This is a genomic window from Lentibacter algarum, assembly GCF_018860975.1.
GTDB lineage: Bacteria > Pseudomonadota > Alphaproteobacteria > Rhodobacterales > Rhodobacteraceae > Lentibacter > Lentibacter algarum_A.
Genome location: NZ_JAHKQI010000005.1, coordinates 279,753 through 510,438, shown reverse-complemented (window position 1 = coordinate 510,438; position 230,686 = coordinate 279,753). Strand labels below are relative to the sequence as shown.

The 230,686-nt window shown below is 56.6% G+C and carries 195 protein-coding genes, 1 tRNA gene and 1 pseudogene (2 of these 197 only partly in view); 88 read left to right on the top strand and 109 right to left on the bottom strand.

Features of this window, described 5'->3' with window-relative positions:
* Window positions 1-4,207, bottom strand: partial view of a Hint domain-containing protein gene (locus KO498_RS06710; protein WP_215959101.1) — the 5' portion only. 2,252 nt of this gene lie to the left of the window's left edge; the window shows 4,207 of its 6,459 coding nt (coding positions 1-4,207); the start codon lies at window positions 4,205-4,207; the stop codon falls past the left edge of the window.
* Between the two features lie 543 nt (window positions 4,208-4,750).
* Window positions 4,751-5,494, bottom strand: a complete 744-nt coding sequence (locus KO498_RS06705; protein ID WP_252731305.1) for a DUF1013 domain-containing protein — start codon at window positions 5,492-5,494, stop codon at window positions 4,751-4,753.
* A gap of 142 nt (window positions 5,495-5,636) precedes the next feature.
* Between KO498_RS06705 and KO498_RS06700 the strand changes: the two genes are divergently transcribed.
* On the top strand, window positions 5,637-6,266 hold the full coding sequence (locus tag KO498_RS06700) for a ribonuclease T2 family protein (RefSeq protein ID WP_215959100.1): 630 nt from the start codon (window positions 5,637-5,639) through the stop codon (window positions 6,264-6,266).
* On the opposite strand, the gene KO498_RS06695 is transcribed toward KO498_RS06700, so the two are convergent.
* Complete coding sequence (locus KO498_RS06695) at window positions 6,263-7,234, bottom strand: NAD(P)H-quinone oxidoreductase (RefSeq protein WP_215959099.1); 972 nt, start codon at window positions 7,232-7,234, stop codon at window positions 6,263-6,265. The genes KO498_RS06700 and KO498_RS06695 overlap by 4 nt on opposite strands.
* Before the next feature lie 12 nt (window positions 7,235-7,246).
* The gene (locus tag KO498_RS06690; protein ID WP_215959098.1) at window positions 7,247-7,909 is read right to left on the bottom strand and encodes a COQ9 family protein; all 663 of its coding nucleotides are present in this window, start codon (window positions 7,907-7,909) and stop codon (window positions 7,247-7,249) included.
* Between the two features lie 105 nt (window positions 7,910-8,014).
* Here KO498_RS06690 and rpsU point away from each other — a divergent pair, with 105 nt between their 5' ends.
* Entirely contained in the window at window positions 8,015-8,221 is a 207-nt protein-coding gene (gene rpsU / locus KO498_RS06685) for a 30S ribosomal protein S21 (protein ID WP_215959097.1), read from the top strand.
* A gap of 110 nt (window positions 8,222-8,331) precedes the next feature.
* On the opposite strand, the gene KO498_RS06680 is transcribed toward rpsU, so the two are convergent.
* Complete coding sequence (locus KO498_RS06680) at window positions 8,332-9,234, bottom strand: LysR family transcriptional regulator (protein ID WP_215959096.1); 903 nt, start codon at window positions 9,232-9,234, stop codon at window positions 8,332-8,334.
* 130 nt (window positions 9,235-9,364) lie between these two features.
* Here KO498_RS06680 and KO498_RS06675 point away from each other — a divergent pair, with 130 nt between their 5' ends.
* The 3 genes from KO498_RS06675 (at window position 9,365) to KO498_RS06665 (ending at window position 10,548) form a co-directional block, all read left to right on the top strand.
* On the top strand, window positions 9,365-9,589 hold the full coding sequence (locus KO498_RS06675; protein WP_215959095.1) for a DUF1127 domain-containing protein: 225 nt from the start codon (window positions 9,365-9,367) through the stop codon (window positions 9,587-9,589).
* Entirely contained in the window at window positions 9,579-9,842 is a 264-nt protein-coding gene (locus KO498_RS18175; RefSeq protein WP_252731304.1) for a DUF1127 domain-containing protein, read from the top strand. The genes KO498_RS06675 and KO498_RS18175 overlap by 11 nt, the downstream gene beginning before the upstream one ends.
* Window positions 9,843-9,990: 148 nt before the next feature.
* Window positions 9,991-10,548, top strand: coding sequence for a GNAT family N-acetyltransferase (locus KO498_RS06665; protein ID WP_215959094.1), 558 nt, complete (start codon window positions 9,991-9,993; stop codon window positions 10,546-10,548).
* Between the two features lie 57 nt (window positions 10,549-10,605).
* Here the strand turns inward: KO498_RS06665 and KO498_RS06660 are convergent, their stop codons facing one another.
* The gene (locus KO498_RS06660) at window positions 10,606-12,999 is read right to left on the bottom strand and encodes a GcvT family protein (RefSeq protein ID WP_215959428.1); all 2,394 of its coding nucleotides are present in this window, start codon (window positions 12,997-12,999) and stop codon (window positions 10,606-10,608) included.
* A gap of 211 nt (window positions 13,000-13,210) precedes the next feature.
* On the opposite strand from KO498_RS06660, the gene yghU reads away from it, so the two are divergent.
* On the top strand, window positions 13,211-14,074 hold the full coding sequence (yghU, locus tag KO498_RS06655) for a glutathione-dependent disulfide-bond oxidoreductase (protein WP_215959093.1): 864 nt from the start codon (window positions 13,211-13,213) through the stop codon (window positions 14,072-14,074).
* Between the two features lie 9 nt (window positions 14,075-14,083).
* Here yghU and KO498_RS06650 read toward each other — a convergent pair whose 3' ends face one another.
* The 4 genes from KO498_RS06650 to KO498_RS06635 all read right to left on the bottom strand — a co-directional run bounded on the left by KO498_RS06650 (window position 14,084) and on the right by KO498_RS06635 (window position 17,551).
* Window positions 14,084-14,650 carry a flavodoxin family protein gene (locus KO498_RS06650; RefSeq protein WP_215959092.1) on the bottom strand — a complete coding sequence of 189 codons (567 nt, stop codon included), beginning with the start codon at window positions 14,648-14,650 and terminating at the stop codon, window positions 14,084-14,086.
* 93 nt (window positions 14,651-14,743) lie between these two features.
* Window positions 14,744-16,324, bottom strand: coding sequence for a GMC family oxidoreductase (locus tag KO498_RS06645; RefSeq protein ID WP_215959091.1), 1,581 nt, complete (start codon window positions 16,322-16,324; stop codon window positions 14,744-14,746).
* A gap of 75 nt (window positions 16,325-16,399) precedes the next feature.
* Window positions 16,400-17,002, bottom strand: coding sequence for a Hint domain-containing protein (locus tag KO498_RS06640; protein ID WP_215959090.1), 603 nt, complete (start codon window positions 17,000-17,002; stop codon window positions 16,400-16,402).
* Window positions 17,003-17,092: 90 nt separating this feature from the next.
* A complete protein-coding gene (locus tag KO498_RS06635; RefSeq protein ID WP_215959089.1) occupies window positions 17,093-17,551 on the bottom strand; it encodes an Lrp/AsnC family transcriptional regulator in 459 nt (152 codons plus the stop codon).
* A 143-nt stretch (window positions 17,552-17,694) separates the two neighbouring features.
* Between KO498_RS06635 and ald the strand changes: the two genes are divergently transcribed.
* On the top strand, window positions 17,695-18,810 hold the full coding sequence (ald, locus tag KO498_RS06630) for an alanine dehydrogenase (protein WP_215959088.1): 1,116 nt from the start codon (window positions 17,695-17,697) through the stop codon (window positions 18,808-18,810).
* Between the two features lie 63 nt (window positions 18,811-18,873).
* Here ald and KO498_RS06625 read toward each other — a convergent pair.
* The 6 genes from KO498_RS06625 to KO498_RS06600 form a co-directional block, all read right to left on the bottom strand.
* A tRNA-Met gene (locus tag KO498_RS06625) sits at window positions 18,874-18,950 on the bottom strand.
* 82 nt (window positions 18,951-19,032) lie between these two features.
* Window positions 19,033-19,491, bottom strand: coding sequence for an SH3 domain-containing protein (locus tag KO498_RS06620; protein ID WP_215959087.1), 459 nt, complete (start codon window positions 19,489-19,491; stop codon window positions 19,033-19,035).
* A 107-nt stretch (window positions 19,492-19,598) separates the two neighbouring features.
* Complete coding sequence (gene mscL / locus KO498_RS06615; RefSeq protein WP_215959086.1) at window positions 19,599-20,030, bottom strand: large conductance mechanosensitive channel protein MscL; 432 nt, start codon at window positions 20,028-20,030, stop codon at window positions 19,599-19,601.
* Between the two features lie 129 nt (window positions 20,031-20,159).
* Complete coding sequence (locus tag KO498_RS06610) at window positions 20,160-21,161, bottom strand: SDR family NAD(P)-dependent oxidoreductase (protein WP_215959085.1); 1,002 nt, start codon at window positions 21,159-21,161, stop codon at window positions 20,160-20,162.
* A 10-nt stretch (window positions 21,162-21,171) separates the two neighbouring features.
* Complete coding sequence (locus KO498_RS06605; protein WP_215959084.1) at window positions 21,172-21,618, bottom strand: YtoQ family protein; 447 nt, start codon at window positions 21,616-21,618, stop codon at window positions 21,172-21,174.
* 51 nt (window positions 21,619-21,669) lie between these two features.
* Window positions 21,670-22,299, bottom strand: coding sequence for a class I SAM-dependent methyltransferase (locus tag KO498_RS06600; protein WP_215959083.1), 630 nt, complete (start codon window positions 22,297-22,299; stop codon window positions 21,670-21,672).
* A gap of 84 nt (window positions 22,300-22,383) precedes the next feature.
* Between KO498_RS06600 and KO498_RS06595 the strand changes: the two genes are divergently transcribed.
* A complete protein-coding gene (locus KO498_RS06595; RefSeq protein ID WP_252731303.1) occupies window positions 22,384-23,280 on the top strand; it encodes a LysR family transcriptional regulator in 897 nt (298 codons plus the stop codon).
* Window position 23,281: 1 nt separating this feature from the next.
* Here the strand turns inward: KO498_RS06595 and pheT are convergent, their stop codons facing one another.
* The 3 genes from pheT to pheS are packed head-to-tail and all read right to left on the bottom strand — an operon-like array spanning window position 23,282 to window position 27,098.
* On the bottom strand, window positions 23,282-25,681 hold the full coding sequence (gene pheT, locus KO498_RS06590; protein ID WP_215959081.1) for a phenylalanine--tRNA ligase subunit beta: 2,400 nt from the start codon (window positions 25,679-25,681) through the stop codon (window positions 23,282-23,284).
* Window positions 25,678-26,028, bottom strand: coding sequence for a hypothetical protein (locus KO498_RS06585; protein ID WP_215959080.1), 351 nt, complete (start codon window positions 26,026-26,028; stop codon window positions 25,678-25,680). The genes pheT and KO498_RS06585 overlap by 4 nt, the downstream gene beginning before the upstream one ends.
* Window positions 26,025-27,098, bottom strand: coding sequence for a phenylalanine--tRNA ligase subunit alpha (pheS, locus tag KO498_RS06580; protein WP_215959079.1), 1,074 nt, complete (start codon window positions 27,096-27,098; stop codon window positions 26,025-26,027). Before pheS ends, KO498_RS06585 begins: the two co-directional genes overlap by 4 nt.
* Window positions 27,099-27,314: 216 nt before the next feature.
* Between pheS and KO498_RS06575 the strand changes: the two genes are divergently transcribed.
* Complete coding sequence (locus KO498_RS06575; protein ID WP_215959078.1) at window positions 27,315-27,536, top strand: hypothetical protein; 222 nt, start codon at window positions 27,315-27,317, stop codon at window positions 27,534-27,536.
* A 287-nt stretch (window positions 27,537-27,823) separates the two neighbouring features.
* Here KO498_RS06575 and rplT read toward each other — a convergent pair whose 3' ends face one another.
* The 4 genes from rplT to pyk all read right to left on the bottom strand — a co-directional run bounded on the left by rplT (window position 27,824) and on the right by pyk (window position 30,228).
* On the bottom strand, window positions 27,824-28,189 hold the full coding sequence (gene rplT / locus KO498_RS06570; RefSeq protein ID WP_215959077.1) for a 50S ribosomal protein L20: 366 nt from the start codon (window positions 28,187-28,189) through the stop codon (window positions 27,824-27,826).
* Between the two features lie 12 nt (window positions 28,190-28,201).
* On the bottom strand, window positions 28,202-28,402 hold the full coding sequence (gene rpmI, locus KO498_RS06565) for a 50S ribosomal protein L35 (protein WP_215959076.1): 201 nt from the start codon (window positions 28,400-28,402) through the stop codon (window positions 28,202-28,204).
* A 120-nt stretch (window positions 28,403-28,522) separates the two neighbouring features.
* A complete protein-coding gene (locus KO498_RS06560; protein WP_215959075.1) occupies window positions 28,523-28,747 on the bottom strand; it encodes a hypothetical protein in 225 nt (74 codons plus the stop codon).
* 35 nt (window positions 28,748-28,782) lie between these two features.
* Window positions 28,783-30,228, bottom strand: a complete 1,446-nt coding sequence (gene pyk / locus KO498_RS06555) for a pyruvate kinase (protein WP_215959074.1) — start codon at window positions 30,226-30,228, stop codon at window positions 28,783-28,785.
* A gap of 112 nt (window positions 30,229-30,340) precedes the next feature.
* Between pyk and KO498_RS06550 the strand changes: the two genes are divergently transcribed.
* Both KO498_RS06550 and KO498_RS06545 read left to right on the top strand, forming a co-directional pair.
* Window positions 30,341-31,081, top strand: a complete 741-nt coding sequence (locus tag KO498_RS06550; protein WP_215959073.1) for an N-formylglutamate amidohydrolase — start codon at window positions 30,341-30,343, stop codon at window positions 31,079-31,081.
* Between the two features lie 22 nt (window positions 31,082-31,103).
* Entirely contained in the window at window positions 31,104-31,418 is a 315-nt protein-coding gene (locus KO498_RS06545) for a DUF1244 domain-containing protein (protein ID WP_215959072.1), read from the top strand.
* A gap of 13 nt (window positions 31,419-31,431) precedes the next feature.
* Here the strand turns inward: KO498_RS06545 and KO498_RS06540 are convergent, their stop codons facing one another.
* The 4 genes from KO498_RS06540 to dgcN all read right to left on the bottom strand — a co-directional run bounded on the left by KO498_RS06540 (window position 31,432) and on the right by dgcN (window position 34,956).
* A complete protein-coding gene (locus KO498_RS06540) occupies window positions 31,432-32,295 on the bottom strand; it encodes a D-amino-acid transaminase (protein WP_215959071.1) in 864 nt (287 codons plus the stop codon).
* Window positions 32,296-32,365: 70 nt separating this feature from the next.
* Window positions 32,366-32,986 (bottom strand): exonuclease, encoded by a 621-nt coding sequence (locus KO498_RS06535; protein ID WP_215959070.1) that lies wholly within the window; start codon window positions 32,984-32,986, stop codon window positions 32,366-32,368.
* A gap of 3 nt (window positions 32,987-32,989) precedes the next feature.
* A complete protein-coding gene (gene dgcA / locus KO498_RS06530; protein ID WP_215959069.1) occupies window positions 32,990-33,955 on the bottom strand; it encodes an N-acetyl-D-Glu racemase DgcA in 966 nt (321 codons plus the stop codon).
* Window positions 33,952-34,956, bottom strand: coding sequence for an N-acetyltransferase DgcN (dgcN, locus tag KO498_RS06525; protein WP_215959068.1), 1,005 nt, complete (start codon window positions 34,954-34,956; stop codon window positions 33,952-33,954). Before dgcN ends, dgcA begins: the two co-directional genes overlap by 4 nt.
* A gap of 252 nt (window positions 34,957-35,208) precedes the next feature.
* On the opposite strand from dgcN, the gene KO498_RS06520 reads away from it, so the two are divergent.
* Window positions 35,209-36,168, top strand: a complete 960-nt coding sequence (locus KO498_RS06520; RefSeq protein ID WP_215959067.1) for an L-malyl-CoA/beta-methylmalyl-CoA lyase — start codon at window positions 35,209-35,211, stop codon at window positions 36,166-36,168.
* A 244-nt stretch (window positions 36,169-36,412) separates the two neighbouring features.
* Here KO498_RS06520 and KO498_RS06515 read toward each other — a convergent pair whose 3' ends face one another.
* The 9 genes from KO498_RS06515 to KO498_RS06475 form a co-directional block, all read right to left on the bottom strand.
* A complete protein-coding gene (locus KO498_RS06515; RefSeq protein ID WP_215959066.1) occupies window positions 36,413-37,894 on the bottom strand; it encodes an amidohydrolase family protein in 1,482 nt (493 codons plus the stop codon).
* Window positions 37,891-39,084, bottom strand: a complete 1,194-nt coding sequence (locus KO498_RS06510) for an amidohydrolase family protein (protein ID WP_215959065.1) — start codon at window positions 39,082-39,084, stop codon at window positions 37,891-37,893. Before KO498_RS06510 ends, KO498_RS06515 begins: the two co-directional genes overlap by 4 nt.
* Window positions 39,081-39,809, bottom strand: a complete 729-nt coding sequence (locus KO498_RS06505; RefSeq protein ID WP_252731302.1) for an aspartate/glutamate racemase family protein — start codon at window positions 39,807-39,809, stop codon at window positions 39,081-39,083. Before KO498_RS06505 ends, KO498_RS06510 begins: the two co-directional genes overlap by 4 nt.
* On the bottom strand, window positions 39,806-40,459 hold the full coding sequence (locus KO498_RS06500) for a flavin reductase family protein (protein WP_215959064.1): 654 nt from the start codon (window positions 40,457-40,459) through the stop codon (window positions 39,806-39,808). The genes KO498_RS06505 and KO498_RS06500 overlap by 4 nt, the downstream gene beginning before the upstream one ends.
* Window positions 40,459-41,478: an ABC transporter ATP-binding protein gene (locus KO498_RS06495; protein WP_215959063.1), complete on the bottom strand. Its 1,020-nt coding sequence runs from the start codon at window positions 41,476-41,478 to the stop codon at window positions 40,459-40,461. Before KO498_RS06495 ends, KO498_RS06500 begins: the two co-directional genes overlap by 1 nt.
* On the bottom strand, window positions 41,475-42,443 hold the full coding sequence (locus KO498_RS06490; protein ID WP_215959062.1) for an ABC transporter ATP-binding protein: 969 nt from the start codon (window positions 42,441-42,443) through the stop codon (window positions 41,475-41,477). Before KO498_RS06490 ends, KO498_RS06495 begins: the two co-directional genes overlap by 4 nt.
* A gap of 6 nt (window positions 42,444-42,449) precedes the next feature.
* Window positions 42,450-43,367, bottom strand: coding sequence for an ABC transporter permease (locus KO498_RS06485; RefSeq protein ID WP_215959061.1), 918 nt, complete (start codon window positions 43,365-43,367; stop codon window positions 42,450-42,452).
* A gap of 14 nt (window positions 43,368-43,381) precedes the next feature.
* Window positions 43,382-44,365 carry an ABC transporter permease gene (locus KO498_RS06480; RefSeq protein ID WP_215959060.1) on the bottom strand — a complete coding sequence of 328 codons (984 nt, stop codon included), beginning with the start codon at window positions 44,363-44,365 and terminating at the stop codon, window positions 43,382-43,384.
* 72 nt (window positions 44,366-44,437) lie between these two features.
* On the bottom strand, window positions 44,438-46,003 hold the full coding sequence (locus KO498_RS06475; RefSeq protein WP_215959059.1) for an ABC transporter substrate-binding protein: 1,566 nt from the start codon (window positions 46,001-46,003) through the stop codon (window positions 44,438-44,440).
* Between the two features lie 177 nt (window positions 46,004-46,180).
* Here KO498_RS06475 and KO498_RS06470 point away from each other — a divergent pair, with 177 nt between their 5' ends.
* The 4 genes from KO498_RS06470 to KO498_RS06455 all read left to right on the top strand — a co-directional run bounded on the left by KO498_RS06470 (window position 46,181) and on the right by KO498_RS06455 (window position 50,072).
* The gene (locus tag KO498_RS06470; protein ID WP_215959058.1) at window positions 46,181-46,867 is read left to right on the top strand and encodes a GntR family transcriptional regulator; all 687 of its coding nucleotides are present in this window, start codon (window positions 46,181-46,183) and stop codon (window positions 46,865-46,867) included.
* On the top strand, window positions 46,864-48,303 hold the full coding sequence (locus tag KO498_RS06465; RefSeq protein WP_215959057.1) for an amidohydrolase family protein: 1,440 nt from the start codon (window positions 46,864-46,866) through the stop codon (window positions 48,301-48,303). The genes KO498_RS06470 and KO498_RS06465 overlap by 4 nt, the downstream gene beginning before the upstream one ends.
* A 444-nt stretch (window positions 48,304-48,747) precedes the next feature.
* Window positions 48,748-49,737: a response regulator gene (locus KO498_RS06460; RefSeq protein ID WP_215959056.1), complete on the top strand. Its 990-nt coding sequence runs from the start codon at window positions 48,748-48,750 to the stop codon at window positions 49,735-49,737.
* Window positions 49,734-50,072, top strand: coding sequence for an Hpt domain-containing protein (locus KO498_RS06455; RefSeq protein WP_215959055.1), 339 nt, complete (start codon window positions 49,734-49,736; stop codon window positions 50,070-50,072). The genes KO498_RS06460 and KO498_RS06455 overlap by 4 nt, the downstream gene beginning before the upstream one ends.
* Before the next feature lie 31 nt (window positions 50,073-50,103).
* Here KO498_RS06455 and KO498_RS06450 read toward each other — a convergent pair whose 3' ends face one another.
* From KO498_RS06450 to KO498_RS06430, 5 genes are all read right to left on the bottom strand, one after another.
* Window positions 50,104-50,469 (bottom strand): response regulator, encoded by a 366-nt coding sequence (locus KO498_RS06450; protein WP_215959054.1) that lies wholly within the window; start codon window positions 50,467-50,469, stop codon window positions 50,104-50,106.
* Window positions 50,466-51,539, bottom strand: a complete 1,074-nt coding sequence (locus KO498_RS06445; protein ID WP_215959053.1) for a sensor histidine kinase — start codon at window positions 51,537-51,539, stop codon at window positions 50,466-50,468. Before KO498_RS06445 ends, KO498_RS06450 begins: the two co-directional genes overlap by 4 nt.
* A gap of 97 nt (window positions 51,540-51,636) precedes the next feature.
* Complete coding sequence (locus KO498_RS06440; RefSeq protein ID WP_215959052.1) at window positions 51,637-54,777, bottom strand: CHASE domain-containing protein; 3,141 nt, start codon at window positions 54,775-54,777, stop codon at window positions 51,637-51,639.
* 782 nt (window positions 54,778-55,559) lie between these two features.
* A complete protein-coding gene (locus KO498_RS06435; RefSeq protein WP_215959426.1) occupies window positions 55,560-56,684 on the bottom strand; it encodes an aminodeoxychorismate synthase component I in 1,125 nt (374 codons plus the stop codon).
* A 5-nt stretch (window positions 56,685-56,689) separates the two neighbouring features.
* Window positions 56,690-56,983 carry a Dabb family protein gene (locus KO498_RS06430; protein ID WP_215959425.1) on the bottom strand — a complete coding sequence of 98 codons (294 nt, stop codon included), beginning with the start codon at window positions 56,981-56,983 and terminating at the stop codon, window positions 56,690-56,692.
* Window positions 56,984-57,237: 254 nt separating this feature from the next.
* On the opposite strand from KO498_RS06430, the gene nadA reads away from it, so the two are divergent.
* The 3 genes from nadA to nadC are packed head-to-tail and all read left to right on the top strand — an operon-like array spanning window position 57,238 to window position 60,703.
* Entirely contained in the window at window positions 57,238-58,287 is a 1,050-nt protein-coding gene (gene nadA / locus KO498_RS06425; protein ID WP_215959051.1) for a quinolinate synthase NadA, read from the top strand.
* Between the two features lie 5 nt (window positions 58,288-58,292).
* Window positions 58,293-59,858, top strand: a complete 1,566-nt coding sequence (locus tag KO498_RS06420; protein WP_215959050.1) for an L-aspartate oxidase — start codon at window positions 58,293-58,295, stop codon at window positions 59,856-59,858.
* The gene (gene nadC, locus KO498_RS06415; protein WP_215959049.1) at window positions 59,855-60,703 is read left to right on the top strand and encodes a carboxylating nicotinate-nucleotide diphosphorylase; all 849 of its coding nucleotides are present in this window, start codon (window positions 59,855-59,857) and stop codon (window positions 60,701-60,703) included. Before KO498_RS06420 ends, nadC begins: the two co-directional genes overlap by 4 nt.
* Window positions 60,704-61,240: 537 nt before the next feature.
* Here the strand turns inward: nadC and KO498_RS06410 are convergent.
* Window positions 61,241-63,841, bottom strand: coding sequence for a hypothetical protein (locus tag KO498_RS06410; protein WP_252731300.1), 2,601 nt, complete (start codon window positions 63,839-63,841; stop codon window positions 61,241-61,243).
* Between the two features lie 165 nt (window positions 63,842-64,006).
* Window positions 64,007-64,336: pseudogene (locus KO498_RS18395) on the bottom strand (toll/interleukin-1 receptor domain-containing protein); the annotation flags it as partial.
* 197 nt (window positions 64,337-64,533) lie between these two features.
* Here KO498_RS18395 and KO498_RS06405 point away from each other — a divergent pair.
* Window positions 64,534-66,354: a RyR domain-containing protein gene (locus KO498_RS06405; RefSeq protein WP_215959047.1), complete on the top strand. Its 1,821-nt coding sequence runs from the start codon at window positions 64,534-64,536 to the stop codon at window positions 66,352-66,354.
* 23 nt (window positions 66,355-66,377) lie between these two features.
* Here the strand turns inward: KO498_RS06405 and KO498_RS06400 are convergent, their stop codons facing one another.
* Window positions 66,378-72,698: a WD40 repeat domain-containing protein gene (locus KO498_RS06400; RefSeq protein ID WP_215959046.1), complete on the bottom strand. Its 6,321-nt coding sequence runs from the start codon at window positions 72,696-72,698 to the stop codon at window positions 66,378-66,380.
* A gap of 12 nt (window positions 72,699-72,710) precedes the next feature.
* Complete coding sequence (locus KO498_RS06395) at window positions 72,711-74,423, bottom strand: DUF6531 domain-containing protein (RefSeq protein ID WP_215959045.1); 1,713 nt, start codon at window positions 74,421-74,423, stop codon at window positions 72,711-72,713.
* A 173-nt stretch (window positions 74,424-74,596) separates the two neighbouring features.
* Between KO498_RS06395 and KO498_RS06390 the strand changes: the two genes are divergently transcribed.
* Window positions 74,597-75,700, top strand: coding sequence for a patatin-like phospholipase family protein (locus KO498_RS06390; protein ID WP_215959044.1), 1,104 nt, complete (start codon window positions 74,597-74,599; stop codon window positions 75,698-75,700).
* Window positions 75,701-75,761: 61 nt separating this feature from the next.
* Complete coding sequence (gene xylB, locus KO498_RS06385; RefSeq protein WP_252731298.1) at window positions 75,762-77,243, top strand: xylulokinase; 1,482 nt, start codon at window positions 75,762-75,764, stop codon at window positions 77,241-77,243.
* Here xylB and KO498_RS06380 read toward each other — a convergent pair.
* From KO498_RS06380 to KO498_RS06365, 4 genes are read right to left on the bottom strand one after another with little or no spacing between them, the layout of a single operon-like run.
* On the bottom strand, window positions 77,236-78,399 hold the full coding sequence (locus tag KO498_RS06380; protein WP_252731297.1) for a Gfo/Idh/MocA family protein: 1,164 nt from the start codon (window positions 78,397-78,399) through the stop codon (window positions 77,236-77,238). The genes xylB and KO498_RS06380 overlap by 8 nt on opposite strands.
* Window positions 78,399-79,454 (bottom strand): sugar phosphate isomerase/epimerase family protein, encoded by a 1,056-nt coding sequence (locus KO498_RS06375; protein ID WP_215959043.1) that lies wholly within the window; start codon window positions 79,452-79,454, stop codon window positions 78,399-78,401. The genes KO498_RS06380 and KO498_RS06375 overlap by 1 nt, the downstream gene beginning before the upstream one ends.
* Window positions 79,455-79,466: 12 nt before the next feature.
* The gene (gene xylA, locus KO498_RS06370) at window positions 79,467-80,765 is read right to left on the bottom strand and encodes a xylose isomerase (protein ID WP_215959042.1); all 1,299 of its coding nucleotides are present in this window, start codon (window positions 80,763-80,765) and stop codon (window positions 79,467-79,469) included.
* 9 nt (window positions 80,766-80,774) lie between these two features.
* Window positions 80,775-81,629 (bottom strand): sugar phosphate isomerase/epimerase family protein, encoded by an 855-nt coding sequence (locus KO498_RS06365; protein ID WP_215959041.1) that lies wholly within the window; start codon window positions 81,627-81,629, stop codon window positions 80,775-80,777.
* Between the two features lie 291 nt (window positions 81,630-81,920).
* Here KO498_RS06365 and KO498_RS06360 point away from each other — a divergent pair, with 291 nt between their 5' ends.
* The 4 genes from KO498_RS06360 to KO498_RS06345 all read left to right on the top strand — a co-directional run bounded on the left by KO498_RS06360 (window position 81,921) and on the right by KO498_RS06345 (window position 85,729).
* Window positions 81,921-82,808, top strand: coding sequence for a sugar phosphate isomerase/epimerase family protein (locus KO498_RS06360; protein ID WP_215959040.1), 888 nt, complete (start codon window positions 81,921-81,923; stop codon window positions 82,806-82,808).
* A gap of 61 nt (window positions 82,809-82,869) precedes the next feature.
* Window positions 82,870-84,039, top strand: coding sequence for a mandelate racemase/muconate lactonizing enzyme family protein (locus KO498_RS06355; protein WP_215959039.1), 1,170 nt, complete (start codon window positions 82,870-82,872; stop codon window positions 84,037-84,039).
* Window positions 84,040-84,064: 25 nt separating this feature from the next.
* Window positions 84,065-84,739 carry a FadR/GntR family transcriptional regulator gene (locus tag KO498_RS06350; RefSeq protein WP_215959038.1) on the top strand — a complete coding sequence of 225 codons (675 nt, stop codon included), beginning with the start codon at window positions 84,065-84,067 and terminating at the stop codon, window positions 84,737-84,739.
* A gap of 9 nt (window positions 84,740-84,748) precedes the next feature.
* The gene (locus tag KO498_RS06345) at window positions 84,749-85,729 is read left to right on the top strand and encodes an NAD(P)-dependent oxidoreductase (RefSeq protein WP_215959037.1); all 981 of its coding nucleotides are present in this window, start codon (window positions 84,749-84,751) and stop codon (window positions 85,727-85,729) included.
* Here the strand turns inward: KO498_RS06345 and KO498_RS06340 are convergent.
* From KO498_RS06340 to KO498_RS06315, 6 genes are all read right to left on the bottom strand, one after another.
* Window positions 85,722-86,792: an ABC transporter ATP-binding protein gene (locus KO498_RS06340; protein WP_215959036.1), complete on the bottom strand. Its 1,071-nt coding sequence runs from the start codon at window positions 86,790-86,792 to the stop codon at window positions 85,722-85,724. The two genes, KO498_RS06345 and KO498_RS06340, sit on opposite strands and share 8 nt — an antisense overlap.
* Window positions 86,792-87,880 carry an ABC transporter ATP-binding protein gene (locus KO498_RS06335; protein ID WP_215959035.1) on the bottom strand — a complete coding sequence of 363 codons (1,089 nt, stop codon included), beginning with the start codon at window positions 87,878-87,880 and terminating at the stop codon, window positions 86,792-86,794. Before KO498_RS06335 ends, KO498_RS06340 begins: the two co-directional genes overlap by 1 nt.
* On the bottom strand, window positions 87,880-88,128 hold the full coding sequence (locus KO498_RS06330) for a hypothetical protein (RefSeq protein ID WP_215959034.1): 249 nt from the start codon (window positions 88,126-88,128) through the stop codon (window positions 87,880-87,882). Before KO498_RS06330 ends, KO498_RS06335 begins: the two co-directional genes overlap by 1 nt.
* Window positions 88,125-89,087 (bottom strand): carbohydrate ABC transporter permease, encoded by a 963-nt coding sequence (locus tag KO498_RS06325; protein ID WP_252731296.1) that lies wholly within the window; start codon window positions 89,085-89,087, stop codon window positions 88,125-88,127. Before KO498_RS06325 ends, KO498_RS06330 begins: the two co-directional genes overlap by 4 nt.
* Window position 89,088: 1 nt before the next feature.
* Window positions 89,089-89,994, bottom strand: coding sequence for a carbohydrate ABC transporter permease (locus KO498_RS18165; protein ID WP_215959033.1), 906 nt, complete (start codon window positions 89,992-89,994; stop codon window positions 89,089-89,091).
* Window positions 89,995-90,076: 82 nt separating this feature from the next.
* On the bottom strand, window positions 90,077-91,387 hold the full coding sequence (locus KO498_RS06315; RefSeq protein WP_215959032.1) for an ABC transporter substrate-binding protein: 1,311 nt from the start codon (window positions 91,385-91,387) through the stop codon (window positions 90,077-90,079).
* Between the two features lie 320 nt (window positions 91,388-91,707).
* Here KO498_RS06315 and KO498_RS06310 point away from each other — a divergent pair, with 320 nt between their 5' ends.
* The 4 genes from KO498_RS06310 to KO498_RS06295 are packed head-to-tail and all read left to right on the top strand — an operon-like array spanning window position 91,708 to window position 95,351.
* The gene (locus tag KO498_RS06310) at window positions 91,708-92,898 is read left to right on the top strand and encodes a Tm-1-like ATP-binding domain-containing protein (protein ID WP_354667630.1); all 1,191 of its coding nucleotides are present in this window, start codon (window positions 91,708-91,710) and stop codon (window positions 92,896-92,898) included.
* 8 nt (window positions 92,899-92,906) lie between these two features.
* Window positions 92,907-93,764, top strand: a complete 858-nt coding sequence (locus tag KO498_RS06305; protein WP_215959030.1) for a phosphoenolpyruvate hydrolase family protein — start codon at window positions 92,907-92,909, stop codon at window positions 93,762-93,764.
* On the top strand, window positions 93,761-94,192 hold the full coding sequence (locus KO498_RS06300; RefSeq protein WP_215959029.1) for a cupin domain-containing protein: 432 nt from the start codon (window positions 93,761-93,763) through the stop codon (window positions 94,190-94,192). The genes KO498_RS06305 and KO498_RS06300 overlap by 4 nt, the downstream gene beginning before the upstream one ends.
* Before the next feature lies 1 nt (window position 94,193).
* Window positions 94,194-95,351 carry a M24 family metallopeptidase gene (locus tag KO498_RS06295; RefSeq protein ID WP_215959028.1) on the top strand — a complete coding sequence of 386 codons (1,158 nt, stop codon included), beginning with the start codon at window positions 94,194-94,196 and terminating at the stop codon, window positions 95,349-95,351.
* A gap of 37 nt (window positions 95,352-95,388) precedes the next feature.
* Here the strand turns inward: KO498_RS06295 and KO498_RS06290 are convergent, their stop codons facing one another.
* Genes KO498_RS06290 through KO498_RS06270 form a run of 5 tightly spaced genes read right to left on the bottom strand, consistent with a single transcriptional unit; the run spans window position 95,389 to window position 100,937 of the window.
* Window positions 95,389-97,035 carry an amidohydrolase gene (locus KO498_RS06290; RefSeq protein WP_215959027.1) on the bottom strand — a complete coding sequence of 549 codons (1,647 nt, stop codon included), beginning with the start codon at window positions 97,033-97,035 and terminating at the stop codon, window positions 95,389-95,391.
* Window positions 97,036-97,095: 60 nt separating this feature from the next.
* Window positions 97,096-98,133, bottom strand: coding sequence for an ABC transporter substrate-binding protein (locus tag KO498_RS06285; RefSeq protein ID WP_215959026.1), 1,038 nt, complete (start codon window positions 98,131-98,133; stop codon window positions 97,096-97,098).
* A gap of 18 nt (window positions 98,134-98,151) precedes the next feature.
* Window positions 98,152-98,973 (bottom strand): ABC transporter permease, encoded by an 822-nt coding sequence (locus KO498_RS06280; RefSeq protein ID WP_215959025.1) that lies wholly within the window; start codon window positions 98,971-98,973, stop codon window positions 98,152-98,154.
* Window positions 98,966-99,862, bottom strand: coding sequence for an ABC transporter permease (locus KO498_RS06275; protein WP_215959024.1), 897 nt, complete (start codon window positions 99,860-99,862; stop codon window positions 98,966-98,968). The genes KO498_RS06280 and KO498_RS06275 overlap by 8 nt, the downstream gene beginning before the upstream one ends.
* A gap of 4 nt (window positions 99,863-99,866) precedes the next feature.
* Entirely contained in the window at window positions 99,867-100,937 is a 1,071-nt protein-coding gene (locus KO498_RS06270) for an ABC transporter ATP-binding protein (RefSeq protein ID WP_215959023.1), read from the bottom strand.
* Between the two features lie 141 nt (window positions 100,938-101,078).
* Between KO498_RS06270 and KO498_RS06265 the strand changes: the two genes are divergently transcribed.
* From KO498_RS06265 to KO498_RS06250, 4 genes are all read left to right on the top strand, one after another.
* Window positions 101,079-101,699, top strand: a complete 621-nt coding sequence (locus KO498_RS06265; RefSeq protein WP_215959022.1) for a TetR/AcrR family transcriptional regulator — start codon at window positions 101,079-101,081, stop codon at window positions 101,697-101,699.
* Between the two features lie 57 nt (window positions 101,700-101,756).
* Window positions 101,757-103,121 carry a flavin-containing monooxygenase gene (locus KO498_RS06260; protein WP_215959021.1) on the top strand — a complete coding sequence of 455 codons (1,365 nt, stop codon included), beginning with the start codon at window positions 101,757-101,759 and terminating at the stop codon, window positions 103,119-103,121.
* The gene (locus KO498_RS06255; RefSeq protein WP_215959020.1) at window positions 103,118-103,951 is read left to right on the top strand and encodes an SDR family NAD(P)-dependent oxidoreductase; all 834 of its coding nucleotides are present in this window, start codon (window positions 103,118-103,120) and stop codon (window positions 103,949-103,951) included. Before KO498_RS06260 ends, KO498_RS06255 begins: the two co-directional genes overlap by 4 nt.
* Window positions 103,952-104,305: 354 nt before the next feature.
* A complete protein-coding gene (locus KO498_RS06250; RefSeq protein ID WP_215959019.1) occupies window positions 104,306-104,506 on the top strand; it encodes a hypothetical protein in 201 nt (66 codons plus the stop codon).
* Between the two features lie 3 nt (window positions 104,507-104,509).
* Here the strand turns inward: KO498_RS06250 and KO498_RS06245 are convergent, their stop codons facing one another.
* Window positions 104,510-105,454, bottom strand: coding sequence for a heparin lyase I family protein (locus tag KO498_RS06245; RefSeq protein ID WP_215959018.1), 945 nt, complete (start codon window positions 105,452-105,454; stop codon window positions 104,510-104,512).
* Window positions 105,455-105,757: 303 nt separating this feature from the next.
* Here KO498_RS06245 and KO498_RS06240 point away from each other — a divergent pair, with 303 nt between their 5' ends.
* From KO498_RS06240 to KO498_RS06200, 9 genes are read left to right on the top strand one after another with little or no spacing between them, the layout of a single operon-like run.
* A complete protein-coding gene (locus KO498_RS06240) occupies window positions 105,758-107,077 on the top strand; it encodes a nucleotide sugar dehydrogenase (protein ID WP_215959017.1) in 1,320 nt (439 codons plus the stop codon).
* Between the two features lie 28 nt (window positions 107,078-107,105).
* Window positions 107,106-108,590: a glycosyltransferase gene (locus KO498_RS06235; RefSeq protein WP_215959016.1), complete on the top strand. Its 1,485-nt coding sequence runs from the start codon at window positions 107,106-107,108 to the stop codon at window positions 108,588-108,590.
* Window positions 108,591-108,599: 9 nt separating this feature from the next.
* A complete protein-coding gene (locus tag KO498_RS06230; protein WP_215959015.1) occupies window positions 108,600-109,661 on the top strand; it encodes a hypothetical protein in 1,062 nt (353 codons plus the stop codon).
* A gap of 6 nt (window positions 109,662-109,667) precedes the next feature.
* The gene (locus KO498_RS06225) at window positions 109,668-111,086 is read left to right on the top strand and encodes a mannose-1-phosphate guanylyltransferase (RefSeq protein ID WP_215959014.1); all 1,419 of its coding nucleotides are present in this window, start codon (window positions 109,668-109,670) and stop codon (window positions 111,084-111,086) included.
* Entirely contained in the window at window positions 111,079-112,785 is a 1,707-nt protein-coding gene (locus KO498_RS06220; RefSeq protein ID WP_215959013.1) for a right-handed parallel beta-helix repeat-containing protein, read from the top strand. Before KO498_RS06225 ends, KO498_RS06220 begins: the two co-directional genes overlap by 8 nt.
* Window positions 112,782-113,585 (top strand): hypothetical protein, encoded by an 804-nt coding sequence (locus KO498_RS06215; RefSeq protein WP_215959012.1) that lies wholly within the window; start codon window positions 112,782-112,784, stop codon window positions 113,583-113,585. The genes KO498_RS06220 and KO498_RS06215 overlap by 4 nt, the downstream gene beginning before the upstream one ends.
* A 50-nt stretch (window positions 113,586-113,635) precedes the next feature.
* The gene (locus KO498_RS06210; RefSeq protein ID WP_215959011.1) at window positions 113,636-114,952 is read left to right on the top strand and encodes an alginate O-acetyltransferase AlgX-related protein; all 1,317 of its coding nucleotides are present in this window, start codon (window positions 113,636-113,638) and stop codon (window positions 114,950-114,952) included.
* 13 nt (window positions 114,953-114,965) lie between these two features.
* A complete protein-coding gene (locus KO498_RS06205; RefSeq protein WP_215959010.1) occupies window positions 114,966-117,728 on the top strand; it encodes a tetratricopeptide repeat protein in 2,763 nt (920 codons plus the stop codon).
* A 2-nt stretch (window positions 117,729-117,730) separates the two neighbouring features.
* Window positions 117,731-118,747, top strand: coding sequence for an alginate lyase family protein (locus tag KO498_RS06200; protein ID WP_215959009.1), 1,017 nt, complete (start codon window positions 117,731-117,733; stop codon window positions 118,745-118,747).
* Between the two features lie 119 nt (window positions 118,748-118,866).
* Here KO498_RS06200 and KO498_RS06195 read toward each other — a convergent pair whose 3' ends face one another.
* Both KO498_RS06195 and KO498_RS06190 read right to left on the bottom strand, forming a co-directional pair.
* Entirely contained in the window at window positions 118,867-120,093 is a 1,227-nt protein-coding gene (locus tag KO498_RS06195) for a Tm-1-like ATP-binding domain-containing protein (protein WP_215959008.1), read from the bottom strand.
* A gap of 94 nt (window positions 120,094-120,187) precedes the next feature.
* The gene (locus KO498_RS06190) at window positions 120,188-121,075 is read right to left on the bottom strand and encodes a hydrogen peroxide-inducible genes activator (protein WP_215959007.1); all 888 of its coding nucleotides are present in this window, start codon (window positions 121,073-121,075) and stop codon (window positions 120,188-120,190) included.
* Window positions 121,076-121,181: 106 nt separating this feature from the next.
* On the opposite strand from KO498_RS06190, the gene katG reads away from it, so the two are divergent.
* On the top strand, window positions 121,182-123,335 hold the full coding sequence (gene katG, locus KO498_RS06185; RefSeq protein WP_215959006.1) for a catalase/peroxidase HPI: 2,154 nt from the start codon (window positions 121,182-121,184) through the stop codon (window positions 123,333-123,335).
* A gap of 57 nt (window positions 123,336-123,392) precedes the next feature.
* On the opposite strand, the gene KO498_RS06180 is transcribed toward katG, so the two are convergent.
* Entirely contained in the window at window positions 123,393-124,091 is a 699-nt protein-coding gene (locus KO498_RS06180) for a fumarylacetoacetate hydrolase family protein (protein WP_215959005.1), read from the bottom strand.
* Between the two features lie 25 nt (window positions 124,092-124,116).
* Window positions 124,117-124,626, bottom strand: a complete 510-nt coding sequence (locus KO498_RS06175) for a PhnA domain-containing protein (RefSeq protein ID WP_215959004.1) — start codon at window positions 124,624-124,626, stop codon at window positions 124,117-124,119.
* Between the two features lie 176 nt (window positions 124,627-124,802).
* Here KO498_RS06175 and KO498_RS06170 point away from each other — a divergent pair, with 176 nt between their 5' ends.
* Window positions 124,803-127,280 (top strand): mechanosensitive ion channel family protein, encoded by a 2,478-nt coding sequence (locus KO498_RS06170; RefSeq protein ID WP_252731295.1) that lies wholly within the window; start codon window positions 124,803-124,805, stop codon window positions 127,278-127,280.
* Here KO498_RS06170 and KO498_RS06165 read toward each other — a convergent pair whose 3' ends face one another.
* The 4 genes from KO498_RS06165 to KO498_RS06150 are packed head-to-tail and all read right to left on the bottom strand — an operon-like array spanning window position 127,281 to window position 133,144.
* Window positions 127,281-128,423: an ABC transporter permease gene (locus KO498_RS06165; protein WP_215959003.1), complete on the bottom strand. Its 1,143-nt coding sequence runs from the start codon at window positions 128,421-128,423 to the stop codon at window positions 127,281-127,283.
* A complete protein-coding gene (locus KO498_RS06160) occupies window positions 128,420-129,448 on the bottom strand; it encodes an ABC transporter permease (RefSeq protein WP_215959002.1) in 1,029 nt (342 codons plus the stop codon). The genes KO498_RS06165 and KO498_RS06160 overlap by 4 nt, the downstream gene beginning before the upstream one ends.
* Window positions 129,445-131,355 carry an ABC transporter substrate-binding protein gene (locus KO498_RS06155; protein WP_252731294.1) on the bottom strand — a complete coding sequence of 637 codons (1,911 nt, stop codon included), beginning with the start codon at window positions 131,353-131,355 and terminating at the stop codon, window positions 129,445-129,447. Before KO498_RS06155 ends, KO498_RS06160 begins: the two co-directional genes overlap by 4 nt.
* Entirely contained in the window at window positions 131,348-133,144 is a 1,797-nt protein-coding gene (locus KO498_RS06150) for an ABC transporter ATP-binding protein (protein ID WP_215959001.1), read from the bottom strand. Before KO498_RS06150 ends, KO498_RS06155 begins: the two co-directional genes overlap by 8 nt.
* Before the next feature lie 120 nt (window positions 133,145-133,264).
* Between KO498_RS06150 and KO498_RS06145 the strand changes: the two genes are divergently transcribed.
* From KO498_RS06145 to KO498_RS06110, 8 genes are read left to right on the top strand one after another with little or no spacing between them, the layout of a single operon-like run.
* Entirely contained in the window at window positions 133,265-133,756 is a 492-nt protein-coding gene (locus KO498_RS06145) for a class I SAM-dependent methyltransferase (protein WP_215959000.1), read from the top strand.
* 25 nt (window positions 133,757-133,781) lie between these two features.
* Window positions 133,782-135,056, top strand: coding sequence for a nucleotide sugar dehydrogenase (locus KO498_RS06140; protein ID WP_215958999.1), 1,275 nt, complete (start codon window positions 133,782-133,784; stop codon window positions 135,054-135,056).
* A 17-nt stretch (window positions 135,057-135,073) separates the two neighbouring features.
* Window positions 135,074-136,297 (top strand): glycosyltransferase family protein, encoded by a 1,224-nt coding sequence (locus KO498_RS06135; protein WP_252731293.1) that lies wholly within the window; start codon window positions 135,074-135,076, stop codon window positions 136,295-136,297.
* A complete protein-coding gene (locus KO498_RS06130; RefSeq protein ID WP_215958998.1) occupies window positions 136,297-137,541 on the top strand; it encodes a glycosyltransferase family 4 protein in 1,245 nt (414 codons plus the stop codon). Before KO498_RS06135 ends, KO498_RS06130 begins: the two co-directional genes overlap by 1 nt.
* Window positions 137,541-138,632, top strand: a complete 1,092-nt coding sequence (locus KO498_RS06125) for a glycosyltransferase family 4 protein (protein WP_215958997.1) — start codon at window positions 137,541-137,543, stop codon at window positions 138,630-138,632. The genes KO498_RS06130 and KO498_RS06125 overlap by 1 nt, the downstream gene beginning before the upstream one ends.
* Window positions 138,629-139,210, top strand: a complete 582-nt coding sequence (locus tag KO498_RS06120; protein ID WP_215958996.1) for a histidine phosphatase family protein — start codon at window positions 138,629-138,631, stop codon at window positions 139,208-139,210. The genes KO498_RS06125 and KO498_RS06120 overlap by 4 nt, the downstream gene beginning before the upstream one ends.
* On the top strand, window positions 139,207-140,334 hold the full coding sequence (locus KO498_RS06115; protein ID WP_215958995.1) for a glycosyltransferase family protein: 1,128 nt from the start codon (window positions 139,207-139,209) through the stop codon (window positions 140,332-140,334). Before KO498_RS06120 ends, KO498_RS06115 begins: the two co-directional genes overlap by 4 nt.
* Window positions 140,327-141,070, top strand: a complete 744-nt coding sequence (locus KO498_RS06110; protein WP_215958994.1) for a polysaccharide deacetylase family protein — start codon at window positions 140,327-140,329, stop codon at window positions 141,068-141,070. The genes KO498_RS06115 and KO498_RS06110 overlap by 8 nt, the downstream gene beginning before the upstream one ends.
* On the opposite strand, the gene KO498_RS06105 is transcribed toward KO498_RS06110, so the two are convergent.
* The 3 genes from KO498_RS06105 to lepA all read right to left on the bottom strand — a co-directional run bounded on the left by KO498_RS06105 (window position 141,055) and on the right by lepA (window position 144,296).
* Window positions 141,055-141,240: a CTP synthetase gene (locus tag KO498_RS06105; RefSeq protein ID WP_215958993.1), complete on the bottom strand. Its 186-nt coding sequence runs from the start codon at window positions 141,238-141,240 to the stop codon at window positions 141,055-141,057. The two genes, KO498_RS06110 and KO498_RS06105, sit on opposite strands and share 16 nt — an antisense overlap.
* A gap of 212 nt (window positions 141,241-141,452) precedes the next feature.
* On the bottom strand, window positions 141,453-142,496 hold the full coding sequence (locus KO498_RS06100; protein ID WP_215958992.1) for a S1 family peptidase: 1,044 nt from the start codon (window positions 142,494-142,496) through the stop codon (window positions 141,453-141,455).
* Entirely contained in the window at window positions 142,497-144,296 is a 1,800-nt protein-coding gene (gene lepA, locus KO498_RS06095; protein ID WP_215958991.1) for a translation elongation factor 4, read from the bottom strand.
* A gap of 226 nt (window positions 144,297-144,522) precedes the next feature.
* Between lepA and KO498_RS06090 the strand changes: the two genes are divergently transcribed.
* Window positions 144,523-145,821, top strand: a complete 1,299-nt coding sequence (locus KO498_RS06090; protein ID WP_215958990.1) for a hypothetical protein — start codon at window positions 144,523-144,525, stop codon at window positions 145,819-145,821.
* A gap of 449 nt (window positions 145,822-146,270) precedes the next feature.
* Window positions 146,271-146,621 carry a hypothetical protein gene (locus tag KO498_RS06085; protein WP_215958989.1) on the top strand — a complete coding sequence of 117 codons (351 nt, stop codon included), beginning with the start codon at window positions 146,271-146,273 and terminating at the stop codon, window positions 146,619-146,621.
* Here the strand turns inward: KO498_RS06085 and hisD are convergent.
* Complete coding sequence (gene hisD, locus KO498_RS06080) at window positions 146,618-147,910, bottom strand: histidinol dehydrogenase (protein WP_215958988.1); 1,293 nt, start codon at window positions 147,908-147,910, stop codon at window positions 146,618-146,620. The genes KO498_RS06085 and hisD overlap by 4 nt on opposite strands.
* 129 nt (window positions 147,911-148,039) lie before the next feature.
* Window positions 148,040-149,014, bottom strand: a complete 975-nt coding sequence (meaB, locus tag KO498_RS06075) for a methylmalonyl Co-A mutase-associated GTPase MeaB (RefSeq protein ID WP_215958987.1) — start codon at window positions 149,012-149,014, stop codon at window positions 148,040-148,042.
* A gap of 62 nt (window positions 149,015-149,076) precedes the next feature.
* On the opposite strand from meaB, the gene hrpB reads away from it, so the two are divergent.
* From hrpB to KO498_RS06060, 3 genes are all read left to right on the top strand, one after another.
* Entirely contained in the window at window positions 149,077-151,494 is a 2,418-nt protein-coding gene (hrpB, locus tag KO498_RS06070; protein WP_215958986.1) for an ATP-dependent helicase HrpB, read from the top strand.
* A gap of 88 nt (window positions 151,495-151,582) precedes the next feature.
* A complete protein-coding gene (locus KO498_RS06065) occupies window positions 151,583-152,041 on the top strand; it encodes an NUDIX hydrolase (protein WP_215958985.1) in 459 nt (152 codons plus the stop codon).
* A 70-nt stretch (window positions 152,042-152,111) separates the two neighbouring features.
* Window positions 152,112-153,596, top strand: coding sequence for an inorganic phosphate transporter (locus KO498_RS06060; protein ID WP_215958984.1), 1,485 nt, complete (start codon window positions 152,112-152,114; stop codon window positions 153,594-153,596).
* Here the strand turns inward: KO498_RS06060 and KO498_RS06055 are convergent.
* From KO498_RS06055 to KO498_RS06040, 4 genes are all read right to left on the bottom strand, one after another.
* On the bottom strand, window positions 153,593-154,915 hold the full coding sequence (locus tag KO498_RS06055; protein WP_215958983.1) for a sulfatase-like hydrolase/transferase: 1,323 nt from the start codon (window positions 154,913-154,915) through the stop codon (window positions 153,593-153,595). The two genes, KO498_RS06060 and KO498_RS06055, sit on opposite strands and share 4 nt — an antisense overlap.
* A gap of 77 nt (window positions 154,916-154,992) precedes the next feature.
* On the bottom strand, window positions 154,993-155,973 hold the full coding sequence (locus KO498_RS06050; protein ID WP_215958982.1) for a 2-dehydropantoate 2-reductase: 981 nt from the start codon (window positions 155,971-155,973) through the stop codon (window positions 154,993-154,995).
* A complete protein-coding gene (gene argF, locus KO498_RS06045) occupies window positions 155,966-156,892 on the bottom strand; it encodes an ornithine carbamoyltransferase (RefSeq protein ID WP_215958981.1) in 927 nt (308 codons plus the stop codon). The genes KO498_RS06050 and argF overlap by 8 nt, the downstream gene beginning before the upstream one ends.
* Window positions 156,893-156,896: 4 nt before the next feature.
* Complete coding sequence (locus tag KO498_RS06040; RefSeq protein ID WP_215958980.1) at window positions 156,897-158,078, bottom strand: aspartate aminotransferase family protein; 1,182 nt, start codon at window positions 158,076-158,078, stop codon at window positions 156,897-156,899.
* 256 nt (window positions 158,079-158,334) lie between these two features.
* Here KO498_RS06040 and KO498_RS18160 point away from each other — a divergent pair, with 256 nt between their 5' ends.
* From KO498_RS18160 to KO498_RS06020, 5 genes are all read left to right on the top strand, one after another.
* On the top strand, window positions 158,335-158,616 hold the full coding sequence (locus tag KO498_RS18160; protein WP_252731292.1) for a hypothetical protein: 282 nt from the start codon (window positions 158,335-158,337) through the stop codon (window positions 158,614-158,616).
* Window positions 158,616-158,981, top strand: coding sequence for a DMT family transporter (locus KO498_RS18155; protein WP_252731291.1), 366 nt, complete (start codon window positions 158,616-158,618; stop codon window positions 158,979-158,981). The genes KO498_RS18160 and KO498_RS18155 overlap by 1 nt, the downstream gene beginning before the upstream one ends.
* A 105-nt stretch (window positions 158,982-159,086) precedes the next feature.
* Window positions 159,087-159,671: a GcrA family cell cycle regulator gene (locus KO498_RS06030; protein WP_215958979.1), complete on the top strand. Its 585-nt coding sequence runs from the start codon at window positions 159,087-159,089 to the stop codon at window positions 159,669-159,671.
* 100 nt (window positions 159,672-159,771) lie between these two features.
* On the top strand, window positions 159,772-161,805 hold the full coding sequence (locus tag KO498_RS06025) for an FAD-dependent oxidoreductase (protein ID WP_215958978.1): 2,034 nt from the start codon (window positions 159,772-159,774) through the stop codon (window positions 161,803-161,805).
* A complete protein-coding gene (locus KO498_RS06020) occupies window positions 161,805-162,521 on the top strand; it encodes an NAD(P)-binding domain-containing protein (RefSeq protein WP_215958977.1) in 717 nt (238 codons plus the stop codon). Before KO498_RS06025 ends, KO498_RS06020 begins: the two co-directional genes overlap by 1 nt.
* 46 nt (window positions 162,522-162,567) lie before the next feature.
* Here the strand turns inward: KO498_RS06020 and KO498_RS06015 are convergent, their stop codons facing one another.
* Both KO498_RS06015 and KO498_RS06010 read right to left on the bottom strand, forming a co-directional pair.
* Window positions 162,568-163,185 carry a sugar transferase gene (locus KO498_RS06015; RefSeq protein ID WP_215958976.1) on the bottom strand — a complete coding sequence of 206 codons (618 nt, stop codon included), beginning with the start codon at window positions 163,183-163,185 and terminating at the stop codon, window positions 162,568-162,570.
* Window positions 163,182-163,979: an NAD-dependent epimerase/dehydratase family protein gene (locus KO498_RS06010; RefSeq protein ID WP_215958975.1), complete on the bottom strand. Its 798-nt coding sequence runs from the start codon at window positions 163,977-163,979 to the stop codon at window positions 163,182-163,184. Before KO498_RS06010 ends, KO498_RS06015 begins: the two co-directional genes overlap by 4 nt.
* Before the next feature lie 96 nt (window positions 163,980-164,075).
* Between KO498_RS06010 and KO498_RS06005 the strand changes: the two genes are divergently transcribed.
* On the top strand, window positions 164,076-165,182 hold the full coding sequence (locus KO498_RS06005; RefSeq protein ID WP_354667629.1) for a polysaccharide biosynthesis/export family protein: 1,107 nt from the start codon (window positions 164,076-164,078) through the stop codon (window positions 165,180-165,182).
* On the opposite strand, the gene trhO is transcribed toward KO498_RS06005, so the two are convergent.
* Complete coding sequence (trhO, locus tag KO498_RS06000; protein WP_215958973.1) at window positions 165,179-166,105, bottom strand: oxygen-dependent tRNA uridine(34) hydroxylase TrhO; 927 nt, start codon at window positions 166,103-166,105, stop codon at window positions 165,179-165,181. The genes KO498_RS06005 and trhO overlap by 4 nt on opposite strands.
* A gap of 83 nt (window positions 166,106-166,188) precedes the next feature.
* Here trhO and pncA point away from each other — a divergent pair, with 83 nt between their 5' ends.
* The 3 genes from pncA to pncB all read left to right on the top strand — a co-directional run bounded on the left by pncA (window position 166,189) and on the right by pncB (window position 170,486).
* Window positions 166,189-166,794, top strand: coding sequence for a bifunctional nicotinamidase/pyrazinamidase (pncA, locus tag KO498_RS05995; protein ID WP_215958972.1), 606 nt, complete (start codon window positions 166,189-166,191; stop codon window positions 166,792-166,794).
* Window positions 166,795-166,902: 108 nt separating this feature from the next.
* Complete coding sequence (locus KO498_RS05990) at window positions 166,903-169,128, top strand: hybrid sensor histidine kinase/response regulator (protein WP_215958971.1); 2,226 nt, start codon at window positions 166,903-166,905, stop codon at window positions 169,126-169,128.
* Between the two features lie 65 nt (window positions 169,129-169,193).
* Complete coding sequence (pncB, locus tag KO498_RS05985; RefSeq protein WP_215958970.1) at window positions 169,194-170,486, top strand: nicotinate phosphoribosyltransferase; 1,293 nt, start codon at window positions 169,194-169,196, stop codon at window positions 170,484-170,486.
* Between the two features lie 607 nt (window positions 170,487-171,093).
* Here pncB and KO498_RS05980 read toward each other — a convergent pair.
* The 6 genes from KO498_RS05980 to KO498_RS05955 all read right to left on the bottom strand — a co-directional run bounded on the left by KO498_RS05980 (window position 171,094) and on the right by KO498_RS05955 (window position 176,753).
* Window positions 171,094-172,086, bottom strand: coding sequence for a DUF262 domain-containing protein (locus KO498_RS05980; protein ID WP_215958969.1), 993 nt, complete (start codon window positions 172,084-172,086; stop codon window positions 171,094-171,096).
* 88 nt (window positions 172,087-172,174) lie between these two features.
* A complete protein-coding gene (gene arfB, locus KO498_RS05975) occupies window positions 172,175-172,600 on the bottom strand; it encodes an alternative ribosome rescue aminoacyl-tRNA hydrolase ArfB (RefSeq protein WP_215958968.1) in 426 nt (141 codons plus the stop codon).
* 321 nt (window positions 172,601-172,921) lie between these two features.
* Window positions 172,922-173,545: a queuosine precursor transporter gene (locus KO498_RS05970; protein ID WP_215958967.1), complete on the bottom strand. Its 624-nt coding sequence runs from the start codon at window positions 173,543-173,545 to the stop codon at window positions 172,922-172,924.
* Between the two features lie 85 nt (window positions 173,546-173,630).
* Window positions 173,631-174,395, bottom strand: a complete 765-nt coding sequence (locus KO498_RS05965) for an esterase-like activity of phytase family protein (protein ID WP_215958966.1) — start codon at window positions 174,393-174,395, stop codon at window positions 173,631-173,633.
* A gap of 65 nt (window positions 174,396-174,460) precedes the next feature.
* The gene (gene mepA, locus KO498_RS05960; protein ID WP_215959418.1) at window positions 174,461-175,363 is read right to left on the bottom strand and encodes a penicillin-insensitive murein endopeptidase; all 903 of its coding nucleotides are present in this window, start codon (window positions 175,361-175,363) and stop codon (window positions 174,461-174,463) included.
* 13 nt (window positions 175,364-175,376) lie between these two features.
* Complete coding sequence (locus tag KO498_RS05955) at window positions 175,377-176,753, bottom strand: MFS transporter (protein ID WP_215958965.1); 1,377 nt, start codon at window positions 176,751-176,753, stop codon at window positions 175,377-175,379.
* A 159-nt stretch (window positions 176,754-176,912) separates the two neighbouring features.
* Here KO498_RS05955 and KO498_RS05950 point away from each other — a divergent pair, with 159 nt between their 5' ends.
* The 3 genes from KO498_RS05950 (at window position 176,913) to yaaA (ending at window position 180,064) form a co-directional block, all read left to right on the top strand.
* Window positions 176,913-177,191 carry a YggT family protein gene (locus tag KO498_RS05950; RefSeq protein ID WP_215958964.1) on the top strand — a complete coding sequence of 93 codons (279 nt, stop codon included), beginning with the start codon at window positions 176,913-176,915 and terminating at the stop codon, window positions 177,189-177,191.
* Window positions 177,192-177,265: 74 nt separating this feature from the next.
* A complete protein-coding gene (gene recQ / locus KO498_RS05945) occupies window positions 177,266-179,305 on the top strand; it encodes a DNA helicase RecQ (RefSeq protein WP_215958963.1) in 2,040 nt (679 codons plus the stop codon).
* A gap of 3 nt (window positions 179,306-179,308) precedes the next feature.
* Window positions 179,309-180,064, top strand: coding sequence for a peroxide stress protein YaaA (gene yaaA / locus KO498_RS05940; RefSeq protein ID WP_215958962.1), 756 nt, complete (start codon window positions 179,309-179,311; stop codon window positions 180,062-180,064).
* Here the strand turns inward: yaaA and KO498_RS05935 are convergent.
* Window positions 180,061-182,262, bottom strand: coding sequence for an ATP-binding protein (locus KO498_RS05935; RefSeq protein ID WP_215958961.1), 2,202 nt, complete (start codon window positions 182,260-182,262; stop codon window positions 180,061-180,063). The genes yaaA and KO498_RS05935 overlap by 4 nt on opposite strands.
* A 156-nt stretch (window positions 182,263-182,418) precedes the next feature.
* Between KO498_RS05935 and KO498_RS05930 the strand changes: the two genes are divergently transcribed.
* Both KO498_RS05930 and pbpC read left to right on the top strand, forming a co-directional pair.
* Window positions 182,419-187,845 (top strand): alpha-2-macroglobulin family protein, encoded by a 5,427-nt coding sequence (locus tag KO498_RS05930; protein WP_215958960.1) that lies wholly within the window; start codon window positions 182,419-182,421, stop codon window positions 187,843-187,845.
* Window positions 187,846-187,940: 95 nt separating this feature from the next.
* Entirely contained in the window at window positions 187,941-189,896 is a 1,956-nt protein-coding gene (gene pbpC, locus KO498_RS05925) for a penicillin-binding protein 1C (RefSeq protein ID WP_215958959.1), read from the top strand.
* A gap of 28 nt (window positions 189,897-189,924) precedes the next feature.
* Here pbpC and KO498_RS05920 read toward each other — a convergent pair whose 3' ends face one another.
* Entirely contained in the window at window positions 189,925-191,100 is a 1,176-nt protein-coding gene (locus KO498_RS05920) for an acetyl-CoA C-acyltransferase family protein (RefSeq protein ID WP_215958958.1), read from the bottom strand.
* 298 nt (window positions 191,101-191,398) lie between these two features.
* Between KO498_RS05920 and KO498_RS05915 the strand changes: the two genes are divergently transcribed.
* Window positions 191,399-192,835, top strand: coding sequence for a hypothetical protein (locus KO498_RS05915; RefSeq protein ID WP_215958957.1), 1,437 nt, complete (start codon window positions 191,399-191,401; stop codon window positions 192,833-192,835).
* A gap of 11 nt (window positions 192,836-192,846) precedes the next feature.
* Here the strand turns inward: KO498_RS05915 and KO498_RS05910 are convergent, their stop codons facing one another.
* From KO498_RS05910 to KO498_RS05895, 4 genes are all read right to left on the bottom strand, one after another.
* Entirely contained in the window at window positions 192,847-193,581 is a 735-nt protein-coding gene (locus KO498_RS05910) for a metallophosphoesterase family protein (RefSeq protein WP_215958956.1), read from the bottom strand.
* 16 nt (window positions 193,582-193,597) lie between these two features.
* A complete protein-coding gene (locus KO498_RS05905) occupies window positions 193,598-193,864 on the bottom strand; it encodes a hypothetical protein (RefSeq protein ID WP_215958955.1) in 267 nt (88 codons plus the stop codon).
* Between the two features lie 134 nt (window positions 193,865-193,998).
* The gene (gene serA, locus KO498_RS05900; protein WP_215958954.1) at window positions 193,999-195,594 is read right to left on the bottom strand and encodes a phosphoglycerate dehydrogenase; all 1,596 of its coding nucleotides are present in this window, start codon (window positions 195,592-195,594) and stop codon (window positions 193,999-194,001) included.
* A 41-nt stretch (window positions 195,595-195,635) separates the two neighbouring features.
* Window positions 195,636-196,775, bottom strand: coding sequence for a phosphoserine transaminase (locus tag KO498_RS05895; protein ID WP_215958953.1), 1,140 nt, complete (start codon window positions 196,773-196,775; stop codon window positions 195,636-195,638).
* Between the two features lie 158 nt (window positions 196,776-196,933).
* Here KO498_RS05895 and serB point away from each other — a divergent pair, with 158 nt between their 5' ends.
* A complete protein-coding gene (gene serB, locus KO498_RS05890; protein ID WP_215958952.1) occupies window positions 196,934-197,809 on the top strand; it encodes a phosphoserine phosphatase SerB in 876 nt (291 codons plus the stop codon).
* Between the two features lie 127 nt (window positions 197,810-197,936).
* On the opposite strand, the gene KO498_RS05885 is transcribed toward serB, so the two are convergent.
* Window positions 197,937-199,601 (bottom strand): ABC transporter substrate-binding protein, encoded by a 1,665-nt coding sequence (locus KO498_RS05885; RefSeq protein WP_215958951.1) that lies wholly within the window; start codon window positions 199,599-199,601, stop codon window positions 197,937-197,939.
* 510 nt (window positions 199,602-200,111) lie between these two features.
* On the opposite strand from KO498_RS05885, the gene KO498_RS05880 reads away from it, so the two are divergent.
* On the top strand, window positions 200,112-200,684 hold the full coding sequence (locus KO498_RS05880; protein WP_215958950.1) for a nitroreductase family protein: 573 nt from the start codon (window positions 200,112-200,114) through the stop codon (window positions 200,682-200,684).
* A complete protein-coding gene (locus KO498_RS05875; RefSeq protein WP_215959417.1) occupies window positions 200,681-201,382 on the top strand; it encodes an EI24 domain-containing protein in 702 nt (233 codons plus the stop codon). The genes KO498_RS05880 and KO498_RS05875 overlap by 4 nt, the downstream gene beginning before the upstream one ends.
* Here KO498_RS05875 and KO498_RS05870 read toward each other — a convergent pair.
* Window positions 201,336-201,632 carry a DUF1467 family protein gene (locus KO498_RS05870; RefSeq protein ID WP_215958949.1) on the bottom strand — a complete coding sequence of 99 codons (297 nt, stop codon included), beginning with the start codon at window positions 201,630-201,632 and terminating at the stop codon, window positions 201,336-201,338. The genes KO498_RS05875 and KO498_RS05870 overlap by 47 nt on opposite strands.
* Window positions 201,633-201,635: 3 nt before the next feature.
* Window positions 201,636-202,040, bottom strand: coding sequence for a methylmalonyl-CoA epimerase (gene mce / locus KO498_RS05865; RefSeq protein ID WP_215958948.1), 405 nt, complete (start codon window positions 202,038-202,040; stop codon window positions 201,636-201,638).
* 152 nt (window positions 202,041-202,192) lie between these two features.
* Between mce and KO498_RS05860 the strand changes: the two genes are divergently transcribed.
* Together KO498_RS05860 and KO498_RS05855 are read left to right on the top strand one after the other, a co-directional pair.
* Window positions 202,193-202,909 (top strand): response regulator, encoded by a 717-nt coding sequence (locus tag KO498_RS05860; protein WP_215958947.1) that lies wholly within the window; start codon window positions 202,193-202,195, stop codon window positions 202,907-202,909.
* A gap of 109 nt (window positions 202,910-203,018) precedes the next feature.
* Entirely contained in the window at window positions 203,019-203,204 is a 186-nt protein-coding gene (locus tag KO498_RS05855) for a Flp family type IVb pilin (protein ID WP_215958946.1), read from the top strand.
* Between the two features lie 6 nt (window positions 203,205-203,210).
* On the opposite strand, the gene KO498_RS05850 is transcribed toward KO498_RS05855, so the two are convergent.
* The 3 genes from KO498_RS05850 to aspS form a co-directional block, all read right to left on the bottom strand.
* Complete coding sequence (locus KO498_RS05850) at window positions 203,211-204,458, bottom strand: DUF1501 domain-containing protein (RefSeq protein WP_215958945.1); 1,248 nt, start codon at window positions 204,456-204,458, stop codon at window positions 203,211-203,213.
* A 2-nt stretch (window positions 204,459-204,460) separates the two neighbouring features.
* On the bottom strand, window positions 204,461-205,855 hold the full coding sequence (locus KO498_RS05845) for a DUF1800 domain-containing protein (protein WP_215958944.1): 1,395 nt from the start codon (window positions 205,853-205,855) through the stop codon (window positions 204,461-204,463).
* A 94-nt stretch (window positions 205,856-205,949) separates the two neighbouring features.
* Window positions 205,950-207,800 (bottom strand): aspartate--tRNA ligase, encoded by a 1,851-nt coding sequence (gene aspS, locus KO498_RS05840; RefSeq protein WP_215958943.1) that lies wholly within the window; start codon window positions 207,798-207,800, stop codon window positions 205,950-205,952.
* A 199-nt stretch (window positions 207,801-207,999) separates the two neighbouring features.
* On the opposite strand from aspS, the gene KO498_RS05835 reads away from it, so the two are divergent.
* Window positions 208,000-209,292 carry a glycosyltransferase family 87 protein gene (locus KO498_RS05835; protein ID WP_215958942.1) on the top strand — a complete coding sequence of 431 codons (1,293 nt, stop codon included), beginning with the start codon at window positions 208,000-208,002 and terminating at the stop codon, window positions 209,290-209,292.
* On the opposite strand, the gene KO498_RS05830 is transcribed toward KO498_RS05835, so the two are convergent.
* Window positions 209,275-210,360 carry a phosphatase PAP2 family protein gene (locus KO498_RS05830; protein ID WP_215958941.1) on the bottom strand — a complete coding sequence of 362 codons (1,086 nt, stop codon included), beginning with the start codon at window positions 210,358-210,360 and terminating at the stop codon, window positions 209,275-209,277. The two genes, KO498_RS05835 and KO498_RS05830, sit on opposite strands and share 18 nt — an antisense overlap.
* A gap of 209 nt (window positions 210,361-210,569) precedes the next feature.
* On the opposite strand from KO498_RS05830, the gene carB reads away from it, so the two are divergent.
* Both carB and KO498_RS05820 read left to right on the top strand, forming a co-directional pair.
* On the top strand, window positions 210,570-213,884 hold the full coding sequence (gene carB / locus KO498_RS05825; protein WP_215958940.1) for a carbamoyl-phosphate synthase large subunit: 3,315 nt from the start codon (window positions 210,570-210,572) through the stop codon (window positions 213,882-213,884).
* A gap of 5 nt (window positions 213,885-213,889) precedes the next feature.
* A complete protein-coding gene (locus tag KO498_RS05820) occupies window positions 213,890-214,537 on the top strand; it encodes an RluA family pseudouridine synthase (protein WP_215958939.1) in 648 nt (215 codons plus the stop codon).
* Between the two features lie 22 nt (window positions 214,538-214,559).
* Here the strand turns inward: KO498_RS05820 and KO498_RS05815 are convergent, their stop codons facing one another.
* Entirely contained in the window at window positions 214,560-216,005 is a 1,446-nt protein-coding gene (locus KO498_RS05815; protein ID WP_215958938.1) for an aldehyde dehydrogenase family protein, read from the bottom strand.
* A 142-nt stretch (window positions 216,006-216,147) separates the two neighbouring features.
* Between KO498_RS05815 and KO498_RS05810 the strand changes: the two genes are divergently transcribed.
* Window positions 216,148-216,798, top strand: a complete 651-nt coding sequence (locus KO498_RS05810; protein ID WP_215958937.1) for a peroxiredoxin — start codon at window positions 216,148-216,150, stop codon at window positions 216,796-216,798.
* Window positions 216,799-216,855: 57 nt separating this feature from the next.
* On the opposite strand, the gene aqpZ is transcribed toward KO498_RS05810, so the two are convergent.
* The 5 genes from aqpZ to paaZ form a co-directional block, all read right to left on the bottom strand.
* Window positions 216,856-217,539, bottom strand: coding sequence for an aquaporin Z (aqpZ, locus tag KO498_RS05805; protein WP_215958936.1), 684 nt, complete (start codon window positions 217,537-217,539; stop codon window positions 216,856-216,858).
* A 93-nt stretch (window positions 217,540-217,632) separates the two neighbouring features.
* Window positions 217,633-219,129, bottom strand: coding sequence for a TRAP transporter large permease (locus KO498_RS05800; protein ID WP_215958935.1), 1,497 nt, complete (start codon window positions 219,127-219,129; stop codon window positions 217,633-217,635).
* A complete protein-coding gene (locus KO498_RS05795; RefSeq protein WP_215958934.1) occupies window positions 219,126-219,710 on the bottom strand; it encodes a TRAP transporter small permease in 585 nt (194 codons plus the stop codon). Before KO498_RS05795 ends, KO498_RS05800 begins: the two co-directional genes overlap by 4 nt.
* A 68-nt stretch (window positions 219,711-219,778) precedes the next feature.
* On the bottom strand, window positions 219,779-220,828 hold the full coding sequence (locus tag KO498_RS05790; RefSeq protein WP_215958933.1) for a TRAP transporter substrate-binding protein: 1,050 nt from the start codon (window positions 220,826-220,828) through the stop codon (window positions 219,779-219,781).
* Between the two features lie 120 nt (window positions 220,829-220,948).
* Window positions 220,949-222,991: a phenylacetic acid degradation bifunctional protein PaaZ gene (gene paaZ / locus KO498_RS05785; RefSeq protein ID WP_215958932.1), complete on the bottom strand. Its 2,043-nt coding sequence runs from the start codon at window positions 222,989-222,991 to the stop codon at window positions 220,949-220,951.
* A gap of 96 nt (window positions 222,992-223,087) precedes the next feature.
* On the opposite strand from paaZ, the gene paaG reads away from it, so the two are divergent.
* From paaG to KO498_RS05765, 4 genes are read left to right on the top strand one after another with little or no spacing between them, the layout of a single operon-like run.
* Window positions 223,088-223,861 carry a 2-(1,2-epoxy-1,2-dihydrophenyl)acetyl-CoA isomerase PaaG gene (gene paaG, locus KO498_RS05780; RefSeq protein ID WP_215958931.1) on the top strand — a complete coding sequence of 258 codons (774 nt, stop codon included), beginning with the start codon at window positions 223,088-223,090 and terminating at the stop codon, window positions 223,859-223,861.
* The gene (gene paaI / locus KO498_RS05775; protein WP_215958930.1) at window positions 223,858-224,283 is read left to right on the top strand and encodes a hydroxyphenylacetyl-CoA thioesterase PaaI; all 426 of its coding nucleotides are present in this window, start codon (window positions 223,858-223,860) and stop codon (window positions 224,281-224,283) included. The genes paaG and paaI overlap by 4 nt, the downstream gene beginning before the upstream one ends.
* Window positions 224,280-225,587 carry a phenylacetate--CoA ligase PaaK gene (gene paaK / locus KO498_RS05770; protein ID WP_215958929.1) on the top strand — a complete coding sequence of 436 codons (1,308 nt, stop codon included), beginning with the start codon at window positions 224,280-224,282 and terminating at the stop codon, window positions 225,585-225,587. The genes paaI and paaK overlap by 4 nt, the downstream gene beginning before the upstream one ends.
* A 3-nt stretch (window positions 225,588-225,590) precedes the next feature.
* Entirely contained in the window at window positions 225,591-226,187 is a 597-nt protein-coding gene (locus KO498_RS05765) for a TetR/AcrR family transcriptional regulator (protein ID WP_215958928.1), read from the top strand.
* Between the two features lie 68 nt (window positions 226,188-226,255).
* Here the strand turns inward: KO498_RS05765 and pnp are convergent, their stop codons facing one another.
* A complete protein-coding gene (gene pnp / locus KO498_RS05760; RefSeq protein ID WP_215958927.1) occupies window positions 226,256-228,397 on the bottom strand; it encodes a polyribonucleotide nucleotidyltransferase in 2,142 nt (713 codons plus the stop codon).
* Window positions 228,398-228,678: 281 nt separating this feature from the next.
* Between pnp and KO498_RS05755 the strand changes: the two genes are divergently transcribed.
* Both KO498_RS05755 and KO498_RS05750 read left to right on the top strand, forming a co-directional pair.
* Window positions 228,679-229,371 (top strand): SGNH/GDSL hydrolase family protein, encoded by a 693-nt coding sequence (locus KO498_RS05755; RefSeq protein ID WP_215958926.1) that lies wholly within the window; start codon window positions 228,679-228,681, stop codon window positions 229,369-229,371.
* A 75-nt stretch (window positions 229,372-229,446) separates the two neighbouring features.
* Window positions 229,447-229,917, top strand: coding sequence for a DsrE family protein (locus KO498_RS05750; RefSeq protein ID WP_215958925.1), 471 nt, complete (start codon window positions 229,447-229,449; stop codon window positions 229,915-229,917).
* Between the two features lie 176 nt (window positions 229,918-230,093).
* Here the strand turns inward: KO498_RS05750 and rpsO are convergent, their stop codons facing one another.
* Both rpsO and KO498_RS18330 read right to left on the bottom strand, forming a co-directional pair.
* Complete coding sequence (gene rpsO, locus KO498_RS05745) at window positions 230,094-230,363, bottom strand: 30S ribosomal protein S15 (RefSeq protein WP_215958924.1); 270 nt, start codon at window positions 230,361-230,363, stop codon at window positions 230,094-230,096.
* A gap of 156 nt (window positions 230,364-230,519) precedes the next feature.
* Window positions 230,520-230,686 carry the 3' end of a calcium-binding protein gene (locus tag KO498_RS18330; protein ID WP_289847823.1) on the bottom strand. Its footprint extends 784 nt past the window's final position, so only the last 167 of its 951 coding nucleotides appear in the window; the start codon falls outside the window, past its right edge; it ends in the stop codon at window positions 230,520-230,522.

The following is a 230,686-nucleotide window of genomic DNA, read 5'->3' as shown; positions in this document are numbered from 1 at the left end:
TCGGCGCTTCAAAGCCGTCAACCGTATCGCTGCCAGAGCCGTCGGCCAGAACAACCGTGTCAGTGCCAGCACCCAGAACGATGTTCTCGATGTCGGCAAATGTAGCTGTGTCAGCGCCGGAGGTAACGCTGCCGCTCTCGGGGTTTGCGCTGGTCAGATCAACCGTGGTGTCAGTTGTGACTGCGCTCATGTCGAGCGTGTCATAATCAGTCGTGCCGCCGTCACCGCCGTCGATGGTGTCATCGCCAAAGCCGTTTTCGAGCAGGATCACATCTTGGTCGTCGCCGCCTTCGATGCTGTCGTCACCTTCGCCGCCGGAAAGCGTGTCATCGCCGGTCCAGCCCATGAGGCTATCGTCGCCCGCTCCGCCATCAAGGCTGTCATCGCCGAACCAGCCTTGCAGCGTGTCGTTGCCTGCGCCGCCGGAAACAACATCATCTGCATCGCCCGCATCAACGCTGTCGTTGCCGGCGCCTGCATCGATCGTGTCGTTGCCTGCGTAGCTGAACACAGTGTCGTCGCCCGCACCCGCCTCAACGCTGTCTTCATTGCCTGCTGTCTGGTTGTCGTTGCCGTCGATCACATCGCCTTCAGGGTCGGTGATGTATGTGCCGTCGATCAAATCGCCGCCAGCGGTTCCGTCAACAACGTAGTTTGGCATCGGAATGCCCATCGCTTCGAGCACTTCGGGGTCAGTGATACTGGCCTCGGTTACGCCGACAAGCGTGAGGCTCTCGCCGCTTGGGAAGGTCAGAACCGCATCGCCGTTGCCGTCGGTGCTCAGCGTCACATCATCGGTGTTAACAGGCGCGCCATTGGTGTCGACCAATGTGCTCACGTCAAGAACATCGTGGCCCGTGTAAGCACCAGCCGAACCTGTCGGAATGCTGAAGCCTTGTACCGTGTCAGCGCCGCTGCCCGTGCCCAGCACCAGAGTGTCATCACCGCCGCCGAGAATGATGTTCTCGATTTCAACAAAGCTCACTGTGTCAGTGCCGTCGGTAAAACTGCCCGTTTCGGGGTTGGCCGAGGTCAGATCAACTGTCAGGTCAGACGTTACGCCGCTCAGATCAAGGGTGTCACCGTCGGTTTCCTGGGCTTCTTCGCCTTCGATCGTGTCGTTACCAAAGCCGTCAGTATAGGTGAACGTATCATCGCCATAGCCACCCCAAAGGAAGTCATCGCCTGCGTCCGACGTAATACTGTCTTCGCCATAGCTGCCGCGGATCCAGTCGTCACCTGCGCCGCCCGAGAGCGTGTCGTTGCCTTCGTTGCCTTCAAGGTGGTCATCGCCGTCGCCGCCGGAAACAATGTCGTTGCCTTCTTCGCCATAGAGGCTGTCATTGCCTAGGCCGCCAGTGATACTGTCATCATCTTCGTTGCCGTAGATGCTGTCGTCGCCAGCGCCGCCATCGATGGTGTCATTGCCCATGCCTCCGCGCACGGTGTCGTCACCCGCATCGCTGTCAATGCTGTCGTTGCCCGTGTCACCGAGAACACTGTCATTGCCCGCGCCGCCGGAGAGCGCATCATCACCGATACCGCCGTCCAGAACATCGTCACCGGCTTCGCCAAAAATCGTGTCGTCTCCCGCGCCACCGTTGATGGTGTCGTCGCCGACAACGCCTTCGTAAAGGTAGATGTTGTCTATGGTGAGAACTGCAAAATTGCCGTTGAAATCGCTGTCTTGTAGCGAAAGCGAGATCGTCTCTATGTCGGTGGTCGGTGTGAAGGTGACAAACACCTGCCCCATCGTTCCGGTCGTGTAATCAACCGTCACATCTGTTGCACCAAGCAACGTCGCACCTGCTGGCCCGCCAGAGGCATTGCCTAAAGTCTGGCCCGCAGTTTCGTTTCCGTAAACCAGCAACTGAAGGTTATCGCCCGTAGGTGAGGAGTTGTTATACCCCCCCGAAGCGGCGTCCAGAACGATCGTGTAGGTGTTCCCGGCAATGAGCGGACTCGCAAGATCTTGTGAAATGCCCTCTTGGAAAGTCCCGTTACCGTTGTTGACCATGGAAACGTAATTGGTGCCATCGGTCGGGGCTGCGGCGGTTGAATACGATGCTTCGTAACCACCTTGCTCCGACAAATCAGGAGACGCCGTGTTCCAGTTATACCAATCTGAAAGGTTGTCTGCTTGGCCAAAGCTCGTCGGACTAATGCCTTCAAACGAACCTTGGGAAATATAATTCGAGTCGGAACTGGCATCTCCGTTGTCGCCGTGCAGCACATCATTGCCTGCGCCACCGTCGATGCTGTCATCACCTTCCATGCCGCTGACAATGTCGTTTCCGTCGTCTGCCGAAACCGTATCATCTCCCAAGCCGGCAATAATCGTGTCTTCGCCCGCGCCTGCTTCAATACTGTCATCATTTGAGCCGTCCGAATGATCGCTGTTGTCGATCATGTCCCCGTCAGGGTCAGTCGTATAGCTGGCGTCAATCAAGTCGCCCGCGGCTGTGCCTTCAACGATGTAATCAAGTCCGGGCGCTGGCAGGTTGAGGTTTTCGATCTCGCTAAAATTCACCGTGACGGTGTTGCCAGATGCATCCAGCAAGTCCACAGAACCCGACGTGCTGTCACTGTCCGGATCAACTGACTGCACCAGATTCGAGTAGCTTACCCAACTTGTCAGCGTGAGCGTGTCACTGTCTACGCCGCCCGTTCCGCCAGTCAGGGTAACGACCTCGCCATCAGCGTAAGCACCCGCAATGACGTGAATATTATCTTGGTCATCGCCCGCGTCGACAGTGTCTGCGCCGCTGGTCATCGAGATATAGTCATTCCCGGCACCAGCATCGATGCTATCGTCACCAGTGCCGCCGTAAAGGGCGTCGTTGCCGCTTCCGGCGTCTATCGTATCGTCGCCAGCAGCACCCCAGATGCTGTCATTGCCATCCGCACCGATGATGCTGTCGTCACCGTCGCCAGCGTTGATGTTGTCGCCATCAGCACCGCCATCAAGCGTGTCGTTGCCTGCGCCACCCTGAAGGTTGTCAGAGCCCGCACCGCCCAAGACGCTGTCGTGGCCCGCGCCCGCACTAACGTAATCGTCACCGTCGCCGCCTTCTACCGTGTCGTTGCCATTGCCAGCATAGATCTGGTCGTTGTCATCGCCACCATAGAGTCTGTCGTCGCCGTCATTGCCATAGATCGTGTCTTCACCAGCCTCGCCATAGAGCACGTCGTTGCCAGTGCCACCGCTGACACTGTCGTCGTCATCACCTGCAAAGATAGTATCGCGGCCAGAGCCGCCATCAAGCGTGTCATTACCATAGTCGCCGATGATCTGGTCGTTGCCTGCGCCGCCATCAATGCTGTCAGCCGCGCCGCCCGCGAGGCCGTCGTCGCCGTCAAGCGTGTCGTCGCCCGCGCCGCCCAGAAGCGTATCTGCCCCGTCAGAGCCGAAGACAGTATCGTTGCCCGTGCCGCCGAGCACTTCGTCGTCGCCAGAGCCCGCAAAAACGGAGTCATTGCCCGCGCCAGCGTCAACAGAGTCCGTGCCAGTTCCCGCTTCAACCGTGTCATCACCCAGACCAGAAATGATCGTGTCATTGCCCGCTCCGGCGTGCACGCTGTCATCGTTCGAAAAGTCTGTGTGGTCGCCGCCGTCGATAACATCGCCTTCGGAGTCGCCCGCATAACTTGCGTCAATGAGCTCCCCAGCTGACGTTCCCTCAACGACATAGTCGCTCAGGTTAAGCTCATAGCGGGTTGCGCTCATACCGTAAGTATCTGTCCCACCTGAAGGCGCCGCTGTTCCGAGTGTAACAGATTCGATCGGCCTTGCTTCGAGCGCATTAGAATAGGCGTTTGGCCCGGAGGTTGGCGGCAACAGGTAGAGGTTGCCTGCGGTGTCTTGCATTACAATCGCGTTCACAGTGGCCGTTGAACCATCTGTGTAGGTGATCAGCGTGTTGTTATAGAGCATCGTGGCGTCATGCGTTTGCACAGGGCCGCCGTCTATTGAAAATGTCTCGTTTGCTGTCGAGTTGTTGGAATCATAGGCTGTCGTCGACGTGCCGCCGTTCCAGTTATTTGACGGATTGTCAGACAACTCTTGCAGGTTGAAGGCTATCTCATCTCCCGGGCCACCGAAGGTAAGTGTCTCAAGCGCAGCGTGGTTCTCAGAGGTCAGGTTGCCTTCTGTGGTGTCGATCTCAGGCGCAGTGCCGAGGTAAAATAGGCTGAATGTTGTAGGCATCTGTTAACCCTCACTCTTTGACATTTGCATTGAGATAGGGCGCACGCCGCCAAACGCGCTCTGCAAAACAGAACCGTTGCGACATTGTACCGCGATGCGTGGCGTCCCAACAGGACGCGGGCAGGACTCATAAGCAAGCTGCATTGCTATCACCTCAAATTTTGACGCACTTCTAGCGTATTCAAATGAGGTTATGCGCGGTGAACGCGTCATCGGTTTGAGCAAATCGGGGCATCAATATGGTAAGTTGCAACGGAGTAAGCGCTTTGCGTTAAGCACGGGTTTGGTTTCGCAACTCTTGCAAAACTGGCTTCTATTAGGGCCAATTCGCGCACCACTCGCCTTTAGCGAGTTAAAATCAGGCGCGTGTTCGCTCTCCGGCTCCGCGCAATCGTGGCCAAAGCTGGGCCTGCTAAACTAGTCATGGGGAAAGTTGGGGGCGCATCTGCCGAAGTAGGGCAGATGCGCGAAAGTCTTACTTGTCGTCTTCGTCGTCAGGCAGATTGAAGAAGCTGTCAGCATCACGGCTATCGTCGTGTGTGACTATTTCTTTTCGTCTTCGTCGTCGTCTGGCAAGTTAAAGAAGCTGTCGGCATCGCCAAGTGGCTCTTCTTTCTCGTCGGCATCCGAACCGCCAAGCGAGAAAGTCTCAAGGCCTTCAATCGCTGTCGGGATCTTCGGCTCGGCATCCATGCCAAGGCTCTGTTCGATGCCAACCAGCTTGCGCCGCTCGTCGTCAGACATAACCTCACCGCTAGCCGCTTTCTTGGCGGCGGCTTTTTGCACCGCGGCGTCAAGCTCGCTTTGCTTACACAGTCCAAGCGCAACAGGGTCGATCGGGTCGATATTGGAAATATTCCAATGCGTGCGCTCGCGGATCGCCTGAATGGTCGGCTTGGTTGTGCCGACAAGCTTTGACACCTGCGCGTCGGTCAGCTCGGGGTGAAACTTCACCAGCCAAAGAATAGAAGCCGGACGGTCTTGTCGTTTTGACAGCGGCGTATAGCGCGGCCCGCGACGTTTTTCTTCACCAACAGCCGAGGCGTAAAACTTCAGCTTAAGTTTGTGCATCGGGTTGTCTTGCGCAGCATTGATCTCTTCCTGCGTCAACTGGTTGTTGGCGATCGGGTCAAAGCCCTTCACACCGGTCGCCACATCACCGTCAGCGATGCCTTGCACTTCAAGCTCGTGCATGCCGACAAAGTCAGCGATTTGCTTGAAGTTGATCGTTGTGTTGTCGACCAGCCAGACGGCTGTGGCTTTGGCCATAATCGGTTTGTCAGACATGATATCCTCCATCAAAAAACATTGGCCCGCATACAACTGTCCTGCGCTCTTGAATTGAGCGAGCCTTTTGAGGGGCTCAGGTTACCGTTGTAGGGGAACTTGCCTGCTATATAATGCGCGATGATTGATAAGGAAAGAGTGAATGCGCATCGTTTTAGCAGGGGTTTTGGCGGTTTTGGCAGGGTTTGCCCTCGCCAAGGGCGAAAAATCGGGCCAGTTTGACTATTACGTCATGGCGCTGTCGTGGTCACCAAACTGGTGCGCTTTGGAAGGGGAAGCCAAAGGCTCGCCGCAATGCGACGAAGAACACGGCTGGGTGCTGCATGGACTCTGGCCGCAGTTTCACCGCGGCTGGCCGTCGTTTTGCGCAACCTCCGAGGCGCAACCCTCCCGCAGCATGACCCGTGATATGGCCGACATTATGGGCACATCAGGGCTGGCTTGGTATCAGTGGAAAAAGCACGGCGTCTGCTCGGGGCTTTCCGTTGCCGACTACTATGCGCTGTCGCGTGAAGCTTACAGAAAAGTCGTCCGCCCTCCAGTGTTTCGCAAACTCTCGAAAGCGATCACCCTGCCCGCGTCTGTCGTCGAAGAGGCGTTCCTAAAGGCCAACCCACAGTTCGAGGCCGATATGGTCACAGTGACCTGCAAGGCCGGCCACATTCAGGAGGTACGCGTGTGCCTGTCAAAAAACCTCTCACCCGTGCCCTGCGGCCGCGATGTGGTGCGCGACTGCACACTCAACAATGCGCGGTTTGAGCCGATCGACTAGGCAACCTTGAGGACAATCTTGCCGATATGCGTGCTGCCTTCCATGCGTGTATGCGCAGCAGCCGCGTCAGCGAGGGGGAATTCCTGATCCATCACAGGAGCCACAGTGCCGACAGCAAGCAGCGGCCAGACCTTTGCGCGCAACTCGTCGGCGATGCGGGCTTTGGCGAGGTCAGATTGCGGGCGCAGGGTACTGCCTGTCACAGTTAGGCGGCGCGCCATGATCTGGGCGAAGTTAAGTTCGGCTTTCGGGCCCGTGAGAAAAGCAATGTGAACCATCCGGCCATCGTCGGCCAAGGCGCGGATGTTGCGCGGGATGTAGTCACCGCCGACCATGTCGAGGATCAGGTTCGCACCGCCTTCGCTCTTCAGCACTTCAACGAAGTCTTCTTCGCGGTAGTTCATTACCCTGTCTGCACCAAGAGCGGTGCAAGCCGCGGCCTTCTCTGCGTTGCCAACGGTGGTAAACACCCGCGCGCCAAAGGCTTTGGCAAGCTGGATCGCCGTTGTGCCAATGCCCGATGAACCGCCATGCACCAAAAAGCGCTCACCCGCTTGCAAGCCGCCGCGCATGAACACGTTTGTCCAAACGGTGAAAAATGTCTCGGGCAGGCAGGCAGCCTGTTTGAGGCTCAGCCCCTCAGGCACGGGCAGCGCATGTGCGGCAGGCGTTGTAACGTATTCGGCATAGCCACCACCCGGCAGCAGGGCGCAGACTTGGTCGCCGACTTTCCACTGTGTGACACCCGCGCCGAGGGCTGCGACTTCTCCGCTGGCTTCCAACCCCGGCAAGTCGCTCGCGCCTTTGGGCGGGGCATATGCGCCTGCACGCTGCAAGGCATCTGGGCGGTTCACACCAGCATAGGCAACCTTGATCAGGATCTCGCCATGCGCGGGTTTTGGCACCTCGCGTTCGGCCAGTTGCAACACATCGGGCGCACCCGCTTTGGTGATTTCGATAACTCGCATGTCTTTGCTTTCTTATTTGTTCATATGACCGGGCATGTCAGCACGGCTTTGAGGCGCGCGCACTGCCTCTGTGAATTTGTCGAGCAACCCACCGAGCAGCTTGCTTTTGCGAATGCCCGCCTTGGCTTGTTCAATCTGCATGACGTTCTCGATCCGGCGATCAAGAAATGCCCACGTGGCCTCATGGCCTTCACTGGTGTCACCGAGCCAGAACAACAGCGTCGATGAGTAAACCCCCGAAAGCGTCGCGCGTTTTGTATACCAGTTGAGGTCTTGCGAGGTGTCGTCCAGCGCTTCCCAGATCATCCCGCAGGTGTTCCAGACAAGCCGCGCACCGTCAGGCGCATAGTGAGGCAGCGCAAACAGCGTCATACCACGGCGGACGAGCTCCTTGTCTTCAACCGCCTCTAGCCGGTAGCGCACTGCCAAAGCCACGCGCTCGCGAAACTTGAGCTCGCTCAAATCAGCCTGCGAAAGTCGCTCGAGCATACGTGCATCGCCGCGCTCGTGATAGGCCACCGCCAAGTCAGCCGCGCCACGCGGACACAACCCACGGGCCAAGGCAGGCTCAACCCCAGAATCAGCCAAAGCCGCGTCAAAACTCGCCTCGCTCCAGCCGTCAAAGGGCACATGCAGCAAGGCCGCATCAAGAAGTTTGTCTTTTATATCAGCCATCAGAGCCTCCATTGCGCTCATACTAGACAAAACCGCAGGGGTTTGCTATACGCCAGCTTCCTGCAAATCCTTGCAACTTCAAACTAGAAAGGTGGTGAAAACCACATGCAGGTTAGTGTTCGTGAAAACAACGTAGATCAGGCGCTTCGTGCCCTGAAGAAAAAGCTACAGCGTGAAGGTGTTTTTCGTGAGATGAAACTTCGTCAAGCATTCGAAAAGCCCTCAGAGAAAAAAGCACGCGAGAAAGCTGAAGCTATCCGCCGTCAGCGCAAGCTGGCACGCAAAAAAGCCCAGCGCGAAGGTATGATGTAAGTCATCCCCTCAACTCAGAGCTTCTCTGACACACACAAAGAATAGGCCCCCGGAGTGCAAACTTCGGGGGTTTTTTCGTGAGCAGAACCGCGCAAATGAACTGGCGCTTGCTAGTGTGTAACCGCAGCTTCGCGGAACTCTTTCACCAGAAAATCAATGAACGCGCGCGTTTTCGGGGCCAGATTGCGCTTGTCAGCAAACATGACAGCAATGTCCGTGCTTGGCGGGGCATATTCCGGCAGAACCGGAACCAGCTCTCCTGTTCGAAACTTCTGATCAGCCATATATCGCGGCAACCGCGCGATGCCTATGCCCGCAAGCGCGGCGCGGTAGATCACATCAGTGCTGTTGCCCTCAAAGTTTCCCTGCACATCAAAGGCCTTGCGCACGTCGCCTTCAGTAAAGCTCCAGGAGTTCCGCGTTCCGTTACCTGCAATTCGCAGGCAGTTGTGCTGCGCGAGCTCGGCAAAACTGGCAGGGCTGCCGTGTTTCTCAAGATAGCTCGGTGACGCACATAAAACACGGCCACTTCTCATAATACGGCGGATAACGATGTCAGGGCTCTTGTGCTGCTCGGCAAAGCAGATGACGGCATCAAACCCTTCACTTTGCAAATCGACAGTCCTGTCTGTCAGGTCTAACGACACCTGAACTTCGGGGTAGGCCTCCAAAAACTTGGGGATGGCCGGAACCAACTGTGATTTCCCGAAAGCAACACTCGAAGCGACTCGCAGCTTGCCGCGAGGAACCCCGTCAAAGTTTGCAATCAAGGCTTCAGCTTCTTTGAACTTCTCGGCCATCTCCTTGCATTTCTCATAGAACTCCTGGCCTTCTCCGGTCGGAGATACGCCGGTTCTGGTTCGGTTTAGCAGTCGGTAATGCACCTGATCCTCCAGCAAACCGATCTGCTTGCTCACCGCAGAAGGTGTCTGCCCCATTGAGCGCGCCGCCGCCGAAAAGCTCCCCTGCTCGACAACTGTCGCAAAGATCAACATCTGGGCCGATATATCCACCTTAACCACCTACCTGTTCCAAATCGGAACGGCTCCTGTTCCAAATTGCTAAATTGTGAGCGCTATCGAATTCTTCTATTTCTGCATTGCAGCACAAATGTTGCATCGCAGCAATAGACAGGAGGCCATCATGGCGACGACACAGGTAAATGGCAGGCTAGAGCACAGAATAGATGCCGGACGCTCACTTTTTAGCCATATACAGGGCCAACTACGCAAGGCACTGGCAAGGCGCAAATCCTATGTCAGCACTTGCAACGGGCTCGGAGCACTGTCTGATCGCAGTCTGAAAGACCTCGGCATTCCGCGTTGCAGCATTAAAAACTTAGCCAAGGAGGCAGCAGATGACTCTTAGTTCACAGGTTAGCGCCCCACACCGCCGAATCCATGAGGATTCTCCCTTTCAGAGCGCACTTCGTCACTTTTCCTTCCTTTCAAGGTTCGGGCGCGCCACGAAAGCCAAACTCCACACCGGGTTCATGGTTTTTCAAACCGCCCGAATGATGTCGGTACTTTCGAGCATGAGCGACTATCAACTCAAGCAGATCGGCATTTCCCGCTCCGACATCCCGAACTACGCAGAAGTTCTGGTCGCAGGCGAACAGTAACAAACGAAAAGTGCTGTCCCTCGCTCCTCCCAGAGTAAGGCAGCACGAGCAGCGGCGAAAATTCAACAAGGAACGCCAATGCATAGGGCCAGCATCTTCACCTCCTCCCGAAGATGCTGGCCTCGGTTTTCAGCCAAACAGGTGCTGTATGACGAACCACAAGAGACGCGCGACAGATCTCACAATTCGCCGGCTTCACGCCAATGATAAATCCATCATTTGCGATCACCTGCAAAGGCTCGACGCCCCGTCGCGCAGAGCACGGTTCTGCGGAGCGATCAGCGATGGCGGGGTCTCCAGATACGTTCAAAGCATCAACTGTAGCGACAGCATCGTTTGCGGCGCCTTCGTCAACGGGGAGTTGCGCGGTATTGCCGAGCTTCACGAAACCTCCCCAAACTGCGCGACAAAAACCGAAGCGGCCTTTTCGGTTGAGGCCGACTGGCAAAACATCGGAATAGGAGACGCCCTGTTCGAGCGTGTGGTTGCAATGGCGCGGAACAGAAGCGTCCGCACGATCCAGATCGTATGCCTTAAAGAAAACCTGCGCATGAAACACCTCGCCGCAAAACGCGAGGCCCGCTTCCTTCGCAATCATGAAGTGGTCGAAGCCACGCTTCACCCACGGCGGCCAACGCCAATGTCATTGGCCCAAGAAATTATCAGAGAAATGTCGGGCGTCCTCCACCGCATGCACGCGCAGTAGTGCCTTGGAGCACATACCGCTGAAGCCAAGCATCAGTTCAGGTGCCCCCGCGCGCCCCTAACGGCTGCCCTCATACACCCGCGGGTTGATCACACTTGCCTTCACAGCCGCACCGAGAACCTCAACAAAAAGCTCTTGCCCTTCACTTTCCAATCCAAGCTCGACAAACGCCATGGCGATGTTCTTGCCCGTTCGATGCCCCCAGTCGCCCGACGACACCGTGCCGACAACGCGGCCTTCGTGCAAAACAGACGCGCCGCCATGCGCAGGAGCATGATCGCAATCAACCTCCAAAGTCACCAGTTTCACTTTCGGCTCATGCTTGGCCAAGGCCTCTTTGCCGGTAAAGTCTTTCTCCATCTTCACGAATGGCGCGAGCGCTGTCTCATAGGGGCTAAACTCGGTAAGCAACTCGGCCTTCCAATGCATAAAGCCCATCTCAAGGCGCATGCTTTCAACAGCGCGCGAACCAAACAACCGCAGGCCATGGGCCTCGCCCGCTTCACGAAGTGCTTTATAGGCGGCGTGCAAGCCAGAGTTCGGCACATGAATCTCATAGGCAAGCTCGCCCGAGAAGCTCACCCGCATAACAACTACAGGCACATGCCCAACATGCGCCTCGCGCAGCGCCAGCCATTTGAACGCCTCGTTGCTCCAGTCGCCCCGCGCAGCGCCTGACAGCACATCCCGCGAGTTTGGCCCCGCGATAACCAGGATGGTCATGTCGTTGGTCAGTGACCTAATCTGCACATCTTCATCGGCCTCGATATGCTGCGTCAGCCAGTCCATATCGTGAAACTCACTCGCCGCCGCCGAGCCATACCAGATGCGCCCTCCGCTCAGGTTCGCAACCGTCGCCTCGGCCTTGATCATGCCCTGATGGTTGAGTAAATAGCTCAGCCCGACACGCCCCTCATTGCGCTGCAAGCGGCCGCAAGTCATGCGATCAAGGAAGTCGTGCGCCCCCGATCCGGTGATCTCGAACCGGTTAAAGCCGCTCACTTCGGTGATGCCGGCACCGCTCTGCACGGCGCGCACCTCGTCGCCGATGGTGTCAAACGCGTTGGTAAAGCGAAAGCTGTGATCTTCCTCAAAGTCAGGCGCCGGCTTGACATACTCCAAACGCTCCCAGCCGTTGACCGTGCCAAAATGCCCGCCCTCGGCTTCCAGAACTGCCGTCAAAGGCGTGGTCTTCATCGGCCGACCGGCAGGCCTGTGTTCATGGGGGAAGTGAAAGCGGAACTCGTTTTGGTAATCCTCAATCGCCTTCAGCGCCGTCAGCTCAACACTCGCGTGCCCCGTAAAGCGCCGCGGATCAATGCACCAGGTGTCATATACTGCCTCGCCATGCGCGATCATCTGCGCCAGCAGCCAGCCATGCCCGCCGCCTTCCCCAAGCCCGGCCCGCAGGCCCGTAATGCAAAACGCATTGCGCTTGCCCGGGATCGGCCCAACCAGCGGCGCGCCGTCAATCGTGTATGTAATCGGCCCGTTCACAATCGTATGAATCCCAACTTCCCCAATCGCCGGCATCCTTGCCATCGCGCCTTCAAAGGTCTCGATAACGCGCTCCGGGTCATCAGGGCTGAGAGAATTGCTGAAGTTCGGATCAATCCCGTCCATGCCCCATGTTTTGCAGCCCTGCTCATAGAACCCGATCAGCAAACCGTTCTTTTCCTGCCGCGAGTAATAGTCAGAAATCGGGCAGCGAATAAGCGGCATGCGGTGCCCCGCATCCTCGATCGCCTTGATAGGCTCGGTCAGAAAATACTGATGCTCCATGCTGGCAACAGGCAGGCTCACGCCCATCATCGCGCCGATCTCGTTGCAACGGTAGCCGCCCGCATTGACCACGATCTCGGCATCAATGTCGCCCTGCTCGGTGTGCACAATCCAACTGTGGTCTGGCCGCTGCGTCAGCCCCGTCACCGGCCTGTGGCGCAGCACTTTTGCCCCCGCCTTTCGCGCCCTCCGCGCCAAAGCTTGGCAAAGCTGCGCCGGGTCAATATCACCATCAAGCGGATCCCACAAACCGCCAAGCAGCCCGTCCGTCACCAAAAGCGGATGCCGTCGCGCGCATTCTTCAGCATCAATCACCTCAAACTCGACACCCATGCCCTTGGCCATCGAAGCAAAATGCCGGTAGCCCTCCATCTGCTCTTGAGTGTTGGCAAGGCGAATGCCCCCATCAGCATGGTGGTAGTTGATCGGATAATCCGCGTCCTCCGACAGCTCCTTATAGAGCGCAATCGAATGCGACTTGAGGCCAACCATCGTCTGGTTCATGCCAAAGTTCGTCACCTGCGCCGCCGAGTGCCACGTCGTGCCGCTGGTCAGCTCGTCGCGTTCGATCAGAACCGCATCAGTGATGCCTTCCTGCGTGAGGTGATACAGCGTCGAACACCCCGCAATCCCACCGCCAATAACCACAACTTTCGCACTGCTCACCATGTTGCTCTCCATTTTTGTTCTCATGATGAAGTCGCAGAATTGCGAGGCTGACAAGCCGCCTTTTTGCGTTTTTTCACTCTCGAATTCGAGTTTCAGGTTTCCCGAAAACCGCAGCCCCGCGCCAGCGCACATCACGTTTGCGTTTTTGCCCCTGTCATTCGCCGTGGTTTTCATTACCTTCACCAATGAAACACCAAACAGGACAGTTAACATGAGCGATACATACACCCCCCCCAAAGTCTGGACATGGGATCAAGAAAGCGGCGGCCGCTTTGCCTCGATCAACCGCCCCATCGCAGGCGCCATCAGCGACAAAGAGCTGCCGGTCGGCAAGCACCCGCTGCAACTCTACTCGCTGGCAACGCCCAATGGCGTCAAAGTCACCGTTCTCTTGGAAGAGCTGCTCGCCGCTGGCCACACTGGTGCAGAATATGACGCATGGCTGATCAACATCGGCGATGGCGACCAGTTCGGCTCGGGCTTCGTTGAGATCAACCCAAACTCCAAAATTCCGGCGCTGATGGATCACTCCGAAACGCCGCCACGCCGGATGTTTGAAAGCGGCAGCATCCTGTTGCAACTGGCCGAAAAGTTCGGCGCCTTCATCCCGACAGACGCGGCCGCGCGCGGCGAATGCCTCAACTGGTTGTTCTGGCAAATGGGCTCAGCGCCCTACCTCGGCGGCGGCTTCGGGCACTTCTACGCCTATGCGCCTGAAAAATACGAATACCCGATCAATCGCTTCGCCATGGAAGTCAAACGCCAGCTCGACGTGCTCGACCGCCGCCTTGCCAACAACACCTACCTCTCGGGCGAAGACTACACCATCGCCGACATGGCCAACTGGGCGTGGTATGGTCAGCTGGTGCTTGGACGCCTCTATGAGGCCGCCGAGTTCCTTGACGTCGCCAGCTACAAAAACGTCACCCGCTGGGCCGAAGCAATAGACGCGCGCCCTGCCGTCAGCCGTGGCCGCATGGTCAACCGCGCCTTTGGCGAGCTTTCCAGCCAACTACGCGAGCGCCACGACGCTTCTGATTTCGAGACGAAAACCCAAGATAAACTGGAAAGCTAAACTGGAAAGCTAAACTGCGCCGCGCTTCCAACGCGCGGTTGCCTCATAGATACGTCCAGCAAAGCGGCGAGCGGTGATCACATCGCTCGCCCTTATCATTTGCGCCTTATCGTGCACCGATGTCGCGCCCATCCCAAGGCAAAACCCGTCCTCATTGATGCCAACCTTCTCAGGCTCAACAGGCGCACCAATGTCATCAAGCCCAACCCAGATCATCCCGTGTTGCGCCGCAAACACCGCCATCTGCATCAGCGAGTTAAGCTTGTCGCCGCTCGGATACGTGGCAACAGTCATCCCTGCCGCGATTTTGCCTTGCCAGCCGTCGGCACTGCCCCAAATATCACTGCTCGCATCCATGAACGCCTTATAAGGCGCCGAGACACTGCCCATATAGGTCGGCGCGGCGAACACATGTGCATCCGCGCCCCGCATAGCATCCCAGTCAGCCTCCTTGAAATTTTCGACATTGGCGACATGCACCACAGCACCCAGCTCAACCAGCGCTTCGGAGAACACCTCAACCAAACGCCGCGTGTGGCCGCTTCCGCTATGATAGCTCACGACGATCTCGACCATAGGCACTCCCTTACTCTTTTTCTTGGTTAAAACATCCCGGGGGTCTGGGGGCAGCGCCCCCAGCCGGTCGCCTGCACAAGCAGGCGAAACACCTCATCCACGCACCATCATATCGGCAATTTTCTCAGCGATCATGATCGTCGGTGAGTTGGTGTTGCCGCTGATAATCTTCGGCATAACGCTGGCATCCACAACCCTTAGGTTGCCAACTGCCTTCATCCGGCACGCCCCGTCCAGCGGCGCGTCCGGCTCTTGCCCCATCCGCACCGTGCACGTCGGGTGAAAGATCGTCGTGCCGATATCCCCTGCCGCCTGAACAAGCTCGCCGTCGCTGTCCACCCCCGCGCCGGGCAACATCTCTTCCGGCTGATACTTCGTCATCGCGTCCGCCGCCATCAACTCGCGCACCTGCCGGATCGCCGCAACTGCAACCGCGCGGTCGCCCTCGGTGCTCAGGTAGTTCGGCGCAATTTTCGGCGCATCCTTCGGGTCAGCGCTGGCAATGTGCACCGTTCCAACGCTCTCGGGCCGCAAGTTGCACACGCTGGTCGTCATCGCATCAAACGGGTGCAAATCCTCGCCAAACGCACCAAGCGACAAGGGCTGCACATGATACTCCAGATCAGGGGTCTCAAGGTCAGGCCGGCTCTTGGTAAACGCACCAAGCTGGCTCGGTGCCATGCTCATCGGCCCGCTGCGTTTCAGCAGATACTCCAGCCCGATCTTGGCCTTGCCCCACATCGACCCGGCCAATGTATTCAGCGTCGTCGCATTCTTGAGCTTGAAGATCGTCCTGAGTTGCAGATGGTCTTGAAGGTTCGCGCCGACACCTTGCAGGTCTTGCTGCACCTCAACGCCATGCTCTGCCAAAAGCCCCGCCGGCCCAAGGCCGGAAAGCTGTAATATCTGCGGGCTGCCAACTGCCCCCGCACTGAGCACCACTTCACCGCCACAGCGCGCGGTCGTCACGTCATTTCCGTGTTCGTATTCGACACCAACCGCGCGCCCGCCTTCCAGCACCAACCGCCGCACATGCGCGCCTGTGACTGTCTCTATCATGCCCTTGGGTGCACCGCGCAAGAACGCTTTGGCCGTGTTGATCCGCCAGCCGCCGCGCTGGTTGACCTTAAAGTAGCCGACACCTTCGTTGGTGCCGCGGTTAAAATCATCAACCTCCGGCAAGCCCCAAGCAACAGCCCCATCACGCCAGTCATCCAGCAAGTCCCAATGCAGCCGCTGCTCTTCTACCCGCCAAGGCCCGCCTTCGCCGTGCAACTCATCCGCGCCGTCATGGTAATCTTCCGATTTCTTGAAGTAAGGCAGCACATCGTCCCAGCCCCAGCCAGTGAGGCCCATCTGCCGCCAGCCGTCATAGTCCGCCGCCTGCCCGCGAAGATAAAGCATGCCGTTGATCGAGGAACACCCGCCGAGCACCTTACCGCGCGGATACAAAAGCGAACGCCCGTTCAGCCCCGCCTCCTGCTCGGTGCGAAAGCACCAATCTGTGCGCGGGTTTCCGATGCAATAGAGATAGCCCATCGGGATATGCACCCAGTGGTAATTGTCACGCCCGCCTGCCTCAAGCAACAACACTTTGCGCCCCGCATCCGCCAGCCTGCGCGCCATAACACAGCCTGCACTGCCCGCGCCAATAACGATGTGATCAAATGCCATTGGGTTACTCCTTTAGAAAGGCAACGTAACCTCCCGTACAGGTGGAGCAAGCCTAAAGCGTTTGCGCTGCGATCTCTAACAGCAGCCCAGCGTCAGCGCCTCGGTGTAACTGAGCACTGGCCGCACCGCGCGGTAATCCGGCAACGAGGTCTGCAAGCGCGGCTCGACAATGTCGAACATGCCTTCTGAAGGAAGCAAGCTTTCACAACTCGCGCCCTCAGCAAACACCAGCGTGTGTTGCCTTAGCAAAATGTGCACGTAACTTACCCGCTCGCAGGGCGCGAAGCATACCCCCCGCCCATCGACCAGCGCTTTTGCAGGCACCAACACCTCGCTATGGCCAAACAACAGCTCGGCCTGTGGCGAGACCACAAGCACCCTATGCTGCGGTGCGAGCCTGAGCGGCGCAAAATTTCCGATGGTTCCGGGGGTAAACAACACCGGCGCATCGCTTCCCTTGCCGCAAACCTCTCGTTGCCCTGCCCAAAGCACAGGTTCTGCACCGCCGTCATATGTCAGAACATTGTCGCCCCGCCAAAGCTCGCAAACCGGCACCTCGCCCATCGCAGTCGCTATCCTTGTGCTCGCCTCAAAACTCAAACACAGAGTCTGCCCCACTACAGCATTGCCGCTTACTGGCAAAAACTCTGATGTCTCGCGAATGAAAGGTTGCGTCATTGGGCTGCTCCAAACTCGATCAGAGCTTAACCCCACGGCAATAACAAAGCTGAACCCCCCGCCCGCCTTCTTCCGACAACTTAGCTAAAATCAGACAGGCAGTGCCGTTGTCTTGAAGACCGTGCGCAATGCAAAGCTTGATTGCATCTGTAGCACCCCAGGCAAACGCGCTAGATACTGTCGGTGAATACGGGCAAAATCTTCGGTGTTCTCGGCAACCACTTTCAGCAAATAGTCCGCCGTGCCAGCCATCAAATGACACTCCAGAACATCAGGTATCCGCGAGACAGCTTTCTCGAAAGCATCCAATACCTCATCGGCTTGCCCCGAAAGCGTGATCTCGACGAAGACTGTGCTCGGCACGCTCATCTTACGGGCATCCAGCAGCGCCACATAGTCACGAATGTAGCCGTCTTTCTCCAGCCGCTGCACCCGCCTGTGGCACGCACTCGGGCTCAGGTTAACGGCCTCGCTCAACTCCGCATTTGACATCCGGCCTTTTCGTTGAAGGGCGCGTAAAATTCTTCGATCTATCTCATCCAATGACATTTGCGCACATCTCTCCCGCAATTGATCTTTATGTTAGAAGATTCTTCGATAAAGTCCATTCTTCACGCCAAAGATTCACACACCTTTGCGTTGATGTTAGGACATCCTACACCGATCATATCAAGGCTAAGGGAGAGAAAGCCATGAAGATCGGATGCCCGACAGAGATTAAGCCACAAGAGTATCGAGTGGGTGTAACGCCGAACGCCGCAGGCGAAGCCGTCGCCCGCGGCCATAGTGTTATCATCCAGAAAGGCGCAGGCCTTGGTGCTGGTTTCACTGACGAAGACTATACCGCAGCAGGCGCGACGATCATCGACACCGCAGAAGAGATTTTTGCGACTGCCGACATGATCGTGAAGGTCAAAGAGCCGCAGGCCGTCGAGCGCAAAATGCTGCGCGAGGGTCAGCTCTTGTTCACCTACCTGCACCTCGCCCCCGACCCCGCCCAAACGCAAGACCTGCTCGCATCTGGCTGCACCGCCATCGCCTACGAAACCGTCACCGACAGCCGCGGCGGCTTGCCGTTGCTCGCGCCAATGTCGGAAGTTGCTGGTCGCCTCGCGCCACAATCCGGCGCATGGGCCTTGCAGAAAGCCAACGGCGGCAGCGGTGTTCTCATGGGCGGCGTTCCCGGAGTGCGCCCTGCGAACGTTGCAATCATCGGCGGTGGTGTCGTTGGCACAGCCGCTGCGCGCGTTGCCGTGGGCATGGGCGCCAACGTCACGGTGCTTGACCGCTCGGTGCCGCGTTTGAGCTACCTTGATGACGTCTTTATGGGCCGTCTCACCACGCAGTACTCCGACAAGGGCGCCGTGCAGGAGCTGCTTTCGACAACGGACATGGTGATCGGCGCAGTTCTCGTCCCCGGAGCCGCAGCACCACAACTCGTCACCCGCGAGCAACTCGGCTCGATGAAGCCCGGCTCGGTGCTTGTCGATGTCGCAATCGACCAAGGCGGCTGCTTTGAAACCTCAAAGGCCACCACCCACCAAGACCCGATCTATGATGTCGATGGCATCATCCATTACTGCGTGGCCAACATGCCCGGAGCCGTGGCGCGCACCTCGACGATCGCCCTCGGCAACGCGACGATGCCATTCATGCTGGCCCTCGCCGACAAGGGCTGGAAGCAAGCCTGCGCCGACGATCCACACTTGCTCAACGGTCTCAACGTCCACGCTGGCAAGCTGACATACTACGCCGTCGGCGAAGCACTCGGCCTTGACGTGCTGTCACCGCAGCTGGCGATCAAGTAATCGCAAACCCCCGAAACACAAAAAAGCCCTGAGCAAACCTCAGGGCTTTTTTAATAGTGCTTGTGGTAGCGTGAGGTGGACTTGAACCACCGACCCCAGCATTATGAGTGCTGTGCTCTAACCAGCTGAGCTATCACGCCATTCACAACCAGTGAGGGCGAATTATCTGCGTGGCGCGGCGGAGTCAAATACAAAACTCACCGTGTCGCAAGCAAATCCCGTTTATTGCAAATATTTCGCCGATGCCCAGCCTGTCGCTCCGCTTTGGTGGCGCACACGCGCCCAGCTTCCCTTGCGCTCAAGGATGCGCACGGTCTGGCCGTTATACATCTCGCGGACAATCGCAAAGCTGGTGCCCGGCCCTGTGCGCAGGTTCAGATACCCGTCACCGGGCGAGCTGACTGTGCGTTTGTTTGTAGAGGCAACAACCTTACGAAAATGTTTAATGTAGGCCCAGCCATCTGCCCCGCTCTGGTGGCGCACGCGCAGCCAGTTTCCCGAGCGCTCAAGGGTATCAACCGTCGTGCCGTGTCCCATCCGCCTAACGATAGAAAACTCGCTGCCCGGCCCTGTGCGCAGGTTCAAGAAACCGTCACCGGGCGAATAAACTCGCAGTTTTTCAGCCTGCGCAACTGCGGCAAGCCCGACGAACATAAGTGCAGTGAAGAATGATCTGAACATAAATACCTCTTTGGCGTGTTTGATAATGCTCCAAACCCTAGCCCCAGAAACCAAAAAGGCCCACCCCGTAGGGCAGGCCTTTCTTTTTGTTCAAGCAAGCGTGCTTGTTACTTCTTGGCAAGCGCGTCGCGGATCTCGGCGAGAAGGTCGAGCTCGGTTGGGCCCGCTGGCGCTTCTTCGGCTGCTTCTTCTTCCTTGGCGGCTGCGTCTTTGGCTTTGTTCACGTAGCGAACCAGCATGAACACCACAAAGGCGATGATCAGGAAGTTGATGATTGCCATGATGAAGCTACCGTAAGCAAACACGGCTGCGCCGCCTTCACGAGCGGCTTCAAGCGTTGCACCTTCAGCAACTGTGCCTGACAGCACGGCGTACATATTGGTAAAGTCAACGCCACCCATCGCAAGGCCGATGATCGGGTTGATCAAATCAGCAACCAGCGATCCTACAATCGCAGTAAACGCCGCGCCGATAATGATACCAACGGCCATGTCCATGACATTGCCCTTGGCGATGAAGTCTTTGAATTCGTTAAGCATGTTGTTGTCCCTCGTTATGTAACTGCTGCTTTTTTGTAGGTGCTTTATACATCAAGCCCCTAATATGCTAACAGATAAACAACATTTAGCACAAACCTTTAACGGGAATTTTGGCGCTGCATTCCCCCGCTATACGCCGTAATATCCGCGATACCAGTCAACGAATGCCTGCACGCCCTTCTCAAGGCTGGTTTGGTGCTCTTGCGGGCCTAGCAAGGCATCAACCAATGTTGTGTCGGCCCATGTCGCAGGCACATCACCAGCTTGCATAGGGAGCAGGTTCTGCTTGGCTTTGCGCCCTGCCGCGGTTTCGATCGCAGCAATAAAATCGGCCAGTTCAACAGGCTTACCACGGCCGATGTTCACAACCCGCCAAGGCGCAACCGGCGACAGGCTGTCATGCTCTGCAGGCTTGCCTGTTTCAGGCTGATGCGCCGCCAAAGCAACCAACCGGTCAACCAGGTCCTCAACATACGTAAAGTCGCGCTTCATGTTGCCGTGGTTGTAAACGTCGATCGGCGTGCCTTCCAAAATCGCTTTGGTGAACTTGTAGGGCGCCATATCAGGCCGCCCCCACGGGCCATAAACGGTGAAAAACCGAAAGCACGTGGTCGGGATGTTATAGAGATGCGCATAAGAATGCGACATCGCTTCACAGGCCTTCTTTGTCGCCGCATAGAACGACATCTGGTGGTCAGTGCGCATGGCTTCAACATAAGGGTAGACATCATTCGCCCCGTAAGCTGACGAGGTTGATGCAATCATCAAGTGCTTCACAGGGTGCGCCCGTGCGGCCTCCAACAGCTCAAAAGTGCCGCGAATGTTGCTGTCCAGGTAAGCCCGCGGTTGCTCTATCGAGAAGCGCACACCGGCCTGCGCCGCGAGGTGAACAACCAGATCGACGCCGCGCGACAGGATGTTGGCCAAAACGCCCTCATCCTCAACCCGCGCCTGCACAAACTCGAAGCGCTCGTCTGCCGCCAACAACTTGAGCCGCGCCTGCTTGAGTGCCACATCATAATAGTCGCTCATCGCGTCAAGCCCGACAACGTCGTAGCCCTCAGCCAGCAAACGCTTGCTTGTGAAGTAGCCGATAAACCCAGCGGCTCCGGTGACTAAGGCTGTTGGCATGTTGGCTCCATTAGCTCGGCAACTCACCCTGCAAAACATAACGCAAAACCTGCGCTACTTGTGCAGGTTCTCGCGCCACGGCAAGCGCCGCTGCGTCAACTTCTTTCAAAGCGTGGTCGTGCTCGGCCTGCTGCAAAATGATCAAGCTCTTGCCAAGCGCGCTCGCATACCCCGCGTCAAATGCCGCGTTCCACTGCTTGTATTTCTCGCCAAACCGAACCACCACAACGTCAGCTGCGGCAATCGCCCGACGTGTGCGAATGGCGTTCACTTTCGCACCCTTGTTGTCGTGCCAGAACTTGTCAGCCTCCGCTCCCAAGATCGCAACACCGCAGTCGTCAGAAGCAGCGTGGTCTGTCACCGGCGCTGAAAACTCGACATCGAGCCCCTCACAAGCCGCGACAATCTGCTCGCGCCAGTCCGTGTGTATTTCACCCGAAAGATAAACCTTCAGCATCGTGCCCTCCTCTATGCGTCGCACGTTACCTACCACAGTCATCCCGCGCGTCTAGCTTCGCCGCGCAACGATATAGCGAGAGATCGACGGGAAACTGCCTGATTCCACAATCTCGAAACCGGCCTCCAGAATCATCCGGTCAATATCGGCGATCTTGAACATCGACACGGGCCTAGGGGCTTTGCCCAAAAGTTGCATCACAGGCAGTGCCGCCATTATGGGAAAGCGCTTCCAGCCAAAGGCCTTGTCGGCCAAACACGGCGTTTTACTGACAAACAACCCGCCCTCCGGCAGCATTTCGTAAATGTCAGCAAACAAAGCTTGCGGGTTTGGCACGAGGTGAAACAAGTTGAAGCCCGCGACAACATCAAACGGCTCTCGCAGCGCCACAGCGTCTTCGATTCCAAGCACCCTGAAGTCTGCATTGCTTTTCTCTTGCGGCTTACTCCGCGCAATCTCGATCATCCCCTGAGCGATGTCAGTGCCAACAACCTGCTTCACGCCCGGTGCGAGCAAGAGCGCAGTCGAGCCCGTGCCGCAGCCAAGCTCCAGCACCCGATCTGTAGGCTTTAAGTAACTTCGCGTGCGCTCCAACGTATACTCATACGCCTCCATATCGCTGATTTTGCTTTGCGCGTATTTCGGCGCGACTTTATCCCAGAATGTTGCTGCATCGACCATGATCAATCTCCTTTGCGTGCACCCTATTTGTGTATGGCAAAAAGTGGAATTGACGAAATTCGTTGCTTGCTTATACAAATATGCATGAAAAACCCACCAAACTCACCTGATTGGGGCTTGCTCCACGCTTTTCTAGCGACAGCCGAAACAGGCTCTTTCTCTGCGGCTGCGCGCCGGCTTGGTCTTACGCAACCAACGCTCAGCCGCCAAGTCGCCGCACTTGAAGAGCAGCTCGGCTTGCTTCTGTTTGAGCGCCACGGCAAACGCCTCTCGATAACAGAAGCTGGTGAGGAACTTTGCGCGCATACCCGCGTTATGGGCGAGGCTGCCGAGCGTGTCGCGCTGACTGCCAGCGGCCAACGCTCTGACCTATCAGGTCATATCCGCATCACCGCGAGCGATATCGTCTCAGCGCATCTCATGCCCTCGGTCATCGCAACAGTTCGCAAGGTCGCCCCCCTGATCAGCGTTGAGATCATTGCCTCAAACGACATCTCCAATCTGATGACACGAGAGGCCGATATCGCCGTGCGCCATGTGCGCCCCGAGCAGCCCGAACTTGTCGCAAGACTGATCTGTGAGGCAAAGGGCTACTTCTACGCCTCCACAGAAATGCTTGATCGTACCGGCAGGCCGCAATCCGTCAATGACCTCACCAAGCTCGACTGGCTCGCGCTCGGCAACATCGATCAGATGGTTGACTACATGGCTGGCATGGGTGTGCCGCTCAGCCCCGAGCATTTTCGTGCTTCATCAGAAAACGGGACGGTCACCTGGGAGATGACCAAAGCTGGCCTCGGTGTCAGCCCGATGGATGCCAGCGTCGCGAAAACAACGCCGCAAGTCGAAGCGCTCCTCCCGTCAGTCCTTGAAGTGACCTTCCCCTACTGGCTGGTTAGTCACCGCGAGATACACACCAGCCCGAGGATCAGGCTGGTGTATGATATTCTGGCCGAGGCAATCTCAGCTGATCAAGCCTGACTTAGCTGCGTAGCTCGCCGCCGGTGGCCTTGCTCACCTTCTCGACAATCTTGGCTGAAACCGCCTCGATGTCTTCGTCCTTGAGCGTCGCGCCGACGGGTTGCAAACGCACCGTGATCGCGAGTGACTTCTTGCCCTCACCAAGCGAGCCGCCGATGAATTCGTCAAACACCCGCACATCGTCGATCAGCGCCTTGTCAGCTCCCGCCGCGGCGTTCACCAGCGTCAGCGCTTCTACATCTGTGCCAACAACAAAGGCAAAGTCGCGCTCGACAGCTTGCAAATCACTCGCTTTAAGCGCTGGCTGCGTGGTGTTCTTTTTGCGCGCTGCTGGCACTTCTTCTGGCCAGATCGTAAAGGCAACAGCCGGCCCCTTCACGCCCATCTCCTTGAGCACTTTCGGGTGTAACTCGCCAAAGATGCCAAGCACCTTCTTCGGCCCAAGGCAAATGCGCCCGTGCCGACCAGGGTGAAACCAAACCGGCCCGTCGCGCAGCACTTGCACACGTGTCGGCGCGCCGATGGCAGCCAGCACAGCCTCGGCATCAGCCTTGGCGTCAAACAGGTCAACGTTGCGGCTCTCGCCCAGCACATCTTTCGGGCCGGTCTTGCCAACCAACAAACCACTGACTTGCAACGCCTGCTCACCCGGCTCACCGCCGCTGAAAACTGGCCCAACCTCAAACAATGCGAGGTCAGCAAAGCCACGCGCTTGGTTGCGCGCCGCTGCCTGTAGCAAGCCAACCAGCAAGTCAGGCCGCATATGGCTCATTTCCGAGCTAATAGGGTTTGCCAGCATCGTCGCGTCATTTCCGCCGCCAAACAGCGCCGCGCTCTTTTGGTCAACGAACGAGTAAGTCACGCATTCGTTGTAGCCCAAGCTCGCCGCCATGCGCCGCGCCGCTTGCTCGCGCTTTTGTAGCGGCAGCAAAATCGCCTTCGGCACACCGTCTTGAACACGCTTCAGCGGTTTGCCAACCAGCTTGGTCAACGAGGCAATCCGCGCCACTTCCTCAACCAAGTCGGCCTCGCCCTGCACGTCAGGCCGCCAGCTCGGAACCTGCGCCATATTGCCCTCAAGCACAAAGCCCAGCGCCGTAAGCGTGCGCCGTTGCTCGGCTTCAGGAATGTCCATGCCAACAAGGCTCTGCACCCGCGCCGCATCAAGCTTATAAGCGCGGCTCACGTCCGGAACTTCCCCCGCGACAACCACTTCAGAGGCCTCGCCCCCGCACAGCTCCAAAATCATCGCAGTCGCATCTTCCATCGCCTGCATGTTGTAAGCAGGGTCAATCCCGCGCTCGTTGCGGTAGCGTGCATCCGAGTTGATCTTGAGCGCACGCCCCGTCATCGCGATCTGGATATGATCCCAGTAAGCCGCCTCAAGGAACACATCAGTCGTGGCCTCGGTGCAGCCTGTCTCCAGCCCGCCCATGATACCGGCAATGCTCTCGACACCCTTGTCATCCGAGATCACAACTTGCCCGTCAGAGAGGGTGTATTCCTTCTCATCCAAGCCCACGATCTTGTCGCCAGCTTTCGCGCGGTGCACCCGCAAATCGCCCTGCACCTTACCCGCGTCAAACACGTGCAGCGGGCGGTTTCTGTCGTAGGTGAAGAAGTTCGTCACATCGACCAACTTCGAGATCGGGCGCAAGCCAATCGCCTTCAAGCGCTGCTGGAGCCACTCGGGGCTCGGCCCGTTGCTCACCCCTTTGATCAACCGCCCAGCGAAAACAAAACACCCGTCCTCGCGTGTGTCTTCGTCAATCGTCACTTTGATCGGCGAGGCAAAGCTGCCCTCAATCGTCGGCGTTTCAACAGGCTTGAGCGTGCCCAAACCACGCGCCGCCAAGTCAAGCGCAATGCCGCGAATGCCCAGCGCATCAGGGCGGTTCGGGGTAATCGCGATCTCGATCACCGGATCAACCTTCTCAGGTGCGTTCACCGCCAGCCAGTCAACAAACTTGTCACCGATCTCACCACTGGGCAGCTCGATAATCCCGTCATGCTCGTCCGACAACTCAAGCTCGCGCTCAGACGCCATCATCCCGTGGCTCTCAACACCGCGGATTTTGCCAACGCTCAAAGTCGTATCAATCCCCGGCACATAGTCGCCCGGTTTGCACAGCACAATGGTGATCCCCGTGCGCGCATTCGGCGCCCCACAAACGATCTGCTTGCTGCCTTCATCGGTCTGCACAGTGCAAACGCGCAAACGGTCAGCATCAGGGTGCTGCTCGGCGTGGGTGACTTTGCCAAGGGTAAAGCTCTTAAGACGGTCGGCGGGGTTAACCACCTCCTCAACCTCAAGCCCAAGGTCAGTGAGCGTCTCGCAAATCTCGTCAACGCTGGCTTGCGTATCGAGATGGGTTTTCAGCCAAGAGAGTGTGAATTTCATTTGGCGTTTCTCCAAAAATAGATGCGCTCAATAGCCCAATCGAAAGCAGCAACAACTCGCTTCCAAAACAGCGCGCCAAGTCCAACAACGATAAGCAAAGGCCAGATGAGCCAGACAAGCGTCCCCGCAATGAAGGTTCCTGAAATGTAACCAGCGGAGCCAGTCAAAATCATAGCACCTGAACTGTGAGCGACTGCCGATATCCCGAAAACTTGTCCCAGAATTGTCATAGCACCTGCGGAACCTAGGCTTACGCCCGCTACTTTTTCTCTAGACCAAAGCTTCTCTTGCGGCTTCCATTTGAAGCCTGCTTTCTTAGCCAAGAAATTAAACAAAGCCGTTTTCACCGCGACAACCCCCCATGCAACGTCGGCACATCAAGGCTTGCAAACCCGTAATGGCGCAGCCAGCGCAGGTCTGAGTCAAAGAAGGCGCGCAGGTCGGGGATGCCGTATTTCAACATAGCAATCCGGTCGATGCCCATGCCGAAGGCGAAGCCTTGCCACTGGTCAGGGTCGATCCCGCCAGCTTGCAGCACCTTAGGGTGCACCATGCCCGAGCCAAGAACTTCCATCCAGCCGTCGCCCTCGCCGATGCGCAGCTGCCCGTCGACCCACGAGCACTGGATATCAACTTCAGCGCCCGGTTCGGTGAACGGGAAGTGCGACGAGCGGAACCGCGTCTTGATGCCTTCAACTTCAAAGAAGGCCGAGAAGAACTCTTCCAGCACCCACTTGAGGTTGGCCATCGAGATGTCTTTATCAATCGCCAGCCCCTCGACTTGGTGGAACATCGGCGTGTGCGTCTGGTCATAGTCAGCACGGTAAACACCACCGGGGCAGATGATGCGCAGCGGCGCGCCTTCGGCTTCCATCGTGCGGATCTGCACGGGGCTGGTGTGTGTGCGCAGCACATGCGGCGGGCGGTTGTCGCCCTCGTCGCGGTGCATGTAAAATGTGTCCATCTCGGCGCGCGCAGGGTGATGTGACGGAATGTTCAAAGCGTCGAAATTATACCAGTCAGTATCAATCCGCGGCCCTTCAGCCACGCCAAAGCCCATGTCGGCAAAGATCGCCGTGACTTCCTCTGTCACCTGCGAAATCGGATGCACAGTGCCCTGCCCGCGCAAACGGCTTGGCAAGGTCACATCAAGCCACTCTCCGCGCAGACGCTCATCAAGCGCCGCATCTTCGAGGCCGGCTTTCTTGGCGCCTAGGGCCGAGTTGATCTCGTCTTTGAGCGCATTCAGCTTTGGCCCGGCAACCTGCCGCTCTTCCGGTGTCATCTTGCCAAGCTCGCGCATCTGCAAGCTGACTTCACCCTTTTTGCCGACAGCCTGCACGCGCAAGTCTTCCAGCGTGGCTTCGTCCGTCGCAGCCGCGATCGCAGCGATATATTTGTCTCTCAGATCGTCCATGTCATTCACCCATTTGGCGTTCCAAATCGGGTTACCCTGCTGGCAGTGTTTTCGCAAGCCACGCGAGGCGCTCGCGTCAGTTATCCAAGCGAATTTGCTGCAAATCGAAGTGAAACGACGCTCTTTGGCCGCAATCGGGCCAAGCGCTTGCCGCGCGGCTTGCTGATGTTGAATGCAGAACGACCAGCAAACCAACTTAGCAAAAGGATCAACACCATGAACACGCTTCTAAAGATTGTCCCCGCAGCGGCCCTTGCTCTGTCACTGACAGCACCTGCCGCCAACGCCCAAAGCCGCGATCAATGGATGACAACCGCCGATGGTTGCACCTACTCGCGCGTGCATGCGCCGGGCTACGCGCCTTCGTGGGTTCTGGTCGGCAATCCGACACACCTCAAGCGCCCCTATGGCGGCACGCGCTGCAAAAATATGCTCTGAAGCGTCGAACACCGCGCGCTGCGTTAAGTTAATTTGCCTTAACGCAGCGCGCAAAACTGTCAGCACGCATTATGCACTGTCGTATGCACTGCGGTATGCACGCAAGTCACATGCAAGTGGCTCGCAGCTTGCCGTGTTAACCTACCTGAACGCAGCGGTAAGGCCTTGTTAGGCTTTGGCCGCAAAAATCATGTTTGCGCCATATAGATAAGAGCGAAACATGAGCTACAAAAGCAAAACGCCGCCGGATCTCTCCAGCGGCGCTTCAAAACTATCAGAAGTTCGGCTTAAGCAGCCAAAGCATTCTGTGCTTGTGCAACAATCGCACCAAACGCTTCCGGCTCGTGAACGGCCAGATCAGCGAGAACTTTGCGGTCAACTTCGATACCAGCGAGGTTCAAGCCATTGATAAAGCGTGAGTATGTCAGCGCTTCGTCATGTGAGCGCACAGCCGCGTTGATCCGTTGGATCCAAAGCGCGCGGAAATTGCGCTTGCGATTTTTGCGGTCACGGGTTGCGTATTGGTTGGCTTTATCAACTGCCTGACGCGCGACCTTGAAGGTATTCTTGCGACGGCCATAATAGCCTTTTGCGGCCTTGATGACCTTCTTGTGACGTGCGTGCGTCGTGGTTCCGCCTTTGGTTCTTGGCATATCAGTCTCTCCTTAGCGCGCGTATGGCATCATGCTCTTGATGATCTTTTCATCAGGAGCGCTGAGCGTGGTTGTGCCGCGTGCATTGCGGAGGAATTTGTTTGAACGTTTGATCATGCCGTGCTGCTTGCCAGCTTGGGCTGATTTAACGCGGCCCGAGGCCGTCACTTTGAACCGCTTTTTGCAGCTCGATTTGGTCTTCATCTTGGGCATTTCCGTCTCCTTGGTTTGGGTCGGTCTATGCACGACTCGGCATGCCACTGTCGGCCGGTCGCGCTCTGAGAAGGGGCTTTTAGGCCGCATCTCCCAATTTGGCAAGGCAAATAAGGGGTATTAGTTGATATATTTTGCGATCACATCGACCACCACATTGGGGATCTTGTCGATCGAATATCCGCTCGGGTTTTGGCTAACGGCATAAGCCATCATCGCGCCACCTGCGATAAGCGCAATCGCCGCCACCCGCGGTGTGCGGTTGTCAGAAACAGCAGAGACGACCGCAGGCACCGAGAACACGGCAATGATCAAACCGATCACGAGGAAAAGATCATAATCCATATGCTGCTCCAAAGCTCGCTAACTTTTTTGGCATGTTACTCCGGATCGGCGGCAAAAATCAAACGTTCATCACAAGGCGCAACCCTAAGGATGTTGGTGGAACCCGGCACATTGAAGGGCACACCCGCCACCACAACGATCTGGTCATCAGGCCCTGCATGTCCGGCTTCGCGTGCCGCACGGGCCGCGTTGACAACCGCTTGCTTAAAGCGCGAGAGCTCGCCTGTCATAATGCAATGCGTGCCCCAACTGAGCGCCAGCCTACGCGCTGTCCCCCGCAGGCTTGTCAGCGCAATGATAGGCACACGCGGGCGCTCACGGGCTGTCAAAAGCGCAGTTGTGCCGGACTGAGTGAAGCAACAAATCGCTTTAATATCAGTGGTTTCTGCAATTTCTCGCGCGGCGGAAACGATCCCGTCAGCAACACTTTCGCGCTTGGCGACACGCGATGCCTCGATGATCTCTCTGTAGGTCGGGTCATCCTCAACCTCAATCGCGACATTGTTCATAGTTTGCACCGCCTCGACAGGGTAATCACCTGCCGCAGACTCCGCCGAAAGCATGATCGCATCGGCACCTTCATAGATCGCTGTGGCCACATCGGAGACTTCAGCCCGCGTTGGCATCGGGCTTTCGACCATGCTTTCAAGCATCTGCGTCGCGACGATCACTGGCTTGGCGGCAGCTCGGCACCGGCGCACAAGGCGCTTCTGGATGGGCGGCACGTTCTGCACCGGTAGCTCAACCCCAAGGTCGCCACGCGCTACCATAATGCCGTCAGACACTGCCAGGATCTCCTCAAATGACGTCACAGCCGAGGGCTTTTCGATCTTGGAAAGCACTGCTGCACGCCCCTTCACCAGCGCCCGCGCCTCCTCAACGTCGGCAGCCCGCTGCACAAACGACAGCGCCAGCCAGTCAACGCCAAGCCCGCAAACGAACTCCAAATCAGCCCGGTCTTTGTCAGACAAAGCTGCCAAGGGCAGCACCACGTCAGGCACGTTCACACCCTTGCGGTTGGAAATAGCCCCACCCGCAACAACCACACAATCCGCAAAGTCGGCTCCGTGTTTGGTCACCCGCAGCCTGATCTTGCCGTCGTTGACCAAAAGCGTGGTATTGTCTTCCAGCGCTTTAAAAATCTCGGGGTGCGGCAGGCAAACGCGGGTGTTGTCACCTTTGGTTTCATCGAGGTCAAAACGGAACGCCTGCCCCTCAACGAGCTCTTCTTCCGGCTTGGCAAAGGTGCCGACACGCAGCTTCGGCCCCTGCAAATCCGCCAGAATTCCGATAGGGCTATCAAGCTCGCGCTCGATCTCACGAATGATCCTGTGACGCTCTCTGATCTCGTCATGCCCGCCATGGCTCATGTTCAGACGAAAGACATCTGCCCCCGCTTCATGCAGCGCTTTTATCATCGCGTAATCATCCGAGGCAGGGCCAAGCGTCGCGACGATCTTTACATTCCTGAGACGTCTCATATTGTCTGCCTTTCCAAAGCGGTATTTCAGCGTTGCGCTTTTATCGCTTGAATATGACACCAATACAACAGCTTGCCGCATTCCGGCGACGGACAATCAGGACGCAACAGCAATGAGCCACACCGCATTCGAGATAATCGGCGCCGAACGTCACTCTCGCTGGCTGATCACCTCTGACCACGCAACCAACGCTGTTCCCGAGGCCGTCAACGGCGGCTCACTTGAACTGCCCGAGGCCGACATGCAACGCCACATCGCTTTTGATATCGGCGCCAAGGGCCTTTCCGAACAGCTTGGTGAGGTGATGAACGCACCGGTGATCACCAGCAATTTCTCGCGTTTGGTGATTGATCCGAACCGCGGCTTGGAAGACCCTACGCTGATCATGAAGCTTTATGACGGCACGATCATTCCGGCCAATCATCCGATGAGTGCCGAAGAGCGGCAGCACCGTATCGACGCCTATTGGCAACCTTATCATGATGCCTATGAAGGCCTCGCCGCGCGCCGTGAAGACACTGTTGTTGCGGCTATACACTCCTTCTCGCCGCAGCTTAACGGCCGCCCGCCTAGGCCTTGGCACATAGGCGTCTTGCATGCGGGCGACTGCTTGCTGGGGCCCGCCCTGGTGAAGCGGTTGCAGCGGGAAGATGGCCTCTGCGTTGGCGACAACCAGCCCTATGCCGGCCACCTTCCCGGCGATGCGGTTGACCAGCACGCTCTTAAAAAGCATCGTGCCAATGTGCTGATCGAGCTGCGCAGTGACTTGATCGAAACCCATGCCGAACAAGCTGCTTGGGCAAAACGCCTTGGGCCGATCCTCGAAGACGTGCTTGCCGAAACCGGCCTTTAACAACACCTGTCAGGAGCTGACGATGGACGATCAAACCCGCTTGGAACTCGAAGCCGCCGCCTTTCGCCGGTTGCAAAAACACCTGATGGAAGATCGTATTGATGTGCAAAACATCGACATGATGAACCTCGCCGGATTTTGCCGTAACTGCCTGTCACGTTGGTATCAGGAGGCCGCAAACGAACGCGGCATCGAGATGTCAAAAGACGAGGCGCGAGAGGGTTTCTACGGCATGAGCATGGACGAGTGGAAAGCCAACCATCAAACAGATGCGACCGACGCCAAACAAGCCGAGTTTGAAACCGCGTTCAAAGAAAACGTAACAGACAAAAGCTGATTTTCAGGCAAGTCTAAATGGCCGTTTTAAGGCTTTCCTCAAGGTAGATCTCTCGCAAACGTTTGGCGACAGGGCCGGGCGTTCCATCGCCAAGCGAAGCACCGTCGATCTCGACAACCGGCATCACAAATGCACTGGCCGAAGTTGTGAAAGCTTCGTCAGCACCCTGTGCTTCACTGATGCTAAAACTGCGCTCTTCAACTTGCATCTGCGCCTCTTTGGCGTAACGCAAAACCGCAGCGCGGGTGATGCCGTGCAGGATGTCATTTGACAGTGCCCTTGTGATGATCGTGTTGCCTTTAACGATATAGGCGTTGTTTGAAGTACCCTCGGTAACCATACCATCTTCGACCAACCAAGCATCATCACAGCCGGCTTTTTTGGCCATCATCTTGCCCATCGACGGATAGAGAAGCTGCACGGTCTTAATGTCGCGGCGGCCCCAGCGAATGTCTTCAATCGAGATGATCTTGGCGCCTTTCTTGGCGGCCGGATTGTCGGCAAGGCCGGGCTTGTTTTGGGTGAACATAACCAGCGTTGGTCTGGTTGTTTCGGGATCGGGGAAAGCAAAGTCGCGGTCACCATCAGAACCGCGGGTGATCTGCATGTAGATCAACCCCTCGTCAATCTCGTTGAGTTTCACCAACTCGCGGTGAATATCCAAGAGCTCGTCCATATCGCAAGGCGCTTGCATATCAAGCTCTTTCAGCGAGCGCTCAAGTCGCACCGCGTGGCCTTCAAATGCGATCAGTTTGCCGCCGAGAACCGATGTCACCTCATAGACCCCATCGGCCATCAGAAACCCGCGATCAAAGATCGAGACTGTGGCTTCTTCTTCGGGCATATAGCTGCCGTTTACGTAGACTGTGCGGGACATGTGAGGCTCCATTGGTGTTCGTTCAAAAGTTCGTTTTATTCATCAAGACCGTAAGCGCAACGTCAAGCTATCATGTGCGGTCTTGGGCAAAATCGTCGGCTTTCAAGCGCCCGTTGCGCAAGAAATGTTGCAAGACATAAGCAACTGATTGGGCGTCGCCCAGAGCGTCATGCGCCTGTGCGCCTGCATCATCAACACCAAAGTGCGCAGCAAGCGTGTTTGAGCGCAGGGTGACCACTTCCGCGGTAGGCACACCGCCCTTAACCAGCAAGCGCGTGGCATTGCCAAACTGTGTCGCGGGTATTGGCGCTTCTATTCCGGCAAGGTAGCAGGATATCCCCAGTGCGAAAATCTCGTCGTTTCCCCAAGCCCAGATCATGTCATCAGCGGCAAAAGCCTTAAGCGCTTGGAGTGCGACGCCCAGCTCTTCTCCTTCAATATTGACGCGTGCATCGCTGATCTTGGTCAGCTTGGTAAACAGTGGCGAAAGCGGCCAGATATTGCCGGCTCTGTCACGCGGGATCACCACACGTTCGAAGGTTTCGACAATAGGAAACGCACCCTCGAGGCCAAGCCGCACAGCGCCTATTTGTACAAGCACCGGATCAGGATCATCAGGCCCGCACCAAAAGCGCTGCGGTGCGCCTGCGTCGGTCAGAAACTCGACATCCCAGATGATCGCGGTTTGCATGGTCTACCCCCAGAGACTAGCGAGAGGCGGATGAACACCCGCTGCATCGAAGTCAAGCGGTGTGTCCCGATCCTCGGCAAGCAACAATGGCCCGTCAAGGTCTGTGACCATAGCGCCCTGCGCGATAAGCGTTGCTGGGGCCATCGCCAGCGAGGTGCCGACCATGCAGCCGACCATGACTTTATAGCCCTCGGCAAGGGCGGCTTCACGCAGTTTGATCGCCTCAGTGAGGCCACCGGTTTTGTCGAGCTTGATGTTGACCACATCATACTTGCCCTTCAGTTTTGGCAGGCTGGCGCAGTCATGCGCGCTCTCGTCAGCGCAGACAGGCACGCGGCGTTCGATGCCGATTAGGCCTTCGTCATCAGCAGCAGGCAAAGGCTGCTCAACCAGCGCCACACCAAGACGTTGTAGATGCGGCACCAGCTCAAGATAGACCTCACGCGACCAACCCTCATTGGCGTCGATAATAATCGTCGACTTAGGCGCTCCGGCACGCACGGCCTCTAGGCGGGGCATGTCATCGGGCGTGCCGAGTTTGATCTTGAGCAGCGGGCGAAAAGCGTGCTCGGCAGCTTGCGCTTGCATCTTCTCAGGCGTGTCGAGCGACAGGGTGTAGGCGGTCACTTCCGGCTTGGGTGCTGGCAGGCCTGCGAGCTCCCAAACGCGCTTGCCGGTTTGCTTTGCCTGCAAATCCCATAAGGCGCAATCAACAGCGTTGCGCGCCGCGCCTGCGGGCAAAAGGCCAGCCAGTGTGTCGCGGTCAAACTGCTCGGGAAGACCCATGATTTCGTCAGTTACGCTTTCGAGCGTTTCGCCGTAGCGGGCGTATGGAACGCACTCGCCCCAGCCCTGATGCGCGCCGTCTTGAACGCGCACTGTCAGCACTTTGGCCTCGGTGCGTGACCCGCGCGAGATGGTAAACACCTGCGCGAGTTTGAAGCTCTCGGGGGTGACAGTCAGCTTCATGTCATGTCCGCAAGGGCATCAACCAACGCATCAGAACCAAAGCGGTACGGGTCTGTCGCGGGCTTGCCATGCTTGGCTTCGACTTCGGCTAGGTATGCCTTGGCGTCGGCTTCCGGCATGTGCTGTGTGTTGATCGCGTAGCCGATAACTTTGCAGTTAGGGTTCGCAACCTGCGCTAGCGTCAAAGCCATGTCTTCGACCTGCTTGATGCTTGGCAAGCTATAACCCGGAAGGCCGCGCATGTGATCGCGTGTTGGCTCGTGGCAGACGACCAAAGCATCAGGTTGACCACCGTGGATCAGCGCCATTGTCACGCCGGAATAGGACACGTGAAAAAGGCTACCTTGGCCTTCGATGATGTCCCAGTGATCATCATCATTGTCAGGCGTGAGCCACTCAACCGATCCTGCCATAAAGTCGGCGATCACTGCGTCAAGCGGCACGCCGCCGCCAGTGATCAGGATGCCGGTTTGACCGGTGGCACGGAAAGTCGCTTTCAAGCCGCGCTCCTGCATGGCCTTATCCAGACAGAGCGCCGCATACATTTTGCCAACCGAGCAGTCAGTGCCGACGGCCAGCACGCGTTTGCCTTTGCGTTTGATACCGTTGGCGATCGGGTAATCGACATCAGGAATTCGCACGTCGTGGAGCTGTTGGCCTGTGGCCTCTGCAACTGCGACCAGATCGGCTTCTTCGCGCAGGAGGTTGTGCAGGCCGGAGGCGAGGTCAAAGCCCTCTTCCAGAGCCATCACCAGAACCTTTTTCCACTCCTGGCTGATGATGCCACCGCGGTTTGCGACGCCGATAACCAGCGTCTTGGCGCCAGCGGCTTTGGCTTCTTTCAGCGACATATCTGCAAGGCCCATGTCGGCTTTGCAGCCCTCCATGCGGAACTGGCCAACTGCGTTTTCGGGGCGCCAGTCTTTGATGCCTTGAGCGACCTTCGCTGCGAGCTGATCAGGGGCGTCGCCGAGGAATAATAGGTAGGGTGTCTGGATCATCTGGGCAGCCTTAAAGTTGAGTTTCAGAGAGTGTTGCGCGAGTCTTCACCTATCGGGAGAGCGATTTGCTTGTGATATCAGCGGTATCGGAGAAAAATACGGGATGATCTTGCTAACTTTCCACCAATGTTCGAAGAATCTTGCGTGAAAGTCAAATGCTGCATGTGCAAAATAAACTTGCAGCCCAGTGCGTAATTTAATATCGCTTCCAGCAAGATATGCGTAATTTCCTTACCCTGAAAGGTGTGAAAAATGAGTTTTCGACTTCAACCAACTGCTCCTGCGCGTCCGAATCGTTGCCAGCTCTTTGGGCCGGGCTCAAATACCAAGCTGTTTGCGAAGATGGCAGCCTCTGCTGCTGACGTTATCAACCTTGATCTTGAAGATTCCGTTGCACCTACGGACAAGGACATTGCCCGCGCCAATGTGATCGAGGCGATCAACACGATTGACTGGAACAACAAGCTTTTGTCAGTGCGCATCAACAGCCTCGACACGCCGTATTGGTATCGGGATGTTGTCGATCTGCTTGAGCAAGCAGGAGATCGCCTTGACCAGATCATGATCCCCAAGGTTGGATGTGCCGAAGATGTCTATGCAGTTGACGCTCTGGTCACCGCAATCGAGCGCGCCAAGGGCCGCAGCAAGCCTATCGGCCTTGAGGTGATCATCGAGAGCGCGGCGGGTATTGCGCATGTTGAAGCCATCGCCGCCTCAAGCCCGCGCTTGCAGGCGATGAGCCTTGGCGCAGCTGATTTTGCGGCCTCAATGGGCATGCAAACAACGGGAATCGGCGGCACGCAAGAAAACTACTACATGCAGCATGAAGGCCAAAAACACTGGTCTGATCCGTGGCATTGGGCGCAGGCGGCTATCGTTGCGGCGTGCCGCACCCATGGTGTTCTGCCGGTAGACGGGCCGTTCGGCGACTTCTCTGATGACGAAGGATTTATCGCTCAGGCCAAACGCTCGGCAACGCTGGGGATGGTCGGCAAATGGGCTATTCACCCCAAGCAGATCGCCCTTGCCAACGAGGTTTTCACGCCGTCAGAAGAAGCCGTCGCCGAGGCGCGCGAAATCTTGACTGCGATGGAAACAGCCAAGGCGAACGGCGAAGGCGCGACTGTCTACAAGGGCCGTTTGGTCGACATCGCGTCGATCAAACAAGCCGAGGTTATCGTCGCCCAAGCCGAGCTTATCGCTGCAAGCTAAATCGGCCCGTTAACAAAGCGAGTCACAGCCAAAAGCCCTGTGACTCGCGTGCATACCGCAGTGCATACGCCAGTACATAATGCGTGCTGACAGTTCTCGAAGGCGACACAGACCCCGTTTCACTAACAAAGCGCGCGTTGTGCAGGTGCAGCAAGAGCAAGCGGACACGACAGACCACGTGATCCAAAGCAGCTGTTCGTCGTAGGTGCCGCGAACGGCAGGTTTGGAGAGTTGCTTGCCGGGCTTATTCTTCATTGAGAAATGGATAGGTTGGCGGAAATATCTCTTCGACCTTCGGGTGCCCCCAAGTGCGTTCCGGATATTTGCTCACCAGCCCATCAAATTGCCTTTGAGCGCGAATACGGGCTTCGGCCATTTCCATTCCCGAGACTTGACCGTCCAGCATCGAAAGTCGCCCGTCCACAAACACCGCTTTTGTCACCCTACCCGACGCACCGAGGATCAACGTGCGGATTGGGTCAACCTGCGGTGCCATAAGCGCGTCAGACATATCAAACACGGCGACATCTGCCTTGGCTCCTGCTTCGAGCCGCCCCAAATCGGGCCTGTTTAGGGCCGCCGCTCCACCAAGGGTGGCTGCATCAAACAAATGCTCGGGCGCCGTTTCTGTCTGACTGTCTCCGGCCATCCGCGCCATCATCACGCCAATCGCCATATTCAGAACCATGTCAGGGGGCGCAGTATCCGTGCCCATGCCGATGTTGATCCCCAGTCTCAGCAGCTTGCCGAACGAAGTTAACATCGCGCCGGAACGGGCAAAAACCAGCGGGCAATGTGCAACAGACACACCATGTTCCGCATAAAGTTTCAGGTCGTCATCAGTCGCGAGCGTTGCATGCGGTGCGATGAGGCGTTCGTTAAGTGCACCAAAGCCAGCAAGCCATTGAGGCGCTGATGTGCCATGCAGGGCCTGCACTGTGTCGTATTCCATTTGTCCCTGCGCCATGTGCAACCGCACCGGGATATCCAGATCATGCGCCGCCGCCATCGTCCGGGTCAGCAACGCTTCTGTGCAGGTTTCCACCCGATCAGGAGCCAACATTCCCTGAACCAACCCGTCAAAGCGCCCAGCTTGCGAATTGACAAAGCCGATGGCCGTATCCAGCCCTGCCAGTCCGCGCGCCTCATCAAAGCGCGCCTCCAGCACGCCTGGTGCTGTGCAGACCATGCCACCGGCGCGATACGCGGGGCCAAGCCAGACCCGCAAGCCCAGATCACCTGCCGCCTGCGCGGCGGCTTCAAACTCGGCCACTGTCTCGCCCCATTCGCGATAGAACAGCGAAGCGATAGGAAGCGCAGAGGTTATTCCATTACATAAAAGCTGGGCAAAGCTGAATTTCTTTTGAAAGGCCAGCTCATCCTGAGAATACATCTCATAGGGGCCACGCTCGACGTAGCTTTGGGGCCAGACGCGCCCTTTGGCCCATGCGGGCCCGCAATCGACGCCCAAAGTCGTGGTATCGAGGTCTGACAAAGCATCCAGATCGATCAATCCGGGTGAAATCAGGACATTGCCTAGATCGATCCGCCGTGCAACGTCTCCGTCAAACCTTGAGCCAACATAAAGGATGCGATCCCGCTCAATCACCACTTCGCCGTTTTCCAACAGTCGGTGGCCACCATCGCGATGCGCAACCACCCAGCGTGCATTCAATGCGGTGCGCCCCTCAGGACGCGCCCCAAGTTTCAGCTTGTTCAGCGTCATGGGGCCTCCATCAACGGTTGCCCGGCACGGCCCGTAATGCGGCCTGCCTTTACGGTCAGTGCGACAGGGCCACCGACAGCTACGGCCTCGGCAAGTGTTTCGCCATTTACGAATGCGAGATCAGCGTTGCTGCCAAGCGCAACCCCGTGGCCCGTCACCCCCATCACTGCGGCACCGCCAGTTGAACAAACCTCCAATGCCAGTGCCAGATCGACATCCGACCGCATGTTGTTCTTTTGCGCCACGATGCGGACACGGTCCAACATATCGGGGCGGTTCCAGGGGTTCCATGTATCCAATACGCCGTCACATCCGGCTCCCATACGGATACCGGCACCCAGCACTCTTTTCACGGCAGGCACCTCAATGGACGGGGCGCCGGTGGTCAGGATGGCAACGTCCTGATCGGCCAGTGCCTCCAGCAAGGCCTGCGTCCGGTTCCAATCCTCCATTCCCAGACAAAAGGCGTGACTGATCGCCACTTTGCCTTTCATGCCCAACGCACGGGTTCGCTCGAGGATCAATTCCATGGAAAATGCACCAAGCTGGCGGGCTTCATGCAGATGGATATCAATCCCCTTGCCGTGTTTTTCGGCCAAGCCGAATATCGTATCCAGATGGCCCTTGGGGTCGTGGTCGATCCCGCAAGGATCCAGGCCACCAACCAGATCAGCCCCCATCGCCAAGGCCTCATCCAACAGTTCTGCCGTGCCCGGGCGGATCATCAATCCGGATTGCGGAAAGGCAACAATTTCAATCTCGACAACGTCGCGCAAGGCATCGCGGGTTTTTAAGACACCTTTCATGGCAGCAAGGCCGTTATCGGTGTCTACATCCACATGGCTCCGGATATGGGTAACACCGTTACCTGCAAGCGCCAGCGCGTGGCGCATCGATTGACGGTGAGGGTCATGATTCAGGCGGCGACGCTCGGCCCGTTCATTGTCAATCATGCCACGAAGATCAGCGCCGATAGCATTTTCATACCACCCCATGCCCATCAGTGTTTTGTCCAGATGGGTATGCGCCTCGACCAAAGCCGGAATGGCGATGGCACCCTTTGCGTCTTCGATGGCCGCATCCGGGGCATCAATGCCCGGCATCATCTTCACAATGCGCCCCTCTCGGATGAGCATATCGGTTGTCGCGGCTCCCATAGGGCGCAGGTTACGAATAAGTAGATCTGTCATGCTGCCTCCGGGGCAAAGCCCCCTGATTTTGGACGGGGCCATGCGTAGCCGCCCAGTTTTGATGTTCTATATCCCATGCCAATCAGCGCCTCGGCCTGACGGACTGCGGCTGTGACGCCGTCGATAACCGGCACACCGGTTTCGCGGGTTAGCTGCTCACACATTTCGGCCATTCCGGCACAGCCAAGCACCACGGCTTCGGCGCCGTCCTGATCGCGCGCGGCACGTACCGCCGCAGCAATCAGCTCGTAGGCGCATTCGGGGTCTTCTTCCAAGGCCAACACCGGCAGATCGACGGCCCGCACCCGCCGGCAACGACGCCCCCCGCCATAACTTTCCACCAAATCCTCGATGATCGGTACAGACCGCGACAATGTGGTGACAACTGAGAACCTGGATGCAAGCGTTACCGCGACCTGAACAGCGGCCTGGCAAATGCCGACCACCGGCGCACCGGCGACTTCGCGTGCAGCGGACAGTCCGGGGTCATCGAAACACGCAATGACATGGGCCTCAGCCCCCCGCCTTTCCGCATCGCGGATCGCGGCTAACATCGCAGGCACGGCCAGCGCCTCATCCGTGTACCCTTCGACCGAGACCGGCGCCCCCTCGCCGTTAGACAGATCAATCTCGGTTTCCTGGCTTGCCGCGCGACGCGATGCCCTTCCGATCTGATCGGTCATCGAAAGCGTAGAGTTGGGGTTAATCACATGAATCCGCATCATTTAGCCTTCGCTGACATCGGGGCCAGCTGTCCGGCTTCCCATGCCGCGGCCTCTTCCGGTTTGGTCAACTCGAACTGCTGGTCCGCAACGATATAATTGTCGGCATGCAGCCGCGCGATGGGCTGATAGACCTCAGGATTCACATAGCGACCCTGGGCATCGAGGCAGTCATCACGCACAGTCATTTCCACCACTTCGCCAAGCACGATAGCGCGATTTGGGAAGTCGATAATCCGCTCCACCCGACATTCCATCGCACAAGGAGTCCGGGTTAAATAGCTGGCCGCGATCTGGCGACAATCCGCAGTAGCAAGCCCTGCGAACTTCGGTTCATCAACATCACGAGAGAAATTGATGCCGCACAGGATCATTGCATCCGCAATCTCCATATCCACCATATTTACGCAAAATTCCTGCGTGCGGCGAATGTTCACCAGCGTATCCTTTTCATGTCCATCGCCGCGTGTCTGGATTCCCAGAATTACGATCGGTGGATCCTGTGAAAAAACGTTGAAAAAACTCATCGGAGCTGCGTTCGAATGACCCTCTTCGGAACGTGTGGTGACAAGAGCAATGGGGCGCGGCCCGACGAAGTTTGTTAACAAGCGGTAACGGTCTTGCGGCGGCAGTTGCGTGAAATCGTAGTCCATCAAAGGTCCTCTCTAAGAACCGCCTGATCGGCCCGTCCTTCTTGCACTGCGTGGCAGCGAACGCGCGACGATCCATAAGGCAGGAATTCAGGTTTTTCAGTGCGGCAACGGTCGGTCGCCAACGGGCAGCGCGGGTTAAAATGACAGCCCATCGGGGGCGTGATCGGGTTTGGCACCTCCCCTGCCGGGCGCTCCATATCCCGGTGCGCCATCGTGATGTCCGGCACGGTTTCCAGCAACAATCGCGTATAGGGATGCTGTGGGGCAGCAAAAATCTGCTCCGCAGGTGCAAGTTCTACCAAGCGGCCCAGATACATCACGCCAATGTAGTCGGAAATATAGTTCACCACGGCTAGATCATGCGTGATAAACAGATAGGTCAGCCCCAGTTCCCGCTGCAATTCTCTCATCAAGTTGAGGATCTGCGCCTGCACCGAAACATCAAGCGCCGACGTTGGCTCATCGCAAACAAGGAACTCTGGCTTGGTCGAGATCGCGCGCGCGATCGAGATACGCTGCCTCTGACCGCCAGAAAACTCGTGCGGGAATTTTTCGCCATCAGCGGCTGAAAGGCCCACGAACTCCAGTAGGCGATCAACCTCTTTGCGCCGTTCTGACGGATCGGGGTGAGTGCCAAAACTTTTCATCGGTTCCGCTATGATACGCGCCACCCTCCAGCGCGGGTTCAGACTGGCAAAGGGATCTTGAAAGATCATTTGCATGCGACGTCGCACATCCGGCGGATCCCCTGCGGACATGCCCGCAAGTTCATTTCCATCAAACCGCATGTTTCCATCAGACGGGTGCGTTAGACCCATCAGCAACTTTGCCACGGTGGACTTGCCACAACCGGATTCGCCGACAAGCGACAATGTTGTGCCGCGCTCAATGCTAAAATCGACACCATCGACCGCATGGACAAACTTGCGCTCGTCGCCCGAAAACAACCGGTTCAGGAACGGCTGCGATAGATCGAAAGACTTTTTCAAGCCCGTTACGTTCAAAAGCGGAGTGCTCATACCGAAACCTCTTCAATCAAATGGCAAGCTACGGATTTCTCTTCGCTACCCTCAAGTTTAGGACGTTGCTGCAAGCAGATGTCCATCTTGTGCGGGCAACGCGGCGCAAAGGCGCATCCTTCGGGGCGGGCGTTCGGGCGCGGCATCGCCCCCTCGATTTGCGCCAGAACATCAGGACGGGGGCCGATCCGCGGGATGGAGGCCATCAGACCAGAGGTGTAGGGATGTTTGGGTGCGGTCAGAACTTCGGCAACAGAGCCTACCTCTACAATGCGACCAGCATACATCACGGCCACACGATCAGCCGTTTCCGCGATCACGCCCATGTCATGGGTCACTAGAATGACCGCGACGCCGGTTTCACGCGCCAGCCTGCGCAACAGCGCTATAATCTGGGCCTGCACGCTGACATCAAGAGCCGTGGTCGGTTCATCCGCAATGACCAGACGGGGTTCGGCACAAAGCGCAAGTGCGATGACAACCCTTTGGCGCATCCCCCCCGAATACTGGTGCGGATAGGTATCTATGCGCGCCTCGGGAGCGGGGATACCTACCCGACGCAACCAATCAATGGCGCGCTCGCGGGCATCAGCTTTGGATAGTTTCAAATGGGTTTGAATGGTTTCAATCAGCTGTTCACCCACGGTCAGAACGGGGTTGAGGCTGGTCAGCGGATCCTGAAAGATCGCGCCGATCTTGCGCCCCCTGATACGCCGCATAGCCTCGGGCCGCAGGTTATCAATGCGATCGCCCTCCAGCCGGATCTCTCCTTGGGTGATTCCACCGGGCGGCTCTATCAGGCCGATGATGGCAGCACCGGTCATTGACTTGCCAGCACCACTTTCGCCGACCATCCCCAGGATTTCACCGGGAGAGACGGAAAGCGTTACATCTTCAATTGCGTTTACCGTGCCACGTCGACCGGGAAAGGCGACAGTCAGGTTCTCTACGGTCAATAGGGTCATGGTGTTTTACCTCAACTTAGGGTTCAGGGCGTCGCGCAACCAGTCGCCCAACAGGTTGACGGCAAGCACAAGGATCACCAGCACAACAGACGGGAAGATCACCACCCACCAGACACCGGAGAACAGGTATTCGTTCCCAATTCTTATCAAGGTTCCAAGGGAGGGCTGGGTTGCGGGCATACCGACCCCTAGGAAAGAAAGCGTAGCCTCTGTTAGCACCGCCATACCAAGGTTGATCGTGGCGATAACCAGAACCGGACCCAATACATTGGGCAAGATATGGTGCATCATGATCCCCATACCGGAGACCCCGTTAATGCGCGCAGCCTGAACGTATTCCTTTCGCCGCTCCACCATCGTGGAGCCGCGCACGGTGCGCGCATATTGCACCCAGTTGGTCAATCCAATGGCGAGGATCATCACCCAGATCGCCGCATCGGCATGCTGGTCAGGGGGGAGGATGCCGCGGGCAACACCGTTGACCAGCAATGCGACAAGAATTGCAGGAAAGCTCAGCAAAATATCTGCCACCCGCATAATCGCGCCGTCAACCATACCGCCCACAAATCCGCCAATCAGACCCAGTGAGATGCCCAGTCCGGCGGCCAGCACGACGCTGGCGAAGCCTACGATGAGAGAAAGGCGCAACCCATAAAGGATCGAGGAATACAGATCACGTGCCTGCTGGTCCGTGCCCAACAAGTAGCGCGGGTCTCCCCCTTCTACCCAGGAGGGGGGCAGCTCGCTATCCAGCAAAAAGAGCTGCGAAATGTCATACGGGTTCTGTGTTGCCAGAAGCGGAGCAAAGAGGGCTGCGGCAAAAAGCAAGAGTAGGGTCACAGTGGATATCCGCGCCATCCAAGAGTGGCGGAAATTCCATGCGATGTCGCTGTCATACAAGCGGGACAATGTCGAGGTTGTCATGGTTTCTCTCCGGATCAATGTGCAGATTTGGTGCCATCGACGCGCAGACGCGGATCAAGCACGGCGTAAAGCAGGTCGACGGTGGTGTTAATGATCACGAATATCAGGCTGACCAGAACCAGATATGCTGCCATCACCGGCACATCGCCAAAGCTGACGGCCTGAATGAACAGCGCGCCCATTCCCGGCCACTGGAAAACGGTTTCAGTCACAATGGCGAAGGCGATCAACCCACCGAGTTGAAGGCCAAAGATGGTGATGACCGGAATGAGCGTGTTCTTTAAGGCGTGACGGAAGTTGATAGACCGGTTGGTCAAGCCGCGTGCCTTGGCGAACTTGATATAGTCAGTGCGTAACACCTCCATCATCTCTGCACGCACTAAACGCATGATGAGTGTGAGCTGAAACAAGCACAGCATGAAGGAGGGCAGGATCAAAGCCTTGAGGCCCGAAACCGTCAGGAACCCGGTAGACCACCAGCCGATATCAATCACCGTGCCCCGCCCGAAGGACGGCAACCATCCCAGCCAGACCGAGAAGATCAAAATCAGCAGAATACCTGTCACAAATGTCGGGAGTGAAATCCCGATCAGCGATAGTAGTTGCAAACTTTGTGCGGAAAGGCTGCTTGGTCTTAAAGCTGTTAAGATCCCAAGTGGGATGCCAATCAACAGCGAGAGCCCTGCAGCGACCAGAACCAACTCTGCCGTGGCGGGGAAGCGTTCGGAGAGCAGCGTGGAAACGGGCCGTGCATTGCGCCATGAAAGCCCGAAATCTCCGGTCGACGCACGGGCCACAAAACGGCCGTATTGCACCCAGATCGGTTGATCCAGACCAAGGCGCTCACGCACGGCGTCACGTTCCTCGGTTGTGGCATTCTCGGCCACAAGTGAATTGACGGGATCGCCCATGAAGCGAAACATCATGAACGCAATCAGTGCGACGGTAAGCATCACGAAAATTGATTGGATGATGCGGCGGATCAGAAAGCCGAGCATGGTGAATACCTCTCTTGGGCGTTAGGGGCGTCAATTGGGGCCGGAAACACGGGGTTCCAGCCCCAATAAAGGTCAGTTGGTGACCGTGGCATACCAAAGACGTACCAGATCGTCCGGCGCTTGCGGGATTTCCACGGTGTCCCGTGCGGCCCAGGATAGCGGCTGTTGGTGAAGCGGTAGCCATGCAACATCTGCCTTGGCCAGCATCAGCGCCTCTTCCATCAACGCCAGACGCTTTTCCTCGTCAATTTCTACAGCCACGGCCCTGGTCAACTCATCAACCTTGGGGTTGGAGTAGCCATTTGGTGTGAAGGTGCCATACTCGCCGTCTTTTGTTGCCAGCATCGCCGAAAGAACGGAAAACCCGTCAAGCATCGGCAAAGTTGCCCATCCCAGCATGAAAACGTCAACTTCATGATTGTCGACTTTCTTGAAATGGATTTGGCGCGGTTCCGTCACCAGACGTGGTTCGAAGCCGGACTGTGCCAACATGGCGGCCATGGCCTGACAGATGTCCCCGTCGTTCACGTAACGATCATTTGGGCAGTTCAGGTTGAATGCAAATCCATCCGGGTAGCCAGCCTCGGCCAGCAGTGACTTCGCCATTTCCGGATCATAGGGCAGCCGTTCATCCATCTCTTCGCTGAAGCCTTTTACTGCAGGTGCGATCAATGAGCCTGTAACCCGAGATTTGCCGCGCATGATACGGTCGCGGATCAGGTCCATGTTAATGGCGTGATACATTGCCTGGCGCACCCGAACGTCTTTCAGCGGGTTGCCCTCGACATTGCCGTCAACCAAGCTCTCACCCATGTTGATGCCCATCATGATGCTACGCAAGCCGGGGTTTTGCAGCATATGCACCCCGTCGGTTCCCTCAATCCGGCCTGCATCCTGAAGCGGTGCGGGTTCGATCAAGTCGATCTCACCAGACAACAGGGCAGCAACGCGAGTGGCATCCGATCCGATAGGCGTATGCTCAATCCGGGTCAGGTTGTGCTGCGGAGTATCCCACCAGCCTTCATTGACAACCAATACGTTCAGCGCATCGGGGCGGCGGCTCTCCAATGCGAATGGTCCGGTGCCATTGGCGTTGTTGGTGGTATAGCCCTCTTCACCCTGGCTGGCGTCAATCGGGGCAACCGAGTTGTGTGCCTCCAGCCAGCCCTTGTCCATAATCTGAATATTCGTCAGATAATTATTCAGAAGGGGGGTCGCCCCATCAAGGATCAGGTCTACCGTCAGATCATCCACGATCTCGACTGCTGTGAGCCCCGGAAGGTTGCCACGCAGCGGCGATTTTGGATCGACGGCGCGCATCAGCGATACTTGAACGTCGTCTGCGCCAAAGGCCTCGCCGCCTTGGAAGGTCACGCCTTCGCGCAATTTAAAGCGAACGCGGGTCGGCTCAAGCACCTCCCAGCTCGTCGCCAAAGCGGGCTCGATCTTCATATCCGCATCGTAGCGAACCAGCGGCTCATAAATATGATGGGTGAAGATATTGGTGAAACTATCAGAGGATGCATGCGGATCTAGGCCGTAGACATCCCGTGAGGTTGCATAGCGCAAACTTTCAGCGCTCGCCGCGGTCGTCAGCATAGTCGCTGCGGTGGCTGTCATCATAAGGTAACGAAGCATTTGCAGTTCTTCCTTTCGTTTGAGCGGCCCCCCTTGCAAAGGGTGCATAGCCGCGATGCATATATTGCAAACATGTTTCCAATAAATTGTCTACAAAAACTTTACTTGCACATACAATCATGTCGACATAAATTGACGACAAGCTGAAATATTGTGCAATTTGAGGTGGTAAAAGGCATGTCCACGACAAGTACCAACACTGACACTCCCCAAATGGAGGTCTACAATCGCATCTGGTTGTCGATCGCAGAACGCAAGCTGAAGCCCGGCACCCGACTGAAAGAAGAGAAACTGGCTGAGATCTTTTCAGTGAGTCGCGCTCGCATCCGGCAGGCATTGGCTGCTTTGGAACATGACGGGCTGGTGACGTTGGTCCCGCATCGCGGCGCATTCGTTTCACAGCCTTCAACCGAGGAAGCGCGTGACGTCTTTTTTGCACGTCGCGCCATTGAAAAGAGCCTGATCATCCGCCTTTGCGAAACTGCTACGCCGGCAATCATTGCTCGCCTAAATGAACATGTAGAGAAAGAGCGCGCGGCAAGAGACGCAAACGACATCAAATCGAGCATCAGATTGTCGGGGGGCTTTCATCTTTTGATCGGTGAACTTGCCGGTTCGCCCTATCTTTGGGATGTATTGCGCGATCTGGTATCGCGGACCTCTCTCATCATGGCGATGTATCAGACCCGCAGTCACGCCGATTGCGGCCCGGACGAACACGCCGAAGTCGTCGCCGCCATTCAGACTGGCGATGCGAAGCACGCAGAGAGTTTGATGGATCACCATCTAGATCATCTCGAGGGCAAACTTGATCTTGAGGGCAGTGTTGAAGATACTGACGACCTGAGAGATTTGCTATCATGACACGGTCACATGACCTTCTCATTCACTGCGCAACCATCATCACTGTCGACACTGATCGACGGGTGATCGAAGGCGGGTGGATCGCTGTAGATGCTGACCGAATCGCAGCCATTGGCACTGGCGAACCGCCGGCTGCCGAGCGCGTAATCGACCGCCCCGGCCTTATTGCCCTGCCCGGCTTGATCGACGCGCATTCTCACTCCGGGCATGGCCTCGTGCGGGCCGCGGGTGATGGTGACGGCGATCTGTGGTTCAAGCTCTGCGAAGAGATTTATGCAGGGGTCGCCACGCCAGAATTTTGGCGCGCCGAGGCGCGATTGGCACAAATGGAACGTCTTATGGGGGGCGTGACCACTGCTGTTTCCCTTCTTGGGGGTGGTGCTGATGTAATGCGCACTGATACGCCAGAAGCGGGCGACGCGCATTGCGCTGCCACAGTGGAATCTGGGTTGCGGACTTTTATGGCCGTAGGCCCGGGAAGGTTGCCCTTTCCAAAGATGTTCGGGCCCAACCGCACCCCTGTGAGTTTCGATGAACAGATGGAGGTCTGCGCCGATCTCGTTGCGCGCCACGACGATGTTGTAAACCGCCGCACCGGAGTCGCGCTGATTTTGCCGGTCTATTCTTCCGCACATATGGAGGATCACGGCCCTGAGATCCGTCGGATGTCTACTGCGATGCGAGCGCTACAGGACCGCACCGGCACTATTTTCACCCAAGATGGACATCGCTCGGGAACCATAGCCGTTGCGCGTGATCTTGGCTTACTTTCGCCCCGCGCGGCTTTAAGCCACAGCGTGGATTTGACGCCTGAAGACTTTGAAGCGCTTCGCGAAACCGGGGCCACGATCATTCATAATCCTTCCGCTATCATGTCAATTATTGGCCGCTGCCCGGTGCCTGAGCTTTTGGAGGCAGGCGTAACTGTCAGCCTTGGTTCGGATGCGGGTGCGCCGGACCGTGGTTTTGACATGTTCCGTCATATGGCGCAGGCCATGCATTACCACCGCCGTCACTTCCGTGATCCCTCCGTTCTGCCTGATGCGAAAGCATTGGAACTTTGCACCATTGATGCGGCCCGTGCTTTGGGTGTCGCAGACCAGATTGGATCACTGGAAGTGGGAAAGAAGGCAGACATCATTTTCTTGAATGGCCGGCAGCCACATTTGTGGCCACCTGTTATGGCGCTGAACCGCATCACTCACTTTGCCAATGCAGCTGACGTAGATACGGTTCTCGTGGATGGCCAAGTATTGATGGAAGAGCGCGAAATTCATCACCTTGATCTAGACGGAATTCTAGGGGACGCCCAAACAGAGGCTGATCAGGCCTTTACAGCCTCGGGGCGTTTGGAAACTCGACATGAATCACAACAGTCCTGGGGGAAATCTCGACGGGAAAACGGGGCTTACCGTGTCGCGGGCTCAGACGTTTAGGGCCATTTTACAAAGTGGAGGAATTACCCCCCACCAATGTCCGTTTTAACGTTCCGCCCTGTCGCGCGATAAGGATTACGCCAAGGTCGAGCATACACCGGACAACCTCCGACTGATTGCGCATTGCGTCAATCTGATGAAAAGAGGCTGGGAGCGGCCATCTACCAGACTACGCAGGAACGGCTGAAATGGGCCGTGAGTGTTAATGCTTCGCTTGGGACAGAGTTGAGATGCTGCGAAGCGGAGGATGGCTCCTCTGAGCCCAAAGCCGTCATTGCCAAATCAAATCTCGCGGTCTGTTCGTTGTATTTTCTATAGACGCCACCTTTAAACCAGATCCGCGCCACATTCTCGCCAATCTTCACCCAGAGATTGTATTTAACCGCCCGAGCAACCCCTTAAAGGAGCGCGAAGAGGGTGAAGAGGAAAAATGGAGCAGACTAAATGCATATACTTGCTGTTGACGACGACCCGATCATTCTTGAGCTACTGGAACATTTCATTGGCTCTATGCCTGAACATGAGCTTACGACAGCGGAGTGTGTGACCGATGCCCTTGAGTTAATGGCCGACACGACTGCACGTTTCGATTGTTTTCTCCTCGACATTCAGATGCCAAGAACAGACGGCATCGAATTCACTCGAATTTTGCGGGATATCCCTTGGTATCGCAGCACCCCGATCTTGATGCTTACGGCGAAGTCGGACAAATCATACATCGATGATGCCTTTACAGCTGGTGCCACGGATTACATCACAAAGCCTTTTGAACTTAACGGTCTCAAAGCGCGAATTGGTCTCATGGCTCGTTTGACCGTAGATCAACGTAAAGAAACGAACGCATTCCATGCAGCATGTACTTTGCAAGATATCTCACCGGATGACATCGCTGATGACCTGACAATCGAGTTGCATCACCCGTTTCCAGTATTCGACGTCGAAGGCGTCATCGAAAATCACGCAATGGAAAACTATGTGACTCAATTGTCCCGTAAATCGCTATGCGGGTCTGTTGTCCTGGGCTTTACCATCCGACATATCGCGGACTTGCATGCGCGCCTGACCCCTTTCGATTTCAAGTGTGTCATTACGGATGTCAGCGAAGCAATTTCGGATTGCCTTCTGCCGACCCGCCGCCTTGTGTCCTACTCTGGTAACGGGACGTTTGTGTGCGTTGTAGAAGGTGCTGCGCACATAGATATTGAAAGGCTTGTAGACCATATCAATCTCTACATCCGTTCAATGGAGCTATCGACAAGTGACGGCACGGCTATCGACATCCGCATCTGTGCTGGACGCATCAACCGCCTCATCTGGCGAAAGGGTGATAGTGCAATTGATTCACTTCGGAACGCTCATATCAGTGCCGAAGAGGCTGCAGATCAGCTTGAGCGAAATTTTGGCAACATTTGGACCGTTGAGCAAATCGCATGAGCTCACTTGCCATCAAGGACGCGCTCCGGCCAATTCGCGAAAGATTTCATCAATCTCTGGAGGTTACTGCGCGAGACATTAGGAACGCGCTGGAACGCGCGCTTGAAACGCCGAGCAGTGAGCAAAGTGAATTTACCCTAATCGCAGAGAAAATACATAAGATCTCAGGGACCGCAGGCACGTTGGGCTATGCGGAGTTGGGTGAATGTGCTCACGATGCAGAAATTCAAATCAACGAGTTTCTAAAAACTGGGTCGGCGCCGCCAAAGGATGCTTACTTTCAGGTCCTCGATTTTTTGGAGCTTGGTCTGAGCACTAACGGCGAAGAAGATTAATTTCGCGTCCGTTCGCGAAACTCGTCGCGTCTCAGGTCGCCATCATATCCATGATCTGCTGTCCCAATGTGACAGGATCAAATGGTTTCTCGATTACGCCTAACGCTTCGGTCTTTTTGAAGGCCTCGATCTCGTCTGGCTGAACCCTTGCCGTCATGTAAATGGCCGGCACGTTCGCCAAATGATCAAACTCCCGCAATTTCAGGAGAGTTTCCGGACCGGTCATCCCTGGCATCATGACGTCTAGAAGAAACAAATCGGGCGTTGAATCGGATGCCGCTGCAAGTGCGGCGTCACCACAATCGTATTGTGAAACTTGAAACTCACCGGCCATCTCTAACGCCATCTTCGTAATCTCGCGAATGTCTCTATCGTCTTCGACGTGGAAAATATTCATGATGAGCAACTTCCGTTAACTTGCTTTGACAACTTCAACCCATCATAAATCGGAATGTCTACAAAGAAAGTTGTTCCGCCTCCCACTTCACTTTCGAAGCTGATCTTGCAGTCCTGTTTAGCAAGTATTTCCTGAACGATACTCAACCCTAGGCCTGTTCCGCCAGTCGCCGCTCTGTTCTTTGCGCCGATCTGGACAAAACGCTGGAACAGCAGATCCTGTTCATCTTTTGGAATGCCTTCACCCATATCCGCGACACTGATCCGATTAAAGCCGGCGTGTCGCGAAAGCGCTATTTTGACGTTGCCGCCAGCCGGCGAAAACTTGATCGCATTTGACAGAAGGTTCACCAATACTTGAACCATCCGATTGGGGTCGATCATTGATAAAGCATCGGGCGCATTGATCTCGGTCGTAACACTAACATCGAAGCGATCTCTAAATCCTGCGATCCCCTCGACAGCTGTTTCGATGACATCGGCCACCCTGACTTCGGAATTGTCGAAAGCCATGGTTCCGTCCGCGATCTTATCGAGATCGAGAATATCGTTAACAATCAATATTAGGCGGTCTGCGTTGCGTTGCGCGATCTGGATCATGTTACGGGCTCGTTCGGGCATCTCACCCGCAGACCCGGCCAGTAGCAGCCCCATAGCGCCTTTGATGGCTGTCATAGGGGAGCGCAGTTCATGGCTGACTGTCGACACCAGTTCCTGTTTTTTGCGTTCTACTTCGCGACGTCGAGTGATCTCATGGAAGAAAGCGAACATCTGATCCGAAGCGCCGCTGTCGGAAAGGGGCTGAATCTGAACGTCGAAGTATGCTGCACCATGGTTGACCTCGTGAAAGAAGCTGGGCCGTTGCGACGTCAAGCGCGCGCGGGCTTCTTCAGTGCTCACACCCATCCATGACGCGAGGTCAGTTAATTCGAAGCCACTGTCCTGAGAGGCCTGTTTAAGTGTCAACGCCGCCAGATTCATATGGCAGATCGCTAGACTCTTGGTGTCAATGACCAGAACCGGATTCTCGAATCTATCAAGCATCTGCGCTGCAGTTGTCGCGGGTATCATCTAATTTTCCCAGAGTTGTGACAAAAATGTCTAAGTTCTTACATTCTGCAGTCATGACCCTAAATTGTGTCATAATTCGGTAATTTTTAAATCTTTCTTAAGCCAAACGAGCATGTTTGACCATTTCGCGAACGATTTCGTTCAAGCTAAGTCTGGACTTCACGATGGCATGGTCCACCCGAATGTCACGCACACTCGTTTCGCTAGCGGACAATGAAATGACACGGGCGTCTTTCTGGAACTCTTGGAGGTCGTTCAATAACTCATGCCCGTTCCCGTCAGGCAGGTCCCAATCAACGACAATCAAATCGAAAACTTCTGATCTTATGGCGGCACGCGCTTGGGCAAGGGTTGGCACGGAACGCATCTTAGCCAGATTACCCAGACCTTTCCTGACAATCTCAGAGAAGTCGCTGTCGTCTTCCAAGTGAAGGACACTAAACTGATGTTGTGGCAATTCTAACGACTGATCCGAATCTGAGCTTACATTGTCCGACCTCGCCAGCGGGACGGTAAACCAAAATGCTGTCGGCTCTCCGAGATCACTTTTGAAACCGATTTGACCGTTCATACGCTCTACAAGCTGACGTGAAATATTTAAGCCCAATCCGGTGCCGCCCTTTGCACGGGTATCGGATGCATCAGCTTGTGAAAACGGTTGAAAAATCTTCGCCTTGAAATCGTCGCTGATGGCAGGGCCAGAATTGATGACACACACTATCGCTGACGTCCCTACCGCTTCAAGACGGATGTGAACGGTCGTGTTGTCGTCGGAATACTTGCAGGCGTTGGAGATCAAATTCGCAATGACTTGCTGGGTGCGTTGTGAATCGACGTAGCCCACAATCGGGCTCTCAGGTAAGTCCAAACTCATTTCGACCCCATGCTGAGCGGCAAACGGAAGCATTTGCTCAACTCCCGCCTCAAGGATTTCGTTCAGGTCCGTCGGCTCAAGTTGAAAGTCAATTTCGCCAGATCGAATTTTTTCCAAATCCAGAATGTCGTTCACAAGTGCGGAAACGCGTTCCGTATTGCCATACGCGATTTCCAGCAGCCTTTCGGCCCCGTCCGGCATCTTTGGCAGCATCGGCCCACGCATCAGCCCAAGCGCGCCCTTGATTGATGTCAACGGCGTGCGCAATTCATGGCTCACCGTCGCGACAAATTCAGCCTTCATCTTTTCGATATTCTTTTTCTCACTGATATCAATGATCTGGACGATGAACACATCGGCATTCTTGGTCGGATCAAATGTCCAGGCGACGCTCAACAACCCCCAGATCGCGGGCCCGTTCTTGGGAATTATTTTGTATTCCCCTTGGTGGGAAGATTGGCTTTGGGTGATTAAATCTTTGACCACCCGTTTCATCATTGCATGATCCTCGCGCGACAATAGATCATGGAACCGCAGCCCGTTTGCCATTTCGGTCTCTTCATATCCCGTCATACGACAAAGGGCTTCGTTCTTGCCCAAAAACCGACCGTCGCCGGAAAATAATGCCATACCAACTGGCGCTTGTTCCAACACCAATTCAAATCGCTCGCGGCTGGCTTTCAGGGCGTTTCTTGCTTCGTGAAGATCGGTCTCGTCGGTTTGGGCGCCGATCAGCCGCAACGCCTTCCCGTTTTTGTCGCGCTCAGTGACAACAGCGTCTGATTTCATCCAACGCACCGACCCGTCCTCAAATCGAATGCGATATTCTGCGGTAGACCGGTCGGTTAAGCCGTCGATGCAGGCTTTGTCCGCGGCCTGCAAGATTGGCAAATCTTCCGGGTGAATTCGAGATAGGAACAGTTTTTGCGTGTCGACGTCCGTTGCACTCAACGGAACCCGCATCAGCATACGCCAAGTGTCTGATACGATGGAGCGGTTAGTGACGAGATCAATATCAAAGACACCGATTTGCGCCCCTTTCATCGCCAAGTTCCACCGAGCCTCGTTTTCTTGCAGTCTTTGCGCATAGGCTGTGCTTTCGCTGACGTCCTGAATGAGCAGGGTTGAACGCGCGAATCCATTAGCCGAAGACCACTCGTTTTTCTGAACGTGCAGCCGCAAGGATGGCAAAGTCGGGCAACGCGCAGCGCGGTCCATCCCATCGGCATTGGCTCTGAACGAGATCAGCGATTGAATCCGCATTCCGAGTCTTACATCAACAGCGTTAAACAACTGCATTGCAGCGGGATTGGCCGACAGAATGCGCTCTTTCTCATCCAATACCAAGATAGCGATAACCGCATTTTCTATTACAGAGAGGGTCTCTTCGCTCTTCGCCCGCAACTCAACGGTCTTGCGTTCAACTTCGATCTCGATTTTACTTTCTCGACTCGATAGCACTCGGGAAATGTATCCGATCAGACTAAAAATCGTCAGCCCCAGAACCAGAACGATCCATTTCGCAAGCCCGCGGTTGGCTTTTTCGAACATCGGCGTACTGTGCCAGGTCAGTGACCAGTGGCGCCCAAAAAAATCCACCTCACGCGTAATAGTGAATCGGGCCTCATGTTCCGCGAAGCGATCGAGACTATTGAAGACAAGGACTTCCCTGCTGTCTGCGCCGGTGTCGCGAACGCTCAGCGAGGCAATCGGATCGTCACTGGATGTCAAAGTGGTAAAGAGCGCCTGGCCAACAAAAGGCATATACAGCCAACCCTCAAACGCGTCTTCCATGGCTTTGGGTGTCGAAATGTCCATTCTGGCCTTGTAATGGGGGCGCAAAAGAAGAAACCCAAGTTCACGGCCATCGTTCTGAACGAGTTCGATAGGCGGGGTAAGCTGGATGGTGTTCGTTTCACGGGCAATCTGCGCTGATCGCCGTCTTTCGGGTTCAAACCCCATATCAAGTGCAAGTGCTGCGCGATTTTGTTCCAATGGCTCGATAAACTGAACCACAAATCGTTCAGGCAAGCCGGTGTCCGGATGGACAGGGGGCAGCAAGACGCCCCTCTCTAACATCTGGCTAGAAATATCGACGCCTTCGACTTCCTTGACCAAGGTAATGTATCCGATACCCAGAGTGCCGGGCAGAGTCTCTTCTATGTTCAGGCTGTCGACATAATACTGCCAGTCAAGCGCGCTGACACCGCCATGGGTGGCAAATAACGCGGATGCACCGTCCAATGTACGGCTGTATCCATCGATGCGATTGATCAATACTTCAAAAGTTTCGTCCGCATGGCGTTCGAATGCGACAATCGTGCGATTTCGTTCAAGCCGGTCGACGAACACGGCCAGTGTCAACGAGAGCCAGACACCAGCAATGAGAACCAGCCCACGAAACCACCTTGAAGAGATCAACCTTCCTTGCCCCGTAGGCCAAGAACTGATTGCAACTGCAACTCGGTATCTGTTTTTGACAATCCATGCATGGCATCAAATTATAGGCATGCCAATCAATTTACAACCATAAGTTGATACAATGAATAGCTTAAAGGGTATGGGTTGCAGGACGAATAGAACCTTCGCGTCTGATTTGCATGTCCAATAATCCCAGCGCGTTAGCATACTCGAACGTCGGAAGTTTTGCTGATGGAAAGGCCCTAATTGCTTCATCCGCATTTGGACAGTGCAATGGGCGTTTTCGTTGGAGTATTTGCCCAAGAATTTCACCGCTCCGTCTAAGCAGTTTTGATACTTACTGCAGCTACCTCGGGTTGCGGCGTGCTCCTGCATACTTGAGAAATGAGACCTTAGCCGGTTAAGCTCGAAGATGACAGCCGAAGCAACTGAGCGAATGTCGATTATTTGCCGAAACCGGACTCAGTCAGAAGTTTCACAAACAGCAGAAATGTTCACAACTTGCGAAATCGACACCTGATCCTTGCTGCACTCTGCCCGTATGGTTGGTTTTCCCGCTGCATGGTAGCGCCGAATCTTACGCTGACGCAGTAGGAAAATTGGACTCACACAAAGGGCTTATTCCAGCCATTCGCTGTATCTTTCACAGATGGCCGTTTAGCGGACAAACCGTCATTTCACTGCAGCAGCACCGATGGCCGGTCTTCGTGCTCAGAACATTGTCGTCATTGGGTCAAGTCGGCAAAACGGGATTTCAATAGGGCCTCTTCGAATTCGCCCTCAGCAGTGCTATCGTAAACAACACCACCGCCAACATTCATCTGAACAGTTTTATCTTGGCGGCACTGCAAAGTACGGATGGCCACGTTGAATTCCATTGCGCCGTTAGGCGCAATCCAACCAATGGAGCCACAGTAGGCCTCACGCGGTTGTGTTTCGATCTCTCGAATGATCTGCATGGCCCGCAGCTTCGGCGCTCCGGTGATCGAACCGCAAGGAAACAACGCCTCAAACAGATCTTTGAAAGAGATGCCTTGGCACACCTGAGAAGTGATACAGGACGTCATCTGATGCAATGTTGCGAACCGTTCTACTGCAAATAACTCTGGAACCGCGACGCTGCCAATGTCCGATATACGGCTCATGTCGTTGCGCAACAGATCAACGATCATCAGGTTTTCGGCGCGGTTTTTCTCAGAGGCTTGCAACTCGTCTCGCAGAGCATCGTCAATAGCCACGGTTTTCCCGCGCGGGGCAGTGCCTTTCATCGGGCGAGTTGTCAGTGTGCCGCCTTCTGAAAGCGAAAAAAACAGTTCAGGAGACCGTGACAACAAGACAGTGCCACCCAAGTCAACCAATGCCCCATGAGCTACGGGTTGGCGGTCCTTCAGTTGAGCATATAGCTGCGCGACATCCCCGGTAAAGCGGGAAGCAAGAGGGAAGGTAAGGTTGGCCTGATAAATGTCGCCTGCTGCGATGTAATCGTGAACCGTCTGAAAAGCCTTTGCATAGCGCGCAGAATCCCAAAGTGGTTGCATCGGGGACAATGTGGCTTGCGTGTCATTTGGCACTGGCTGGGGAGATATCGGTGCGTCAAAGACGCCAAAATGGATCAGCGGCAGGTCTCGTACGGCAGGCAATAGGGGTGCCAACTTTGACGAAGTCAGATACCCAAATTCGTAAGAAATATACCCAGCTAGCCAATGACCATCGGAATGCGCTTGCTGCATGGCATCGAACGCACTCTCCGCCTCGGCTGGCGTATCTGCCCTAATCTGCGCAACTGGTGCGGAGAATTCCGTTCCGCCCGCGACCGGACCGCTGTCAAATATTACCTTGGCATTCGTCACTAACGTCAAAAGTCCGCAGCTATCCGCATTTCGCGCAGGGGTCGCACAATATCAATCGCCTGTTGGTAAATGGGATGCGCTTTATAGGCCTGCAATGCGGCATCATCGACGAACTCGGCATAGACGACCACATCCACTTCGCCTGAGAGTTCATCAACATGACTGTTTTGGACTACCTCAAACACTGAAGCATGTGGAATGTTTCCAAGCAAGGACAGGCCATCAACAATGCGCGCGACGTCATTTTCGTCTGCTGCACTGAAGAAGACCACATGCCGGATGAAAGCTCTGTCAGACAAGGCGAAACCTGCGTTCAATTTACGACCGAATTTTACAAATCGCTTGCCACAGTGAGGGACAAGTTGCAAGAGCGCCGGTTCTGACGCGATGGCGGTTCCGCTCAACGAGGTGTCGTCAATTGGCGCCGACGGCACTACCTAAATCATAAATGCAATATCTTAACCGGGCTACGCGAACACAAATCCTAATCGGAGATGTTGGCCTGCCGTTGTTTAGCATGTATTGATGCCAAAAAGAGTTGGAAATACGCTAAATGCTAAACTTGTCACATGTTCGCTCCGTGCTTTCGGATTGTTATGATCTGGCCCCGTCAACCGAAGTCGCAGAGGCGACGTCAGACATTTATGCCCGCATGGAACGCGTCGTGACACCGCCCGACTGGGCAATCTATGCGCCTTACGTCAAAGCTATCAACGCGCTGAAAAAAGAACGCAATGCAGTCATCTTAGGGCACAACTACATGACGCCCGAGATTTTTCATGGTGTGTCGGATTACGTTGGCGACAGTCTACAGATCGCGATGAAGGCACAAGAGGTCGACGCGGAGGTGATCGTTCAGGCCGGTGTACATTTCATGGCTGAGACGACGAAGATTCTGTGTCCGGAAAAGACTGTGTTGATGCCCGATATGGAAGCCGGCTGTTCGCTTGCTGAAAGCATCACTGCGGATGGTATCGACGAAATGCGTGCCAAATATCCGGGTGCGCCGGTCGTGACCTATGTGAATACAACAGCCGAGGTGAAAGCAGCGTCTGACATTTGTTGTACGTCCTCAAATGCCCTGCAAATCGTGAACGCGATGGAGAGCGACACGGTCATCATGACGCCGGATCAATTTCTGGCGCAGAACGTAGCCAACCAAAGCCACAAGAACGTGGTCTATTGGCCTGGCTCCTGCATCGTGCACGAACAATATACCGCAAAGGACCTGCAAGACTTTCGCGAATGGAATCCCGGTACGCGTCTGATCGCACACCCCGAATGCCCCCCAGACGTTGTGGCTGAGGCTGACTTTTCTGGCTCCACCAGTGGCATCATCAAATATGTCACGGATGAGAAGCCCCAAAAGGCGATGCTGATCACTGAATGTTCAATGGCATCCAATATTGCTGATGAACTGCCAGAGGTCGATTTCGTCGGCCCCTGCAACATGTGTCCTTACATGAAGAAAATTTCGCTCGAAAAGATCCTTTGGGTGCTTCACACGGGCGAAAACGAGGTTCTCGTCGACCCTGATGTGGGCACAAAAGCCCGCGCATCGGTGCAGGCGATGATTGATATGTCGCGCAAGCTGGGTCTTTGATTTAAATGAAAACCATTCAAACCGACCGGGTCGTCATTGTTGGCGCAGGCCTTGGGGGGCTTTATGCCGCGCTGCGACTTGCGCCGCGTCCGGTTGTGATGATCTCACCTGAAAGTCTGGGCGAGGGGGCCAGCTCTGCTTGGGCCCAAGGCGGGGTCGCGGCTGCGATGAGCAACGCAGATAGCGCACAAAGCCATGCCGCAGATACCGTCAATGCGGGTGACGGAACTGTTGATCGAGACGTTGCCACCCTTGTCACCCAAGAAGCCCGTTCTCACATCCTTCATCTGACTGCGCTTGGCACACCCTTTGATCGGACAGAGACCGGTGATTATGTCATGTCACGCGAGGCCGCCCACAGCTTTGCGCGGGTGGTGCGCGTCAAGGGTGACCAAGCGGGTGCTGAAATCATGGCCGCCCTGATCGAACGCGTTCGCGCGACGCCTTCCATTCAAGTGTTAGACGGCACAATGGCGCTTGAGCTTGAGGTTTCTGACGGACGCGTCACAGGTGTTGCGGTTCAATCGGCCGATGCCCTTTGCTCTGCACCTGTGATGCTGCGTGGCAGCGCTGTCCTGTTGGCAGGTGGCGGGTCTGGCGGGCTCTATGCGCTGACGACCAACCCACCGCGCATCCGTGGTCAGGTCATCGGATTGGCCGCGCGTGCGGGTGCTCTCATTGCGGATGCGGAATTCGTGCAGTTTCATCCGACGGCCATGGATGTCGGTGAGGACCCGGCACCACTGGCCACAGAAGCCCTGCGAGGCGAAGGCGCGATCCTGACAAACGACCGTGGCGAACGGTTCATGCAAGCTTTGCATCCTGATGCAGAACTTGCGCCACGTGACATCGTAGCCCGCGCGATTTTTGCGCAAACCCAAGCGGGGCGGCATCCGGTGCTTGATACGCGTGATGTGCTTGGGCAGGCGATCAAAACCCAATATCCAGCCGTGGCGGACGCCTGCGCCCGCAATGCAATCGACCCCGCGATCACCCCCATTCCTGTGGCTGCAGCCGCGCATTACCACATGGGCGGGATCGCAACCGACATTGATGGACGCGCGTCTTTGGGCCATCTTTGGGTTTGTGGCGAAGCATCATCGACCGGACTACATGGCGCCAATCGACTGGCGTCGAACGGGCTGCTCGAAGCGTTAGTTTACGCACGCATCTGTGCTGATGACATCGCAAAATGCATTCCTAAGACAAGCGCCTCAGCCATCGACATTTCATTCGACAGCGGTGGCACGCCGCCCGATCCAAATGCCGTGGCGGAGTTGCGTCAAACGATGACCGATCATGTTGGTGTTGTTCGCGACGCTAATGGCCTAACGTCTGCGCTGCGCAAGCTTGCAGCGCTCGAAGCCGCCCACAAATCCAGTGTTTCGTTCCTGAATATGACGGCGACGGCGACGTTGATCGCTGTATCTGCATTGAACCGCCAAGAAAGTCGCGGGGCGCATTCCCGTGCCGACTTCCCCGACACCTTTCCCGGTGCCGGCCGAAGGTCGCTGATCACGCTGAAAGAGGCCTTGGCGATACGGTCCAAAATTTGCGAGGAAGCATCATGATTTTTCCCAACGTTCCTGACTTGATCCTAGAGCCCATGATCCGCAATGCGCTGATGGAAGATTTGGGCACCTATGGCGATGCGACCACCCGTGCTGTGATCCCTATCAAAACGACATACACAGCGCACCTGAACGCCCGCGCCGATGCCGTCGTGTCGGGCATGCAAGTTGCGCGGATGGCATTTCATCTTGTTGATCCCACGCTCGACATCAAAACACGTGTTGCGGATGGACAACCTTGCAAGGCTGGTGAAACGCTCATGACGCTTGAAGGCAGTGCTGCCTCAATCTTGTCCGCGGAAAGGGTGGCACTGAATTTTGCGGGTCGTTTGACGGGCATCGCGACCAAGACCGCCTCATTCGTAGCTAAGACCTCGGGCACCAACGCCCGCGTGACCTGCACTCGTAAAACAACGCCCGGCTTGCGCCTGGTGGAAAAGTTAGCGGTTCTGCATGGCGGTGGATTTAATCACCGGTATTCGCTGTCCGACGCGATCTTGATCAAAGACAATCACATCGCAGCGGCCGGTGGTGTGCGACAAGTCCTGGAAGCCGCCATGGCGCATGCGAGCCACATGATGGTCGTCGAGATAGAGGTTGATCGGCTGGATCAATTGGCCGAAGTTTTGGAAGTTGGCGGGGCCTCAGTTGTTCTGTTGGACAACATGAGCAACGACATGCTGCGTGAGGCGGTCACGCTGGTGAATGGTCGAATGAAAACAGAAGCCAGCGGTAATGTGACCCTAGATCGCGTTGCGTCGATTGCCGCAACCGGCGTTGATTACATTTCGTCCGGTGGGTTGACGCATTCGGCGGCGACGGTCGATCTTGGTTTGGATTTTTGACGCCTTTTGCGAGGCTTTACGATTAATCGAAAGCCGCCATTGCGGCATGCCGCAGCATCAGTCGAAATGGGCTCTGAGCCGCCATTCGCTAAGAGTTGTGCGAAGGTCACTTGTTGAACTCACTTGCAAATAGTTTGGTCTGGACGCCACCGTAACGGCAAGCAATTTCGCAGCAACTTGAACAGCGCGACTTCTCAACAAAATTCGCCTTTGGAGCGCCGCCGCTTCCAAGTGATTTTGAGCTTTTCCAAAACAGCATATTGACCTAGGATCCTGGCCCTTTTCACGTGACCAATATCTTTCGGTGCAATCCTGTCCGGATTGACGACAATAGAAACCCGCCAAATCGCACAAGCTGAAGGATTTAGGCGCATGGAATTGCGCAGCGCATCAACACTTACAACCTAATATCAGGCACTTACCATAGGCCGCCACACTTTGAGGCCAGACTGGATAGCAGACAAACAACCCTCAGCAAACTCTCTTAGAGCATGACGCCAAGAAGCCTTAGAGAGGCATTTTTTGAGCGCACGGCGGTTACTGCAGAACCAATCCGAGCAAAGCTACGAGTTCTGACTTGCGCGGGGTCAGATGGCCTTTGCTTACGAATTCTTCCAAATCCAGCTCGATGATTTCCTTGCAGGAACGGTTTTGGGTTTGCAGGCCCTCGTTGATGCAAGCTTTGTAGAGTTCAACCGCTGCTTCAAATTTTCCCGAGTAAAGGAGCGCATGTCCGTAGTTGACATATGAAGCCACCCTTTTCTCAAGTTCAAACGCCTCTCGGGCATAGGGTTGAGCACGTTCAAATTGCCCGTCAAGTTCGAGGTTCCAAGCCGCATGTGTTACTGCGTCCAAGTGATAGACATGATAGACAGATGGTGCAAAATGCTGTGCTCCTGTGGATTGCATAAAGGCTATCAGATCGTCGATTTGCTCAACGCTTTCATCCAGCCTACCGGCTTTAGTTGAGTAAGTGGACGAGCGATACATCGCATAGAGATAGTTCGTGAACAGCCCCTCATTTGTCGGATCTGCCTGATACAGGCGCAACCTGAGCGCACCGGCGCTGTCTGCGTATTGTTTAGCGTCTTCATAGAGAGACAAGTCTGCGGCCAACCTCATCGCCTCGGTGTAGGCGTAGCCGAGGCTTACTTCACGACTTGTTTTGTCGCTCTCATCAGCTACCTCGACTGCGCGCTGGCGATAGGTGATCAGGTCTTTAGCATACTCACTGGCCCTATCAGATTTCTTGGCAGTGGCTTCGAGTTTTGCCATGGCACCTGCGGCACGGGCCACGTTGTCTAATGTAAAATACTCCTCGGGGAACTCCTTCACAGCCTTCACCGCGACATCATATGCCTGTTCCGAAAGTTGGCGTTCATCAGCATCAACTGAAGTCATTTGTGCTGCATGACTTGCGGCCAAGCGAAGTGCCTTACTGTGATAGAACATTGCAGAACGGCGAGTCTTGGGCGCATTTTCAGCCTTGGCTGACCACTCTGCTGCAAGCATCAGCATCTCGAATTTTTCTAGTGTCGATTTGCCGATGTCTTCAAGCTCGGCGTAGGCGATGAGTGCCTTGCCGTAATTGAGCGAAAAGTCCGGATTGTTACCCTGCGCGCGGTGTCGTGATATCTCGAGTAAGCGCTCATGGACGCGGGTTACTTCCTCGACTTTATGAGCCTGCATGTCGGAGCGCTGCATGGACGCCAGTTCTTGATAACAATACCAAAGCTCGGACAGTTGCTCGGGGAAGTTCCAGAACTTCTCGGAATACTCTTCCGCATCCTTGCATGCATCCGTAAACAGTTTCAGGCTGTCGGCACGTTGCCCGACCTTGCTTAGTGAATCGGCATAGAGAAGAGCCGTCATTGTTTTACGTTCAAAAAACGACCCATTGGTGGGGTTGTCTTTGGCAAGCTCGCTGAAAAGCTCGTTGGCGCGTTTGTAATTGTCTGCTCGCTCTTGAGCCGAAAGGGGGCCTTGAGCATAACTGACGGTCTGCGCCGCTAAATCAAACTTCCAATAAACATTCAAAGGGTCTAATTGGTGCAACTGCAAAGCAGCTTCCAGCATTTTCTCAAGATACTGACGTTGGGCTTTAGTATCGCCTTCGTGCTCTGAAATTTCAGCCAAGCCTTGAAAAATACTCGCCTTTCTTTCTAGAAAAAAGGTCGGGTTCGACGGGTCATTGAGATACTTCAAGCTAATTTCATGCGCTTTTTCACAACTGGCCTTTGCCTCTGCAAACCGATCAAAGTTCATTTGTACCGAACAGGCCTTCTCATAAACTTTGGAATAGTTGTTCGCCCACACCGGAGCGTCTCTATCATGCTCGAACAACCGCTTAAAAAGCGGTGCGGCAGCAAGAATGTCTTTGATCCCGGAAGGATCATCCTTGAGGTTTATCTTAAAAAGACCGTGTCTGTATCTGGCCTTCGCAAGAGGCTCCACAATCGCGATAATCGCCGGTTGCGTTTTGTATAGTTCTTCAAGCTCCGAAAGAACTTCAGCTGACAGCTCAAAGGCACGATCAACCTCTTGGGTTTCGCGGTAAAGATCGGAGATCTCTCCTTTGGTCTCCGCTTTTACCGAAGCGATATGAAACGCTTCCAGATTTTGAGGCAAATCCAGAACCTGCAACGTTTCTTCATATACCTTAATAGAGGCTTCGGTCTCACCGAAATCGGCCAGAATACGGCCATAGATCTTGAGAGAACCAGCCCGTGCAGAGTTGATCTTGGGGTTCTGATCACCAAATGACGTGATCAAACTGTCTTGAATTCGGAAGGCTTCATCCATCAATTCAACAGACTTATCAACGGGCAAGCCCCACTGCTTGAATTTCCCTCCCAAATCGAACACCAGCGTTTTCGAAGCTTCGATCGCCGTTTCCATCGCGGTGATGGCTTTCGCCTCGTTGCGAATGGCGTTGTTACGTTGAATGAATGCAAAAACTGAAAGCGCCAAAACCACTGTCAGAGAGGCCAAGCTGGTGAAAAGAAACCTACGCTGACGGCGCGTTTCGCTCTTCCTGCTCAACAGAATATACTCGCGGTGAATTGTCGTAGGGACGGGGCCGGCTTCCGGTTGCGAGATCAACCAACGCTCGGCATCTTCCAAATCTTTGCCGCGCAAAATGCTCGCGCCGAGCTTTTGTGACTTTTCCCATCGCAATGCCAACTCGCCAAGGCGGGTGTGCTCACGCACCCACGCGACGTCCATGCTCATCGCTGCATAAACTTGCTCAACACCAATCTGAAACTGGTCTCCACGATTGAGGAAGATGTAGTTGAGCACCGCCAAGCTGGGCGGAATATCCCCTTCGACATCTTCGATCACAACTGGAATGATCTTTTTGTTCAGCTTTTCAGCCAACGCCAGTTCCCAATGGCACTCCTTTGACGCCAGTGATGCAGGACTTATGCAAAACAAAAATACATCGCTGTTTGTCACCAGTGCTTCAAGCCGCGGCTTCCACTCCTCGCTTGGCAGTATATCAGCGGTGTCACGCAACACGTTCACGTCGTCATAGGCATTCAGAGCGTCTTGAACCCTGTCAACCTGCTCCCAATTCTTGCGGGAATAAGACACAAACACTTTTACTTCGGCGGTCACTTCAGGCGTCTTCATAGGGGGCTTCACTTGCTCGACTTGCTTTCGCAAACTTTAATGACATCACACGGAAACTGCTAGTAGTTACCATGATATGGATGAAGGGGAAGACAGCCAATAACTGCAATCCGAGCCATCTGTAAGCTTCACCTGATTTTGCGATTTCATATCTATTGGCTCTTGGCTAAACTTCGGCATGCGACGAGGGCCACAAAATGCTTAAGCTACTGAAAAAACGTTCAACACTAGGTCGATACGTGGTTTGGGCCGCTGTGATAGCCTTGGCGCTTAGTTTCGTCGGGAATTTGCAAAAAAACTTTTCTGCTGTCGCATCTGAGAAGCCCGGCGTCTCGCAAAGCGTCAAAATTGTGCTCGATACCATCCCGAGCGCTATTCGTGTTTTCCGCCCCAAACCGCGAAGCAGCCCCGGCACCGAGGGCTGGGTGCTGACGATTGCTGAAACGCTCGGAGCGCTCGTGACATTTGCAGCCATTCTTACGCTGTTGTGGGCAGCCCTGAAGGAACAGGCGGAAAAATTCAGAATATCCTTGTTGCGGCGCCATACCGTGCTGCTTGGCTTTGACAGTCGCGCGCGCATGTTTACGAAATCCAAGCAGCGCTTGCGAGATCGCGCAGTTGTCGTCGTCGATCCGACAGCCTCTGCCAAGATACAGGAGAAGGCTCATGCCGAGGGCTGTCTGCACTATGCAACTAGGGACGAGGTCGAACTGGCCAAACAACTGCAAGCCTGCCGCGCACCGAGGGCTGAACGGATCATTGTTTCGACAGGAACCGACACTGCAAACATGGAGCACATCAAAGAGATCGCAGACGCAGAAATACAGCTGCCCAAAGATGTAATATTGATTATCGACGATGTGAAACTGCACAACCAGCTAGAAGAGTCTGATACCTTCATGCAAAAGTTGGGGGACGGCACGCTCTTGCGGGTGATCAATCCGGCCAAGTCTGTTGCTGTTGATCTGAACTCACGCGTCAACTTCAATGCACTCGCAGTGTCACAAAATCAGGAGAACACCAACTTGGTAGTCTTTGGAGCAACCACAGTTGCTGCCGAGGTGATTATTCAGTTCCTACGCGTCTCACCGTCGACGCTCGCAAAGAAACCGCGCGTGTGTTGGATCGTCGAGGATAAAGCCGAGCTTCAACGGTTGTTGTCTTTGAATTACCCTCCACTCGCTGCGCTTTTGTTTGATCTGAAGCCTGACACCCCCTTGTCTTGGGCGGTGTCGATGCAGGTGTATGAAACAGGTGAAACGCGCGCATTGTATGACGAGACCAAGCTCGCTTCATTTGAAAAAACCTTGCAAGCACCCACAGCGATTATTGTTGCCGAAGACTCAAAACGCATCGGCAAGAGCAACATACAAATCGGCACCACACTGCGCCAACTCAGCCGTAGGCTGAAGAGCTTGGCGGTTCCGATTTATGTCCATTCCGAAAAAAAGAGTGCCGAAGACCAGTTTTTGATTTGCACTGATTACGCTGCAGACGAAATGCCGATCTCTCAGAAGAAACTCCCCAAAACCGACATCCTTTCTGAAGTGATTGAACCATTCGGGCGCTCGGACGAAACATACAACTGGGGGCAAGGAGAGAGTGCCCGTGAAGCATTGGCGCAACAACTTCACCTAGAGTATCTTAACGACCGCCTCGCTGATCCGGATCAGGAACAACACCGCGCAGCAACGATGGTTGCGTGGCATGCCTTGCCGGAAACATACAAAAACGCGAACCGCCGCGCCGCCGATCAGTTGCGAATGCTCGCGTTTTCGCAAAGCCAGTTGCTCAGCGAGGCACAGGTTGCGGAGGCGGCTGTTGTTGAACAACTGGCAGCCCTTGAGCATGATGCCTGGTGGATCGACCGCGAACTAGATGGTTGGCTCTACAACGAGACGCGTGACAATCTGCGCAAATTTCATCCGAACTTGCTGCCTTACGCAGATCTGAGCGATGAGATTCAGGAGTATGACCGTGCAAAAGTGCGCGGCATTCTCAACGCGTCGGCACGATAGCTGCGCGCCGCCCTAGAGTATAATCACGGCACGACGCGCCACCGATACGGCCCATCAGCGCCTTGCAGTTGCAACACCTTTCCATCCTCGGAAAAGCTCATCTGAGCAGACCGATCGCTGCCAGGCGGCAAAGCAAACTGTGTTATCAAGGCACGCCCGCTTGCTGTTTCAAACAGGCGCAACTCGCCATTCAAACAATAAACCCAAACAGCTTCAGCATCGTTGGTCGGGAGGATGGACAACACCGTTTCTTCACAAGCGCCAGAGATAGAATGCCGCAGAGATGCGCTGTCTTTATCCCAAAAAAGAAGCCGCCCGTCCTCGCCGCCCGTAACGAGTTGACTACCATCGCCTGTAAAACGCGCAGCGGTTATATCTCCTCGGTGGCCGTTCAACACCGAATACCCGTTTGCTCGGTTGGTAAGCACCACACGCCCATTTCGACGGACCACTTGTTCAGCATCAGAAAGTTGAGCCAGAACACCCGCCGGCAATGCTGCTAGGGGCTCGTTGGTATCACTCCTCGCACCTGCACGGATGCTGGTATCCCATATCCGAAGTTGCCCGTCGCCCGAGGTGGTAACTCGGGTCGTTCCGTCCGGCGATGACGCCAACTGCATCCAAGCTGTTGCATGCCCTGAATGCTCCGCCGTCAGATGACCTGATGCAGCGTCATAAATCTGGATGCTTTTACGCCCTCCATCTAGCGTCGAGAACAATTGCCCCTCTTGTAGGAAGCTCCTGTGAAAACCGAGTGAGCCATGCACGACCGCGAGTTGCTGCCCGCTTTCAACATCAATCAACGCGACCTGATCATCTGCAACATCTACCACGAGCTTCTGGCCGTCCGGAGAGAACTCTACCTTCGTCGCCCCTTCGGGCAGCGAGATAACGGATTCTCCATCTTTAGTTGAATACAATGCGCCAGTCTTATCCGACCACAAGACCGCGATCAGGCTATTGTCAGGTGAAAAGACTGCAGAGCTCACCTTAACGCCCGCCCCGTTACTTGAACGGGTGTCTGCACGCACATTCGCCACGACGCTACGAGACGCAGTATCGACCAGATCCAGCCCCTTCTCTGTTGGTGCGGCGAGACGCGCGAAATCAGAAGAGATCGCGAAGCCGTGCGTTCCTGTTTCGTATTTGGGAAAACGCATCACCTCGCGCCCTGTCATGGCGTCATAAATTATTGGCGCACCAATGCGCGGAAACGCTGCAATGCGCTTGGAATCCGGGGCCCAAAATCCGCGCTGACCTTGAGCAAGTTTCATCACCTCTTGCCCGGTTGTCAGATCAATGACGGCAAGCCCGCCTTGCCGCCTTTGTGTCGAGACAAACCCATTGTCAGGAGAAAATGCGATACCACTTGCGTATTCACCCTCCAAAACAAACCGTTCTGTCCAGTCGCTGCTGTTCCATATAACCAGCTTGAAAGCCCAATCGACCGAAGCGAAAACACTACCATCTTTGGAAAAGCCAATGTCCTCGACCCTTTCTTTATGAGTGCTCAGAACGCGGCTTATTCCGTTGAGAGAAACAGCGTTCGAAGCCTTGGCATGCTGATAAGCGCGAGGCAGGTCGGCAGGCGATTGCTCGGATTCCTGCGGTGATTTGTCAATTTGTTGCCAGCTACGCCCTGCGGCAAGAGCATCACCGCGCACCGCCGCAGCGCGGCCGGCCTCGAGGCGTTGCCGCGTTTCAAGCGAAACAGCCAAATCACCTTTATCAAGTTGCTCACCGAGCGCCTCTAACGCAAGAACTTGCCAGCGATCCTGAGGAAGTTCATCTCCGATGTTTAGCCCCCATGGCGTCACGGAACTTATTTCGGATACGATATCAGTCACAGCCACACTCAACCGCGGTAACCGCCACAGCCGTGTGTTTCCGCGCCCTGTCGCAACAGCAAACCATACGCCGTTCGGGCCGACAGCCAGTTGCGGCCTAGGCCCCGACGGGCCATCAAACCGCGCAACTTGCGACCCTGATTTCAAATCCCAAAGGATCACCGTTCCGTTGGTTGCCGCGGAAAGCACGTATGACGAATTCGGCACAAACTTCATCGAGCTGATCCGGCTTGAATGCCCGATCAACTCTGCGACAAGTGTGCCCGAGTCTGCATTCCATAGCGCAGCGGATCCGTCATTTGCACCGCTCGCCAACAGTGAGCCTTTCGCATCTAATGCCAAAGCACTCACCGGAGCGGCATGAGCCTCAAAATGAAACAATTCGCTGGTGGTATGACGGATCACATGCACCTGCCCTGCCGAGTTTCCGACGGCCAAGCGAGTCTTGTCTGGCCAGTAGGCAACCGCTCTGGTTTTCCGATCCGCGACGCGATGTCTTTGCAGGCCGGTGTCTTGCCACCACAGATACAACCCCGCAGATGAGCGGGTTAGAACGTAAGAATCTTCGTTCCATGGCTGCAGGCTGGAAACCGGCGTCTGGAATTCAGAACTTTCGTTCATTTTTGTGCCCGTCGCCTTGTTAAGCTCGACCCACCCTCCATCACTGCTGCCAAGTTCACGGCCGCTCGCTCCGACCAGTATCCCCGAGTTGTTATGGTTCCATGCAAGGCTCGTCGCAAACTGGCCATCTGGTAGGCGATACTGCCAAACAAGATCGCCGCTCGTCACCTCAGATAAAGAAACAAAGCTGCCTGAAGCGGTCACTACTTGCGCCCCGTCATCGCTGAAGACGATATCCTGCATCCATTCCCGATCGGGGTTTACTGAAAACACCCGAGCATTGGCGCAGTCTGCCAAATCGGCGAGCGTCATCCGACCGGTACTGTCTCCGGAAGCGACGTATTTGCCGCCAGGTGCAAACGTAACAACATGTCCGGCACCGCCGGGCAAAACACAGGGCCGTAACGTTGACAGGTTCCACGCGGTAACCGTGCCATCAACCGCAGCGGTCGCAAGCGTATTACCGTCTGGCAAGAACGTGATCGCGCTACCGCTGGCGGCGTGCCCCTTCAACTTGGCCACCACACCGCCTGCAGACGACGCGTCCGTAAGTGTCAAAGTGCCCGAATTGTCGATCGTCCCCATCATACCGCCGTCCGGCGAAAGGTTGGCAGCGATGATCTGGCTTTGACCAACGTCCACTACGCCGCTCTTGGTGTTGGTGACTGTTTCACCGGTTTGAGCATCCACAATCACGGCTTCAAGTTCGTTGCGAACCAGCAAATGCTTGCGGTCGTTGGCAACATCCAACCCCAACGCAACTGTCGGGTTCTGCCATACCGTTTCGCAGCTTTCGTCAATTGTGACAGCTAGCAATCCGGATTTGCCATGTGCCAGCACTGCATGGGTTTCACTCAACACAAGCCCGTCAAGCACAGGGAGCGTAGCTTGAGTTTTGCAGCGAAACATTTCCCGGCCCGTCGTGCTGTTCCACTTTGAAACATCACCTTCGCTGCTGAGCGTGACAATGTGCTCTCCATCTTCGGTAAAGCGTGCCGAAACCGGCTGACCGCCAAGTTCGGGAAGCGTGGTGATCAAATCGCCGCTGGTAACATTCCAAACCAGCGTCGTTTTGTCATGTGACAACGACGCAAGCCGCGTGCCATCTGCTGAAAAGTAAAGCTGACTTATGGCTTGAAAGTGCGCTTCAAGCCTTTGCTTGGTTTGTGCTTTGTAGTCCCACAGCAGCAGGTTACCGCCATCAGCCCCCAAAGCAACGAACTTGCCGTCCGGCGAAAAGGCTAACGCCTTGATTGCACTATCATCGCCTTGGTGGCGGGCAAGCCTTTCACCTGTCACAATATCTCTGATCACTACAGATCCGTCATCTGCCGCAATGGCCACGAGATTATCTACTCCGGTTGCCAGCTTAGTGATCTGGCCGGAACTTTCCAAAGTCGTTGCGCCCCTGATAGAGGCAAGATCATGGGCCGTTGAAAACAGCGCACCAACGTGATCGTCGTTTGCGCTGCCGTATGCGGCACCCAGCAACAAAGTGGCTTCCTCTGCACGGCCATCCAAAAGCGCTTGTCGACCCTGCTCAAAAAACAATTCGCCTAGCCGCGTTTGCGCCGTTTCTGCGTTGCTCTCGGCTTCTAACTGCGCCGCCTCGGACTCAACCCGTGCCGAAGCAGCTTCACGACGCTGGCCGTCGGCGTACCAAGCTGTTGCTGTCGCCCCGAATGTCAGCACTGCGAGCGTTGCTATTGCGGCCTGTTTCAAGCGCCGCGAACGTGTCGCGCGAGCCACTGACAACGCTATGAAACTCGTGACCGAAGGAGAAACATTTGCCGCGCTGTCCTCGGTTATCTGACGTGACTCATCCAACGCCGGACCGATCGGCAACAACAGTTGCGGCGCGCGGTCTGCTTCTTCCCAACGATCAGCTGCAAAGCTGACACGGGCACGGATGCGCAAGTATTCCTGATCATCTTCTAGCCATTGTTGCAGTCGTGGCCACGACCAAAGCAGAGCTTCATGTGTCAAGGTGACAACGGTCTTGCCGGCACTGTCACCACCAACGACAAACAACCGCGCATCGACAAAAGCATCAATCAACTGCCTGACAGGGGTTCCCGGCTGGAAGTCTTCCATGTTGGCCGCGCGTTTGGTTGCGGCTTGATCGCGGTCGAGACGAACATGCACAATTTGACGCATCGCTTGTGGAAGAGTTGCCTGTGCCGCGGCAGGCAGTTTGTTGAAGGCTTCCTCAGCTCGCCGCCCAAGCGCACCGGCCAAACCTCCCAGAGCCTCATAAGCCTCCCATGTCAAAACACCGGCAGGTGAACGCGCGCGATAAAGCTCCTCAAGCGTGAACTCCAATAGCGGCAGGCTGTCGGGTTCGGCGACCGCCGCATCGCGCAGATCATCGTCAAGTCGCGCGCCGGTTTCGGGGTGTTCTTCAAAAGTCAGACCCGCACGCAAAGCCGGCTGCCGAATAATCTGGCCGATTTCCGCAGGTGTCGGAGCGCTCAGATCATATTGTCCTTCGCTGCCTTTCAGCTGCGCAAACACCGGTTGCTCTATCGCCTGCTGGTAAAAGTCACTGCGCAAGGTCGCAACCACATATACCCGCCCCGACCCAGCAAGCGCAGTGAGCGCCTTCAAAAAGTCGTCACGTTCCGACTGTAGAATGTTCGGATCAGTTAGAAGCTCTTCAAGCTGGTCAACCAGCAAAACCAGTTTGGCTGTTGGCGGGTTCTCGGTTATCTCGCGGCGGTCAAGCGCGCGCTGTTCGGGCGTTAAATCGGGGTGCGCGGCGTCATGATCCTCGGCCGCCTTCATAGAAGCCTTTTGTGCCGCCTGCGACAGAGCGCCTTTCAAGAGCATATCTGCTCCCTTTGGCGTTGTGTCCAGCAACTGACCAAGCTCATCAACCGTCGTCCCGTCACTCAAGAGTTCGGGAAGAGCCAGCGGAGCCGACAGAGCAGCCGCGAAGGCCGCATTCAAACTGCCGTTTGCTTCGCTGGGACGGAAGACCGCGCGGCGCCAAAGGCCAACACCTTCAACCACACCCGGCTCAACAAGCAGCGGCAATACACCAGCGCGCACAAGGCTGGATTTACCACCTCCTGACCGCCCGAGAACCAGCACAAAAGCATTGCCTTGCGCTGCCTGTGCGCGCAGCGTTTTAAGAACCCCCGAGATCGCATGTGTGCGCCCGTAAAAGACCGGAGCATGCTCAAACTCAAAGGTTTCCAAGCCGCGAAACGGTGAACCTTCCCAGAGTGGCTGAGCCGTTACATCCCGCGTAGAGGCGGTGTGCAACCCTTCGATGCCTAGCTCCTCAAGGCGCCGCTGGATCAATTTGTCCAAATGGGTTTCGAACGCTTCTTCAAACTCGGCGGAGTTACCAAAACCGTGAAACGCTGCAAGCAGCGAACCATCCTGATCGTGGAACCACTTTTCAATGAAACCGTCCAACGCCCGCTTTTGGCGCAACCGCTCTTCCGCATCGGAATTGCTGGCAAGGCTGATAAACGGTTCAGCCATTTTGCGATACACCAACAAGTCGGGGCGTCCGGTACGCTGAATTGCATCCCAAGCATCTTCAAACTCGAACTCGGTGCCGCTGTCATAACGGCTCCCGTCGTCACGCACGATATGTGCGGGTAGCCGTGTCCCCAAACGCGACCACAAAATACAAATGACAATGTCGGTGGTCGACGGTTTTTCGATCTGGTCTTGAAAGGTTGCCGAAGCAACAAGCGGTTCGTGCTCCCATATGATCGGAACCAGCTTGACCACAGGCGCATAGCGCTCTGTCAAGCGTTGCAGCACCCGTCCGGCAAGCACCCGCTCTTCATTTACATCCCCGGGAGACGACAAAAATATCTTGATCTCCGGCAAGGCTTTCACCCCAGTCGACTTAGCCATCACAGACTCTCCCTAAAGGTTGAGGCTCACACCGGCCGGTTTGACCAACCTGAGCAGCCCCTGAAAAGCCTGCGTCACTTTCAAAGCCATCTCGTGCCCCTGCGCGCTCGCAACATTTTCGATCTCACCGTTTGCGTCATACTGAACATCGATCTGGCCGACACCTTCGATAGAGATTTGGATGGGCTTCCCGACAGGGCCATAAACAAAGGCCAGCACCTGCCCGTTCTGATCTCGCATCCGGCTGATTTGGTTTTGGTCATTATAGGTCAGATCGACACTCATGTCCTTGCTGTTCCAGGCCTTCACGAGATCTCCGCGTAAATTGTATTCAAACTCAGAGGTCATACGAGAGTTGTCAGACAGCTTGATCGTTTCGACAAACTCTATCTTCCTGTGCCGGCGATCATACCTGATACGCGTCTGTTCCCTATCAGTCTTCTTGAAGGTCAGGTAACACTTGTCGTCATAGTCAAACTCTGTCCGCCGGTTACCTCGTTCTATCAAAATCGGATTGCCGCAGGGATGGTAGTGCGTGTTGGTCGTGTTGCCGTTTTGAGTGTCTTTAACACTGACGGTATAGTTGTTTCCGAACTGGTCACGACCGATACGATAGGCAATTGTCCTATCCAAAAACGGGTTTGTGTCGCTCTCATTCTCGAATTTGCGCAACCGCGTAAAATAGTGCTCGACAATTTCCGGCTCGACAATGGGGTTGGTGCCGTATTCATACCGCGTTACCTGCCCATCTTGATCACGGTGAAAATTGGCAAGCAACGTGCTTTCTTGATACCTAACTTCAAGATAGGTCCCGTCTTCGTAGCGGATGAAACGCATGTTATGTTTTTCATCATATTCGTACAGATAAGTCGTGCCGACAGCGTTTGTCGCACTGATCAAATTATTTCGATCATCATACTCAAATGTCGCGTTGATTGTCCCTGCTTCTAGCCGAGTGATCTGACCATTGGCATTTGTCGAAACAGCAATGCGCTCGCCGTTAGAAGCAATGATTTCTCGCAAGTGGCCTTGTTCACTACGTCGTAATCTGTATCCGACTTTGTCTTGCGTCACCATTTCAACAAGCTGGCCTTGCTGATTGAAACGCTCGTATCCCTTCGAGCCGCGCCGGTAATACCCCCCTGGTTCTTTCTCAATGAATGCATTCAAGTCATTGGTTGAAACCAGCCTTTCGCCAACAGCGAGATCACGCTCCGGCATCATATCAATGGACACAAGCTTGCGGTGCAGAACTCGGCGTTCTTCAGCATCCTCGCGCAGTTTCACGCGTGTTTCATCGCGTTGCTTATCTGTTGTTATCCAACCGGCCGCTTCCATCGCCCCCAGCATCTCTTCAACAATAGCATCCCGTTTGGCTATGTCCGTCTGGGACGGGCGAAAAACCCTCCGCGCGCCCGAACCGTTCTCGTCCAGAATAACAGTTCCGTCTCCGACCACTGTCAGTGACGTGTCCAGATCGGTGCCCCAACCAAACCCGAAGGAAAGTGTCTTTCCCGCCTTCGAATTATAGGTTCTTACGATTGAGAACTCAGGATGGCCGATGATCATATCGGTGTAGGTGATGTAAAAGTTGCCGTTCTTTAGGTTAATACCCGCACGGGCGGATTCCGGCGCCGTTATCGAAAGCAACAGTACCGCCAGCAACGGGAACAGAAACTTGATGCAAAATCTCAGACGCGCATAGCCAAATGAATGTAAAATCAAAACATGCCTCCCCAAAAGCAGCTTTCGAAAAATTCCGGTCTATTAGCTGTCAGCTTAGCGCTTCAAAATGAGAGAAATCAAGGGTGTTGACCTGAACCAAAATTCAAGCAACCCTTTCTGCGTTTCCCTCTGAAAACACCTCAACGGGAACTCTTACGTTAAAGGAAGCTCCCATGACACCAAACGCAAATTTGCCTAAACGAAACATTCTGGCATTAGATGGCGGCGGTGTTCGGGGGATCATCACGTTGGCTTTCCTCGAGCACCTTCAGGAACAGTTGGAACAATCAGGCAAAGGTAGCATTCACCAGCACTTTGATCTGATCGGCGGCACCTCGACCGGATCAATTATCGCTGCGGGGTTAAGTCTTGGGCTTTCACCGAAAGATCTCACACGCTTTTACATGCGTCTCGGCCCTAAGGTGTTTCGCAAACCGCGGTTTCGTTTGCGTGGGCTCCAATCCGTGTTTGATGCGCGGATGCTCAAAGCGCAGCTGCAAGATATCATCGGCGACGCCAAGCTCGACAGTGATCGCATCCAAACCAACCTCGCGATTGTTGCCAAACGAATGGACACAGGCAGCCCATGGATCGTGCATAACAACCCGAAAGGCGCTTTCTGGCAGGATGCCCCAGACGGGAGTTTTATTGGCAACCGGAACTACAGCCTTGCCAAACTTGTGCGCGCGTCGACGGCGGCCCCATACTATTTTGCGCCCGAACTCCTTGAGATCGTCACTGGCGAAACCCCCGGGCTGTTTGTCGATGGCGGCGTGTCTCCACACAACATGCCAGGGCTGGCGTTACTGTTGTTGGTCACAGTGCCTGAATACGGCTACAGCTGGGACACCGGGCTCGACCGGCTCGACATTATTTCAATCGGAACCGGAACTTTCCGGCAGCGAACGAAGAAAAGCCGCTTTGGCAGAGCACCTGCAGCGAGTATGGCCATCAAGGCGGTTTCAAGCGTTATCGCTGATTGTGAGGCGCACAACCTGAGCATCATGCAATCACTCGGAGCGTGCAAACATGCTTGGCATCTGAATAGCGAGATTGGTGACTTGTCAGATTTCCAGCTAGGGCCGGCGCCGCTATTTGGCTTTTCACGCTATAATGTCGGTCTTGAACACCAGTGGTTGAAAGACGAACTGGACATCACGCTCACCGCAAAGGAACTGGCGCTGGTGCGTGATTTCACCGACCCGGCAGGTATGCAAATGGCGTTTGACATCGGCAAATTGAGCGCCGCAAAGCAAATGAGCACCATGAAGTTCTAACCGCTATTTAGTTGCACTTTATTGCGATTGGTTTTTGCACTGCCGCCCAAGCAAGGCTAATATGAAATTAGTAAAAACGGGGGGAACAGCAGTGTTTTTGGGATTGGATCTTGGCACATCTGGGCTACGGTCATTGCTTGTCGATGACACGGGGAAGACCATCGGTGCGGCAGAAGCACATTACGACGTTTCGCACCCGAAGGCGGGTTGGAGCGAGCAAGATCCGCAAAGCTGGATAAACGCTCTGCAAGCTACGCTGGCCGAACTGCGGGCAAACCACCCTAACGAAATGACGGCCTTGCGTGGGCTTGGCATTTCAGGGCACATGCATGGGGCTGTTCTGCTCGACAGCGAAGGCGCAGTTTTACGACCATGCATTCTTTGGAATGACACACGCAGCCACGCGCAGGCGGCAAAACTTGACGCGGCTGACAAGGTTCGGGCTTTATCAGGTAACATCGTGTTTCCCGGGTTTACTGCGCCCAAGCTGATGTGGGTTGCCGAGCATGAGCCGGAGATCTTTGACCGTGTTGCCACGGTGCTCTTGCCCAAGGACTATGTAAATTTCTGGCTTACGGGCCGGATGTGTTGTGATTTGTCTGATGCAGCTGGCACATCGTGGCTTGACGTTGGTGCACAGGACTGGTCGGAGGCATTGCTTCAAGCCTCAGGCATGCATCGCAGTCAGATGCCTGAACTAACGCAAGGCAGTGCCGCAATTGGCACAATCAGCGAGAAGCGAACTGCTGAACTCACCCTGCCCGAAGCAGTGCAAGTCGCCGGTGGTGCGGCCGACAATGCGGCGGCGGCTTGCGGTGTTGGTGCGCTGAGCGAAGGGCAAGGGTTTGTCTCTCTCGGCACGTCCGGTGTTCTGTTAGCGGCACGCGACAGCTTCGCGCCAATGCCGGCTTCAGCGGTGCACACCTTTTGCCATGCAGTGCCGGAAACATGGTATCAGATGGGAGTTATTCTAGCCGCGACCGACAGTTTGAATTGGCTGTCGCGCTTGCTTGAACAGGAGGCAGCCGAACTGGCGGCTTCGCTCGGCGACAGTATCAGCGCCCCCGGCGAGGTGCGGTTTTTGCCTTATCTTTCTGGTGAGCGCACACCGCACAATGATGCACAGGTGCGCGGTGCATTCCTCAATCTCGATATTGCAAGCGACCGCGTCGACATGACGCGCGCCGTCATCGAAGGGGTGAGCTTTGCTCTACGCGATTCACTGGAAGCATTGAAGTCGACTGGCGCAGATCTGTCGCGCATTATCGCCATTGGCGGCGGCGCACAGTCCGCTTACTGGGTTGAGCTGTTGGCAACGGTGCTGAACCTACCTGTTGATCTCCCCGACAAGGGCGAGTTCGGCGCGGCCTTGGGCGCGGCGCGGCTGGCTATTTCTGCTGTGACAGGGAAAGACCCGCGCGAGGTTATGACACCGCCAGCAATCAGAACCACGATCATGCCACGAACTGAGCTGGTTGCGGCCTATGGCGCGGCATGGGAGAAATACCGCGCCAGCTACCCGGCGCTGCGCTCACTTAAGTGAGCTTGACCCACGCCGCGTTGCGCTTTGACGAGCGGAGGCAAGCGTCAATAAACGTCACCCCGTCAAGCCCGTCGTAAACCGTTGGGAACACCACATCTGACGCGATCTCCCCGCCGCTTCGCTTGGCTTGAATAGCCTCGGCAGCTTCGGAGTAAACATTGGCAAACCCTTCAAGATACCCTTCCGGATGACCCGGCGGGATACGCGATACACGCCCCGCGGCCTCGCCCGAGCCGTTGCCGCCGCGGGTGATCAGGCGCTTGGGCTCGCCAAACGGCGTAAACCAAAGTTGGTTAGGGTTTTCTTGGGCAAACTCCAGCCCGCCTTTGGTGCCGTAGATCCGCACTTTGAGCGCGTTCTCGTTGCCCGGAGCAACCTGCGAAGACCAGAGCATGCCCTTGGCCCCGCCTTGCCAACGCAGCATCACGTGACAGTTGTCGTCAACACGGCGGCCATCAACAAACGAGTGCATATCGGCGCTGAGTTCTTCGAGCTTCTGCCCCGACATGAAACAGGCAAGGTTGTAGGCATGCACGCCAATGTCACCGATGCAGCCTGCCCCTGCTTGATCAGGATCTGTGCGCCATTGCGCTTGTTTGTTTTGCTCATCTTCGGTGAGCCAGTCCTGTGGATACTCGGCCTGCACCAAACGAATGTCACCCAAGAGACCACTGGCAACCATCTCGCGCGCCTGACGCGCCATCGGATAGCCAGTGTAGTTATGAGTCAGGATGAATAGCGCCTCAGAGGCCTCGACCGCTTTGACCAGCTTGCGCGCGTCGGGCAAAGTCGAGGTGAGCGGCTTGTCGCAAATAACGTGAATACCGCGTTTGAGAAACTCGCGTGCGATGGGGTAGTGCAGGTGGTTTGGCGTTACGATCGAGACTGCCTCAATGCCGTTCTTGAGCCGCGCTTCGCGTTTGGCCATCTCAACATAATCGCCATAGGCACGGTCTGCTGCGACACCTAAGTCAGCCGCGCTGGCTTGCGATTTTTCCGGTGTCGAACTGAACGCCCCTGCGACCAGCTCGAACCTGTCGTCGATACGGCTGGCAATGCGATGCACCCCGCCAATGAAAGCGTCGCGCCCGCCGCCGACCATGCCAAGGCGGATACGTCCGGCGTTATGACTGTCTGATTTCCCTTCGATTGCCATCAATCGAGCCCCAGCATTTTACGGTTGGCGCCCGCATCGGCTCCGTCAGTGGTGAAGTCATCAAAGGCGTGCTCTGTCACGCGGATCATGCTGTCTTTGACAAATTGCGCGCCTTCAATTGCGCCGTCTTCGGGGTGTTTGATAGCACATTCCCATTCAACCACGGCCCAACCGTCAAAGTTGTTTGTTGCCATTTTCGAGAAGATCGACGCGAAATCAACCTGCCCGTCGCCAAGTGAACGGAAGCGTCCGGCCCGGTTTTCCCATGACTGGAATCCGCCATAAACGCCCTTACGACCTGTTGGGTTAAACTCCGCATCTTTGACATGAAACATGCGGATGCGGTCTTTGTAGATATCGATGTGATCGAGGTAATCAAGGCACTGAAGCACGAAATGCGAAGGGTCGTAAAGCATGTTGCAGCGCGCGTGGTTGTCGACACGTTCAAGCAACATCTCGAAAGTGTCACCATCGTGCAGGTCTTCACCCGGGTGGATCTCGTAGCAGACATCGACGCCATGTTCTTCAGCGTGGTCAAAGATCGGACGCCAGCGGCGGGCGAGTTCGTCAAACGCTTCCTCAACCAGCCCAGCAGGGCGCTGCGGCCAGGGATAAAGGTAGGGCCAAGCCAGCGCGCCTGAGAAGGTCACTGTGCGGTCAATCCCGAGGTTGCGCGAGGCGGTGATCGATTTTTTCACCTGATCAACAGCCCACTCTTGGCGCGCTTTGGGGTTGCCGCGCACATGCTCGGCAGCAAAGTTGTCAAACGGAATGTCATAGGCGGGATGAACCGCGACGAGCTGCCCTTGAAGGTGCGTCGAAAGATCGGTGATCTCAATACCGTTCTCGCGGGCTTGCCCAACCAACTCATCACAATAGGCCTGGCTTGTTGCCGCCTTGTCCATGTCAAACAAGCGTGTGTCCCATGACGGAATTTCAACACCGGCATAGCCATAATCGGCAGCCTTCTTGGTGATGCCCTTCCAAGTATTGAACGGCGCTTCGTCACTTACGAATTGTGCCAGAAAGAGGCCCGGCCCTTTGATGGTTTGCATAATATGTCCTCCCTAGACGTATCTGTTAACGATGTTTTCAAGTATCTCCTGCCGCCCTGAAACAGGCTTAGGATCAAGGTTCTCGGCATTGTTTGCGATCTGCTCGAGGCTGAGCTTACCTGCCAGCATGTCGGACTGGCCTTGCCAGCCAGCATAACGTTCGGCGAGCGGCTTACTGAGGGCGCCATCTTCAAGCATCTTATGCGCCCCAATCAAACCACGGGCGCAAACATCCATAGCCCCAACGTGTGCGGCAAGCAGATCATCGGCATCAAGCGACTGGCGGCGCAGCTTGGCGTCAAAGTTTGTGCCACCCGTTTTGAAGCCACCGCCCTGCAAGATATGATAATAGGCCAGCGCCACTTCAGGCACATTGTTGGGGAACTGGTCAGTATCCCAACCTGACTGATAATCATTGCGGTTCATGTCGATCGAACCAAGGATGCCAAGTGCATTTGCTGTCGCGATTTCGTGCTCGAACGAATGGCCTGCAAGAATAGCATGGCCTTGCTCGATATTGACTTTCACCTCGCCTTCAAGCCCATGACGGCGCAGAAAGCCATAGACCGTTGCGACGTCGTAATCATACTGATGCTTGGTTGGCTCCTGCGGCTTTGGCTCGATCAGGATCGGGCCTTTGAAGCCGATCTTGTGTTTGTAATCGACCACTAGATTGAGGAAACGGCCCATCTGGGCATCTTCCTGCGCAATGTCAGTATTGAGCAGGGTTTCATAGCCCTCGCGCCCGCCCCACATCACGTAGTTTTCACCGCCCAAACGGTGCGTGACATCAAGACAGTCGCGCACAGTGCCCGCAGCATAGGCAAAAACATCCGGATCAGGGTTCGTCGCTGCGCCCGACATATAGCGGCGGTTGGAGAACAGGTTTGCCGTGCCCCAAAGAAGCTTGACGCCGGTGCGCTCCATATGCGCTTGCATGTAGTCAGCCATCTCGTTGAGACGGTCGCGGCTTTCCTTGAGGTTGGCCCCTTCGGGCCGCACATCATGATCATGAAAGCAAAAGTATGGCGCCCGCAAAAGGCTGAACATATCAAACGCCACATCGGCTTTGCGCTTGGCCAGAGCCATTGTGTCGGCAGGAAACCAGTCACGCTCGAACGTATCGCCGCCGAACGGGTCGGTGCCCGGCCAAACAAAACTGTGCCAATAGCAAACCGCAAATCGCAGATGCTCTTCAAGCCGTTTGCCGCCAAGCATCATCTCCGGGTCATAATGTCGAAAGGCCAGCTGATCTTTGCTATCTGGATCAAACGAAATCGGTTCGGAGCGGTTGAAAAAATCAGTTGTCATAGGGTGTCCTTATAGACCTGCGGTGTTCATAGATTTGCGGATGTGAGCATAACCTTCGCGATAAACCGCCTCGGGGGATTCAGAAAAATCGCGCCATACTTTGGTTGCTGCTGCGAGGTCGGGCAAGCCACGACCAAAGGCTTCGATTGTGAGCCAGCCGTCATAGCCCGTGTCTTTGATCGCCGCGTAGGTTTCAGCCCATGGAATATTCCCCCGTCCCGGCACACCACGATCATTTTCAGAAATGTGAATGTGGTGCACCACGTCTTTATTGCGGGCCAGCGCACCGATGGGGTCAGCCTCTTCGATGTTTGCGTGAAAGGTGTCATACATCGCGCGAATGTTGGGATGATCGACGGCTTTGATATGTTCAGCCAAGTCGTCCATCGTGTTGAGCAGATAGCATTCAAAGCGGTTCAGCGCTTCAAGGCAGACAGTAACACCCTGCTGCGCGGCGGTATCACCAATCAAGCGCTGACTCTCGACAGAACGCTCAAGTTCTGCCTGCGTCGGGCCACTTCCCGAGAAATGCCCAAGAGTCGAGTGAAGCGGGCCGCTGACACGATCAGCCCCAAGTGCCGCACAGCACTCCAAGGCGTGCTTCATGTAGTCAATCCCCGCCGCACGATGACTGGCCGTTTCCGAAATCAGGTTGAGCGCCGGATCGCCCATCGCAGTAACTGCTGTTCGTTCCAGACCGAGACCATCAAGCATCCGGCCAGTCGCGGCATATTCCGCAGCGCTGCCCTCAAACACCGGAACTTCAACCCCGTCAAAACCCGTCTTTTTGATGTCAGCCAATAGCGGCTCATGTTCGGGGCCAATTTTTGTGGTCCACAAAAACATGCACATGCCGATCTTCATCACGCGCCTCCCAACTTAGTGATAAACCTCTCATCTGGTCATACCAAAAATGACGATTTGGTCAATCCCGTTCTTTGGCTAAATCTTCTTTGATTTGTGTTTTTTCCCGAAATAGAAGGGATTGAATCACATTTTTCATCAAGAATTTTGAATACCGCCTCTTGACCACGTTTCGCTTGATGTGCAAACTGGTCTAACCAAATATCACACGTGGAGGGAGTTGGCCGCGTGTGATTCCGTGCTTTGTTTGCGCGGTTTGGATGAGATTTTTACGCTAAGGGAGAGAACCACATGCATCTTTCAACACATAACTGGATGCGCGCAGAGCCGCTCGAAACGACGCTGCGCCGGATCAAACAATACGGCTATGAGAGCATCGAGATTTCGGGTGAGCCGGATCAATACGACACCAAAGAAACGCGCAAGTTGCTCAAAGAGCATGACATTCGTTGCTGGGGTGCGGTGACACTGACGCTTGGCGACAGAAACCTCGCAGCCAAAGACCAAGGTCAGCGCGAACGCTCGGTTGATTACGTCAAAAGCGTGCTGACTATGGTGAGCGAGCTGGAAGGCGAAATCATCACACTGGTGCCTGCCACGGTTGGCAAGGTTGTGCCCGATGGCACCCCCGAGGAAGAGTGGAACTGGGTCGTTGATGCGACTCGCGAGTGCTTTACCCATGCTAAAAAAGTCGGCGTGAAGATTGCTGTTGAACCGCTGAACCGCTTTGAAACCTATCTTTTCAACCGCGGCGCTCAGGCCCTCGCACTTGCCGATGCCGTCAGCCCCGAAGTTGGCGTTTGCCTTGATGCCTTCCACCTCAATATTGAGGAAGAAGACATGTTCCAGACGATCCGCGATATCGGCCCTCGTTTGTTTGATTTCCATGTCGCAGACAACAACCGTTTTGCTGCCGGCCTCGGTCATATTGACTGGCCGCGCGTGATCAGCACACTCAAAGAGATCGGTTACGACGGCGCGGTAACAAACGAATTTGTTGCCCCTGTAGATCGCACACCAGCTGCGCCCTACCCCGATATGGTAGACACAAATCCGGTTGATATTTCACCCGAGCAGCTGAAGTTCATCCAGGACCACGGCTCGAGTGTTTTGACAGAAGAGTTCTATGCGCGTCAGATGGAGATCACGGCGGAAACCATTCTGCCACTGATCAAATAGAAAACAGCTTTCGACGGGGCGTAGGCGTATTGTCTGCGCCCCGATCGCATGGGGATTAGAAATGAAAATTGTATCGGCGCAAGCTTGGTGGGTTCAGATACCCATCGAAACAGACAAGCAACATGTCAGCGATTTCGGGCGCCTGCGCTCCTTTGATGCAGCGATCCTGCGCCTCGAAACCGACGATGGCCTTGTAGGCTGGGGTGAAGGCAAAAACGCTGCTGGATCGGCCGGTCAGTATGGCACTTTGGTGCATCTGCTTAACCACGAGTTCGGCCCCAAGATCATTGGCCGCGATCCCGCCGATGTTACCTATATCTGGGAAGATCTGTATAACGGCGTGCGTGCCGATAAGGCCCGCATGTCTGGCCACGCGATGCCAGAACTGGCGCGGCGCGGGCTGACAGTCGCGGCGATCAGCGCGATCGATATCGCCCTTTGGGATATCCTCGGTAAAGCCGACAGCAAACCTGTCTGGCAACTTCTGGGTGGCCGCAAGGCCGACCGACTGCGCGCTTATGCATCCGGTGGCTGGGCCGACAAAGACAACATCGGTGCTCAGCTGCAAAGCTATGTTGACCAAGGCGGGTTTGACGGCGTCAAAATGCGTGTTGGCGCTATGGACGGCACACCGCATCGCTCGGCCGAACGGGTAATTGCTGCGCGCAAGGCACTAGGCCCTGATATCGATATCATGGTTGATGCCCATGGGACATTCACCGTGGCAGACGCCAAACGTTTTGCCTACCTCGCGCGCGATTGCGACCTAGCATGGTTCGAAGAGCCTGTGATTGGCGACGACAAGCCTGGCATGGCCGAGGTGCGCGCCGCCAGCCACATCCCGATTTCCGCCGGAGAATCCGAAAGCACGCGGTTTGACTTCCGCGATCTGATCGTCGGGCGCTGCGTTGATATCCTGCAACCTGATCCCGCTTGTTGCGGTGGCATCACCGAGGCCATGCGCATCGGCACGCTCGCCTCTGCCTTCAACTTGCGCCTCGCGCCACATCTTTGGGCTGGCGCGCCGTGCTTCTTTGCCGGGCTGCACGTCTGCGCTGCTTCGCCCTCGAGCTCGACAGTCGAGTTCTCACTTGGGGCCAACCCAATGATCCATGACCTCTCCAAAACGCCTGTAAAGGCTGAGGATGGCAAGATTGCAATTCCCGATGCACATGGTATTGGGCTCGATATGAACGAGGCCGTGATCGAAAAATTCGCAATACAGGGATGATATGCAGGAAAAGGACTTCCTTCCAATGCTCGCGTCGCACCTGATAGCGGCTGCCGAAGCCAACGATGGTAAAGCGCCGTCTGAGCGAGAACTGGCAGAGCATTTCACTGTCAGCCGCGGGCAAGTCCGCGAATCTCTAGCGATTCTGGAAGCAATGCAAGTCATCGAGCGACGCGCCAAGTCCGGCATCTATATTCGCAAAGACCAGCGCGGCATCGAGCAGTTAGCTTTCTTTGCACGTGCAGGACTTCCGGTTGATCCTCGCCAGATCTACGAAGCCGTCGAAGTGCGCAAAATCCACGAGATCAAAGCCGCCGAAATGGCCGCCGAGCGCGCCACCGAAGAGAACTTTGCGACGCTAGAAAACATTCTGGTAGAGTCCCAGAAGCGCCTTGATGCCGGTGAGGCGCTGGCAAGCCTTGATCATGACTTTCACCTCGAAATCGTGCGTGCCACTCAAAACCAGGTGTTCTACAACCTCTGCACCACCTTCTACGTGCTGAGCGAAAAACGCCTGTCGATCTATTTTCGCGAGGGTGAGCGCAACCGCCAGTCGCATTTGGAACACCAGCAAATCTATGACGCATTGCGCCGCCGTGACGGAGCACTGTCGATGGCTTTAATGAACTCGCATCTGCGCGGCGCGATGAGCTACTGGTCTGAGCTGCTCGAAGACAAAGACCCAGATACCCTACAATAGGTGACGTCAATGTCCGACCGGAAGATCATCTTTTCTACCCACGTTTTGCACCCCGAAGTGTCGCAAGCGCTTGAAGCGCTCGGTGAGTATCGCGTGGCAAGCGCCCCGACACCTAGCGCCATTCTGGAACAGAGCGTCGGAGCCGAGATCATCGTCGTGCGGGCCAAAATCGCGCCGGAAATCATCACCCGTGAGACTGGTTTGATGGCCTGCGTGCGCCACGGTGCAGGGCTTGATATGATCCCTGTTGATGTGGCGAGCGAGGCAGGTGTGTTGGTTGCCAATGTTCCCGGTGCCAACGCTGTGACCGTGGCCGAGCATGTGCTCTGGTCTTCTCTGGCCTTGCTGCGAAACAATCCGATGGTAAACACCGATCTGCGGCTAAACGGCTGGGAAACTGGGCGCGCGCATTCAAATCAAGGGCGTGAACTCTCCGGTCGCACTGTTGGCCTTCTGGGGGCGGGCAATGTCGGCAAGCAAGTCGCCAACATGGCGCGGCACGGCTTTGGTTGTAAAGTGATCTCCCAGACACGTAGCCCCGCAAACCTGCCAGACGGTATTGAAGCGGTGTCACTGGACACGCTCTTGGCGCGGTCTGATGTGCTGGTGCTATGTTGTCCGCTGACTGACGAAACGCGCGGGATCATCGATGCCAACGCACTTGCCAAAATGAAGCAAGGGGCGGTGCTGATCAACGTCGCACGCGGCCCCGTGACTGATGAGGCCGCCTTGGCCGAGGCGCTCCTCGCAGGGCATCTTGGCGGCGCCGCAGTTGATGTGTTTGCCGAGCAACCTTTACCGCATGATCATCCGTTTTGGGGTGTGCCCAACATGATCCTAACGCCGCATATGGCGGGGATCACCGAGGAAAGCATGCTGCGGATGGGCCAAGGCGTTGTCCATGAAACTGCTCGCATCCTCAGCGGCGAGCAGCCGGACAACTTCTGCAATCCGGAGATTTGGGGCAAGTTCCTCGCGCGTTTCAGCTAAGCCCGAGATTCAACCCTGTCTGCGGATCAAAGAACAGCACCTTCTCGGGTTTCCACCCAAAGTTGACCGGATCATCAATGCCGATTTTCATCTGCGCTGAAACGGTCGCATGGATATGCTCACCACCCGCTTCAATGGTCAAAATCTTGATCACGCCATGGTTTTCAACGTCAAACACACGGCCCTTTGCCGGCGCGTCCGGCGCGATCACAACATCCTCCGGGCGGATACCGAAACACACCGCTTGCCCGTCTTTCGCCGTTGGCTCGTTTACAGGCAAACGATGCCCGCCTGCTTCAATCACAGCCACGTCTCCCTCTAGCTTGCCGTCAAGCAAGTTCATCGGCGGCGTGCCTACAGACCGTGCGACAAAAGTATTGAGCGGTTTGGAGTAGATTTCGTCAGGCGTGCCGACCTGCACCAGCTTACCTTTGTTCATCACACCGATCTTGTCACCCATCGACATGGCTTCGACCTGGTCATGCGTCACAAAAACAAAGGTCGCGCCCAAATCGTGATGCAGCTTCTTAAGCTCGACTCGCAACACATCACGCAGGTTGGCATCAAGTGCCGACAGGGGCTCGTCCATCAGGAACACACGCGGGTTTCGCACAATGGCGCGGCCGATTGACACGCGCTGCATTTCTCCGCCAGAAAGCCGCTCCACCTTACGATCAAGCAGGCGGGTTATTTGGAGCGTTTCCGCGGCACGCTCTACCCGCTCATTGATCTCTTCAGGCGTAAAGTTCTGGGTTTTGGACTTTAGCGGAAACTCAAGATTACCGCGCACAGTGAGCCGTGGATAAAGCGAATATTGCTGCAAAACCAGAGCCACATCGCGCTCGGCTGCGTTCCAGTTGGTGGCATCTTGACCTTCAATCATCACGCGGCCCGTGTCGGGCTTCTCTAGGCCCGCAATCACCCGCAAAGTCGTCGTTTTGCCTGCGCCCGTCTGACCGAGCAGAACAAAGAACTCACCATCTTTGATGTCAATGTCGACTCCGCGAAGCGCCGTGTTCGGGCCAAACTTTTTGGAAATGCCTTCAAGTGCGATATCTGCCATCAGGCGCCCCCCCGCAAGTTTAACTCGGTTTTGTTATCAAAGAAATGCGCTTGCGACGGGTCAAGATTTACCCAAACTTGGGCCCCCTCTCCGCGCACGAACCCGCTTTCGGTGCGAGCTCGCATAACAGTGTCGCCGAGGCGCACATCTACGATGTCATGGCTGCCAAGCGGCTCAATGTTGGTGGTCACAGCTTCAACATAACCCTTCGACTTTTTCTGGCTCAGAAGAACGGCCTCAGGACGGATGCCAAGCGTCACGCCGTCGCCGGTGTTCTGCAGCTTTGACAGCGTGGTTTCGTCAAACTGAAAGCCGGCGCCATCTCCAGGCAAAGCAACACGAGAGCCCTCTATGTGCACATCAGCGATGTTCATCACCGGTGAACCAACGAATTTGGCTACAAAGAGATTGGTTGGATGCAGGTAGACATCGTCGGGTGAGCCGACTTGCTGCAACACGCCATCATGCAGGATAACGATCCTGTCAGCGAGGCTCATAGCCTCAATCTGATCGTGCGTCACATAAACCGAAGTTGATCCCCGGGCGATGTGCAGGCGTTTTATCTCGGCGCGCATTTGTTCTCGCAACTCGGTGTCGAGCACTCCGAGTGGCTCGTCCATCAAAAGAGCCTGCGGGCGACGCACCAGAGCACGGCCAATGGCCACGCGCTGCATATCACCACCGGACAGAGCCGAGGGCTTGCGATCAAGGTGCTGCGCGATTTGCAGCGTCTCGGCAACTTCCTTGATGGCGCTATCTCGTTCGGCGGCATCCATACGCACTGCGCGTAATGGAAAGGCAATATTCTCACGCACCGTCATATGCGGGTAGAGCGAGAAGGACTGGAAGACAAAGGCGATGTCACGATCAGCAGCTTTCTTGTCCTGCACTTCTTTGCCGTTGATCAGGATCTTACCGTCAGTGATCGTTTCAAGTCCGGCAATGGCGCGCAGAGCCGTTGTTTTACCGCCGCCTGATTGCCCAAGCATAACAACAAACTCGCCGTCTTCGATCGTAAGGTGAAAGTCCTTTAGAACCTGATTGGCGCCAAAGAATTTCTGCACATTGCGCATTTCTATTTGTGCCATCAGAGGTTTCCTCCGTCTTTGTGCGAACTCTGCGCATCGCTAAACTCGTCATCGAACACTTCTTCCGGTGCAGGGTCTGGCGCGATTTTCGAGGTGATCATAAAGGCGATCAACCCGAACAGCGTTAGCGTGACACCATACTTGTGCAAGAATAGGCTCCAAGGCTGGCACAGGGAAACGATGCCAAAGATCATCACGCCTTGCGCCGCGGGGGCGAGGTACTTGTGGTTTATGCTACGAAAACTCATTTGCGGATCGCTCCGAAGGACATGCCGCGCAGCAAGTGATTGCGCAGAAGGAAGGTGAAGATCGCCACAGGGATCAGGAACAAGAGTGTGCCTGCTGCGATCACGGTCCAGTCGGGCAAGCCCGAGCCGACCTGTGAGGGGATGTAAGGCGGCGCAGTCTGCGCGTTGCGGTTGGTCATAATCAACGCAAAGGCATATTCATTCCACGCGGTGATGAAGCACAAAACCGCTGTTGCCGCCATGCCGGTTAGGGCCTCGGGCAACACCACCTTAAAGAAAGCCTGCATGCGCGTGTAACCATCAACCAGCGCGGCTTCCTCGTATTCTTTGGGGATCTCGTCGATAAACCCCTTCATGATCCAGACTGCAAAACTTAGGTTGAACGCGGTGTAGAGAATGATCAGCCCCATGTGCGTGTCGTTGAGGCCGACGACGCGATACATAAGAAACATCGGGATCGCGACGACAACGGGGGGCAACATGCGCGTGGACAGGATAAAGAACAGCCAGTCGTCCTCGCCCTTCACCTTAAATCGGCTAAACCCGTAGGCCGTCAGCGTGCCCATCGACACCGCGACCAGCGTCGAGATGATCGAAACAATCAGCGAGTTTTTGAAGCGGTCACCGTAGCCTGACGAGCGCACCTCGCCTGTCTTGCGGTTGCGCACAACCTTTTCACCACCGTCAAACACCATCTTCTCCCACCACGGGGCCGCATCATACTCTTCTTGCGTCGGCTGCTCGCGCAGTTGGCTGCGTTTGGTGAACAGTTTCACAAATGGTGAAACCTCGGGGGTGAAAGCAACAGTTGGCGGGATCGTCGTTGCCAGATTGCGTGGTTTAAAGGCCGTTGCTGCAATCCAGTAAATCGGCGTCAGCATGATAACAAGGGCGACGAACACTGCAAAAATTGCGGTACGGTTCGTCCATGTTTCGCGGGGGGTTCGGACACCAGCCATATCAGCGCGCCTTCACTTTGTTGAGGTATTTTACATAAATATTGGTGATCGCCACGACCATGATCAGCACGATATAGGCAAACGCCGACGACATGCCTGTCTGCCACTCCTGGAACGCCATTTTGTAGAGACGGATAGCGATCAGCTCGGTGGTCGGCTGCGACGAGAGAACATACGCGAGGTCAAACGTCTTGAACGCTTCCATCGTGCGGAAAATAATCGCAATCATCAGGATCGGCGCCACCATCGGCAGAGTGATCCGAAAGAAGGTATAGAGGCTTCCGGCACGATCAATCTCGGCGGCTTCATAGAGGTGCTTGGGCACCGCCGACAAACCAGCAAGCGATAGGAGCATCACGAAAGGTGCCCACATCCAGATATCGACAATCGCGATCGCCCAAAGGGCGACGTCAGGGTCGGCGAGCCACTCGAACTTACCAAGCCCGAGGAAGTAGTTGATGATACCAAAGTTCGGATCATACAGCAGCTTCCAGAACAGCCCTACAACCGCCATCGACAGCATCATCGGCAAGAGCAAAAGCGTAGTAATCAAACCTTTGAGGGGGAGAGTGCGGTTAAGCAACATCGCCAGGCCGAAGCCAACGACCACTTGTCCGGTCACCGAGATCAGAACGTATTTTGCGGTGATTGAAAAGTTCTTCCAGATGAACGGATCGCTCAGCAGATCACGGTAGTTCTGCAAGCCCACAAACTTCGCCGGATTGTTGGTAGATGCGCGAAAATCTGTAAAGGAGTATCCCAGCGAATAGAGCAGTGGGAAAATATTGAAAACGATGAGAAACACGATCGTCGGAATGATGAACAAGTTTCTGATGGTAAGATCACTAAAACCCTTAGCCGCAGCTTTTGATTTCGGATCCAGTTTGGTCATTACGTCGCTGGCCACTGGACTGCTTCCTTGCAACTTCGAATGTAGGGAAAGGGAGGGGCGCCGCAGCGCCCCTCATTTGGTTGGATTTGCGGTAAGGTTACTCGCCCCGACCATACTTCTTGAACGTCGCCGTCCAGTCAGCCGCAAGCGCATTCAGCGTTTCTTCTGCTGTGCCCTCATCACCAACAATGAATGGATACAGACGCTGGTTGGCTGATGTCAGAAGTTCAGCAAACTCAGGCACCGCCCAGAAGTCCTTAACCTTGAACATCGTCTGGTAGAACGCTTCGTTATAAGGCGTAGCTTTGCGGAACTCTTCTGATTCAAGAACCGCGGCGCTCGCTGTATAGCCACCAAGCTCGGCCCAGCGCTTCTGGGTTTCGTCCTTGATGAACCACTCAAGGAACTTCATCGATTCTTCCTGATTTTCAGAATACTTCACCACTGAAATACCCTGACCACCAAGAGCCGCGAACTGGTCGCCGCCCGGGCCTGCCGGGTTGGCAAAGAAGCCGGTATTCGCAGCATGCGGGTTTGTAGCCTCATTCAGCAGTGCCGGGAAGAATGCGAAGTAGTTCATCGACATGGCAACAAGGCCTTCGGTGATCGCTTGGTTGTTCTCCACAAAGAAAGTCTTGGCCCAACCCGGAGGTGTGTAACCGTAAAGCTTCTTGTAGTTCTCAAGAGCAGCAACCGCTTCTGGCGAGTTCACATAGCCCTCGACTTTGTATGTTTCAAAGTCACCAAGATCAGCACCATACGAGAAGAGTGCGTTCTCTACACCCATAACCATCGCATCATAGCTGTTGTCGGTATAGATCGCGATGCCGTAACGGTCCTCATCCGGACGGTGGAAGAACTCGGCAATGTCGGTCATTTGCGCCCATGTCGCGGGTGGCGCAAGGTCATAACCATACTTCTCTTTGAAGGCCGCCATCTCGGCAGGGTCTTCAAACCAGTCCTTGCGATAAGACCAGCCTACCGCGTCACCCTCAGCTGGAATCGCCCAATACTTGCCTGAATTGCCAGGATATTCAGCGTAATACTTCACGGTCGCCGGGGCCATCACTTCACCGAGGTTATGCTCTTTGAAGAAATCGGTCAGGTCAACATAGTGGCCGCCCTCAGACGCCGCGCCAAGCCACTGGCTATCGCCAATGATCATATCATAAGCGCTGCCGCGAGCGTTGAACTCGGTGAAAGCCTTTGTCTGGAAATCCGACCAAGGCGTTGTTTCCACGGTAACGGAAATGCCCGTCTCTTCTTCATACTCGTTCACGAGTTCCTGCATGTAGTTCGCCGGATCCCACTCCGCCCAGAAGATCACCAAATCTTCGGCTGAAGCTGCTGTTGCGGTAAGCGCGCCGAACGCGACCCCTGCCAGCATTCCTCCCAATTTCGTTGTCATATACCATTCCTCCCAGAATTGCTTTTTTGGCGGGGCGGCTATCAAAGTACTTACCAAAGTACAGTCGCTAACTGTGACAGCGCTCCGCTTCTCCCTTTTGGTAATACCAGATGCGCGAGGCTGTCAAGACTTTGTTCAAAGAGGTTTTCAACGATATTTGCGTGAAGATACGTGAAAAATTGACGTTTGAAGCAAAAAACTTCTTTAATACCGCACTATCTTGTATAGCATCGCTCCAAAGTTTCTTGCAGATCGTGAGCGCCAAAAGGTCGAATCTGGTTAGACCAGATATATGCAGGGCAGAGAAAGGAATTGATCGTGTGATACATCTCGTCGGGACATCGGATACCAAATCGGCCGAGATCACCTATCTGGCTGATTTGTTAAAGCAAGGTGGCGCAGACACGTGCATCATTGATGTCGGCACGCGAGCTGCAGGCTGCGCGGTTAACGTCTCTTCAAGCGAGATCGCAGCGCAGCATCCTGACGGTACTGAAGCAGTACTGGGCGGAGACGATCGCGGGCAAGCTGTGGCGGCTATGGCCGATTCTTTTGCCCGGTATTGCCATGCCAACCAGTCAAAAATCGGCGCGATCATCGGGCTTGGCGGCGGAGGCGGCACGTCGATCGTGACCGCTGGCATGCGCACCCTGCCGTACGGTGTGCCAAAATTGATGGTCTCGACATTGGCTTCAGGTGACGTTGCGCCATATGTCGGCACCAGCGACATCATCATGATGCCTTCGGTCACCGACATCGCCGGCCTCAACCGGATCAGCCGTCGGATTTTGCACAATGCTGCCCATGCTATTCTCGGCATGGCCGCCGCGCCATATACAGCTCCTGACGATACCCGCCCGAGTGTCGGGCTGAGCATGTTCGGTGTCACGACCCCTTCAGTGACCCAAATCAGTGAAGAGATCGCTGCGCGGCTTGACGGGGTAATCTTTCACGCCACAGGCACTGGCGGGCGGAGCATGGAAGAGCTTCTAGGCCAAGGCATGCTTGACGGGCTGATCGACATCACCACAACCGAAATTGCAGATGAAGTTGTCGGCGGCGTGCTCTCTGCCGGCCCCGCGCGGCTTGATGCTGTGATCGCCAGCGGCAAGCCCTATGTCGGCTCGGTCGGCGCGCTCGATATGGTCAATTTCTGGGCGCCTGACACGGTGCCCGAGCGCTTCAAGGACCGGCTGTTCTATCACCACAACAGTAACGTTACCTTGATGCGAACCACCGCCGCCGAGGCGGCCGAAATCGGCACTTGGATCGCGGGCAAGCTCAACAAATCCACAGGCCCCGTATGCTTGCTGCTGCCCGAAAAAGGCATCTCGGCGCTCGACATCGAAGGCGGCCCCTTCTGGGACGTAGCCGCAAACGATGCGCTCTTCACTGCCCTTGAACGCACACTCAACCAAACCGCCAGCCGCTCGATCAAGCGGCTCCCATGTCATATCAATGATCCCGCCTTCTCCGCAGCCGCGGCGCAGGCCTATTTCGACATCTCATAGGATAGCCAATGCCCTTTATTCCCCGCGCAACCATACTGAAAAAATTCGCCGCACTCGTTGAGCAAGGCCAGCCGATCATCGGAGGCGGTGCTGGCACCGGCCTCTCTGCCAAGTCCGAAGAGGCGGGCGGGATTGACCTGATCGTGATCTACAACTCAGGGCGCTACCGCATGGCGGGCCGTGGCTCATCGGCAGGTTTGCTGGCCTATGGTAACGCCAACGAGATCGTCAAAGAGATGGCGGTTGAAGTGTTACCAGTGGTCAACAACACACCAGTCCTTGCCGGTGTCAACGGCACAGACCCGTTCATCCTGATGCCACAGTTTCTGGCCGAGCTTAAGGCAATGGGCTTTTCTGGCGTGCAAAACTTCCCGACCATCGGCTTGTTTGACGGAGCCATGCGCCAGAGTTTTGAAGAGACAGGCATGGGCTACGGCTTAGAGGTCGACATGATCGCGCAGGCGCATGAGATCGGCCTGCTGACCACGCCCTATGTCTTCAACCCCGATGAGGCCACCGCCATGACCAAGGCAGGCGCAGACATCATCGTAGCACATATGGGCGTCACCACCGGCGGCAGCATCGGCGCGACATCGGCCAAGAGCCTCGATGACTGCGTGGCCGAGATTGACGCAATTTCTGCTGCCGCGCGCGCAGTGCGCGACGATGTGATCATCATCTGCCACGGCGGCCCGATAGCCATGCCCGATGATGCTGCTTACATCTTGCAACACTGCGATCGCTGCCACGGCTTTTATGGTGCCAGCAGCGCCGAGCGCCTACCAACCGAGATCGCCATCCGCGAGCAGATCGAGAAATTCAAATCAATGGATGTAAACACCAAACAGAAAGGCGACCCGTCATGAACACAGCTATGGATAAGTTCTTTGTTCACCCCGATGATGTGCAAAACTTCGGCTTTGACTGGGGCAAGCTCGCCCTCACCTGCGCACCCGAAGTGAACGATGCCAAGCAGTTCTCGGCTGGGGTTGTTTTCGTGCCACCAGGCCAAGGCCACACCCGCCACAACCACCCCGGCGCCGAAGAGATCATCTTTATCATCAAAGGCACGGGCGAGCAGATGATCGAGGACGAGAACGGCGTTGAAGAGACCCGCGAAGTCGGCCCGGGCACAACCGTCTTCATCCCCGAGAGCCGCTTTCATGCGACCAAAAATATCGGCAGCGACGCGATGGAAATCTTTGTGGTCTATTCACCAACAGGCCCCGAAAAGGCCCTACGCGAAGCGCCCGACTTCCACCTGCTCCCAGCCAAGAACAACAAAGGGGCCTGACATGACCGCACTGAACTATGACTTCGATCATCTTGACGCCTTGATGGATGAGGCGGGGCTTGATGTGCTCTTGGTTACGTCAAAGCACAACGCTCAGTATTTGATGGGCGGCTATCGCTTCATCTTCTTTGCGGCGATGGACGCGATCGGACACAGCCGCTATTTGCCCGTGTTCGCCTATGTGAAAGGCGACAAAAGCAAAACCGCCTATGTCGGCAATACGATGGAAAAAGGCGAACACGACAATGCGCCCTTCTGGGTGCCGCATTTCTACCCGATGTCATGGGGAAGCCTTGATGGCATGGGCACAGCAATCGAACATTTGAAGAAGATGGGCGTCACGACCGGCCGCATCGGCGTCGAGCACCCCTTTGTGCCCTCAGATACAATGGAGCTTCTACAATCCAGCCTGCCTGATTGCGAGTTCGCCAGTGCCACCACTGTTATGGAGAACCTGCGCGCGGTGAAGGCGCCCGCCGAGCTCGCGCAACTTCGTGCGGCGTCCGAGAAAATCACCGATAGCATGCAGTCCACATTTGCCGCGACGGGCGAAGGCGCGACGAAACATGAGATCATCGAACGCCTGCGCCTTGAAGAGACCAAACGCGGACTGACCTTTGACTATTGCCTCATCGCGATGGGCAGCAGCCACAATCGCGCAGGATCAGATCAAGCATGGCAACCGGGGGAAGTGCTCTCGCTTGATTCCGGCGGCAACATGAACGGCTACATCGGTGACATCTGCCGTATGGGCGTGTTGGGCGCGCCCGACAGCGAGCTGGTTGATCTGCTCGGTGAAATCGAAGAGATCCAGCAGGCGGCCTTCGCCGAAGTCAAAGCAGGCGCCTCCGGTGCAGAAGCGATTACCGCCGGTCAAGAGGCTCTCGCGCGGCAACCCAACAAAGACCACACCGATTTCTTCTGTCATGGTATGGGCCTCGTCAGTCATGAAGCGCCCTTCCTGCTCACCAACAAACCGGTTGCCTATGAAGGGCGTGATGCCGACAAGCCGCTTAAAACCGGCATGGTGTTGTCAATCGAGACCCACATACTTCACCCCAAGCGCGGGTATATCAAACTGGAAGATACGCTCGCAGTAACAGACACCGGCTATGAAATGTTTGGCACCAAGGGCCGCGGTTGGAACGCCGGAGCTTGATGCCAAGCAAGCGCTTCAAGCGTGACAAACCCTTGGCTTAAGCTTCAAAGGTGATGCGACCGCCGCAGATTGTTACGGCAGGCATTGCGCTGCCCAATTGGTCAATTGGCATGGCATCCAGATCAGCATCCATCACCACCACGTCGGCCATCATACCCACACGCAAACGGCCCTTGCGGTGTTCGTTGAACTCGACCCACGCGTTGTCACGCGTGTAAGCGGCAAGCACCTCGCGTAGCGGCAACCGCTGGTCAAGCCACACGGATGGCAGCTCCACGCCTGCAACCGCACCCTGGATGGTCGGCATCACATCAACGGGCACAACCGGCCAGTCTGTCGAGAAGATCAGCGCAGCCCCAGCATCGCGAAGGGTTTTCCATGCAAATGCGGTTTCGATCTGATGCGGGTGAATGATATCGCCGCTTTCATAGGCAGGAAAAAAACCGCCGCGCGGCGAATGCAGCGGCTGCATGGAAGCGACCACGCCAAGCGGCTTAAAGCGTGGAATATCACTCGGGTGGATCGTTTCAATATGCTCGATGCGGTGACGACTGTCGCGCACACCGTTGGCCTTTTGCGCAGCCTCGTAGCCGTCGAGCGTCTGGCGCACGGCAGCATCACCAATCGCATGCACCGCAATTTGCAGGCCCATCGCATCAGCGCGTATCGCCGCTTCGTTGAAGTGTTCCGCCGAGAACAGCGGCTCACTGCGGCTGTCAGTGTTCGGGTAATTCTCAAGCATATAAGCGGTTTTGCTGTCGATCACCCCGTCCATGAACATCTTCACACGGTTCGACCAAACCATGTCACCGCTATACTTGGCGCGCATCTCGGCGGCTTCATCGACACGCTCAACCGGGTCGGTGTGTTTGAGGTGCATGGGTATCTCGGTGCGGCACAAAAGTGTGCCCTCGGCTTCCATCTCGGCGAGCAGCTCAAGCTGATAGAAGTTGCCGTCCATGTTGTGCAGGCTGGTTATGCCATGCATAGCGCAATGCTTGTAGCCATTGGCAATAACACCTTTGTCGATAGCGCGGGTCTTGGCATCTGGTGCAGGGATCGGATCAGCACCTGTCGTCATCCCCAGCATCTCGCGACCGCCAAGATGGGTCATCTCCAGCACAGGCATAAACGCCGCCGCTTCCAGCAGCTCACCCGTGGCCAAACCGTCCTTGCCCATCACAACTTCCGAGCCGGTGCCGCAGTCAGCCCCATGCAGCAAACCCGCCAGCTCCAGCGCTTTGGTGTTGGCATAAACCGTGTGGTGATCCGCCGTAGACGCCGCAAATGGCCGGTCAGGGATCGCGGCATCCAGATCGTGCCGCGTGATCGAGCGATCCCCGATCAGAGCATAGTCAATCGAGCACGCGAACAGCAATTTGTCATCTGGCCGCGCGGCACTATAGGGCCTTGCAACCGCCGTAAGTGCCTCGACACCAATGACGCCTGTAAGGTTGAGAAAATCGAGTTCGGCGGCGCCGCCGAACAGGTGCACATGACTGTCGATAAATCCCGGCATCACCGTGCCACCCTGTGCATCAATCACCTGTGCACTCCCCGCCATTTCGCGGATTTCGGCAGTGCTGCCCACAGCGGTGACCTTACCATCTTTGATGGCAATAGCTTCAGCATCAGGCCCATCGAACGTAATGACCCGGCCATTAAGGATGACGATATCAGACATTTGTTTCTCCATATAAATGGGGAGCCCTAAGCAGAGCTCCCCGACTGCCATGTGGCTGAGTTACTTTTGCAGTTCAGTCCAGATTTTCGTGTAAATCTTCGTCACTTCCGGTGGGCATACCCGCGCAACATAGGCCGCGCCTTTGAGCTCGGCAGGGATGACGATCTCTGGTGCTGTCGACATATCTTCTGGCATGAAGGCTTCTGATCCTGCGATGCCGTTTGCATATCGTGCAAAGGCCGAGATCATCGCCGCATTTTCAGGATCCATGATGAAGTTCTGGAACAGTTTGGCATTTTCGGGGTTCTGAGCGTCAGCCAAAACCACGGCATTGTCCATCCAGACAGGGAAGCCCTCTTGCGGGTAACCAAACACGATGTCTGGGTTTTGCTCACGCGCACGATAAGACGCACCGTTCCAGTTTACACCAGCTGACAGATCGCCTTTGGCATATTTCTCAATCGCTCCATAGTCGATCGACAACCAGTCTTTCTTGGCCTCGACAAGCGTATCACGCACCTTTTTGAGCACTTCCTTGTCGCCAGTGCATTGCTCACCACCAACATATTTAATTGCCATGCCCATCACATCGTTCATCTCCGGCACGACGTTAACCTTGCCTTTGAGTTCCTCTGGCGTATCAAGAATGATCGCAGCCGTGTTGGGGTCGCCGCTGTAAACCGAGGTGTTGACGGTTACACCAACAGTGCCCCACTGCCACGGAACCGAATACTTGCGGCCCGGATCAAACGCCACATCAACCCACTGCGGATCCATGTGCTTGAAGTTCGCCATCTGGTTGGGGTTGGTTTCAAGCAGTAGGCCCTCGCCCACCCAGATCGGGATATAGGTGCCTGATGGCACAACGATATCAAACCCGTGACCACCAGCCTTGATTTTGGCAAGGGCTGTGTCGTTACTATCAAAGTCAGTGACCGTGACAGTGATACCCGTTTCCTTTTCAAACTTGGTGATCAACTCGGGGTTGGTATAGTTGCCCCAGTTGTAAATGTTCAACGTGCCTTCCGCCATTGCTGGCAGCGCCATTGTCGCAGTGAGTGCGGCCGTAAGGCCAACAGATGCAATAAGTGTTTTCATCTTCATTTTCCCTAGTTGTTATTTTTTTGTGCTCTGGTCAGTTCTTTGTGACAGTTTGTAAAACGCAATCACCAGAGCAACAGAGATCGCGAGCAGTATGGTTGAGATGGCGTTGACTTCGGGCGTTACGACTCGGCGTATCTGCCCCAGCATGTAGGTCGGCAACGTGTCCTGTCCGGCAGATTTGACGAACTCGGTTATCACCACATCATCCAGCGAAATAACGAAGGCCAGCATCGCACCGGCCAACACACCCGGCCAAAGCTGCGGCAATGTCACCTTGCGAAACACCCGCCAAGGCGTGCCGTAAAGATCAGCAGCAGCCTGCTCCAAGCTCAGATCCATCCCCTGAAGGCGGGCACGGATCGGCATATAGGCAAACGGAATGCAAAACGCCGAATGCGCAATGATCAGATACCACAGACCTGTGTAGCCGGTGTAGACTTTGATCATCGCAAAGAAGATCAGCAGCGCCACAGCGGTGACGATTTCGGGGATCATCAGCGGTTGGTTGATCATCGCAAAAACCAGCGCCGAGCCGCGAAACTTGTTGGTGCGGGTCGTGGCAAGTGCGGCCATCACAGCGGCACTGGTCGCCACAAACGACGCGCAACACGCGATGATAAGCGAGAGGATTGTCGCGTCTTGCACCTTGTCGTTTTGCCAGGCCAATGCATACCACTTAAGCGAAAACCCCTCCCAAATTGCGATGCTACTCCCCGAATTGAACGAATAGACTACCAGCAAGATGATCGGCAGATACAGCATCACAAAACAGCACAGCGCTACAAAGACGAAACCATTCTGTCGCCGAATGTCAAAACCGCGTGCCTTAGCCATGAGACGTCTCCTCGTCGCCAGCCGCGCGCACGTAAAAGATCAGCGCGACCATAACGATCGCCAGCAAAGTAATCGAAAGCGCCGCCCCCAGAGGCCAGTTACGCCCCTGCCCGTATTGCAGCTCGATCAGATTGCCGAGCATCAGCTGCTTGCCGCCGCCCAAAACCCGCGGTGTAACGTAAGCGCCCAGCGACGGGATAAACACGAGGATCGACCCAGCCACGACACCGGGTTTCACCAGCGGGAAGATAACCCGTTTGAGCACCCGCCAGCGCGAGGCGTAAAGGTCATAGGCCGCTTCAACCAGCGAAAAGTCCATCCGTTCCATGCTCGCATAGACCGGCAAAACCATCAGCGGCAGGAAGACATAGAACATCCCTAGCGTGACGGCGAACTCGGTGTATAGCATCTGGATCGGCTCGCTGATCAGGCCGATCTTAATCAGGACACTATTGATGACACCCTCATTGCGAATGATTTCCATCACCGCAAAAGTCCGGATCAACAGATTGGTCCAGAACGGCACCATGATCAGCAACATCCAGGCATTGCGTTGACTCTCGGGTCGGGTCGCAATGAAATATGCCGTTGGAAAGCCAACCAAGAGCGCCACAATCGTGGTCATCAGCGAGAGCTTGACCGAGCGCCAGAAGATCGACAAATGGGCATCTGAAAAGCCGATTGTATCGTCAAAGAAGTCTTTCTCGGCAAACACATTGAACCAGGCGTCTGTCGAGAAGTCCCAAACAACGCCGCCATAATCCCCTGCAGTCAAGAACGAGTAGACCAGAACGATCAGCAACGGCCCTGCCGCAGCAATACTCAGGATAAACAGCGCCGGAGAAAGTAAAAGCCAACGCGTTTTGGCGGATTGTGTCTCGTTTGACATGCTCTCAATCCCTCAAAATCTGGGCAACGCCCGCGTTGAAGGTCACTCCAACTTTTTCACCAACCTCATGCGCCTCGACGGCGTCAGGTTGGTTCTGTCGCCGGATAACAAAGGTTGAACCGTCGTCTGTTTGCACATGATAATGCGTATCGGTGCCAAAATAGATGATGTTCTTGAGCGTGCCGTCAATGAGCCCTCCTGGCGCTGATAAGTCTGCATGCTCGGGACGCACCGCAACCGTGACAGGCCCCGACGTCGCGCCGCCCGCGACATTGCGCGCTTTGATCACTTTGCCCGATTGCAACTGCACTTGCGCCGTCTCTCCGGCGACTTTCTTCACTTCGCCATCAACAAAGTTGGTATCGCCAATAAAGTCCGCAACAAAGCGTTCAGCCGGATGGTCGTAAATGTCCTTCGGCCCACCAATTTGCAAGATACGTCCCGCATTCATCACGGCGATCCTGTCTGACATGGTCAGCGCTTCTTCTTGGTCATGCGTAACGAAAACAAAGGTAATCCCCGTCTCTGCCTGCAACCGCTTAAGCTCGATCTGCATCTCTTTTCGCAGCTTGAAATCCAGCGCCGACAGTGGCTCGTCCAGCAGCAGCACTTCCGGCTTCGGGGCCAATGCCCGCGCCAGAGCAACCCGCTGTTGTTGGCCTCCGGAAATCTGACTGGTCATGCGGTCAGCCATTTGCGTCATCTGCACCAGTTCCAGCATATCGCCAACAACAGATTTAATTTCGGCTTTCGGCCGGTCTTGCATCTCCAGCCCGAACCCGATGTTCTCGGCCACGGTCATATGTGGAAACAGTGCATAGTTCTGAAACACCGTATTGACGGGCCGCGCAAACGGCGGCTTTGACAAGATGTCCTCGCCATTGATGGTCAGCGTTCCGGTGCTCGGATCAACGAACCCGGCTATCGAGCGCAGCAACGTGGTCTTTCCGCAGCCCGACGGGCCGAGCAAGGTAAAAAACTCGTTTTCCTGAATTGTCACATTGATGTCTTTAAGGGCCGTAAAGGCGCTCGCCCCCGAGCCAAAAGTCTTGGACAGTCCTGCAATTTCTATCATCTAGTAAACACCATCTGCGCTCTCCCCAAACCTTGGCAACCGTTGCGCCGTTGATCTATCTCCTGTCAATTCAACATTACTCTCTCAACTTGAGTCAACTTAATTATTGTAGTCAACTTCAATTTTCCTTAAAGTTGCCTGATGACTGGTTTGAGGCAAAAACAAAAAAGAGAACGTCGCGAAGCGATGCTCAACACAGCGATGTTGATGTTTCGGAATTATGGGTATGAAGCCGTTAAGCTTGAAGAAATTGCCCAAGAGGCCGGTGTTTCAGCAGGAACAATCTACGGGTATTTCAAAACCAAAAATGATCTGCTTCTGGCTGTTGTTGTCGACGACTTCGAGATAGGGCTTTCTTACGGCAACGAAGTTTTGGAAGCTCCAGTAAGAAATGCAAAAACTGCAATAAGTCAGCTAACCAAATGTCATTTTTCTTACCGCAACGACGGGCTCACCTCTGAAATGTGGCGATTCGCCGTCGCTGCCTTTCTCGCGTTTCCTGACTCCCCCTTCTCCAAAAAATATGAAGCCTGCCTGCTGAAGATCCGTCGGCAATATGTCCTTCTGGTTCAGAAATTAAAGAAGCACGGGCACCTGCCTGATACCCTCTGCGAAGAGCAAGCTGCGAAGGTGCTGGACAGCATAGCAACGATGGCATTTCTGGACTACATCCGCAAAAAACCTGACGCTACATTCGAAATTGGCCCCCAGCTAGAAGAGATGAACGCACGTCTCGTTGGCTGGATGCAAAACGGCGCTTAACGAAAATGAGCGCGGCCTGAACAGACAACCAGAGGCACCCGCTTTTCGAGAGGCCGCATGACATCCACCACATCAAACCGAGCCTGTATCATCGGCGCTGGCCCTGGCGGCCTCGCCCTCGCGCGTGCCTTCAAAAACCTCGGCATCGCCTTTGACGTTTTCGAGCGCCACAGCGAAGTCGGTGGAGTCTGGGACATCGAGAACCCCGGCACGCCAATGTATGCCTCGGCACATTTCATCTCCTCCAAGACCCTGTCGTATTTCTCGGATTTTCCGATGCCTGAAAGCTATCCTGACTACCCGTCAAACCGGGAGATCTTTGACTATATGAAAAGCTTTGCGGCAGAATATGGTCTCAAAGAACACATCACCTTCAACACCGAAGTCACGGCAGCCGAGTTTACCAATGACCAGTGGGCCATCACTCTCTCGAACGGCGAGGTGAAGCATTACCGCTGGATGGTCTGCGCGACAGGCACAACATGGCATCCCAAGATGCCCGCTTGGGCCACCGAAACCAGCACTTTCACTGGCGAAGTGCGCCACGCAAACACCTATCGCCACATGGACGAGTTTCGCGGCAAAACCGTGCTCGTTGTTGGCGCTGGCAACTCGGGTTGTGACATTGTCTGTGACGCGGCAACAGCTGGCGACGGCGCTTTCCTGAGCTTGCGCCGTGGCTATCACTTCATCCCTAAGCACATCATGGGCAAACCCGCCGATGTTTTCGGCGACGAGGGCCCGCACCTGCCGATGTGGCTGGCGCAGCGCGTCTTCGCCGGTCTGCTGCGGTTTATCAATGGCGACATTACCCGCTTCGGCCTACCCAAGCCAGACCACAAGCTTTTCGAAAGCCACCCGATCGTAAACTCGCAAGTGTTGCACTGCCTCGGCCATGGTGATCTGATCGCCAAGGGCGATGTCGAGCGGCTTGATGGTAAGGATGTTCTGTTCAAAGATGGCAGCCGCGAGCAAGTTGATCTGGTGCTCTGCGCAACAGGCTATGACTGGATCATCCCCTATGTCGACACGAACCAGTTTAGCTGGAAGAATGCGCGCCCCGACAACCACTTGCACATGTTCTCGCGCGCCAACCAACAGCTCTTTGCACTCGGCTTTACCGAGACAAACGGCGGCATCTACAAGTTGTTTGACGGCATGGCTGACATCATCGGTCGTGCAATACTCGCCCAGCGTGACGACGCCGCAGCTTGGAACAAGCTCAGCACCCGCATTCACGAACACACCCCGAACCTTTCCGGAGGTGTGAAGTATATTGAAAGCGAGCGCCACGCGACATACGCCAACGTTGACGCACTAAAGAGCGAGTTCAAAAAGCTGCGCAAGCACATGGGCTGGCAAGAGCTGCAAATGGGTTACTTTGACAGCGCAAAATCCAAGTGTGGGGCGGCCTCCGAATGACCTCCGCGCCAAAAACTGCGCTGATCACTGGCGCTGGCGGCGGCGTTGGCCTCGCTCTGGCCAAGGCGCTCGCTGCTGAAGGTTACAGCCTCATCCTCACCGACCGCGACGAAGCGCAGCTACAGGCAACCGCAACCGAAGTCGTTGGAAAGCCGGAGCTAATCACCGCTGACTTGCGTTCAGAGGTTGATCTTGCCGCCCTCAGCCAGCGTATCGAGAGCACTGAGCAACCGGTTGATCTTTTGGTTAACAACGCCGGAATCATCATGCCCGGCTCTGTTGGCAGCATCAGTGACGACCTCACTCGCGCCCATGTTGATATCAATATGACAGCCCCGATGATCCTCTGTGCTGCTGCCGCCCGCGCAATGAAACCCCGCGGCGCAGGCAACATCGTTTCAATTGTCTCGCTCGCCGCTATGGCTCCGATGAAAGACAGCGCTGCCTACGCCGCCTCAAAGTTCGGGCTGCGTGGCTTTATGTCGTCTCTGTCGCTAGAGATGCACCCATGTGGCGTCAAAGTCAGCGGTATCTACCCGAGCGCCATCGACACGCCGATGCTTGCCGCCGAGTTGGCAAATCCCGCCGGATCTCCGCTCAATTTTGTCGGTAACGCCACACCGATGAAACCCGAGCAAATAGCAGAGCATGTGGTCAAAGCGCTCGACAGCGGTAAACTCGAAACATGGTTGCCCAAGAGCGACGGCATTATGGCAGGCATTATGATGCTGCTTCCGGGCCTCATCGCCCCCGTCGCCGGCTGGTTTGAAAAGCAAGGCATCAAGAAAAAAGACGCCTATCTGAAATCGCTCGAAGGCGACGAAAACTGAAGCCGACAGGCTCAAATTTTACGCGAATCGACAGGCCTGAAGCCGCCCTGTAGCCGCCTCGTCGCCGCCGTAGAGTTCTGTTCAACGATAAGACATGCTGCTTCACATTATCTCTGGCGCCGCAACAATCTGCCAAACTTGGGCAAAAACCGTCCTAAAACCGCGCCAAATTCCGGCCTAACTGTGGCATTTTCTTGCATTTTCGCGTTCCAGCCGTTACAAATTCGTCTGGGGATAAGCCGTAAAAGAAGTTTCTGCTCAAGGCATACGCTGCTTAAGTCTAAGTTTCTTTCTCGCTGCTAAACGGGTTTTTGCGCCCGTCGCAGTATCGGCACTGCTTGAAGGAAACCGACCATGCGCCGCACTGAAAATGACCAAACGAAGACCTTTACTGTCGCCCGCGGCGCTGAAGTGACCGCCGAGTTGTCTTCAGCCAAAGTCCTGCGTTTCGAGCGTAAAACCGGTGCGATGACGGGCTCTGCCTTTATCACCGCCGAAGATGGCGCGCTGTCAGTGCACTACGCCGACGGCGCATCAGTTCACCTCACGGCTTAAGCTTCAGTCAACCGCCTCAACGCCTGCTTTCGACAGGAATTGTGGATCAACTTCCGCCTGTGAAGCGCCTGTGCGAAACTCATCATAGTATACAACAAGCGTCGGCCTCGGCTCGCCCTTCATAGTATCGCGCCAGCGCTTGTGCCACGATGAGAAAACGCCGCGACGGTGTTTGATTTCACCGTTTGCACTTAAAGCACTCACAACAGGGCCGCGATAGTTGCACACCAACCGCCGGTTCACCCAGACCCTCAGATAGCCGTCTGCCCCCGTCGAGAAGTTCGTGTTGACCGTCAAATCAACCCACTTGCCAGTCTGTGCCTGCATATCAAACAGGCGGCAAATGTAGCCGTTGTTTTGAGCTGCGTTCCAGCCTTGATAGCGCGCAACATCTTCAAGCTGCACCACTACATCGCCTTTTCCATAGCTTGGGCCGGCACAGCCCGTTGGCGGGCACTTGCTAAAATCTCCCTCGCCTTTGCCAAGCTGGATGAGCCGGAATATAGGCTTCTGCTTGCCGCCGAGCGTCCATTGTCCGAACACCAGTCGCAGCGAGTTCTGCTTTGTGAAAGATGGCACCGAGGCGTTGAAGAAACTCCAACCATACCAGACATCCTGCCCGACCTTGGCTTTGCTCAGCGTCTGGTCCATCTGGATTTCTGCCCGCGAGCGTGGTGCTCCACAGTCCGAGCCTCCGCAATCGCCATCACGCAACTCGAAGCGCTCCGAGCTCACCCCGCGCCGCACCGGATCTCCGACACTCACCAGCCCGCGCCGATACGCATGCGGCGCGTCGCTCAGAAATCGCGTGTAGCCTTTGGGAGCCGAGAAATCAGATTGACGAAGGCCTGAGCCTTCCCGATTTGGTTCCTCGATGGTGATCGAAACACATGCCGAAACAACCGCCAGAGCGGCCAAAACAAGGATCACACGTATAAATTGTATCACGCCGCTTTCTCCTCAACTGCTACTAGAGTTCGGGCTGTTAGCAGCCTTTCTGACAGACCAGCGCCCACAAAGTCAATTGTGTCGCTAAGGCGCGTCACTCTTGAATAATTCTTTTTGTTCAATTAGTTACCAGATTTTTACCTCAAAGTTGCGCTGCGCAAGTGTCCAAATTAACACATCATTAACCCTTTCAAGTATGCTTTCCCTCAGGTCGCTTGGTCGGATCGGCAATTTTCTGCATACTTAACAATAATCAATAAAGTCGCCGCCAAAAGGCGACACTCAATGAGGCAGAGCATACACATGGCAAAGATTAGCGTCTTTGGCATTGGCTACGTAGGTGTTGTATCCGCAGCGTGTCTGGCACGCGACGGGCATGATGTAATCGCAGTTGATGTCGACCCCGGAAAAATCAAAGCAATCAATTCAGGTCAAAGCCCGATTGTCGAAGAAGGTATCGACGAGCTGGTCGCAGAAGTGGTCAAAGCTGGCAAACTGACAGCAACTGACGACTTTCGCGCCGCCGTTCTGGCAACAGACGCTTCGTTCATCTGCGTTGGCACCCCCTCCGCACCCGACGGCTCGGTTGGTCTTAGTTACGTGACATCGGTTTGTGACAGCATCGGCGCCGCCTTGCGCGACAAGCCGACACATCACTCGGTTGTTGTGCGTTCAACTATCGTTCCCGGTTCTACTGTCGACTCTTGCATTCCTGCACTTGAAAAAGCCTCAGGCAAAGTCGCCGGTAAAGACTTCGGCGTTGGTTACTATCCAGAGTTTCTGCGCGAAAGCACCGCGATCGCCGACTATTACGACCCGGGACTGATTGTCTTTGGCTACCTCGATGAAGGCACCCGCGATATTTTGGAAGGTCTCAACAAAGACCTGCCCTGCGACATGCACCAAGTTGATATTCGCACCGCCGAGATGGTGAAATACACCTCGAACACATGGCGCGCGGTCAAAGTCACATTCGCCAACGAGATCGGCAATATCGCCAAGGCCAGCGGCATCGACGGGCAATCTGTCATGGAGATCCTCTGTTCCGACGACAAAATCGCCATGAGTTCTTACTTCATGCGCCCCGGCTTTGCTTTTGGTGGGTCTTGCCTGCCAAAAGACGTGCGTGCCCTGCGCTATCTTGCAAATAGCACCGATACACCGGCTCATATGCTCAATGCCGTGCTTGAGGCCAACGAGGCCCAAATCGCCAAGGCCGAGCAGATGGTTGTCGACAGCGGCTCGAAAAAAGTCGGTTTTGTCGGAATTTCCTTCAAGCCCGGAACCGACGACCTGCGAGAAAGCCCGCTGATCGCCCTTGCCGCACGCCTCATTGGCCGCGGCATTGACGTCAACATCTACGATCCCTTCGTGCAAGAGGCCTTTGACACCGAAACCCCCGGCGCAGGCCGTGGGAACGAGCATGTCCCTGACCTCGAGCAGCGCCTTCAGCCTGATCTTGATGCGCTTATTGAGGGCTCGGGAACCGTGCTTGTGGGCAACCTCTACAAAGATACCGTCGAGCGCCTGAAAGCCGCGTCAGAGCACCGCCAGATTGTTGATCTGACACGCCTGAACCGCGAGCAAACCTCAGGTGCCAACTACCAAGGTATCTGCTGGTAACAGCCTTTATAAGGAGAGAGCTCAGCTGATGCTGTTGGCTTTGCAACATATCGCCTATTTCGCGGCAGCCGTGCTGCTGATCTTTGCTGTCCCCCAAGATTTCTTGGGGAACATGCAGGGCGCGAAGGGCACTGTGCTGGCGATCGGCACGCTTGGAATATGGCGCTATAGCTGGGCTGTGCTCAACTTCACACGCGCGCTGATCTTCAAGCTGCGTGTTTATCCCCGCTGGCGCAAACAACGTGCCGCGCGTTTCGCCAAAAGCACCGCGCGCCACCACTGTTATTATATGGTCACCAGCTACATGGTTGACCAGGACGCGACACTGGCTGTCTACCGATCGATCTTCAAATCTGCGATGGCCGCGCGTGACGGTGCAACAATCGTGGCATCCGTGGTCGACGGCATGGACGAACGCCTCATCCGCTCGATCTTCACCGCCACAGGCACCGACCCGAACCACGTAAAGCTGATCATCGACCGCATCAAAGCCAACGGCAAACGCGATGCGATGTCACAAGCCCTGCGCATTTTGGCGAGCTTCTCACCCACCCGTCACGATGTGCTGGTGTTTGTCGACGGCGACACGCTCGTCCCCGAAGATATCTGGGCACGTTCTGCACCTGTGTTTACCGACTCCAACACAGGTGCTCTTACAACCCACGAAGCCGCGATCATTGAAGAGGAAGGCCTGTTCAAAGACTGGTTTCACCTGCGCTTCAACCAACGTCAGGTGATGATGTGCTCAATGGGCCTCTCAAACCGCGTTCTGACCCTGACAGGCCGCATGTCGGTGTTCCGCGCCGATCTCGCGACCGATCCGACATTCCTGCGCGCCGTTGGTCAGGACTTCCTTGATCACTGGCGTCTTGGCCGTGTCAACTTCCTCACCGGCGACGATAAATCAACATGGTTCTGGCTGCTCGAGCGCGGCTATCAGACTGCATATTTGCCTGATGTGCAAAGCCGCAGCTACGAAACCCAGCCCCGCCCCGGCTTCTATGACAGTGCCAAAACACTGATGGTCCGCTGGTTTGGCAACATGATGCGCACCAACGGTCGCGCCATCGCGATGGGCCCGCGCAAGATGGGCTTTTTCACATGGTGGTCGATCCTTGATCAACGTGTCAGCTGCTGGACAACAATGGTCGGCCCGATCTCGGTTCTGATCACCGCTGCGTTTTCGACGCTGCTGATCATCCCGCTTTACATCAGCTGGGTTATGCTCACGCGCTACATGTTCAGCGCCTATATCGCCGCTTTCAACCGCGAGTGGTTCGCGATCACACACCCGTTTATCCTCTATTTCGGTCAAATTTCCGGCGCGATCATCAAAACCTACGTGCTGTTCCGGCTTGATCGCCAAAAGTGGACCCGCCAAGGCTCAGGCAGTGCGAGCAGCCAAAAGCTGCCCCTGTTCGAACGCCTGAAAATGCACGAAAGCACAGCCCATCACGGGTTGGCGTTTGCCTGGCTCACGCTTGGCATCATGTTTATCAACACTCTGGAGTAGTTCATCCCAATGAGCGACAACGAGATCAAAAAGAACGTGCCGTCTACCGCAATTCCTGCGGGCTTCGGTTTTGAAAACGAGCATCCGGTTCTGAGCATGCCGTTCACTGTCAAGGTGGGCGATCAAAAGCTTGAGGGCAAACGCATTTCTATCGCCGAGATGGAAGTTGTTGCACCCAAAGACAAGATCGTAGCTGGCAGCAAGGACATCGCGACGCTGATATTCTCGTTCGGTGATTTCACAGTCAACCTGACCGCCGAAGTTATCGCAACCGATCGCGGCGGAGACGACACCTGTGTGTTGTTGTTCGCCGAACCTACAGGCCCTCACATGGGGCAACTTCGCTTTATTATAAACAGCTTCATCGCCGGAGACATTGTTACTCTGAAAGGCCTGATGAGCTATACCGGCCCAACACAGCCTAGCGCGCCAAAGGCCCGTGTCGAGCGCACATTGCGTGACAGGTTGCGCTCGATAGGTATGGCAGTTGCGTCGCTGATCATCGCTTTTGCCGCCGGCACTGTGGTGTTTTCGCGCTACACCTCAACCTACGAAATGCACCCTGTGTTCATCGACCGCGCAGGTCTTGCCATGCAAGCCACTGTCGCCGGACAAGTCACCTATGTTGACCCTGATGCCGCGGTGGGCGAAGTCGCTTACTCCATCGCCTCGACAACAGGTGATGTGCTCAGCTTCCAGATGCCACAAGAAGGCGAAGTCGCAATTGCCAGCAATATCTATGAAGGCTCAACTGTCCTTCCTTCAGACTTAATTCTGACAATTTTCAACGATAGCTCAGCATTAAGGTTACGAACTTTGATCAGCATTGAGGGGCTGACACGCACACTTACGGGTGACATCGCAGCTATCGAGATGGCTGATGGTCGCAAAATGGCCGTCGAAATCGTGGTTAACGATACCACCCGTGCAGCAGCCCTCCGAGGAGATATCTTCGTTCCAGTTGACCTGACAGTCACCGACTACGAGTTGGGGCCGTCTGAAGTAAACAAGTCGGCACGCCTTCGTTTGTCCAAGACATTGCGAGGCTTATTTGGCCTCGGGCAGGAGTAACGGACAATGAAGAAGATCACACCATTGATCATATGTGGCGGTAACGGAACACGGCTTTGGCCGCTGTCTCGCAAGCACAGCCCCAAGCAGTTCCAGCGCATCGGCGATGCCGACAGCCTGACTTTCTTCCAATCTGCAATCCAGCGTCACCGTGCGCCTGTGTTCGCCGAGCCTGTGGTTGTGACAGGCCGCATTCACGAAGGCACCGTGCGCAAACAGCTGCAAGAGCTGCAAGTCTCTGCGCGTATCATCTGCGAGCCGATGGGCCGCAACACCGGCCCCGCCGTTCTGGCCGCCGCCGAAGTGATGCTTGCCGAAGACCCCGACACTCTCTTTGTTGTTGTCCCCGCCGACCACGTTATCGAAGGTGATCTGACCCTCCCGTTCACGGCCTGCATCGACGCAGCCGTAGCTGGCCAAATCGTCACATTCGGTATCGAGCCGCGCTTCCCTGAGAGCGGCTTTGGCTACATCGTTGATGGTGGCGAAATGGAAGGTTTCGGCCCCGTTCGCCGTGTTGACCGCTTTGTTGAAAAGCCCCCCGTCGTTGAAGCCACAGCGCTTATCGAAGCTGGCGGCGCCTACTGGGCCTCGGGCATTTCTATGTTCTCCGCCGCAACAATCCACGACGAATACTTTAAGTTTGATCCAACAACTGCCGCACACGTTGCGCAGTCGGTGCAAGAAGCCAAACGGCAAGACGGCTCACTGCATCTCGCATCCGGCAGCTTTGGCCAGGCCGACGCCCAACCAACCGAAAGCGCTGTTTTCGAGCGCACAGATCGTATCGCCCTCGCCCCGCTTGATGTGGACTGGGACGATGTCGGCAGCTGGAAAGCCATGTATGGCATCTCCAAACCCGACGCCAACGGCAACGTGCTGCAAGGCGACGTAATCGCTCTCGGTGCGCAAAACACAATGGTTCGTGCTGACAGCCGCCTTGTCTCTGTGGTCGGTTTGTCTGACGTTATCGTCATCGACACACCCGACGCATTGTTGGTGGCCCGCATGGACCAAACACAAGACGTCAAGGCCATCGTGGACGAGCTCAAGAAGTCGCATCGCCGCGAAACCGAGCGCCATCAGGAAGCCAAAGTAGCGATGGTTCCGATGATCGACCAAGAGAAGGTTTCGGCCCTCGCTGAAAGTGACAACTATCAAGTCGGCGCCGCCGAAATCGCAGTTGGCCGCACCATGACGCTTGAAGCTGGCGATGCCCGTCAGGCCCTTATTGTGCGTGGACACGTTCACGCTCAAGGTCCGGCATGGCAGAAAACCAGCTCCGAGGGCGGGCGCGTCTACACAGACCCTGACGGGCCGATCACCATCACAAACCTGTCAGACGAACCAACAGAGCTGTTGTTTGTAACACTGGCTTCAGCTGATTTTCAGCCTAAATCCTTGAAAAGGGTCGCAAATGGCTAGAGCAAGCTGCCATAAACTCTGCGCCGTTTTGGGCGCGTTTGTGGGAATGCTCTTGCCGCACGCAGGCTTCGCTGACTTGAGTGCAACCAGTGTTTCTGATCTTCGGCGCGCGCTCGGCAGCTTGGAGACCGAACTGAAAGCAGGCGTGAACGCACCGCTAGATGTGGCTGCTCTGCGGGCGAAACTGCCTTTGCAAACTGTCCAGACCGAGGCAGCTGCAAACACCAGCTCACCGATAATGCCTGTGATACCGGCGCCCGAACCCCAGCAGAAAAAGCCGACAACCGAAAACAGCAATGGGCTGTTTTCACTGCAACTGTCCCAAACTGCCGCAAGGCCGGCACCACGCAGCGCTCCTGCCGCAGCGCCCGCGCCGTTGTTTGGCAAGCCCGTCGTATCTGGGCTCAAACCTGGCCTTAAACCTGGCCTCAAAACCGTGCCAAACACACCGCAAGACGTCGGCACAACCAACTTCCGCCTGATGCTAACGCCTCTTGTGCAAACCTACACAGGTGAAAACGCCCAAGCCGTGATCAACGCGCAAGGGCCACGCGGGCCTATTGCTGTTTCCGTGCGAGCAGGCTCCGTCTCTCTGGCTGATGTTCAGGCCTATTCGGCCGCCCTCGGCATGCCGCCGCTGCTTGACGGAACACTTACCGCGCCTGTCGTTGTCTGGCCCGGAGCGACCCTGCGCCTCAACCCCGGCGAGCGTATGGCATTGTCAACCGGGGGAGGCGCCTTCCTGCTGTCGATGGGCAGGCTAGAAATCAACGGTGCCACCATTGAAGCCGTTGGTGCCAAAAACACCCACACCCCGAGCTTCACACCCTTTGTGACTGTTGCTGGCGGTGGCGCACTGCAGATGCAAAACGCAACTCTACGCAACCTCGGTTTTGGCGACACCGCAAAGTTCAGCGGCCTGTCCGTCGCAGCCAACCTGCTCACGCAGTCCGAGAGCAAAGTCAGCATAAAAGACAGCCTGTTTCACGGGCTCAAAACTGTCTCGATCGCAGGCGTTTCAGGTGTCGAGATTTCGGGAAACACCTTTGTAAACGCCCGTAATAACACACTTAACTTGCTCAACGCTCCCGCCACACGCATCTCGGGAAACCTGTTCACAGGTGGCTCGCATACCAACGCGATCCGGATCGAGAAAGGCTCAAGCCGAACGGTTGTTGCCGACAATATCATGCTGCTCGGGCAGCGGGTTGCGGTCTTGGTTGACGGTGCTTCCGACAACGTCGCCCTGCGCGATAACATCATCTGGAAGCGCCAAGGTGCAGGCATCAAGTTCCTGCGAACACACTGTGGCGCAGCCAGCGGAAACATCATTCTCGACAATCGCCAAAAGGGTATCGAAGTGCGCAAAAGCGACGGGACAGTGCTGCAAGGCAACCTGATCGCAGGCAACAGTAGCTCTGGCATCTGGGTTTCGGCCCAGCAACCCGGCGCCCGCACCGCTCTGAAAAACAATCTACTGGTTGGCAACGGCTCAGGTTTGTCGGCTGCAACAGGCGCCGAAATCCTGCTGTCAGGCAACGACTTTAGCGGCCAACTGCCGCGCCTGCTCGACGGCGACATCGCCCGCCTGACCCATAACATCGTCAAAGACTTGCGCGGAGCAAAAGCGCTCGACTTCAAAAATGGCGGAGCAGAACTGGTCAGCAGTTCCGTAACGCTCTGTGGAGATGATCTGTGATACGCCGTTTCGCAACCGTTCTTGCTATAGGCTTTGTGGCAAGTCTCAGCGGCATCTTTGCATTGCCCGCCCTCGCCCAAGAGCCAACCGCTGCGATCATCCCGAACCTGATCGCACCAAACCACGACGGTGCGCAGATCTCGGTGACAGTGACCCGCGGGTTGACCAGCAACAAAAGCCTGCGCACTTCCGCCCTGCGCCGCGCCCGCGATGCCATGCACAAAGGCGAGCACGTCGCCGCCGACGATCTGCGCAGCCTTGCACAGGCTGGTGACGGCCTCGCCGCGCAACGTTACGTGCGGCTCCTTCTGGCACGCGACGAGGCCGCAAACCCGTCTGACATCGCTTACTTTTCAGCTGTCGCAGTCGGCACGGGCCGTGTCTGGACGCTCAGGAACATGGTCAAAGCCATGCACCAGCTTGACCCGAAAACAGAGCCAAAAGAACGCATTACCAAGTATATTCAGGTGCTCTACCCGCATGCGTGGGCTGGCAACACGCTTGCGCTTGAGGCCGTGACTGCCTTCAACGGCAACGGTCAACTCTTCGGGCCACTCTCCGAGAAAACCCGCCTGCGCATCCTTGAGCAATCCCGTAAAAACGGTGACGGGCGCATCGAGCTTGGCATGGCCATGAGCCTGCTGGAACGCAGCCGCGCCGCGAGCACACCTAATCCAGATGACCTCGCCCAAGCGCGAAGCCTGCTTGAGCAAGCATCCGCCTCGGGGCATCTCGCCGTGAGCACATCGGCCCAAAACCTGTTACGGCTGATAGACAAAGACAAGACAGACGACACCTAACAAAGACTTCGAGCAAGACAACAATAACCGGACAGCAGCGGGGGCTTGCAATGACACCGGATCAAAGAACCAAACAACCTGGCCTGCCGGCCTTTGCCCGAGCAGGCTTGCTGGCATTGCTGGCCCTTGGCAGTGCGAACACGGCACAAGCGCAGTCGGCCTACGGCTGTAGCGCGCTTGAGGCCCACACGTCTCTGCCCGCAGTCGAAGGCCGCGATGGTATGTTTTTCGCCATTCGCCCCGAGCTGCAAGCGCATCAAGCGATAAATGACGAAACCATCACGCTTCTGGCACAGCTCGGCACAAACCTCGCCAAGCGCGGCACTACGCTGGTTTTACTGCCCGTTCCGACACGCGCGCAGGTGTTTGACCGTGCACTCACAACCAAAGCCCGCGATGTCGGGTATGACGCCGCCGATGCAACAGCCGTGCATCTTGATATGCTCGTTCGCCTACGCGCCTCAGGCCTTACTGTTGCAGACGCGCGCCCCGCCTTGCGCAGCGCCGCAACCGCAGGCGAGCAGCCATATTTCCAGACCGACATGCGCCCCACACCCGTTGGCACGCGCATCCTTGCAGCCGCCGTCGGCAAAGCCCTTGCCAAACACCCGGGCCACACAAAACGCCCCACAGCCAACTTCATCTCGGCCGCCGGTGCCGTGGTGACACTTGACTCAAGCATGCGCGCACGTTTGCAAACCGCCTGCCAGTCCCAGCTCCCTGCCGTCACGGCACAAAGCTTCACCACAACCCGCAGCTCGGGTGTTGCAACCAACAACCCCGAGAACCGCCTTGTTGTGCTCGGAGCCGACACAACCCAAACAGAAGCACTTAACCTCAAGGGCTTCCTTGCCGAGGCAACCGGTTATGAAACTCTCGCTTACGGTGTCAAAGGCGGCGGTGCCTTTGCGGCGATGTCCTCATACCTAACGTCTGCCGATTTTCAGGCCAACGCCCCGCGTGTGCTGGTCTGGGAGTTCCCGGTCAGCGCGACCTTTGCTGCACAAGGCGATCAACCTCTCAAGGAACTGATCGCCGCAACGGGCAACAACTGCCAGAAAACCTTGCCTGTCACCGTCGGCCCGACGGGACAAAGCCTAAGCGCTGACCTGAGCCAAATGACCACGCGTGGTGATGTCACTCTGTCGGTCGAAACCGGTGGTGCAGCCCCCTCATACCTACGCTTTCACTTTACATCGCGTGACGGGCTGATCCGCACCCGCAGCATCTACCGTCACCCCGATCAGTTGCTGACAGGGCGCTTCTTTTTGCCCCTCTCAGGCCTCAATGCAACCGGCTTGCAAAGCGTCGAGATCGAAGCGCCAGCCGCCTTTGGCGCGCAGTCTCGTATTGCCGTTTGCTCATAGACAGGAGCGCATCATGTTTCGCTTAACGATCCTCTCTGCCGCCCTCGCCTTCGCCCCGCTGGGCGCGCTGGCGCAAACCACTCCCGCCGCTCCGGCCTCACAACCTTCCCTGCTGACGCTTGACTTTTTGCCGCCCGCCCTCGCTCCGCGCGACGTTTGCAATGCGCCGAGCAACGCTGCCATAACCGAAGATCTCGCAGATGATGGCGAGGGGCAAAAGCTCACCAACCTCGATCGCATCCGCTTTATCCGCCGCGACATCCGCAACCACACAGATGAAGACGCCGATGGGTTCTTTGACTTCATCAATGCGCTCATCACACGGCGTGCCAAACTTGACGAAACCTTCACCGACATCGACGCGATCTTTGCACGCATCAACCTTATGCTGCGGGCCGGTCGCACCAATCAACTGGTCAGCGACGGCCTCGTTGAAAGCCTGCGTGACCGCGTGAGCGATATGACCAACACCCAGCGCGTGCAGCTCGCCCGCTTTTACGCCGACGGCACGGGTGTCATCGCCGACACCGCTTTTGCCCAAGAGCTGATCCGTGAAGCTGCCTACGGAGGCAATGCAAATGCTCTCCTTGAGATCGTGCGCCTTGAGCAACAAGGAACACTGATCGACGGTTGGGATGCTCCGCTTGACCTGACCGTAACAATGGCCTTTGGCGGCATCCTCGGCCCGCTTGATCACGGCGTTTGTGGCCGTGCTGCGCGCATCGCACAGGAATACACCAAAGGTGACTTGGTCGCTGCAAACCCCGCGCTGGCGCTGGCATGGCACCGCTTTGCTGCCGATATGGGCGGCGCTGAGTCAGCTTGGCGTCTGGTCGAGTTTCACCTGAACGCCGACGCTGTCAACAAAGACAACATCGAGCTGCGTAAATACCTCAAACGCGCTGTGCAACTCGGCGTGACTGTTAACGCAGCCGACCGCACTGCGCTTACCTCGTCAGGCTCCGTGAGTGAGGCCGAGCTTGCCAACATCCTTGGATTTAATCACAGCCAAGACACCCGCCGCACTGCGCGGGGCATCGCTCCGCTGCTGCAACTGGTGGTCAATATCGACGGGCTGGAGGCTGACGAGGATAGTTTGTTTCTCGACTACCTGCGCGAAATCAGCGCAATGCCCGAAGCCCCGGGCCGCGTGTTCGACCGCCTCGCAGGCGAGGTTTTGGTGCGCAAAGGCCGCTGGGCCGGCGAGGCCGAGGCCTTGCAACTGCTTGAGCAAGCGGTCGTGCGTGGTGACGGCGCCGGACAACGCCGGCTGGCCAAAATGCTGATCCGCTACCGTGACGACCCTGCACAGGTTGCTCGCGCCGAAAGCCTGCTGATGGAAGTTGTCTCGCGTCACGGCATCCCCGAAGGCATGCGTGACCTCGACACGCTCTACCGCTGTCAGGCAAACGATGCCCCCCGCCTTCAGCAAGCCGAGCCATGGGCAAAAGCCTACCGCGCCACGGGCCACGCAACCTTGCCGATATCTGCCTCAGACTTGCTGGCACTCTCCCCCAACCGTTCACCCGAAGAAATCGCTCAAATTCAAAGTCAGGCGCTCGACGGTCGCCCGCAAATGCTCGCCGCTCAGGCGCAGCGTGTGCAAGCCGATCCTCTCGCTTCCGCCTCCAAACTGCGGTTCTGGGCCGAAGCGCTTAACCGCTCAGACAAGGCACTCGAAGAATTTGCCGAGTATGAGTTCGAACTGGCAACATCGCCCGCCGAACGCGACCTCGCGATCGAGTTCTTTCGCCGTGTTTACCTGAACAACGGTGTCACCACAGCGCTTGATCTGGCCATCGCTTTGACAGGTTATAACGCTCGCGACCCCGAGATCGCCAAGGAGATCGAGCACCTGCTGACAATGGCCGGAAACCGCGGCGAAGGCGGCGCGATCCGCCTGCTGTCGCGCCTGCAAGCAAACGAACGCCCTGAACTTGATGTCTTCAACCAGTTCGCCGACAAAATCGAAGAGCGCGGTGACTTTCTGGCACTTATGTTTGCGATGCCCCATATCGGGCCAGACAAGGTTGATGACTACATCGACCGCGCCGTGTCGTTGATGTCATGTGGCACCAAAGACGCCGACGAACTCGGCGATGCCCATGCCATCCGCGCCGATGCGGCTGGTAGTCACCACTGGCGGCTCGTCGGGCTGACGTTCGAAGGCGGTCATGTGCTTTCCAAGCTGCGCCTGACCAACCCGCAAGTTGACTGGTTCAAAGACGGTGCCGCGCCTGATCCTGTCGCCCGTGCTACCCGCGAACTCGCCGAGGGCGACACCGGCGCCCTCATGCGTCTTGTGCGCCTTACCGCAAACCCCGACTTGCCAAGCTATGACGCTGCTGAAGCTTCCAAGCACATGCTCGCCGTAGCAATGCATGGCAGCGATGACGATGTATCCGCTCTGCTCTCGGTCTACCGTGGTACGAGCAGCGAAGTGCGCCGACTGCTGGATCCGCAAATCGAGCTCAACGCCGTGTTGCAGCGTGTGGCACAAACCGGCAATGTGCTCGCCTCCTACGAGCTCGGCATGCGCTTGCGTGACGGCGCTTCCGGCCCTGCTGATTTGTCTCTCTCACTTGATTGGCTTGAGGCCGCGGCAAAACGTGGACACCGCGATGCAATGTATCAAACCGGTTTTGCGCTCGGCTTCGGCCTTGGTCGCATTGCCGATGTCGAAGCCGCGTTAGGCTGGCTTGATCAAGCGGCGGGCATGGGCCATCAGAACGCCGCGCAACTGGCCAAAACCCTGCGCGTTTCGGGAGGGCAGTAGCCATGCGCCGCAAGTCTCGCAATAGCCTTCTCGCCCTCTCTGTCTGCCTCCCCGGCGCGGCTCTGGCCGACTGCACCGCTGCCCCCGAACCTCTCGTAAGCCTCAGCTTCGAGAGCCGCTACGCCGACGACGACCCCTCGCGCAGCATCCTTGACGAAGACGCCGAGGAGGAAGCCAAAGAAGCCCTGAAAACACTCGACACCTTCATCAACGATCTCAGCACACGCACCGACGCGGCACTTGAATCAAACGATTCAGAGGCCGCCGTATGTGTCATGCAAGCCCTCGCAACATGGGCCGAGGCTGACGCGCTCTCAAACCTCAAAACCGAAACCGTGCAGCTCACAATCGCCTCGCGCATTGCCGCCCTTGCGTTGGTCGCCGCTCAAGTTTCGCCCTCCGCACAGCCCGCACACACAGCAACCGTAACAGCATGGCTCACCCGCCGCACCGAAGAACAAATGACGTTTTGGGAAACCGCCCCCGAAGGCGCTGCCTCCGGCAACTTGCGCGCATGGGCCGCCCTCGCCGTCGCTTCGACGGCACTGCTCAACAATGATCATGTCATGCGCGGTTGGGCGGCTTGGTCGCTTTCCTACGTTGCTTGCACCGCCAACGAAGACGGTTCCTTGCCGCAAGAAATGTCACGCAAACACCTTGCCCTGCACTATCAGCTTCATGCCGTCACTCCGCTCACCGTTACCGCCACCTTGCTAGAGCAACAAGGCGTCTCGGTGATGAACCGCTGCGAGCGCGCGCTTGACCGCATCGTCGCTTTCACCGTCCGCGACCTTACCGCAGGCGGAGCCGAGAGCGAAGCGATCACTGGCGAAGAACAGTCGCTCAACCAAGGCGCTGGCGATCTCAAAGACTTCCAACTCGCATGGGCCGAAAGCTGGCTCACCCTGCGCGCCAACCCCGAACTGGAAGCCATTGTGGCCCCTCGCCGCCCCCTGCGCTACTCAAAACTAGGTGGCGACCAAACCCGCCTCTGGCGCGGTGTTGTGACGGAAAAGTAGCAACACAGAACCCGCTCAGCCCGCAGCGAAGGGCGGGTTTGCAACCCCAGAATGGAAGTTATGATCTTTTTCTGCCTGCGGTTGCTGCGCATTGTTTTGGTTCGACTGGGTCAAATACGCTATAAAATTCCCTCAGCCATCCAGCGGTCAACAATCTTCAACGCGGTATCCGCAAAGGCCTGATCATTGATATGCGCGTCCAGCTCGTGCAGCTTCACATTGTTCGGCACATGCGCGCGCATCGCTGCGTTAAACGCCGCAAGCCCCTCGGCGTCGTGCAAATCCGCGCCCTCACGGTCCCACTCGTTGCAGCCATGAAGCGGCAGGATAACCTCGGTCGGCCCCACCGCCACGCGCAGCTTGTCGCAAATAACCTGCGCCAACTCACGCCGCTCGCCCGCATCCGTCATCGCCGAACTCAGCAGCCGGTTGTGCGCATGCAACGGCTTGCCCTTCAAACGCTCTGGGAGCGGCATCCAACCGACAAAATCAACCAGATCATAACACCCGGGCGCAATGATCTGCGGTATGCCACGCTTGCCCGCGTTGGTCATCCGGTCTGCCCCGGCGCTGATATTTGAACCGAGCATATGGTTGGTCACTTCCTGCGGTGCAAAATCAAGCACCGCCGCAAAAGCGCCCTCGGCAGCCAGCCCTTCAAAGGCCCGCCCGCCCATGCCTGTGGCGTGAAACACCGCAATCTCAAAGCCGCGTTCTTCCAGCGCGGGTTTGAGAGCAACCATATAGCGCAGCACGGTTTTTCCGAACGACGTCATCCCGATCAGCGGCTTTTCCCACTTGGGCGCTTCGACAGCTCGGGCCGCGCCCAAAACAGCGCCAGCAGCTTGGCTGAGCGAGGCTTTGCACACCGAGTTCAGCCCATACAAGCCGCCCGCCCAGAGGATCATTTGAATGTCAGGCGCTAGCCGCTCGGGGGGCAACATCGCCGAGAACGACACCGTCGAAACAACGTATTTCGGGACACCCAAAGGCAAAGCCAGACATAGGTCGAGTGCAAGGTCAGTGCCCATAGAGCCGCCCAAAACCACCACGCCGTCGAAGACGCCCTCTCGGTGTAGCCTCAGCGCCAAAGCACTCGCGCCCGCCGCCATAATCTGCATCGCCACGTTTTCATCGCCGCTGTCGATCGCAGCTTTGATGCTGCTCCCGCCCGCCTCGGCAACGTCATGTTTGGAATAATCCGTCGGTTGTTCAGGGTCGCCCAGCACACTTACATCCATGCTCACCGCCACCCCTCCCTGCGAGCGAATGCGCTCAGACATATACTCAAGCTCATCGTTTTTTGTGTCGTAAGTGCCAACGACCAAAATGCGTTTATCTGTCATAGCCTGCTCCCTGAAATGCGATTCCTCTGCGAGACTGACAGATAAAAGCAGCCTGAGCAATATTCCTAAACCATTGGATCAAATAGTAAACCGACTATCGGGCAGCCGCTTTGACAATTTCTGCGACCTCGCCAAACTGCTCGGCCAGCGGGCTGGTTTTACGCCAGATCATACCAATAGTGCGCTTGGGTTCCGCGTCCCGAAACCGCGCGACGCTCACATCAGCCGAGCGCGTTTCAACCGCAACAGCCATCTGCGGAATGAGCGTCACGCCCAGCCCCGAACCAACCATTTGCACCAGCGTCGACAGCGCGCTGGCATCTAGGCCCGCTTGTGGCCGCAACTGTGGCCCACCACAAAACGACAGCGCCTGATCGCGAAAACAATGCCCCTCTTCAAGCAGCAACAGCCGCATCTCACGCAGCCCTTCAGCGCTCGGAACAGGCTGGCCTTCCTGCGGCTTTGGACGCACCAGAACAAACGGCTCATCAAACAGCGCAACCTCAATAAACGCGGGTTCCGAGATCGGCAGCGCAACGATCGCTGCGTCAATCCTTCCAGCTTCAAGTTCGGTCAGCAGCTTTGATGTTTGGGTCTCGCGCACATGTACATCCAGCCCCGCGTAACGCTCCGACAAACCTTCAATAATCTTGGGCAAAAGGTAAGGCGCTATCGTCGGAATAACTCCCAGACGCAGCCGCCCGATCAGCCGCTCTTGCGCCATCCGCGCCATATCAGCCAACTCATCGGCCTGACGCAAAATGCCGCGCGCGTGCTCGCCAAACGTCTCGCCAAAACCCGTTAGTCGCACTTGCCGCGCCCTTCGCTCAAACAACGGCGTGCCAAGCTGCGCCTCAAGCTCTTTGATCTGCATCGACAACGCTGGCTGGCTGATATTACAAACCTCGGCCGCCAACCCGAAATGCCCCTGAGCGGCGAGCGCTTCAAAGTATCTTAGCTGCTTGAGAGTAAAGTTTACCATAAGCCCTGCTTATCTCAACAATCAGTAATTGCAACTTAAACCTATTACTCAACAATGCTAACCTCAACGTAAGAATCAGCACAAAAACCTCACAGGGAGAGACAAAATGGACGGAAACTCAGGCAAATGCCCCGTAATCCACGGCGCCGCCAGCATGAACACACGCTCAAACCGCGACTGGTGGCCAAACCAGCTCAACCTCGCCATCCTGCATCAACACGGCAACGCGTCTGATCCGATGAAAGGCGAGTTTGACTATGCCGAGGCGTTCAAAACCCTTGATCTCCCTGCCGTGAAGGCCGACCTGACAGCTCTGATGACCGACAGCCAAGACTGGTGGCCAGCCGACTATGGCCACTACGGCCCGTTGTTTATTCGCATGGCATGGCACTCCGCCGGCACCTATCGCACAGCCGATGGCCGCGGCGGCGCGAACACCGGCAACCAGCGTTTTGCCCCGCTCAACAGCTGGCCTGACAACGGCAACCTCGACAAAGCCCGCCGCCTCCTTTGGCCGATCAAACAGAAATACGGAAACGCCCTGAGCTGGGCCGATCTGTTCATCCTCGCCGGCAATGTGGCGATCGAAAGCATGGGCGGGCCGACCTTCGGTTTCGCCGGCGGGCGCCCCGACATCTGGGCACCGGAAGAAGACACCTACTGGGGCGCCGAGGCCGAGTGGCTGCAAGAATCCGGTGGAGAAAACAGCCGCTACTCGGGCGAGCGTGACCTCGAGAACCCCCTTGCAGCTGTGCAAATGGGCCTGATCTACGTCAACCCCGAAGGCCCAGACGGCAATCCTGATCCGGCCGCTTCCGGCTTTGATATCCGCGACACATTTGGCCGCATGGGCATGAACGACGAGGAAACCGTAGCGCTTGTCGCTGGCGGTCATACCTTCGGCAAAGCCCACGGCGCAGGTGATCCAAGCCTCGTTGAAGCTGACCCCGAAGGCGCGCCAACCGAGCAAATGGGTCTTGGCTGGAAGAACGGCTATAAATCCGGCAAAGGCATCGACACGACAACTTCCGGCGTCGAAGGCCCGTGGACAGCCAACCCTATCCAGTGGGATCACAACTATTTTGAACTCCTGTTCGACTATGAATGGGAACTCACAAAATCTCCGGCAGGCGCACATATCTGGCACCCTGTAGACCTGAAGGAAGAGCATTACGCCTTTGAAGTCGACGGATCAGACGCCAAAGTCACTCCGATGATGACAACCGCCGACATGGCTCTGCGCACAGACCCGATCCTCAAGGCAATCGCCCAGCGCTTCGCTGAAAACCCTGCCGAATTCGCCGATGCTTGGGCGCGCGCCTGGTTCAAACTCACACACCGCGACATGGGGCCAAAGGCCCGTTATCTCGGCTCCGAGGTTCCGAGCGAAGATCTCATCTGGCAAGACCCTCTGCCAGCCTCGACAAGCACGCTCTCTGACGCCGACATCAAGACGCTCAAAGCAGCCCTGCTCGACTGTGGTCTCACAACCTCCGAGTTGGTCAAAACAGCTTGGGCTTCAGCCAGCACCTTCCGCGGATCTGACTTCCGCGGCGGAGCAAATGGCGCGCGCATCCGCCTCGCGCCGCAAAACGGATGGGCAGCCAACGAGCCCGCTGAACTCGCCAAAGCACTCAAGGCTATCGAAGCCGTGCAAGCTGGCTTTGACGGCGAGGTTTCATTGGCCGATCTGATCGTGCTCGGCGGAAGCGCCGCGATCGAAGCCGCATCCGGCGCAGCGGTGCCTTTCACCCAAGGCCGCACTGATGCAACCGAGGCCCAAACCGACGCCGAGAGCTTTGATCCGCTCGAGCCTGAAGCAGACGGTTTCCGCAACTTCCTCAAGCGCGAATACACCGTGCCGGCGGAAGAAATGCTCATTGATCGCGCTCAGCTTCTAAAGCTCTCCGCGCCGGAAATGACAGCGCTCGTCGGCGGTTTGCGCACCCTCGGTGCAACCCACGGTGCATACGGCGTGTTTACAGCAAACCCCGGCAAGTTGAGCACTGACTTCTTCAGCACGATCACCGACATGGGCATCACTTGGTCGCCCCTTGATGATGGAACTTTTGAAGGCCGCGATACTGCTGGCAAAGTCAAATGGTCGGCAACGCGGGTTGACCTTGTGTTTGGTTCAAACTCGCAACTGCGCGCTCTGTCCGAGTTCTACGCACAGGCCGACAACGCCGAGCGCTTCACTGCCGACTTTATCGCCGCATGGGTCAAGGTGATGAACGCCGACCGTTTCGATCTGGCGTAAGCTTCAAGTTAGAAAATCAATCGGGCGCGCAGGGAAACCTCGCGCCCGTTTTGCGTTCTACTCCGCGTCAGTCAGCGTCAACTCGACAGGTGCAAGCCCGTCAATTTGCCCCGTGATAACGTCACCCGCTACAACAGGCCCAACGCCCGCTGGCGTGCCGGTCATGATCACGTCACCCGCGCGCAAATGGTAATATTGCGAGAGGTGCTGCACGATCTCGGCACAGCTCCAAACCATGTCATCAAGCGTCGCATCCTGTCGTGCTTCCCCGTTGACTTGCAGCGCAATCGCTTGCGGCCCAACTGCGCCAAAGTCTCCCGCCTTGGTGAGCGCAGAAAACACCGCAGCCCCCTCGACATCCTTACCAAGCGACCAAGGCCTGCGGTTGTCTTTGCCGTCTTGCTGGCGGTCGCGGCGCGTCATGTCGAGCGCGCAACCGTAAGCATAAACCGCGGCGGCAGCCTCGGCTTCACTGGCGCGAAACACCGGCGCACCAATAGCAAAAGCCAGCTCCATCTCGTGGTGGTAGTTTTGCGTGCCGGGCGGGTAAGGCAACGTGGCCCCCGAGTGCACAGCATGCGCCACCTGTTTGGTAAAATACCATGGCGCCTCGCGGTCAACTTCCCCGCCCATTTCCCTCGCATGGGCGACATAGTTTCGCCCGACACAAAAAATGCGAGCAACAGGATACTCCCCCGCCTCGGTAGCAACTTTCAGCGAAAAAACCTCCGAAGGCTCAAAGAGATAATCCGTCATCGTCTGCACTCCGTTTTTTCCAAAACTACTTTTTCTTCACATACTGCGTGAGAATGACAATCCGCTGGCCTTCAACACGTCCCTCAATGTGCTCGACATTGTCCTGCACGAGAGAAATGCCGCGCACAGCCGTGCCGCGCTTGGCGGTAAAGCCGCCGCCTTTTACGGGCAGGTCTTTGATCAACACAACCGTATCACCGCTGTTAAGGGTCACGCCGTTGCTGTCCTTATGGTCGCTCTCGGCGGCAACATTGTCAGCCCAAGCCTGTGTTTCTTCGTCAAGGTAGAGTTGCTCTAGCAAGTCCTGCGCCCAGCCCTCGGCCGACAACCGTTTGAGCATCCGCGCCGCGACCACTTGCACAGGCGCTTCCTCGCTCCACATTGCCGAGGCCAACCCGCGCCAGTGATTAGGCTGGGGTTCACCACTTATCTGCTCAAGACAGATTGCACAGATATCAACAGAAGCGCCCTGCGGCCCTCCTTCAACCAGGTAGGTGCTTAGAGGTGTTTCAGCAGAACAGAGTGGGCAAGTCATCGAGCTAATCCTTTGTTATCTCCCCTTGCTTTACACCCCTCGCAAACCAATGTCTCTAACCTGCGGTGTTGAAAGCCTTGCCCAAAGCACAAATATTTGTCTTTTGCATCTGCGCATTCCCATTTTGCGTCGTAACCGCTATTTGTGCAGATGATAATTGAGAGTATTGAGCGACTATGACTGTATTTCCGACGAAACGCCTAACCCTTCTCAAAGGGCTTCTGATAGCTGTAGCGCTCTGCTTTTTGTGGCTCCCCGCGCAGGCGCAGTCGTTGTTTTCGATAGGAGACTCAAGCCAGACAACCGAGAGCGCACCCGCCCTGACAGAAATGCTCGAGGCCGCGCGCGACGCCGGTATGCAGGTGATCATACTTGATCCCAACGGCAACACCACACCCGCAGAAAGCGATACTCCGGCAGCAGCAGAGGCCGCCACTGAGGACCGTAGCTCAGGATTGATGAAAATCCAGAAGCAAGGTCAGGCTCTAAGGGCCCTGTTGCGTGAGAAACTAAAGCAAATGCCCGCCGCTCTGAATGAGGTCGACTATATCCTCAAGGCCTCCGCACCAACGGGCTACATCTCTGATTTCGGCTTTGTGTTGCTTTGGACGCTCGTCCTGTTTGTGATCGGCTGGCTGTTTGAACGCTTCGTTTACGGACAGTATCTCGCCGGCCCGTACTTCATCCTGCCAATGGTGCGCCCGACACCGGAAGGCTATCTTGAAAAGCTACCTTTCCTGATCGCACGGTTTCTTGCCGGTGTCCTCGGCGTTCTTGTTAGTATGGGCGTGGCTTACCTGATCGGCGGCCTTGTCTTTGGGCCGACCAATGACAGCGCGATCGAGTTTACCATTACCGTGATCTTTGCGGCCTATTTCCTCAGCCGCATCGCCGCACTGCTCTGGCGAATGGTGCTCTCCCCGTTTCTGGGGCAATACCGCCTTTCGCGCTTTCCCGACAGGCAGGCAATGGTGCTATACCGCTGGATGTGGCGCATTGCTGTGCTTGATATCAGCGTTCAAATGTTCGCGCTCTGGCTCTATGAACTCGGCCTCAATCATGAAGTTTACGGGTTGTTTCTTTCGCTCGCGGGGCTGGCTGTCGCCCTGCTCAACATCGCGATGGTCTTGTTCAATCGCCGCGCCATCAGCAAAGCGCTTTGCAACGGAAAGCCGTTTGCTCAGGTGTCTTATGCAATGCGCTTTTTTGCTCGGGTCTGGGCGCCAGTCAGCATCGCTTACATTATCTTTGCATGGGGTCGCCTAACCTTTGATCTGCTGCGCGAATCTGAAACAAACATCCCTCTAATGGCCGGTGCTTACGCGGTGATCCTCAGCACCTTGGTTGTTTTTGCCTTCATCAACTTTCTTATCGAGTGGTTCTTTCAGCGCGGCCGTCGAATCCGCGCACTGAAAGAAGCCCATTACGCAGCCCAGCGCGCCGAGCGCGACGCCGCCGAAAGCGACGCCACAACCGCGGCCGACGCCGACACTCTCGCCGAAGCACGGATGAATGCTGCGCATTCGGGTGATGCCGACGAAGACGGTGACGAGGAAGGCGGAAGCGCACCCGGCCCCGCCACCGCAACCACATTGCCGCGCCTTCAGTATATCAACTCCTACGAAGACCTCGCCAAAAGGCTGGCAAGCATTCTTGCCCTCGTTGCCGGGGCATCGGTTGCCTTCAACATCTGGGGCTTCTCGCAAAACATGATGCGCCTGCCTCTGGTCGAGCGACTATATGACATCGGGACCATCCTGTTTTTAGGCTATCTCGCCTTTCACCTCTTTCGCATCTGGATCGACAAAAAAATCGAAGACGAAGCCCCGAGCGACGCCGAAGAAGTCGAGTTGGGTGACGAGGGCGGTGCAGGCAGCTCAAGCCGTCTTGGCACGCTGTTGCCCCTGTTTCGCGGGTTTATTCTGGCGATCATTGCAATGGCGATCGTCCTGATCACCCTGCTTGAACTGGGCATCAACGTCAGCCCTGTCTTTGCGGGTGCTGGTGTCGTCGGTCTTGCTATCGGCTTTGGGGCGCAAACCCTTGTCAGAGACATCTTCTCGGGCGCGTTCTTTTTGTTTGATGACGCCTTCCGCAAAGGCGAATATATTGACATCGGTTCTGTCAAAGGCACGGTCGAAAAGATCTCGGTGCGCTCGTTCCAACTGCGCCATCACCTCGGCGCCCTGCACACAATTCCCTTTGGTGAAATCCAGTTCCTCACCAACTTCTCACGCGACTGGGTGATTATGAAACTGCCGCTGCGCGTTACTTACGACACCGACGTCGAGCGCGTGCGCAAGCTGGTGAAAAACCTTGGCATAGAGCTCTTGGACGATCCGGAGATCGGCGATCAGTTCATCCAACCACTCAAGAGTCAGGGTGTCATCGAAATGCAAGATTCAGCGATGATCATTCGCGTCAAGTTCATGACCAAGCCCGGCGATCAATGGATCATCCGCAAGCGTGTCTACCAAGACATCCGCGAGCTTTTCGAGCGCGAAGGTATCAAGTTTGCGCATAAGGAAGTGACCGTGCGTCTGGCCGAGGGCAAGGTGAACAACCTAACCGAAGACGAGAAGAAAACGCTCGCCGCCGGAGCCATAGATCATGACGAAGGCGTCGTGCCAAAGCCACCAATGGATGACCGCTAGTCAGTGCTGGTAAGGGTCTAGCGCGTCGCGCAGCCCGTCGCCCATAAAGTTGAACGCGAGCACCACAAATATGATCGGCAACATCGGAATGGCCGTCCAGGGGTAAAGCTCGATCGACGACAGGTTCTGGGCGTCGTTAAGCATAATGCCCCAACTCACCGCCGGCGCTCGTAGGCCAAGCCCGAGAAACGACAGCGCAGTTTCGCCAAGGATCATCGCAGGTATAGACAGCGCCGCAGAAGCGATAAGATGCGAAGAGAAATTCGGCAGCAAATGTCGCCGGATCACCCGCGAACGCGTTGCGCCCATCATCTCGGCGGCGCGCACAAACTCTTCCTCACGCAGCGACAGAAACTTTGCCCGAACAGCCCTCGCAAGGCCGGGCCAGTCAAGCAAACCAAGGATAACCGATATGATAAAGAACACCGTCACCGGCCCCCAGTGTGACGGAACAGCCGCCGAAAGCGCAAGCCACAAAGGCAGCTCTGGTAGCGAGCGCAGTATTTCGATCAGCCGCTGAATGAGATAGTCAGGTGTGCCACCAAGGTATCCGGCGATCGAGCCAAAGAACAAGCCTAGCGTCATCGAGATCATAATCCCGATAATGCCGACCGTCAGCGACAGTTGCGCCCCGTAAAGAATGCGCGAGAACACATCCCGCCCGAGCCTGTCTGCCCCCCAAAGAAACACCGTTGTGCCTTCGGGTGCGCAAAACAGGTGTGTGCTTGTTTTGATCAGCCCTGCCAGCCGGTAGTCGCCCCCCTCACAAAACCACTCAAGTTTTTGGGGTGTGCTCTTGTCAGCCGTGTAAACCCATCGAAACGCCGTCAAGTCAGCCTCGCCCGTGGTCGCGTAGACATACGGCCCGACGAAGGCCCCCTCGTGAAACAAATTGATGCTCTGCGGCGCGGCGAACAAATAGTCCGAGTTGCGCTCATTGGGCGTGTAAGGCGCGATAAAGCCGACAAAGGGCAGCAGCACATAACTGATGATCAAAAAGATCGCCGAGATAAACGCCAGCCTATGCCTGCGAAAACGCCGGAAAAACAATCTGCGCGTCGAAAGATAGGCATCACGCCCAAGGCTTTGATCATTCTCCTCACTCGGGTGGTCAGTTTCGGGACGGGCAAAATGCTCACTCATTTGCGTGGCCCTCCGATGCGAATGCGCGGATCAAGCATAGCAAGCAGCATATCCGAAATCAGCGTGCCGATCAGGGTCAACAAAGCCACAAACATCAGGATGAACGCTGCCAGAAACTGGTCTTGCGTCTTAAGCGCCGTCAGCAAAGCTGGCCCGATGGTTTGCAAACCCAGCACAACAGACACCAGCACCGAGCCCGATATCATCGCAGGCAAGAGCGTGCCAATGTCAGCGATAAACGGGTTGAGCGACACCCGCAGCGGATACTTCATCAGCATCTTTCGCTCGCGCATACCCTTAGCCAGCGCGGTTTCAACGTAGGGTTTGCTCAACTCGTCAAGCATATTGGCCCTGAGCCGCTGCATCATCGAGGCAGCTCCGGCAGTGCCGACAACAAAGGTCGGAATGATCAGATGCAGCAAGATCGAGCGCAGCTTTTCAAAGCTCATTGCCTCGCCGACAAACTCGGGGGCCATCAGCCCGCCAATCGGCAAATCAAGGTATTTGTGCCCGTAGTAAAACAACACCAAAGCCAGCAGAAAGTTGGGCGTCGCCAGCCCGAGGTATCCGACAAGCGCAGTCGAGTAGTCAACCCAACTGCGCGCCCGCGCCGCCGCGAGAACTCCCAGCGGCAAAGCCACCACATAAACAAACAAGATCGCCGCAACATTGACCAAAACTGTCAGCCACAGCGTCTCTCCGACAATGTCAGCGACAGGTTGATCAAACTCGAACGACCAGCCGAAGTTGCCTTGCAACAACCCATAAAACCCGTTCGGGCCAGGGGCAAAGCCAACCCAGATAAGGTATTGCCTCCACAACGGTTGATCGAGCGAATACTCCGCCCGCAGAAACTCGGCTTTGGCGATCCCTGCTTGCTGGCCAGTGGCTTGCAACTCCATGATCTGGTTGCTCAAGTAGTCCCCCGGCGGCAGGTTGATGATGGTAAAAACCAACACCGAAACCACCAGCAAAGTGACCAGCATAGAGAGCAGCTTATAGGCCGCATATCCGAGCAACCTCATTCGCTTGTTCCTTCTTCAAAGAAGAACTCATCCATCCGTTGAACACCAAAATGCGCCCCCGGATCCCAAGCCCAGACAGCGCGCTCGGGAACATTGCGCAAGCGCTTGCTCACCACAACCGGTTGCGGCGCGCCGTTCAGCAGCCCGATAGCAAAAACCTGATCCGCATGGATGTCGATCATTTCCTGCCATATCCGGCTACGAAGCTGCGTGTCAGCCGTCTGCGCCCAGTCGTCCGCAAGCTCCATCAGGCGTATCGCGGCAGGCAAATCAGGCTTTTCTCCGAGCCGCCCACCTGACTGAAAATGCTGCCCCCACTTGGGCCATGACAAAAACTCCTGCTGGCGTGGAGCAACGTAATACGGCGGCGTGTCGGGTTGCGGCAACCCGTTGTCCCATCCATACCATGCCGCCGCCATAGCCTGCCCCGCATAAACCCGATTGCGCAAAATGTCGCGGTCAAGCCGGCGAATGACCAGCTCGACGCCGATGTCGTTCCAGGTATCCGAGATGATCTGCAAAGCATCCTCGACTTCGGGCCGTTCACCGGCCGTCTCAACGATCATCCGCAGCGGGCGCCCGTCATCCAAAAGCCTGACACCGTAAGAATTGCGCTCCAAAAGCCCCATGTCATCAAGCAACTTGTTGGCTTGATCAGGGTCATGGGTGGCCCAGTTTTTCAGGTTCTCTAGGCGGTAAAACGGGCTGTCCGGAAGCACCGTCATGCCGCCCTCTGCGGCAAGCCCGAAGTATAGCGCACGGTTTAGAATCCGCCGGTCAATCCCAAGAGACAACGCCCGCCGAAACCGCACATCGCGAAAAATACGACGATAGCTCTGATCAGCGTAATTCAGGTTCGGATAAATCGCGATCTGCGAGGCAACACCGCTCTCCCACAGATGGGTTTGATAGTCACCGCCGTCCGCCTCACCGAGCTTCAAAACCGACACATCCTTAAACGACAGCCCCCTGCCTTGTAGTTCGGTCTCGCCCGCATTTGCCTTGGTCGCCACAAGCCCGGGGCCGACAACATTCATCTCGATAATGTCTATGTATGGCAGTTGCCGCCCTTTGGTATCAACTCTGTGAAAATACGGATTGCGCACAAACAAAAACCGCGAGTTGCCATTCGTCGTCGCCAACATCCACGGCTGCAATGTCGGCAACTCGTGATTGTCGTTCTTATACATATTGTCATATTTGTTGTGCAGCGCCGCCCAACTCAACACCTTCTTACGTGCCATATGCTGCTGCATCGAGTTCGTATCAGAGTAGCGTTTATGAAACTGCTTGAGGTAATGCGCCGGTCGGTAAATGAACGGCGGGCGGGCCTTCGCCAGCGTGTGAAGAAAATCAAGGTTGGCTTCGGGCCACTCGAAAATCGCCGTCTGCGCATCGGGAAAGCTCGCCACAGGCAACGCACCGTTCACCCGCATAAAGTCCGGCGGGCCTGTCGGGTTCAGCTCTTCATTGTTGGCAATATCTTCCCACCAATAGCGCAGGTCTTCCGACGTGAACGCAGCACCATCCGACCAACGGTGCCCCGCTCGCAGACGCAACACAAAGCGCTTGTTGTCGCTGGTTTCAACTGCGCGCAAAATGTCGGGCTGCAACTGATACTGCGCATCATAACCCACCAACCGCGCATAGCCGTAAACCACCATAAGCCGGGTGTCTTTGCGACGGGTGATAAAGCTGTTCAGTGTCCCGCCATAAACACCCGCCACACGGCCTTTTGCCTCAAGATCAATGATGCTTGGTTCCCGCGGGAGCCTGTCAGCAAGAGCCGGCATATCCCCCTTCTCGACTTCTGCTTCCCAGAACGGAACAGGCACCAGTTCAAGCTTGTCAGCAAGCGCTGGCGCGGCCACCAATGCCGCGAGTAAAACTGCCAGCAACCTACCCAAAGCGACGCACCAAATGAGAGCCTTCAGCCGTCACCAATGGCGGCAACTTGCCCTCCGTGAGGCGGAACTCTTCCGGCCAGCCAGCGGCGCTACCTGCTCCCTTTGCAACAGCATTCAAATCCATCGGGCGGTGCACATCAGGCTCGGGGTGCGCAGCGATCAGCGCCTTGGTGTAAGGATGTAGCGGGTTGCGGAACAGCTGGTCTACCGGCCCCTGCTCGACAATCACACCGGCGCGCATCACCGCAACGCTATCGGCAATACTCGCCACAACCGCGAGGTCATGCGATATGAACAAATAGCTCAGCCCCAAACGCGCCTGCAAATCTCGCAACAGCGCAAGCACTTGTTCTTGCACAGAAACATCCAATGCCGAAGTTGGCTCATCGCAAACCAGAAACTCGGGTTTCATCATCAGTGCACGGGCAATCGACAACCGCTGCCGCTGCCCGCCCGAAAAGGCGTGCGGGTAACGATCTAGCATATCCGGCTTAAGCCCGACCCAACCCAGAATTTCGCAGGCCCGTGCCTCGCGTTCAGCCGGAGTGCCGATCTTGTGAATCTCCATCGGTTCGAACAAGGCCTCACGCACACGCATGCGCGGGTTGAGCGTCGAGTAAGGATCCTGAAACACCATCTGCGCTTTTTGCTGGAAGGCGCATCGCTGCCGCTTGTCGAGGTGCTGCAATTCCACCATCTCGCCGCTTCGGGGACAGTAGTGAACTTCACCGCCCTCATCCGGCTGCATCGCGCCCAGAGCAATGCGCCCGCACGTGGTTTTGCCAGAGCCACTTTCACCGACCACAGCCAGCGTCTTGCCACGCGTCACCGCGAGGTTGATCTCTTTCATCGCCGTGATCGTCGTCGCCTTCTGCCAGGGCTTGGAGGCCCGCAGCGAAAACGACTTGCAAACATTGCGCATGGTTAAAATATAGTCGGGCTCGGCAGCCTCGGGCTTACAGGCAACAGCCTCCGGAATGACCGGCGCTGCGGCGATCAGCTTTCTGGTGTAACTATGCTTTGGCGCGCTCAATACCGGCGCGATCGGCCCGGATTCAACAATCTGTCCGCTCTCCATCACCGCGATCTTGTCAGCCATGTTCGCAACCACACCCAGATCATGCGTAACCAGAACAATAGCCATGCCCGTTTCTTTTTGCAGGTCTTTGAGCAAACCCAGAACCGTCGCTTGCGTCGTCACGTCCAGCGCAGTGGTTGGTTCGTCGGCGATCAAGATTTCCGGCTCGGTTATGATCGCCATAGCGATCATCGCCCGCTGGCGCATTCCGCCCGACATCTCGAAAGGATAAGATTTGTAAGCCCGCTCGGCGTCAGACAAGCCAACCCGCGCCAGCGTTTCAAGAACTTTCTGGCGTCTGGCGGGTTTTGAAAGCTCCGAGTGCAACGCCAGCATCTCACCGACTTGGTTGCCGATAGTATGCAGCGGCGACAGGCTGCGCATCGGTTCCTGAAAGATCATCGAAACGCACCCGCCACGTAGCCTGCGCAGCGGCTTTCCCGCGAGCTTGAGCAAATCACATTCCGCGTCACCCCCACGGTAGATCACCTGCCCGCTCACAACTTCTGCCGCTTTCGGCAATAGCTGGATAATCGCGCGGCACGAAAGCGTCTTACCCGAACCGCTTTCCCCAACGAGAGCCAGTGTCTCGCCGTGGTGAATGTCAAAAAACACCTCTTGCAATACCGGCTTGCTCACCCCAAATCGGATCGAGAGATTTCGAACGCTCAGGACTGGCAGGTTCGGTTTTTCTGCGTGTGGCAATGTCATGCGTGAATGTGACTGCTTTTCGCGATCAACAACAAGTGAATTCTTCTTGCGCAGTCGCGTTTGAGGTTGTTTTCCCTCCGCCGTATAAGGCAGTAGACGCAAGACCCAAAGGATGAGCCCATGAGCAGACTTGATATTTTCATCAACCGTATGGTTTCCCAGCGCGCTTGCATTGACTTTGCACTCGCCGAAACCGCCCGCCTTTCCGGCCCTGTCTTTGAACTTGGCCTCGGCAATGGCCGCACCTATGATCACCTGCGTGAAAAAGCCGGCGCTGAAAACGTCTTTGTCTTCGAACGCGCGGTCGAATCAAACCCAGCCTCGACACCTGATCCAGAGATGGTCGTGCTTGGCGACGTGCGCGACACCTTGCCAAAGTCGCTAGAGCGCTTTGGCCCTACTGTGCGCTTTGCCCATGCCGACCTGGGCGGTCACAACCTTGAAAAGAACGACACTTTCGCGCGGCTTGTCTCGCCGCTGATCGAGCCGGTTCTTGCTGTCGGCGGTATTGTCGTTTCCAGCGACAAGATGTATTTTTCAGCCCTCAAAGAGCTGCCCCTTCCCGAAGGCGCAGTTGACGGTCGGTGCTTTATTTACCAGCGCGTAAGCTAAGCAGCGCGCATAAAGGAACGGCTGAATGACACTATCAAACGAAAGCATTGCCGTGCTCGGAATGGGCTATGTGGGCCTACCGCTTGCACTCGCAATTGCCGAAACAGGCCTGCCGGTCGTCGGTTATGACGTCAACGAAAAGCTGGTTGATGCCCTCAACGCCGGCACCGATCCCAACGGCGAAGTGCCAAGCGAGCGGCTTTCTGGCAACAACACGATCTTCTCCGCCGATCCTGCCGCAATCAGCAGCGCCACGATCTTTGTGATCGCCGTGCCAACCCCTGTCACCAAAGCCAAAAAACCTGACCTCGGCGCAGTGCTTTCGGCCTGTGCGGCGATCGGCCCCGCCCTCAAAAAGGGTGATCTCGTGGTGCTCGAGTCGACAGTCTACCCCGGTGTGACGGAAGAGGTGTGCGGCCCCGAGCTCGAGCGCCTGAGCGGGTTGAAAGCCGGCCCCGACTTTGCGCTTGGCTATTCGCCCGAGCGTATCAACCCCGGCGATGCCATGCACTCGCTTGCACAGGTGGTCAAAGTGATCGCCGCGCAAGACGCCGAAACCCTTGACCGCGTCGAAGCCCTCTATGCGCCGGTTGCAACAGGCGGCCTGCACCGCGCGTCTTCTATCAAAACAGCCGAAGCCGCAAAGATCATTGAAAACACCCAGCGTGACCTCAACATCGCTCTGGTTAACGAGTTCTCGCTGATATTTGAGCGCATGGGGCTCGACACACTAGAAGTGCTCGAAGCCGCTGGCACCAAATGGAATTTCCTGCCGTTCCGGCCCGGTCTCGTTGGCGGGCATTGCATCGGCGTTGATCCTTACTACCTCACCTACCGCGCGCAGCAACTGGGCTATCACCCCGAGGTCATTCTCGCCGGACGCCGCATCAACGACAAGATGGGCCAGCATATTGCCCGCACGCTTGTTAAAGAACTTGTCGGTCAGGGCCGCGACCTCAAAAACAGCAAAGTGCTGGTGCTTGGCTTTACCTTCAAGGAAGATTGCGCCGATATCCGCAACACCCGCGTCGCCGATATTGTCGACGAGCTCAACTCCTACTCGGTAAAAACCGACATCTACGACCCGCGCGCCAGTGCTGACGCCATTTTCGAGCACTACGGTTACGAGCCCCTGCCAGACCTGCCAAAAGGCGGATATGATGCCGTTATACTGGCCGTTGCGCATAAGCAGTTCGTCAAGCTGGGTGCTGATGCCGTGCGCGCGCTCACCGGCCCGAAGGGAATTGTGTATGACATCAAGGGAATCTTTGATAAGTCAAAAACTGACTTAAGACTTTGACAAACCGAGTGACTGCCTTGGAAGATACGACACATACACCACCTGTGACTTCCGAAGGCGAAAGCCCACCCAAAGTCCTGTTTTACAGCCACGACACCTTCGGGCTCGGACACTTGCGCCGGTCACGCGCGCTGGCCTCGGCGATCACCCAGTCTTACAGCTCGGTTTCCGCACTTATCCTCACCGGTTCTCCCGTCGCAGGGCGCTTTGCCTTTCCTGATCGGGTCGATCATATTCGCCTGCCCGGAGTCACCAAAAATGCCGAGGGGCATTATGTCTCGCAAGCCCTTGGCCTTGATATCGACGACACGACAGCCCTGCGCTCGGGCATCATCAAAGCCACGGTCGAGAATTTCGCCCCCGATCTGCTGATCGTTGACAAAGAGCCGACAGGCTTTCGAGGCGAGCTTCTGCCATCGCTCGACTGGCTCAAGGAGCACACCGACACAAAGCTCATCCTCGGGCTGCGCGATGTGCTCGACAGCCCCGATGTGCTCGCCGACGAGTGGGAGCGCAAAGGCGCACTCGACGCTGCCGAAAAATATTACGACGAGGTCTGGGTCTACGGCCTCAAAGAAATCTACGATCCCTGTGCAGGATTGGCCCTGTCAGATCGCCTGCGCGCGCGTATGCATTGGACGGGCTACATCCACCGCGAGATCGGCACCGTGACCGAACCTGAAGACGAGCCCTACATTCTCGTCACACCCGGAGGAGGCGGCGACGGTGCCTTCATGGTTGATCTGCTGCTCTCGGCCTATGAGCAAGATCCGGAGCTGTCACCGAAAGCCGTGTTGGTTTACGGGCCTTTCCTGTCCGGTCAAACCCGTGAAGACTTCGAGCAGCGCATCGAGCAGCTTAAAGGCCGTGTCCGTGCCGTCGGGTTCGAAAGCCAGATCGAAAACCTGTTTGCCGGAGCCGAGGGCGTCGTCTCGATGGGGGGTTACAACACCTTTTGCGAAATCTTGTCATTCAACAAACCCGCAATCATCGTGCCGCGGGTCTTTCCTCGCAAAGAGCAGTTCATCCGCGCCAGCCGCGCCGAGGAGCTGGGCCTCATCCGTATGCTCGACCCGACAGAAAACCAGCTAACCGTTGAAAACATGATCACCGCCATCCGCGCATTACCGGCTCAAAAGCCGCCATCCGAAGGGCAGCTTTCTGGCCTTCTCGGCGGGCTGGACACCGTGACAGAGCGGGTCAGCGTCCACATCCCCACCCTGCTTGAGCGTGCCGAATAATGCCCCCTAAAGGTGCCGCAAAAGTCGCAGTGGTGGTTAAAGGCTGGCCGCGCCTCTCCGAAACATTCATCGCCCAAGAGCTTGTCGCCCTACAGCGCGCCGGGCTTGACTTTGACATCTGGTCACTGCGTCACCCGACCGACACCAAAACCCACCCGCTACATGATCAGTTCACCGGCAAACTTGTGTATCTGCCTGAATATCTAAGCAAATCCCCCCTGCGCACGGCCCTTGGCGTGTTGCGTAACTTGGTGCGCCCGCGCTTTTACCGCGCTTTGGCAATCTGGCTGGGTGACTTGCGCCGCGACAAAACCCGCAACCGCATCCGTCGCTTCGGGCAGGCCTGCGTCATGGCCCGCGAGTTGCCCGCCGAAACCGAAGCGCTCTATGCGCACTTCCTGCACACACCCGCCTCTGTCACGCGCTATGCCGCTATCATGCGGGGCATTCCCTGGGCTGTTTCGGCGCACGCAAAAGATATCTGGACATCGCCCGAATGGGAGCTGCGCGAGAAGCTGCAAGCCAGCACCGAGGGCGCGGCGTTCCTGGCGACATGCACAGGCGTCGGTGCTGATCACCTGCGCGCGCTTGCCGACACGCCCGAGCGCGTAATGCTCATCTATCACGGCCTCGACATGGCGCGCTTTCCGCCGCCGCCCGAGCGCTCGGCCGGAACTGAAACATGCAACATTCTGTCTGTCGGGCGTCTGGTCGAGAAGAAGGGTTTCGACAACCTCATCGAGGCCCTCGCTCTGCTGCCCGAAAGCGTGCAGTGGCACTGGCATCACATCGGCGGCGGCACGCTGTCTGGCAAGCTGGAAGCGCAGGCCGAGGCCGCAGGCATTGCTGACAAAATCACATGGCATGGCGCGCAGGATCAGCCCTTTGTCATTGACGCCATGCGCAACGCCGACATCTTCGCTCTGCCCAGCCGCATCGCTGAAGACGGCGACCGCGACGGCCTGCCCAATGTGCTCATGGAAGCCGCCTCGCAAAAGCTCGCGATCCTCTCGACATCCGTCTCCGCGATCCCCGAGTTTATCGACACAGGCACCCACGGTATCCTCAGCTCCGACACGCCTGAAGCCTTGGCACAAGCGCTCAACACGCTGGCCAGCGACGGCGCTCTGCGAATGAAACTTGCGGACAACGCCTACCGGCGCTTGCTCGACGAATTTGCCATGCAACCGGGTATCGACACTCTCTACCAACGTTTGACGCAGTTGATAAACCGGAGGCCATAATGCGCCAGCTTCCGTTTTATGCGCCGCTCAAATCCCCGGATCACCCGACACCCTCTGGCGATAGGCAAATCGCACGCAGTTTGTTGACCATCCTCAGCGACAGCGATCGCGGGGTTCAAGCCACACTCGCCTCGTCTCTGCGCAGCTATGAAAAACACGGACAGGCCACAGCGCAGGCCAAGCTCCGCAAGCAAGCCGAGGCGGAAGTCGCGCGGCTCGTCCCTTTGGGCCGCGAAAACGGCTGGCCGCTTTGGGTGACCTATCACAACTACTACAAAGCACCCGACTTGATCGGCCCTGCCGTCAGCCGCGCACTTGGCATCCCCTATGTATTGATTGAAGCGTCACGCGCACCCAAACGCCTCGTGGGGCCTTGGGCCGCTTTCGAGCAAGCCGCACAAACCGCCAGCGACCATGCAGCGCTGCACTTCTACTTTACCGAGCACGACGCCGAGCAACTGCTGGCCGCCCGCACGCAAGGGCAACAACTGGTGCACCTGCGGCCCTTTCTTCCTCGGCAATCGCTCCCGCCTGCAAAGCCTGCCGCGCCTTCAAACAAGCTCGTGACTATGGCAATGATGCGCCCCGCAAACAAGCTCGCCTCCTACCTGCGTCTGTCTGAAACCCTGCCGCTGATCAAAGCGCCCGATTGGACACTCACCATCATCGGCACAGGCACCGAAGAGGCGGCCGTTAAACAAGCCTTCGCGCCCTTCGGCAGCAAGATCACCTACAAAAGCATGTTGCCACCCGACCAGATCGAGCATGAGCTCTCACGGCACGCGCTCTTCCTTTGGCCCGGCATCGATGAAGCCTTTGGCATGAGCTATATTGAGGCACAGGCGCAAGGGCTTGCCGTCGTCGCCGAACACCGCAGCGGCGTGCGCGAAGTGGTTGAACCTTCGGGCCTGACACCCCCCGACAGCCCTCAACTCTACGCCGACAAAATCACCGAGCTGATGCTCAATCCCGACAAACTGGTTGCCGCGCAGCAAGCCGCTCGTGATAAGGTTGTAGCACATCACCTTTTGCCCGCGGCCCGCCGCACGATCTGGGCCGCACTCGACACGCTACTGGACACGCAACCATGATCCGCATCGCTCTCATCCGCCACGGTCACACCCCGTGGAACCGCGCTGGTCAAATTCAGGGCCGCACCGATATCGCACTCGACCAGCAAGCCAAGGAAGACCTGTCCGGGTTTTCCCTACCCGCTGAATGGCACGCGGCGCAAATCGTCTCCAGCCCGCTCAAACGCGCCACCGAAACCGCAGGCATCCTTGCCGGTGAGCCGGTCACAATCCCCGCCCTCACCGAAATGAACTGGGGCGATTGGGAAGGCCTCAAAACCGCAGAGCTCGGCCGTGACCCGTCTTCAGGTTATCGCCACATTGAAGAGTGGGGCTGGGGCTTTCGCCCACCTCAAGGCGAGAGCCTCGCAGACGTACGCGCGCGCGTCATGCCTTGGGTGCTTGGCCTCACCACCGACACACTCGCTGTCTGCCATATCGGCATCATGCGGGTTGTCCTCGGGCAAGCCTTCGGCTGGAACTTTACCGGTGAGCCGCCCTTCACCGTCAAGCGAAACCGGCTGTTTGTGCTCGAACTTAACAAGGGCAGCTTGCAGCCCGCCGATCCACTCGTTGTTCGCCTGCCGAAGCGCTCATGAGAGTTCTCGTCGTCGTAACGCATCTTCTCGGAGCAGGGCACCTAACCCGTGCCGCTGTTCTGGCGCGTGGCTTCTCACAGGCTGGCCACGAGGTTCTGCTCATGTCAGGCGGCTTCCCCGCGCCGCATATCGACACCTCCGATCTCACCCTCGCCCAACTGCCCCCGGTGCGCTCTGACGGGCTTGACTTCAGCACCCTGCTCAATGACAGCCAACAGCCCATAACCGAGGCGTGGCGCACTGCGCGACAGCATGAAGCCGCCCGCCTCACGGGCACATTTCGCCCGGATGTGGTGATCACCGAGCTCTACCCCTTCGGCCGCCGGCAACTCGCGAGCGAGTTCAACGCGATCATCGACGCCGCCAAAAAAGCAAACCCCGAGGCGCGCATCGCCTGCTCGATACGCGACATCCTCGCGCCGCCTTCCTCTGCCAAAAAGGCACGCAAAACAACCGAGGCACTGGCCAAATATGACAGTGTCTTTGTCCACTCCGACGAGGCCGTCGTGCCGCTCGAGCTGAGCTGGCCGGTTGATCCGGCCTGGCAACATAAACTGCGATACACCGGGTTTATCGCACCCGCACCGCCCGTCAAAACAACCCCGACAAACGAAGTGCTTGTCAGCGCTGGCGGTGGCGCGGTCGGCCGTGAACTTTACAAAACCGCCGCCGCCGCTGCCCGTATCAGCCCGCTCACATGGCGGCTTCTGGTCGGCGGCAGTGACGCCGCCAGCTTCTGCGCTCACCTCATGCAAGACGCCCCCGACAACCTGATAGCCGAGCCGAACCGCGCCGACTTCCGAACCCTGCTGGCGAACGCCTCGGCTTCGGTCAGCATGTGTGGCTACAACACTTGCATGGACCTGCTTCAAACCGGCACACCCGCCGTCATTGTGCCTTTTGACGACGGCGGAGAAACCGAGCAAAGCCTGCGGGCACAGGGCCTCACAGCATTGGGCGGCTTCACGGTTTTGCCCTCGGCCCAGCTCGCAGCTGAAGCCCTTGTCGCGGCGCTGGACACTTCTCTCGCTGCCCCTCCGCGCGCCACTACCGGCATCAACTTCAGCGGCGTGTCCGAAGCCGTGCGCCTGCTAGGAACCCTGAAAGGACAGCACGATGTCTGACTGGCAAGACCTGAAAGCAGAGCTCAAGATCTGGCAAGCCGAAGGGTTGAGCCTGCCGTTCTGGTGGCGCGACGACGACGCAATCGCCGCAACGCCCGCCCTTGAGCGCCTCGGTGCATTGGCGCGCTCACACGCCATGCCCGTGCACATCGCCGTGATCCCCTCGCTGCTTGAAGAAAGCCTCGTGCAAGCCGTCAACACCAGCGACACCTTCAAAGTGCTCACCCACGGTTGGGCGCATAAAAATCACGCGCTTTCAGGCAAGAAATGTGAGTTCGGCGGCGACCGCCCGCTCGCTGTCCGCCAACAAGAAGCCCGCGATGGCCGCGACATATTGCAGGCCGGGTTCGGTGCCAATGCCTATGATGTTTTCGTGCCGCCATGGAACCGCATCGCAGATGACCTCACCGCTGAACTCCCCACGCTCGGCTATGAAGCGATCTCGACATTCACCCCGCGCAGCACGGCCACAACCCCTGAAGGCCTGCACATCGTCAACACGCATCTTGATCCGATCGACTGGCGCGGCACCCGCGACACCGTGCCCCCCGCACAGTTCGCACAGTCAGCCGCCGCCCTCCTGCAAGCCCGCCGCATGGGTAAAGATGACAGCACCGAGCCCCTCGGCCTGCTCACCCATCACCTCGTGCATACCGCTGATATCTGGCACACCGTCGAGGCGTTTCTTGACGTGCTCATGGCAGGCCCGGTTGAGGCCGTTCACCCGTTCTCGTAAACCGCCTTGGCCACAAGCCACGTCACCGGAAACGAAACAACAAACCCGATAAGCGCCGCAATCAAGATCGGCACGAGCGTGTCATACCCACTCACCAACGCCGCAATAACCCCGATGCCAGCCAAGGTGCTGCCGATGAACAAATGAAATATAAGCGCCATACGAAGCATGTGATTTCCTCTCGGTGTGTTGAGGGGCTTTTACCTTGGGATATCCAGCACAACTTTGATCTAGGTCAGAAGCCGCGCACCGCCAGACCGTGGGCAGGCGACCCAACTTAAGTGACCGCCACTTTATCTCGCAAACTCCGAAAACCCTATCGGCGTGGCACTGCCCTCACCCAATCGCCAGCCCAAGGGACGGTCTGGCGATGCGCGGCGGCCTACGGCCTTGATTCCGCGTTTGACGAACTTCGTCCGATATAGTCCTGTGTGTAGTTTTGTTTCTCAAATTCTGCGTAAATCTGTTCCATCGGAATTCCACACGAATAACTCGCCATTCCTTCCACACTAGAAGTCTCGACCTTTTCATGGATAATACCGATGACCGCACCATATTCATTTAACAATGGCCCACCGCTATTTCCTGGAGCGACCTCACAAGAAACCAGAATAATTCGGTCACCATCTTCCAAGGTTCCCATGAAGCCGTTGATTTCACCTCGATGGCAAAGCAACGGGCTCTTTTCTGTTAGTCGGACTCTTGGATAACCAGCTGAAACAACTTTTTCAAGAAGGTGAGCTTTGGTAGTAGGCAGAGCTTTTACACCAGAGTAATCGTCCAAAACAACGACACAGATGTCAACTCGATCCAAAACAAAAACATTAACCGCAGAGTAAACTTCCCCGGCAATTGTGATCGATTCAATATTGTGTCGTTCGCCCGACTGGGAATAGAGATTATGCTTACATGTGAAAAGGCGCGTTATGTTCAGAAAGCCTCCTCCTTGAACCGCAACACCCGATCCCGTGAATAAGTCGCCACTTCCATCTTTTATGCAAATTTCGGCGACACTAGCATCTAGTTTGTCTGTGAAGTAACGGTATCCAAAAGAGACAGCCGCTATTGTTCCTGCCTCTACTGTATTTTTAAGCAGTTGAGTATTTAGCTGAAATGCTACCTTTCCTTGGTGCAACACCCTTCGTAACCCCAACGTTTCTTCCAAGCGCCCAAATCCGAACTCGACAAGCAAAACGGGAGCAATCTTCTCTCCATGATGAGCTTCCAATACTGCACAAAACTGCGAGATCGTAATATATGTCGTGGTTACACCATCGGCCGGATGTATTATTTTACCTGTCAGGTGATCATTTGCATTTGGAACATACGAAACAAACTTCTCAGGCTCATGGTAAAAGAGTTCAATGGTTGCTGCAAAAGCATCAGCATGCTCTCTTATGACCTTACGAAGTACACCCTCAATCATTCACCCATCCATCTTCAACGCCGAGATAAACGCTTCCTGAGGGATATCCACTTTCCCGAACTGGCGCATTTTCTTCTTACCGGCTTTCTGCTTGTCCAGCAGTTTGCGCTTGCGTGAAGCATCCCCGCCGTAGCACTTCGCCGTCACGTCTTTGCGCATGGCGCTCAACGTCTCGCGGGCAATAACCTTGCCGCCAATAGCCGCCTGGATCGGGATCTTGAACATGTGCCGTGGGATCAGATCCTTGAGCTTCTCAACCATCGCACGGCCCCGCATATCGGCGCGGTCGCGGTGCACCATGGTGCTCAGGGCATCCACAGGTTCGTCGTTCACCAAAATCGACATCTTGACCAGCTGATCCTGTCGGTAGCCCATCATCTGATAGTCAAAGCTCGCATAGCCCTTGGTCACCGACTTGAGCCGATCATAGAAATCAAACACCACCTCATTGAGCGGCAAGTCATAGACAACCATCGCCCGCGTGCCCGCATACGTCAGCTCCATCTGGATACCGCGGCGGTCTTGGCAGAGCTTGAGAACATCACCCAAGTAATCGTCAGGCACCAAAATAGTCGCCTTGATGCGCGGCTCCTCCAAGTGGTCAACAAACGTCAGGTCAGGCATGTCGGCGGGGTTGTGCAGCTCCTGCATCTCGCCGTCTTTCATGTAAACATGGTAGATCACGCTCGGCGCCGTGGTGATCAGCTCAATGTCATACTCGCGTTCAATCCGGTCACGGATAACCTCGAGGTGCAACAGCCCAAGGAAGCCACAGCGAAAGCCAAAGCCCAGCGCGGCCGAGGTTTCCATCTCGGAGCTAAAGCTGGCGTCATTCAGCGAGAGCTTCTCAATCGCATCGCGCAGGTCTTCAAACTCGGCACTGTCAACGGGGAACAAGCCGCAGAACACCACAGGCACCGAGGGCTTAAAGCCCGGCAGCGGCACCTCACAGCCCTTCTTGTCATGGGTGATCGTATCGCCCACTTTCGTGTCGCGCACCTGCTTGATGCTCGCCGTCAAAAACCCGATCTCCCCAGGCCCAAGCTCTTCCACAACTTCCATCTCGGGCCGGAACACACCAATGCGATCAACGCTGTGCTTTGAGCCGGTCTGCATCATGGTGATCATATCACCCTTCTTGAGAACCCCGTCCATGATCCGCACAAGGACGATCACGCCGAGGTAAGCATCATACCAGCTATCAACCAGCATCGCTTTCAGCGGCGCATCGCGGTCACCCGTCGGCGCAGGCAGCTGCGTCACAATCGCCTCAAGCGTTTCGGTAATGCCCTCACCGGTTTTCGCGCTCACACGAATTGCCCCCGATGCATCAATCCCGATCACATCTTCGATCTGCTCTGCCACGCGGTCACAGTCGGTTGCGGGCAGGTCGATCTTGTTGAGCACAGGCACGATCTCGTGGTCAGCCTCAATCGCCTGATACACGTTCGCCAGCGTCTGCGCCTCAACACCTTGGGTGGAGTCAACAACAAGCAGCGAGCCCTCAACAGCGCGCATCGAGCGGGACACCTCATAAGCAAAGTCAACATGGCCGGGCGTGTCGATCAGGTTGAGAACATAGTCCTCACCGTTTTGCGCCGTATACTCAATGCGCACAGTGTTCGCCTTAATGGTAATCCCGCGCTCGCGCTCGATATCCATGCTGTCGAGCATCTGCTCTTTCATGTCGCGCGTGGCAACAGTGTTCGTCTCCTGAATGAGCCGATCAGCCAGCGTGGATTTCCCGTGGTCAATATGCGCCACGATCGAGAAATTGCGGATATGTGTAAGGTCTGTCATGTATGGGGATATGATTGGGAAATGGGGGTTGGTCAAGGTGGGATGCTTCTCCAGCAATACAAAGCCCGTCGCCTTAGCCTTGCACACACTTCAAAGCGCTTCTAACCTAACCTAATACGAGTGAGGCGAGCAGTTGACGGTTACCAATGAAGAAGAGTTTATAGCATGGCTAGAAACACAGCCTCAAGACGTCTGCGTTGTCATAGCGATGCGCGCAGCAGCACGCGTGCTTCCCGTAGTAACACATTCCAGAAAGAGCGTGCCCTCAGACAAGTTTAAAAAACTTGCATTCTTGAAAGCACGTGCAATCTTGGTTTCAGGGGTTGCTGGCAATGCGCCAACCCCTGAAACCGATTCAGCCGCCCGTTCCGCCGCCCTTTCCATCCGTTCCACCGCCGAATCCGCCCTTTCCGCCCTTTCCGCCGCCGATTTCGCCAATTCCGCCTTTTCCGCCGCCGATTTCGCCAATTCCGCCGCCCTTTCCGCCGCTTCCGCCGCCGATTTCGCCGCCGATTTCGCCGCCGATTTCGCCCTTTCCGCCCTTTCCGCCGCCGATTCCACCCTTTCCGCCGCCGCTTCCGCCCTTTCCGCCGCCGCTTCCGCCCGTTCCGCCGCCGCTTCCGCCCGTTCCGCCGCCGATTCCGCCGCCCGTTCCGCCGCTTACGCAGACACCGAACAGCCCCTCACAGAGCTGTTCATGCTCCCTATCTGGCCCGAACCAACTCTACCCGACTGGATGCAATCCGCACTTGAAGGCCAGCACAACATCTTCGCTGAGGCTCCAGAATACGCCTTCTGGCGCGAGTGGTATGACGGCCTCCTCACAGGCAACCCCCTCGACTGGGAACTCCAACGCCGCGTCGCCCTCATCCCCGATGAACACTGGGAGCAAGGCCCCGAGCATATCGCCAAAGAGATCAAGAAAATTCAAGATAAATTCGCCCGCGAGCAACAAGCCCAGCGCCCAGAATCGGTTCCTGAGTTAGAGAAAAAATCTCTCATCCAACACGTTCAAAAGCTGCTCCAATCGCCACAGAACACCGAGCTTACCGCAATTGGCACTGCCGAGGCAATCGAGCGGGTTATAAGCGAATACAAAACCAACGCTCCAGCCAATTGCTTACCCGATGAGCTTGAACATCTAGAAGCGCTGCCTGATCTTTTCAAAGCTATAGCCACGACCACTGCAAGCCAACTTGATCAGAGCGAGAAAGAAAAAGCACTCCTCGCTCAAATCGAAGCACTCAACGAGAAAGTTGCACAGCTGGAAGCGGCTTTGAAAACCGCCAAGGAGAAGACACTCAATGGCCGCTTCAAAGTCGCAGCTATCGAGTCCTTCGGGAAAACGATTGGCTCCGCTTGGTTCTTGGGCGCGCTAGGCTTGGGCACATGCCATTTCTTAGGTCTGCCACCGAGCGACATCACGCTTGAGAATTTGCGTGGCTATTTAGAAGGTATGCAAAACGCCGAGCCAGCGGTCGACGTCCAAACTACGCCAGCCTTACCAAGAACAACCGACACCTAACCCAGCGCGGAATCAAGGCCGCAGGCCGCCGCGTATCGCTGGGCCGCCCCACGGCACGGCGATTTGGCTCAGCTTGGTGCAACTCATAGAAGGCACACAGGCTTGGCCACAATAAACTGCCAGTCACGACCCTCTGATCGCCGCACCACGGCCCAACGATACGCGCCAGCACGCCCTACCGAACGCCCCATTAACTTAATTTGTGTTAACCTTTACCCCAAAAACCTGTGCATACTGGTATATGCACTGCGGTATGCATACAAAGCTGCACAGCTTAAACACGCCACTTTCCTTCGCGTCCAGCGGCGTTAACCACACAGTGCGCTGCGGTTAACAAAGCGTTAACCCGCCCATGTTTTGCCGCCAGCAAACCTCTCGCATTGAAAACCAGCGCGACTTCCGGCATATTCGCGCCAAAGGGCAGCAAGCCCCAAAACGAGAGCAGTATCATGAACAAGTTTTTCGCCCTTCTGGCCATATCAGCCCTCACCGCATGCGGCGGCAACGGCTACAAATCGGCCTCCAGCACGGCACGCAGCCCCGCAAAGAGCTTCGCCACTGGCCCGATCTCGAAAGCCTGCATGGCCTCCGACAGAAAGGCCCGCTCTCGCGAGCTCTGCGGCTGTGTTCAAGCAGTTGCCAACCTCAGCCTCTCAAGCCGTGACCAAGCCATCGCCGCGTCGTTCTACAAAGACCCGCAAAGATCGCAGGACATGCGCCAGTCTGACAACGCAAACCACGAGCGCTTCTGGTTGAAATACAAAGAATACGGCCAGACATCACAAGAGCTTTGCGGTTAAGCCAGCTTGAGTTTTGACTGCGGTTGCCTAAGCCGCAAATCCGCTGCGCGCGCATGGCCTTCCATGCCCTCGTGCCGTGAGATGTTCGCTGTAACGCGGGCAATATCGGGCAAAACTTCGCTCTCGGCGCGTTGATACGTCACCACTTTCAAAAACTTATGCACACTCAGCCCACCCGTATAGCGCGCCGCGCCGGACGTCGGCAAAGTGTGGTTTGGCCCCGCGGCTTTATCCCCGAAGCTAACCGTCGTATCTGCGCCCAGAAACAACGAGCCGTAACTTGTCAAAGCACCCTGCCACCAGTCCAGGTCAGCCGCTTGCACGTGCAGGTGCTCGGGGCCGTAGCGGTTGGCAACCTCGGCAACTTCTACGTGGTTGTCACAAACAATAACTTCGCCCAAGTCGCGCCAAGCCGCGGTGGCAGCCGCGCGGTTCAGCTCCGGTAACTCGGCAATGCAACCCGGCACCAGCGCCATTACATTGCGCGCCAAAGCCTCGTTGTCCGTCACCAACCACACCGGCGAGTTATGCCCGTGCTCCGCCTGAGACACCAAGTCCCACGCCACGGTCAGCGCATCGGCCGTGTTGTCAGCAACAACCATGCTGTCGGTTGGCCCCGCAAACATATCAATCCCGACAGGGCCGAACATCTGCCGCTTGGCCTCGGCAACATAGGCATTGCCCGGCCCGATGAGAATGTCGGCAGAGGGAGTTTCAAACAGGCCTTCAGCCATCGCCGCAATGCCTTGAACACCGCCAATGGCCAGTATCTTGTCGGCGCCCGCAAGTTGCATCGCAAACAAGATAGCGGGGTGAATACCCTGCCCGGCCTTGGGCGGCGAGCAGGCCGTTACATGCTGCACACCCGCAACCTTGGCCGTGGTGATCGTCATCAAAGCAGAGGCAATATGCGCATAGCGCCCACCCGGCACATAGGCCCCGACACTGCTCACAGGGATAAGCTTTTGCCCCGCAAACAACCCCGGGCGCAGCTCCACTTCCATCTCGCTCACAGTCGCAAGTTGTGCCTGAGCAAATCGCTTGATGTTCTCATACGCCCATCTGATATCATCCCTGAGCGCTTCCGGAACCTGACGCACAGCCTTGGCGATATCAGTCTCGCTGACTTCAACGGGCGCATCCCAGCCGTCAAGCTTGCTGGCATACTCAAGCGCCACGGCCTCACCACCTGACTTGATGCGCGCCAGCATAACCGCAACGGTGTCAGACACGTCTTGCTCGGCAAATTCAGCCGCCTCGCGCGCTTGTTTAAGATACCGGATCGCCATCGGACTCACTCCTGTCACAGAGTGACAGATGAGCGCTCACGTTGGTGTCAGATCAAGCGAAAATGTGGCAGCTGCCCCGCGTTTTTCTCTGCCCAAAAACCAGCCTTCAGCCTTTCCGAACGAAGGCCGCTATTCAGACAACTTCGCCAAAGCCTGCGCCGCGGCGGCCGAGGGGGTTATCTCCCCTGTAGCGACGGCCTCGCCGAGTCGGTTCATCAGCTCAGGGATCTCGCCAGTGTCCAGCTTGCCAAGCAGCCCCTGACGCACGTCCTGATCAAACCAGTAGCGTGCTTGCTGCGCCCGTGTTCCGGCAAAAAACCCGTTCGCGCGCCGCCAGTCAACCAGCTCCTGCATGGTTGCCCAAGCCTTGGAAAGCCCCTCTTCTTCAAGCGCCGATACCGTCATCGCCTTGGGGAAGGTTTCAGGGTCTTGCGGGCGCTTCCTCAGCAGCCGCAAAGCACCTGCATAGTCGGCACAGGTGCGCATCGCCGCTGACTTCAGATCACCGTCAGCTTTGTTCACAAAGATCAGATCGGCCATCTCCATGATGCCGCGCTTGACGCCTTGTAACTCGTCCCCGCCCGCAGGTGCAAGCAAGAGCACAAACAAGTCGGCCATCTCGGCCACCATTGTCTCTGACTGCCCAACGCCAACCGTCTCGATCAGCACAATGTCAAAGCCCGCCGCCTCGCAAAGCGCCACAGCCTCACGCGAGCGCCGCGCCACGCCGCCAAGCTGCGATTGGCTCGGTGAGGGCCGTATATACGCCAGCGGATCACGGCTCAGCCGCTCCATACGGGTCTTGTCGCCCAAGATCGAACCACCCGAGCGGTTTGAACTCGGATCAACCGCCAGCACAGCAACCCGCAAGCCAGCCGCCGTCAGCATACAGCCAAAGCTTTCGATGAAAGTTGACTTGCCAACTCCCGGCGTTCCCGACAGGCCGATGCGCACCGCCTGCCGCCCGGCCCCTTTAACAGCCTCAAGCAGTGCCTGTGCCTGCTCGCGGTGGTCGCTCCGCCCGCTTTCAACCAGCGTAATCGCCCGCGCCAAAGCCCGCCTGTCGCCTGCAATGATCTTGTCAGCTACCGTCTTAATATCCATGCAAAAGTAATGCCCTCTTTGCCGCTTGATTGTCCAGCCCGCGCCGTGCTCCAAAGGAGGCCATGTCGAACTTGCCGATCAATGATGCCCTGCCCGCGCTGGTTTCTGCTTTCAAAGCAGGCAGTCGCGCCGTGCTTGAAGCGCCTCCGGGGGCGGGCAAAACCACTGTCGTTCCGCTGGCTCTGCTAGAGGCAGGCTGCGCCACAGGGCGCATCCTGATGCTCGAGCCCCGCCGCCTCGCCGCACGCACCGCCGCCGAGCGCATGGCGGCAACCTTGGGTGAAGAAGTCGGCCAAACCGTCGGCTACCGCGTGCGTGGTGAAAGCCGAGTTGGCAAAAACACCCGCATCGAAGTGCTCACCGAAGGCATCCTGACGCGCATGTTGCAAGACGACCCCGAGCTTGCTGGTATCAGCATGGTGATCTTTGACGAGTTCCATGAACGCTCGCTCAACGCCGACCTCGGCCTCGCCCTCTGCTTGGAGGTCTCCGAGGCCCTGCGCGACGATCTCAAACTGCTCGTCATGTCCGCAACCCTCGACACCGCGCCTGTAGCGGCCCTCATGGGCAACGCGCCTATCATTCGCTCCGAGGGCCGCGCCTTCGACGTCACAACCAAATGGCTCGACAAGCCCCTGCCCAAAGGTGCGCGCATAGCGGAAGTCACCGCCGAGCATACACTTGCGGCCCTCAAGGAAACAGCAGGCGGCGTGCTTGTCTTCCTCCCTGGTGAGGGCGAAATCAGACGCGCCGAGACATGGCTTAAAACCCGCGTTCCTGAAGACACAACTGTGCATATGCTCTTCGGTGCTCTGCCGTTCAAAGACCAGCAATCCGCCATACGCCCGGCCAAACAGGGTCGCAAAATCGTCCTCGCGACGTCCATCGCCGAAACCTCCCTCACCATCGCTGACATCCGTGTTGTTGTTGACGCGGGCCTCGCCCGGCGCGCCCGTTACGATGCAGGCTCGGGCCTCTCGCGCCTTGTCACCGAAAAGGCCAGCCGCGCCGAAGCCACTCAGCGCCAAGGCCGCGCGGGGCGTGTCGCAGAGGGCACCTGCTATCGCCTCTGGACAAAGGGAGAGGAAGGCGCGCTGCCCGCTTTTGCCCCCGCCGAAATCGAAGTTGCCGACCTCGCCCCTTTCGCGCTTGAGCTGGCCCTCTGGGGCGAGGGTGCGCTCCCCCTACTGACACCTCCGCCCGAAGGCACCCTTGCCGAGGCGCGCGCGCTGCTCACGGCCCTTGGCGCATTGGAGCAAGGCCGCATCACGCCACATGGCCGCATCCTTGCCGCCTTGCCCGTGCACCCGCGCCTTGCGCATATGCTCACCGTGGCTGGCAAGCCCGCCGCAACTCTGGCCGCATTGCTGAGCGAGCGTGACATCCTCACCGGTGCGCCGAGCGATTTGAGCTTGCGCCTCAAAGCTGTTGAGAGCCCGCGATCTGTGCCGTTTCAACTGCACCAAGCCTCGCTGGCCCGAGTGCGCCAAGAGGCCAAACGCCTCACCGCTCGAGCCTCAACAGGCAAACAGCTCAGCGCCGCACAAATGGCCGCGCTTGCTTACCCAGACCGCATCGCCCTGCGCCGCGCTGGCGACGCCCCGCGCTATCTGCTCTCTGGTGGCAAAGGCGCGCTTTTGCCAGATAGTGACCCCCTCGCAGGCCAGCGATTGCTCGTGGTCACAAACACCGACGGCCACCCCCGCGAGGCCCGCATAAGGCAAGCGATTGCGTTTAGCGAAGCAGAACTGCGTGAGGTCTTTGCCGACGACATCAGCTGGCAAACCTCCTGCGTATGGTCACGCCGCGACCGCCGTGTTGTTGCCACCGAAGATGAGCGCTTTGGCCAGATCACCCTGCAAAGCCGGATGTGGAAAGACGCCCCGGACGAGGCTGTCGCAAGCGCTATGTGTGACGGCATCCTTGAGCTTGGCCTCAAACCCAGCCGCGCTGCCGCCCTTTTGCAAGCCCGGGTTGCGCTGGTGCGCGCAGCGGGGCATGAGGTTCCCGATATGTCGGATACCGCCCTGCTGGACAGCCTGCAAGATTGGCTCGCACCCTACCTTACCGGCATCAAAACCGCCGAACACTGGAAGGGTTTTGACATAAAACCAGCCCTCTTCGCGATGTTGGACTACCCGCAACAACAGCTTCTCGCCCGCGAAACACCCGCGCATTTCACCACGCCGCTTGGCCGCCAGATCGCGATAGACTATTCCGGCGAGCACCCCGAAATATCTCTGCGCATTCAAGAAATGTTCGGCCAACGCACGCACCCTAACGTCGCCGGCAAACCGCTGCTGGTAACGCTTCTATCTCCCGCCCAGCGCCCCGTGCAAACCACGATGGATATCCCCGGTTTTTGGGAGACATCCTATGCAGATGTGCGCAAAGACATGCGCGGCCGCTACCCCAAACACCCCTGGCCCGAAGACCCGCGTGAAGCCGACCCGACGCTGAGAGTAAAACGCCGCCAATAAGCGCATCTTTGCAATTTGTTCAGAGTGCTCCTATATGTAGAGAGAATAAAAACAATAATAACAAAATGCGGCAGAGTTAGTAGTATCTATGACAGGTGTTTTTCGAAAAGCATGGGCGGAGCTTGTCCAGCCGATATTGCAACGGCCTAAGCGCTTGCAAGTGGCGGCGCTATGCTACCGTCAAAAGGGCGCAGACAAGAAAGTTCTTTTGGTCACGTCCCGCGACAGCGGCCGCTGGATCATCCCCAAAGGCTGGCCCATGAACAACAAGAATGCCGGTGAAGCCGCTTTGCAAGAAGCTTGGGAAGAGGCCGGCGTGCGCAAAGGTGAAGTCACCGGAAAAGCGCTTGGTCACTACGACTACGACAAAGAGCTGAAATCAGGCCTGCCCGTAGCGGTGCAGACTCTCGTCTTCCCTGTAGAAGTCAGCGAAATGCGTGACGAGTTCCCCGAAAGCTCCGAGCGCACCCGCAAATGGGTCAGTCCGGAAGAGGCCGCAAACATGGTGCGCGAACCCCAATTGCAGGACATGTTGCGGGAATTGTAACAGTTTTATGACAAATTTGTTGTAAAGCACCCCTTGTTTCTCTAACCGAGCTTCAAACAGGGGGCCAGACATGACCAAACCGACCAACGACATCGACCACCTCGAAACGCTCGATCGTGACTTGCACCGCTTGTCACACCTTGAAAGCGCAACGCAATATGTCGCCCGTCCAATGGTCGGCCCGGGCATCGCTCTGGCATTTATCGTCTTGGCCGGGCTCGCCGCCTCGATCTTTCTTGGCAAAGAGCCGAGCAGCTATGTGGTCATCGTTGCCGCTGTGTTCGGGGCCTATATGGCGCTTAATATTGGCGCTAATGATGTTGCCAACAACATGGGCCCCGCCGTGGGCGCCAACGCCCTCACGCTAGGAGGCGCCATCGCCATTGCCGCGATCTTCGAAAGCGCGGGCGCTCTGCTCGCCGGGGGCGACGTTGTGTCGACAATCTCCAAAGGCATCATTGATCCTAGCGCCATGGACTCTACAAAAGTGTTCGTCTGGGCGATGATGGCGGCACTGCTGTCGGCGGCTCTCTGGGTGAACCTCGCGACATGGGTCGGTGCCCCTGTCTCTACAACCCACTCCGTCGTCGGCGGCGTTATGGGCGCAGGCATAGCTGCTGCAGGCTTTGCGGCAGTCAACTGGCCAACCATGAGCGCAATCGCTGCCAGCTGGGTGATCTCCCCGCTGCTTGGCGGCATAGTTGCTGCCGCCTTCCTCGCCCTGATCAAATCACGGGTCATCTATCAAGACGACAAAATCGAAGCCGCAAAAAAGTGGGTGCCAATTCTGGTCGGGATCATGGCCGGCGCCTTCGCAAGCTACCTCGCACTCAAAGGCCTCAAACGCGTCATCAAGATCGACATTCAGACGTCTTTGCTCATCGGCTTCGTGTTCGGCCTTGTTGCTTGGGTCATCACAATTCCGCTGATCCGCAAACAGGCCGAGGGGCTTGAAAACCGTAACCGTTCGCTCAAGGTTCTGTTCGGTATCCCGCTGGTCATTTCTGCGGCACTGCTCAGCTTTGCGCATGGCGCAAATGACGTCGCAAACGCTGTTGGCCCACTTGCCGCAATCGTTCACGCCGTCGAGTTCGGCAGCTTTGCCGCCAAAGTAGCGATCCCGATGTGGGTCATGGTCATCGGCGCGTTCGGCATCAGCTTCGGGCTGTTTCTGTTCGGCCCTAAGCTCATCCGCATGGTCGGCAGCCAGATCACCAAGCTTAACCCGATGCGCGCTTACTGCGTGTCACTTTCCGCCGCGATCACCGTGATCATCGCCAGTTGGCTTGGCCTGCCGGTGTCCTCTACGCATATCGCTGTAGGCGCGGTTTTCGGTGTCGGGTTCTTCCGTGAATGGGACGCCGCACGCCGTATGCGCGCCAATGCCGAAACCATGCCAAGCAAAAACCGAATTGCACCCGAGGAACGCCGCCGCCGCAAGCTTGTGCGCCGCTCGCACTTCATGACAGTCATCGCTGCATGGGTGATCACCGTGCCCGCCGCGGCCATCATGTCAGCGGTGATTTTCTACATTCTGAACGGTTTCGTCGCCTAAGCCGCGTCTTCAACCGTCAGGCCGTATTGCGCGCTCACACTGCGTAACGCTTGCATGACCATGGCAAAATCGCTGTGGGCCTCGCCGAGGTTGCGGGTTTGCCACGGGTCATTCTCAAGGTCAAAAAACTGCGTGCGCCCGTCGTCATATCGGATCAGCCTATACGCCCCTTTGCGAATACTGACATGCCCGTGGTGGAATGTCGGAATGGCGCGTTCGGGCACGCGCTCACCTTCAACATATGGCCGCAACGACTGCCCCACGCAGCCATCAAGCGGCGGCAAACCCGCATAGTCAAGCGCGGTCTGCCCGACATCCAGCATTGCCACCGGATCCTTCACAACCTGCCCTCCAACGCCCTGCGGCACATGAACAATCAGCGGCACATTGGCGATCTGCTCAAACAATGTCGTCTTGCCAAGGCGCTTTTTGTCACCAAGGTGAAACCCGTGATCCGAGACGATCATCACCACTGTATTGTCAGCATGTTTGGAAGCTTTGAGCGCATCCCAAACCCGCCCAAGTTGCTGGTCGGCGTGGCTTAGTGCCGCGAAATAGCTGCGCACGGTCTTGCGCCAGAAATCAAGGCTCTCTGCACTGTCGTCAAATATCTCTTTCTTCTTGTCGGGGTCAAACAAGCACCCTTCGCTGTCGTCAGCCCAGCTTTCGGGCTTGGTGAACTTCCTGAAGTCATAGGCCTTTTTGAACGATAGCGGCGTGATAAACGGCCCGTGAGGCCCATGAAATCCGACTTCGCGGTAAAACGGCTCCGGCTCGTCGTAGCCGTCAAGAAACGCGACCGCCGAACTGGCCGATTGCCGGTCATACAGTTGGTCAAAGTCTTTTTCATCGGTCAGCGCATAGCCTTTTCGCCAGCCGCCCGTGCGTATGTGTTTGAACTTGGGAGGCAGTTTTCCGATACCGCCAAACAGCTTCGGGCGGTCCGTATACAGCACCTCGGCAACCCCTTTCGGCAGCCCGCGCCCATGGTGAACCTTCCCCCCGGCCGAGCAAAAATAACCGGCTTTCTTTAGCTTTGCCGGCCACATCTCGCGCGGCTCGACGCTGTCATAAAACCGCGTGGCGTTTTCAAAGTTCAAAGTCTGATGCGGTGTCTTTCCCGACATGAAGCTTGTCCGCGACGGCCCGCAAATAGGCGACTGACAATAGGCCGAATGAAACGCTGTCGACTGCGCACAAATCCGGTCAAGGTTCGGCGTTTGCAACTCGATGCCAAACACATCGCGATACTTCCAAAAAGCTATCGCATCATCAAAGCTGATCAGAACAATGTTGGGGCGGTCAGTGGGGGCGGTCATATGGCTCGTCAACTCGATGTTCGGCTGGTTTCAGGGCAATGTCGCAGGCTTTCCAGCTGTTCGCAATCAAAGCTGTCCTAAAGCGCAATCTCACTGGCATTTCGCGGCAGCCTCCCGCCGGTTTCCGCCTCTTTCACAAACGCAGAAACTTGAGCGGCGACCGGTGTAGGCACGTTGTGCAGCGCTCCCAGCCGAATGATCTCGCCTTGCAACTGGTCAACCTCTGTCATTTTCCCTGCCGCCAAATCAGCAACCATCGATGTGCGCGCCTGAGCATCGACTGTGAGCATCTGTTTGGCCACACGCTCAAACAGAACGTCAGGCAAGCGCAGCACCCAAGGCACGAGCCAGGCCGGAACCGGCGCGGGCACATGCACAACCTGCTCGGCGGCTTTGAACACATCCAGAGCCTCGCGCATCTGCGACGCCATAACGCGCCGCCAACTGCGGGTCAGCAGCATCTCCCGAAGCGAAAGGCCCGACAACGCATTAAGCGCATTGGTGAGGTTCAAGATCAGCTTGCCGCGTTGCACGGCCTCAATGTCGGATACGGCTTTGACGGGCAGGCCAGCAACATCTAGCAGCGCGGCAATATCGCCAGTGCCGGCCTCAACAAACACCTCGCCACTCACCGAGCGGTGAAACCGCCCAGCCCCTAGAGCCACGACATTAAAGCCAACAACAGCCGCGCGCACGTCATGTCCTGACAGTTCGGCGCGCAGGGTCTCGGCGTTTTGAAGGCCGTTCTGCAAGCTCACAATCACTGTAGTTTTCGGCGCATGTTTCGCCAGCATCTGCCCTACCTCAGCCGTCGCGCCAGACTTCACACAAACAAGCACAACATCGGCGTTTGCAAGTGCCTCGGGGCTATTCATCACCTCCGGAGCGGCGCGCGCATCAAGCCCGTCAAACCCTGTCAGATGCAGATTACTTGAAGCAAGCTTGCGGCGCGCCAACAGATGCACATCGCGCCCCGCAACCGAGAGCAAGCCGCCAACAAAGCAGCCTATCGCTCCCGCACCGACAACCGCGATCACCGGGGTGTCAGGCTTAGACACCAAGGCACCAGCGCATCACAGCTTTTTGCGCGTGCAGACGGTTCTCGGCTTCATCAAAAATAACCGAGTGCGGCCCGTCCATCACGGCACTTGTCACTTCTTCCTCGCGGTGCGCAGGCAGGCAATGCATAAACAGCGCGTCCGGTTTTGCGGCTTTCATCAACGCTTCATTCACTTGATACGAGCGCAGCATATTGTGGCGCCGCTCTTTGGAGGACTGACTGTCATGCATGCTCACCCAAGTGTCGGCCACGATCAGATCAGCGCCTTCAACCGCCTTGAAAGCGTCACGCTCGATTGTCACAGTCGAGCCCGCCTTGCGCGCCAGCCCGATAAACTCGGCTTCAGGGTCAAGCTGCGCGGGGCCGGTAAACGTCAGGTCAAATCCAAACTGCCCCGCCGCGTGCAGCATCGAGGCACAGACATTGTTGCCGTCGCCCGCCCAAACAACCTTCTTGCCTGCAATCGGCCCACGGTGCTCCTCATAAGTCAGCACATCCGCCATGATCTGGCAGGGGTGCGTGCGGTCGGTCAGCCCGTTGATCACCGGAACATCGGCTGCCTCGGCCATCTCGTGCAGCACGCTTTCGTCAAACGTGCGGATCATGATCATATCAACATACCGGCTCAGAACACGCGCGGTGTCAGCAATCGTCTCGCCGTGACCAAGCTGCATGTCATTGCCTGAAAGCACCATCGACTGCCCGCCCATCTGCCGCACACCAACATCAAAACTAACGCGGGTTCGCGTCGAAGGCTTCTCGAAGATCAGCGCAACCATGCGCCCCGCAAGCGGTTGTTCGTCGTCAGCTTGCCCTTTAGAGCGGCCAGCCCGCGCGTCTTTCATACTGCGCGCGTGGTCAATCATCCCGCGCAACTCGTCAGCGTCCGTCGTGTGTATGTCCAGAAAATGCTTCATCGTTTTATCCTTTGCCCTCAACGTCAGTCGCCGCTTTATCAAGCCGCGCAATCGCTTCAGAAATCTCGTCTTCGGTAATGTTCAGAGGCGGCAACAGCCTGATAGCATTGTCCGCCGCAGGCACGGTGATCACCTCATGCGCATAGCCCGCATTCACCACATCAAGGTTCGCGGCTTTGCACCTGAGGCCCATCATCAGCCCCACACCGCGCACGCTTTCAAACACGTCAGGGTGCGCCGCCACGAGGCCTTCAAGCTTCTGGCGCATAAAGCCAGCGCGCTTGTTAACTTCAGCCAGAAACTCCGGCTCGGCGACGATATCAAGCACCTTGTTGCCAACAGCACACCCAAGCGGGTTGCCTCCGTATGTGCTGCCATGCGTGCCCGCGACCATACCGCTCGCGGCCTCATCTGTGGCCAGTAGCGCGCCCAGAGGAAAGCCCCCGCCAATGCCCTTGGCGACCATCATGATATCCGGCGTAATGCCCGCCCATTCATGCGCAAACAGCTTGCCCGTGCGGCCCACGCCACACTGCACTTCGTCGAGCACAAGCAGCGCACCAACACTGTCGCAAATCTCGCGGATGGCCTTCAAGTCGGCGTCAGGCAGCACATGTATGCCACCTTCGCCCTGTATCGGCTCCAGCATCACAGCCGCCGTGTTCTCGCTCACCGCTTCGCGTAGCGCAGCGATATCGCCCCACTCAAGGTGCGTGAAACCGCCTAGGACAGGCCCGAAACCTTTGGTCATCTTCTCGCTACCGGCCGCCGCCATAGCCGCCGAAGAGCGGCCGTGAAACGACCCCGTGAAGGTGATGATCTCGACGCGCTCGGGCTGGCCTTTTTCATACCAATACTTGCGTAGCATCTTCACCGCGAGCTCACAGGCTTCGGTGCCCGAGTTGGTAAAAAACACTTTGTCCGCAAATGTCGCGTCGGTGAGCTTGTCGGCCAAAGCCTCCTGCAACGGCATCTGGTAAAGGTTCGAGGTATGCCAAAGCTTGCCTGCCTGTTCCGTCAAAGCTTGCGTCAGCTCAGGGTTGGCATGGCCAAGCACATTCACGGCAATGCCTGCTCCAAGGTCTAAAAAGCGTCGCCCGTCTGCTTCCTCAAGCCAGACGCCTTCACCTTTGACAAAGCTCAAAGGGGCGCGGTTGTAGGTCGGCAAGACGGAAGAAGAAGTCATCAGGAGTGTCCTTTTAAAAGAAGCCCAAGTCGTGCCTTACGGCGCAGGGCTAGTCAACATTTTTGGAGTGTTTTGTGAGGATCGGCAGCGCATCAAAGCGCCGCGCACAGGTGCAAAGCGGCGAGGTTAGCCTCGTCGGCGTCGGGTTTCAGCGTATGAAAGCATATTGCACATACATAGCCCGTAACGCAGTCTATGCCGTTTGCAAAGCATAAATGCACTTGTCCGCCCCCATCAACAGGCCTAGCGCGGAGTTATGAACACACGCCATAATCCTCGCCTCGCCATTACATTCATGATCACCGCAACTGTGTTCATCGCCACATCAACGCTGATGGCCAAGCTCGCCTCCGATCCGCGCTTTGGCACGCCGCTCAACCCGCTTCAGATCTCGCATGGTCGGTTTACCTTTGCCTTCTGCTTGATCTCGGCAAGCTTTATCGCTCTGCGGGGCGCATCACACGGCCCAACCTCAAAATGCACGCCCTCTGCTCGGCCTTTGGCGCTGCGGTCTTTCTTGGGGCCGAAGTCAACGTAATGAAACGTTTGTCGGCGGGTGAAGGCCTTTTGCAAATCCTGCTGATAAACAACGCCATTGGCCTACTGCTTTCGTCGATAGCCGTCACCCTTGTATGGCAAACACCGACAACAGCCCAATGGCTCATTCTTGCTGGCGTAGGGTTTTCAATGGCCACAGCACAAACATTCTTCATAAACGCAGTCAAACGCGCCGACACCAGCTTCGTTGCGCCCTTCTCGTTTTTCACACTCGTTTTCGCCGCGGGATTTGATGCCGCCATCTATGCAAAATGGCCAGACGGCATCACCATTCTGGGTGCTGGCATCATCCTTGCGGGCGCAGGCATGCTCGCATGGCGACAGGGCCAAATAAAACAGGCCTAAGGCTGGCCCGCGCCCTTGTATCTGCGCGCGCAATGTTTAGTATAGGGAACTGACCCAATTTTGGCCGCGCCTCGCGCGCAGCCCCCGCAACGGCAAGGAAATCACATGGCTTGGACCGATGATCGCGTTGAAACGCTCAAGAAAATGTGGGGCGAAGGCCAATCCGCATCACAGATCGCCAAGGAGCTTGGCGGCGTCACACGCAATGCCGTGATCGGCAAAGTGCACCGTTTGGGCCTCTCAAATCGTGCCACGACAACCACAGCCAAGACCGAGAGCAAAGCAGCTGCCGCACCCAAGAAGCCGTCAAAGCCCAAGGCTGCGCCAAAGAAAGCACCTAAGCCCGACCTCAAAACCGAGGCCGCCGTGCCGCCGCAGACAAGCAAGCCGATCCCGATGTCCGCCGCCCGCCGTGCGATCATCCCGGCCGGTCAGCCGCTCCCGCCGCAGCCCTCAAACAACGAGATCAGCGCCGAAGCTCTGGCCAAGGTCAACGCTGTCGAGAAAAAAGCCAAGAAGCTCTCCCTTATGGAGCTCACCGAGCGCACCTGCAAATGGCCCGTAGGCGACCCCGCAACTGACGACTTCTGGTTCTGCGGCCTGACAACACAAGCCGGCAAACCCTACTGCGAAGCCCATGTCGGTGTTGCCTTTCAGCCGATGTCCTCGCGCCGCGACCGCAAGCGCTAAAACCTGACGCGCCGTGCATATGTGCGGCGCTCTTTGTTAACTCATTTGACAGAACCCGCCTGACGCTCCAACCATAGGCCAAATGCCTTGGAGCCTGCGTATGTCAAACGACCCCCTCTTACAGCCCTATCAGCTCAAGCACCTGACGCTGAAGAACCGCATCATGACGACAGCGCATGAGCCCGCCTACCCCGTCGATGGTATGCCGCAATCGCGCTATGTTGCCTATCACGCCGAGCGCGCCCGCGCTGGCGTTGCCCTCGCCATGACAGCTGGTTCTGCAACGGTATCGCGTGACAGCCCGCCCGTGTTCAACAACATCCTCGCCTACAAAGACGAGGTCGTGCCACACATCAAAACCCTCACTGATGCCTGCCACGAACATGGCTGCGCCGTGATGATCCAGCTCACGCACCTCGGCCGCCGCACCGCTTGGAACAAGGGCGACTGGCTCCCTAGCGTCTCCTCCTCGCAACACCGCGAGCCTGCTCACCGCGCCTTTCCCAAACTTGCCGAGGACTGGGACATCGCCCGCATCATAACCGACTTCGCCGATGCCGCCGAGCGCATGAAAGCTGGCGGAATGGACGGCATCGAGCTGCAAGTCTACGGCCACTTGCTCGATCAATTCTGGTCGCCGCTCACCAACGATCTGACAGGCGACTACTCCGCCGAGACGCTCGATAACCGCATGCGGTTCCCTTTGGAAGTCACCAAAGCAATCCGCACCCGCGTCGGCGATGACTTCATCGTTGGCTACCGCTACACCGCCGATGAGGCCGCCGAGGGAGGTATCACCGAAGCCGAAGGCATCGAAATATCCAAGCGCCTCGCGGCCACCGGCCAAGTCGACTTTCTCAATGTCATCCGCGGCCGCATTCACACCGATCCGGCCATGACAGACGTGATCCCCGTCCAAGGCATGCCCGCAGCACCACACCTCGACTTCGCCGGAAAAGTTCGCGCTGCTACGGGCCTGCCAACTTTCCACGCCTCCCGCATCCCCGATGTGCCAACCGCCCGTCATGCCATCCGCGAAGGCCTGCTCGACATGGTCGGCATGACCCGCGCCCATATGGCCGATCCGCACATTGTCCAAAAAATCGCCGAGGGCCGCGAAGACGACATCCGCCCCTGCGTCGGCGCCACATACTGCCTCGATCGCATCTATCAAGCCGGTGAAGCGCTCTGCATTCACAACCCTGCTACTGGCCGCGAAGAAACGATGCCGCACAACATCCCCCGCGCTGACACCCGCAAAAACGTGGTCATCATCGGCGCTGGCCCTGCGGGCCTCGAGGCCGCTCGCGTCGCCGCCGAGCGTGGCCACCAAACCACCGTGTTTGAAGCCGCACCCGAAGCAGGCGGCCAAATCCGCCTCACAGCCCAAAGCCCGCGCCGCCGCGAAATGATCGGCATCATCGACTGGCGCATGGCGCAATGCGCCGCGCGTGACGTCACCTTCCATTTCAACACATTCGCCGAAGAAGCCGACATCACCGCCCTCAGCCCAGACGTGGTGATCATCGCCACAGGCGGCCTGCCCTCCACGCACCTCTTTGAGCAAAAGCGCGAGGCCGATCACGTCGTCACCGCATGGGACATCCTTTCAGGCGATATCAAGCCAGCGGATAGCATCCTGATCTATGACGAAGCAGGCGATCACGCCGCCCTGCAAGCCGCCGAACTCGCCGCAAACAAAGGCTGTAAAGTCGAGCTGATGACCCCTGATCGCACCCTTTCGCCTGATGTCATGGCCATGAACCTCACCCCCTACATGCGCGCGCTTCAGAACAAAGACGTCGCCTTCACCCTCGCGCGCCGTCTTCTAAAAGTCACCCGCGAAGGAAACCAACTCACCGCGCATATCGGCACCGACTATTCCGATCACAGCACAACCAAAACCTATGACCAAATCGTGCTCAACTACGGCACCCTGCCCAACGACAGCCTCTACCACACCCTCAAACCGCAAAGCGCAAACAATGGCGCAGTCGATTACGACGCACTAATAGAAGGCCGCCCGCAACCCGCGCCCAAGGGCTTCCAGCTTTACCGCATCGGCGACGCCGTCTCGGCCCGCAACACCCACGCCGCAATCTACGACGCCCTGCGCCTCGTGAAGGATATCTAATGAACCTTGGTTTCATCGGCACCGGAACAATCGCCACGGCGGTTGTCCACGCCCTCGCTCCCCTTGATCACAGCATCATAGTCTCCGAGCGCTCGACCAAAAACGCTGCCGCCCTTAGCGCGGCCTATACAAACGTCACCACAGGTAACAACGCCGACATCACCCACACCTGCGATGTCATCTTCCTGGGCCTCCTCCCCGAGCACGCTCCCGATGCTCTCAAAGCCCTCCCCTTCCGCGCAGATCAACGCATCATCTCCTTCATCGCCGATCTACCGCTATCAGAGGTCGCAGCCCTCACAACCCCGGCCAAAGCCGAGACACTGCTGCTCCCCTTCCCGGCAATCGCCAAGGCCCGCTCCCCGCTTATCGCCTTTCCGCAATCAAAGCTGGCCGATGAGATTTTCGCCCAACACGATGTTTTCAGCATGAGCAATCAAGCCGAGTTTGACGCTCTCCTGCGCGCCCAAGCCGTGCTCTCGCCCGTGGTTCAAATGCTCACCGAAGCCTCGCAGTGGGCCGCCCGTAACGGCGCCGATCAAGCCAAATCCGAGAGTTTCCTGCGGGCCCTGATCGCCTCAAACCTGACAGCCGAAAGCCTCACCCCTCTGTTGCAATCCCTCAGCACCGAAGGCGGCTACAACGCCCGCCTCAACGCGCATCAAAACAACGCCGGCACCTACAAAGCCCTCGTCGAAGGCCTCGCACAGCTCTAGGGTTTTCCCTTGGCAAAATACTCAATTCCGCAGGCGCATATCAGCGTCACCGCCGCCGCAGTGACACCCGCCTGAACACCGTCGCAACCATCAACCGCAAGTCATAACAAAGCGACCTGTTGCGCGCATAAATCAGATCAATCCGCGCCTTTTGTGGCACGCATCGACGCACATAAACCGCCTCGGTTTGCTCCGCCGTTTGACAAGCCGCCAACAGCACTTCTTCACGCCGATGAAACGCCAAAGTTGCCAGCCCCGTCACTCCGGGCCGTGAGGCAAGCACCTCGGCATAGAGCTCCGGGAACATCTCGACATACCTGCGCAGCGGCGGCCTTGGCCCGACAAAGCTGATGTCGCCGCGCAGAATGTTCCAAAGCTGCGGCAGCTCATCAAGCCGCGTGCCCCGCAAGAACCTGCCAACGGCTGTCACCCGCTCCGCCTTGTCACCGCCCGAAACACCGGCGTTCACCTGCGCGTTGCGCATGGTGCGAAATTTCCACAGATCAAACCCTTGCTCCGGCGTGCGCATGCGCTCGGCCACGTAAAACACCGGCCCGCCGTCCGTCAGCCATATCGCCAGCACGACAAGCAACGCCACGGGCCACAGCACCGCCGCCAGAAACAGTGCCAGCACAATGTCCATGATCCGTTTGCCTATCGTCACGTCCAGCCCCCGTAGCGCCGCCAACTGTCAACCAAATGCCTCGCATCACTCGCGTTGTCCGGCAGCGTCACCAACCCCTGCAAGCGCTGCGTGTCAAGCACATGCCGCGCGACAGCCCCCTCGCGCGCCGGAATCCAGGCAAAGCTGCGGCCCGCGGCCCTTGCGATATCGCCCATATCGACAGGCTCAGGCGCCGCGACATTCAGCACCTTGGGCATTGCGGCGACATCACAGGTCACCAAGGCTTCGATCACTGCCGCCAATTCGGGCACCGCAATGTAGCTGCGCAGTGGGCCAGCCCCGTTCTCGAACTGGTCAATGCTTATCTCGCCGTCGCCGCTCAGTCCTTTGAATAAGCTGTCAGCCCCCGCAACATTTGCCAGCCGCAAAGCACAGCTCACAGGAGGGGTTGGCAAGGCTGCAAGTTGCGCTTCCATGTGGCATTTGGCCTGCCCGTATGGCCGCGTCGGCTCGGTGGCATCACCCTCAGCCATCAACGCGTCAGTCTCCGAGTAAACCGCCGCACTCGACAGGTGCAGAACCCGCTGCGCCCCAACATCTCGCGCAATCCTGACAGCCCGTTGCGCCAACGCACTGTTCATCGCCAGTTCCTGTTCGGTCCCGCTCGTTACCCCCCAAAGCGCAACAACAGCGTCAAACGGGCCGTCATTGGCGCGTTCCTGCCCGCGCAAAACCCATGTCGCCGCAACTGTCTCGCTCGGAGAAACCTGCCAAAACCGCTGCATTGCACGCCCAAGCTTGCCGCTAGCCCCTAGAAAAAGAACAGGTTTCAAAGTTTTCTCCTTTTGACCCTTCAAACCCCTTCCTAGCACCGCATCTAGCGTGTAAACAGTGTCATATATCTAATTATGGTTCCCTGGGGGGTTTCCGTGAACAAATTGACCAGCTTGCTTCTGGCCGCTCTGCTCGTAATGCTCAGCGCCTGCACAACACCGCGCGGCGCTGCAATTGTGTCCGAAGTTGTCCGCGAGAAAAAGTCCGACAGCCCGACATTCCAGGTTGTCGAGGTTAACCGCGAGCGACTGCCATCTCTCGCAAAGTGGCCGGCAAATGGCTGGCACGGGCATTATCACTGGCTCAAAGCATCACGCGGGTCGTCCAGCAACGTGATCCGCTCCGGCGACACCGTCGATCTGATCATCTGGGACAGTGAAGAAAACTCGCTGCTCACAGGCGCCGGCCAGAAATCGACAGAAATGCGCGGGCTCAATGTTTCCTCTTCCGGCACGATCTTTGTGCCCTATCTTGATGAGGTCCTCGTCCGCGGCCAGACACCAAACGACGCGCGCCGCAGCATACAGAGCAAACTCACGCAGATCTCGCCCTCGGCGCAGGTTCAACTGATGTTCACCCCCGGCCTGCAAAACTCGGTGGATCTTGTGACAGGTGTTGGCAGCCCCGGCTCCTACCCGCTGCCAAACCGCAACTTCACGATCCTCAGCCTGATCTCGCTCGGCGGCGGCATTGACCTAGGCCTGCGTAACCCGCTCGTCCGCCTGATCCGCGGCAGTAAAACCTACGAAATTCGCGCCGAAGAGCTGTTCGAAACCCAGTCAAAAAATGTCACCCTGCGTGGCGGTGATAAAGTGCTGGTGCGCGAAGATGACCGCTACTTTACCGCCCTCGGCGCAACCGGCACCGAAGAGATCGTCTATTTCGATAAAGAGCACATCACCACCATCGAGGCCTTGTCGATGCTCGGCGGGCTCAACGACAACGCAGCCAACCTCAAGGGCGTGCTAGTTCTGCGTGAATACCCCGCAAAGAACGTCGGCGTCGGTCTGGAAACTCCCGATTTGCAGCAAGTTGTCTTTGTCTTTGATCTCACAAATGCCGACGGCCTGTTCGCCGCCCGAAGCTTTGAAGTGCAGCCAAACGACACCGTGCTCGCAACCGAATCCGTCGTGTCGGGCGCCCGCAAGATCCTGTCATTGATCGGCACGTCTTTCGGCGTCGTCAACGCCGCTACAAACTAACTGTTTGGCGACAGCGGCACATCAACTTTGATGTGCTGCACACCGCGTTCGGCAGCAAGGCGTATCTGCTTTTGGCGCTCGCGAAAGCGGGTCTTGTCTTCTTCGGTGGTCTTTTCAACGCAGAGGTGGCACGACACCCCCTGCTCCCACTCCGGCCGCTCCTTGTCGCTCGGTAGCACAGGACAGCGGCAAGCATGGCACAACTCATGCGGCCCCTCGACAAGCCCGTGTCCAACCGAAACTCGCCCGTCAAACACAAAACAATCACCGTTCCATGTGCTCTCGGCCTGCGGCACTTCCTCAAGGTATTTCAAGATACCGCCCTTGAGATGATACACATCCTCAACACCCTGACTCATCAGGTAGTTCGTCGACTTCTCACAGCGGATGCCGCCGGTGCAAAACATCGCAATCCGCTTGTTGTGAAAGCGTTCTTTGTTTTGCTCCCACCATGCCGGAAAGTCGCGGAACGTCTCTGTCTTGGGGTCAACCGCGCCCTCGAATGTGCCGATAGCAACCTCGTAGTCGTTGCGCGTGTCAATCACCGCAACATCGTCAGCCAGAATAAGCTCGTTCCAGTCCTCTGGCGCGACGTAATTGCCAACGGAGGCCCGCGGATCAACACTCGGCTGCCCCATCGTCACGATCTCTTTTTTGAGCTTCACTTTCATCCGCGCGAACGGTTGGCTGGCGGCAGTGCTTTCCTTGCACTCGAACTCGGCACAGCCTGGCAACGCCCGAATATACGCCAGCACAACATCAAGCCCCGCCCGCGCGCCCGCGATCGTGCCATTGATGCCTTCAGGCGCAATCAATAGCGAGCCGGAAATGCCATTGTCCTCACAGACTTTCAGCAGCGGTGCCTGCATTGCAGGAACGTTCTCAAACGGGGTGAAATGATATAATGCAGCAACGATAAACATAGGTATCCTCTTGAGTTTCGCGCATCGGCTCACTACCCATTGTCACAACAAACGTCAACGTAACAAGACACCGGAGCACGCCCATGTCAGCCGCAAACCACGCCCTGATCGTTATTGATGTCCAAAACGACTTCTGCCCCGAAGGCGCGCTCGCGGTGGCTGGCGGAAGCGAGATCATCGCTGGCATCAACACTCTTATGAGCGAGACAGCCTGCACCGTGCTCACCCAGGACTGGCACCCAAGCGGGCATTCCTCGTTCGCCAGTTCTCATGCAGGTAAAGCACCTTTTGACATGGTCGAAATGCCCTATGGCCCACAAGTGCTCTGGCCCGATCACTGCGTTCAAGGCAGCGAGGGCGCGGCTTTTCATGCAGGCCTCAACACCGACCGCGCACAGATGATCGTGCGCAAAGGCTTTCGCCCCGAAGTTGACAGCTACTCGGCCTTTTTCGAGAACGACAAGACAACGGCCACAGGCCTGCACGGATACCTGCAAGAGCGGGGCATAAAGGCGCTCACAATGGTCGGCCTCGCAACCGACTTTTGCGTCGCCTACTCGGCGCTTGATGGCGCTCGTTTGGGCTATGACGTGACCGTGGTTGAAAGCCTCTGCCGCGCGATAGATCTTGACGGATCGCTTCAGGCGGCGCGCGTGCAAATGCGCGAAGCTGGCGTAACACTCGCCTGATGCCGTTCAAATCTGCTGTAATCTCTGCCCGTTTGTTGTCTAAAAGTTAAGACATAGCAGCCTAGACCTTGCGCGTGCGACCCGCACCTGCGCGACTGGAAAGGGACTATGGCTACCGAACTTGAAACCGCTAAACAACGCCTTTCTACCTTTGAGGCCCGGCATTGTCCTGAAGGTCTGTTGCTCCGCTATGCGCACAATCGGGTCACTTACTTTTGGCTGCGGTTGACGTTCAATCTCGCCGCATTGCCTGTGTTCTTTTTTACCGAACACCCGTTGCTCGGGTGGCTCGCCATCGCCCTTGCCAGCCTTGGTGAAGCAACAGAATGCGGATACCTGAAGTCACTGCCAAAACAGCTTGAAAAGGGTGTCAGCACGCGCCGCCTCTATCGGCGTTCTACAGGTGCCGCGTTTGCTCATACAATAGCCCTCAGCGCCATTGTTCTCTTGCCCGTCGCCGTCGAAGCGTCCTTCGCAACACTTATGTTCAGCCTGTCCTATCTCGTTGCAGTCGGGATCAACGCCGCCTTCTCGATAGGCCTGCACAAAGCCGCGACTTACACTCGCCTGATCATAATTTCTCTCTTGGTCATCGACCTGTTCGCAATCCACATCTACTTGTTTGACATTACGCCAACAGAGTTCTGGTTTTCACTGCTCGCAGTCACACTCTCGGCCTTCACAGTTTACTCCTTCCTCAGTCAAATGCGCAGAACCTTTGGCCACACAACCGCAACCAACAGGGAAATTCTCCAACAGAACTACAACTACGCCCTCGCCCATCAGGAGTTGCGTGAACGCGAAGCCGAGGTGCGGCAGCTGGCGCTGGTCGCCAAACATGCCAATGATTCAATCTTTATCTCAAACCCCGATCGACAGATCGTCTGGCTCAACGATGCCTTCACAAAGCTCACAGGCTACAGTCGTGAAGAGGCTCTGGGGCAGCACCCCGCTGCGCTGTTGAACGGGACTGAAAGCAACCTTGAAGCAAGTGCCGCCATAGGCAATGCCGTCGCCGCCGGAAACCCCCTGCGCACCGAGGTTTTCTTTCAGAAGAAAACTGGAGACTATGCTTGGGTCGAGACCAATCAGGTTCCAGTTCTCGGTGAAGACGGCACTGTGGAAATGGTCATCGCCATCGAGCGCGACATTACCGACGCCAAAAACCACGCCGCCGAACTCGCCTCCGCAAAGCTCGCTGCCGAAGAGGGCGAGCGCGCCAAAACCCAGTTCCTCGCGACAATGAGTCACGAAATCCGCACCCCGATGAACGGCATCATCGGCATGGCCGATCTGCTCGCAGAAAGCACGATGGCGCGTGAACACCGCAGCTATGTAGACACCATCAGAACCTCGGCCGAGGCCCTGTTGCGGATCATCAATGATATCCTTGACTACTCAAAACTTGACGCAGGCAAAACCGGCCTCGCCCCGAGCGAGTTCAACCTGCTCAACTGTGTGCAGGAAGCGCTTAACATCTTGCAGCCCAAAGCACTTGAAAAGGGCATCTTTGTTGATCTCACCTGCACGACTCCGGTGCCTGACCTGCTGTTTGGCGACGCCGGGCGCATCCGGCAAATCCTGATCAATATCGTCGGTAACGCCATCAAATTCACACAAAACGGTGGCGTAACCCTTCAGCTTTCTTGCCATGAGCGCGACAACAATGTCGACGTGACCCTCACCGTTAAAGACAGCGGTATCGGCATCGCGCCCGAGCAATTCTCGCAAATCTTTGAACAGTTCAATCAGGCCGAGAACGACATCAGCCGCAAGTTTGGTGGCACCGGCCTCGGGCTCACAATCTCGCGCAGCCTCGCGCGTGAAATGGGCGGCGATGTCAGCGTCACCTCCGAGCCCGACCACGGGTCTACCTTCACCATCACCCTGAGCCTTGCGCCCGCATCCCGCCCGAAACCACGCGCTGACACGCCATCACAAACAGCAGCCCCCACCGTTACCAAGCCCCTCAAGCTCCCCGGCATCAAGGCCCTCGTCGCCGAGGACAACGCCACAAACCAGTTGCTGATGAAGTCCTATCTCAAGGACTCCGAGATGGAGGTGCTCTACGCCCGCAACGGCCATGAGGCAGTCAAACTCGCCAAGCGTCACACCCCCCGTGTTATCTTCATGGACATCTCGATGCCCGGCATGGACGGTATCGAAGCCACGCGCATCATCCGCAAAGCCGACATCACCCAGCCAACCATCATCGCCCTCACCGCCAACGCCTTCGCCTCCGACAAAGCCGCATGCCTCAACGCTGGCATGGACGGTTTCCTCACCAAGCCCCTCAAACGCAGCGATCTCATCTCTTGGCTCTCACAACTCTAAACCTGCTTGATATCCCCTGCCGCCCCTGCGCATTCTAACCTTCAGAATTGAGGAGGAGCAGTGCCATGGAAATCGCAACACGCGTCTGGAACCACCGTTGGAAGATCGACCCGATCGTGCGCTCGCTGATCGACAACGACTTCTATAAACTCCTCATGTGCCAGTCGGTGTTTCGCAACAAGCGCGACGCACAAGTCACCTTCTCGCTGATCAATCGCAGCAAGGAAACCCGCCTCGCCGACCTCATCGATGAAGACGAACTGCGCGAGCAACTCGACCACATCCGCTCCCTCTCCCTCACCCGCGGTGAAAGCACATACCTGCGCGGCAACACCTTCTACGGCAAACGCCAGATGTTCCGCCCCGACTTCATGGAATGGTTCGAAAACCTGCGCCTCCCTGACTATCACCTCGAAAAACGCGATGGCCAATACGAGCTCACGTTTCAAGGCTCATGGCCCGAAGTCATGCTCTGGGAAATCCCGGCCCTCGCCGTCCTCATGGAACTGCGCTCACGTGCCGTCCTCAAACAAATGGACAAATTCGAGCTGCAAGTCCTCTACGCCCGCGCCACAACCAAACTCTGGGAGAAAGTCGAAAAACTCAAACAGGTCGAAGGCCTCAAACTGGCCGACTTCGGAACGCGCCGCCGCCACTCCTACCTCTGGCAAGACTGGTGCGTGCAAGCCATGTATGAAGGCCTCGGTCCCGACAAATTCATCGGCACATCCAACGTCCACATCGCCATGCGCCGCGACATTGAAGCCATCGGCACAAACGCCCACGAGCTGCCCATGGTCTACTCGGCCCTCGCCAAAAACGACGCCGAACTCGCCCAAGCCCCCTACCAAGTCCTGCAAGACTGGCAGGAAGAGCACTCCGGCAACCTGCGCATCATCCTGCCCGACACCTACGGAACCAAAGGCTTCCTAGATGCCGCCCCCGAATGGCTCGAAAGCTGGACAGGCATCAGGATTGACTCAGGCGACCCCGCAACAGCCGCCGAAACCGCCATCAACTGGTGGAAGTCCCGCGGCGAAGACCCGACCCAAAAACTGGTCATCTTCTCCGACGGTCTGGACGTCGACAAAATCATCGAACTGCACAACCAGTTCTCCGGCCGCGTCCGCACGTCTTTTGGGTGGGGAACCCTGATGACAAACGACTTCCGCGGCCTAACCGAAGGCAACGCCCTCGCGCCGTTTAGCATGGTCTGCAAAGCCGTCTCCGCCAACGGAAACCCCACAGTAAAACTCTCCGACAACCCCCGCAAAGCCATGGGGCCAGCGGAAGAGATTGAGCGCTACAAACGGGTGTTCGGGGTTGGAGAACAAGACGAGATGGAGGTAGTGGTTTAGGCTCTACAAAAATCACTACATAGCGTCTCCGCTGTAATCAAATACCTATCCAAATTTGGTCTCGGTACGTAGTTAGGCGAAAGAAGAAATCGCCCAAGTTGCATGCCACGTTGCGGACCATAAATCCGATCAACAACTCGTCTGTATTCAGTCCGTGATGTCGTGGATCTATGACTTGCGAAGTTGCGGACAACAAAAATCTCCCGAATGAACGCTCCATAATTGTTGATCTGGAGAACATAGTTGTCTTTAGGATCAATAACGTGCTGAACTGCCTCCCTGATGTAGGCGGCCCGAGACCACTTGAGATACGGTTTCGGCCTATCTCTGTCCCTCGACAGCATTTCGGATCGAGCGTGCGCTTTGGAGCGGCATTCTACAAGTAAGCTAGGAGCCGTTCCGTCGGCATAGGTCGAACCACACGCTATTTTGTAAGCCGCATCCCCAAGGAAGCTCTCTAGTGCAGACGTCAACCGGATTAAGATCGTCTCTGCAGCTAAATACTGAACCGCCACGGGAATTTCATCTAAGCTATCCTTAAGCTGACGAGATCGCGCGATTTGATACCGAGCCTCATTTAGGGTTACTGCAAGCGAGGGGGCTGGCATTATGCCAACCTAGATATCAGAAACTCCTTTCTGGTGGTTCGAGATGGCGTTCTTTGAGTTGTCGATTGAATTGCTGTGCGAAATGCCCTGATTTCTTCCGTATCTAGTTGTTCGTCCGTAACTTCGGCATCTATCCGATATAGTTTGTCTTCTAAATCTCGAACAGTCGCAGGACCAAGCTCATCCAGTATTAATACGAGAGACCAGAAGATTGGCTGCCTTCGGAAAATGGTGTTTTTAATCGCTTTTTCGTCAACTTCTGCTAGCTTCTGAAAAACAGCTTCTAGCCGGTTCGAGATTTCATCGGCTCTATCGAACTCGTCTTCGTATTGATCGTACAATCTATCCAATCTTGGTTGCGTGAAGTCGGCGTTAGTCCCTAAAAGATTCAGAACAATGTCAGCAACAAACTGTACTTCGCCCATTCTCGCAATATCATTGGTCGTAAACACATTTGTGGCACGCCAAAATCCCAGATAGTCGATGGCCTTTCTTAGAGCGAATTGCTTGAACTCTCCGCTGTATTTTGCATTCCGTTTTTCTTGCGGGTTGAGAGATTTGCTGACTGAATTCATGCGCGCGAAAATGTCGATTACATCGCGATCGTCGGCACCTAAAAGGTATCCAACCGGGAGAGGCGTGAGTAAAAACTTTTCTCTTTCTGACGGGGTTAGCTGTGAATAAGTTTTCCTCGTCTTTCCATCTGGCATTTTTGTACTGAATGCATCTTGGCAAAACTCAATTATCCCACGGCTTCTCTGTTGCCCATCGACGACCTCCTTGACGCTTTTCCCAGCGTCTAGATCGATGGCATGTCGGATATAAATAGCTGGAATCGGTTTTCTCTCCAGTAGAGTGTTAACTAAATATGATTTTTGAGGCGTGCTCCAAACTGAGCGCCTTTGATACCAAGGGTTTAAGTCAAGTTTTTTTTCTTTGTGATCATTGATCAGATCTTGAACAATCAATGATTGATAATCAACGCGATCCATAGCCACTCACTCTTCTAATTTTTCAGCTAACCCAAATTGGTCAACGTTCCTTCTACTTTAGTAATTCACCCACGCAGCACCAACAACATCAATCCTCCCCCGTAACCTTCCCCCTAAGCGCCTTCACGTCCCCGCGCACTTTCTTCGCTTTGATCCGCCGTTGCTTGCTGCCGTAGGTCGGCTTGGTGGCAATCCGCCGCTTCGGTTTCACCAAGGCTTTTTGCACCAGTTCGATCAGCCGTTCGCGGGCGATCTCGCGGTTCCGGGCCTGTGAGCGGGTGTCTTCGACTTGCAGCACGAGGGCGCCGTCTTTTGTCCAGCGCCGTCCGGCCAACTTCCGCAGCCGCACTTTCACGCCAATCGGCAGGTTGGGCGAGCGCTCGGCCTCAAACCGCAGCTCGACAGCCGTTGACACCTTGTTAACGTTCTGCCCGCCGGGGCCAGACGAGCGGGTGAAGCTCTCGGAGATTTCCCAATCTTCGATCTGGATATTTTCGTTAATGGTTAACGGCATCGTGTCCTCAAAACTGTATGCACGCATTATGCACATAAATATGCACTGTGGTATGCACCCGTTGCACAGCCGTTTTTGACGACCGACTCAAACGTAAAACGGCCGCTCGGTGGTGTCCGAGCGACCGCTAGAGATTTGCGGAGGTGGGCTGGTTAGGGCTCACCAATCCATGGATTTACTTTGCCAAGGGCTGCCTCAGCCAAGCGCCTCCAGAACTGTCCCAACACCATCCTCCAGTTTCCCATTAGACACTAGAGCACCTCCTATCAATTGTTTCACCTAGGCTCAGATTGCCATAGCTTCAGCATATGTCAAACAAAATCATGTGGTCGGCTTGCTAAGCACCCCCACGATGTAGCGAAACGGCAGAAGCGCCAGGAGGGCGATGCCCATCTTCACCAGCCAGTCAGCGACGCCCAAAGACACCCACAAAGGCGCGGTCGGCCCCATTCCGAGCAGCGGCAGCATCTCCCCCGCCCATGAGACGTCATTGCTCGGCTCGATGAAGGCAAGCGAGGCGGAAAAAGCGATTGAAAAGAACAAGATACTGTCAATCGAGCCGCCAACAAGCGTCGAAACCAAAGGCGCCTTCCACCAGTTGCCCGACTTCAGCCTATTAAATAGAGCAATATCAAGCAGTTGCGCCGTCAAAAACGCCGACCCCGACCCAAGCGCAATCCGCCACGTCACGAGCGGCCCGAACTCGCCCATGATCTGCGTGCCAACAAGCGAGCAGGCAAGACCCACGAAAAAGCCAACCAAAACAACTCTCTGCGCCGCTTTTGGCCCATAGACACGGTTCATCACATCGGTGACAAGGAACGCAAAAGGATAGGTAAACGCGCCCCAAGTGAGCCATTGACCGTAGAGAAACTGAACAAGAATGTTTGACGCGACAACGATCGCCGCCATGGCAATAATGCCAGGAATATAAGTGCTTTTCATGCTGTTATCCGTTTTAGCAAGGTTGCGGAGACTTGGCCTAGCATAGTGCCAGACGCTGGCCGTTTAGCCCCACGCCTGCAGCAATTCAAGGGCTAACAATACGGTAGCGCACAATCTCGCTCGCTTGCACGGGCAGGAAGTTGTTGTCGCTGACCATCTCGACAACCCGCTCACCGCCCTCACCAAACACGGCGATGCCCTCAAGGTTTCCATGCGCTCCAAAGCGGGTCTTCAGCAGGGTCTCTTCGTTTGTTAACTCGCTATCGATCCAGTCAAACCGCCGTATACGCGAACGAAACCCGCCCAGAAGATAGTCTCGCTCAAGCAAGTAAAAACGGCCGTCCGGGCCAAAGTCGGCGCCAACAGGCAAAAAGGCTCCATGTCGCGGAATACTCACATTTGTCCAACCCCGGTGATCAAGCACAAACACGGGGAAAGGTGCTGTGCTTGCGCCAGAGCGCTCAGGGATTGCCAACAACAAACCGCCGCCGCCCGCCAAAGCCTCAAGCCCTGAGTTGCCTTGCAGTGCGGAAAACGCGCTTGGTGACGGGAGGTCAGAAAGCAAAACACCACTGTCAGATTCGTAAAGCGCGATACGGTGTTCGCCTTCAAACGACACCGCCACAACGCCTTCACTCACAATGGTCAGCCCTTCAGAATCCCGGAGCTTGGGCGCGAGTGGTTTACCACCTTTGTCCTGCAAAACAACGCTGGTTACCCCGTTATGAGACGCCGCAAACAGCCGCCCTCTGTCGGTCAGAAAGTATCGTGTATCGCTGTCTACTTCATAGCCCGAAAGGCCGCCAAAATGCGTGTCTCCTTCAGGCCCAATCGCAGGAATTTTGCTCACAAATTCAACGCCCTGCGCGCTTCCTGAGCTCCAATACCAGAGCCCGACAGCGGCAAGCGCTAAACCTACTGCGCCTGCAAAACACCAACGCATTGGTTGGGCAGATCCGATAGAGTGTATTCACGACGTTTGGTTGCGGGTTTGGCATTCGGGTTCGGGGGCGGTGGCTTCAAAATGTCATTCACCCATTTTTGCGCATCTGCACATCCATCGCCAGCAGGTGGCGCCGCCTGATCAACACACCCACGCATGCCTTTAGGGCACTTCAGTCGCACATGAAAGTGATAGTGATGCCCGTACCAAGGCCGAATTTTGCGCAGCCAAGCACGATCGCCTGTCTCTTCCTTACACATCTTCACCTTCGCACCGGGAAAAACAAAAATGCGCGCGACACGGCTGTCTTTGGCCGCTGCTTTCATCACTTCCATATGTGCCCGCGTCCAGTTTTCATTGGTATATGCGCCCTTTGAACGGCGCAATGATATCGACGACAAGTTCTCGCGTTCCTTGGCGCTCAGGTTCAGTCGTTTGGGCGGTAACATCCAGATATCGGCATCAAGCCCGATCTGGTGCGAACGGTGCCCTGAGAGCATGGGCCCGCCGCGCGGCTGGCTCATATCACCGACATAAATACCTGCCCAACCCGGTTGCTGGGCAGCGTTCCGTGACAGCTTTTGCACAAAATCAACCAGCTCTGGGTGCCCGTAATTGCGGTTGCGGCTCAGGCGCATAGCTTGCCATGTTGGCCCAGTTTCGGCCAATTGCATTCCGCCAGCAAGACAACCTTTGGCATATGATCCATAAGGCGCCGACGCCTGTTTTGAAGGTGTTTTCTTCTCGCCGAACAGATACTTGGCGATTTTATTCCCAAGCTCGGATGACACTTTGTAAACACTCTCTGCGTTTACTTTCGTCGGCTTTCCACCGCCGCATCCGGCAAGCAACGCGATAACCAATACTGCACACATCTTTTTCAAAGGCCTAGCTCCTATCCCCTTCTGGGTTGACCCATCGTAACAAGATCAGCCCGATAATAAAGAGGGCAATTACCGGCGCGACACCAAGTCTGGCCGACCCAGTTGCAAGCGTTGTAATACCTATAAGAAACGGCGCTAGAAATGCAGTTGCGCGCCCCGTTAGGCCATAGAGGCCAAAGCTCTCGGTTGGTGCTTCTGGCTTGGCATGGCGCACCATAAGCGTGCGCGAAGCCGCTTGAAGCGTGCCACCAAGCCCGCCGATAAGCGCGCCGCAGATGTAGAAAACCACATCAGGAAACGACGATCCTTCTGCCAGAGGTATACCGAAGATCATCTCGCGCGACATGCTGACAATGGTGATGCAAACCACAATCAATATCCAAATCCCGCCAATGATCACGGGCTTGGGGCCAAGCTTGCTGTCAAGCCGCCCGCCAAACCAACTGAAGAACACCGCCGAGATACCGCCGATGATGCCGAACACGCCGATCTGAGTGATTTCCCAGTTGAGAACCAGCGCTGCGTAGACGCCCCCAAAGCCGTAGAGCCCGTTCAATCCATCCCGGTAGAACATCGACGACGCGAGGTAGGATGTGAGACTTTTGTTGCTCTTGAGGCCCTTCAAAGCCCGTCCGAGCGAGGCAAAAGCAGCCGACACACTTGGGCGTGATGTATCGACGCTGACATCATCTCGCACCCACAAAAAGTAGGGAACCATGAACACTGCATACCAGATCGCGACGAGCGGCCCGACAATGCGTGTGCCTTCCCTTTGCGCGGCATCAAGCCCAAAGGCAGGATCAAGACCAATCAGGGTTTTGCCGTTACCTTGCTCGACGAAAAGCAGCAACATAATGATCAAAGTGATGATGCCGCCAAGGTAACCAAAGGCAAATCCCGAGCCGGAAATAGCCCCGGTGCCCTTGTCGCTTTGTAACGAGGGCAGCTGCGAGTTGATAAAAATCAACGCCCACTCAGCACCAATAAAACCAATACCAAAAGCCAAGAGCCCCCACCACAGGTTTGAACCATCAGGCAGCATAAACCAAAGACCAAAAGCTCCAACGACATAGAGTATCGAAAAGCCGAACACCCAAGGCACGCGCCGCCCTGAGCTGTCGGCAAGCGCACCCAATAGTGGCGCGCCGAGGCCGATGAAGACGCCGACAATACTGAGCGCGAACGACCACATGCTCTGCGCTTGTGCATCAGCCGCCTTCTCATCAAGGCCCGTTCCTATAAAGTGCTCGGCTGCGACACCGGCGAAGAACGGCCCGAAGATAAACGTAACCAAGAGCGTATGATATGGCTGGCTCGCCCAATCAAAAAAGAACCAACCCCAAAGGCGTTTTTTGGCGCTTATGTTTGCTGACGTCTGCATGATATCCCCCGTTTACAAAGGTTAGACAGGCAAATCACGCATCACGCAAGCCTTCGCTGGGGCGCTCTTGCGTTTGAACTCAATACTTGGCAACGCTTTCTTGTTCTTTTGCCGTCAAATACATACCTATAGTGAAATCAAAACTGAAAGGCTCGCCACATGGCTATCGCTGGTCCACTCTTCCTGATCCTCAATGTCGCGTTCTACTTGTTGTTCGCGCATATTGTCATGAGTTGGCTGATCAACTTTCAAGTGCTCAACCTCGGGCAGCCATTGGTTGCACAAATTTGGCAAGGGCTAACGCGCCTGTTTGAGCCTCTGTTCGCCCCCATTCGCCGGATCTTGCCTGATACACGTCCACTTGATCTTGCGCCGTTGATTGTCTTCATAATTATCATTTCACTGCGTGATTTCATCGTGCCTTCTCTCTTTTTGTAAGCGCTCGCGCGCTTGCACTTGCGCGCTGATAGTGTGAGATTGGGTCAAACCAAAAAACGGGCAAACCCAGCTTCATGCAGCAGGCACAGGCACTCCTAAAAGACGTATTCGGCTTTGACGGCTTCCGCTCCGGTCAGGAAGAGATCGTGCGCTCGGTCATCGCCGGTGAAGATGTGCTCGCCATCATGCCAACGGGCGGAGGCAAGTCGCTTTGCTTTCAGCTTCCTGCGATCTTGGGTGAAGGGGTCACACTGGTGATTTCACCCCTGATTGCTTTAATGCGCGATCAGGTTGCCGGGCTTCAGGCCGCTGGTGTCGAAGCCGGCGCGATCACTTCAGCCAACTCGGAGGAAGAGAACGATGCTGTCACCGCGGCCGTTCGGCAGGGCCGGATCAAGCTGCTATATCTCGCCCCCGAGCGGTTGTCGTCGTATGTAACGAAATCACTGTTGCGCGACGCAAATGTTAAGCTCATCGCCGTTGATGAAGCTCACTGCGTCAGCCAGTGGGGGCATGATTTTCGGCCCGATTACCTGCGCATCGGTGAGTTGCGGCAATTTCTCAACGTGCCTCTAGCCGCTTTCACTGCCACAGCCGATGAAGAAACCCGCGGCGAGATCGTCGAACGTCTGTTTCAAGGAAAGCCTCCGACCAGCTTTCTCAAGGGGTTTGACCGGCCCAACATTCATCTCGCTTTTGCGCCAAAGAACAAACCTCGACAGCAGATCCTCGACTTTGCCGCCACCCGCCGTGGCCAGTGCGGGATAACCTACTGTGCCACCCGCGCCAAAACCGAGGGCCTCGCCAAAGCGCTGCGAGATGAGAAGCACAATGCTTGTCACTATCACGGCGCGATGGACCCGACCGAACGCCGCGAAGTGGAGCGGCGCTTTAACTCGGAAGACGACCTCATTGTTGTCGCGACAATCGCATTTGGCATGGGCGTTGATAAGCCCGACATCCGCTGGGTCGCCCACGCCGATTTGCCCAAGTCTGTCGAAGGCTATTATCAGGAGATCGGCCGCGCTGGCCGCGACGGTGCCCGCGCTGAAGCCTACACGCTCTATGGTCAGGAAGACATCCGCCTGCGACGCGCGCAGATTGATGAAGGCCTCGCCCCATACGAGCGCAAGGAATCCGATCATGGCCGCTTGAACGCCCTTCTCGGAATAGCAGAAGCGCAGGGTTGTCGGCGGCAACTTTTGCTCGGCTATTTCGGGGAAGACGCGAGCCCCTGCGGTAACTGTGACCTTTGCGAAAACCCACCCGAAACATTTGACGGAACCGATGCGGCTCGCAAGGCTCTCTCGGCCGTTTTGCGCACCGAAGAGCGGTTTGGCGCGGGCCATATCGCTGATGTTTTGACGGGCAAAATGACCGATAAGATTCAACAGTTTGGCCATGACGCATTGCCCACGTTCGGTGTTGGCTCCGAGCATTCTGCGCAGCAATGGCAGATGATCATCCGGCAGCTCATGGGCCATGATTTTTTGCGCCCTGATCCCTCCCGTCACGGTGCGTTGCGCATCACGCTCAAGGCTCACCCGTTGCTGAAAGGGCAAGACACGGTGTCATTGCGCAAGGAAGTGCTGCAACGACAACCCCGCAGCCCGAAAGTACGCGCATTGGTGCCCGACGAGGATGCGCCGTTGTTTTCTGCGCTTAAAGCAAAACGCCGTTTCTTGGCCGAGGCGGCTTCGCTACCAGCCTATATCGTATTCAACGACCGAACCTTGATTGAAATGGCCAAACGCCGCCCTGCCTCGCTCGACGAGATGGCCAGTATTCAGGGTGTCGGTGCCAAGAAGCTTGAGAAATACGGGCAGGAGTTTTTGTTGGTGATCAACGGTGACACGCCCAAACTGCACCCGACCCGCGCCAAACTGGCGATAAGCAGCGCAGGGGCTCTTTTTGACCGACTCGAAGTCGCGCAATCAGAACTGACACGCGGCGAAAACGGCATTGAGAAGCCGCTCAGTTGCCCAACGTCAATGCTCGCCAAACTTGCCAAGTCCAAACCACAGAGCCTAAGTGCGATCGAGCGGTTGATCGGGGAAAAGCGCGCCGAACGGTTCGGTGAAGCGTTTTTGGAACATATAAGACAGGATGTTTGAAGCATGATTACACTGATTTCGCCTGCCAAACGGCTTAGGGAAGATGCAACGACTGAGCACCCCGTTACCGAGCCGCAATTTGCAAGCCAAACTGCCGCTCTGGTGCAAGAGGCCAAGAAACTGAGCGCCGGAAAACTCGCCAAGCTCATGCATCTGAGTGATGCGCTTGCGACCCTGAATTACGACCGGTTTCAAGCCCACGGTGAAATGCCAAAAGCCCCCGCGGCGCTGATGTTTGATGGCGACACCTACGCGGGTCTTGAAGCCCAAAGCCTAGATGCAGACGAACTCGCCTTTGCCAACGACCGACTGCGCATATTGTCCGGTTTGTATGGGCTGTTGCGCCCGCTCGACATGATCGAGCCCTATCGTCTCGAGATGGGCACGCGCTTCAAAACCCCGAAAGGCAAGAACCTTTATGAATTCTGGGGCGATCAGATATCCGAAGCCTTGAACACCCAAGCGAAAGCGGCCGGCGCGACAGCAATTGTTAACTGTGCCAGTCAAGAATACTTCGGCGCCGTCAACACCAAAGCACTTGATGTGCCGGTGATCACACCGGTGTTTTATGAGGCTCGCGAGAATGGCCCGAAGATCATCAGCTTTTTCGCAAAGAAAGCGCGCGGCGCTATGGCTCGTTACATCATACAACGGCGGCTCACCGATACAGCGGCCCTCACCGAGTTTGACAGCGGCGGATATGTCTATTCCCCCAAACTGTCGTCAGAAAACGGGCCCGCTTTCTTGCGCGAAGCCTAGATATCAGGCGCAATCTCTCGGGTACTCGCGGGCTGGCTTTGGCCAATGGCTGAAAATATTTCCGCTTTGCGCAACGGTTTGGTCAGGTAGTGATCCATACCGCAAGCCATAATGTCGTCCTTGTCGCCGTCAACTGCATGCGCCGTCAGCGCGAATATCGGCACATGCCTGTCGCCCCCTCGTTCGAGCTCCCGTATTGCCCGTGTCGCTGTTTTGCCATCCATGATTGGCATGGAAACGTCCATGAAAATCATATCTGGTTCAAACTCCTGATAGAACGCGACGGCTTCTTCACCGTTTTCAGCAAACTTGAGCTCGATATCGAGAGGCTTGACCATCTTCTGAAACACCAGGCGATTGGTCTTGTTGTCTTCCGCTGCCAACACTCTCATAACCCGCCGCTGGTTGCCCCCTTCTTGCGGCTCGGTCTGCGCTTCACTTTCCGCTGCCTTCGCTGCGATCTGAACCGCAAGGTCGGGGGTCTCATGGCCGATTTGCGATAGCTTCTCTAGTAGGGCGCGGCGCGAGATCGGCTTTTGTAACTGATGAACGTTTAGGCTGCTGTTGTAAGGTTTCTGGACACTTCCCAATTGCGCCGTCAGCAACACCAGCGCGCCCTTAAACCCTTCATCCTCAAGCGCTGGAATAAGGTTTGCCCCTGCAGTTTCTGCGTCTGCGAGGACAATGTCGGCGCCCTTTCTTACCGAGGTAATAACATCTGGAACCGTCTTGCTCGCCTGACAGCCAAGCCCAAAAGCCGACAACTGCCTGACCACAAGCCGTGCGAGCAAATCTGAACGCTCCAGCACCACAGCTTTGGACAGGTTTCCCAGATCAAATGCGTCAAAGGTTTCAGCAGGGCCATGCGACGTAAGGTTGATCTTGAAACCGAAGTTTGAACCTTCTCCGATCACAGAATCAACCCAGATTTCACCGCCCATCATTTTGATCAGCTTCTGACTGATCGACAGGCCAAGACCGGTGCCTTCATAACTGCGGTTCTCCGCATCATCGACCTGATTGAACTCACCAAACACATGCACCAGTTTCTCTTCAGGAATGCCGATGCCCGTGTCTTCAACGTTGATATGAACCCGCGTTTTCTTGTCGGCCGCATTTTCGACTCCAACCACACGGATCAGAACATGGCCTTCGCCGGTGAACTTGATGGCATTTCCGATAAGGTTGGTCAGCACTTGCCTAATGCGTCCGACATCACCCTGATAAGACGTCGGCATGAAGAGATCGTAGTCGACAGCAACGCTTATTCCTTTCTCTTGCGCTGTCGGTTGTAAGAGCATCACCACTTCATGGATCGCGTTTTCCAGGTCAAATGGCTCGTTCTGCAGCATCATTTTGTCGGCGCCGAGCTTTGAGTAATCGAGCACATCATTGATGATCACCAGCAACGCCTCACCCGAGTTTTTGATTGTGCGGACAAAAAGCGTTTGCTCTTCGTCAAGGTCGGTTTCAGCCAGCAATTCGGCCATGCCAACAACCCCATTCATCGGGGTTCTGATCTCATGGCTCATGTTTGCCAGGAAAGACGATTTCGCGCGCGTCGCGGCTTCGGCCTTATCACGCGCTTCACGCAATTGGCGCTCGTTGTTGACAGCTTCGGTTATGTTCAGCGCAAGGCTGACAACATCGCCGCCGTGTCCGCGTTGGTCAATCAGCTTCACATATTCACCGTTCCAAAGCCTGATGGTTTCAGGTGGCGGGTCAGGCCGCTGCCAACGCTCAAGCATTGTTGCGCGCCAAGCAGCCGGCGCGAGCGAGCCAATATCAACAATTCCTTCCTCGGTGAGCAGCTGCAACATGCGAACATACGTCAGCCCTGTCTGCACTTCCTCGAGGCCGTCAAAGACAGAGAGATAAGCCTTGTTGGCAATGATCATCTGACTGTCTGGGTTAAAGAAAGCAAAACCGTCATTGATCGACTCGATCGACATCCAAAGCCGACGCTCGGCGATCTCGATTTTCTGATGCGCAACAGACAAATCCGACTTCACGCGCTGGTTTTCATCGCGCACGTTTTTCACTTCGGCGCGGGTTTCCACGATCTCGTCACTCAGCTTCTTCGCGTGCGCACCGAGTTTGCTGTTTGCTGAGAACAGCTCGGCTTGTTTTTGTTCGAGCAGCCGTTCCGCAGCCAGGCGTGATCGCCGCTCTTGCGTAAGCTTGTTAGCCAGGCTCATTGGTTCCTCCGCGCGTATACTAAAACTAGACCTCTAAAGCTGCTCGCAATCTCCCCGATCAGAGTAAATATCGGCTTAACTTTGAACGAAATTGAGGCGGGCCATTGCCAGCCTGGGACCCGCTATGGCACGATGATGCCAGCTCAGGAGGCCCATATGCTAAGATTGCTCTTCGCCGCGCTCGTCGCGCTTGCCACAACACAGGTTTTGCAAGCACAACAGGGGATCCCCGACAAGCGTTTAAGCTACGAATCAAACACGGACTTTGTCGGCACGGATTTGCAGCAGCTTTTTGACACTGATTTAACGTCATGCCGCAGAGCATGTGAGGCCAGCGAACTTTGCGTCGGCTTTACTTATAACTCGCGCTCGAAGGCTTGCTTTCCAAAGCAGACAATCACTGGAACGGCGAGTTATGATGGCGCATTTTCAGCCCGTTTGAACACCACCACCAAGGCCGACATGGAACGTGGCGAAGCCCGCGCCAAAGAACTCGCCTTTCTCAAGAGCTACAACCTGTCAGATGCCTATCGCCAAGCCGAAAACCTCGGCCGCAAGCACCCCAACTCGCAGTGGGCTTTAGAAGTGCTTTACTCCGCCGCTCAGGAGCGGAACCAAGCTGGGGACTACATAAATGCGCAGCGTTGGACAGGTGTTGCTTTGGCAATCACAGACGCACCTCAAGATTGGCTCACCTATGGGCAACAGTCTTTCCAGATCAGCGCGATTGCAAAACAAGACAAGCGCGCCAACCTGCGCAACGCTATGCTCGCCGGGATCAACAGCTACTTGCGATCTGACAACAAGAGTCTGCAATCTGATGCGCTTTTGCTTATAGCCGACACTCTGGAGCCGTTAGGCCAGACCAGCGAACTTGTTGCCGTGCTGAAACATGCGCTTGCGCTTGATTACCGCGAGTCCACAGCAGCCGCCCTTGCCAGCGCGCGCGCCAAATACGGGTTTCGTGTGCAAGGCACCGTGGTTGAAAGCAACAGCGTAACGCCGCGTGTTTGTGCCGAGTTTACGGAAGACCTCTCTAAAAGCGAGACAGATTATAGCCGTTTTGTCGCCCTGCCCGACCCGCGTTTTGCTGTCGAGGCAGAAGGCCGTCGGCTCTGCATCACCGGTGTTGAACATGGCCAGACCTACGAAATGAATTTTCGTGCTGGTCTGCCCGCCCAAAGCGGTGAAGTGCTTGGGCAAGATGTGCGTCAGAGCTTTTACATCCGCGACCGAGCGCCAGAAGTGCGCTTCCCGGGCCGCGGCTATATTTTGCCACTTGGCGGCGAAGCAAGCTTGCCTGTCGAAACGGTTAACCTGAGCGAGCTTAACCTCACACTGCGTCGCGTGAGTGACCGCAACCTCCTGCGCGCTATGCAGGATGATCTTTTTGCCAAACCGCTTTATGCCTATCAGGAAAGAAAACTTGCCGACCAGATCGGCGAGGACATCTGGTCAGGCACCGGTTTCGTAACCGATGAACTCAACCAGAACGTAACCACACGTTTGCCGATATCAGAGGCGATCAAAGATGCGCCAGCTGGCATTTATGTGCTCAGTGCCCGCAGCGCGCAGGGCAAAGGCTCACGCGCAACGCAATGGTTTGTGATCTCCGATCTTGGCATCAGCACCGCCTCTGGCGCGGGCGGCTTGCACGTATTTCTGCGCAGCCTCAAAACCGCCAAGCCTTTGGACGGAATCAAAGTTACCTTGCTGTCAAAAGGCAACCGTGTGCTTGGCACGGCCCAAACAGATGCCAACGGCTCCGTGCATTTTTCTGCTGCTCTGACAGCGGGCCAAAGCAGCGCCGAACCGGCTTTGATTTTGGCAAACAATGGCGAGGACGACATGGCCTTCCTCAGCCTCACCGACCCCGCGTTTGATCTTTCCGACAGGGGCGTTTCAGGCCGCGACGCGGCTGGCCCGATTGATCTTTTTGCGACCACCGAACGCGGAGCTTACCGCGCGGGCGAAACTGTTTATGCCACGGCCTTAGCACGCAATGGTGCCTCCGAAGCCGTCACGGGCCTGCCGCTCACCGCGGTGCTTTTGCGCCCCGATGGCGTCGAGTATTCCAGACAGGTTTTGCAGCCTGACACGAGCGGCGGCTACGTTGCGGCTTTTCCGGTAGCAACTTCGGCACCACGCGGAGCTTGGACACTTGATTTCAGATCAGCCGAACGCGCCCTCGCCAGCGAGAACTTTCTGGTTGAGGATTTCCTACCCGAGCGGATCGACTTTGATATCAATCTTCCGGAAGGCGCGCTTGATCCGACACAGGCTGTAAACACCGACGTAAACGCCATTTATCTGTTCGGTGCACCTGCTGCCGGCCTCAAAGTCGCTGGACGCGTGTCACTTCGTTCAAGCCGCACAATCGACGCGTTTCAGGGTTTTAGCTTTGGTGCTTACGATGCGCCAACAGTGCGCAAGTCAGCTTTGCTGCCCGCCGCGACAACCGACGATCAAGGCTTCGCCAAACTAAGCGTAACCTTGCCTGAAATTGATGATGTAAACACACCAATGGACGCACGCTTCGAGGTTCAGGTCGCTGAAGGCTCGGGCCGTCCAACAGAGCGCCACGAGAGCCGGCGTTTGCTTCCTGCCAAACCACTTATTGGCATCAAACCATTGTTTGACCACGCTGTTTCCGAAGGATCGGAAGCGGCCTTTGATGTGATTGCTGTTGGGCCGGAATTGACCCCGATCAAAGCCAATGCCCGCTGGACGGTGAACCGCGTGCAGACACGCTACCAATGGTATGAGCAATATGGTCGCTGGCGATGGGATCCGATCGTGACGCGCTCCAAAGTCGCGTCCGGCATGCTCGATATGCCAGCAGGCAAAGGCAGCCTTTCAGTGCCGGTAAACTGGGGGCAGTTCGAGGTTGTAGTCGAGCTTGAGGGCGGCAGTTACACACTCTCTTCGCAAGACTTCAGCGCAGGTTGGTATGTTTCTGAAGGCTCGGTGCGCACGCCGGACACGCTTGAACTCTCACTTGATCGTGAAGCCTACAGCGCTGGCGACGAGGCCAAGCTGCGCATCGTTCCACGCCAAGCTGGCGAGGCCCTTGTGCAAGTGATGAACGACAGTGTCATCTCAAGCCGGACTGTCTCTCTGTCAGAGGGTGAAAACCTGATCCCGCTGACTGTTGAGAAAAGCTGGGGTGCGGGGGCCTACGTGAGTGTCACGCACATCAGCCCGATGGGCAGCGCGGGTACTGGTGAGAGCTTTTTGCCAACCCGAGCGATAGGGCTGGCCTATGCCAAAGTTGACCCCGCCGACAAAGCACTGGCTGTTGAAATTCAGGCGCTGGAAGAAACCCAACCGCGCCAACCACTGAACGTCCGCGTCAAAGTAGCAGGCGTTGCGTCAGGCGAGCAGGCCTACCTGACGTTGGCCGCAGTTGACGCAGGCATACTCAACCTCACTGGTTTCGAGGCTCCTGACCCCGGGAAGCATTACTTCGGCAAACGCAAACTTGGCGTTGACCTACGCGACGTTTACGGCAGGCTGATTGACGCTTCCAAGGGTGAGCTTGGCAGGCTGCGTTCGGGTGGCGGTGCTAGCAACGAGTTAAGCGCTGAAAGCGTGCCGCCGCCAGAAGACCTTGTCACCTTCTTCGAGGGGCCGGTTTCTGTCGGGTCGGACGGCTACGCTGACGTCAGCTTTGACATACCCGCTTTCAACGGCACCTTGAGGTTGATGGCTATCGCTTGGTCAAAAACCGGCGTTGGCTCGGCGAAAAAAGATGTGATCATCCGCGACCCTATGGTGCTGACCGCAAGCTTGCCGCGTTTTCTGGCACCTGACGACACCAGCCGCATGTTGCTTGAAGTGGTGCATGCTGACGGGCCGACGGGCGAAATCACCTTGCAAGCGCAGTCAGAAGGCGTGCTTCTTGACGTAAGCCAACTGCCCGCCACCGCCGACTTGCAAAGCGGAAAGACCTTGCGCTTTAGCGTGCCGGTAACCGCAGTCGACACCGGCGATCACACGATCACGCTGTCGCTACAAACCCCTGATGGGAGCACTCTCACCAAGCAAGTTCTGCTGCCTGTGCGCGTGCTTGACCCGGAAATTTCGACAACGCGGAGGTTCTCACTTGCTGCGGGAACGTCTCTTACCCTCGACGAGAACCTGCTGCAAGGCTTCAAACAGGCCGAGGGGCGGGTTGCCTTTACGGCGGGGCCGATCGCGCGGTTTGATGTTGCCGAGCTTTTGACAACCCTTGACCGCTACCCCTATGGCTGCACCGAGCAACTGACTTCGGCCGCAATGCCCCTGCTCTATATGTCCTCTGTATCTGACGCGCTAGGGCTGTCGCAAAGCAAGAACCTCAAGCCACGGATCGAAAGCGCGATCTCTCGCATTCTCACCCGTCAATCAAGAAACGGCAGCTTTGGCTTGTGGCGCCCAAGCTCAGGCGATGCCTGGCTCACCGCCTATGTAACCGACTTTCTTACGCGCGCGCGCAAGGCAGGCTATGATGTGCCCGATGCAGCCTATAACAATGCCCTGATCAACCTGCGCAACCGTGTTAACAACGCGCCTGATTTTGACGAAGGCGGCGGAGATATCGCCTATGCGCTCTATGTTCTGGCACGCGAAGGCAAGGCGGTTGTGTCTGACTTACGCTACTATGCCGATGTCAAATCAGGGGCCTTTAGCACCCCGATGGGCAGCGCACATTTGGCCGCGGCTCTGGCGTTTTACGGCGATCAGCCGCGCGCCGACGCGTTGTTTGGCAGGGCCTCGGCGCTGCTTGAACGGGACGCAAACGCCAAACGCTATCGCTGGAGGTCTGACTACGGCACGCCAGCACGCGACAGAGCTGCTATCATAGCACTTGCCAGTGCCGCCAAGAGTGACGCGGTCGATATTGACGCGCTCTCATTGGCCTTGGCCGACCAAAGCGACAGGCGTTCCACCCAAGAGATGGTTTGGACCTTGCTTGCAGTTGACGCGCTCACAAACAGTGACGCCACCAGTGACATATCGCTTGATGGTGTTCCGATGTCCGGCCCTCCGGCAAGAACCCTGACGAGCGGTGATCTCTGGGTTGGCAAACTGTTGGACAATACATCCGACAAAGACACCGACGTAACGCTGACAACCTTCGGAATTCCCGATGTGCCGCCTGAGGCCGGCGGCTACGGCTACGCTATCGAACGCAGTTACTACACTCTGGAAGGCACCCGAATTGAGGCGCTTGATGTCAAAGCGGGCGAGCGTTTTGCAGTGCACCTGCGGGTGAAACCGTTTGAGCAGGCAGCGGCAAGATTGATGATCAACGACCCGTTGCCAGCAGGTTTCGAGATCGACAATCCCAACCTTCTTGGCAGCGGTGACATCGCGGCGCTTCCCTGGCTCAAGCCAACTTCGGTCGCCCATAGCGAGTTCCGCTCTGATCGTTTCCTTGCAGCCGTCAACGCACGCAATGGCGAGACCATTGATCTCGCCTACATTGTTCGCGCTGTCACGCCCGGGAAGTATCATCATCCTGCGGCAACGGTTGAAGACATGTATCGCCCCACCTACCGCGCCAACACGGACAGCGGTGAGGTGAGCGTATCAGAGTAACTCGCCCACATAGGCTTATTGGAGGGGTCACGTTATGCCTTTTCCTGATCGCCGCCGCGCGAGACGGGGTTGATACTTGGGTCTCTCAAACCGAGATGCCTGCGGTCTTGCATGAAACCTCTGTTGAGGTTCGCGATGCACATGGAGTGTTGTTGCGCGCCTTTCCGGTGGAAGACGGGCGCTGGCGACTGGCAACAAAACCGGAGCAGGTTGATCCGGCCTATTTGACCGCCCTCATCGCCTTTGAAGACAAGCGGTTTTTCCGCCACAACGGAGTTGATTTGCGCGCGATACTGCGGGCAGGCTGGCAGGCGCTCGGCAATGGCCGGACTGTCTCGGGCGCGTCAACCCTGACGATGCAACTTGCCCGCCTCTTAGAGAACGGCGCGACTGGACACTGGAGCGGGAAGCTGCGGCAAATGCGGGTCGCACTGGCGTTGGAACGGACACATAGCAAGCAAGAACTGCTCTCGCTTTACCTCACCCATGCACCGTTTGGCGGCAATCTTGAGGGCCTGCGCTCGGCCAGTTACGCCTATTTCGGCAAAGAGCCGCGACGGCTGACGCCTGCCGAGATCGCACTGCTCGTTGCCTTGCCACAAGCCCCCGAAAGCCGACGCCCCGACCGCGCGGCCCAAGCTGCGAAAGAGGCACGTAACCGTGTTGCGCGACGGCTGCTTGAGGAAGGTATACTGACCCAAGAGAGCTATGAAACCGCTCTTGCAATGCCAACCCCCACAGCGGCAAAACCATTTCCGGCCCTCGCCTTTCATAGCGCCGAGCACGCTCGCAAAATGCATCCGCACAACAGCCAGATCGCGCTAACGCTTGATGCAGAACTACAAGCCCGCCTTGAAACGCTCGCCCGCAAGAGCCTGCTGTCGGTAGAGCCAAAGGCCTCGATCGCGATGATTGTCGCCGAACACAAAACCGGTGCGATCAAGGCAGCCATCGGCTCGGGCGGAGTGACACAGAGCACTGTTCGCAAGGGCTTCGTCGACATGACACGCGCCCTGCGCTCTCCGGGGTCAACTCTCAAACCACTTGTCTATGCAGCGGCGTATGACCTCAGTCTTGCACACCCCGAAACGATCATCCGCGACGAACCCGTGCGCTTTGGCAGCTACGAGCCCTCGAATTTTGATGGCCGTTTTCAAGGCGAGATGACGACGCGTGAAGCGCTGCAATTGTCGCGGAATATTCCGGTGATCACCCTGCTTGAGGCGGTCGGCCCCGAGCGCTTTATGCAACGGTTGCGACAAGCCGGCGCCAAGCCGGATGTGCAAGGTGGCAAGGCGGGTCTTGCCATCGGCCTTGGCGGCATGGGCATCACGTTGCGCGACCTTACAGGCCTCTATGCCGGGCTTGCACAAGGCGGCAAAGCTGTGCGTCTGAGCGAGCAACCCGAAGCCCTGACTGATCAGCCAAGCACCCGTTTCACGAGTGCTTCAGCCGCTTGGCAAATCGGAGATATCCTTTCGACTGTGCCACTGCCAAATGCACGCAAAAGCCACGGCATCGCTTACAAGACAGGCACCTCGTATGGCTATCGCGACAACTGGGCTGTGGGCTATGATGGCGAGCATGTGATTGGCGTCTGGATCGGGCGGCCTGATGGCACACCGATGCAAACGTCCTTCGCCCGCGAAACGGCTGCGCCGCTCCTCGCCAAGGCGTTCCAGTATCTCAAGTCAGTGCCTGTGCCGCTTGGCCCTGCACCTGCCGAAACCCTCACTGTTTCTACCGCAGAACTGCCTGAGCCGCTTCAACGGTTTACGACGCGAGGCAGCTTGGTCGCTTCAGCAAAAGGCCAACCCGAAATCGTCTTTCCGCCACGCGGCGTGCGCCTCGCACAACTGCCTGACACCCCTGTTATGCTCAAGTTGCGTGGGGGCGTGCCGCCCTTTGCTGTGCTCACAAACGGTGCGGTGACTGTCACCGAAGCCCGCGCCTCGATGATCTCGCTTGGCACGCTTGAGCCGGGTTTTTTCACCCTCAGTGTTGTTGACAGCCAAGGGCGTTCAGCGCAGACCGAATTCGAGTTGCGCTGAGCTTTTTAAGAGCGCTTCGAACGCCAGATTAGAGCGCCTCAAAGGCCAGAGCGATGCCCTGCCCACCACCGATGCACATAGTCACCAAGGCGCGCTTGCCGCCGGTGCGTTCGAGCTCGTGAAGGGCCTTGAGGGTGATGATCGCACCAGTTGCACCGACGGGGTGGCCAAGCGCAATTGCGCCGCCATTGGGGTTCACTTTGGTCGCGTCAAGACCAAGCTCTTTGTTGACCGCGAGGGCTTGGGAGGCGAAAGCTTCGTTGCTCTCGATTACATCGAAATCCGACGCCTTGAGGCCGGTTTTCGCCAGCAGGTTTTGCACCGCTGGAACAGGGCCGATGCCCATAACTTCAGGGCGCACTCCGGCATGGGCATAGCCCAGAATACGCGCCCGTGGCTTGAGGCCAGCTTGCTCGGCGGCAGAGGCTGTGGCGAGGATCATTGCGGCGGCTCCGTCGTTAATTCCTGAGGCATTTCCGGCCGTTACGGTGCCGTCTTTCTGAAACACCGTGCGCAGGCCTGCGAGGGCTTCAGGTGTGGTTGCCTTGGGGTGTTCGTCAACTTCAAAGGGCACCATGTCACGCTTGACCTTGACTTCGACAGGCACGATTTGAGAGGCAAAATGCCCCGCCGCAATAGCTGCTGCGGCGCGCTTTTGGCTTTCCAAAGCAAAGGCATCCTGATCGGCTCGGGAGATGTCATGTTCAGCAGCAACGTTCTCGGCGGTGACGCCCATATGGCCGGTCCCAAACGGGCAGTTAAGCGCGCCGAGCATCATGTCGCGAGTCTGGATATCGCCCATCTTCTGACCCCAGCGTTGCGCAGGAACGATGTAGGGCGAACGGCTCATGTTCTCGACGCCACCAGCAACCGCAAATTGCGCATCACCCAGCGTAAGTGACTGAATTACCGAAACGATTGCCTGCGCTCCAGAGCCACAAAGGCGGTTCACATTCATCGCCGGAGCCCCCTCGGGGATGCCTGCATCCATCGCCGCGACGCGCGAAACATACATATCGCGGGGCTCTGTGTTGATCACGTGACCGAAGACAACATGACCGATCTGGCCCCCCTCTACACCGGAGCGCTTGAGCGCTTCGCGGGTGACGATCGCGCCGAGTTCTGTGGGCGGAGTCCCCGCCAGAGCACCACCAAACGTGCCGATAGCCGTGCGTGCGCCGCTGAGAATTACGATGTCTTCCATGATGCTTTCCGATCCGGTTTGTGGGTGCTACCGCGACTATACAAAACGCAGCGCAAGAATTGCACCTAGAACGTTTCGTCAGTTTAATTTTTTGGCGTTAACACTCGGTAGAATCGCTGAAAACGCGCTGCACAATGCGTGCAGACCGCAGTGCATATAGCAGTGCATAACGCGTATGCACGCATTTTGTGGTAGTTTTGAGCAGGCAGAATGTTAACAGAGCGCGCGGTCAGGCAAGCGCCTGTTGAACTTCACCGCCAGCGCTCGCATAGTTCATCAAATCTTAGCAGGGGCGCAGATGAGCACGACACGTAACATTCGCACATGGGCCGACTTCGAGACCGCGCGCAAGGCCGGAGAGGTGACCCCCGCCGAGCAGGAACTTGTTGCCGCCTGCAAAGAGGGGCGCGAGTGTGTGCTCGGAGACGGAGCGCGCCCAAACGAGGCCGGTATCGAGCACGACATCGGTGCCGACCTGCTGCGCTATCTGATCACCGGCGGCTGCAAGGATTGCGACTTGCACGACTGGGGCGTGCAGCTCAAAGGCGCCTACGTGAGCGCGCCACTTGATCTGAGTTTTGCAACGACTGTCGGCATCACCAAGCTGCGCGCGTGCACCTTTGCCGAGCCCATTCAGGCGCTGCAATGCAGTTTCGAGTTTCTCAATCTGTCAGGCAGTTATTGCACGGGGCTTAACGCCCAAGGCGCGCGGGTAAGAGGCGGCGTGTTTCTCAGCAACGGCTTTACCGTCAAGGGCCGTGTTAGTGTCAGCAGTGCCACTATCGAGGGCGCATTGAACTGCTCCAAAGGCACCTTCCACAACAGCGACGGCAAAGCCTTCAATGCTCAGAAGTGTCGGGCGGGCTCGCTGATCTGGCGCGGGGTTGTCAGTGTCAAAGGCAGTGTGAGCTTTGACGGCGCCACGATCGAAGACCTCGCCGATGATATGGAAAGCTGGGGCTTGCCCGACAAGCTGCGCCTCAACGGGTTTACCTATACGACAATTCACGGCCCTACAGACGAAAGCCTGCGCCTTGGCTGGCTGGCGAAAAGCCAGGAAGGGCGGCGCGCTTTTCAGCCGCAACCCTACGAACAGCTGGCCTATGTTCTTAAGCGCATGGGCCACACCCGCGAAGCGCGGCATGTGCAATACGCCAAAGAATGCAAGCTAGCTGTATCGCAGCGCGACGAGATCTGGCTTGAGCGCAAGGTGAGCACGGCAAAGGGCTGGCGCGGGGTGTTGGCGCGACAGGCGCAAGACGGCTGGCACTGGCTTCGCGACATCGCCTCGGCGGTGAAGCATGCCGCGCTTTCGCTGATCGTCGGATACGGCTATCTGCCAGCGCGCTCTTTGGTTTTGGCGGTTGTTATGATTGCCAGTGCAGCGCTGTTTTACAGCTATGTCTGGGTCAATGGCGGCATGGTGCCCAACACGCCGGTTGTGCTCAACTCTCCGAGCTGGGCAGCGGCGATGGAAGAGCGTCCCAGCGCCCCTGCGCGGCTTTGGGCCAAGGGCGAGATCGGGCAGCACTACGAGACCTTCTTCTCGCCAACCTATGCAGCTGATGTGTTCATCCCGCTGATCGACTTTGGCCAAGAGACTGCATGGGCTCCGACCACAGCAACGAAGCTTGGCACTTTTGCCTGGGCGATGGCTTGGTTGCTCAAGGGGTTTGGCTGGATCGTTACAGCGCTTGGCGCGGCGGCGATCACGGGGATCATCCGGCGGGATTAGAGCAATGCGGGTTACTCCGAAGGGGATGGCGTGAGCGGTATGCGCCCGTCTTCTTCGAGCACGAACACATCACGGCCCTCGATTGCGACAGTCGTCAGCGCCCGCCCGAACCCTGCACCGCTGTCAATGTTGACACGGTTGCCCATGTGCTCGGGGGCATCAACAGCTGTGTGGCCGTGAACGACAAGGTGCTCATGTGGTTCCTCAAAGTTGAGGAACGCGTCGCGGATCCAGATCAGGTCATCTTCTGACTGCCACTTGAGCGGAAGCTTGGGTTGGATGCCCGCATGCACGAACACGCAGTCGCCCTCCTGCGCATAGAGCGGCAAAGAGGCCAGAAAGCTGCGGTGCTCTTCCGGCACAGCTTCAAGTGCGAGCGGGCGCAGCTCGGCTTCCGGCAGTGTTGCGTCAATGCCGTAGGAGGCCAGCGTTGTCAGCCCGCCGAGACGCTCGTGGAGCCATGTGAAGTCAGGGCGCATCTTGGGATGGGAAATGATACCGGTGCGCATGAAGTTCTCGAACATGCGGTCATGGTTGCCCAAAAGCACTGTCCAGTTGCGGCCTGCGTTGATGCCATTCATCAAAGTGTCGATCACACCGCGGCTGTCAGGCCCACGATCGACCAGATCCCCAAGGCTGATAACGCGCGCATCAGGGCCGCCGTCCATTTCGATAAGCGAAAGGGCATCGAGCAGCAGCTCATGCTGGCCATGAATATCACCGATGGCGTAGATTGTTTCGCTCATGGGGAGTGAATATACCTTAGCGCATGGCTGTCAGGTTGGCGACAAGCATGCTGCGTTTCTTGGCCATTTGCTCTTCGATTTTGTGCGCCAGGTCAGCCTCGTGGCCACTGGCGATCACGGCTTTGGCGGTGTCGTTCATCTCACGGTGGGTGCGCTTGGCAGCATCGAGCATTGCGGTGCGGAAGATATCACGGATCTTTTGTTGGTCGGCTTCTGACATGTCGTCAGGAAACGATGTGTCGAGTTCTTCAGACACGCGCTTGATAAGTCGTTCGAGGTTCATACTTCTGTCTCCCGTTTGCAGCCTGTTTGCCGCGTTTTCCCTAACGTATGGTGAAAACGCCCTAAGGGCTATCAAAGTCGGGGTTGCAAAGCGGGCCTATGGCTTAAGTGCAACAAAGGCCCGCTGGATTTGCTTTAGTTTACGTCAAACTCAAGCGTCTTGATTTGGGTGAACATGCCCGTTGCTTCAAGCTTGTCGAGCACGGCCTGTTTTGGCTGCGCATCAAGGTAAAGCAGTGCGATCGCCTCGCCGCCTGCGCCTGCACGGCCAAGCGTAAAGTTGGCAATGTTAACGCCCTCCGCCCCCATAGTATTGCCGAGCGCACCGATGATACCGGGGACATCTTCGTTGGTTGTATAGAGCATATGGCGGCCAACCTCGGCGTCGATATTGATGCCTTTGATCTGGATAAACCGCGGCTTGCCGTCGCTAAACACTGTGCCACCGATCGAGCGTTCGCGCATCTCGGTGACGACGGTGACTTTAACGTAGCCTTCAAACGCGCCTGACTTGTCCTGGCTCGTGGTCGAGATTTTCACGCCGCGCTCTTTGGCAATTACAGGCGCGCTCACCATGTTCACATCGGGGTTAACCGACTTCATGATGCCGGCCACAACAGAGCAGTTGAGCGCTTCGAGGTTCATCTCGCTCGCGACACCATCATAGAGGATGTTGATGGCTTTGATCGGCTCGTCTGTAAGCTGACCGATGAAGTTACCAAGATGTGCCGAGAGACTGATCCATGGGCCCATAACTTTGGCTTCTTCCGCAGTCACACTGGGCATGTTGAGAGCGTTCTCAACCGCGCCGGTGAGCAGGTAGTTTGACATTTGGTCAGCCACTTGCAGCGCCACGTTTTCTTGCGCTTCGGTCGTTGCCGCGCCGAGGTGCGGTGTGCAGACAACATTGGGCAGGCCAAACAGCGGGTTCTCGGTTGCTGGTTCTTTGGCGAAGACGTCAAACGCCGCTCCGGCAACATGGCCCGACTTGAGCGCATCCGCGAGGGCTTCTTCATCAACCAAGCCACCGCGCGCACAGTTGATGATGCGCACGCCCTTTTTGGTTTTCGCAATATTCTCGCGGCTGAGAATGTTCTTTGTCTGCTCGGTGAAAGGCACGTGTAGGGTGATGAAGTCGGCGCGCTCAAGCAGCTCATCAAGCTCGACTTTCTCGACCTGCATTTTGTCGGCCTTTTCCTCGGACAGGAAAGGATCAAACGCGATGACTTTCATCTTCAACCCGCGCGCGCGGTCACAGACGATTCCGCCGATGTTACCCGCACCAATAACGCCGAGGGTTTTGTTGGTCAGCTCGGTGCCCATGAACTTCGACTTTTCCCATTTGCCAGCATGCGTAGACGCGCTCGCTTCAGGGATCTGACGCGCCACAGCGAACATCATCGCGATGGCGTGTTCGGCTGTGGTGATCATATTGCCGAAGGGCGTGTTCATGACGATCACACCTTTCTGAGAGGCGGCGTCTTTGTCGATGTTGTCGGTGCCGATGCCCGCGCGGGCGATGACTTTGAGCTTGTCGGCCGCGGCGAGGATCGTCGGTGTTACGCGTGTGGCAGAGCGAATGGCGAGGCCGTCATAGTTGCCGATGATTTCGGCCAGTTTGTCTTTGTCTTTGCCAAGGTCAGGCATGAAGTCGACATCAATCCCGCGGTCGCGGAAAATCTGAACGGCGGTTTCTGAGAGTTTGTCGGATACGAGAACTTTAGGTGCCATGATGATGGTCCTTTTGAAAATTTGGGAAAATTTGGGCGCGCTTATGCGTTGATTTCGGCTTCAAAAGCCCATGCGAGCCAAGGCAGCATCGCAGCTATATCGGCTGTTTCTACCGTGCCACCGCACCAAACCCGAAGGCCTGCGGGTGCATCGCGGTATGCGCCAACGTCCAAAGCGACGCCTTCAGTTTCGAGACGCTTTGCAACCGCTTTCGCGAAAGCAGCGCCGTCAGTGATGCGTGCATCATTGAACTTAAGGCAAACCGATGTGTTCGAGCGCGTGGCTGGATCATCCGCGAGGTTTTCGATCCAGTCATGCTGCTCGCAGAAATCCCAGATCGCGCCAGCGTTGGCGTCAGCGCGTTTGATAAGGCCCTTAAGCCCGCCAACCGAGCGCGCCCAGTCAAGTGCTACGAGGTAATCTTCCACCGCCAGCATTGACGGTGTGTTAATCGTCGCACCCTCAAAGATGCCGTCGATCAGCTTGCCGCCTTTGGTGAGGCGGAAGATTTTCGGGAGGGGCCATGCAGGCGCATAGCTCTCTAGGCGTGCAACAGCGCGGGGGCTGAGGATGATCATGCCATGCGCTGCCTCGCCGCCGAGCACTTTCTGCCAAGAGAATGTCGTCACATCGAGCTTGTCCCAAGGCAAGTCCATCGCGAAGGCGGCTGATGTCGCATCGCAGATAGTCAGGCCTTCGCGGCGCGCTGGTATCGCGTCACCGTTTGGCATGCGCACACCGGATGTCGTGCCATTCCATGTGAACACAACGTCGCGGTTGTAATCGAGTGCTGCCATGTCAACGATCTGGCCATAGTCAGCTGTTAGCACCTTGGCGTCGAGCTTGAGTTGTTTCACAACGTCAGTCACCCAGCCAGCGCCGAAGCTTTCCCATGCGGTCATGGTCACAGGGCGCTCACCGAGCAGGTTCCACATTGCCATTTCCATAGCACCGGTGTCGGAGGCGGGAACAATGCCGATCTTGTAATCAGCTGGAACGCCGAGCAGCTCGCGCGTTTCTTCGATCGCCGCTTTCAGCTTGGCTTTACCAGTAGCTGCGCGGTGCGAGCGGCCCAAGGGCGCATCAGCAAGCTTTGCGAGTTCAAATGTGGGGATTTTGGCGCAAGGGCCAGAAGAGAAACGCGGGTTTGCCGGCCGCGATGCCGGTTGTTGAGTAGCCATCAATGCTATCCTTACAGATAAATGCCCTTCGTTGGGGAAGGGTGTCCCAGTTGCGTGGCTAAACTGCGCGACGGGCTTTCACAACCGTAGAAATGGCGCTATCACGCCGCATAAGCCATAATTTGCGACAGAAATGACTACGATCGGAAACTTCCCTCATGTTCACTGCTACGTTGTTAACCCCTCCGAAAGACCCTTCGCTTGAGGCGGCACTGGTCGAAAACCTGCGCAACGCATGGGGCGGAGGCGAGGCGCATTGGCTTGCTCTTGGCGAGGCGGCGGAGTTCGAGATGGCAGAAATGCCTGACAACCAGTGGGAAGTTTGGGCCGATTTGCAAAGCGCTGGTGTTGACTTGGTGGTGCAACCTTCCGAGGGGCGGCGCAAGCGCATGTTACTCGCGGATATGGACAGCACCATGATTGAACAAGAGTGCATCGACGAGCTGGCTGAGGAGGCTGGTGTCGGGGCCTATGTGAAAGATATCACCGCCAAAGCAATGAATGGTGAGCTTGATTTTGACGGAGCGCTCAAGGAGCGCGTGGCGCTGCTGAAAGGCTTGCCCGAGAGCATCATTGGTAAGGTGCTGGCAGAGCGTATCAGCCTCATGCCCGGCGCGCGTGAGTTACTGACGACGATGAAAGCCAACGGTGCCTATGCGGCGCTGGTGTCGGGCGGGTTCACGGCGTTTACAGGCCATGTCGCGGGTACACTCGGGTTTGATGAAAACCGCGCGAATACGCTTGTTGTTGCATCTGGCAAGCTCACTGGAGAGGTCGGAATGCCGATACTCGGGCGCGAGGCCAAGGTGCAGGCGCTAGAAGAGATCACCGCCAAACTCGGCATAACGGCGCGAGATGTGCTTGCAGTTGGCGACGGCGCGAACGACCTCGGAATGTTGACGCTTGCGGGCAGCGGTGTCGCGCTTCATGCCAAGCCAAGCGTGGCAGCGGAGTGCAACATCAGGATCAACCACGGTGACTTGACGGCGCTGCTATTTGTGCAGGGTTATGCGCGCTCCGAGTTTATGAGCTAAGCCAAGCCACAAGCGCCAATCAGAAACCTGTATGCGCTTGCGCATTCCTTTTGGACAAGCTTGGTGAACAAACGAAAACGGGGCCGCGTGATGCAGCCCCGTTTCGTGTTTTACCAGGTTGAGAGCCTTACGCTTTCCAACCGATTCTCGCGGGATCATATTCAAACGCGATGTGGTGTTCGCCGCCTGCCAAGCCTTCTTTGGTGTGGTTGAAGAGCGAACGCCAGTATGGCTGGATCGTCACAGCGTCATCCTGCAACATCTTCTCGCCTTTCACCATCAGCATTTTGCGCTTTTCCACATCAGGGGTCGCAAGCGCCTCTGTCAGCAGAGCATCAAACTCTTCGTTGGCATAGCCAAACTCGTTCCACGCTTCACCCGAGCGATAGGCAAGTGCCCAGATCTGAACGCCAAGCGGGCGCGGGTTCCAGTTGGTTGAGCTGAACGGATATTTTGTCCAGTCATTCCAGAACGTCGAACCCGGAAGAACCGTGCGCTTCACGTTGAAGCCCGCGTCGCGCAGCTGGGCTGCAACGGCGTCTGTCGTGTTCTTGCGCCAAGCATCGTCGATCGAGAGGATCTCGAGCTCAAAATCCGCCATGCCCGACTCGTCAAGCAGGGCTTTTGCTGCTGCCGGGTCAAATTTTGGCATGCCAACATCAACATACTCAGGGTGTGACGGCCCAACGTGGTGGTTAGCCGCCACAACGCCGCGGCTTTCATAGCCAAGCTCGAGCAACACGTTGTTGTCGACAGCCATCGAGATCGCCTGACGGAACTTTTTGTTGGCATAGGGCTGCTGGCCGTCAACTTCGGCAAGCTGGTTTGGCCGGATAACGATTGTCGCAGAGGTAACAACTTCGTGCTGCATCCAGCCGTCCATCGTGCCCATGATGTCGATGAAATCGCCATCGACAGAGTAGAGCATATCAACTTCGTCGGCTTCGGCCGCGGCAACCCATGCTGACGGGTCTGTGCCGTAGTCGATGAACTCGAAACGGTCTGCCCAAGCGCCGTTGCCTTTGTTCCACCAGTGATCGTCATTTTTGACGAGCACACCTTTTACGCCAACTTCAAGGCTTTCAGGCAAGTAAGGGCCGGTGCCGATCGGGTTTGACAGCATTTCGTCGACACTAAAGGTGCTGTGTACGATCGCCGCTGGGTAGTCGGCCATGCCAGCAACAAGTGAAATATCAGGCGCAGGCAAGTTCAGTTTAACAGTGTGACTGTCGACAACTTCGATCGCGCCCTCAGCAGCTTTGCCTGAAGCTTCGTCGATCAGCACAGCCATGCGACCAGCCATAGAGTTGCCTTCAACGGATTTTTCACACCAGCCAGCAATGTTGCGCGCAACATCTTCGGCGGTAAAGTCGTCACCATTGTTCCACTTTACACCTTTGCGAACATGCAGAGTATAAACTGTCGCATCATCGTTCACGTCCCAGCTTTCGAGCAGGACAGGTGAAAACGAGCCATCGTTGTTCCACTTTACGAGATACTCAAGCCAGCCACGCGAAAAGTTGGCAATTTGTGACCAGTCATAGGTGCGCGGATCTTTCAGGGCGCGCACTTCTTGCTCCATGCGCACAGTGCCGCCCATCTTCATTTTCGCTTCGTCAGCCATTGCCGGAGCGGCCATGCCAAGCATTCCGTAGGCTGTCGCGGCAGTCGCCCCGAAGGTGCTCGCCATAGCGATGAACTCGCGGCGGCTCACTTCGTCGGTGCCAACCGTTGCTGCCTGATCAGTGATGACCTTTGACATCGGTTTACCGGTGCGTGTGAAAAACTTCATGTGTATCTCCCATAGGCGTTGTCGCCCTTCGTTTCATTTGCCGCCATTACAGGCGGTATCTACGGCTCGTCCGTAGACAGTCATCTATGACCCTAAGCGCGGTTTTCCGATCCGGCAAGCCCGTCTGCCAGAGGAGACCACCCTCTCAGCCGATGTAAGGCGGTGTATTGCTTGTGTTTTCAAACTGTTCTTCGGCTTTCACATCAAGGCCGAAGCGCGATCAAAATGTCGTTATAAACCACTTAAGCGCCGCTTTCAGCCCTCAACTGCAGCATCACTCCGTGTGATCGCCATTAGGTTGTGAGTGTGCGCCCTTTTGGTGCACGCGCCCCTCTACCTGCATCACACCTCCTATTGCCCGTCTATTGACCGTCGCAACAATCCGTTTTCGCCCCTGAAACCGCTCAGCCTGTGGAGAATCACTTGTCCAAACGGCTTGACGTTTGCCCCTGTTCACCCGACATCAAGGAGAGCACCAACCTGACCAGCCCCCGGAGCCCGGAGAAATACATGCCACCACGCAACGACGCAGCCTTAGAGTTTCTAAAAACCCGCCGTTCGCGGCCAGCCAAAACGCTGCAAGCCCCCGGCCCAAGCCGCGCCGAGCTTGAAGCCCTGCTTGAAATTGCCGCGCGCGTGCCTGACCACGGCAAACTGGAGCCGTGGCGCTTTGTTGTCATTGAGGGCGCAGCTATGCCGAAACTTGCAGATGCCGCCGAGCAGGCCTCCGCGAATGCTGGAGAAGACGCTGAGAAAACCGCCAAAGCCCGCGCCCAGTTTGACATGGGCACTTGCGCTGTTGCGGTTGTTGTTTCTCCCGTTCCTTCCGAAAAGGTGCCCGAAATCGAGCAGGTATATTCTGCTGGAGCGGTCTGCCTGTCGCTTGTGAATGCGGCCTTGGCCTCGGGCTGGGGCGCGAACTGGTTGTCGGGCGCGCCAAGCCACGACCGCGGCTTTGTTGAAGGTGCCTTGGGGCTGGCTGCACATGAGAGCATCGCAGGTTTTATTCATATCGCCACAGAAACCGCTCCAGCGCCCGAGCGACCGCGCCCAGACGTGAAAGCGAAAACAACATGGGTATGATCTTTACGTCTTTCTTTGCTGCCATCAGCCAGCTTGGTGATGCGCGCTTTCTGAAGGTGCTTGCGCTCGGTGTTGCGCTCACTTTAGCGCTGCTTGTCGGAGCCTATGCAGCTCTATTGTGGGTCATCGAAGCGATGGTTGGCCCTGAGGCCTACATCCCCCTGATCGGCGAAGTCACCTGGCTGAATGACTTGCTCTCAGGGGCGTCATTCATTTTTATGATGGTGTTGTCGATCTTCCTGATGGTGCCGGTTGCTTCGACGATCACCTCGATGTTTCTTGATGACGTCGCCAAGGCCGTAGAAGATGTGCACTATCCCGAGTTGCCGCCAATCCCCCGCGCCAGTTTCGGTGACTCGCTGCGCGATACGCTCAACTTTCTGGGCATACTGATCGGGGCCAACATTCTTGCGCTGATCCTATATGCGATGTTCGCACCGTTCGCGCTGTTCATTTTCTGGGGGCTGAACGGCTTTTTGCTCGGGCGTGAATATTTCACCCTCGCCGCCATGCGCCGTCTTGGCCGCGCAGGGGCTGTGCAGCTGCGCCGCAAACATTTCATTACTATCTGGTTCGCGGGCATCCTGATGGCCGCACCACTCAGCATCCCGTTGGTCAACCTGTTTGTGCCGATCCTAGGCGCGGCAACGTTTACGCACCTGTTTCACCAGCTTCAGCGGCAGGGTCCATCCGGTTGAACCAGTCTAGATCACGCACTGTGATTGTGCCGCTGGTCACGATGTAGAAGATCACCGCCCAGAGCGTCGCCGCGATAAGCGAGGTGATGATCGCCTTGGGCTTGAGGTTGTGCTCGACTGGTGCGCCAGCCTGCGTGCCCGGCTCGATCTCGCCAACATCGCCTTGCGTTTTGAGCCGGATGGGAATGATCATCAGGAACGTCACGAACCACAAAACCGCATAAAGCACGATGGCTGATGTAATACCCATGGCTCAGACCTGCTCTAGCTCAACGAGGCAACCGTTAAAGTCTTTGGGGTGCAGGAACAGCACCGGTTTGCCATGTGCGCCGATCTTTGGCTCACCCGTGCCCAAAACGCGCGCGCCATCGGCCTTGAGTTTGTCACGCGCGACGAGGATGTCGTCGACTTCATAGCAGATGTGGTGGATGCCGCCTGCGGGGTTCTTGTCGAGAAATCCCTGAATAGGGCTGCCCTCGCCCAAAGGATAGAGCAGCTCGATCTTGGTGTTCGGCAGTTCGATGAACACAACGGTGACCCCGTGGTCAGGCTCATCCTGCGGTGCGCCGACATCAGCGCCAAGGGTGCCGGCATATTGAGCGATGGCTGCATCAAGATCTGGAACAGCGATTGCAACGTGGTTCAGGCGACCGATCATGGTTTTCTCCAATTGGTTTTCCCGCTTATGGCCCGTCAAAGCGCCGCCCGCAAGAATACTTGAGGTCGCACCCTCTTGGTTAACCTCTCGTTAGGGCTGGATGCGTAAAGTTTTCTGAATATCTGCTAATTCTGCCAAAAGGAGCTGCCTACATGGACGACTTCACCGAACTGACATTACAAACCAACCCGACTGCCGCGCGCCCTCTCTTGGGGCTAACAGTGCTTGTTGTTGAAGACAGCCGCTATGCCTGCGAGGCCATGCGCTTGTTGTGTCTACGCTCGGGGGCCCGCATCAGGCGGGCAGATTGCATCGCCTCGGCAAGACGGCATTTGCAGGTTTATCGCCCGTCGGTGATCATGATCGACTTGGGCCTGCCTGACGGCTCGGGGCTCGACTTGATCAAAGAACTGGCACAGGCCACGCCCAAGATTGATGTTATCATCGGCATTTCGGGTGAAGACCAGCTTGAAACCAAAGCACTAGAAGCTGGAGCACATAGCTTTATGGCCAAGCCGATTGATAGCATTGGCACATTTCAGCAAACCGTTCTGGCGCATTTGCCCAAGGAGCGTTGCCCCAGCGGACCACGCGTTGTTGTGAATGAAACCGTGCGCCCTGATCCGCTCTCGTTCAACGATGATCTGACACATGTCGCCAACCTGATCAGCGATGGCCACGAGCCTGTTGCTCTTGGGTATCTGGCACAATTTGTGACGGGCGTTGCCAAGAGTGCCCATGATCACGCCCTCGCCGCTGCCGGAGAAGAGCTTGCCCGCGCCCATACAGGCGACAAGCCCACCGCCCAAAGCATCGCCAAACTTGCGGGGATGATACAAGAGCGTCTGGAACGGCCGATCGCGATATGACCGGTGCAGTCGCCAACACGCAATCACCCCAGCAGCGGCCACAAAGCGCCACATTCTCTGGCGATACAGACCTTCAGAAAGCAGGCTAGAGTCTGCAAGGAGGAAGAATATGGAAACGTTTTTTCAGAGATTCGTAAGCGAAGAAAAAGGCGCTGTTACAGTTGACTGGGTTGTTCTGGTTGCTGGCGTGCTGTCACTTTGTGCCGCCGTTTTTGGCGCAGTTCAAACTGGTGCTATCGACCTGACAGACAACACAGGTGAATATCTTGAAGAGTTTGAGCCTTTCACGGGTTAACCTTGACTAGGCAAGTAACCCCGGATCATTTCCCAGCTCAAGGCCGGGGAAGATCGTTGTTTCGAGCAGGCGCTTATCAAAGCCGAATAGCTCACGCATAAGCCAGCCTGAGTAGGCCCGCACATCGCGGGTCGGCATCAGATCACGCCGCTGATAGAGACTGGCCTCGTCGAGCCCCGGCCAGTCTGTCCAAACACGTTTGCCGCGCAAGGCACCGCCTGACATCACCATCAAACCGCCAGTTCCGTGGTCGGAACCGCCGTTGCCGTTGAGCTTTGCTGTGCGGCCAAACTCTGTCATCGCAACCACCGCAGTCTTGCCCCAGACTTCAGTTCCGAGCTCGTTTTTGAGGGTGCTCACCACGTCACCCAACCGGTTGAGCGGGCGCAACAAGGCGCGGTCTTGTTTGGCGTGCGTGTCCCACCCGTTGAGAGAAAACGCGGCAATGCGGCTGTCCTGACGCAGCTTTCCAGCGGCAAATTGTGCGATCTGCTTGTGGCCCCCGCCCTTGCCTGCTTTCGCAGCGTTGGTTGACATCATGCCCATCGCTTCATCTGCGCTCTCGCCGCTCATGCCGATACCTTCGGCACCGTCGGTTTCGTCAGACAGCACTGTCGCCTCGGCAAATGCCTCTGCAAACAGCGGGTCACTTTGCATGACGTGTTCAGCCAACCGAGCGCCCTGTTCGCTTAGCCCGTAAAGCCCCGCGTCGGGGGACCAATTGGCAACCTCTGCCGCGCCCTTCATCAGCAGCATATCGCCGCGGCCCACGGCATAAGCCGTCTCGCTCGTGGTTCCGGCATAGCTTTGCAACAGCCGGTTGAGCCAGCCGTCACGGGCAATTCCGCTTACCGCAGCGCTGCCGGCCTCAAGCAAATCCTGCCCGTCAAAATGCGAACGCTTGTCGCGGTAGGGTGTCGAAACCGCATGCGCAAAACCAAGCTCACCCGCCTGCCAAAGCGGCATCAAGCCTGAAAGAGCGGGGTGCAGAGCAAAGAAACCGTCGAGGTCTTGCGGACTGTCTTTTCCACCCATTTCAGCCTGCGCTGCACGGCCTCGCAGGCTGGAAAAACCGCTGTCGCCATAGGGGCGTACAACGTCGAGCCCGTCCATGCCGCCCCGCAGAATGATCACAACAAGGCGATTGTCCCAGTTGCCACTGGCAAAGGTTACGGGCGTCAGAAACGGGCTTGCGGCAACCGAACAACCGAGACCATGCAGAAAACTGCGGCGCGAAAGGGTGAGCTTGGCCATCGTTACATCCTTTGAAACGCGGGCGAGGCCAGAACCAGCCCCACACCTGTTGCACGGTCTTCGGCGGCACGCGCGGCAAACAGCACCTCGTCGCTCGCCCGTGTTCCGAGCGCACCAACAACAAACTCGCGCGGGTCAGGCAGGCTCGGAGAGAATATCGTCGGAGCGCTCATTGCCCAGCCGACACGCGCCGCAAAGCGCTGAGGTGTGATCCACGCGCTGTCATCTTCGGGCCAGCCGTCAGGCCCGACAGGCTCTTCCCAGGTCTGCCCCATGAGACGCAACGGCACCGCGACAAGCTCGCGAATGCGCTTCCAGTCGTTGACGTTGATCGCCTCGTTCGAGACATTGAGCGCACGCAAGGCCGAGCCGACGAAATCGATCGGTTGCTTCACATTGCCCGGCTCCGGCGACCACGCGGCAGGGTGTTCCAGCAGCGCTTCGGTCATGGCGCCTAGGTTACCGCCGCTGCTGTTATACCGCGCTTCAAGATGCGCGATCAGCATTGGATCGGGCGCGTCGGACACAAAATGCACCGCCAGTTTTGTTGCCAGATGCCGCGCGGTGTCAGGGTGAAGCGCGAGCCGCTCAAGCACAGCATGCACATCAGCAAGCGTGGCGTCACCGCCGCCGTAGTCAACACCGAGAACATGTTCGGCTCCCGGTTGTGCATAGTCGCCCCGAAACTGAAAGCTGCCCTGCGGCGTATAGGTCAGCCCCGTGAGCAGCTCGGCGAGTTCGAATACATCTGTCTGGCTATAGTTGCCATCAACGCCAAGTGTGTGCAGTTCAAGTAATTCTCGCGCAAGGTTTTCGTTCAACCCGCGGCCTTTTTTGCGGCTTGCAGGCAAAAGGCCCACGCGGCTGTCCGGGCCCATCGAGTACTTCTGATCAAGATATTGCAGCATTACGGGCTGCGCCAATACCGCTTTGAGCATATCAGCGAAATTGCCGTTAACATGCGGTCGGATCGCGCTTTCGACATAGGGCGCGCTGGCCCGCTTCATGATGTTGACTTTGCCACGCGCGGTGAAGTGATCGGCCCAGAAAAACGACAGCCGCTCGCGCAGCCCGTCTTGGGTGTGTGCACGCCGCCGCAATGTCTGCCAGAGCCAGCGGTGCTGGGCTTTGCGGGCGCGCCGCTTCTCGACAGCGATTTGCTTTTCGGCTTCTTTGCCCTCGGGCTTTCCGCGGTTTTCACGCCGGAGACGCAACTGCTCTGACATCCGCGCCAAACGCTCTGCAAAGTCTTCATATGGTTCGATTTTGTAGCGCTTTGCGGCTTTGTCTTCCCCACGCAATCGTCGCAACATATCGTCAATGTTGCGCGGCCCACGCAGGCGCGGTGACAGGCCGGTGCCAAAGCGGATTTCGGCGAGGGTGCGATCAAAACTCACGGGGTTGCTCCGGTTTCTCAGAGGAGTTTAGCACAAACGAAACCGCACGCGAGCCTTTCGACACGCGTGCGGTTTTGATCGGCGAAACTGTGCTTTAGTCCTGCGGGATGACGCGCAGGTTAAGCTCCATCAGTTGCTCTGAAAGCGGCTCGTTTGGCGCGTTCATCATCAAGTCTTCGGCGCGCTGGTTCATCGGGAACATGATGACTTCGCGGATGTTTTGCTCATCTGCCAGCAGCATCACCATGCGGTCGATGCCTGCCGCGCAACCGCCGTGGGGCGGGGCGCCGTATTGGAAGGCGTTGACCATACCACCAAAGCGCTTTTCGACTTCATCTTTGCCGTAGCCAGCGATTTCGAAGGCTTTGAACATGATCTCCGGCTTGTGGTTACGGATCGCGCCGGAAACGAGCTCGTAGCCGTTGCAAGCAAGGTCATATTGGTAGCCGAGCACTTCGAGTGGATTGCCCTCAAGCGCTTCCATGCCGCCTTGTGGCATTGAGAACGGGTTGTGTTCAAAGTCGATCTTGCCTGTTTCTTCGTCTTGCTCGTAGATCGGGAAGTCAACGATCCAGCAGAAGGCGAAGCGGTTGGTGTCGGTCAGGCCAAGCTCGTTGCCTATCTCGTTGCGCGCGCGTCCGGCGACGGCTTCAAAGGCTTTGGGTTTGCCGCCAAGGAAGAAGGCCGCGTCGCCGACACCAAGGCCGAGCTGCTGGCGGATCGCCTCGGTGCGCTCGGGGCCGATGTTCTTGGCGAGCGGGCCAGCAGCTTCCATGCCGCCTTCAACTTCGCCGGCTTTCATCTTGGCTTGCGCTTCTTTGACGGTGATGCCGAGTTCTTGCGCCACTGAGTCAGCGGTTTTGTCACGCCAGAAGATGTAGCCCATGCCAGGCAGGCCTTCTTTTTGCGCAAAGGCATTCATGCGGTCGCAGAACTTGCGGCTGCCGCCGGTTGGCGCAGGGATGGCGCGCACTTCGGTGCCTTCTTGCTCCAAGAGTTTGGCAAAGATCGCAAAGCCCGAGCCGCGGAAGTGCTCGGAGCAGTCTTGCATCTTGATCGGATTGCGCAGGTCGGGCTTATCAGAGCCATACCACTTGGCGGCGTCCTTGTAGGAGATCTGCTCCCAGACGGTGTCAACTTTTTTGCCGCCGCCGAACTCTTCAAACACGCCTTGCATGACGGGTTGGATGGTGTCGAACACGTCTTGCTGGGTGACAAAGCTCATCTCAAGGTCGAGCTGGTAGAAGTCGGTTGGTGAGCGGTCGGCGCGCGGGTCTTCGTCGCGAAAGCACGGCGCGATCTGGAAGTATTTGTCAAAGCCGGAAACCATGATCAGCTGTTTGAACTGCTGCGGTGCCTGCGGCAGGGCGTAAAACTTACCGGGGTGCAGACGTGACGGCACGAGGAAGTCGCGCGCGCCTTCCGGGCTGGAGGCGGTGATGATCGGCGTTTGATACTCGCGGAAGTCTTTCTCCCACATGCGCTTGCGGATGGAGGCCACCAGATCAGAACGCAGGTGCATGTTTTTCTGCATCTTCTCGCGGCGCAAGTCGAGGTAGCGATAGCGCAGGCGGGTTTCTTCAGGGTATTCCTGCTCGCCAAACACCATAAGCGGCAGCTCTTCAGCGGCGCCGAGCACTTCGATCTCGCGGATGAACACCTCAATTTCGCCAGTGGGCAGCTTCGGGTTTACCAGATCAGCGTCGCGGGCCTTCACTTCGCCATCAATGCGAATGCAGAACTCGCTGCGCACTTTCTCGACCTCGGCAAAAGCGGCGCTGTCGGGGTCACACAACACCTGCGTGATGCCGTGGGTGTCGCGCAAATCAATGAACAGGATGCCGCCGTGATCGCGGATACGATTGACCCAACCGGAAAGGCGAACGGTTTCGCCAACGTTGGCTTTGGTCAATTCTGCGCAAGTTTGGCTGCGGTAGGCGTGCATGGTGCTATCCTTCAAAGGGGCTTTAGAGCTGCTGTTTAGCTTTGCGCCGGTACACATGTTGAGGGCGGGAAAGTCAAGCCATGTGGTGTTTCATGTGGCCTTAAAGACTCAACAGAGCCAAGATTTTGGCGTTCAACAGCCCCGAAGGCTACAACAAAGCCGAGCCCCGTGCCATAGAGCAGGAAAAAAGCAGGGCAGTATGAACGTGTCACCAACACTCCAGCGTTATCTATATCCGCTTGTCGCATTGGCTTGGATAATCGTTCTTGTTGCGACTTATTGGCAAACGCCTTCGGTTGATCTGACGGCGGTTTACGTTGCCGGCGTTGCCGCCGCAAAGGGCATGCCAGAGGCGATATTTGCCATTCAACCCGACTTTTTGGGCCCCGGCCCCGGCCCTGCTGTTGTTGAAGGCATCAAAGCCGAACTCGGCCTCGTCGGCCACCCGACTGTGCCGTATATCTACCCGCCGATCTGGGCTTGGGTGATAGCCCCGATCACGCAGCTTGTGTCTCAGCCCGTGTTTAGCAAGGCGGTCTTGGTGCTGCATTGCCTGATGCTCGCGGCAACTGTCGGCCTCACATGGCGCATCGTGCGGCCGCCGAAAATGAGCTTTCAAACTTGGGTTTTCTTGGGGTTTCTGGTGTTGTTCACCAGCACGCCCGCGCACCACGCGATTGTTTATAACCAGCCACAGATCACCACGATCTTCCTTGTTGCACTGGCGTTTGAGCGCTACCGCTCGGGGTTTTTCATCCTTGCTGGTGGCATTCTGGCTGTCGCGGCGGCGCTCAAGCTCTCACCAGTATTATTGGCGCTGATCTTCCTGCTGGATCGAAACTGGCGCGCTTTGGGCGGCTTTGTTGTTGTCGGCGGCGTACTTGGACTAAGCAGCATCGCCATTGCTGGCTGGCCGATGCACCTCGAGTTTCTGGCGCTGCTGAGCAAGATCAACAAGCTGGTCATATTGCAAAGCGTCAACAACTCACCGGAGATGATCATCTTTCAGATCGCCAGCCTTTTGCAGGGCAAGGAAGTGTTCTGGGAGGCGATGCAAACCGTCACACACCCCGAGCCGTTCTGGTTGAGCAGCCTGATGGCCTTGGTAAAACTCATGGCGCTTGCCTCGCTTATCCTGATGCGCCCACGTCTTGTGCCGGGAACGGCCGTGCCTGTGTTGCTGCTTGGCTTTTCGCTGGCGACAGCGCTGTTTGGGCCCGTCTCGTGGAGTCACTCTTTCCTGCTGCCGCTTTTGCTGATGCCGACGTTGTTTCACCTCGTCTCAAGGCGGAGCGCATGGGTGCTGATCATCACGATTTTGCTGCTGCAGTGTTCCCCAGCTTACGTCGTTTACGTCAGTCTCAGCAGCGCCTTGTATGTCACAAGCCTAATAGGCGTTCTATGCTATCTTGGACTACTCATAGTGCTGGTCGCAACGGTTCTGCGTGCGGTGCGCTTTGAACCCGAGGTGCCGTTACACTACCGCAAATAGGCCGAGCTTGTTGCGCAAGAACCAGAACAAGCCCAGCATGAACACCACCGAAAACACCCCGTCGACCGCGTAGTGCCAGCCGAGCTGAACCGAGAGCATCTGATAGAGCGCCACAATGCCAATGGGCAAAGCAAAGGCCGCTATCAAAAGAGGCCACTGCAAGGTTGCGCTCTTTTGTGAGAACTCCTTCAGGCGATCAGCCAGATAGAGCCCGCAAACCGTCGCCATACCAACATGCACGGACGGAAAGGCCGAAATGCCGCTGCTGATAATTCTGTTCTCGTCGTCGTAAGCCTTCCAAAGGTGATCACGCATAAACATCAGACTTTCGCCATTGCTCTTGTAGAGATGTGCAAAATGTTCGGCGTAGAGAGGCGCGTCGGCGTGCCCTAGCTTTTCAAGGAAGATCGGCCCCACGGACATAAACGAAAGGGCAAAGGCATGACCCAAGATAAGCCAGCACGCGGCCCAGAGCAGAATGAACGCTTTGCGGCGCTCCTCGTTTTTGTCGACCAAACACAGCAGTGCTGGAAAGTAGAGCGCAAACGGCAACCAGTAGTTAAAGTAAACACTCAACATGCCGTTGGTCGAAAACCCTGACAGAAAGCTATAAGGCCCCGACAGGCCCAAGCTTCTGTCCAACGCAACAAAAGCAGAATCAGCCCAGAAAGGCGATATCATCGACAGGTGGTTTTTAACCAAGCCGAAGGTAGCGACAAAGACTGTTGCACACATGATCGACAGGAGTAACTCGAATTTTACTTGCTGCAGATGCCGCCGGATACGTGTCAGCACAAGCGCGACAACAACAGTCAGAACGATCAGCCACACAGGCATATACCACTGCACATGATCCATGAAACTACTCAAAGAGCGCACGCTCATTTGAAACAGCGTAGAGACGCTCCCACCAACAGCGAACAGGAACAAAGCACCCGCACTGAAATAGACTAGCGTGATCAAGCCAAAGAGATTTTTTGCAGAAACATCTCGATACCACTGGCTCAAACGTTGCCCCACAGCTTGATTCTTTTTCGCAAATGCTATGGTTGATGTTGAGTCTGACATGCTCAATCGCCTCTATCGGTTTACTGCTCTACCTTAAAGTGACCGAGTTTCTCGGCTTAAGTTTGCTCGGTTTGTGGCCATTTTATGAAGACATCAAGTAAGTGCCCCTTGCGCTTCCCTGCTCCACAGCTATAACCCACGACTGTTTGCGCGCACCTGCCAGATTGCCAGCCGGTGTGCCGTTCTGCAGCGAAATGATGGGGGCCACCATGCCGAAGAGAAATGATATCAAGTCGATCATGATCATCGGAGCGGGGCCTATTATTATCGGCCAAGCTTGCGAGTTTGACTACTCCGGTGCGCAGGCCTGTAAGGCGCTCAAAGAAGAGGGTTACCGCGTTATTCTGGTGAACTCGAACCCGGCCACCATCATGACCGACCCCGAACTTGCTGACGCAACATATATCGAGCCGATCACGCCCGAAGTTGTTGCCAAGATTATCGAAAAAGAACGCCCCGACGCGCTGTTGCCAACGATGGGCGGGCAAACTGGCCTCAACACCTCGCTGGCGCTTGAAGAGATGGGCGTACTTGAGAAGTTCAACGTCGAGATGATCGGCGCTACGCGCGATGCGATCGAGATGGCGGAAGACCGCAAGCTGTTCCGCGAGGCTATGGATCGCCTTGGCATTGAAAACCCGAAAGCGACAATTGTGACGGCGCCTGAGGGCGATCTTGATGAAGGTGTCAGAATTGCGCTCGAGTCGCTTGAAGAGATCGGCCTACCCGCGATCATCCGGCCTGCCTTTACGATGGGCGGCACCGGCGGCGGCGTGGCGTATAACCGCGAAGATTATGTGCACTTCTGCCGCACGGGCATGGACGCATCACCGGTGAACCAGATCCTGGTTGATGAGTCGCTGCTCGGTTGGAAAGAGTTCGAGATGGAAGTCGTCCGCGACAAGGCCGACAACGCGATCATCATCTGCGCGATTGAAAACATCGACCCGATGGGAGTTCACACCGGCGACAGCATTACCGTCGCGCCTGCCCTGACTCTGACTGACAAAGAGTACCAGATCATGCGCAACGGCAGCATCGCTGTGCTGCGCGAGATCGGCGTGGAAACCGGCGGCTCTAACGTGCAATGGGCGATCAACCCTGCCGATGGGCGTATGGTTGTCATCGAGATGAACCCGCGGGTGTCGCGCTCGTCGGCTTTGGCCTCCAAGGCGACAGGCTTCCCGATTGCCAAGATCGCCGCGAAGCTCGCAGTCGGCTACACGCTTGACGAGCTTGACAACGACATCACCAAAGTCACGCCGGCGAGCTTTGAGCCGAGCATTGACTATGTTGTCACCAAGATCCCCAAGTTTGCGTTCGAGAAGTTCCCCGGCTCGGAGCCTTACCTGACGACAGCGATGAAGTCGGTTGGCGAAGTCATGGCGATTGGCCGCACCATCCACGAGAGCTTGCAAAAGGCGCTGGCGAGCATGGAATCAGGCCTCACAGGCTTTGACGAAGTCGAGATTGAAGGCGCACCAGACAAGGCCGCTGTTATCAAAGCCATCAGCCAACAAACACCAGACCGTATGCGCACCATTGCGCAGGCGATGCGGCATGGCCTAAGCGATGACGACATTCACGCAACAACGATGTTTGACCGGTGGTTCCTTGCCCGCATCCGCGAGATCGTGGAAGCCGAGGAAGTTGTGCGCGCCGAAGGCTTGCCACAGGATGAGCAAGGCCTGCGTAAACTCAAGATGCTTGGCTTCACCGACGCGCGCCTTGGCACGCTGACAGGCTTCTCGGAAAACGATGTTCGCAAGGCGCGCCACGCAAAAGGTGTGACCGCTGTGTTCAAACGCATCGACACTTGCGCGGGCGAGTTTGAAGCGCAGACGCCTTACATGTATTCAACCTACGAAGTGCCGATGATGGGCGATGTCGAGTGTGAAGCGCGGCCTTCTGATCGCAAGAAAGTTGTGATCCTCGGCGGCGGGCCAAACCGCATTGGCCAAGGCATCGAGTTTGATTACTGCTGCTGTCACGCCTGCTACGCGCTGGCGGATGTTGGCTATGAAACCATCATGATCAACTGCAACCCCGAGACAGTTTCAACAGACTACGACACCTCTGACCGCTTGTATTTCGAGCCGCTGACATTTGAGCACGTCATGGAAGTGCTGCGGGTTGAGCAAGAAAACGGCACATTGCATGGTGTCATCGTTCAGTTCGGCGGACAGACGCCGCTGAAGATTGCGCAAGCGCTGCAAGACGAGGGCATTCCCATCCTTGGCACCACGCCAGATGCGATTGACCTCGCCGAAGACCGCGAGCGCTTTCAGGCTCTGGTCAACCAGCTCGGCCTTAAGCAACCCAAGAACGGCATTGCCAGCACCGACGCGCAAGCCCTTGCGATTGCAGAAGAGATCGGCTTCCCGCTGGTTATCCGGCCCTCATATGTGCTTGGCGGACGCGCGATGGAGATCGTCCGCGATATGGCCCAGCTTGAGCGCTACATCTCGGAGGCGGTTGTTGTCTCAGGCGATAGCCCTGTGCTGCTAGACAGCTACCTCGCAGGTGCGATCGAGCTTGATGTTGACGCGTTGAGTGATGGCAAGACCGTGCATATTGCTGGGGTGATGGAGCACATCGAAGAGGCTGGCGTGCACTCAGGCGATTCTGCGTCGTCGCTACCGCCGCACTCGCTGAGCGCCGACATCATCAAAGAGATCGAAGAGCAGACAGTTGCCCTCGCGCTGGCGCTGGAGGTCAAAGGCCTCTGCAACGTGCAGTTCGCGGTGCAAAACGACGTGATTTACCTCATCGAAGTGAACCCGCGCGCCTCGCGCACCGTGCCGTTTGTGGCCAAGGCGACTGACAGCGCAATTGCTTCAATCGCGGCACGCCTCATGGCTGGTGAGCCGATGAGCAACTTCCCCGAGCGCGCGCCCTACCCTGTTGATGCCCTGCCCGGCACGATCAAAAACACTGATCAAATGTCTTTGGCGAACCCAAATATGCCTTGGTTTAGCGTCAAGGAAGTGGTGCTGCCTTTCGCGCGCTTCCCTGGTGTTGACACTCTCTTGGGGCCAGAAATGCGCTCGACAGGGGAAGTTATGGGCTGGGATCGTTCCTTCCCGCTCGCGTTTTTGAAGGCGCAAATGGGCGCGGGCACCGAGCTGCCGCATAAAGGCCGCGTGTTCTTCTCGATCAAAGACAGCGACAAAACGGAGCAGCTGGTCGAGACCGCGCAGATCTTGGTTGATCTTGGCTTTAGCATCACCGCGACTGGTGGCACTGCGAGCTTCCTTGAAGAGCACGGCATCAGCTGTAGCGTTGTCAAAAAGGTCTACGAGGGGCGGCCAAACGTGGTTGATATGCTCAAGGACGGCGACATTCAGCTGTTGATGAACACCACAGAAGGTGCTGCCGCGGTAGAAGACAGCCGTGAAATCCGATCGGTCGCGCTCTATGATCGCATCCCGTATTTCACCACTGCCGCAGGAGCGCACTCCGCAGCTCTCGCCATGAAAGCCCGCAAAGAGGGTGACTTTGCGGTGACGAGCTTGCAGGGGTAAACCCTGTGACAGACGCCTACAACCCGCCCGACACGCCGCTTGATGTGCTGCATGAAGACCATGAGTTGATCCTTGTGAACAAGCCTTCGGGGCTGCTGTCAGTGCCCGGCAGGGGAGAGCATCTGGCCGATTGCCTGATCGCGCGGGTGCAGGCGGCGTTTCCGGGTGCGCTCTTGGTGCATCGCTTAGACCGCGACACATCAGGTGTGATGGTTTTTGCGGCGAGCCGACATGCGCAGCGGCACTTGGGCCTGCAGTTTGAAAAACGGCAGGTGAAGAAAACATATGTCGCGCGGGTGTCAGGACGGCTGGAGCCAAAAGACGGCACAGTTGACTTACCGCTGATCGTTGACTGGGAAAACCGGCCTCGGCAGATGGTCTGTCACGAGACAGGCAAACAGGCTGTGACCGACTGGAAAGTGCTCAAGTCCAGTGACATCGAGAGCCGCGTGAAGCTGTTCCCAAAGACCGGCAGAAGCCACCAACTGCGCGTGCATATGCTCGCCTTGGGGCATCCGATACTGGGTGATCCGTTTTACGCCACGGGGGCTGCGCTCGCGCATGAGCGCTTGATGCTCCACGCTGAAGAGCTGCGCCTTCGCCACCCCGATGGCGGCAAAGGCCTGCGGTTTTATGTGAAGGCGCCCTTTTAGTAAGGACGCCCTCACTCAGATCTTAGTTTGCGTCGGTTGACCAACCGGAGACAGCTTTGACTTCAAGGAAATCTTCCAAGCCATACTTGCCGCCTTCACGGCCATTGCCTGACTGCTTCATGCCGCCAAAGGGCGAGCCTGCCGCGCGGCCCTTGCCGTTCATCTCGACCATGCCAGAACGCAAGCTGCGCGCCATGCGGTTGAGGCGTGCACCGTCTTGGGTTTGCACATAGTTGGTCAGGCCATAGACCGTGTCATTGGCCAACTCTACGGCTTCTTCCTCGGTGTCAAACGGCGTCATCGCCAGCACGGGGCCAAAAATCTCTTCGCGCGAGATTGTCATGTCAGGCGTGACATCGGCAAAGACCGTAGGGCGCACGTAGAAGCCTTTGTTGAGGCCTTCAGGCCGGCCAACACCACCCGCAACAAGGCGCGCGCCTTCGTCGATACCTTTTTGAATGAGGTCTTGGATTTTGCCCCACTGCACTTCGTTCACCACGGGGCCAATGTGACGCCCGCTTTCGCTTGCAGGGCCAACTGTTACAGCCTTGGCAACAGCCGCGGCGTCTTCAACCGCTTGGTCATAGACTTCACGCTGCACAAACATACGGCTCGGGGCGTTACAGCTTTGGCCGGTGTTGTTCATCATGTGCAATACACCGCGCTTAACGGCCTTTTCGTCGGCGTCGGCGAAGATCACGTTGGCACCCTTACCGCCCAGCTCGAGGCTGACGCGCTTGAGGGTGTCGGCGGCTGATTTGGAGATCAGCGTGCCAGCGCGAGACGAGCCGGTAAAGCTGACCATGTCGACATCTTTATGCGAAGTAAGCTGGCTGCCCACGCCAACACCGTCGCCGTTTACAAGGTTGAACACACCTTTGGGAAAGCCGGCTTCGTCCATCATCTCGGCAAAGAGCATCGCGTCGAGCGGTGTCTCTTCCGAGGGCTTGAGAACCATGGTGCAACCCGCAATTGCCGCGGCGCCAACCTTGAGCGTGACTTGGTTCATCGGCCAGTTCCAAGGCGTGATCAGCGCAGCAACGCCAACGGCCTCGTGAATGATACGGTCGTTGGGGGCATCGGCGTTAAGCGCGTGCTCGAACTCAAAGTTCTTCGCGGCATTGATAAAACCGCTCAAATGCCAACTGCCAGCACCAACTTGTGACGACGAGGCCATGTCAATCGGTGCGCCCATTTCCTGCGAGATCGTAGCACCCATTTCGGAAGCACGGGCTTGATAGACTTCAAGCAATTTTTCGACCTTGGCAATGCGCTCTTCAACCGGCGTTGCCATCCACGCTGGCAGCGCGGCTTTTGCGGCGGCAACTGCGGCGTCGGTGTCGGCTTGCCCACCAAGCGCGATAACCGCAAAAGGCTCTTCTGTTGTCGGATCAATCACTTGGTAGTCACGGCCTTCAGCTGCGTCGACCCATGCTCCGTTGATGTAAAACTGGCGGTTCTCGATCATCTTATTTCTCCCAAAGATTTGGGGCACTTTGTCACCCCTCGCAGAATGCCGCAAGTCACCCTTTTAGTTAGGCTTGCGCATGAATACATGTAGGGTGTGAATTAGAATTTTCGCAACTCGAACCCTAAAAGAGGAGCCAACTATGGGCCTGCGCATCAATGACACTGTTCCGAATTTCACCGCTGAAACCGACCAAGGCAGCATCAAGTTTCACGACTGGATCGGCGACAGCTGGGCTGTTCTGTTCTCGCATCCGAAGGACTTTACCCCAGTTTGCACAACCGAGTTCGGCGCTGTAGCGCAGCTTGCCGACGAGTGGGAAAAACGCGGTACGAAGGTGATCGGCCTGTCTGTGGACAGCGTTGAAGAGCACCACGGATGGAAGAAAGACATCGAAAGCTATGCCGGTGCCAAGGCCGGTTTCCCGATCATCGCCGACCAAGACCTCGCGGTTTCCAAGGCGTTTGACATGCTACCAGCCGAGGCCTACTTGCCCGACGGTCGCACCGCTGCCGACAGCGCCTCTGTGCGCTCGGTTTTCATTATCGGGCCAGACAAGCAGCTGAAGCTGTCGATGACCTACCCGATGACAGTTGGCCGCAACTTCGCCGAAGTTCTGCGCGCCCTCGACGGGTTGCAGATGTCGGGCAAAGGTGTTGCGACACCAGCAAACTGGGTGCCGGGTGAAGACGTGATCATCCCGCCGACAGTTTCCAACGACGACGCAAAAGCGAAGTTTGGCGAGTTTGAAACTGTCTTCCCCTACTTGCGCAAAACAAAAGCGCCCTCCTAAGAGAGCGCTTTCATTTCGTTCTGGAAAGGCCGCGCCACTCATGCGCGGCCTTTTGTTTTAGTCAGCGTCAAGCATACCTGAACGGAACAAGACGCCTGCTGCGACTGCGCCAATGATCGGAGCAACAATGAACAACCAAAGCTGAGCTATTGCTGTGCCGCCTTCAAACAAGGCTGGCCCGATCGAACGCGCAGGGTTAACCGAGACACCAGTGATCTTGATGCCGACGAGGTGAATAACCACCAGTGTCAGGCCAATCGCCAGACCGGCGATAGCGGCGGGTGCTTTTTCACCGGTTGAGCCAAGGATAACGACCATAAAGAGGAACGTTGCCACAACTTCAAACACAAATGCCGAGGCCATGTTGTATTCACCAAGGTAGCCCGCGCCCCAGCCGTTTTGGCCAAGTCCGCCTGTGTAGCCAGCAGAGCCCGAAGCGATGATTTTGAGCACCAGTGCGGCGACGATCGCACCAGCAACCTGCGCGATGATGTATTGAATGGCTTCACCCATTTGCATACGGCCCGAGGCGACGGCGCCCAGCGAAACCGCCGGGTTGATGTGGCAACCGGAAACTGGCCCGATGCCATAGGCCATGCCAATAAGTGCGAGACCGAAGGCGAAGGAGATCCCCGCAAGGCCGATGCCGGTTGTGCCGTCAGCGCCTGCGATTACGGCTGCGCCACAGCCAAGCAGCACGAGTGTAAACGTGCCGATGAATTCTGCTGTCATTTTTTTCATTGTTACTGTCCCTTTTTAACGATGTCCTGTCATCGCATAGGCAGTATTGTCCGTAACGGGGAAGAAACAAAGAGTTTTAGCCCATTGGCGCTGTCACCAGGGGATCAGTGCCAAAGTGATGATCGGGAAGGCAACCAGAATTGCCACGCGAACGAGATCGGAAGCGACAAAATAGGTCACCGCCTTATAGGTTTCGACCATCGGTGTTTTACGGTCCATCGCGTTGATAACAAACAGGTTCATCCCGACTGGTGGGGTGATCAGCCCGACTTCGACGACGATCAGCACCAGAATGCCAAACCAGATTGCCACTTGTTCGGTGTTGACCCGTGCCAACGCGCCTTTGGAAACACCCCTCAGGCCAAGCTCGCGGGTCTGTTCGCGGGTTAGCTCCACTCCCTGCGCGAGGGTTTCCTGCGCATTTTGCAGTATGTCAGGGGCAAGGTCAGCACCGGATTTGACCAACTCTGCCAGTCGCGCGCCTTGCAAGTCGGCCATGCTGACAAAGTCGAACTCAAGTCCCTGCATAACCGGCCAGAAGATCGGGATTGTCAGCAGGATCATTGACAGGCTGTCCATCAGACAGCCGAGCAACAGGTAGAACACAAGGATCAGAACCAGCACCAGCCATGGGCTGAAGCCTTGCTCGACCACAAAGGAAGCGATCTCTTGCGGCACTTGGGTGAGAGCAAGAAAGCCGTTGTAGAACGCCGCGCCAAGGATGATGAAAAAGATCATCGCTGTTGAGCGCGCTGTAACGATAAAGCTCTCGGACAATGTGGCAAGCGTCAGCCCACCACCGAGCCACGCAATAAGGCCAGTGCCAAACGCGCCCACAGCCGCGCCTTCAGTCGGTGTGAATACACCGCGGTAGATACCGCCGACGACGAGCGCGAAGACCAGCAGAACAGGCCAAACATCAAGCAATGCGCGGAAACGCTCAATGTAGGGCATGCGTTCACGAGTGCCTGCTGAATTCGGATTGATGCGCACATATATCGAGATCGCGACGATATAGCCGAGGGCTGCGAGGATGCCAGGGATGAAAGCCGCCAGAAACAGCTTGGCGATGTTTTGCTCGGTGAGGATCGCGTAGATCACAAGCACGACGGAGGGCGGAATGAGAATGCCAAGCGTGCCGCCTGCCGCCAGTGTCGCAGTTGAAAAGCCGCCGGAATAGCCGTAGCGACGCAACTCAGGCAAAGCAACGCGGCTCATGGTTGCCGCAGTCGCCAGTGAACTGCCGCAGATTGCGCCGAAGCCGGCACAGGCCCCAACAGCCGCCATAGCCACACCGCCTTTGCGGTGTCCAAGCCAGCTTTCAGCTGCTTTGAACAGCGCTTGTGACATGCCGCCTAGTGTCGCGAAATGCCCCATCAGAAGAAACATTGGAATAATGCTCAGCGAGTAGCTTGAGAAGGTTCCGAATGTCTCGGATTTGAGCCGCGCGAAGGGAATGTTCGTATCACCCGTGACAAGCACAAGCCCGACAAGGCCAGCAAGAAACATCGCCAGCCCGATAGGCACACGCAGGAAGATCAGGCCAAGGAGAGCCGGAAACGACAGGGCTCCGATTGCAATATCGCTCAATGGTCTGCTCCTGCTTCTGTCGGTAAAATTGCCTGCCCTTGCGCCAGTTCGCCGACCCGCATGAGGCCAACATAGACCGCGACCACGGCCGCGATAATCGCACCCACAAGACTAAGCGCATAGGCGCGCCAGATCGGGAACTCTAGCAGTAGCGTTGTTTGTCCGGTGTTAAACTTGCTGAGTGTGCCCGCATAAAGCTGCACTGCGATCAGCACCATGATTGCGGCAAAAACGACGCCAGTGATTGCTGCGAGAACTCGGTTGCTTCGCGCCGACATTCTTGAAGTGAAAATATCAACCGTGGCGTGGCCGCCGGTAAGATGACAGAGCGGCAGGAAAGCAAAAATTGCAAAAGCTATGCCGGCTTCGATAAGCTCGAAGTCGCCGTTGATTGCACCGATACCAACATCAAGCAGCCAGTTAGAAAACCCGGGCGCGATGCTTTGCATCCAGTCGTCGTGCAAAAAACTGTTAAGGTTGCGCCCGACGACGGAAAGGCAGGTGAGCAATATGAGAGCTGTCAGCATCACGCCGCCCAAATAGGCCATTGCCCGCGACAGGATCATCATCATTCGGTACATAGTGCTCTCCGGCGGCATGGGGCAAAAAGGGCCACCGCTACATGTGCAGTGGCCCTGATCTGTGGAGTTTACTTGCTTGCGGCGTGTTCGGCCATAAGCGCTTTAGCTTCGTCGATGAGCGCTTGCCCGTCGATACCTTTGCTCTCCATATCGGCCAACCAAGCCTCAACAACCGGCTTTGCTGTCTCGGCCCAAACGGCAGACTCTTCTGCAGTCAAAGTTGTGATCTCATTGCCGTTGTCGACAGCTGCTTCGCGTGAAGGCGTGTCAAACGCTTGCATCTTCGTGCCCGCAAACACAGAGAACTCAAGGCCCGAGTTTTTGTCGATAACCGCTTTCAGATCATCTGACAGGCCATTGTAGGCGTCGTTGTTCATCGCCAAGACAAAAGTCACGGTGTAAAGCGCGGGGCCGGTGAACTCGGTGTGGTAGTCTACCAGTTCAGGCACTTTCAACGAACCGGTCACTTCCCAAGGGATAACCGTCGCGTCGATCACACCTTTTGAGAGCGCTTCCGGGATCGCCGGAACCGGCATGCCCACTGGCTCGGCGCCAACAGATGTCAGCAACGCGTTAACCTGCCGTGACGGGCCGCGCACTTTGAGGCCGCTCATGTCTGCTGGTGTTTTCACAGGCTCGCTTGAGTGGATAACCCCGGGGCCGTGAACCCATGTGCCAAGGATGTGCACATCCTTGAAGCTGTCGCGCATGTGTTTGTCATACATCTTCCAGTAAGCGTATGAGGCGTCACCTGCGTCGGTCATCATGAACGGAAGCTCGAACACTTCTGTATGCGGGAAGCGGCCCGGCGTGTAGCCAACCACTGTCCAGACGATGTCAGCAATCCCGTCAACCGCTTGGTCAAGAAGTTCAGGCGGCTTGCCACCAAGTTGCATGCTTGGGAAATGATCAATCTTGATGCGACCGCCTGAGTCCTTTTCGACGTTAGCCGCCCAGACATCCAGGACGTGCTTTGGCACGTTGGCTTGCGCTGGCAAGAACTGGTGCATTTTAAGCGTTACTTCTTGCGCAAATGCGCCTGTGGCAGTCATAGCCGCAAATGCAGCCCCCGTCAGCGCACCTGTCAGCGCAGTCATTACTGTTCTACGTGTTGTCATGGTTTCCTCCCTTAGACATCCGTTATGGACGATCTTGTAATGTGATCGCCCGACAAAAGCAGATCGGGCGAGCATGGTCACCCACTTTTTCTGCAAATTTCGTAACCATCTAGTGTTTTGTTAACTTTTTTCCGCCTTGTAGGCGACCATTGTTAGCAGTTCATATTCGGCAACCGGCTCATTTTCTTGGTTGGTTAGACGCACATGCCAACGCACCTCGCCATAGTCATCATTGCGCGGGGTCTTATGCTTGACAGTAAGTGCAACTTTGATGCTATCGCCCGCCTCAACCGGCTTCATAAAGCGTAGGTTATCAAGCCCCGTGTTCGCCAGAACCGGCCCCTCGTTTGGCTCAACAAACATACCGGCTGCGAAGGAAAGTAAGAGATAACCGTGCGCAACGCGTCCGGGGAAGAACGGGTTTCGCTCTGCCGCTGCCTGATCCATGTGAGCATAGAAATTGTCGCCCGTGAACTCGGCGAAATGCTCGATGTCTTCCATGCTTATGAGGCGCGGTTCAGTGTGCAGGGTTTGACCAAGCGAAAGCTCGCCAAAGTGCTGCGTAAACGGGTGCTGTGGCTTGCTCGGCTGTGCCGCGTTTGGCACCCAGCGGCCCGTGACGCTTGTGAGGATATCAGGGCTACCCTGAATAGCCGTGCGCTGCATAAAGTGCTTCACACCGCGAATGCCGCCGAGTTCCTCACCACCGCCAGCACGCCCCGGGCCACCATGCACCATATGCGGCATAGGCGCGCCGTGGCCTGTGCTTTCGTTCATGCTGTCACGGTTGTTGATGTAAAGCCTACCGTGGAAAGCACCAGAACCGAGCGCAACTTCACGGGCGACGTTGTTGTCATGGGTGATCAGCGACGCGACAAGGCTGCCCTGCCCTTTGTTTGCAAGCTGCACAGCATGCGCCACATCGCGATAGCCCATGATCGTGGAAACAGGGCCGAATGCCTCGGTGTTGTGGATGTTTTGCGCAGCGTCCGGGTTTGCGCAGTGAAACAACATCGGTGAGACGAAGGCGCCGTTTTCACAGCCGTTGCCGATGGTATCAACCGTATCACTGCCAAACACCCGTTCGGCTTCACTTCCAATAAGTGAAGCCTTTTCAAGCACATCAGCTTTCTGGCTTGTCGAGACAAGCGCGCCCATGCGCACACCCTCGGCTTGCGGATCACCGACCGTGACTTTGGCAAGCTGCTCTGACAAAGCCTCAATCACTGGCTGCACCAACCCGTCAGGGGCGATGATGCGGCGAATGGCGGTGCATTTCTGGCCCGCCTTGGTTGTCATTTCACGCGTCGCTTCCTTGATGAACAGCGCAAACTCCGGGGTGTCGGGCGTGGCGTCGGGGCCAAGGATCGACGCATTGAGACTGTCTTGCTCGGCGGTAAAACGCACGCCGTTTTGCATCAGGTTGGCGTTGCCGCGCAGCTTCATCGCGGTGTCGGCAGAGCCGGTGAAGGTCACCGCGTCTTGGCAATTGAGCATATCGAGCGTGTTGCCGATTCCGCCTGTGACGAGCTGCAAAGCACCCTCCGGCAAGAGGCCGCTCTCTAGCATCATCCGCACACAGAGCTCGGTGACATAACAACTGACAGTCGCGGGTTTAACCACCGACGGCACACCAGCAAGCAAGCTCGGCGCGACTTTTTCAAGCATCCCCCAAACGGGGAAGTTGAAGGCGTTGATATGCACCGCGACGCCTTGCAGCGGGGTGTAGATATGCTGGCCAAGGAAGGTGCCGTTGCGGCTGAGGTGCTCGATGTCGCCGTCAACATAGACGTGATCATCCGGCATCTCGCGACGGCCCTTTGAGGCGTAGACAAACATCGTGCCGATGCCGCCGTCGATATCAACAAGGTGGTCTTTTTGCGTAGCACCCGTGGCGAAGGAAATGTCATAAAGCTCTTGCTTGCGGGTGCTCAGGTAAGCGGCCAGAGCCTTGAGCATGCGAGCGCGATCATGAAAGGTCATCGCCCGTAGTGCCGGCCCGCCTTTGGAGCGGCCAAACTCAAGCATCGCGGCATAATCAAGCCCGTCATTACCAGCCCGCGCAAACACCTCACCCGTTACTGCATTGGCGATGTTGCGTGCCCCGGTGCCTGGGCTAACCCACTCTCCATGCACAAAGCTCTGAATGTCTTGCTGGCTCATTTCGGTCTCCCCCCGATTCGCCATTTAATATTGACCGACCGGTTGGTTTATGCAAGCCTTCTCGGAAACAACCAATGTCTTGGGAGGGGCGTTTTGATGACAGTCTTGGTGGAGGACCACGGCAACTGGGTTGAAATTACGCTCAACCGTCCAGACCGCATGAACAGCTTTAACGAGGTTATGCACGGAGAGATGCGTGCCGCTTTGAGCGCAGCCAAAGCCAGGCGCGCGGTGCTCATCACTGGCGCTGGTCGTGGTTTTTGCGCGGGGCAGGATTTGGGTGATCGTGACCCTTCAAAGATGGACGGCCCACCCGACCTCGGCAAAACTGTGCGCGACTTTTGGGCGCCGCTTGTGCGCCAGATCCGAACCTTGGAGATGCCTGTGGTTTGCGCGGTGAACGGCGTTGCGGCGGGGGCCGGATCTTCACTAGCGCTCAACTGTGACATGGTGTTCGCCGCTGAATCAGCGCGCTTCATCCAGTCTTTCGCTAAGGTCGGCTTGATCCCTGACACCGGCGGCAGCTGGCAGCTCACACGCCTGCTCGGCCCCGCCCGTGCGCGCGGGTTGGCCATGACAGCCGACCCCTTGAGCGCCACACAAGCGGCAGATTGGGGTCTGATCTGGAAGGCTGTGCCAGACGATGAGCTGATGAACGAAGCCCGTGCCACGACAGCGAAGCTCGCCGATGGGCCGACCTTTGGCCTGGCCAGCACCAAACGCGCCATCGACGCCGCCGCGACCAACACTTTGGACGAACAGTTGGAGCTTGAGGCCGACCTGATGAAAGCCTGTGGCGAGAGCGCGGACTATGCCGAAGGTGTTGCTGCTTTCCTCGGCAAAAGAGCACCGGAGTATCAGGGCAAATGAAGAGCATCGCAGAACGATCAGCCGAAGCCATGTGGGAAGGCGACGAAGCCTCAAAGTGGCTCGGTTTTGAAATAGCCTCCGTTAGCGAAGGCGCAGCGACGCTTGAGATGACGGTCGAGAAACACCACTGCAACGGCCACGGAATGTGCCACGGCGGCATCACTTTTGCCCTTGCCGACAGCGCCTTTGCCTTTGCGTGCAACTCGCGTAACCAAGCCACTGTTGCGCAGCAAAATGCCATCACCTACCTCGCCCCCGGCGCGCTCGGTGACAGGCTCACAGCCACGGCACGCGAGGTGAGCCTAACAGGACGCTCAGGCATCTATGACGTCACCGTCAGCACCGGAGCCGGAACAGTTATCGCCGAGTTTCGCGGCCATTCGCGCGCGATCAAAGGCCAGCTATTTGAGGACAAGACATGAAAGACCTAACACCAAGCCGCGACAGCCTTGACCCAATCGAGATCGCCAGCCGAGACGAGATACAGGCGCTGCAACTTGAGCGCATGAAGTGGTCGCTCAAGCATGCCTACGACAACGTGCCGATGTACAAAAAGCGCTTTGATGAGGCGGGGGTGCACCCTGATGATCTCAAAGACCTCAAAGACCTCGCGAAGTTCCCGTTCACCTACAAGAACGACCTGCGCGACAACTACCCCTTTGGCCTGAGCGCTGTGCCGCGTGAAAAGCTAGCGCGCATTCATGCCTCGTCAGGCACCACAGGCAAGCCGACTGTCGTTGTTTACACCAAAAACGACATCGACGTTTGGGCCGACACTTTGGCGCGCAGCCTGCGGGCTTCGGGGCTTAAGGCCGGCGACACGGTGCACAACGCATACGGTTACGGGCTGTTCACAGGTGGTCTCGGCGCGCATTACGGCATCGAAAAACTCGGCGCGACTGTGGTGCCGATGGGCGGCGGGCAGACCGAAAAACAAGTTGGTCTGATCACCGATTTCGAGCCAAAAGGCATCATGGTGACGCCATCCTACATGCTCAACATCCTCGAAGGCTTTCACAAAGCGGGGATAGATCCGCGAAGTTCCTCACTGCAAGTCGGCATCTTTGGCGCCGAGCCTTGGACCAACGCCATGCGCCTTGAAGTCGAAGAGGCCTTTGATATGCACGCTGTCGACATCTACGGGCTAAGCGAGATCATGGGGCCGGGTGTTGCCAACGAGTGCGTCGAGACCAAAGACGGACTGCATGTTTGGGAGGATCACTACTACCCCGAGATCATCAACCCCGCGACAGGTGAAGTTGTTGAAGACGGCGAGGAAGGCGAGCTGGTGTTCACCACACTGACCAAGGAAGGCATGCCGATGATCCGCTATCGCACCCGCGATCTGACGCGCTTGTTGCCTGGCACCGCGCGCAGCATGCGGCGGATGGAGAAGATCACCGGCCGCTCTGATGACATGATCATCCTGCGCGGTGTGAACGTGTTTCCGACCCAGATCGAAGAGCAGGTTATGGCGACAGGTGGCCTCGCGCCCTACTTCCAGATCGAGCTTTATAAATCAGGCCGGATGGATGCGATGCGGGTGTTGGTTGAGGCTGATGCACGAACCGCTGACGAGTTGTCAAAAACCGCCGCCGCACGGATGCTGACCAAACACATCAAAGATATGGTCGGGGTTTCGACAGAGGTTGTCGTCGGTGATCCCGGCTCTGTTGCACGCTCGCAAGGCAAGGCTGTGCGCGTCGTTGACAAGCGCGGGAACTAAGCCGTGGCCCGCAGCATTGCACATGACTATGGCGACAAACGCCAAGCTATCTTGCGCACCGCGGCACGGCTGTTTGCCGATGAAGGCTATGGCCGCGCGTCGATGTCACTTGTGGCTCAGAGCTGCGGGATATCGAAGGCCAATATCTACCACTACTACCCGAGCAAAGACGCGCTGCTGTTTGATATCCTGGAGAGCCACCTGCGCGAGTTGCGCGACCGCATTGTTGGCTTGCAGTTTGTGAGCGACGACCCGCGCGAACAACTCCGCGAGATCATCACCGAAGTGCTGCTAACCTATCAAGGCGCCGATGCCGAACATGATGTAATGCTGAGCGCCATGCAGGCGCTGCCGGACGACAAACAAGCCGTACTGCACGGCTACCAAAAGGAAGTCACTGCCGCCGGCCGCAACAGGCTTGCGGCGATCTGCCCTGCTGATGTCGGCAACGACCGCGCCAAACTCTGGGCGCTGACGATGTCGATCTTCGGGATGCTGAACTGGCACTACAAGTGGAGCAGCGCGGCAGATGAAGCCCAGCGCCGCGAGTATGCTGACCTGATCAGCGATATGGTGATTGGTGGGGTGGGCAACTTGTAAGCCTTCAACGCAAAAGGCCCCGACATTTCTGCCGAGGCCCCTCGTTTAGCTACAAGAATAAGAAAGACTTAGTCTTCTTTTTTCTCTTTGGCTTCTGGCGCAACTTCTTCGCCGGTTTCCTGATCGACAACTTTCATCGACAGGCGCACCTTGCCGCGATCGTCAAAGCCCAAGAGCTTCACTTTCACGTCTTGGCCCTCTTTCAGAACGTCTGAAGGGTGGTTCAAGCGGCGGTTTTCGATTTGCGAAACGTGCACGAGGCCGTCGCGCTTGCCGAAGAAGTTAACGAAGGCGCCGAAGTCGACGATCTTCACAACTTTACCGTCGTAGACTTTGCCTTCTTCCGGCTCGGCAACGATTGAGTGGATCATGTCGTAGGCCTTCTTGATCGCTTCGCCGTTTGGTGACGCGATCTTGATGATGCCTTCGTCGTTGATGTCAACTTTAGCACCTGACACTTCAACGATTTCACGGATCACTTTACCGCCCGAACCGATCACTTCACGGATCTTGTCGGTTGGAACCTGCATTGTCTCGATGCGTGGCGCGTGGATCGAGAAGTCAGCCGCGCCGGACAGCGCTTTGTTCATCTCGTCAAGGATATGAAGGCGGCCCTCTTTCGCTTGCGCGAGGGCTTTCTCCATGATCTCTGGCGTGATGCCCGCAACTTTGATGTCCATCTGAAGTGACGTGATGCCTTCGGCAGTACCCGCAACTTTGAAGTCCATATCGCCGAGGTGATCTTCGTCACCCAAGATGTCGGTCAGAACCGCGTAAGAGCCGTCTTCCTCAAGAATGAGGCCCATAGCAACACCGGCAACAGCCGCTTTAAGCGGAACACCTGCGTCCATCATAGCGAGCGAGCCGCCACAGACAGAAGCCATAGATGACGAGCCGTTTGACTCGGTGATCTCTGACACCAAACGAACTGTGTAAGGGAAGTCGGTTGCTGCAGGCAGTACCGCCTGAAGCGCGCGCCAAGCCAGCTTACCATGACCAATTTCGCGGCGGCCGGGAGGGCCCACGCGACCAGCTTCACCAACCGAATAGGGAGGGAAGTTGTAGTGCAGCAGGAAGTTTGACTTGAAGTTGCCGTGCAGCGCGTCGATGAATTGCTCATCGTCGCCGGTGCCGAGCGTTGTCACAACGAGGCCTTGCGTTTCACCACGTGTGAAAAGCGCTGAGCCGTGTGTGCGTGGCAGGATGCCTGTTTCGCTGACAATCGGGCGCACGGTGTCGAGGGCACGGCCGTCGATACGCTTGCCGGTTTTGACAACGTCGCCGCGCAGGATGCCCGCTTCGAGCTTCTTCATCGCTGAACCGAGGTTCACGTCATCACGCTGCTCATCGGTGAGAGCCGCCATAACAACTTCACGTGCAGCTGCGACAGCCGTTGTGCGCTCTTGCTTGTCAGTGTTTGCGAAAGCAGCGCGCATGTCTTTCTCGCCAGCTTTTTTCACAGCTTCATAAAGCTCTGAGTAGTCAGCAGGCTGGAAGTCAAACGGCTCTTTCGCAGCGTCTTCGGCCAGATCAATGATGCAGTCGATGACTGGCTGGATGTTGTCGTGGGCAAACTTAACCGCGCCGAGCATTTCTGCTTCGGTCAGCTCATAAGCTTCTGACTCAACCATCATCACCGCGTCTTTGGTACCAGCAACGACAAGATCAAGGCGCTGATCAGGGTTGTTGCGGAGGTCTTGCATGTCATCAACCGTCGGGTTGAGGATATACTCACCGTCTTCAAAGCCAACGCGCGCACAGGCGATCGGGCCCATAAACGGTGCGCCAGAAATTGTCAGAGCCGCTGAAGCCGCGATCATCGCAACCATGTCAGGGTCATTGACGAGATCATGCGAAAGTACGGTGCACATCACCAGAACTTCGTTTTTGAAGCCAGGAACAAACAGCGGGCGAATTGGACGGTCGATAAGACGCGCAGTCAGCGTCTCTTTTTCAGTCGGGCGCGCTTCACGCTTGAAGAAGCCACCAGGGATCTTACCCGCGGCATAGTATTTCTCTTGGTAGTGAACTGTCAGCGGGAAGAAGTCCTGACCCGGCTTTTGCTTCTTGGCAAAAGTCACAGCGGCCATAACCGACGTTTCACCCAATGTGGCGATGACACAGCCATCAGCCTGACGGGCAATCTTGCCCGTTTCGAGTGTCAGCGTTTCTTCGCCCCACTCGATCGATTTCTTAGTTACGTTAAACATATCGTTTCCTTGTAGGAGCACTCACAGGCGTATCCCGTGTCTCCTGTTTGAATGGCGGCCCCATTGCCGCCGGCCCTTAACTATCATGCGTTGAAGCGCCAGAGCCTCGGCACTTCCTTTCAGATGTGGCGGCCATACAGGAGTTTGGGGCGTTTGGAAACAAGGATTTTGTCAAACATCGTGCCGTGTAGAGGGTGTTTTTAACCAGTTGCTAGAATTTCTGTGCAAGACTAGGCAAGTTAACGACGAACCAAGCCATTTTGACCAGACGAGATTATCTCATGCGCCTCCCTTTAGTTCTTCTCTTTACCTTGGTGTTGTCCGGTGCCGCTCAGGCTCAAACATCCGCAAAACCGGTGCCGCGCATCCTTGCGATTGGCGACAGCTACATGGCGTGGCATCGTGGTGTCGAGCAGTCGATCGCGGACATAGCTGCAAAGGAACTCGGCGAGCCGGTGCTAAACCACTCGGTGTCAGGTGCGCGGATCATTTATGGGCTACCAATTTCCGGCGCGATGGGTTTCAAAATCGGAACCCAGTTTCGCGGTGGGCCCTATGACTGGGTGATCGTCACCGGCGGCGGCAACGACTTTATGCTCGGATGTGGCTGCGGCGCTTGCGAGCGGCGCATGGAGCGGCTTGTTTCCAAAGACGGCCGCAAAGGCGAAGTGCCCACATTGGTTGCCAAAATTCGCCAGTCAGGCGCGCGTGTTGTTTTCCTCGGCTACCTGCGCAGCCCCGGTTTCGGCTCTCCGATCGAAAACTGCAAAGACGAAGGCGACATCTATGATGCCCGCCTCAAAGCGCTTTCCAAACGCGACAAAGGCGTCTTTTTCCTTCCGCAAGCAAAACTGGTGCCGAAAGGTGATCTAAGCTTTCACAGCGCCGACAGGATTCATCCTTCGCGCAAGGCCAGTAAGCTGATCGGTGAAGAAATTGCCAGACTCATTCGTAAAGTTGACCGGAGCCGCTAACAAAGGTGTGAACCGGCCTAAGCTTGATCAGGGCAGGCTCTGCCGTTAGGCTTGTAGCAACGCGAAAGGCCAAAAATGCTCCGTATTCTGACACTCGCTGCCGCCCTTTTCGGCCTCTTCTTTGCCGCCCCTGCCAGCGCGGATATCGACGGGTTGCTGGCCTCTGATACCGCGCCCGTCGGGGTGGTGTTCGAGGTGGTGGAAGGTGACGAAAGCGCGCTTAGCTGGGTGTTGCCACGCATAGAGCGCTACTCCAAACGGCTGCGCGACAGGTTCCCTGACGTGAAAATAGCGGTTGTCACCCACGGCAGCGAGCAGTTTGGCCTCACTCAGAACTTTTCCGGCCCGAAAGCACAAAAGATCAGCCGCAAAGCCTTGCAAATGTCGAGCACCGGCACCGAGTTACACGTTTGCGGAGGCCATGCCGCGATGCGAGATGTTCCAGCTTCTGCTTTTCCCGCGCATATCAATGTTGCTGATTCTGGCCCTGAGCAAGTGCGGGCGCTGCGAGCCGAGGGATACGCTCTGGTGCAGATCAGGAAGTAACACAAAGAAAAACCGCGCCTCCTTGCGGGGACGCGGTTGTCATAAATTCTTGCAATCAATCAAGCTTAAAGCGTCTCGCCACTATCTTATGACAGGATCAAAGCGAGGCGCTGCATGACATGCCAGCCTGGTGGGTGCTACGCGCAAAATCTTGAGTTAATTTTACGCGAAACACTTTAGCGGCGGATGCCGAGGCGCTTGATGAGGTCTTGGTAACGCGCTTCGTCTTTGGCTTTTGTATAGTCCAGAAGCTTACGGCGCAGAGCAACCATTTTCAAAAGGCCACGGCGACCGTGGTTGTCTTTTTTGTGGGTTTTGAAGTGCTCAGTCAGCGTTGTGATACGTGATGTAAGGATAGCAACCTGAACTTCAGGTGAGCCTGTATCGCCTTCTTTGGTGGCGAATTCTTTCATCAAACGTGTTTTTTCTTCTACTGTAATCGACATCGGGGTCTCCTTAAAAAAGTGTTTCGTTCGGGCGCGAGCCGGGATGTCGTCCAGCAAGGTCCATGAGAGGTGTTCACCCGAGAGGGGCAGAACAATGCGGCGTATAGGCCGATTCATTTGAAATGAAAAGAAAAACCTTCAAAGGCGGCTCTAAGGCTATGCGCCGAACAGCGTTGCCGCATCGGCGTGCCCCATGATCAGTAGATGATCAAAAGTCACTGGCACTTGAGAGTTTATTGCAGCAACAAGTTCGCCGTTGAGCAGAACATGAGTGACATCTTCATCAAATGCATCGGCGAGAAGCGTAACGTCGGGGTCCGCAG

Excerpts from the sequence above, each read along its gene's own strand:
- KO498_RS06705 (WP_252731305.1), bottom strand. The coding sequence starts at position 5,494 with ATGTCTGACAAACCGATTATGGCCAAAGCCACAGCCGTCTGGCTGGTC.
- KO498_RS06700 (WP_215959100.1), top strand. The coding sequence starts at position 5,637 with ATGCGCATCGTTTTAGCAGGGGTTTTGGCGGTTTTGGCAGGGTTTGCC.
- KO498_RS06695 (WP_215959099.1), bottom strand. The coding sequence starts at position 7,234 with ATGCGAGTTATCGAAATCACCAAAGCGGGTGCGCCCGATGTGTTGCAA.
- KO498_RS06690 (WP_215959098.1), bottom strand. The coding sequence starts at position 7,909 with ATGGCTGATATAAAAGACAAACTTCTTGATGCGGCCTTGCTGCATGTG.
- rpsU (WP_215959097.1), top strand. The coding sequence starts at position 8,015 with ATGCAGGTTAGTGTTCGTGAAAACAACGTAGATCAGGCGCTTCGTGCC.
- KO498_RS06675 (WP_215959095.1), top strand. The coding sequence starts at position 9,365 with ATGGCGACGACACAGGTAAATGGCAGGCTAGAGCACAGAATAGATGCC.
- KO498_RS18175 (WP_252731304.1), top strand. The coding sequence starts at position 9,579 with ATGACTCTTAGTTCACAGGTTAGCGCCCCACACCGCCGAATCCATGAG.
- KO498_RS06665 (WP_215959094.1), top strand. The coding sequence starts at position 9,991 with ATGACGAACCACAAGAGACGCGCGACAGATCTCACAATTCGCCGGCTT.
- KO498_RS06660 (WP_215959428.1), bottom strand. The coding sequence starts at position 12,999 with ATGGTGAGCAGTGCGAAAGTTGTGGTTATTGGCGGTGGGATTGCGGGG.
- yghU (WP_215959093.1), top strand. The coding sequence starts at position 13,211 with ATGAGCGATACATACACCCCCCCCAAAGTCTGGACATGGGATCAAGAA.
- KO498_RS06650 (WP_215959092.1), bottom strand. The coding sequence starts at position 14,650 with ATGGTCGAGATCGTCGTGAGCTATCATAGCGGAAGCGGCCACACGCGG.
- KO498_RS06645 (WP_215959091.1), bottom strand. The coding sequence starts at position 16,324 with ATGGCATTTGATCACATCGTTATTGGCGCGGGCAGTGCAGGCTGTGTT.
- KO498_RS06640 (WP_215959090.1), bottom strand. The coding sequence starts at position 17,002 with ATGACGCAACCTTTCATTCGCGAGACATCAGAGTTTTTGCCAGTAAGC.
- KO498_RS06635 (WP_215959089.1), bottom strand. The coding sequence starts at position 17,551 with ATGTCATTGGATGAGATAGATCGAAGAATTTTACGCGCCCTTCAACGA.
- ald (WP_215959088.1), top strand. The coding sequence starts at position 17,695 with ATGAAGATCGGATGCCCGACAGAGATTAAGCCACAAGAGTATCGAGTG.
- KO498_RS06620 (WP_215959087.1), bottom strand. The coding sequence starts at position 19,491 with ATGTTCAGATCATTCTTCACTGCACTTATGTTCGTCGGGCTTGCCGCA.
- mscL (WP_215959086.1), bottom strand. The coding sequence starts at position 20,030 with ATGCTTAACGAATTCAAAGACTTCATCGCCAAGGGCAATGTCATGGAC.
- KO498_RS06610 (WP_215959085.1), bottom strand. The coding sequence starts at position 21,161 with ATGCCAACAGCCTTAGTCACCGGAGCCGCTGGGTTTATCGGCTACTTC.
- KO498_RS06605 (WP_215959084.1), bottom strand. The coding sequence starts at position 21,618 with ATGCTGAAGGTTTATCTTTCGGGTGAAATACACACGGACTGGCGCGAG.
- KO498_RS06600 (WP_215959083.1), bottom strand. The coding sequence starts at position 22,299 with ATGGTCGATGCAGCAACATTCTGGGATAAAGTCGCGCCGAAATACGCG.
- KO498_RS06595 (WP_252731303.1), top strand. The coding sequence starts at position 22,384 with ATGAAAAACCCACCAAACTCACCTGATTGGGGCTTGCTCCACGCTTTT.
- pheT (WP_215959081.1), bottom strand. The coding sequence starts at position 25,681 with ATGAAATTCACACTCTCTTGGCTGAAAACCCATCTCGATACGCAAGCC.
- pheS (WP_215959079.1), bottom strand. The coding sequence starts at position 27,098 with ATGGACGATCTGAGAGACAAATATATCGCTGCGATCGCGGCTGCGACG.
- KO498_RS06575 (WP_215959078.1), top strand. The coding sequence starts at position 27,315 with ATGAACACGCTTCTAAAGATTGTCCCCGCAGCGGCCCTTGCTCTGTCA.
- rplT (WP_215959077.1), bottom strand. The coding sequence starts at position 28,189 with ATGCCAAGAACCAAAGGCGGAACCACGACGCACGCACGTCACAAGAAG.
- rpmI (WP_215959076.1), bottom strand. The coding sequence starts at position 28,402 with ATGCCCAAGATGAAGACCAAATCGAGCTGCAAAAAGCGGTTCAAAGTG.
- KO498_RS06560 (WP_215959075.1), bottom strand. The coding sequence starts at position 28,747 with ATGGATTATGATCTTTTCCTCGTGATCGGTTTGATCATTGCCGTGTTC.
- pyk (WP_215959074.1), bottom strand. The coding sequence starts at position 30,228 with ATGAGACGTCTCAGGAATGTAAAGATCGTCGCGACGCTTGGCCCTGCC.
- KO498_RS06550 (WP_215959073.1), top strand. The coding sequence starts at position 30,341 with ATGAGCCACACCGCATTCGAGATAATCGGCGCCGAACGTCACTCTCGC.
- KO498_RS06545 (WP_215959072.1), top strand. The coding sequence starts at position 31,104 with ATGGACGATCAAACCCGCTTGGAACTCGAAGCCGCCGCCTTTCGCCGG.
- KO498_RS06540 (WP_215959071.1), bottom strand. The coding sequence starts at position 32,295 with ATGTCCCGCACAGTCTACGTAAACGGCAGCTATATGCCCGAAGAAGAA.
- KO498_RS06535 (WP_215959070.1), bottom strand. The coding sequence starts at position 32,986 with ATGCAAACCGCGATCATCTGGGATGTCGAGTTTCTGACCGACGCAGGC.
- dgcA (WP_215959069.1), bottom strand. The coding sequence starts at position 33,955 with ATGAAGCTGACTGTCACCCCCGAGAGCTTCAAACTCGCGCAGGTGTTT.
- dgcN (WP_215959068.1), bottom strand. The coding sequence starts at position 34,956 with ATGATCCAGACACCCTACCTATTATTCCTCGGCGACGCCCCTGATCAG.
- KO498_RS06520 (WP_215959067.1), top strand. The coding sequence starts at position 35,209 with ATGAGTTTTCGACTTCAACCAACTGCTCCTGCGCGTCCGAATCGTTGC.
- KO498_RS06515 (WP_215959066.1), bottom strand. The coding sequence starts at position 37,894 with ATGACGCTGAACAAGCTGAAACTTGGGGCGCGTCCTGAGGGGCGCACC.
- KO498_RS06510 (WP_215959065.1), bottom strand. The coding sequence starts at position 39,084 with ATGACAGATCTACTTATTCGTAACCTGCGCCCTATGGGAGCCGCGACA.
- KO498_RS06505 (WP_252731302.1), bottom strand. The coding sequence starts at position 39,809 with ATGATGCGGATTCATGTGATTAACCCCAACTCTACGCTTTCGATGACC.
- KO498_RS06500 (WP_215959064.1), bottom strand. The coding sequence starts at position 40,459 with ATGGACTACGATTTCACGCAACTGCCGCCGCAAGACCGTTACCGCTTG.
- KO498_RS06495 (WP_215959063.1), bottom strand. The coding sequence starts at position 41,478 with ATGAGCACTCCGCTTTTGAACGTAACGGGCTTGAAAAAGTCTTTCGAT.
- KO498_RS06490 (WP_215959062.1), bottom strand. The coding sequence starts at position 42,443 with ATGACCCTATTGACCGTAGAGAACCTGACTGTCGCCTTTCCCGGTCGA.
- KO498_RS06485 (WP_215959061.1), bottom strand. The coding sequence starts at position 43,367 with ATGACAACCTCGACATTGTCCCGCTTGTATGACAGCGACATCGCATGG.
- KO498_RS06480 (WP_215959060.1), bottom strand. The coding sequence starts at position 44,365 with ATGCTCGGCTTTCTGATCCGCCGCATCATCCAATCAATTTTCGTGATG.
- KO498_RS06475 (WP_215959059.1), bottom strand. The coding sequence starts at position 46,003 with ATGCTTCGTTACCTTATGATGACAGCCACCGCAGCGACTATGCTGACG.
- KO498_RS06470 (WP_215959058.1), top strand. The coding sequence starts at position 46,181 with ATGTCCACGACAAGTACCAACACTGACACTCCCCAAATGGAGGTCTAC.
- KO498_RS06465 (WP_215959057.1), top strand. The coding sequence starts at position 46,864 with ATGACACGGTCACATGACCTTCTCATTCACTGCGCAACCATCATCACT.
- KO498_RS06460 (WP_215959056.1), top strand. The coding sequence starts at position 48,748 with ATGCATATACTTGCTGTTGACGACGACCCGATCATTCTTGAGCTACTG.
- KO498_RS06455 (WP_215959055.1), top strand. The coding sequence starts at position 49,734 with ATGAGCTCACTTGCCATCAAGGACGCGCTCCGGCCAATTCGCGAAAGA.
- KO498_RS06450 (WP_215959054.1), bottom strand. The coding sequence starts at position 50,469 with ATGAATATTTTCCACGTCGAAGACGATAGAGACATTCGCGAGATTACG.
- KO498_RS06445 (WP_215959053.1), bottom strand. The coding sequence starts at position 51,539 with ATGATACCCGCGACAACTGCAGCGCAGATGCTTGATAGATTCGAGAAT.
- nadA (WP_215959051.1), top strand. The coding sequence starts at position 57,238 with ATGCTAAACTTGTCACATGTTCGCTCCGTGCTTTCGGATTGTTATGAT.
- KO498_RS06420 (WP_215959050.1), top strand. The coding sequence starts at position 58,293 with ATGAAAACCATTCAAACCGACCGGGTCGTCATTGTTGGCGCAGGCCTT.
- nadC (WP_215959049.1), top strand. The coding sequence starts at position 59,855 with ATGATTTTTCCCAACGTTCCTGACTTGATCCTAGAGCCCATGATCCGC.
- KO498_RS06405 (WP_215959047.1), top strand. The coding sequence starts at position 64,534 with ATGCTTAAGCTACTGAAAAAACGTTCAACACTAGGTCGATACGTGGTT.
- KO498_RS06400 (WP_215959046.1), bottom strand. The coding sequence starts at position 72,698 with ATGGCTAAGTCGACTGGGGTGAAAGCCTTGCCGGAGATCAAGATATTT.
- KO498_RS06390 (WP_215959044.1), top strand. The coding sequence starts at position 74,597 with ATGACACCAAACGCAAATTTGCCTAAACGAAACATTCTGGCATTAGAT.
- xylB (WP_252731298.1), top strand. The coding sequence starts at position 75,762 with ATGAAATTAGTAAAAACGGGGGGAACAGCAGTGTTTTTGGGATTGGAT.
- KO498_RS06380 (WP_252731297.1), bottom strand. The coding sequence starts at position 78,399 with ATGGCAATCGAAGGGAAATCAGACAGTCATAACGCCGGACGTATCCGC.
- KO498_RS06375 (WP_215959043.1), bottom strand. The coding sequence starts at position 79,454 with ATGCAAACCATCAAAGGGCCGGGCCTCTTTCTGGCACAATTCGTAAGT.
- xylA (WP_215959042.1), bottom strand. The coding sequence starts at position 80,765 with ATGACAACTGATTTTTTCAACCGCTCCGAACCGATTTCGTTTGATCCA.
- KO498_RS06365 (WP_215959041.1), bottom strand. The coding sequence starts at position 81,629 with ATGAAGATCGGCATGTGCATGTTTTTGTGGACCACAAAAATTGGCCCC.
- KO498_RS06360 (WP_215959040.1), top strand. The coding sequence starts at position 81,921 with ATGCATCTTTCAACACATAACTGGATGCGCGCAGAGCCGCTCGAAACG.
- KO498_RS06355 (WP_215959039.1), top strand. The coding sequence starts at position 82,870 with ATGAAAATTGTATCGGCGCAAGCTTGGTGGGTTCAGATACCCATCGAA.
- KO498_RS06350 (WP_215959038.1), top strand. The coding sequence starts at position 84,065 with ATGCTCGCGTCGCACCTGATAGCGGCTGCCGAAGCCAACGATGGTAAA.
- KO498_RS06345 (WP_215959037.1), top strand. The coding sequence starts at position 84,749 with ATGTCCGACCGGAAGATCATCTTTTCTACCCACGTTTTGCACCCCGAA.
- KO498_RS06340 (WP_215959036.1), bottom strand. The coding sequence starts at position 86,792 with ATGGCAGATATCGCACTTGAAGGCATTTCCAAAAAGTTTGGCCCGAAC.
- KO498_RS06335 (WP_215959035.1), bottom strand. The coding sequence starts at position 87,880 with ATGGCACAAATAGAAATGCGCAATGTGCAGAAATTCTTTGGCGCCAAT.
- KO498_RS06330 (WP_215959034.1), bottom strand. The coding sequence starts at position 88,128 with ATGAGTTTTCGTAGCATAAACCACAAGTACCTCGCCCCCGCGGCGCAA.
- KO498_RS06325 (WP_252731296.1), bottom strand. The coding sequence starts at position 89,087 with ATGGCTGGTGTCCGAACCCCCCGCGAAACATGGACGAACCGTACCGCA.
- KO498_RS06315 (WP_215959032.1), bottom strand. The coding sequence starts at position 91,387 with ATGACAACGAAATTGGGAGGAATGCTGGCAGGGGTCGCGTTCGGCGCG.
- KO498_RS06305 (WP_215959030.1), top strand. The coding sequence starts at position 92,907 with ATGCCCTTTATTCCCCGCGCAACCATACTGAAAAAATTCGCCGCACTC.
- KO498_RS06300 (WP_215959029.1), top strand. The coding sequence starts at position 93,761 with ATGAACACAGCTATGGATAAGTTCTTTGTTCACCCCGATGATGTGCAA.
- KO498_RS06295 (WP_215959028.1), top strand. The coding sequence starts at position 94,194 with ATGACCGCACTGAACTATGACTTCGATCATCTTGACGCCTTGATGGAT.
- KO498_RS06290 (WP_215959027.1), bottom strand. The coding sequence starts at position 97,035 with ATGTCTGATATCGTCATCCTTAATGGCCGGGTCATTACGTTCGATGGG.
- KO498_RS06285 (WP_215959026.1), bottom strand. The coding sequence starts at position 98,133 with ATGAAAACACTTATTGCATCTGTTGGCCTTACGGCCGCACTCACTGCG.
- KO498_RS06280 (WP_215959025.1), bottom strand. The coding sequence starts at position 98,973 with ATGGCTAAGGCACGCGGTTTTGACATTCGGCGACAGAATGGTTTCGTC.
- KO498_RS06275 (WP_215959024.1), bottom strand. The coding sequence starts at position 99,862 with ATGTCAAACGAGACACAATCCGCCAAAACGCGTTGGCTTTTACTTTCT.
- KO498_RS06270 (WP_215959023.1), bottom strand. The coding sequence starts at position 100,937 with ATGATAGAAATTGCAGGACTGTCCAAGACTTTTGGCTCGGGGGCGAGC.
- KO498_RS06265 (WP_215959022.1), top strand. The coding sequence starts at position 101,079 with ATGACTGGTTTGAGGCAAAAACAAAAAAGAGAACGTCGCGAAGCGATG.
- KO498_RS06260 (WP_215959021.1), top strand. The coding sequence starts at position 101,757 with ATGACATCCACCACATCAAACCGAGCCTGTATCATCGGCGCTGGCCCT.
- KO498_RS06255 (WP_215959020.1), top strand. The coding sequence starts at position 103,118 with ATGACCTCCGCGCCAAAAACTGCGCTGATCACTGGCGCTGGCGGCGGC.
- KO498_RS06250 (WP_215959019.1), top strand. The coding sequence starts at position 104,306 with ATGCGCCGCACTGAAAATGACCAAACGAAGACCTTTACTGTCGCCCGC.
- KO498_RS06240 (WP_215959017.1), top strand. The coding sequence starts at position 105,758 with ATGGCAAAGATTAGCGTCTTTGGCATTGGCTACGTAGGTGTTGTATCC.
- KO498_RS06235 (WP_215959016.1), top strand. The coding sequence starts at position 107,106 with ATGCTGTTGGCTTTGCAACATATCGCCTATTTCGCGGCAGCCGTGCTG.
- KO498_RS06230 (WP_215959015.1), top strand. The coding sequence starts at position 108,600 with ATGAGCGACAACGAGATCAAAAAGAACGTGCCGTCTACCGCAATTCCT.
- KO498_RS06225 (WP_215959014.1), top strand. The coding sequence starts at position 109,668 with ATGAAGAAGATCACACCATTGATCATATGTGGCGGTAACGGAACACGG.
- KO498_RS06220 (WP_215959013.1), top strand. The coding sequence starts at position 111,079 with ATGGCTAGAGCAAGCTGCCATAAACTCTGCGCCGTTTTGGGCGCGTTT.
- KO498_RS06210 (WP_215959011.1), top strand. The coding sequence starts at position 113,636 with ATGACACCGGATCAAAGAACCAAACAACCTGGCCTGCCGGCCTTTGCC.
- KO498_RS06205 (WP_215959010.1), top strand. The coding sequence starts at position 114,966 with ATGTTTCGCTTAACGATCCTCTCTGCCGCCCTCGCCTTCGCCCCGCTG.
- KO498_RS06200 (WP_215959009.1), top strand. The coding sequence starts at position 117,731 with ATGCGCCGCAAGTCTCGCAATAGCCTTCTCGCCCTCTCTGTCTGCCTC.
- KO498_RS06195 (WP_215959008.1), bottom strand. The coding sequence starts at position 120,093 with ATGACAGATAAACGCATTTTGGTCGTTGGCACTTACGACACAAAAAAC.
- KO498_RS06190 (WP_215959007.1), bottom strand. The coding sequence starts at position 121,075 with ATGGTAAACTTTACTCTCAAGCAGCTAAGATACTTTGAAGCGCTCGCC.
- katG (WP_215959006.1), top strand. The coding sequence starts at position 121,182 with ATGGACGGAAACTCAGGCAAATGCCCCGTAATCCACGGCGCCGCCAGC.
- KO498_RS06180 (WP_215959005.1), bottom strand. The coding sequence starts at position 124,091 with ATGACGGATTATCTCTTTGAGCCTTCGGAGGTTTTTTCGCTGAAAGTT.
- KO498_RS06175 (WP_215959004.1), bottom strand. The coding sequence starts at position 124,626 with ATGACTTGCCCACTCTGTTCTGCTGAAACACCTCTAAGCACCTACCTG.
- KO498_RS06170 (WP_252731295.1), top strand. The coding sequence starts at position 124,803 with ATGACTGTATTTCCGACGAAACGCCTAACCCTTCTCAAAGGGCTTCTG.
- KO498_RS06165 (WP_215959003.1), bottom strand. The coding sequence starts at position 128,423 with ATGAGTGAGCATTTTGCCCGTCCCGAAACTGACCACCCGAGTGAGGAG.
- KO498_RS06160 (WP_215959002.1), bottom strand. The coding sequence starts at position 129,448 with ATGAGGTTGCTCGGATATGCGGCCTATAAGCTGCTCTCTATGCTGGTC.
- KO498_RS06150 (WP_215959001.1), bottom strand. The coding sequence starts at position 133,144 with ATGACATTGCCACACGCAGAAAAACCGAACCTGCCAGTCCTGAGCGTT.
- KO498_RS06145 (WP_215959000.1), top strand. The coding sequence starts at position 133,265 with ATGAGCAGACTTGATATTTTCATCAACCGTATGGTTTCCCAGCGCGCT.
- KO498_RS06140 (WP_215958999.1), top strand. The coding sequence starts at position 133,782 with ATGACACTATCAAACGAAAGCATTGCCGTGCTCGGAATGGGCTATGTG.
- KO498_RS06130 (WP_215958998.1), top strand. The coding sequence starts at position 136,297 with ATGCCCCCTAAAGGTGCCGCAAAAGTCGCAGTGGTGGTTAAAGGCTGG.
- KO498_RS06125 (WP_215958997.1), top strand. The coding sequence starts at position 137,541 with ATGCGCCAGCTTCCGTTTTATGCGCCGCTCAAATCCCCGGATCACCCG.
- KO498_RS06120 (WP_215958996.1), top strand. The coding sequence starts at position 138,629 with ATGATCCGCATCGCTCTCATCCGCCACGGTCACACCCCGTGGAACCGC.
- KO498_RS06115 (WP_215958995.1), top strand. The coding sequence starts at position 139,207 with ATGAGAGTTCTCGTCGTCGTAACGCATCTTCTCGGAGCAGGGCACCTA.
- KO498_RS06110 (WP_215958994.1), top strand. The coding sequence starts at position 140,327 with ATGTCTGACTGGCAAGACCTGAAAGCAGAGCTCAAGATCTGGCAAGCC.
- KO498_RS06105 (WP_215958993.1), bottom strand. The coding sequence starts at position 141,240 with ATGCTTCGTATGGCGCTTATATTTCATTTGTTCATCGGCAGCACCTTG.
- KO498_RS06100 (WP_215958992.1), bottom strand. The coding sequence starts at position 142,496 with ATGATTGAGGGTGTACTTCGTAAGGTCATAAGAGAGCATGCTGATGCT.
- lepA (WP_215958991.1), bottom strand. The coding sequence starts at position 144,296 with ATGACAGACCTTACACATATCCGCAATTTCTCGATCGTGGCGCATATT.
- KO498_RS06085 (WP_215958989.1), top strand. The coding sequence starts at position 146,271 with ATGAACAAGTTTTTCGCCCTTCTGGCCATATCAGCCCTCACCGCATGC.
- hisD (WP_215958988.1), bottom strand. The coding sequence starts at position 147,910 with ATGGCGATCCGGTATCTTAAACAAGCGCGCGAGGCGGCTGAATTTGCC.
- meaB (WP_215958987.1), bottom strand. The coding sequence starts at position 149,014 with ATGGATATTAAGACGGTAGCTGACAAGATCATTGCAGGCGACAGGCGG.
- hrpB (WP_215958986.1), top strand. The coding sequence starts at position 149,077 with ATGTCGAACTTGCCGATCAATGATGCCCTGCCCGCGCTGGTTTCTGCT.
- KO498_RS06065 (WP_215958985.1), top strand. The coding sequence starts at position 151,583 with ATGACAGGTGTTTTTCGAAAAGCATGGGCGGAGCTTGTCCAGCCGATA.
- KO498_RS06060 (WP_215958984.1), top strand. The coding sequence starts at position 152,112 with ATGACCAAACCGACCAACGACATCGACCACCTCGAAACGCTCGATCGT.
- KO498_RS06055 (WP_215958983.1), bottom strand. The coding sequence starts at position 154,915 with ATGACCGCCCCCACTGACCGCCCCAACATTGTTCTGATCAGCTTTGAT.
- argF (WP_215958981.1), bottom strand. The coding sequence starts at position 156,892 with ATGAAGCATTTTCTGGACATACACACGACGGACGCTGACGAGTTGCGC.
- KO498_RS06040 (WP_215958980.1), bottom strand. The coding sequence starts at position 158,078 with ATGACTTCTTCTTCCGTCTTGCCGACCTACAACCGCGCCCCTTTGAGC.
- KO498_RS18160 (WP_252731292.1), top strand. The coding sequence starts at position 158,335 with ATGAACACACGCCATAATCCTCGCCTCGCCATTACATTCATGATCACC.
- KO498_RS18155 (WP_252731291.1), top strand. The coding sequence starts at position 158,616 with ATGAAACGTTTGTCGGCGGGTGAAGGCCTTTTGCAAATCCTGCTGATA.
- KO498_RS06030 (WP_215958979.1), top strand. The coding sequence starts at position 159,087 with ATGGCTTGGACCGATGATCGCGTTGAAACGCTCAAGAAAATGTGGGGC.
- KO498_RS06025 (WP_215958978.1), top strand. The coding sequence starts at position 159,772 with ATGTCAAACGACCCCCTCTTACAGCCCTATCAGCTCAAGCACCTGACG.
- KO498_RS06020 (WP_215958977.1), top strand. The coding sequence starts at position 161,805 with ATGAACCTTGGTTTCATCGGCACCGGAACAATCGCCACGGCGGTTGTC.
- trhO (WP_215958973.1), bottom strand. The coding sequence starts at position 166,105 with ATGTTTATCGTTGCTGCATTATATCATTTCACCCCGTTTGAGAACGTT.
- pncA (WP_215958972.1), top strand. The coding sequence starts at position 166,189 with ATGTCAGCCGCAAACCACGCCCTGATCGTTATTGATGTCCAAAACGAC.
- KO498_RS05990 (WP_215958971.1), top strand. The coding sequence starts at position 166,903 with ATGGCTACCGAACTTGAAACCGCTAAACAACGCCTTTCTACCTTTGAG.
- pncB (WP_215958970.1), top strand. The coding sequence starts at position 169,194 with ATGGAAATCGCAACACGCGTCTGGAACCACCGTTGGAAGATCGACCCG.
- KO498_RS05980 (WP_215958969.1), bottom strand. The coding sequence starts at position 172,086 with ATGGATCGCGTTGATTATCAATCATTGATTGTTCAAGATCTGATCAAT.
- arfB (WP_215958968.1), bottom strand. The coding sequence starts at position 172,600 with ATGCCGTTAACCATTAACGAAAATATCCAGATCGAAGATTGGGAAATC.
- KO498_RS05970 (WP_215958967.1), bottom strand. The coding sequence starts at position 173,545 with ATGAAAAGCACTTATATTCCTGGCATTATTGCCATGGCGGCGATCGTT.
- mepA (WP_215959418.1), bottom strand. The coding sequence starts at position 175,363 with ATGTGTGCAGTATTGGTTATCGCGTTGCTTGCCGGATGCGGCGGTGGA.
- KO498_RS05955 (WP_215958965.1), bottom strand. The coding sequence starts at position 176,753 with ATGCAGACGTCAGCAAACATAAGCGCCAAAAAACGCCTTTGGGGTTGG.
- KO498_RS05950 (WP_215958964.1), top strand. The coding sequence starts at position 176,913 with ATGGCTATCGCTGGTCCACTCTTCCTGATCCTCAATGTCGCGTTCTAC.
- recQ (WP_215958963.1), top strand. The coding sequence starts at position 177,266 with ATGCAGCAGGCACAGGCACTCCTAAAAGACGTATTCGGCTTTGACGGC.
- yaaA (WP_215958962.1), top strand. The coding sequence starts at position 179,309 with ATGATTACACTGATTTCGCCTGCCAAACGGCTTAGGGAAGATGCAACG.
- KO498_RS05935 (WP_215958961.1), bottom strand. The coding sequence starts at position 182,262 with ATGAGCCTGGCTAACAAGCTTACGCAAGAGCGGCGATCACGCCTGGCT.
- KO498_RS05930 (WP_215958960.1), top strand. The coding sequence starts at position 182,419 with ATGCTAAGATTGCTCTTCGCCGCGCTCGTCGCGCTTGCCACAACACAG.
- pbpC (WP_215958959.1), top strand. The coding sequence starts at position 187,941 with ATGCCTGCGGTCTTGCATGAAACCTCTGTTGAGGTTCGCGATGCACAT.
- KO498_RS05920 (WP_215958958.1), bottom strand. The coding sequence starts at position 191,100 with ATGGAAGACATCGTAATTCTCAGCGGCGCACGCACGGCTATCGGCACG.
- KO498_RS05915 (WP_215958957.1), top strand. The coding sequence starts at position 191,399 with ATGAGCACGACACGTAACATTCGCACATGGGCCGACTTCGAGACCGCG.
- KO498_RS05910 (WP_215958956.1), bottom strand. The coding sequence starts at position 193,581 with ATGAGCGAAACAATCTACGCCATCGGTGATATTCATGGCCAGCATGAG.
- KO498_RS05905 (WP_215958955.1), bottom strand. The coding sequence starts at position 193,864 with ATGAACCTCGAACGACTTATCAAGCGCGTGTCTGAAGAACTCGACACA.
- serA (WP_215958954.1), bottom strand. The coding sequence starts at position 195,594 with ATGGCACCTAAAGTTCTCGTATCCGACAAACTCTCAGAAACCGCCGTT.
- KO498_RS05895 (WP_215958953.1), bottom strand. The coding sequence starts at position 196,775 with ATGGCTACTCAACAACCGGCATCGCGGCCGGCAAACCCGCGTTTCTCT.
- serB (WP_215958952.1), top strand. The coding sequence starts at position 196,934 with ATGTTCACTGCTACGTTGTTAACCCCTCCGAAAGACCCTTCGCTTGAG.
- KO498_RS05885 (WP_215958951.1), bottom strand. The coding sequence starts at position 199,601 with ATGAAGTTTTTCACACGCACCGGTAAACCGATGTCAAAGGTCATCACT.
- KO498_RS05880 (WP_215958950.1), top strand. The coding sequence starts at position 200,112 with ATGCCACCACGCAACGACGCAGCCTTAGAGTTTCTAAAAACCCGCCGT.
- KO498_RS05875 (WP_215959417.1), top strand. The coding sequence starts at position 200,681 with ATGATCTTTACGTCTTTCTTTGCTGCCATCAGCCAGCTTGGTGATGCG.
- KO498_RS05870 (WP_215958949.1), bottom strand. The coding sequence starts at position 201,632 with ATGGGTATTACATCAGCCATCGTGCTTTATGCGGTTTTGTGGTTCGTG.
- mce (WP_215958948.1), bottom strand. The coding sequence starts at position 202,040 with ATGATCGGTCGCCTGAACCACGTTGCAATCGCTGTTCCAGATCTTGAT.
- KO498_RS05860 (WP_215958947.1), top strand. The coding sequence starts at position 202,193 with ATGGACGACTTCACCGAACTGACATTACAAACCAACCCGACTGCCGCG.
- KO498_RS05855 (WP_215958946.1), top strand. The coding sequence starts at position 203,019 with ATGGAAACGTTTTTTCAGAGATTCGTAAGCGAAGAAAAAGGCGCTGTT.
- KO498_RS05850 (WP_215958945.1), bottom strand. The coding sequence starts at position 204,458 with ATGGCCAAGCTCACCCTTTCGCGCCGCAGTTTTCTGCATGGTCTCGGT.
- aspS (WP_215958943.1), bottom strand. The coding sequence starts at position 207,800 with ATGCACGCCTACCGCAGCCAAACTTGCGCAGAATTGACCAAAGCCAAC.
- KO498_RS05835 (WP_215958942.1), top strand. The coding sequence starts at position 208,000 with ATGAACGTGTCACCAACACTCCAGCGTTATCTATATCCGCTTGTCGCA.
- KO498_RS05830 (WP_215958941.1), bottom strand. The coding sequence starts at position 210,360 with ATGTCAGACTCAACATCAACCATAGCATTTGCGAAAAAGAATCAAGCT.
- carB (WP_215958940.1), top strand. The coding sequence starts at position 210,570 with ATGCCGAAGAGAAATGATATCAAGTCGATCATGATCATCGGAGCGGGG.
- KO498_RS05815 (WP_215958938.1), bottom strand. The coding sequence starts at position 216,005 with ATGATCGAGAACCGCCAGTTTTACATCAACGGAGCATGGGTCGACGCA.
- KO498_RS05810 (WP_215958937.1), top strand. The coding sequence starts at position 216,148 with ATGGGCCTGCGCATCAATGACACTGTTCCGAATTTCACCGCTGAAACC.
- aqpZ (WP_215958936.1), bottom strand. The coding sequence starts at position 217,539 with ATGAAAAAAATGACAGCAGAATTCATCGGCACGTTTACACTCGTGCTG.
- KO498_RS05795 (WP_215958934.1), bottom strand. The coding sequence starts at position 219,710 with ATGTACCGAATGATGATGATCCTGTCGCGGGCAATGGCCTATTTGGGC.
- KO498_RS05790 (WP_215958933.1), bottom strand. The coding sequence starts at position 220,828 with ATGACAACACGTAGAACAGTAATGACTGCGCTGACAGGTGCGCTGACG.
- paaZ (WP_215958932.1), bottom strand. The coding sequence starts at position 222,991 with ATGAGCCAGCAAGACATTCAGAGCTTTGTGCATGGAGAGTGGGTTAGC.
- paaG (WP_215958931.1), top strand. The coding sequence starts at position 223,088 with ATGACAGTCTTGGTGGAGGACCACGGCAACTGGGTTGAAATTACGCTC.
- paaI (WP_215958930.1), top strand. The coding sequence starts at position 223,858 with ATGAAGAGCATCGCAGAACGATCAGCCGAAGCCATGTGGGAAGGCGAC.
- paaK (WP_215958929.1), top strand. The coding sequence starts at position 224,280 with ATGAAAGACCTAACACCAAGCCGCGACAGCCTTGACCCAATCGAGATC.
- pnp (WP_215958927.1), bottom strand. The coding sequence starts at position 228,397 with ATGTTTAACGTAACTAAGAAATCGATCGAGTGGGGCGAAGAAACGCTG.
- KO498_RS05755 (WP_215958926.1), top strand. The coding sequence starts at position 228,679 with ATGCGCCTCCCTTTAGTTCTTCTCTTTACCTTGGTGTTGTCCGGTGCC.
- KO498_RS05750 (WP_215958925.1), top strand. The coding sequence starts at position 229,447 with ATGCTCCGTATTCTGACACTCGCTGCCGCCCTTTTCGGCCTCTTCTTT.
- rpsO (WP_215958924.1), bottom strand. The coding sequence starts at position 230,363 with ATGTCGATTACAGTAGAAGAAAAAACACGTTTGATGAAAGAATTCGCC.